Origin of the sequence: Chromohalobacter sp. 11-W (assembly GCF_029889905.1) — a bacterium.
GTDB lineage: Bacteria > Pseudomonadota > Gammaproteobacteria > Pseudomonadales > Halomonadaceae > Chromohalobacter.
Genome location: NZ_JARANZ010000006.1, coordinates 1 through 226,898, shown reverse-complemented (window position 1 = coordinate 226,898; position 226,898 = coordinate 1). Strand labels below are relative to the sequence as shown.

The 226,898-nt window shown below is 61.9% G+C and carries 218 protein-coding genes, 1 tRNA gene and 1 pseudogene (1 of these 220 running past the window's edge); 103 read left to right on the top strand and 117 right to left on the bottom strand.

Annotation, left to right across the window (positions count from 1 at the left end):
- Positions 1-896, bottom strand: the 5' portion of a protein-coding gene (oppB, locus tag OP494_RS10685; RefSeq protein ID WP_280540716.1) for an oligopeptide ABC transporter permease OppB. The gene continues 31 nt to the left of window position 1, outside the view; only the first 896 of its 927 coding nucleotides appear in the window; the start codon lies at positions 894-896; its stop codon lies off the left edge, out of view.
- Between the two features lie 58 nt (positions 897-954).
- Positions 955-2,541, bottom strand: a complete 1,587-nt coding sequence (locus OP494_RS10680) for a peptide ABC transporter substrate-binding protein (protein WP_280540715.1) — start codon at positions 2,539-2,541, stop codon at positions 955-957.
- Positions 2,542-2,805: 264 nt separating this feature from the next.
- Between OP494_RS10680 and prfB the strand changes: the two genes are divergently transcribed.
- The 7 genes from prfB to rimI all read left to right on the top strand — a co-directional run bounded on the left by prfB (position 2,806) and on the right by rimI (position 9,405).
- A protein-coding gene (prfB, locus tag OP494_RS10675) for a peptide chain release factor 2 (protein ID WP_280540713.1) occupies positions 2,806-3,904 on the top strand; the annotation gives its coding sequence in 2 pieces (ribosomal slippage) (positions 2,806-2,880 and positions 2,882-3,904; 1,098 coding nt in all).
- A gap of 159 nt (positions 3,905-4,063) precedes the next feature.
- The gene (gene lysS / locus OP494_RS10670) at positions 4,064-5,566 is read left to right on the top strand and encodes a lysine--tRNA ligase (RefSeq protein ID WP_280540712.1); all 1,503 of its coding nucleotides are present in this window, start codon (positions 4,064-4,066) and stop codon (positions 5,564-5,566) included.
- A 272-nt stretch (positions 5,567-5,838) separates the two neighbouring features.
- The gene (locus OP494_RS10665; protein WP_178999148.1) at positions 5,839-6,225 is read left to right on the top strand and encodes a hypothetical protein; all 387 of its coding nucleotides are present in this window, start codon (positions 5,839-5,841) and stop codon (positions 6,223-6,225) included.
- Positions 6,226-6,325: 100 nt separating this feature from the next.
- Entirely contained in the window at positions 6,326-7,711 is a 1,386-nt protein-coding gene (locus OP494_RS10660) for an MFS transporter (RefSeq protein ID WP_280540711.1), read from the top strand.
- 66 nt (positions 7,712-7,777) lie between these two features.
- Positions 7,778-8,089, top strand: coding sequence for a BolA/IbaG family iron-sulfur metabolism protein (locus OP494_RS10655; protein ID WP_280540710.1), 312 nt, complete (start codon positions 7,778-7,780; stop codon positions 8,087-8,089).
- 1 nt (position 8,090) lies between these two features.
- Positions 8,091-8,945, top strand: a complete 855-nt coding sequence (locus tag OP494_RS10650; RefSeq protein WP_280540709.1) for a hypothetical protein — start codon at positions 8,091-8,093, stop codon at positions 8,943-8,945.
- The gene (gene rimI, locus OP494_RS10645; RefSeq protein WP_280540707.1) at positions 8,935-9,405 is read left to right on the top strand and encodes a ribosomal protein S18-alanine N-acetyltransferase; all 471 of its coding nucleotides are present in this window, start codon (positions 8,935-8,937) and stop codon (positions 9,403-9,405) included. The genes OP494_RS10650 and rimI overlap by 11 nt, the downstream gene beginning before the upstream one ends.
- 33 nt (positions 9,406-9,438) lie before the next feature.
- Here the strand turns inward: rimI and OP494_RS10640 are convergent, their stop codons facing one another.
- Both OP494_RS10640 and rsmD read right to left on the bottom strand, forming a co-directional pair.
- On the bottom strand, positions 9,439-9,648 hold the full coding sequence (locus OP494_RS10640) for a cell division protein ZapB (protein ID WP_280540706.1): 210 nt from the start codon (positions 9,646-9,648) through the stop codon (positions 9,439-9,441).
- 123 nt (positions 9,649-9,771) lie between these two features.
- Positions 9,772-10,395, bottom strand: coding sequence for a 16S rRNA (guanine(966)-N(2))-methyltransferase RsmD (gene rsmD, locus OP494_RS10635; RefSeq protein ID WP_280540705.1), 624 nt, complete (start codon positions 10,393-10,395; stop codon positions 9,772-9,774).
- A gap of 136 nt (positions 10,396-10,531) precedes the next feature.
- On the opposite strand from rsmD, the gene ftsY reads away from it, so the two are divergent.
- From ftsY to rpoH, 4 genes are all read left to right on the top strand, one after another.
- Positions 10,532-11,995, top strand: a complete 1,464-nt coding sequence (ftsY, locus tag OP494_RS10630; protein WP_280540704.1) for a signal recognition particle-docking protein FtsY — start codon at positions 10,532-10,534, stop codon at positions 11,993-11,995.
- A gap of 4 nt (positions 11,996-11,999) precedes the next feature.
- The gene (ftsE, locus tag OP494_RS10625) at positions 12,000-12,668 is read left to right on the top strand and encodes a cell division ATP-binding protein FtsE (protein WP_280540703.1); all 669 of its coding nucleotides are present in this window, start codon (positions 12,000-12,002) and stop codon (positions 12,666-12,668) included.
- Complete coding sequence (gene ftsX / locus OP494_RS10620; protein WP_280540702.1) at positions 12,665-13,657, top strand: permease-like cell division protein FtsX; 993 nt, start codon at positions 12,665-12,667, stop codon at positions 13,655-13,657. The genes ftsE and ftsX overlap by 4 nt, the downstream gene beginning before the upstream one ends.
- 153 nt (positions 13,658-13,810) lie before the next feature.
- A complete protein-coding gene (gene rpoH / locus OP494_RS10615) occupies positions 13,811-14,677 on the top strand; it encodes an RNA polymerase sigma factor RpoH (protein ID WP_178999154.1) in 867 nt (288 codons plus the stop codon).
- Between the two features lie 103 nt (positions 14,678-14,780).
- Here rpoH and slmA read toward each other — a convergent pair whose 3' ends face one another.
- From slmA to OP494_RS10540, 15 genes and pseudogenes are all read right to left on the bottom strand, one after another.
- On the bottom strand, positions 14,781-15,398 hold the full coding sequence (gene slmA, locus OP494_RS10610; RefSeq protein ID WP_280540700.1) for a nucleoid occlusion factor SlmA: 618 nt from the start codon (positions 15,396-15,398) through the stop codon (positions 14,781-14,783).
- 105 nt (positions 15,399-15,503) lie between these two features.
- Positions 15,504-16,421, bottom strand: a complete 918-nt coding sequence (argB, locus tag OP494_RS10605) for an acetylglutamate kinase (RefSeq protein WP_280540699.1) — start codon at positions 16,419-16,421, stop codon at positions 15,504-15,506.
- Between the two features lie 51 nt (positions 16,422-16,472).
- Positions 16,473-17,885 carry a phosphomannomutase/phosphoglucomutase gene (locus tag OP494_RS10600; RefSeq protein ID WP_280540698.1) on the bottom strand — a complete coding sequence of 471 codons (1,413 nt, stop codon included), beginning with the start codon at positions 17,883-17,885 and terminating at the stop codon, positions 16,473-16,475.
- Positions 17,886-17,957: 72 nt separating this feature from the next.
- Entirely contained in the window at positions 17,958-18,434 is a 477-nt protein-coding gene (gene dut, locus OP494_RS10595) for a dUTP diphosphatase (protein WP_075367744.1), read from the bottom strand.
- 13 nt (positions 18,435-18,447) lie between these two features.
- Entirely contained in the window at positions 18,448-19,749 is a 1,302-nt protein-coding gene (gene coaBC / locus OP494_RS10590; RefSeq protein WP_280540697.1) for a bifunctional phosphopantothenoylcysteine decarboxylase/phosphopantothenate--cysteine ligase CoaBC, read from the bottom strand.
- Positions 19,750-19,822: 73 nt separating this feature from the next.
- A pseudogene (locus OP494_RS17180) lies at positions 19,823-19,936 on the bottom strand (mannonate dehydratase); the annotation flags it as partial.
- A 197-nt stretch (positions 19,937-20,133) separates the two neighbouring features.
- Complete coding sequence (locus OP494_RS10580) at positions 20,134-21,465, bottom strand: lactonase family protein (protein ID WP_280540694.1); 1,332 nt, start codon at positions 21,463-21,465, stop codon at positions 20,134-20,136.
- A 90-nt stretch (positions 21,466-21,555) separates the two neighbouring features.
- Positions 21,556-22,731 carry a mannonate dehydratase gene (gene uxuA, locus OP494_RS10575; RefSeq protein ID WP_280540693.1) on the bottom strand — a complete coding sequence of 392 codons (1,176 nt, stop codon included), beginning with the start codon at positions 22,729-22,731 and terminating at the stop codon, positions 21,556-21,558.
- A gap of 9 nt (positions 22,732-22,740) precedes the next feature.
- Positions 22,741-24,198: a mannitol dehydrogenase family protein gene (locus tag OP494_RS10570; RefSeq protein WP_280540692.1), complete on the bottom strand. Its 1,458-nt coding sequence runs from the start codon at positions 24,196-24,198 to the stop codon at positions 22,741-22,743.
- 6 nt (positions 24,199-24,204) lie between these two features.
- Positions 24,205-25,485, bottom strand: coding sequence for a TRAP transporter large permease (locus OP494_RS10565; RefSeq protein ID WP_280540691.1), 1,281 nt, complete (start codon positions 25,483-25,485; stop codon positions 24,205-24,207).
- Positions 25,485-26,057, bottom strand: coding sequence for a TRAP transporter small permease (locus tag OP494_RS10560; protein ID WP_280540690.1), 573 nt, complete (start codon positions 26,055-26,057; stop codon positions 25,485-25,487). Before OP494_RS10560 ends, OP494_RS10565 begins: the two co-directional genes overlap by 1 nt.
- A gap of 74 nt (positions 26,058-26,131) precedes the next feature.
- Complete coding sequence (locus OP494_RS10555) at positions 26,132-27,100, bottom strand: TRAP transporter substrate-binding protein (protein WP_280540689.1); 969 nt, start codon at positions 27,098-27,100, stop codon at positions 26,132-26,134.
- A 118-nt stretch (positions 27,101-27,218) separates the two neighbouring features.
- Positions 27,219-28,241, bottom strand: a complete 1,023-nt coding sequence (locus tag OP494_RS10550; RefSeq protein WP_280540687.1) for a Zn-dependent oxidoreductase — start codon at positions 28,239-28,241, stop codon at positions 27,219-27,221.
- 47 nt (positions 28,242-28,288) lie between these two features.
- The gene (gene manD, locus OP494_RS10545) at positions 28,289-29,500 is read right to left on the bottom strand and encodes a D-mannonate dehydratase ManD (protein WP_280540686.1); all 1,212 of its coding nucleotides are present in this window, start codon (positions 29,498-29,500) and stop codon (positions 28,289-28,291) included.
- Positions 29,497-30,243, bottom strand: a complete 747-nt coding sequence (locus OP494_RS10540) for a GntR family transcriptional regulator (protein ID WP_280540685.1) — start codon at positions 30,241-30,243, stop codon at positions 29,497-29,499. The genes manD and OP494_RS10540 overlap by 4 nt, the downstream gene beginning before the upstream one ends.
- A 171-nt stretch (positions 30,244-30,414) precedes the next feature.
- On the opposite strand from OP494_RS10540, the gene radC reads away from it, so the two are divergent.
- The 10 genes from radC to OP494_RS10490 all read left to right on the top strand — a co-directional run bounded on the left by radC (position 30,415) and on the right by OP494_RS10490 (position 39,836).
- A complete protein-coding gene (gene radC / locus OP494_RS10535) occupies positions 30,415-31,089 on the top strand; it encodes a DNA repair protein RadC (protein ID WP_280540684.1) in 675 nt (224 codons plus the stop codon).
- A gap of 170 nt (positions 31,090-31,259) precedes the next feature.
- The gene (gene rpmB / locus OP494_RS10530; RefSeq protein ID WP_040243069.1) at positions 31,260-31,496 is read left to right on the top strand and encodes a 50S ribosomal protein L28; all 237 of its coding nucleotides are present in this window, start codon (positions 31,260-31,262) and stop codon (positions 31,494-31,496) included.
- A gap of 30 nt (positions 31,497-31,526) precedes the next feature.
- On the top strand, positions 31,527-31,682 hold the full coding sequence (gene rpmG, locus OP494_RS10525) for a 50S ribosomal protein L33 (protein ID WP_011508261.1): 156 nt from the start codon (positions 31,527-31,529) through the stop codon (positions 31,680-31,682).
- A gap of 99 nt (positions 31,683-31,781) precedes the next feature.
- Positions 31,782-32,597 (top strand): bifunctional DNA-formamidopyrimidine glycosylase/DNA-(apurinic or apyrimidinic site) lyase, encoded by an 816-nt coding sequence (gene mutM, locus OP494_RS10520; RefSeq protein ID WP_280540682.1) that lies wholly within the window; start codon positions 31,782-31,784, stop codon positions 32,595-32,597.
- A gap of 40 nt (positions 32,598-32,637) precedes the next feature.
- The gene (locus OP494_RS10515; RefSeq protein WP_280540681.1) at positions 32,638-33,828 is read left to right on the top strand and encodes a class I SAM-dependent rRNA methyltransferase; all 1,191 of its coding nucleotides are present in this window, start codon (positions 32,638-32,640) and stop codon (positions 33,826-33,828) included.
- Between the two features lie 2 nt (positions 33,829-33,830).
- On the top strand, positions 33,831-34,154 hold the full coding sequence (locus OP494_RS10510) for a DUF2007 domain-containing protein (protein WP_280540680.1): 324 nt from the start codon (positions 33,831-33,833) through the stop codon (positions 34,152-34,154).
- Positions 34,155-34,351: 197 nt separating this feature from the next.
- Positions 34,352-35,467: an alanine dehydrogenase gene (ald, locus tag OP494_RS10505; RefSeq protein WP_280540679.1), complete on the top strand. Its 1,116-nt coding sequence runs from the start codon at positions 34,352-34,354 to the stop codon at positions 35,465-35,467.
- A gap of 99 nt (positions 35,468-35,566) precedes the next feature.
- Positions 35,567-36,580, top strand: coding sequence for a tryptophan--tRNA ligase (trpS, locus tag OP494_RS10500; RefSeq protein ID WP_280540678.1), 1,014 nt, complete (start codon positions 35,567-35,569; stop codon positions 36,578-36,580).
- A gap of 183 nt (positions 36,581-36,763) precedes the next feature.
- The gene (locus OP494_RS10495) at positions 36,764-37,987 is read left to right on the top strand and encodes a YeeE/YedE family protein (RefSeq protein WP_280540677.1); all 1,224 of its coding nucleotides are present in this window, start codon (positions 36,764-36,766) and stop codon (positions 37,985-37,987) included.
- 163 nt (positions 37,988-38,150) lie between these two features.
- On the top strand, positions 38,151-39,836 hold the full coding sequence (locus tag OP494_RS10490; RefSeq protein WP_280540676.1) for an NAD-dependent malic enzyme: 1,686 nt from the start codon (positions 38,151-38,153) through the stop codon (positions 39,834-39,836).
- Positions 39,837-39,936: 100 nt separating this feature from the next.
- Here the strand turns inward: OP494_RS10490 and acnA are convergent, their stop codons facing one another.
- The gene (gene acnA, locus OP494_RS10485; RefSeq protein WP_280540674.1) at positions 39,937-42,669 is read right to left on the bottom strand and encodes an aconitate hydratase AcnA; all 2,733 of its coding nucleotides are present in this window, start codon (positions 42,667-42,669) and stop codon (positions 39,937-39,939) included.
- Positions 42,670-42,704: 35 nt separating this feature from the next.
- On the opposite strand from acnA, the gene OP494_RS10480 reads away from it, so the two are divergent.
- From OP494_RS10480 to OP494_RS10455, 6 genes are all read left to right on the top strand, one after another.
- Positions 42,705-42,974: a hypothetical protein gene (locus tag OP494_RS10480; protein ID WP_280540673.1), complete on the top strand. Its 270-nt coding sequence runs from the start codon at positions 42,705-42,707 to the stop codon at positions 42,972-42,974.
- Between the two features lie 34 nt (positions 42,975-43,008).
- Positions 43,009-43,218, top strand: a complete 210-nt coding sequence (locus tag OP494_RS10475) for a CPXCG motif-containing cysteine-rich protein (protein WP_075367728.1) — start codon at positions 43,009-43,011, stop codon at positions 43,216-43,218.
- 163 nt (positions 43,219-43,381) lie between these two features.
- Complete coding sequence (locus OP494_RS10470) at positions 43,382-43,984, top strand: peroxiredoxin (RefSeq protein ID WP_075367727.1); 603 nt, start codon at positions 43,382-43,384, stop codon at positions 43,982-43,984.
- 162 nt (positions 43,985-44,146) lie between these two features.
- A complete protein-coding gene (gene trxB, locus OP494_RS10465; protein ID WP_280540671.1) occupies positions 44,147-45,100 on the top strand; it encodes a thioredoxin-disulfide reductase in 954 nt (317 codons plus the stop codon).
- A 135-nt stretch (positions 45,101-45,235) separates the two neighbouring features.
- Positions 45,236-47,461 carry a GNAT family N-acetyltransferase gene (locus OP494_RS10460; protein WP_280540670.1) on the top strand — a complete coding sequence of 742 codons (2,226 nt, stop codon included), beginning with the start codon at positions 45,236-45,238 and terminating at the stop codon, positions 47,459-47,461.
- 148 nt (positions 47,462-47,609) lie between these two features.
- Entirely contained in the window at positions 47,610-49,073 is a 1,464-nt protein-coding gene (locus OP494_RS10455) for an aminoacyl-histidine dipeptidase (RefSeq protein WP_280540669.1), read from the top strand.
- Between the two features lies 1 nt (position 49,074).
- Here the strand turns inward: OP494_RS10455 and OP494_RS10450 are convergent, their stop codons facing one another.
- Together OP494_RS10450 and OP494_RS10445 are read right to left on the bottom strand one after the other, a co-directional pair.
- Positions 49,075-50,169: a phosphatase domain-containing protein gene (locus OP494_RS10450; protein ID WP_280540668.1), complete on the bottom strand. Its 1,095-nt coding sequence runs from the start codon at positions 50,167-50,169 to the stop codon at positions 49,075-49,077.
- A 92-nt stretch (positions 50,170-50,261) separates the two neighbouring features.
- Entirely contained in the window at positions 50,262-50,825 is a 564-nt protein-coding gene (locus tag OP494_RS10445; RefSeq protein ID WP_280540667.1) for a type 1 glutamine amidotransferase domain-containing protein, read from the bottom strand.
- A gap of 241 nt (positions 50,826-51,066) precedes the next feature.
- Between OP494_RS10445 and rmuC the strand changes: the two genes are divergently transcribed.
- Positions 51,067-52,545: a DNA recombination protein RmuC gene (rmuC, locus tag OP494_RS10440; protein ID WP_280540666.1), complete on the top strand. Its 1,479-nt coding sequence runs from the start codon at positions 51,067-51,069 to the stop codon at positions 52,543-52,545.
- A gap of 57 nt (positions 52,546-52,602) precedes the next feature.
- Here the strand turns inward: rmuC and OP494_RS10435 are convergent, their stop codons facing one another.
- Both OP494_RS10435 and OP494_RS10430 read right to left on the bottom strand, forming a co-directional pair.
- On the bottom strand, positions 52,603-53,076 hold the full coding sequence (locus tag OP494_RS10435) for a Dps family protein (protein ID WP_280540664.1): 474 nt from the start codon (positions 53,074-53,076) through the stop codon (positions 52,603-52,605).
- Between the two features lie 193 nt (positions 53,077-53,269).
- Positions 53,270-54,418 (bottom strand): glycerate kinase, encoded by a 1,149-nt coding sequence (locus OP494_RS10430; protein ID WP_280540663.1) that lies wholly within the window; start codon positions 54,416-54,418, stop codon positions 53,270-53,272.
- Positions 54,419-54,644: 226 nt separating this feature from the next.
- Between OP494_RS10430 and OP494_RS10425 the strand changes: the two genes are divergently transcribed.
- Together OP494_RS10425 and OP494_RS10420 are read left to right on the top strand one after the other, a co-directional pair.
- A complete protein-coding gene (locus OP494_RS10425; protein ID WP_280540662.1) occupies positions 54,645-55,187 on the top strand; it encodes a hypothetical protein in 543 nt (180 codons plus the stop codon).
- A complete protein-coding gene (locus OP494_RS10420) occupies positions 55,184-55,555 on the top strand; it encodes a hypothetical protein (RefSeq protein WP_280540661.1) in 372 nt (123 codons plus the stop codon). The genes OP494_RS10425 and OP494_RS10420 overlap by 4 nt, the downstream gene beginning before the upstream one ends.
- Positions 55,556-55,578: 23 nt before the next feature.
- Here the strand turns inward: OP494_RS10420 and OP494_RS10415 are convergent, their stop codons facing one another.
- The gene (locus OP494_RS10415; RefSeq protein ID WP_280540660.1) at positions 55,579-55,995 is read right to left on the bottom strand and encodes an HIT family protein; all 417 of its coding nucleotides are present in this window, start codon (positions 55,993-55,995) and stop codon (positions 55,579-55,581) included.
- Positions 55,996-56,105: 110 nt separating this feature from the next.
- On the opposite strand from OP494_RS10415, the gene OP494_RS10410 reads away from it, so the two are divergent.
- Positions 56,106-56,237 carry an entericidin A/B family lipoprotein gene (locus OP494_RS10410; RefSeq protein WP_280540658.1) on the top strand — a complete coding sequence of 44 codons (132 nt, stop codon included), beginning with the start codon at positions 56,106-56,108 and terminating at the stop codon, positions 56,235-56,237.
- Between the two features lie 137 nt (positions 56,238-56,374).
- Entirely contained in the window at positions 56,375-56,506 is a 132-nt protein-coding gene (locus OP494_RS10405) for an entericidin A/B family lipoprotein (RefSeq protein WP_011508238.1), read from the top strand.
- Positions 56,507-56,643: 137 nt separating this feature from the next.
- On the opposite strand, the gene OP494_RS10400 is transcribed toward OP494_RS10405, so the two are convergent.
- Genes OP494_RS10400 through OP494_RS10385 form a run of 4 tightly spaced genes read right to left on the bottom strand, consistent with a single transcriptional unit; the run spans position 56,644 to position 60,623 of the window.
- Positions 56,644-57,399 carry an ABC transporter permease gene (locus OP494_RS10400; protein WP_280540657.1) on the bottom strand — a complete coding sequence of 252 codons (756 nt, stop codon included), beginning with the start codon at positions 57,397-57,399 and terminating at the stop codon, positions 56,644-56,646.
- Positions 57,400-57,410: 11 nt separating this feature from the next.
- The gene (locus OP494_RS10395; RefSeq protein ID WP_280540656.1) at positions 57,411-58,460 is read right to left on the bottom strand and encodes an ABC transporter ATP-binding protein; all 1,050 of its coding nucleotides are present in this window, start codon (positions 58,458-58,460) and stop codon (positions 57,411-57,413) included.
- Between the two features lie 9 nt (positions 58,461-58,469).
- The gene (locus OP494_RS10390; protein ID WP_280540655.1) at positions 58,470-59,681 is read right to left on the bottom strand and encodes an ABC transporter permease; all 1,212 of its coding nucleotides are present in this window, start codon (positions 59,679-59,681) and stop codon (positions 58,470-58,472) included.
- A 9-nt stretch (positions 59,682-59,690) separates the two neighbouring features.
- Positions 59,691-60,623, bottom strand: a complete 933-nt coding sequence (locus OP494_RS10385) for an ABC transporter substrate-binding protein (protein ID WP_280540654.1) — start codon at positions 60,621-60,623, stop codon at positions 59,691-59,693.
- Positions 60,624-60,775: 152 nt separating this feature from the next.
- Between OP494_RS10385 and OP494_RS10380 the strand changes: the two genes are divergently transcribed.
- Positions 60,776-61,087: an I78 family peptidase inhibitor gene (locus OP494_RS10380; RefSeq protein ID WP_280540652.1), complete on the top strand. Its 312-nt coding sequence runs from the start codon at positions 60,776-60,778 to the stop codon at positions 61,085-61,087.
- Positions 61,088-61,101: 14 nt separating this feature from the next.
- On the opposite strand, the gene OP494_RS10375 is transcribed toward OP494_RS10380, so the two are convergent.
- On the bottom strand, positions 61,102-61,707 hold the full coding sequence (locus OP494_RS10375; RefSeq protein ID WP_280540651.1) for a LysE family translocator: 606 nt from the start codon (positions 61,705-61,707) through the stop codon (positions 61,102-61,104).
- Between the two features lie 159 nt (positions 61,708-61,866).
- Here OP494_RS10375 and OP494_RS10370 point away from each other — a divergent pair, with 159 nt between their 5' ends.
- Positions 61,867-62,904: a hypothetical protein gene (locus OP494_RS10370; protein WP_280540650.1), complete on the top strand. Its 1,038-nt coding sequence runs from the start codon at positions 61,867-61,869 to the stop codon at positions 62,902-62,904.
- 12 nt (positions 62,905-62,916) lie between these two features.
- On the opposite strand, the gene OP494_RS10365 is transcribed toward OP494_RS10370, so the two are convergent.
- The 6 genes from OP494_RS10365 to OP494_RS10340 all read right to left on the bottom strand — a co-directional run bounded on the left by OP494_RS10365 (position 62,917) and on the right by OP494_RS10340 (position 68,849).
- The gene (locus OP494_RS10365) at positions 62,917-63,921 is read right to left on the bottom strand and encodes an ion transporter (protein ID WP_280540649.1); all 1,005 of its coding nucleotides are present in this window, start codon (positions 63,919-63,921) and stop codon (positions 62,917-62,919) included.
- Positions 63,922-64,003: 82 nt separating this feature from the next.
- Complete coding sequence (locus OP494_RS10360; RefSeq protein ID WP_040243032.1) at positions 64,004-64,519, bottom strand: acyl-CoA thioesterase; 516 nt, start codon at positions 64,517-64,519, stop codon at positions 64,004-64,006.
- Between the two features lie 96 nt (positions 64,520-64,615).
- Positions 64,616-65,926, bottom strand: coding sequence for an MATE family efflux transporter (locus OP494_RS10355; protein WP_280540647.1), 1,311 nt, complete (start codon positions 65,924-65,926; stop codon positions 64,616-64,618).
- Between the two features lie 136 nt (positions 65,927-66,062).
- Positions 66,063-66,311: a YfhL family 4Fe-4S dicluster ferredoxin gene (locus OP494_RS10350; RefSeq protein ID WP_011508227.1), complete on the bottom strand. Its 249-nt coding sequence runs from the start codon at positions 66,309-66,311 to the stop codon at positions 66,063-66,065.
- An 11-nt stretch (positions 66,312-66,322) separates the two neighbouring features.
- Positions 66,323-66,826, bottom strand: a complete 504-nt coding sequence (gene coaD / locus OP494_RS10345; RefSeq protein WP_280540646.1) for a pantetheine-phosphate adenylyltransferase — start codon at positions 66,824-66,826, stop codon at positions 66,323-66,325.
- A gap of 82 nt (positions 66,827-66,908) precedes the next feature.
- The gene (locus OP494_RS10340; RefSeq protein ID WP_280540645.1) at positions 66,909-68,849 is read right to left on the bottom strand and encodes a beta-ketoacyl synthase; all 1,941 of its coding nucleotides are present in this window, start codon (positions 68,847-68,849) and stop codon (positions 66,909-66,911) included.
- A 251-nt stretch (positions 68,850-69,100) separates the two neighbouring features.
- On the opposite strand from OP494_RS10340, the gene OP494_RS10335 reads away from it, so the two are divergent.
- The 3 genes from OP494_RS10335 to dacB all read left to right on the top strand — a co-directional run bounded on the left by OP494_RS10335 (position 69,101) and on the right by dacB (position 71,738).
- Complete coding sequence (locus tag OP494_RS10335; RefSeq protein WP_280540644.1) at positions 69,101-69,784, top strand: methyltransferase domain-containing protein; 684 nt, start codon at positions 69,101-69,103, stop codon at positions 69,782-69,784.
- Positions 69,785-69,818: 34 nt separating this feature from the next.
- Positions 69,819-70,148, top strand: coding sequence for an SMR family transporter (locus OP494_RS10330; protein ID WP_040243024.1), 330 nt, complete (start codon positions 69,819-69,821; stop codon positions 70,146-70,148).
- A gap of 111 nt (positions 70,149-70,259) precedes the next feature.
- Positions 70,260-71,738, top strand: coding sequence for a D-alanyl-D-alanine carboxypeptidase/D-alanyl-D-alanine-endopeptidase (gene dacB / locus OP494_RS10325; protein ID WP_280540643.1), 1,479 nt, complete (start codon positions 70,260-70,262; stop codon positions 71,736-71,738).
- A gap of 13 nt (positions 71,739-71,751) precedes the next feature.
- Here dacB and OP494_RS10320 read toward each other — a convergent pair whose 3' ends face one another.
- On the bottom strand, positions 71,752-72,729 hold the full coding sequence (locus OP494_RS10320) for an MDR family oxidoreductase (protein ID WP_280540642.1): 978 nt from the start codon (positions 72,727-72,729) through the stop codon (positions 71,752-71,754).
- 228 nt (positions 72,730-72,957) lie between these two features.
- Between OP494_RS10320 and OP494_RS10315 the strand changes: the two genes are divergently transcribed.
- The 7 genes from OP494_RS10315 (at position 72,958) to OP494_RS10285 (ending at position 82,760) form a co-directional block, all read left to right on the top strand.
- A complete protein-coding gene (locus OP494_RS10315; protein WP_280540640.1) occupies positions 72,958-73,332 on the top strand; it encodes a diacylglycerol kinase in 375 nt (124 codons plus the stop codon).
- A 56-nt stretch (positions 73,333-73,388) separates the two neighbouring features.
- On the top strand, positions 73,389-73,568 hold the full coding sequence (locus OP494_RS10310; protein ID WP_280540639.1) for a hypothetical protein: 180 nt from the start codon (positions 73,389-73,391) through the stop codon (positions 73,566-73,568).
- Positions 73,569-73,570: 2 nt separating this feature from the next.
- Complete coding sequence (locus OP494_RS10305) at positions 73,571-75,049, top strand: sodium:solute symporter family protein (RefSeq protein ID WP_280540638.1); 1,479 nt, start codon at positions 73,571-73,573, stop codon at positions 75,047-75,049.
- A 100-nt stretch (positions 75,050-75,149) separates the two neighbouring features.
- Entirely contained in the window at positions 75,150-78,194 is a 3,045-nt protein-coding gene (gene glnE / locus OP494_RS10300; protein ID WP_280540637.1) for a bifunctional [glutamate--ammonia ligase]-adenylyl-L-tyrosine phosphorylase/[glutamate--ammonia-ligase] adenylyltransferase, read from the top strand.
- 214 nt (positions 78,195-78,408) lie between these two features.
- Positions 78,409-79,989 (top strand): peptide MFS transporter, encoded by a 1,581-nt coding sequence (locus OP494_RS10295; protein WP_280540636.1) that lies wholly within the window; start codon positions 78,409-78,411, stop codon positions 79,987-79,989.
- 3 nt (positions 79,990-79,992) lie between these two features.
- Positions 79,993-81,810 carry an aminopeptidase P family protein gene (locus OP494_RS10290; protein WP_280540635.1) on the top strand — a complete coding sequence of 606 codons (1,818 nt, stop codon included), beginning with the start codon at positions 79,993-79,995 and terminating at the stop codon, positions 81,808-81,810.
- 143 nt (positions 81,811-81,953) lie between these two features.
- Positions 81,954-82,760: an ion transporter gene (locus tag OP494_RS10285; RefSeq protein WP_280540633.1), complete on the top strand. Its 807-nt coding sequence runs from the start codon at positions 81,954-81,956 to the stop codon at positions 82,758-82,760.
- Between the two features lie 315 nt (positions 82,761-83,075).
- Here the strand turns inward: OP494_RS10285 and OP494_RS10280 are convergent, their stop codons facing one another.
- From OP494_RS10280 to OP494_RS10260, 5 genes are all read right to left on the bottom strand, one after another.
- Positions 83,076-85,919: a valine--tRNA ligase gene (locus tag OP494_RS10280; protein WP_280540632.1), complete on the bottom strand. Its 2,844-nt coding sequence runs from the start codon at positions 85,917-85,919 to the stop codon at positions 83,076-83,078.
- Between the two features lie 102 nt (positions 85,920-86,021).
- Positions 86,022-86,474 (bottom strand): DNA polymerase III subunit chi, encoded by a 453-nt coding sequence (locus tag OP494_RS10275; protein WP_280540631.1) that lies wholly within the window; start codon positions 86,472-86,474, stop codon positions 86,022-86,024.
- A 276-nt stretch (positions 86,475-86,750) separates the two neighbouring features.
- Positions 86,751-87,491: an SDR family oxidoreductase gene (locus OP494_RS10270; RefSeq protein WP_280540630.1), complete on the bottom strand. Its 741-nt coding sequence runs from the start codon at positions 87,489-87,491 to the stop codon at positions 86,751-86,753.
- A gap of 67 nt (positions 87,492-87,558) precedes the next feature.
- The gene (locus OP494_RS10265) at positions 87,559-88,659 is read right to left on the bottom strand and encodes a branched-chain amino acid aminotransferase (RefSeq protein WP_280540629.1); all 1,101 of its coding nucleotides are present in this window, start codon (positions 88,657-88,659) and stop codon (positions 87,559-87,561) included.
- Positions 88,660-88,822: 163 nt separating this feature from the next.
- Positions 88,823-90,346 carry a leucyl aminopeptidase gene (locus OP494_RS10260; protein WP_280540628.1) on the bottom strand — a complete coding sequence of 508 codons (1,524 nt, stop codon included), beginning with the start codon at positions 90,344-90,346 and terminating at the stop codon, positions 88,823-88,825.
- Between the two features lie 209 nt (positions 90,347-90,555).
- Here OP494_RS10260 and lptF point away from each other — a divergent pair, with 209 nt between their 5' ends.
- Together lptF and lptG are read left to right on the top strand one after the other, a co-directional pair.
- Positions 90,556-91,638: an LPS export ABC transporter permease LptF gene (lptF, locus tag OP494_RS10255; RefSeq protein ID WP_280540626.1), complete on the top strand. Its 1,083-nt coding sequence runs from the start codon at positions 90,556-90,558 to the stop codon at positions 91,636-91,638.
- On the top strand, positions 91,635-92,699 hold the full coding sequence (gene lptG / locus OP494_RS10250; RefSeq protein ID WP_280540625.1) for an LPS export ABC transporter permease LptG: 1,065 nt from the start codon (positions 91,635-91,637) through the stop codon (positions 92,697-92,699). Before lptF ends, lptG begins: the two co-directional genes overlap by 4 nt.
- A gap of 110 nt (positions 92,700-92,809) precedes the next feature.
- On the opposite strand, the gene OP494_RS10245 is transcribed toward lptG, so the two are convergent.
- Positions 92,810-93,616: a hypothetical protein gene (locus OP494_RS10245; protein WP_280540624.1), complete on the bottom strand. Its 807-nt coding sequence runs from the start codon at positions 93,614-93,616 to the stop codon at positions 92,810-92,812.
- A gap of 261 nt (positions 93,617-93,877) precedes the next feature.
- Positions 93,878-94,840: an AraC family transcriptional regulator gene (locus OP494_RS10240; protein ID WP_280540623.1), complete on the bottom strand. Its 963-nt coding sequence runs from the start codon at positions 94,838-94,840 to the stop codon at positions 93,878-93,880.
- Positions 94,841-95,065: 225 nt separating this feature from the next.
- Here OP494_RS10240 and OP494_RS10235 point away from each other — a divergent pair, with 225 nt between their 5' ends.
- A complete protein-coding gene (locus OP494_RS10235) occupies positions 95,066-96,586 on the top strand; it encodes an aldehyde dehydrogenase family protein (RefSeq protein WP_280540621.1) in 1,521 nt (506 codons plus the stop codon).
- A gap of 120 nt (positions 96,587-96,706) precedes the next feature.
- On the opposite strand, the gene OP494_RS10230 is transcribed toward OP494_RS10235, so the two are convergent.
- Positions 96,707-97,021: a type II toxin-antitoxin system RelE/ParE family toxin gene (locus tag OP494_RS10230; RefSeq protein WP_280540620.1), complete on the bottom strand. Its 315-nt coding sequence runs from the start codon at positions 97,019-97,021 to the stop codon at positions 96,707-96,709.
- 2 nt (positions 97,022-97,023) lie between these two features.
- Entirely contained in the window at positions 97,024-97,260 is a 237-nt protein-coding gene (locus OP494_RS10225) for an addiction module protein (protein WP_280540619.1), read from the bottom strand.
- 151 nt (positions 97,261-97,411) lie between these two features.
- Here OP494_RS10225 and OP494_RS10220 point away from each other — a divergent pair, with 151 nt between their 5' ends.
- Positions 97,412-98,023: a LysE family translocator gene (locus OP494_RS10220; protein ID WP_280540618.1), complete on the top strand. Its 612-nt coding sequence runs from the start codon at positions 97,412-97,414 to the stop codon at positions 98,021-98,023.
- 139 nt (positions 98,024-98,162) lie between these two features.
- On the opposite strand, the gene fabF is transcribed toward OP494_RS10220, so the two are convergent.
- Positions 98,163-99,428, bottom strand: coding sequence for a beta-ketoacyl-ACP synthase II (fabF, locus tag OP494_RS10215; protein WP_280540617.1), 1,266 nt, complete (start codon positions 99,426-99,428; stop codon positions 98,163-98,165).
- Positions 99,429-99,541: 113 nt separating this feature from the next.
- On the opposite strand from fabF, the gene OP494_RS10210 reads away from it, so the two are divergent.
- From OP494_RS10210 to bfr, 12 genes are all read left to right on the top strand, one after another.
- A complete protein-coding gene (locus OP494_RS10210; RefSeq protein WP_040242998.1) occupies positions 99,542-100,189 on the top strand; it encodes a TetR/AcrR family transcriptional regulator in 648 nt (215 codons plus the stop codon).
- A 1,044-nt stretch (positions 100,190-101,233) separates the two neighbouring features.
- Complete coding sequence (locus tag OP494_RS10205) at positions 101,234-101,854, top strand: urea carboxylase-associated family protein (RefSeq protein ID WP_280540615.1); 621 nt, start codon at positions 101,234-101,236, stop codon at positions 101,852-101,854.
- 220 nt (positions 101,855-102,074) lie between these two features.
- Positions 102,075-103,109, top strand: a complete 1,035-nt coding sequence (locus tag OP494_RS10200; protein WP_280540614.1) for an ABC-three component system protein — start codon at positions 102,075-102,077, stop codon at positions 103,107-103,109.
- Positions 103,102-103,596, top strand: a complete 495-nt coding sequence (locus OP494_RS10195) for an ABC-three component system middle component 2 (RefSeq protein WP_280540613.1) — start codon at positions 103,102-103,104, stop codon at positions 103,594-103,596. The genes OP494_RS10200 and OP494_RS10195 overlap by 8 nt, the downstream gene beginning before the upstream one ends.
- Positions 103,593-105,479: a hypothetical protein gene (locus OP494_RS10190; RefSeq protein WP_280540612.1), complete on the top strand. Its 1,887-nt coding sequence runs from the start codon at positions 103,593-103,595 to the stop codon at positions 105,477-105,479. The genes OP494_RS10195 and OP494_RS10190 overlap by 4 nt, the downstream gene beginning before the upstream one ends.
- A gap of 110 nt (positions 105,480-105,589) precedes the next feature.
- On the top strand, positions 105,590-106,297 hold the full coding sequence (locus OP494_RS10185) for a hypothetical protein (RefSeq protein WP_280540610.1): 708 nt from the start codon (positions 105,590-105,592) through the stop codon (positions 106,295-106,297).
- 142 nt (positions 106,298-106,439) lie between these two features.
- Positions 106,440-107,378, top strand: a complete 939-nt coding sequence (locus OP494_RS10180; RefSeq protein WP_280540609.1) for an HNH endonuclease — start codon at positions 106,440-106,442, stop codon at positions 107,376-107,378.
- A gap of 136 nt (positions 107,379-107,514) precedes the next feature.
- On the top strand, positions 107,515-108,009 hold the full coding sequence (locus OP494_RS10175; RefSeq protein ID WP_280540608.1) for a hypothetical protein: 495 nt from the start codon (positions 107,515-107,517) through the stop codon (positions 108,007-108,009).
- Between the two features lie 131 nt (positions 108,010-108,140).
- A complete protein-coding gene (locus OP494_RS10170) occupies positions 108,141-108,536 on the top strand; it encodes an ester cyclase (protein ID WP_280540607.1) in 396 nt (131 codons plus the stop codon).
- 483 nt (positions 108,537-109,019) lie between these two features.
- Positions 109,020-109,568 carry a nucleotidyltransferase family protein gene (locus tag OP494_RS10165; protein WP_280540606.1) on the top strand — a complete coding sequence of 183 codons (549 nt, stop codon included), beginning with the start codon at positions 109,020-109,022 and terminating at the stop codon, positions 109,566-109,568.
- Positions 109,569-109,851: 283 nt separating this feature from the next.
- Positions 109,852-110,055: a (2Fe-2S)-binding protein gene (locus OP494_RS10160; protein WP_040243348.1), complete on the top strand. Its 204-nt coding sequence runs from the start codon at positions 109,852-109,854 to the stop codon at positions 110,053-110,055.
- Positions 110,056-110,368: 313 nt separating this feature from the next.
- Complete coding sequence (gene bfr / locus OP494_RS10155; RefSeq protein ID WP_280540604.1) at positions 110,369-110,848, top strand: bacterioferritin; 480 nt, start codon at positions 110,369-110,371, stop codon at positions 110,846-110,848.
- Between the two features lie 80 nt (positions 110,849-110,928).
- Here bfr and OP494_RS10150 read toward each other — a convergent pair whose 3' ends face one another.
- From OP494_RS10150 to OP494_RS10130, 5 genes are all read right to left on the bottom strand, one after another.
- Positions 110,929-112,023 (bottom strand): 5-(carboxyamino)imidazole ribonucleotide synthase, encoded by a 1,095-nt coding sequence (locus tag OP494_RS10150; protein WP_280540603.1) that lies wholly within the window; start codon positions 112,021-112,023, stop codon positions 110,929-110,931.
- Positions 112,024-112,533 carry a 5-(carboxyamino)imidazole ribonucleotide mutase gene (purE, locus tag OP494_RS10145; RefSeq protein ID WP_246900179.1) on the bottom strand — a complete coding sequence of 170 codons (510 nt, stop codon included), beginning with the start codon at positions 112,531-112,533 and terminating at the stop codon, positions 112,024-112,026.
- A 102-nt stretch (positions 112,534-112,635) separates the two neighbouring features.
- Positions 112,636-112,866, bottom strand: coding sequence for a DUF1653 domain-containing protein (locus tag OP494_RS10140; RefSeq protein WP_247620281.1), 231 nt, complete (start codon positions 112,864-112,866; stop codon positions 112,636-112,638).
- Positions 112,863-113,687: a tRNA cyclic N6-threonylcarbamoyladenosine(37) synthase TcdA gene (gene tcdA / locus OP494_RS10135; protein ID WP_280540602.1), complete on the bottom strand. Its 825-nt coding sequence runs from the start codon at positions 113,685-113,687 to the stop codon at positions 112,863-112,865. Before tcdA ends, OP494_RS10140 begins: the two co-directional genes overlap by 4 nt.
- A 13-nt stretch (positions 113,688-113,700) precedes the next feature.
- Entirely contained in the window at positions 113,701-114,486 is a 786-nt protein-coding gene (locus OP494_RS10130; RefSeq protein ID WP_280540600.1) for a pseudouridine synthase, read from the bottom strand.
- Between the two features lie 186 nt (positions 114,487-114,672).
- Between OP494_RS10130 and OP494_RS10125 the strand changes: the two genes are divergently transcribed.
- The 3 genes from OP494_RS10125 to OP494_RS10115 all read left to right on the top strand — a co-directional run bounded on the left by OP494_RS10125 (position 114,673) and on the right by OP494_RS10115 (position 117,281).
- On the top strand, positions 114,673-115,401 hold the full coding sequence (locus OP494_RS10125; RefSeq protein WP_280540599.1) for a Sir2 family NAD-dependent protein deacetylase: 729 nt from the start codon (positions 114,673-114,675) through the stop codon (positions 115,399-115,401).
- Between the two features lie 127 nt (positions 115,402-115,528).
- Positions 115,529-116,479 carry a bile acid:sodium symporter family protein gene (locus tag OP494_RS10120; protein WP_280540598.1) on the top strand — a complete coding sequence of 317 codons (951 nt, stop codon included), beginning with the start codon at positions 115,529-115,531 and terminating at the stop codon, positions 116,477-116,479.
- A gap of 55 nt (positions 116,480-116,534) precedes the next feature.
- Positions 116,535-117,281 carry a DTW domain-containing protein gene (locus OP494_RS10115; protein WP_280540597.1) on the top strand — a complete coding sequence of 249 codons (747 nt, stop codon included), beginning with the start codon at positions 116,535-116,537 and terminating at the stop codon, positions 117,279-117,281.
- Positions 117,282-117,351: 70 nt separating this feature from the next.
- On the opposite strand, the gene OP494_RS10110 is transcribed toward OP494_RS10115, so the two are convergent.
- The 3 genes from OP494_RS10110 to OP494_RS10100 are packed head-to-tail and all read right to left on the bottom strand — an operon-like array spanning position 117,352 to position 119,929.
- A complete protein-coding gene (locus OP494_RS10110; protein WP_280540596.1) occupies positions 117,352-118,539 on the bottom strand; it encodes an MFS transporter in 1,188 nt (395 codons plus the stop codon).
- 29 nt (positions 118,540-118,568) lie between these two features.
- Positions 118,569-118,949, bottom strand: a complete 381-nt coding sequence (locus tag OP494_RS10105; protein WP_280540595.1) for a carboxymuconolactone decarboxylase family protein — start codon at positions 118,947-118,949, stop codon at positions 118,569-118,571.
- Positions 118,946-119,929: an aldo/keto reductase gene (locus OP494_RS10100; protein WP_280540593.1), complete on the bottom strand. Its 984-nt coding sequence runs from the start codon at positions 119,927-119,929 to the stop codon at positions 118,946-118,948. The genes OP494_RS10105 and OP494_RS10100 overlap by 4 nt, the downstream gene beginning before the upstream one ends.
- A 74-nt stretch (positions 119,930-120,003) precedes the next feature.
- Between OP494_RS10100 and OP494_RS10095 the strand changes: the two genes are divergently transcribed.
- From OP494_RS10095 to OP494_RS10080, 4 genes are all read left to right on the top strand, one after another.
- A complete protein-coding gene (locus OP494_RS10095; protein ID WP_280540592.1) occupies positions 120,004-120,918 on the top strand; it encodes a LysR family transcriptional regulator in 915 nt (304 codons plus the stop codon).
- Between the two features lie 313 nt (positions 120,919-121,231).
- Complete coding sequence (locus OP494_RS10090) at positions 121,232-122,128, top strand: CHAD domain-containing protein (RefSeq protein WP_280540591.1); 897 nt, start codon at positions 121,232-121,234, stop codon at positions 122,126-122,128.
- 158 nt (positions 122,129-122,286) lie between these two features.
- Positions 122,287-123,840, top strand: coding sequence for a BCCT family transporter (locus tag OP494_RS10085; RefSeq protein ID WP_280540590.1), 1,554 nt, complete (start codon positions 122,287-122,289; stop codon positions 123,838-123,840).
- A gap of 265 nt (positions 123,841-124,105) precedes the next feature.
- Positions 124,106-125,659 (top strand): BCCT family transporter, encoded by a 1,554-nt coding sequence (locus OP494_RS10080; RefSeq protein ID WP_246919367.1) that lies wholly within the window; start codon positions 124,106-124,108, stop codon positions 125,657-125,659.
- 104 nt (positions 125,660-125,763) lie between these two features.
- On the opposite strand, the gene OP494_RS10075 is transcribed toward OP494_RS10080, so the two are convergent.
- From OP494_RS10075 to OP494_RS10060, 4 genes are all read right to left on the bottom strand, one after another.
- Positions 125,764-126,624, bottom strand: a complete 861-nt coding sequence (locus tag OP494_RS10075) for a glycine betaine ABC transporter substrate-binding protein (protein WP_040242972.1) — start codon at positions 126,622-126,624, stop codon at positions 125,764-125,766.
- Positions 126,625-126,748: 124 nt separating this feature from the next.
- Positions 126,749-127,750, bottom strand: a complete 1,002-nt coding sequence (locus OP494_RS10070; protein WP_280540588.1) for a 2OG-Fe(II) oxygenase family protein — start codon at positions 127,748-127,750, stop codon at positions 126,749-126,751.
- 56 nt (positions 127,751-127,806) lie between these two features.
- Entirely contained in the window at positions 127,807-129,084 is a 1,278-nt protein-coding gene (locus OP494_RS10065; protein ID WP_280540587.1) for a Xaa-Pro peptidase family protein, read from the bottom strand.
- Between the two features lie 85 nt (positions 129,085-129,169).
- On the bottom strand, positions 129,170-130,102 hold the full coding sequence (locus OP494_RS10060) for a phytanoyl-CoA dioxygenase family protein (protein WP_280540586.1): 933 nt from the start codon (positions 130,100-130,102) through the stop codon (positions 129,170-129,172).
- Between the two features lie 131 nt (positions 130,103-130,233).
- Between OP494_RS10060 and OP494_RS10055 the strand changes: the two genes are divergently transcribed.
- Positions 130,234-131,121, top strand: coding sequence for a LysR family transcriptional regulator (locus OP494_RS10055; protein ID WP_280540585.1), 888 nt, complete (start codon positions 130,234-130,236; stop codon positions 131,119-131,121).
- A 68-nt stretch (positions 131,122-131,189) separates the two neighbouring features.
- Here OP494_RS10055 and OP494_RS10050 read toward each other — a convergent pair whose 3' ends face one another.
- From OP494_RS10050 to OP494_RS10000, 11 genes are all read right to left on the bottom strand, one after another.
- Positions 131,190-131,882 carry a DJ-1/PfpI family protein gene (locus OP494_RS10050; RefSeq protein ID WP_280540584.1) on the bottom strand — a complete coding sequence of 231 codons (693 nt, stop codon included), beginning with the start codon at positions 131,880-131,882 and terminating at the stop codon, positions 131,190-131,192.
- Positions 131,883-132,038: 156 nt separating this feature from the next.
- Positions 132,039-132,752, bottom strand: coding sequence for a LysE family translocator (locus OP494_RS10045; RefSeq protein ID WP_280540583.1), 714 nt, complete (start codon positions 132,750-132,752; stop codon positions 132,039-132,041).
- A gap of 66 nt (positions 132,753-132,818) precedes the next feature.
- Complete coding sequence (locus tag OP494_RS10040) at positions 132,819-133,409, bottom strand: SagB/ThcOx family dehydrogenase (protein WP_280540581.1); 591 nt, start codon at positions 133,407-133,409, stop codon at positions 132,819-132,821.
- Between the two features lie 128 nt (positions 133,410-133,537).
- The gene (locus OP494_RS10035) at positions 133,538-134,695 is read right to left on the bottom strand and encodes a GGDEF domain-containing protein (RefSeq protein WP_280540580.1); all 1,158 of its coding nucleotides are present in this window, start codon (positions 134,693-134,695) and stop codon (positions 133,538-133,540) included.
- A gap of 252 nt (positions 134,696-134,947) precedes the next feature.
- On the bottom strand, positions 134,948-136,162 hold the full coding sequence (locus tag OP494_RS10030) for a TraB/GumN family protein (protein ID WP_280540579.1): 1,215 nt from the start codon (positions 136,160-136,162) through the stop codon (positions 134,948-134,950).
- 109 nt (positions 136,163-136,271) lie between these two features.
- Entirely contained in the window at positions 136,272-137,483 is a 1,212-nt protein-coding gene (gene sstT, locus OP494_RS10025) for a serine/threonine transporter SstT (RefSeq protein ID WP_280540578.1), read from the bottom strand.
- Positions 137,484-137,703: 220 nt separating this feature from the next.
- Positions 137,704-139,152, bottom strand: coding sequence for a TrkH family potassium uptake protein (locus OP494_RS10020; protein WP_280540577.1), 1,449 nt, complete (start codon positions 139,150-139,152; stop codon positions 137,704-137,706).
- 46 nt (positions 139,153-139,198) lie between these two features.
- On the bottom strand, positions 139,199-140,572 hold the full coding sequence (gene trkA, locus OP494_RS10015) for a Trk system potassium transporter TrkA (protein WP_247620294.1): 1,374 nt from the start codon (positions 140,570-140,572) through the stop codon (positions 139,199-139,201).
- 100 nt (positions 140,573-140,672) lie between these two features.
- The gene (locus OP494_RS10010; protein ID WP_040242962.1) at positions 140,673-140,879 is read right to left on the bottom strand and encodes a dodecin; all 207 of its coding nucleotides are present in this window, start codon (positions 140,877-140,879) and stop codon (positions 140,673-140,675) included.
- A gap of 36 nt (positions 140,880-140,915) precedes the next feature.
- Positions 140,916-141,563, bottom strand: coding sequence for a nicotinamidase (locus OP494_RS10005; protein WP_280540575.1), 648 nt, complete (start codon positions 141,561-141,563; stop codon positions 140,916-140,918).
- A gap of 198 nt (positions 141,564-141,761) precedes the next feature.
- A complete protein-coding gene (locus OP494_RS10000; protein WP_280540574.1) occupies positions 141,762-142,664 on the bottom strand; it encodes a LysR family transcriptional regulator in 903 nt (300 codons plus the stop codon).
- A 193-nt stretch (positions 142,665-142,857) separates the two neighbouring features.
- Here OP494_RS10000 and OP494_RS09995 point away from each other — a divergent pair, with 193 nt between their 5' ends.
- Positions 142,858-144,024 carry an MFS transporter gene (locus OP494_RS09995; RefSeq protein WP_280540573.1) on the top strand — a complete coding sequence of 389 codons (1,167 nt, stop codon included), beginning with the start codon at positions 142,858-142,860 and terminating at the stop codon, positions 144,022-144,024.
- Positions 144,025-144,114: 90 nt separating this feature from the next.
- Here the strand turns inward: OP494_RS09995 and rsmB are convergent, their stop codons facing one another.
- The 3 genes from rsmB to def form a co-directional block, all read right to left on the bottom strand.
- Positions 144,115-145,431, bottom strand: coding sequence for a 16S rRNA (cytosine(967)-C(5))-methyltransferase RsmB (gene rsmB, locus OP494_RS09990; RefSeq protein WP_280540572.1), 1,317 nt, complete (start codon positions 145,429-145,431; stop codon positions 144,115-144,117).
- The gene (gene fmt, locus OP494_RS09985) at positions 145,428-146,402 is read right to left on the bottom strand and encodes a methionyl-tRNA formyltransferase (protein ID WP_280540571.1); all 975 of its coding nucleotides are present in this window, start codon (positions 146,400-146,402) and stop codon (positions 145,428-145,430) included. Before fmt ends, rsmB begins: the two co-directional genes overlap by 4 nt.
- A 100-nt stretch (positions 146,403-146,502) precedes the next feature.
- Entirely contained in the window at positions 146,503-147,015 is a 513-nt protein-coding gene (gene def / locus OP494_RS09980; RefSeq protein ID WP_246895095.1) for a peptide deformylase, read from the bottom strand.
- A gap of 249 nt (positions 147,016-147,264) precedes the next feature.
- Here def and OP494_RS09975 point away from each other — a divergent pair, with 249 nt between their 5' ends.
- The 5 genes from OP494_RS09975 to aroE all read left to right on the top strand — a co-directional run bounded on the left by OP494_RS09975 (position 147,265) and on the right by aroE (position 151,974).
- A complete protein-coding gene (locus OP494_RS09975; RefSeq protein ID WP_280540569.1) occupies positions 147,265-148,176 on the top strand; it encodes a peptidoglycan-binding protein in 912 nt (303 codons plus the stop codon).
- 11 nt (positions 148,177-148,187) lie between these two features.
- Positions 148,188-149,327, top strand: a complete 1,140-nt coding sequence (gene dprA / locus OP494_RS09970) for a DNA-processing protein DprA (RefSeq protein ID WP_280540568.1) — start codon at positions 148,188-148,190, stop codon at positions 149,325-149,327.
- Positions 149,328-149,587: 260 nt separating this feature from the next.
- Positions 149,588-150,145 (top strand): Sua5/YciO/YrdC/YwlC family protein, encoded by a 558-nt coding sequence (locus OP494_RS09965; protein WP_280540567.1) that lies wholly within the window; start codon positions 149,588-149,590, stop codon positions 150,143-150,145.
- 81 nt (positions 150,146-150,226) lie between these two features.
- Positions 150,227-151,147: an oxygen-dependent coproporphyrinogen oxidase gene (gene hemF, locus OP494_RS09960; protein ID WP_280540566.1), complete on the top strand. Its 921-nt coding sequence runs from the start codon at positions 150,227-150,229 to the stop codon at positions 151,145-151,147.
- Complete coding sequence (aroE, locus tag OP494_RS09955; RefSeq protein ID WP_280540565.1) at positions 151,144-151,974, top strand: shikimate dehydrogenase; 831 nt, start codon at positions 151,144-151,146, stop codon at positions 151,972-151,974. Before hemF ends, aroE begins: the two co-directional genes overlap by 4 nt.
- A gap of 112 nt (positions 151,975-152,086) precedes the next feature.
- Here aroE and OP494_RS09950 read toward each other — a convergent pair whose 3' ends face one another.
- The gene (locus OP494_RS09950) at positions 152,087-152,902 is read right to left on the bottom strand and encodes a M48 family metallopeptidase (protein ID WP_280540564.1); all 816 of its coding nucleotides are present in this window, start codon (positions 152,900-152,902) and stop codon (positions 152,087-152,089) included.
- A 123-nt stretch (positions 152,903-153,025) separates the two neighbouring features.
- Here OP494_RS09950 and OP494_RS09945 point away from each other — a divergent pair, with 123 nt between their 5' ends.
- Complete coding sequence (locus tag OP494_RS09945) at positions 153,026-153,895, top strand: ATP-binding protein (RefSeq protein WP_280540562.1); 870 nt, start codon at positions 153,026-153,028, stop codon at positions 153,893-153,895.
- Between the two features lie 44 nt (positions 153,896-153,939).
- Entirely contained in the window at positions 153,940-155,556 is a 1,617-nt protein-coding gene (locus tag OP494_RS09940; RefSeq protein WP_280540561.1) for a diguanylate cyclase, read from the top strand.
- Between the two features lie 6 nt (positions 155,557-155,562).
- Here the strand turns inward: OP494_RS09940 and der are convergent, their stop codons facing one another.
- The 13 genes from der to OP494_RS09875 form a co-directional block, all read right to left on the bottom strand.
- On the bottom strand, positions 155,563-156,966 hold the full coding sequence (gene der / locus OP494_RS09935) for a ribosome biogenesis GTPase Der (protein ID WP_280540560.1): 1,404 nt from the start codon (positions 156,964-156,966) through the stop codon (positions 155,563-155,565).
- Between the two features lie 190 nt (positions 156,967-157,156).
- Complete coding sequence (gene bamB / locus OP494_RS09930; RefSeq protein WP_280540559.1) at positions 157,157-158,320, bottom strand: outer membrane protein assembly factor BamB; 1,164 nt, start codon at positions 158,318-158,320, stop codon at positions 157,157-157,159.
- The gene (locus OP494_RS09925) at positions 158,320-158,979 is read right to left on the bottom strand and encodes a tetratricopeptide repeat protein (RefSeq protein WP_280540558.1); all 660 of its coding nucleotides are present in this window, start codon (positions 158,977-158,979) and stop codon (positions 158,320-158,322) included. Before OP494_RS09925 ends, bamB begins: the two co-directional genes overlap by 1 nt.
- Positions 158,980-159,052: 73 nt before the next feature.
- Entirely contained in the window at positions 159,053-160,339 is a 1,287-nt protein-coding gene (hisS, locus tag OP494_RS09920; protein ID WP_280540557.1) for a histidine--tRNA ligase, read from the bottom strand.
- Between the two features lie 40 nt (positions 160,340-160,379).
- Positions 160,380-161,495 (bottom strand): flavodoxin-dependent (E)-4-hydroxy-3-methylbut-2-enyl-diphosphate synthase, encoded by a 1,116-nt coding sequence (ispG, locus tag OP494_RS09915; RefSeq protein ID WP_280540556.1) that lies wholly within the window; start codon positions 161,493-161,495, stop codon positions 160,380-160,382.
- A gap of 7 nt (positions 161,496-161,502) precedes the next feature.
- The gene (locus tag OP494_RS09910; protein ID WP_280540555.1) at positions 161,503-162,591 is read right to left on the bottom strand and encodes a RodZ domain-containing protein; all 1,089 of its coding nucleotides are present in this window, start codon (positions 162,589-162,591) and stop codon (positions 161,503-161,505) included.
- A gap of 41 nt (positions 162,592-162,632) precedes the next feature.
- On the bottom strand, positions 162,633-163,373 hold the full coding sequence (gene pilW / locus OP494_RS09905; protein ID WP_280540554.1) for a type IV pilus biogenesis/stability protein PilW: 741 nt from the start codon (positions 163,371-163,373) through the stop codon (positions 162,633-162,635).
- Positions 163,374-163,477: 104 nt separating this feature from the next.
- Positions 163,478-164,602, bottom strand: a complete 1,125-nt coding sequence (rlmN, locus tag OP494_RS09900) for a 23S rRNA (adenine(2503)-C(2))-methyltransferase RlmN (protein WP_280540553.1) — start codon at positions 164,600-164,602, stop codon at positions 163,478-163,480.
- A gap of 60 nt (positions 164,603-164,662) precedes the next feature.
- Entirely contained in the window at positions 164,663-165,088 is a 426-nt protein-coding gene (gene ndk / locus OP494_RS09895; RefSeq protein ID WP_280540552.1) for a nucleoside-diphosphate kinase, read from the bottom strand.
- A gap of 155 nt (positions 165,089-165,243) precedes the next feature.
- Entirely contained in the window at positions 165,244-165,570 is a 327-nt protein-coding gene (locus tag OP494_RS09890; RefSeq protein WP_075368321.1) for an iron-sulfur cluster assembly accessory protein, read from the bottom strand.
- 47 nt (positions 165,571-165,617) lie between these two features.
- On the bottom strand, positions 165,618-166,766 hold the full coding sequence (locus OP494_RS09885; RefSeq protein ID WP_280540551.1) for an aminotransferase class V-fold PLP-dependent enzyme: 1,149 nt from the start codon (positions 166,764-166,766) through the stop codon (positions 165,618-165,620).
- Between the two features lie 46 nt (positions 166,767-166,812).
- On the bottom strand, positions 166,813-167,295 hold the full coding sequence (gene iscR, locus OP494_RS09880) for a Fe-S cluster assembly transcriptional regulator IscR (RefSeq protein WP_280540763.1): 483 nt from the start codon (positions 167,293-167,295) through the stop codon (positions 166,813-166,815).
- A gap of 113 nt (positions 167,296-167,408) precedes the next feature.
- The gene (locus OP494_RS09875) at positions 167,409-168,185 is read right to left on the bottom strand and encodes an RNA methyltransferase (RefSeq protein WP_280540550.1); all 777 of its coding nucleotides are present in this window, start codon (positions 168,183-168,185) and stop codon (positions 167,409-167,411) included.
- Between the two features lie 134 nt (positions 168,186-168,319).
- Between OP494_RS09875 and OP494_RS09870 the strand changes: the two genes are divergently transcribed.
- Positions 168,320-169,114 (top strand): inositol monophosphatase family protein, encoded by a 795-nt coding sequence (locus OP494_RS09870; RefSeq protein ID WP_280540549.1) that lies wholly within the window; start codon positions 168,320-168,322, stop codon positions 169,112-169,114.
- An 80-nt stretch (positions 169,115-169,194) separates the two neighbouring features.
- Here OP494_RS09870 and OP494_RS09865 read toward each other — a convergent pair whose 3' ends face one another.
- From OP494_RS09865 to speB, 4 genes are all read right to left on the bottom strand, one after another.
- Positions 169,195-170,643 (bottom strand): aldehyde dehydrogenase family protein, encoded by a 1,449-nt coding sequence (locus OP494_RS09865; RefSeq protein ID WP_280540548.1) that lies wholly within the window; start codon positions 170,641-170,643, stop codon positions 169,195-169,197.
- 102 nt (positions 170,644-170,745) lie between these two features.
- Positions 170,746-172,383: a 5-guanidino-2-oxopentanoate decarboxylase gene (locus OP494_RS09860; RefSeq protein WP_280540547.1), complete on the bottom strand. Its 1,638-nt coding sequence runs from the start codon at positions 172,381-172,383 to the stop codon at positions 170,746-170,748.
- 10 nt (positions 172,384-172,393) lie between these two features.
- Positions 172,394-173,785: a YjiH family protein gene (locus tag OP494_RS09855; protein WP_280540546.1), complete on the bottom strand. Its 1,392-nt coding sequence runs from the start codon at positions 173,783-173,785 to the stop codon at positions 172,394-172,396.
- Between the two features lie 46 nt (positions 173,786-173,831).
- On the bottom strand, positions 173,832-174,794 hold the full coding sequence (gene speB / locus OP494_RS09850; protein WP_280540545.1) for an agmatinase: 963 nt from the start codon (positions 174,792-174,794) through the stop codon (positions 173,832-173,834).
- Between the two features lie 183 nt (positions 174,795-174,977).
- On the opposite strand from speB, the gene OP494_RS09845 reads away from it, so the two are divergent.
- Positions 174,978-176,393: a sigma 54-interacting transcriptional regulator gene (locus tag OP494_RS09845; RefSeq protein ID WP_280540544.1), complete on the top strand. Its 1,416-nt coding sequence runs from the start codon at positions 174,978-174,980 to the stop codon at positions 176,391-176,393.
- Positions 176,394-176,478: 85 nt separating this feature from the next.
- Here OP494_RS09845 and secF read toward each other — a convergent pair whose 3' ends face one another.
- From secF to queA, 5 genes are all read right to left on the bottom strand, one after another.
- Positions 176,479-177,387, bottom strand: a complete 909-nt coding sequence (gene secF / locus OP494_RS09840) for a protein translocase subunit SecF (RefSeq protein WP_280540543.1) — start codon at positions 177,385-177,387, stop codon at positions 176,479-176,481.
- Between the two features lie 12 nt (positions 177,388-177,399).
- Entirely contained in the window at positions 177,400-179,250 is a 1,851-nt protein-coding gene (secD, locus tag OP494_RS09835; protein WP_280540542.1) for a protein translocase subunit SecD, read from the bottom strand.
- A gap of 100 nt (positions 179,251-179,350) precedes the next feature.
- A complete protein-coding gene (gene yajC, locus OP494_RS09830) occupies positions 179,351-179,680 on the bottom strand; it encodes a preprotein translocase subunit YajC (RefSeq protein ID WP_040242920.1) in 330 nt (109 codons plus the stop codon).
- A 69-nt stretch (positions 179,681-179,749) separates the two neighbouring features.
- A complete protein-coding gene (tgt, locus tag OP494_RS09825; RefSeq protein ID WP_280540762.1) occupies positions 179,750-180,868 on the bottom strand; it encodes a tRNA guanosine(34) transglycosylase Tgt in 1,119 nt (372 codons plus the stop codon).
- A 10-nt stretch (positions 180,869-180,878) separates the two neighbouring features.
- Positions 180,879-181,949, bottom strand: coding sequence for a tRNA preQ1(34) S-adenosylmethionine ribosyltransferase-isomerase QueA (gene queA, locus OP494_RS09820; protein WP_280540761.1), 1,071 nt, complete (start codon positions 181,947-181,949; stop codon positions 180,879-180,881).
- Between the two features lie 160 nt (positions 181,950-182,109).
- On the opposite strand from queA, the gene OP494_RS09815 reads away from it, so the two are divergent.
- Together OP494_RS09815 and OP494_RS09810 are read left to right on the top strand one after the other, a co-directional pair.
- A tRNA-Leu gene (locus tag OP494_RS09815) sits at positions 182,110-182,196 on the top strand.
- Between the two features lie 289 nt (positions 182,197-182,485).
- Complete coding sequence (locus tag OP494_RS09810; RefSeq protein ID WP_280540541.1) at positions 182,486-184,924, top strand: membrane-bound PQQ-dependent dehydrogenase, glucose/quinate/shikimate family; 2,439 nt, start codon at positions 182,486-182,488, stop codon at positions 184,922-184,924.
- Positions 184,925-184,992: 68 nt separating this feature from the next.
- Here OP494_RS09810 and OP494_RS09805 read toward each other — a convergent pair whose 3' ends face one another.
- On the bottom strand, positions 184,993-185,754 hold the full coding sequence (locus tag OP494_RS09805; protein ID WP_280540540.1) for an EAL domain-containing protein: 762 nt from the start codon (positions 185,752-185,754) through the stop codon (positions 184,993-184,995).
- A 212-nt stretch (positions 185,755-185,966) separates the two neighbouring features.
- Here OP494_RS09805 and OP494_RS09800 point away from each other — a divergent pair, with 212 nt between their 5' ends.
- Complete coding sequence (locus OP494_RS09800) at positions 185,967-186,341, top strand: MliC family protein (RefSeq protein WP_280540539.1); 375 nt, start codon at positions 185,967-185,969, stop codon at positions 186,339-186,341.
- Positions 186,342-186,374: 33 nt separating this feature from the next.
- The gene (locus OP494_RS09795; protein ID WP_280540538.1) at positions 186,375-186,983 is read left to right on the top strand and encodes a LysE family transporter; all 609 of its coding nucleotides are present in this window, start codon (positions 186,375-186,377) and stop codon (positions 186,981-186,983) included.
- Positions 186,984-187,002: 19 nt separating this feature from the next.
- On the opposite strand, the gene OP494_RS09790 is transcribed toward OP494_RS09795, so the two are convergent.
- Both OP494_RS09790 and OP494_RS09785 read right to left on the bottom strand, forming a co-directional pair.
- Positions 187,003-188,655, bottom strand: coding sequence for an acyl-CoA dehydrogenase family protein (locus tag OP494_RS09790; RefSeq protein ID WP_280540537.1), 1,653 nt, complete (start codon positions 188,653-188,655; stop codon positions 187,003-187,005).
- 88 nt (positions 188,656-188,743) lie between these two features.
- Positions 188,744-189,313 (bottom strand): TetR/AcrR family transcriptional regulator, encoded by a 570-nt coding sequence (locus OP494_RS09785; RefSeq protein ID WP_280540536.1) that lies wholly within the window; start codon positions 189,311-189,313, stop codon positions 188,744-188,746.
- An 87-nt stretch (positions 189,314-189,400) separates the two neighbouring features.
- On the opposite strand from OP494_RS09785, the gene OP494_RS09780 reads away from it, so the two are divergent.
- From OP494_RS09780 to OP494_RS09770, 3 genes are all read left to right on the top strand, one after another.
- On the top strand, positions 189,401-190,633 hold the full coding sequence (locus OP494_RS09780) for an MFS transporter (protein WP_280540535.1): 1,233 nt from the start codon (positions 189,401-189,403) through the stop codon (positions 190,631-190,633).
- A gap of 103 nt (positions 190,634-190,736) precedes the next feature.
- Positions 190,737-191,294, top strand: coding sequence for an NUDIX hydrolase (locus OP494_RS09775; protein ID WP_178999620.1), 558 nt, complete (start codon positions 190,737-190,739; stop codon positions 191,292-191,294).
- Positions 191,295-191,359: 65 nt separating this feature from the next.
- A complete protein-coding gene (locus OP494_RS09770) occupies positions 191,360-191,854 on the top strand; it encodes a glutathione peroxidase (protein ID WP_040243318.1) in 495 nt (164 codons plus the stop codon).
- 12 nt (positions 191,855-191,866) lie between these two features.
- Here the strand turns inward: OP494_RS09770 and OP494_RS09765 are convergent, their stop codons facing one another.
- Positions 191,867-192,256, bottom strand: a complete 390-nt coding sequence (locus tag OP494_RS09765; RefSeq protein WP_097022061.1) for a hypothetical protein — start codon at positions 192,254-192,256, stop codon at positions 191,867-191,869.
- A gap of 184 nt (positions 192,257-192,440) precedes the next feature.
- Between OP494_RS09765 and fabV the strand changes: the two genes are divergently transcribed.
- From fabV to OP494_RS09750, 3 genes are read left to right on the top strand one after another with little or no spacing between them, the layout of a single operon-like run.
- Positions 192,441-193,646: an enoyl-ACP reductase FabV gene (gene fabV, locus OP494_RS09760; protein ID WP_280540534.1), complete on the top strand. Its 1,206-nt coding sequence runs from the start codon at positions 192,441-192,443 to the stop codon at positions 193,644-193,646.
- 5 nt (positions 193,647-193,651) lie between these two features.
- On the top strand, positions 193,652-194,323 hold the full coding sequence (locus tag OP494_RS09755; RefSeq protein ID WP_280540533.1) for a DUF2959 family protein: 672 nt from the start codon (positions 193,652-193,654) through the stop codon (positions 194,321-194,323).
- A complete protein-coding gene (locus OP494_RS09750; RefSeq protein WP_280540532.1) occupies positions 194,310-195,284 on the top strand; it encodes a GlxA family transcriptional regulator in 975 nt (324 codons plus the stop codon). The genes OP494_RS09755 and OP494_RS09750 overlap by 14 nt, the downstream gene beginning before the upstream one ends.
- 19 nt (positions 195,285-195,303) lie before the next feature.
- Here the strand turns inward: OP494_RS09750 and OP494_RS09745 are convergent, their stop codons facing one another.
- A complete protein-coding gene (locus tag OP494_RS09745; RefSeq protein ID WP_280540531.1) occupies positions 195,304-196,749 on the bottom strand; it encodes a M48 family metalloprotease in 1,446 nt (481 codons plus the stop codon).
- Positions 196,750-196,892: 143 nt separating this feature from the next.
- On the opposite strand from OP494_RS09745, the gene OP494_RS09740 reads away from it, so the two are divergent.
- Both OP494_RS09740 and OP494_RS09735 read left to right on the top strand, forming a co-directional pair.
- A complete protein-coding gene (locus tag OP494_RS09740) occupies positions 196,893-197,144 on the top strand; it encodes a sulfurtransferase TusA family protein (RefSeq protein ID WP_246919556.1) in 252 nt (83 codons plus the stop codon).
- Positions 197,141-198,232 (top strand): AI-2E family transporter, encoded by a 1,092-nt coding sequence (locus tag OP494_RS09735; RefSeq protein ID WP_280540530.1) that lies wholly within the window; start codon positions 197,141-197,143, stop codon positions 198,230-198,232. The genes OP494_RS09740 and OP494_RS09735 overlap by 4 nt, the downstream gene beginning before the upstream one ends.
- Here OP494_RS09735 and OP494_RS09730 read toward each other — a convergent pair whose 3' ends face one another.
- Entirely contained in the window at positions 198,233-198,709 is a 477-nt protein-coding gene (locus OP494_RS09730; RefSeq protein ID WP_280540529.1) for a peroxiredoxin, read from the bottom strand. It lies immediately after the preceding gene.
- Positions 198,710-198,965: 256 nt separating this feature from the next.
- Here OP494_RS09730 and dapA point away from each other — a divergent pair, with 256 nt between their 5' ends.
- The 4 genes from dapA to purC all read left to right on the top strand — a co-directional run bounded on the left by dapA (position 198,966) and on the right by purC (position 202,465).
- Positions 198,966-199,850 carry a 4-hydroxy-tetrahydrodipicolinate synthase gene (dapA, locus tag OP494_RS09725; RefSeq protein ID WP_246895497.1) on the top strand — a complete coding sequence of 295 codons (885 nt, stop codon included), beginning with the start codon at positions 198,966-198,968 and terminating at the stop codon, positions 199,848-199,850.
- Positions 199,851-199,874: 24 nt separating this feature from the next.
- Positions 199,875-200,825 carry an outer membrane protein assembly factor BamC gene (locus OP494_RS09720; protein ID WP_280540528.1) on the top strand — a complete coding sequence of 317 codons (951 nt, stop codon included), beginning with the start codon at positions 199,875-199,877 and terminating at the stop codon, positions 200,823-200,825.
- A 13-nt stretch (positions 200,826-200,838) separates the two neighbouring features.
- Positions 200,839-201,630 carry an MBL fold metallo-hydrolase gene (locus OP494_RS09715; RefSeq protein ID WP_075368411.1) on the top strand — a complete coding sequence of 264 codons (792 nt, stop codon included), beginning with the start codon at positions 200,839-200,841 and terminating at the stop codon, positions 201,628-201,630.
- A gap of 124 nt (positions 201,631-201,754) precedes the next feature.
- The gene (gene purC, locus OP494_RS09710) at positions 201,755-202,465 is read left to right on the top strand and encodes a phosphoribosylaminoimidazolesuccinocarboxamide synthase (protein WP_075368295.1); all 711 of its coding nucleotides are present in this window, start codon (positions 201,755-201,757) and stop codon (positions 202,463-202,465) included.
- A 55-nt stretch (positions 202,466-202,520) separates the two neighbouring features.
- Here purC and tsaA read toward each other — a convergent pair whose 3' ends face one another.
- The gene (gene tsaA / locus OP494_RS09705; RefSeq protein WP_280540759.1) at positions 202,521-203,279 is read right to left on the bottom strand and encodes a tRNA (N6-threonylcarbamoyladenosine(37)-N6)-methyltransferase TrmO; all 759 of its coding nucleotides are present in this window, start codon (positions 203,277-203,279) and stop codon (positions 202,521-202,523) included.
- A gap of 146 nt (positions 203,280-203,425) precedes the next feature.
- On the opposite strand from tsaA, the gene OP494_RS09700 reads away from it, so the two are divergent.
- On the top strand, positions 203,426-203,905 hold the full coding sequence (locus tag OP494_RS09700) for a GNAT family N-acetyltransferase (RefSeq protein WP_075368294.1): 480 nt from the start codon (positions 203,426-203,428) through the stop codon (positions 203,903-203,905).
- A gap of 73 nt (positions 203,906-203,978) precedes the next feature.
- Here OP494_RS09700 and OP494_RS09695 read toward each other — a convergent pair whose 3' ends face one another.
- Complete coding sequence (locus OP494_RS09695; protein WP_097022245.1) at positions 203,979-204,596, bottom strand: class I SAM-dependent methyltransferase; 618 nt, start codon at positions 204,594-204,596, stop codon at positions 203,979-203,981.
- 123 nt (positions 204,597-204,719) lie between these two features.
- The gene (locus tag OP494_RS09690) at positions 204,720-205,514 is read right to left on the bottom strand and encodes an SDR family oxidoreductase (protein ID WP_247620393.1); all 795 of its coding nucleotides are present in this window, start codon (positions 205,512-205,514) and stop codon (positions 204,720-204,722) included.
- A gap of 219 nt (positions 205,515-205,733) precedes the next feature.
- Here OP494_RS09690 and OP494_RS09685 point away from each other — a divergent pair, with 219 nt between their 5' ends.
- The 6 genes from OP494_RS09685 to OP494_RS09660 all read left to right on the top strand — a co-directional run bounded on the left by OP494_RS09685 (position 205,734) and on the right by OP494_RS09660 (position 212,620).
- Positions 205,734-206,948: an aspartate aminotransferase family protein gene (locus tag OP494_RS09685; protein WP_247620394.1), complete on the top strand. Its 1,215-nt coding sequence runs from the start codon at positions 205,734-205,736 to the stop codon at positions 206,946-206,948.
- A 23-nt stretch (positions 206,949-206,971) separates the two neighbouring features.
- Positions 206,972-208,036: an arginine N-succinyltransferase gene (locus OP494_RS09680; RefSeq protein WP_280540527.1), complete on the top strand. Its 1,065-nt coding sequence runs from the start codon at positions 206,972-206,974 to the stop codon at positions 208,034-208,036.
- Positions 208,036-209,052 carry an arginine N-succinyltransferase gene (gene astA / locus OP494_RS09675; RefSeq protein WP_280540526.1) on the top strand — a complete coding sequence of 339 codons (1,017 nt, stop codon included), beginning with the start codon at positions 208,036-208,038 and terminating at the stop codon, positions 209,050-209,052. Before OP494_RS09680 ends, astA begins: the two co-directional genes overlap by 1 nt.
- Before the next feature lie 179 nt (positions 209,053-209,231).
- Complete coding sequence (astD, locus tag OP494_RS09670; protein WP_247620396.1) at positions 209,232-210,701, top strand: succinylglutamate-semialdehyde dehydrogenase; 1,470 nt, start codon at positions 209,232-209,234, stop codon at positions 210,699-210,701.
- Positions 210,698-212,074 (top strand): N-succinylarginine dihydrolase, encoded by a 1,377-nt coding sequence (gene astB, locus OP494_RS09665; protein ID WP_247620397.1) that lies wholly within the window; start codon positions 210,698-210,700, stop codon positions 212,072-212,074. Before astD ends, astB begins: the two co-directional genes overlap by 4 nt.
- Positions 212,075-212,134: 60 nt before the next feature.
- A complete protein-coding gene (locus OP494_RS09660) occupies positions 212,135-212,620 on the top strand; it encodes a GNAT family N-acetyltransferase (RefSeq protein ID WP_247620398.1) in 486 nt (161 codons plus the stop codon).
- A 1-nt stretch (position 212,621) separates the two neighbouring features.
- On the opposite strand, the gene OP494_RS09655 is transcribed toward OP494_RS09660, so the two are convergent.
- The 6 genes from OP494_RS09655 to OP494_RS09630 all read right to left on the bottom strand — a co-directional run bounded on the left by OP494_RS09655 (position 212,622) and on the right by OP494_RS09630 (position 217,613).
- A complete protein-coding gene (locus tag OP494_RS09655) occupies positions 212,622-213,671 on the bottom strand; it encodes an SPFH domain-containing protein (protein WP_246895507.1) in 1,050 nt (349 codons plus the stop codon).
- A gap of 2 nt (positions 213,672-213,673) precedes the next feature.
- The gene (locus OP494_RS09650; protein ID WP_280540525.1) at positions 213,674-214,132 is read right to left on the bottom strand and encodes a nodulation efficiency, NfeD-like protein; all 459 of its coding nucleotides are present in this window, start codon (positions 214,130-214,132) and stop codon (positions 213,674-213,676) included.
- An 88-nt stretch (positions 214,133-214,220) separates the two neighbouring features.
- Entirely contained in the window at positions 214,221-215,420 is a 1,200-nt protein-coding gene (locus OP494_RS09645) for an MFS transporter (RefSeq protein ID WP_280540524.1), read from the bottom strand.
- A gap of 182 nt (positions 215,421-215,602) precedes the next feature.
- Complete coding sequence (locus OP494_RS09640; RefSeq protein WP_280540523.1) at positions 215,603-216,187, bottom strand: NAD(P)H-dependent oxidoreductase; 585 nt, start codon at positions 216,185-216,187, stop codon at positions 215,603-215,605.
- A gap of 145 nt (positions 216,188-216,332) precedes the next feature.
- Entirely contained in the window at positions 216,333-217,208 is an 876-nt protein-coding gene (locus OP494_RS09635; protein ID WP_247620402.1) for a LysR substrate-binding domain-containing protein, read from the bottom strand.
- Between the two features lie 57 nt (positions 217,209-217,265).
- A complete protein-coding gene (locus OP494_RS09630) occupies positions 217,266-217,613 on the bottom strand; it encodes a putative quinol monooxygenase (protein WP_040242874.1) in 348 nt (115 codons plus the stop codon).
- 349 nt (positions 217,614-217,962) lie between these two features.
- Here OP494_RS09630 and OP494_RS09625 point away from each other — a divergent pair, with 349 nt between their 5' ends.
- The gene (locus tag OP494_RS09625; protein ID WP_246919620.1) at positions 217,963-218,814 is read left to right on the top strand and encodes a hypothetical protein; all 852 of its coding nucleotides are present in this window, start codon (positions 217,963-217,965) and stop codon (positions 218,812-218,814) included.
- Between the two features lie 23 nt (positions 218,815-218,837).
- Here OP494_RS09625 and OP494_RS09620 read toward each other — a convergent pair whose 3' ends face one another.
- From OP494_RS09620 to OP494_RS09610, 3 genes are read right to left on the bottom strand one after another with little or no spacing between them, the layout of a single operon-like run.
- Positions 218,838-219,392: a DUF924 family protein gene (locus OP494_RS09620; protein ID WP_280540522.1), complete on the bottom strand. Its 555-nt coding sequence runs from the start codon at positions 219,390-219,392 to the stop codon at positions 218,838-218,840.
- Positions 219,393-219,417: 25 nt separating this feature from the next.
- Positions 219,418-219,918: a methylated-DNA--[protein]-cysteine S-methyltransferase gene (locus OP494_RS09615; RefSeq protein ID WP_280540521.1), complete on the bottom strand. Its 501-nt coding sequence runs from the start codon at positions 219,916-219,918 to the stop codon at positions 219,418-219,420.
- A gap of 1 nt (position 219,919) precedes the next feature.
- Positions 219,920-221,281 (bottom strand): AlkA N-terminal domain-containing protein, encoded by a 1,362-nt coding sequence (locus tag OP494_RS09610; protein ID WP_280540520.1) that lies wholly within the window; start codon positions 221,279-221,281, stop codon positions 219,920-219,922.
- 168 nt (positions 221,282-221,449) lie between these two features.
- Between OP494_RS09610 and OP494_RS09605 the strand changes: the two genes are divergently transcribed.
- A complete protein-coding gene (locus tag OP494_RS09605) occupies positions 221,450-222,556 on the top strand; it encodes an AbrB family transcriptional regulator (RefSeq protein WP_280540519.1) in 1,107 nt (368 codons plus the stop codon).
- A gap of 72 nt (positions 222,557-222,628) precedes the next feature.
- Here OP494_RS09605 and OP494_RS09600 read toward each other — a convergent pair whose 3' ends face one another.
- The 3 genes from OP494_RS09600 to OP494_RS09590 form a co-directional block, all read right to left on the bottom strand.
- Complete coding sequence (locus OP494_RS09600; protein WP_280540518.1) at positions 222,629-223,396, bottom strand: ABC transporter substrate-binding protein; 768 nt, start codon at positions 223,394-223,396, stop codon at positions 222,629-222,631.
- Between the two features lie 305 nt (positions 223,397-223,701).
- A complete protein-coding gene (gene rcsF, locus OP494_RS09595) occupies positions 223,702-224,070 on the bottom strand; it encodes an Rcs stress response system protein RcsF (protein WP_280540517.1) in 369 nt (122 codons plus the stop codon).
- 301 nt (positions 224,071-224,371) lie between these two features.
- Entirely contained in the window at positions 224,372-226,630 is a 2,259-nt protein-coding gene (locus OP494_RS09590) for a restriction endonuclease (protein WP_280540516.1), read from the bottom strand.
- Between the last annotated feature and the right edge of the window lie 268 nt (positions 226,631-226,898).

The following is a 226,898-nucleotide window of genomic DNA, read 5'->3' as shown; positions in this document are numbered from 1 at the left end:
ACGGAATAGAGCAGATCGACGAGCAGATTCATCAGTACGATCAGTGCGCCATAGAACACCACCGTGCCCATCACCAGGGTGTAGTCGCGGTTGAGCGCGGCCTGAACGAAGTAACGTCCGATGCCCGGGATACCGAAAATCTGCTCGATCACCACCGAGCCGGTGATGATCCCGGCGATCGCCGGACCCAGGTAGGAAGTCACGGGGAGCAGCGCGGGGCGGATGGCGTGGCGCCAGATCACCTGACGCTCGGAAAGTCCTTTGGCACGCGCCGTGCGAATGTAATGGCTGCCGAGGACCTCGATCATGCTGGCGCGCATCATGCGTGCGATGTAGGCGATCTGCTGAATCGACAGCGCGATCACCGGCAATACCAGGTTGGGCAGGGCGCCGCCGTTCCAGCCACCGGCCGGGAGCCAGGCGAGCAGGACGCCGAATACCAGCGCCAGGATCGGCGCGATCACGAAGTTGGGCACTGCGATACCCGCCAGTGCCGTCCCCATGACCGTATAATCGATCATCGTGTTGCGTCGTAGGGCAGCGATAGTGCCCAGCGGGAGTCCGATCAAAAGTGCGAGAAGAATTGCCAGGCCGCCGATCTCGAGGCTCACCGGAAAGCCCTGGGCGATCAGCTCGGTGACCGAGAAATCCTTGTATTTGAACGATGGCCCGAAATCGCCCTGCAACAAATTGCCCATGTAGCGCAGGTATTGCTGGGGCAATGGCTCGTCAAGGTGGTACGCCGCCTTAAGGTTGGCTTCGATTTCCGGGGGCAATTGGCGCTCGCCATCGAACGGCCCTCCCGGTGCCACGCGCATCAGGAAAAACGAGATCGTGATCACGATCAGCAGGGTAGGAACCGCCATGAGCAGGCGCTTCAGGGTGTAGGTCAGCATGAGGCATTCCGCATGCCGCCCCGAGATGGGACGGCGAATTCGTCATAGGGAAGGGCAGTTACTCAGAGAACTTCACCCAGCGTGAGGGGTGGTCATCCTCGGCATTGTCCTGCCAACCAGTGATCTCGGGATTTACCAGGTTGCGTGTCACGTAGTAGAGCAACGGGACCAAGGCATAGTCATCGAGAGCGACATTCTCGGCCTTTTCGAGAAGCGCCTCGCGCTTGTCGAGGTCTTGAGTGCTGGCGGCCTGGTCGAGCAGCTTGTCGTACTCGGCGTTGTCGTAGTCGCCGTAGTTGTTGCCGACACCGCCGCGCAGTAGCGTCAGGAAGTTTTCGGCATCGTTGTAGTCGGCTATCCAGCCGGCGCGGGCGACATCGAAGTCACCTTCTTGAATGGTCTGGTAGTGCACGGTGGCTTCGGCGTTGGTCATTTCGACCTCGACACCCAGCGGCTTCCACATCGCCGCCATGGCGATGGCAATCTTCTTGTGCTCGTCGGATGTGTTGTAGCGCAGCTTCAGTTGCAGCGGATGGTCAGGGCCGTAGCCGGCTTCCTTGATTAGTTGCTTGGCCTTGGCCAAGCGTTTGGCGTAGTCACCCTCGACGCCGTCCATGTGCTGTACGTCGTAGTGGCTGGTGCCCGGGGGGACTAACGAATAGGCGTCCTTGAAGCTGCCGGCCATGATTTGCTCGGAGAGTACCTTACGACGTGCGACCAGGTTCAACGCCTCACGGACACGCTTGTCGGCGGTCGGTCGGCCTTCGCGAGTGTTGAGCACGTAGTAGTAGGACCCCAGCATCGGGCTCAGATGCGTGGCTTTTGGCAGGTTCTCTTCGAGCCAATGGTAGCGACTCGAAGGGTAATCGCGGATGATATCCAGCTCACCCGCACGAAAGCGCGAGATGGCAGCGTTGCGATCCTCGGTATTGAAATAGTTGATACCGTCGAGGCTGACCTCATCGGCATCGTAATACTCAGGATTTTTATCGACGCTGATACGCGATTGCGAGACCCAGTCCGCTGGCGTGAAAGCGCCGTTGGTGACGATGTTGCCCATCTTGACCCATTTTTTGCCGTATTCGTCGACGGCATGCTTGGGCACGGGGTAGGCGGTGTAGTGGGTCAGTAGCTGGAGAAAGAAGGGGGTCGGTGAATTGAGAGTCACCTTGAGGGTCTTGCCATCGTCGAGTGATGCCACACCCAAGGCATCGAGCGATTTATCGCCGGTATTGACGGCTTCGGCGTTCTTGATCGGGTAGAGCAGGTAAGCATATTTCGAGGCGCTGGCCGGATCGAGAAGGTGTTGCCAGCCGAACACGAAATCCTCTGCGGTGACCGGCTCACCGTCGGACCACTTGGCATCTTTACGCAGGTGGAAAGTGTAAGTCTTGCCGTCCTCGGAAATCTCCCAGTCAGTGGCCATGCCGGGGATGACCTCGCCTTTGGGGTTTTCCTTTAGCAAGCCTTCGTAGACGTCCATCAGAACTTGGGATTCCCAGACGCCACCGGAGACCTGTGAGGTATCGAAGGACGCTAGTTCGCCCATGACGCCGATGTTGAGGGTCTCGGCCTGGGCCGGTGTTGCCAGAGCCAGAGAAGACAGCGCCATGGCGCCGAGTAGAGTATGCGAGTGTCGAAGCATATTGTCTGTTCCGTTTGTTGTTGTACCGGATGCCGTAAAAGGCGCCACATCGTGGGATTACCATCTCCCCGTCTGATGAAACGTGTCTATTGCAAATTTCGTATATGCTTTTTCATATATTCGATAGAGCGCTTACGAATGCCGCGAAGCGCGGCATGGGATAGCCGCTCGCGGGTGCATTGGCTACAATGTGTCTCTTTTCTTCACTGTGTACCGGCAAACACGCCGCTGCGGTGCGAATCAGCGCGCCTGAAAAGGATTCCCATGCAAGAGATCAACCCGATCAACCACCTCATCAAGGACCTGTCCGAACGGACAGACGTCCTGAGGGGGTATCTTTGACTATGCCGCAAAGAAAGAACGGCTAGAGGAAGTCACCCGCGAGCTGGAAAACCCGGATGTGTGGAGCGATCCGGACTACGCGCAGAAGCTGGGTAAGGAGCGTGCCACTCTGGAGGCGGTCGTCGAAACCTTCGACGCGCTGGACCGAGGCCTGATGGATCATCAGGAACTGCTCGAGCTGGCGGTGATGGAGGAAGACGACGCCACCGTCGATGAAGTGCGGAGTGAACTCGAAAAACTCGAGTCACAGCTCACCAAGCTCGAGTTCCGGCGTATGTTTTCCGGTGAGATGGACGCCAACAACGCCTATCTCGATATCCAGGCCGGGTCTGGCGGCACCGAGGCGCAGGATTGGGCCAACATCTTGCTGCGCATGTACTTGCGCTGGTGCGAACATCACGGCTTCAAGACCGATATCATCGAGTTGTCCAGCGGCGATGTGGCGGGCATCAAGTCGGCGACCTTGCACATTCAAGGCGATTACGCTTTCGGCTGGCTGCGCACCGAGACCGGTGTGCATCGCCTGGTGCGCAAGAGCCCGTTCGACTCGGGGGGGCGTCGGCATACCTCGTTCGCCTCGGTGTTTCTATCGCCGGAAATCGACGACAACTTCGAGATCGAGGTCAATCCGTCCGATCTGCGCGTCGATACCTATCGTTCCAGCGGTGCGGGCGGCCAGCACGTCAACACCACCGACTCGGCGGTGCGTATCACCCACGAGCCCACGGGGATCGTGGTGGCATGCCAAGGCCAGCGCAGCCAGCACGCCAACCGCGACTTCGCCATGAAGCAGCTCAGGGCGAAGTTGTGGGAGCTGGAAATGGATAAGCGCAACGCCGCCAAACAGGAAGCCGAGGACAACAAATCGGATATCGGCTGGGGCAGTCAGATCCGCTCCTATGTGCTCGATGACCAGCGCATCAAGGACTTGCGCACCGGCGTGCAGTCCAGCAACTGCGAGAAAGTGCTCGATGGCGATCTGGATCAGTTCATCGAGGCGAGCCTGAAACAAGGGCTTTAAGAAAGCCTGAAGAGCGGCACTTCGTGCCTGGAAGCTGTAAGAGGGAAGAAAGATCAAAAGTCACACTTCAAAAGCCGTGGAGTGGTTGTGGAGTGGTAGTTTGATCTTGGCTTCTAGCTTCTAGCTTCCAGCTTTCTTTTATTCTTTACAGGTAACGACATGGCCAACCAAGACTCCTCTCAACACGACGAGAATCATCTGATTGCGGAACGCCGTGCCAAGTTGGCGGCACGTCGCGCCCAAGCCGCAGAAGAGGGCGGTAGCGCCTTTCCTAGCGACTTTCGTCGCGACAGTCTCGCGGCCGAACTGCAGGCCGAACTGGGCGATAAGGATAAGGCCGAGCTGGAAGCGCTTGACCGTCAGGCGTCGGTTGCCGGGCGTATCATGCGCCAGCGCGGGCCGTTCATCGTCATCCAGGACGTTTCCGACCAGATTCAACTGTATGTCGACAAGAAAGGCCTGCCCGCCGAGGTGCTGGAGGACGTCAAGAGCTGGGACATCGGCGATATCGTCGCGGCGCGCGGGCCGGTGCATAAATCCGGCAAGGGCGATCTGTACGTGATGATGGGCGAGGCGCGCTTGCTGACCAAGAGCCTGCGGCCCCTGCCCGACAAGTTCCACGGCCTGACCGACACCGAGGCGCGCTATCGCCAGCGCTACGTCGACCTGATCATGAACCCCGAGTCGCGGCGCGTCTTCGAGGTGCGTTCTCGAGTGATCAGCGGCATTCGGCGCTTTTTGGTCGAACGCGGCTTCATGGAAGTCGAAACGCCGATGCTGCAGCAGATCCCCGGTGGCGCCACGGCACGGCCGTTCGTCACGCATCATAATGCGCTGGATATCGACATGTACCTGCGCGTTGCGCCGGAGTTGTATCTCAAGCGGCTGGTGGTGGGCGGCTTCGAGCGGGTGTTCGAGATCAACCGCAACTTCCGTAACGAAGGATTGTCGACGCGTCATAACCCCGAGTTCACCATGCTCGAGTTCTACTGGGCCTATGCCGATTACCGTGACCTGCTCGATCTCACCGAGGCGATGATTCGCGACGTCGCCCACGACGTGCTGGGCACGACGACGGTCGAGTATCAGGGCACGAACTACGAACTCGGCGAGCCGTTCCAGCGGCTGACCCTGCGCCAGTCGATTCTGGAATACGGCGAGGGCATCGGCGAAGGCGACATCGATACCTTCGACGGTGCTCAGGCGACCTGTGAGCGTTTGAGGATCCCCGTCAAGCCGAACTGGGGCTTGGGCAAGCTGCAGACCGAGATCTTCGAGGCTGTTGCGGAAGACAAGCTCGATCGGCCGACGTTCATCACCGAGTATCCGGCTGAGGTCAGCCCGTTGGCGCGTCGCAACGATACCAACCCTCACGTCACCGACCGCTTCGAGTTCTTCGTCGGCGGCCGTGAGATCGCCAACGGCTTCTCCGAGCTTAACGATGCCGAAGACCAGGCCGAGCGCTTCGCCGAGCAGGCGGCCGAGAAGGACGCCGGCGATCTAGAGGCGATGTATTACGATGCCGATTACGTCCGTGCATTGGAATACGGCCTGCCGCCGACGGCGGGCGAGGGCATCGGTATCGACCGCTTGGTCATGCTGCTGACCGATAGCCCGTCGATTCGTGATGTGTTGTTGTTCCCGGCGATGCGCCCGGAATAACGCCGAATACAATAGCTGCGCCTCCAATCGCGGCGTTGCGCGGTACTCGGCGCGCCTCACCTATACCCCATAGGCTCGGGCGCCTGAGTGCCGTGCGCCTTGCGCTTGAACAGGCTCGCAGATTGTCTCGATCTCATTCACCTACGTTGAGCGTCTGCCATCCTGTGAATTGTTTTCGCTAGACGTTATTGGTCAGGGGCGCGGTGAGCGCCCATAATGGCTGCGGTTCGAATTCCGCCGATCCCGAGCGGTTCCCAAAAGAGGTGACACCGATGAAGCTGCTCAATCGCTCCGCACTGAGCGTCAAGCCGACCCAAGCGTTCGTTGACTGGATCAACTCGCTGGAGCCCACCGTCGGTGAGGACGATTTGACCCTCGACGATGTCGAGCGTGAAAGCACCGTCTATCTGATCCCGGAAATGGACTCGCCCGAGGTGCTGGCCGCCTACGTGCGCGAGCGCCACCTCGATCTGCTCGAGAACGAGCTGAGTGCGTGGGAAGAAGACGCGCGCCAGTGGCCGGAACCGCTCGACTGGGCGCTGTTCGAACAGTTCCTCGTCGTCGAACACAGCTATCTGGCCTTGGATCTCGATGATGAAGTGCCGCTCGAGATTTCCGAGATCGACGATGGATTGCTGCTTGAAACCGACGAAGACTGACGCGTTCGGTGAGCGGTGTAGAGAATCGGTACGCGGTGGCGATTGAGCCGCCGGTGTGTCGCGGAACAAGAGCGTCGGTGAGGGGCAAAGGCGTGGCGGCATGCTGATGCGACGTCTTTTCGTGACACGTCCCGGCGATGAAGGCTTGCCTGGCCCCCAGCGCCGTCTGGCGATGCTGGTGATGGTGCTGGGGACGTTGATGTCGGTGCTCGATAACGGCATCGTCAATATCGCGTTGCCCACTCTGGCGCAAGAGCTGGCGGTGAGCGAGTCGCGTGCGGTGTGGATTACCAACGTCTATCAACTGGTATGCGCGGCCCTGTTGCTGGGGTTTGCCGCCTTGAGCCGGCTCATTGGGCGGCGACGCCTGTACTTGGGCGGGCTGGCGTTGTTCGTGCTGGCCTCGTTGTGCTGTGCGTTGTCGCGTAGTTTCGAGTGGCTGGTGGCATCGCGCATGTTGCAAGGCATCGGTGCTGCGGCGATGTTGAGCATCGGCCCGTCAATGTACCGCTTGATCTTCCCGGCGCGCCTGCTGGGCTCGGCTATCGGCATGGGGGCCCTGGTGGTGGCCTTTGGCATCGCCTTCGGCCCATCGCTGGGCGGTATTATTCTGCATTTCGCGAGCTGGCCGTGGCTGTTCGCCATCAATCTGCCGCTGGGGCTTTTGGCCTTGATCCTGGGGGTTCGCGCGCTGCCCAGCGAGACCATCGAGGCCCAGGGGTTCGATTGGCTGGGGGCTCTACTGTCGGCCTCGATGCTCAGTGGTTTCGTCTTTTCGCTCGATCATATCGGCCACGGTGCGCGCGGTACGAGTGCCTGGTTGCCGTTGCTGCTCAGCGTGCTGTGCCTGGTGCTATTCGTATGGCGCCAGCGGCGTGCGAATGCGCCCTTGGTACCGTTGCCCATGTTTCGTGCCACGCGCTTTAGCATCGCCGCGATGATCTCGTTGATGGCCTTCGTCGCTCAGGGAATCACCTTCGTGGGGCTACCGTTCATGTTTCAGACGGTGATGGGCGCGACGCCGCTCGAGGCGGCCTTGCTGTTCACTCCCTGGCCGCTGGCACTGATGCTGGTGGGGCCGCTCTCGGGGCGGCTCGCCGACCGCTTCAATCCGACGCTGATCTCGTCGCTCGGCCTGGCGATATTCCTGCTTGGGATGCTGAGTCTGGTGACGCTGACGGCCGAGTCCGGCGCCGTATCGATTGCTTGGCGGGCGGTGCTATGCGGGGTCGGCTATGGGCTTTTCCAGGCGCCTAACAATCGCGAGATGATCGGCAGCGTGGCGTTGACCTACAGCGCCAATGCCTCAGGCGTGCTGGCGTCGGTACGGACCTTCGGCCAGGCCTTGGGTACCGCTTCCGTGGGATTGATGCTGGCGCTTTCCTGGGGGTCGCTGTCGTATGCGCTGTGGTTGGGCTGCGCCAGTGTGGTGGTGGCGTTGACACTTAGCGTGTGGCGGATTCCGCTGGCGCGCGCCAAGGCGTGAGCGATGCTTATTCCCCACCGCGGGAAACGTTACAATGACGCGTATCCGACAGAGGAGGAAGGTGTCATGAGTGTTCAGGCACGTATCGAAGAGAAGCTGCAGTCACTCGACCCCGAGCATGCGGCGGTCGAGAACGAAAGCCACATGCATAATGTACCGTCGGACGCCGAAACGCATTTCAAGGTGACGTTGGTCGCCGAGCGCTTCGCAGGCCTGATGCCGGTCAAACGCCATCAGCAGGTCTACGCGTTGCTCGCCGACGAGCTTTCCGGCCCGGTGCACGCCTTGGCCTTGCACCTCTATACGCCTGAGGAATGGCACCAGCGTGCTGCGGCGCGTCCGGACTCCCCCAATTGTCGAGGCGGCGGCGCAGGCTAATATGGTAGGCGACGTCCAGCGGTTGCAATATCTCGAGGCGATGGGGCTTGGTGCCTGGACCAGCCGTTATCGGCTGCCCAATGCGCTGCCTACGCCTGCGTGCGAATGGGAAGCGCCGCCGATTGAAGCACCGACCAGTCACGGTGCGCGCTTGCAAGCATTGCTCGACGATGCGGCGAAGGTGCCGTCGACGCCCCCTTCGGACGAGGCGTCTCCGGGGGCGACGCCATCGCGAGATACCGACACGTTGGCCACCGGTGCGTATGCCCGGGCCTTGTTGCTGGGCGACGCGCCGCCCGCATCGTCGCCCTCGGTGCCGGCACCTGCCGCCGAAGCTGAACCAGCGGCGCCGACCGCGGATGTCGGGGAGACCGAGGCGCACGCGGCACTGCGCTATGACCTGCAAGTCGCGGCCTTGGAAGGGCGCTGGTTGCTGCTGGTGCCCGAGGCGAAGGCGCCTGACCGGGCGTCGCATGAACTGCTTGGCAACCTGCTGCGCGCAGCCGGTATCAGCGTGGATGTGGCGCTCGAGTTCCGCAGCTTCCAATGGCCGCTCGTCGATAACGCGCCGATGACGACGGCGCCTCTGGACGATGCGCGCGACGGACTGCGTGCTTATCTCGCCGGCCAGGCACGACGTGGCTGGCGGCCTGAACGTCTGGTGGTGTTCGGTGAGGATGCCTCTCTGAATGAAGTGCTGGCTCTCGAAGAAGCCCGCAGCGAGACCCTGGACCTACCTTGCTGGACGCTGCCGTCGCTGGCGGCGCTTAAGTCATCCGCCGCCGCCAAGCGCGCGCTATGGCCGCAGCTTGCGGCGTGGCGCGAGGCCTGGGCCGGACACGACGATGCATCTTGAGCGTCTCGCCGTGGCACATCTGGATGCCGTGGCGGGGCTCGAGGAAGCGGGGCAGGCACATCCCTGGAGGCGAGCGACCCTCGCGCGGGCACTCGCCGACGACACCCTGGAAGTCTGGGGTGCGTGGCGGGACGCGACACTACTGGGGCATGCGGTGCTTGCTTGGCTGCCCTTCGAGGCCGAGCTGCAAGCGATCACCGTCGCACCGCACGCGCGCCGTCAGGGCGTAGCAGGCATGCTGCTCGCGCATCTCGTGACAAGCGCCCGGCAAGGCGGTGCCGAGCGCTTACTGCTGGAAGTGCGCGAAAGCAACGCACCCGCCCTGGCGCTGTACCGTCAATACGGTTTCGACGAGGATGGGCGCCGGCGCGATTACTATCCCCCCGTCGAGACGAGGGGAGGCAAACGCGAAGCGGCGGTCCTGATGTCGATGTCACTCAAGGCGCGAGCGGGCGACTGACGGCGCCGCTTGCCTTGACGTATCGATTCGGGGTTACTGGTTTTGCGAGTTATCGCTGGTGTCGTCTTCGATATCCTGGAACTTGCCTAGCAGTCCGTTGAGACGGCGCTCCCATTCGTCACGCTCCTGCTTGAGGCGCGTGTTCTCCTCGCGCAGCTCTTCCGCCTCCATTTTCAGCATCTCGATGGTCTCGACAGCGTTCTGCACCTTCTGCTCGAGCTGGTTGAAGAGTTCGAGGCTCATGGACTTCTCCTACACATTGGATGGGGCGATGCGAGTGGCACGGGTAAATCTTGCCGAGCCGTTGGCGGCTAGCGTACGCGCGCGGCGCGCGCGCGACAAGCGTCTCCAGGCCCCGACAGGGCGTCAGGCAGCGCGGTGGCGGCGATAAAGACGCCCGATGCCATCGCCGGCGCGCACCTCGCGATGCAGTTGCCAGTTGGCGGGTACCCGAGGCTCGCATTCGTGCTCTATTTCCAGATAGATCGACGCCTCCTCGCTTAGCCAACCGTGTGCCTCCAGCGCTTGGCAGGCGTCGACGGCATGGCCCTGACGAAAGGGGGGGTCGAGGAACACGATATCGAAGGGTGTGACGGGGCCGGCGAGAAATGCCAGGGCGGCTTGGCGCCGCACATGGCCGTTGGCGTCCAGCGTGGCGATATTGGCGCTCAGGCTGGCGGCGACATCGGGGTCGGTCTCCACGAAAAGGGCCTGAGCGGCACCGCGAGAGAGGGCCTCCAGCCCTAGCGCGCCGGTGCCGGCGTACAAGTCCAGAACGTGTGCGCCAGCGAGCTCGAAGGCCAGCCAGTTGAACAGCGTTTCGCGGATGCGGTCCGGCGTGGGGCGTAGGCCGGGCCGCTCGAGCACGGGCAGCTGGCGACGACGGTAGTCGCCGCCGATGAGGCGCAAGCGCCCGCTCGCACGTGACGGCGAGTCGCGGCGCGTGCCACGGGCGGGGCGCTTGGCGGAGGGAGAACGACGTCGATTCATGATGGGCGGATTGTACCGCCACCCGCCGCACAGTGATAGGATGTGGCGATTCAGACACTTCAGGACGCCGGGCGTCATTCTCGCCGTGTTGCGGGAAGCGTGGCGCACGTCGTCCGCGTAGACGTAGATCACGCTCATGTTCGGTTTTTTAAAGCGCAAGAAGAAGCAAGAGTCTCCCGCCCAGGATGTCGAGGAGTCGCAAGAAGACGCGGCGGCGCTCGACAGCGAAGAGGGCGGCACCGGTCACGAGGAGTCGGCTGACGATGAGGCGCGCCGCGCCGTCGGTACGGTCGATCCCGATTCGAGCGACGCGACCGAGATTGTCCCCGAGCCGTATGAAACCCAGGCCGCGCGCGAAGCCTTGGACGACCCCGAGGTCACGCCCCGCGACGGCGCCATGGGCGATGCCCGGCCGCTCGACCCCAATGCCGAGGCACTCGCCGAGGACGTCGCCCCCGATGCCGAGGCGACGTCGGCGTCTTCCCCATCGAGCGCCGAGCAGGCGACGATTGCCGAGCCCGAGCCCGAGCCCGAGCCCGAGCCCGAGCCCGAGCCCGATCAGGAAGATGAGAAGCATGCCGATGAGGCATCGTCCGAGGATACATCGACGCAGGTCGACGAGCCGGCCAGCGTGGCGCAACCCCGTGAGCGTCCCAAGAAGAAGAGTTGGTTCGCACGCATCAAGTCGGGCCTCGGCAAGACGCGCGCCAATTTCACCGAAGGGCTGGCGGGTCTGTTTCTAGGCAAGAAGCAGATCGACGATGAATTAATGGAGGATCTCGAGACCCAACTGCTGATGGCGGATGTGGGTATCGAGGCGACCACCGAGATCATCGACCGTCTGACCGAGCGCGTCTCGCGCAAGGAATTGAAGGATCCGCAGGCGCTTTACTCAGCCTTGCAGGAAGAGCTCCAGGATCTGCTCGACCCGGTCGCCCAGCCGTTGGCGTTGCCGCCCAAGGGCGAAGGGCCGTTCGTGATTCTGATGGTGGGCGTCAATGGCGTCGGCAAGACCACCACCATCGGCAAGCTGACACAGCGCTTCCAGAACGAGGGGCGCAGTGTGATGCTGGCGGCGGGGGACACCTTCCGCGCGGCAGCGGTGGAGCAGCTCAAAGTATGGGGCGACCGCAATCAGGTGCCGGTGGTGGCGCAGCACACCGGCGCCGATAGCGCTTCGGTCATCTACGATGCGCTCTCCGCCGCCAAGGCGCGCGGTGTCGACGTGCTGATCGCCGATACCGCGGGACGGCTGCATAACAAGAGCCACTTGATGGAGGAGCTCAAGAAGGTGCGCCGCGTCATGGCCAAACTCGACGCGCAGGCGCCGCATGAGGTGATGCTGGTGCTGGATGCGGGAACGGGACAGAACGCACTGTCCCAGGCCTCCACCTTCAATGAGGCGGTACCGGTGACGGGCATCACCTTGACCAAGCTCGATGGCACCGCCAAAGGCGGTATCATCTTCGCCTTGGCCAAGCAGTTGGGCACGCCGATTCGTTTCATCGGTGTGGGTGAGACCCTCGATGACTTGCGACCGTTCGCCGCCGAGGATTTCGTCTCTGCGCTGTTCGAGCGCGACACGGGCGGAGACGCGTAGCGGTATGATCGTCTTCGAGCATGTCGGTAAACGTTACGGCGGGCGCTCCGAAGCCCTCGCCGATATCAACTTCCGGGTGGGGCGGGGCGAAATGTTGTTCCTCACCGGGCACTCGGGGGCCGGCAAGAGTTCGTTGCTGCGCTTGATCATGCGACTGGAAAAGCCCTCGCGTGGTCGCGTACTAGTGGCCGGCCACGACCTCGATCGCTTTCATCTCAGCCAGATTCCTTACTATCGCCGCCAGATCGGGGTGGTCTTCCAGGATCACCAGTTGCTGTTCGATCGCAGCGTCTTCGCCAATGTGGCGTTGCCGTTGGAGATTCAGGGCGTGGAACCCCGCGAGGCAGCGCGTCGTGTGCGGGCTGCACTGGACAAGGTCGGTCTGCTGTACCGTGAAACGGCGCTGCCCATCGAACTCTCGAGCGGTGAGCGCCAACGCATCGGCATCGCGCGGGCGGTGGTCAACAAGCCATCGTTGCTACTCGCCGACGAGCCCACTGGCAACCTCGATCCGCAGCTCTCCACCGATATCATGCGATTGTTCGAGGACTTCAACCGCATCGGCACCACGGTGATGGTCGCCAGTCACGATCTGGCCCTGATCACGCGCCTGCGGCACCGGGTTTTGCGCCTGCGTGAGGGGCGGCTGGTCGGCGACGAGGAGGCGGCATGACCCGACGCACGACGTCTTCTGAAAGCCAACGCCCCGCGCGGCGTGGCGCCCGAGCCTCGCAGGTAGGTCTGGAAAGTCGCACGCGGGCCTGGCTGCGTCATCATCGCGCGATGTGGCTCGATAGTGCCCAGCGGCTCGCCAAACGCCCGCTGAGCAGCCTGTTGACCATGTTGGCGATCGCCATCGCTCTAGTGTTGCCCAGCGGGCTGTGGCTGGCGCTGGATAGCGCGCGATTGCTGGATGCCGAGCTCGATGAAAGCGCGACCGTGACCGTCTATCTCGATACGCGCCTCGATGAGCGCGCGGCGATGGATGTCGCTGCACGACTGCGCGATCAGACGCCCGTGGCGGGGGCGCGGCTGGTGACGGCCGCCGAAGGTCTTGCCGAATTCCAGCAAGGCGTAGGACTCGAGGATGCACTGGCCTCGCTGGAAGACAATCCGCTGCCCGCAGCGGTGGTGGTGACCCCGGCCGATACCGATCCCGATTCGGTGCGTGTGCTGGCGAGCAATCTCGAAGCGGTCGATGGCGTCGACGAGGCGCGTGTCGACCTCGCTTGGCTGGAGCGCCTGCGGCGGCTGGCTGAATTGGGGCAGCGTTTGGCGCTGGCGCTGGCGGGGTTGTTCGGGTTGGGCGTGCTGCTGGTGGTTGGCAATACCATTCGCCTGGCGGTAGAGAGCCGTCGTCAGGAGATCGAGGTGGTGACGTTGATCGGAGCCACCCATGCGTTCGTGCGCCGCCCGTTCCTGTATAGCGGCGCCTGGTACGGCCTGGGTGGCGGCGTGCTGGCGATCGTATTGCTGGTCCTGGGTGGGCACTGGTTGTCGGCGCCGGTCACCGCCTTGGCCGAGAGTTACGGGGCGCACTTCACGTTGCCGCGATTAGGCTTCGGGGGATCGGTTTTGCTATGTTTTTGTAGTACACTGCTTGGCTGGCTGGGTGCTTGGTTAGCCGTCGGCCGTCATCTTGCCGACATTAAACCCCGCTAGGCTTGACAAGCCTGATGGCATGTATTGAACTTTCGTTCAAGTTAGCCTTCTAATGGGTCATGCGTGCTATCAGGCACATGATTCCTTCGCCGTGCAGCCGTGGATGCTGGATACGCCACGCACGCAGGGTGAACAACCGATGGAGACATCTGCATGAGCAACAGTCTTCAGCCCGTGGGTCATCTTTCTCCCGGTCATGACCTGAATGGTTACATTCAGGCCGTCAATCGCATTGCTGTGCTTTCTTCCGACGAGGAGAGAGAGTTGGGCTTCCGCCTGTACGAACAGGGGGATCTCGAAGCGGCGCGGCGCCTGGTCATGTCGCACCTGCGTTTCGTGGTGCACATCGCACGCAGCTATTCCGGCTACGGTCTGCCTCAGGCCGATTTGATTCAGGAAGGCAACGTCGGCTTGATGAAGGCCGTGAAGCGTTTCGATCCGAATCAGGGAGTACGCCTGGTATCGTTCGCCGTGCACTGGATCAAGGCCGAAATTCACGAATACGTGCTGCGCAACTGGCGCATCGTGAAGATTGCTACCACCAAGGCCCAACGTAAATTGTTCTTCAATCTGCGGGGTGCCAAGAAGCGCTTGGCGTGGCTCAACAACGATGAAGTCGATGCCATTGCCAAGGATCTCGACGTCAAGCCGCAGGTCGTGCGCGAGATGGAAGGCCGTCTCTCGTCGTTCGATGCTGGCTACGACGCCTCGCCCTCTGAAGACGAAGATCAGGGCTATCAGGCGCCGGTCCATTACCTCGACGATGAGCGTTACGATCCTGCCGCGCAGCTCGAAGCCGCGGACTGGGAAGAGGATTCCTCACATCGCTTGCAGTCGGCGTTGGGTGAGCTCGATGAGCGTTCGCAGGATATCCTGAAGCGTCGCTGGCTTTCCGAATCCAAGTCCACGCTGCATGAGCTGGCCGATGTGTACGGCGTTTCCGCCGAGCGTATTCGTCAGCTCGAGAAGAACGCCATGAAGAAGATCAAGCAGCAGCTCGGCGACACCTTCGCCGCCTGAGTTCCAGCGCTGGCGCGAAAAGATAGACGCGATAGACGCGAGAAGATCAGTGCGCGAAAGCAACAATGCCCGGCCATGCGCCGGGCATTGTCGTATGCAGCGCCTACACGTGGGCAGGGTGCGGCGCGGCGACCAGCAGGCGGGCGGAAAGCATCTGCCACTGATCTTCCCAGTGCTCGGTGGGAAGACGCCGAAAGTCGCTGCGCACATATTGCGTGATGCGCCCATCGGCGGTGGCCAGCAGCAGGTTGGCAGCGGCCGAGACTTTTAGCGTGGTGCGCAATCCTTCGTGAATCTCGGCTTCGCGCAGTATCTGCTTGAGCTGGGTTTCCAGGCGGTCGAAGAGCTGCGTCATGCGCACGCGCAAGCGTGCGGTTTCGCCGGTCAAGGCGTCGCCACCGAGCAGCCGGCACAAGCCGGGATTCTTTTCTGCGAAGCCCAACAACAGTGTCAGAATATGATGACAGCGCGCCTGTGCCTGCGGCTCCTCATCGAGAATGCGGCGGATGCGCTCGAACAGCGTCTCCTCTATGAATTCGATCAGCCCTTCGAACATCCGCGCCTTGCTGGGGAAATGCCGGTAGAGGGCGGCTTCGCTGACGCCGACCTGGCGGGCCAGCGCGGCGGTCGTGATCCGCTTGCCGCTGTCCTCCTGCAACATCAGCGCCAGCGCCTGGAGGATCTGCTCCCGGCGAGTTTGCTTAGGTGTTTCCTGCGTCATCGATTTTCTTCTATTGGAATCGTGTTAGCCCATCCTAATGGGCTGCCGGGATGCCGACAAATCGTCGCGCATCGCGGCGCACCGTCCCGGGTGCGAGGAGAAGTGTCAGTCTGTGGCGCCTTCGCTTTCGATGTCGGTGATCAGCGTGCCGACCCCGGCATTGGTGAAGATCTCCAGTAGCGTGGCGTGCGGTACGCGACCGTCGATGATGTGCGAACTGGCCACGCCGCCTTTGACGGCATCCAGCGCGCAGCGAATCTTGGGCAGCATGCCGCCGTGGATGGTGCCATCGCCGATCAGTGCGTCCACCTGGGCGGTAGAAAGGCCCGTCATGACCTCGCCCTCGGCATTCATCAGCCCGGCGACGTTGGTCAGCAGCATTAGCTTCTCGGCACTCAGCGCTTCGGCGACCTTGCCGGCGACCAGGTCGGCGTTGATGTTGTAGCTGTGACCTTCGGCATCGACGCCGATCGGCGCAATCACGGGGATGAAATCGCGCGCGGTGAGCATCTCGATGAGGTCGGTGGCGATGTGCTCGACCTCGCCGACATGGCCGATATCGATGATTTCCGGTGCGGTCATCTCGGGGCTTTGATGCTCGACGCGTAACTGGCGCGCGGTGATCTGTGCGCCGTCCTTGCCGGTCAAGCCGATGGCCTTGCCGCCGCTACGATTGATCAGGTTGACGATGCTCTTGTTGACCAGCCCGCCGAGTACCATCTCGACCACGTCCATGGTTTCGGCATCGGTGACGCGCATGCCGCCGACGAAGCGAGACTCGATGTTCAGACGCTTGAGCAACTCGCCGATCTGCGGACCACCACCATGCACCACCACCGGATTGATGCCGACTTCCTTCATCAACACCATGTCGCGGGCGAAGGAGTCGATCAGGGTGTCCTCGGTCATGGCGTTGCCGCCGTACTTCACTACCACGGTCTTGCCGGAGAAACGCTGGATGTAAGGCAGCGCCTCCGACAAGATCTCGACCACTAGACGCGGGTCGCGTGCGTGCTCACTCATGAAAGTTGTCTCCTTGAAAGCGGCCGATGCTCAGGCACCGGCCGCCGAGCGTCAGAAGGGTAGATCGGCCTCGGGGGCGACCTGCTTGAGGGCGTCGCGGAATTGGCCCTGAATGCGTGCCAGGGCTTCCTCGCTCTTGCCCTCGAAGCGCAGTACCAACATCGGCGTAGTATTGGACGCGCGGCACAGGCCCCAGCCGTCGGCATAGTCGACCCGGATGCCATCGAGAGTGGTTTTTACGCCATCCTCGCCGAAGTCACCTTCTCGAGCGAGCTTGTCGACGATGGCGAACTTGTTCTCGTCGCTGACCTGGGCATTGAGCTCTGGCGTGCTGAGGTCCTGCGGGAAGCGCTCAAAGAAGGCGTCGGCGTCGAGCCCTTGTGTAGAGTGTTGCCGCGAGAGGATCTCCAGCAAACGGGCGGCGCCATAGAGGCCGTCGTCGAAGCCGTACCAGCGTTCCTTGAAGAAGATATGACCGCTCATCTCACCGGCCAGCGCCGCGCCGGTTTCTTTCATGCGCGCTTTGATCAGCGAGTGTCCGGTGCGCCACATCTCTGGTGTGCCGCCGGCGTTCTCGACCACCTGGGCCAGGTTGCCGGTGCACTTGACGTCGAAGATGATGCGCGCGCCGGGACTACGCTGGAGCAGGTCCTCGGCGAAGGCCATCATCAGGCGGTCAGGATAGATCACCTCGCCCTTGGGCGTGACCACGCCGAGGCGGTCGCCGTCCCCATCGAAGGCCAAGCCGATATCCGCGCCGGTTTCCTTGACGGTGCGGATCAAGTCCTCGAGGTTTTCCAGCTTGCCGGGATCGGGGTGGTGATTGGGGAAATCGCCGTCGATATCGGCGAACAGCGGCACCATGTCCGCTCCCAGGCGCTCGATCAGTTGCGGGCCGAGCTCACCCGCCACGCCGTTGCCGCAGTCGACCACGGCCTTGATTTTCCCACTCAGGCTGACATCGCCGAGGATGCGTTCGAGATACGCCTCGCGCACATCCATTTCACGCAGGCTGCCTTCCCCCTCGCCGAGCGCATCGTCCTGGATGCGCTGATAAAGCGCGGTGATGGCATCGCCGGAGAGTGTTTCGCCGCCCAGCACTATCTTGAAGCCGTTGTAGTCGGGCGGATTGTGGCTGCCCGTGACCATGACGCCGGAGCTGGTGCCTTCCAGCGTGTGAGTGGCGAAGTAGAGCACAGGCGTGGGCACCATGCCGATGTCGATCACATCGCGTCCCGCACCGCGCAGACCGCGAATCAGGGCCGCCTGCAGGCGCTTACCCGAGTGGCGGCCGTCACGGGCGACGACCACGGTGGCTTCGTCGCGGCTGGCGGCTTCGGCACCGATGGCGCGGCCGATCAGCTCGACGCCTTCCTCGGTCAGGCTGTCGTCGACGATGCCGCGAATGTCATAGGCGCGGAAAATGGACGCGCTGATGGACGTATTGGGAGCTTGTTGGCTCATGGTGAATCCCTTCAAGTCGATGGCCGTGTGGCCGTGAACATCGGGGCGACCGTCAGCGTCGCCCGCCCGAACTCAATGACGGCCGGAGTGACCGAAGCCACCTCCAGCGCGCTCGCTGGCGGCGAAGTCTTCGACGATGTCGAGCTTGGCCTGTACCACGGGCACAAGCACATATTGTGCCAAGCGCTCGCCCGGTTCCAGAACGAACGTCTGGTTGCCGCGGTTCCAGACCGAGATCATCAGTTCGCCTTGATAGTCGGAGTCGATCAGGCCGACGAGATTGCCCAGCACGATGCCATGCTTATGCCCCAGACCGGAGCGCGGCAGGATCATGCCGGCAAGGCCCGGGTCGCCGATGTGCACGGCGAGGCCGGTGCGCACCAGTTCGCAGTCGCCCGGCGCCAGCGTCAGCGGGCCATCGAGCAAGGCGCGCAGGTCCATGCCGGCGCTGCCGGTGGTGGCGTAACCGGGAAGCGGGAAGTCGTGTACGCGTTCGTCCAGAATCTTCACCGACAAGGTGGTGTCGGAAGACAACGAGGCATCTGACATGGGAATGGGTCCGTCAGTCGTGCGCCGTGGGGGCGCGGTGGGCGTAAAGCGTCAATACCCGGTCGACGATGGCGTCGGCCAGGGTAGTCTTGGGTTGTGGCGGCAGCGCTTGGCTGTCGGTGTCATCGCCGTCACGCCACAGCAACAGGGCGGCATTGTCGTCGGCGCCGAAGCCGAGCCCGGCCTGGGAGACATCGTTGGCGACGATCATATCCATGCCCTTGCGGGTCAGCTTGTCGCGCGCATAGCGTTCTACGTCACGGGTCTCGGCGGCAAAGCCTACCACTAGCGGGCGCGGTGAACGCGCGGCGATCTCGGCCACGATATCGGGGTTCTTGACCAGCGTGAGCGTCATCGTCTCGCTGGCGTCGGTCTTCTTGAGCTTGTGTTCGGCGACATGCTCGGCGCGGTAGTCGGCGACCGCCGCGCAGCCGATGAAAATATCGCTCTCGGCGGCGACATGCTCAGCGGCGGTAAGCATCTCGCTGGCCGATGTCACATCGACGCGCTCGACCTCCGGGGGCGTCGCCAGGGCGACAGGGCCGCTGATCAAGCGCACGCGGGCGCCACGTCGGGCCCAGGCTTCGGCCAGGGCGTAGCCCATCTTGCCGGAGCTGTGATTGGAGAGATAGCGCACCGGATCGAGCGCCTCATGCGTCGGCCCGGCGGTGATCGTGACCCGCAACGTGTCGGCATCGCGTACAGCCGGCGCGACGTCGGGCGCCGTGGAGCTAGGCGCACCCTCGGGCGCCATGGAGCTAGGCGCATCTTCGGGCGCCATCGAAAGCTCGGCGATCAGCGCGTCCGGTTCGCGCATGCGGCCGGGGCCGACATCACCACATGCCTGCTCGCCACCATCGGGGCCCAGCAGGCGCCAACCCAGGGTGCGCAACGTCGCGGCATTGGCTTGGGTCGCCGGATGCCGCCACATGGCTTGATTCATCGCCGGTGCCATGACGCATTCCGCCTCGCTGGCCAGGCACAGCGTGGTGAGCAGATCGTCGGCATGGCCATGCGCCAGGCGTGCCATGAGATCGGCGGTAGCCGGGGCGACGAGGATCATTTCCGCCCAGCGCGCCAGCTCGATATGCCCCATGCCGGCTTCCGCCTCGGGGTCGAGCAGTGATGTGCGCACCGCTTCGCCGGTGAGTGCCTGAAGCGTCAGCGGGGTAATGAACGTCTGCGCGCCCTCGGTCATGACCACGCGCACCTCGCAGCCCGACTTCTTCAATAGACGAGCGAGCTGGGCGCTTTTGTAAGCGGCGATACCGGCGCTGATGCCGAGTAACACGCGCTTGCCGAAGAGTGTTGGCATGGCGGGAATCCTGACCGTTTTGCAGGCCCTCCACCTTACCATCGTGCCCCGGCTTTGCGTAGCGGGCGCCGCTTCAAGCGCACAGCTGTTTGATGGCGATCTCTACTCCTCGCAATTCTGCCAACCCCTTGAGACGCCCGATCAGCGGGTACCCCGGGCGTGTTTTGCGCGATAGGTCATCCAGCAGCAGTTTGCCCCTACTAGATATTGACGGGGTCGACTCTGGTGGGTAGTAGGCGCGCAGTCGGCCAGATACACAGGATACGACGTCCACGCCAGAGCCTTGCGTTGAAGGCCCTGGCGCAGGACCTGCTGACATTTTTAAGGCCACGACAGAGAAAAAGCACCGCATTCAGTCACTAGGAACGTTGCGCTCGACTCCCCTCAAATCCGTGCAAAGGGGCCGAATGCGAAGTCGACCGGAACTGGGCTATCGATGATATGGATGGGGCCTTCGAGTTGGCCGTTATCCGTCTTGATACGAAACACCACGATGGTGTCTGAATTCTGATTACCCACGTAAAGAAAATTACCCGCAGGCTCGATGTTCATTCCTCGCGGTATCTGGCCCTGACTCTGGCGCCATCCTACTGAGGTCAGTTTTCCAGATTTGGGGTCAACCGCAAACATGGCGATGCTATCCATCCCGCGATTGGTAGCGTAGATCCAACGACCGCTCGGATGAATCCTGATCTCCGCCGTCGTATTCGTCCCTGTCGGTACTTCGCCTGGATTATCGGGGTTGAATGAGGGGCGGGTGAACGTGGTGTCTTGCGGTAAAGTCGATATTGATTGTAACCAGATGAATGCTCCCCTCCGTGGCTCGAAATCGAAGACATCGATTGTGGAAGAAAGCTCGTTGATGACGTATGCACGATTATCATCGGGGTGAAATACGAGGTGGCGACAGCCGCTGCCAGATGGCACGTTAGCATGGGGAACGGGCCCCGGCATTAGCTTGCCAGTAGCTTGTTCGATCTCCCAAGCAAGAATGGAATCTCCTCCTAGATCCACGCCGAAGACATGCTGAGCACCGGGGTTGGATAGCATCATGTGCGCATGCGGGCCTTCCTGCCGGACAGGGTCGGGCCCGGTTCCATTGCCTGACGCCTGAAATTGATCGCTCATCGGTTCAATGTCACCGTCAGCACCAAGCGGAAATACGGAAAAGTTGCCCGTGCCGTAATTGGCCGCAAATAGATAGTTTTCAGAGAGGTGGACGGCACAGTAGCAGGGACAAGTACCGTGAGTTGAACGTGAATTGATCAGCGAAAGCCGGCCACTTTGCTGATCGATTTTATAAGCGCTGACACGTCCTAGCGGTTCTCCTGCGTCGTCCCCGCCAAGCTCATTGACACAGTAAAGATAGCGTTCCGATGGCGCCATGGCCAAAAAAGAAGGATTGTCGGCTTTTATCGTCTGGACGTGGCTAAGGTTGCCGGTTTCAAGATTCATCTTGTAGACGTAGATGCCCTCGGCCTGACTTGGGCTGACGCCACCGGGAGCCGTGTTTGGTGATGAGTAAGTACCGACATACACATACTGCCCATTAGCAGGCGACTCCGTCGAGCCCGTGTTCTGTGCGAAGGCGCCGTGTGCCGTCGCTGCCCAGGCTGCACCAACACCGACAGCTTGTAAGAACGAGCGTCTGGAGAGGCCGGAGTTGTTTTCAGGGGTGCTTGAGCTTTGTTGTTCCCGATCTTTTTGTACTTTCATTTCGCTGACTCCATGGAATAGCGGCCAGCCCTATACTAGCCGCACGCTTTACAGGGAAAGCCGTTTCACTAAGCCGCGGCCAACCCTGCCCTACAGAGATAAGCGGCGAACCGCGATTTCTATTCCTCGCAATTCTGCCAACCCCTTGAGACGCCCGATCAGCGGGTAACCCGGGCGGGTATCGCGATTGAGATCGTCGAGCAGATGATGGCCGTGGTCCGGGCGCAGCGGCAGACGCGGCCCGCCGTCACGCTCGCGGCGACGCTCCTCATCGATCAGGACCTTGATCACGCCGACCATGTCGACGTCGCCGTCGAGATGCGCGGCTTCGTGGAAGGTCCGCGGGTCGGCCTCGCGCTTCGTGGCGCGCAGGTGGGTGAAGTAGATGCGCGAGGCGAAACGCTCGCCTATTGCCACCAGATCGATGGCTTCGCTGACACCATAGGAACCCGTGCAGAAGGTCAGGCCGTTGGCCGGGCTGGGGGCGGCATCGAGGATCCACTCAACGTCGTCGGGCGTCGAGACCACGCGTGGTAGGCCGAACAGTGAGCGGGGCGGGTCATCGGGGTGGATCGCCAGGCGAATGCCGACCTCCTCGGCCACCGGCACGATGGCGCTCAGAAAGTGGCCGAGATTGGCGCGCAAGCGGGCGGCATCGATCTCGGCATACTCGGCGATCACCTGGCGAAAACGTGCCAGGGTGTAGTGCTCTTCGGCGCCGGGTAGCCCGGCGATGATGGTGTCGATCAGTCTCTGGCGCGCCGTTGCGTCGAGCGTTTCGAGATAGCCACGCGCGGCCTCGCGTTCGGCGGCATCGTAGTCGCGCTCGGCGCCGGGACGCTCGAGCAGGTAAAGATCGAAGGCGGCGAACGCTGTCTGGTCGAAGCGCAGCGCCGTGCCGCCGGTGGGTAGCGGCCAGGCCAGGTCGGTACGCGTCCAGTCGAGTACTGGCATGAAGTTGTAGCAGACCACGTCGATACCGCAGGCGGCCAGGTTACGCAGCGTCTGCTGGTAGTTGGCGATGTAGACATCGCAGTCGCCGCTGGCCTTCTTGATATCCTCGTGGACCGGCACGCTTTCGACCACCGACCAGGTGAGCCCGGCGGCCTCGATCAAGCGCTTGCGCTCGGCAATCGCCTCACGAGGCCAGGTTTCACCGTTGGGGATTTCGTGCAGAGCGGTGACGATGCCGGTAGCCCCGGTCTGGCGGATGTCGTCGAGGGTGATCGGGTCGTCGGGCCCGAACCAGCGCCAGGTGTGTTCCATGATCGTCTCCTATCGTGTCGGGGCGTCGAGGTCGGCCAGGGCCGCTATGACGCCGCGCTCGGTCAGCGTGCGGTAGGCGTCGAGCACCGCGCTGGAGAAGCGCGCGTCGACGGCCAGTTCGTGCGGAAAGATGGCGTCGATGGCGAGGAATGCGGCGATCAGTGACTCGGGCTTGTCGTGTTCGGCATGCAACGCGGCGAAGGAGCCGGCCATCGGATCGTCGACCGAGTGGCTCTCGCCTGCCAGATTGTTGCCAGCGGTATAGCGGATCCAGGCCGCCACGCCGAGCGCCGTGCAAGCGATTTCGCCCCCGGCGTCGAGCTGTTTCCGGGCGCCGTCGAGCCAGCGTTGGGGCAGTTTCTGAGACCCATCCATGGCGATTTGCTGCAGGCGGTGCCGCAGGCTGTCGTTGGTGAACCGGCTCAGCAAGCTATCGGCGTAGGCCTCGAGATCGGTGTCCGCTGGCATGGCCAACGTCGGTGCGGCTTCGCGGCGCATGTAGCCGCGAAGCAGGGCGGCGAATTCCGGACGACCGACGGCTTCTGCCACTGTCTCGATGCCTGCCAGCGCGCCCAGGTAGGCGAGCAGCGAGTGGCTGCCGTTGAGCATGCGTAGCTTCATGGCCTCGAAGGGCGCGACGTCGGCGACCATCTGCACGCCGTCGTGCTGCCAATCGGGACGCCCTTGGGGAAAGTCGTCTTCGATCACCCATTGGCTGAAAGACTCGCAGGCCACTGCGGCGGGGTCGTCGATACCCAGTGTGCGCAAGCGCTCGAACTCGACATCGCTCATCGCCGGGACGATGCGGTCGACCATGCTCGAGGGAAAGGCCACGGCGTCGGCGATCCATGCGGCGAGTGAGGGATCGCGCTGATGGGCCAGTTCGATCACCGCGCGGCGCGTGCGCTGGCCATTATCGGGCATGTTGTCGCAGCACAGCACCGTGAACGCGGGGGTATTGGCCGTGAATCGCCTAGCCAGCGCTTCGACCAGCATGCCCGGTGCGGTCCGCGGTTGTGTGGGGTTGGCGATGTCGTGGCGAATCGGCTCAGCGTCGAGCAGCAGCCGTCCGTTCGCCGGGTCGAGGTGGTAGCCCTTCTCGGTCACGGTCAGCGTGACGATACGCACGGCGGGTTCGCTCATGCGCCCCAGCAGGGCCTCGAGATCCTCGCCGCCGGGACCCGCATAGAGCGTCTCGCGGATCGCCGCGACCTCGCGCAGGGTCAGGGTTTCGCTGTCTGTGTATTCGGCGACGTGATAGCGCTGATCGCGTTCGCGCATCAGTTCGACGAGCTGGCGGTTGGAACGCAGGTTGGCGCTGGCGATACCCCACGGGCCGCCATCATGGCGGGCCAGGTTACGCTCCAGGTAGACCGCTTGGTGGGCGCGGTGAAAGGCGCCCAGGCCGAGGTGGACGATGCCCACCGTGGCTGGCGCGTGCGTGCAGGGTATCGATGTTGGGGTCATGGTCGATCAGTCTCCCATCAGCAGGTTGGGCAGCCACAGCGAAAGGGCCGGCACATAGGACACCAGTAGCAGCACCACCAGGTTGCAGATCAGAAACGGCACGATGGCGCGAGCCACACGCAGCATCGGCAGCTTGCCGATACCCGAGACGACGAACAGGCAGACCCCGAGGGGTGGTGTGGTCAGTCCGATCATCAGGTTAAGCACTGCCATGAGGCCGAAATGCACTGGGTCCATGCCCACGCCGGTGGCCACTCCCAGTAGCGCGGGGAACAGAATGATCAGTGCGGCGATGGTTTCCATGAAGGTGCCGACCACCAGCAGGATCAGGTTGAGTATCAGGATGACCACGATGGGATTCGCGCTAAAGCTCAGGATCTGGTCGGCGATCATCTGCGGGATCTGCTGGCTGGTGAGAATCCAGCCGAACAGGTTGGCTAAGCCCACCAGCAGCATTAACGAGCCAGAGGTCAGTACCGTATCGACGACGATCTGTGGCAGGTTGCGCCAGGTAATCCCCTTGTAGACGAACATGCCGATTATCAAGGCGTATAGGCTGGCGACGATAGACGCCTCGGTGGGCGTAAAGAAGCCGCCGATGATGCCGTAGAGAATGATGAAGGTCATCATCAGCGCCCAGAACGCGCTGCGCCCTTCCTTGATCAGTTCCTTGAAGGTCGAACGCTTCTCGCGCGGGTAGCCGCGCTTCACCGCCAGGATGTACACGGTGATCATCATCGCCAGGCCCAGCAATAAGCCTGGAATGGCGCCGGCCAGAAACATCCGGCCGACCGAGACGCCGGATAGCGAGCCGGCGATGATCATCGGTACGCTGGGGGGAATGATGGGGCCCACCGTCGACGAGGCGGCGGTCACTGCGGCGGCGAAGGGCTTGTCGTAGCCGGCTCGGGACATACCGGGGATCATCACCGAACCGATGCTTGCCGCATCGGCCACCGCGGTGCCGGAGATACCGCCGAAGATCATCGAGCCGCCCACGTTGGCGAGCCCCAGGCCACCGCGGATATGGCCCACCAAGGCGTTCGCGAAACGCACGATATGATCGGTAATGTTGCCGACGTTCATCAGGTTGCCGGCCAGCACGAAACCGGGAATGCACAGCAGCACGAAGGTATCGATGCCACCGTACATGCGTTGCGGAACGATGGTCAGCGAGATGTCCGATAGCAGCAGATAAGAAAGTGAGGCGATGCCCAGCGAAAAGGCGATGGGGATACCCACCAGCAGCAGCACAAGAAATACGCAGAACAGGACGGCGACTTCCATTACGGCGTCTCCCCGGTATGGGTCGATCCGCCGCGCGCAATGGCCACTCCGGCCTCGATCAAGCCGATCGCCGCATACAGGGCGGACAGGCCGAACAAGGCGACGGTCGAGAAGAAGATATAGTGCATGTGGACCTCGAGAGTCGGCGAGGTCTGGAAGGCGCCTACCTGGGCGAATTGCATGGCGTAGGGAATCATCCACGCTGAGAAGACGCCCACGATCAAACAACATAGCGCTCGGTAGACCAACTGGCTGCGCCGGCCTAGTAGATGCTGGAAAAGTTCGACGTTGACGTGGCGGTTGCGGCGCAGGACGAGGCCGGCCGACAGCGCCACCATGTAGATGAACAGGTAGCGCGACAGTTCCTCGGTCCAGGCCGGGGAGCTAGGCAGCGCCACTCGGGAGACGATCTGCAGGATCACCACCGCGGCGATGGCTATCAGCGCCAGCGATGCGAGTAGGGCGAACAGGCGGTCGAGCCCGTTGACCAATCGCCCCCAGAGACCACCGAGGGGGGGAATCTCGGCGATGTCGTGCAGCGGATCGCTCGATATGGAATCGGAATCGCTCATCAGGAATATTCCTCGGCGAGTCGGCAGAGTGCCGGGGCTGTCATGCCCAGCCCCGGCGTGGGGAATGTGCCCGATCAGAGGTCCTGGATCGCCTCATAGAGCTTTTGCTGTTCGTCGTCGAGCGACGCTTTGACGGCCGGTTCGGCTGCCTCGGCGAAGGCTTTTTGATCGACCTCGACGAACTCCATGCCTGCCTCTTCGAGCGCATCGCGCAGACGCTTCTGGTCCTCGGTGAAGAGTTTCGCCTCATAGGACTGCATCTGCTGAGCCGCATCGAGGACCACCTCTTGCAGGTCCTCCGGCATTGACTCGAGCTTTTTCTTGCCGATCACCACGTAGATCCAGCTACGCACGTGATCGGTCACGTTCACGTAGTCCTGAACCTCATTGAAGCTGGCGCTTTCGATCAGCGACAGGGGGTTCTCCTGACCATCGATGGTGCCCTGTTGCAGCGATGTGAACACCTCGCTGAAGGCCATCGGCGTGGGCTTGGCGCCAAGCGCCTGCCAGGTATCGACGAACAGCGGCACGTTGGGTACGCGCAAACGCAAGCCGTCAAGGTCAGAGGGCTTCTTGATCGGCCGGTTGGACGTCAGCTCACGCGGGCCGCGTTCGAACCAGGCGATCGGTACCAGGCCGGCTTTCTCCTCTATCTGTTGTTCGATCTGCTTGCCGATATCGCCCTCGACTGCCTTGCGCAGATGCTCGGAGTCGCGGAAGGCGTAGGGCACGGCCATCATCGCCGCCTTGGGGGCCCAGTTCTGCAAGCTTTCCCCGGTGATGGTCATATCAGCGGTGCCGAGTTGAATGCTGTTGATGACTTCCATCTCGGTGCCCAACTGCTCGTTGGGAAATATCTGTACGTCGATGCGGCCGTCGGATTCCTCTTCGACGACTTGTTTGAAGCGCTCGGCGGCTTTGTTCCAGATGTTTTCTTCGTTGGCCAGGTGGCCGAACTTGAGGGTGTAATCCGCGGCGGTGGCGAACGGGGCGGCGAGTATGCTTGAGCCGATAACGGCGCTGGCGAGTAGCTGTTTGAGCATGACGTTCACTCCTGACTCTGATTGATGGCTGTTGTTGTTGAGCGTTGAGTAGTGGTTTGTTGAGTAGTGGTTTGCAGTCGGTCGTGGGCGAGTGCGAGGGGTCGAATCGTTTAACGCTTCAGGCATCGAGCTCGATGAGTACCTTGCACACGCGTTCCGGGTAATGGTCGATCATGTGGATCGCCTCACCCATCTCAGCGAAGGGCAGCCGGTGGCTGACCAGCGCCGTGGCATCGAGCCGCCCGCTGGCGAGCATCTCGATGACTTCGGGGAACTTGCGGTTGTTGAGTCGTGAGCCGACGATGCTCAGCTCCTTCTTGATCACCTCGAGCTGGACCAGATCGCTGGGCGTCGTGTTGAAACCCAGTAAGCCAATACGTCCGGCCGGCGAGGCGATCCGCGCGAGCTGAGGGAACAGCGCCGGCACGCAGGCGGCGTCGGCGATCAACGGCACGCCCTCGCCGCGAGTGCGCTCGGCCATCACGGCCTCGAGATCTTCCCGCTGACCGTTGACGGTGTGGCTGGCGCCCAGTGAGCGGGCGACATCCAGCCGGTCGTCGATGACGTCGCAAACGGTTATGTCAGTGAGCCCTTTGGCTCGGGCGACCTGGAGGATCGTCAGGCCGATCACACCGGCGCCGAGGATCAGCAGAGGATCGCCGTCGTACGGTTGCATCCGGTCGAGGACGTTACAGGCGATGGTGTAGGGCTCGACCAGCGCGGCTTGATCGAGAGCGATGTTCTCGGGCAGCCGGTGGGCATTGGCGGCGGGAACGCTGACCTGGTTGGCGAAGCCGCCGTTGCGGTGCACGCCGATCACCTGCATGGCGCTGCAGACGTTGGGCCGACCGATACGGCACGGGTAGCACTCGCCGCAGTTGATGACCGGATCGATGCATACCCGGTCCCCCACCGAGAAGCCCTCCACGCCGTCGCCCACCGCTTCGACGACGCCGGCGAACTCGTGGCCGGTGATCCGCGGGAAGCGCACGAAGGCGTTGTCGCCGTGAATGATGTGCATGTCCGAGCCGCAGATGCCGGCGAAGGCGACGCCGACGCTCACCTCGCCAGCGGCGGCTTGCGGGGCATCGATGTCAACGATACTGAAATCGTGAGGGGCGCGAACCTCAAAGGCTTTCATGACGGACTCCACTCTTTAACTGGGAACGGGATGACGGATAAACGGGATTACCAGTGCCAGAGCGTGCCGTCTTCCAGACGGTTGACCGGCAGACTGGCGCGTTTGTAGGGGTACTGGGCCGCGCGTTCCTCGTCGATATCGACGCCGTGTCCCGGAGACTCGCCCACCAGGAAATGGCCGTCCTCGAAGCGATAGTCGTGGGGGAAGACCTCATCGGTGAGTGGGTCGTGGGGCATGTGTTCCTGAATGCCGAAATTGGGTACCCAGGTGTCGAAGTGAATCGCCGCGCCCAGACATACCGGCGATAGGTCGGTGGGGCCATGGAAGCCGGTACGCACATGATAAAGCGCAGCCAAATCGGCGACGCGGCGCATCGCGGTGATACCGCCGCCGTGGGTGAGCGGCATGCGGATATAGTCGATCCACTGGTTCTGGATCATCTCGCGGCAGTCGTGGATCGAGTTGAAGACCTCGCCGATTGCCAGCGGCGTGGTGGTGTGTTCACGGATCAGGCGCAGGCTTTCCTGGTTCTCGGCCGGCACGCAGTCTTCCAGCCAGAACAGGTGATAGGGTTCGACGGCTTTGCCCAATCGCGCTGCTTCGATCGGCGTCAGGCGATGATGGACGTCGTGCAAGACGTGCAGCTCGTCGCCGAAGCGCTCGCGTACTGCGGCGAACAGCTTGGGGGCATGGTTAAGGTACTTCTCGGTGCTCCAGACGTGCTCGGCAGGCAGTGAGGAGTCGGCCGGCTCGTAACGCTCGCCGGGATTCTTGGCCACGCCGTAGGTGGTCTTGATCCCCGGCACGCCGGCCTGGACGCGCACTGCGCGATAGCCCTGCTCGACATGACGGGCGACTTCCTCGAGGCAGTCATCGATTTCCTGGCCGGTGCAGTGAGCGTAGGCCATTACGCGCTCACGGCTTTTGCCGCCGAGTAACTGATAAAGCGGCATGCCTGCGGCCTTGGCCTTGATGTCCCATAGCGCCATGTCGACGGCGGCGATGGCGGTCATGGTCACTGGGCCACGCCGCCAGTAGGCGCCGCGATAAAGATACTGCCAGGTATCTTCGATGCGGCTGGCGTCGCGGCCTATCAGCGCGGGGACGATGTGTTCGTCGAGATAGGCTGCCACAGCCATCTCACGACCATTGAGAGTGGCATCGCCGATCCCGTGAATACCCGCGTCGGTGACGATCTTGAGCGTCACGAAGTTGCGGCCGGGGCAGGTGACGATGGTATAGGCGTCGCGAATCTTCATGCACTGACTCCAGAATGCAGCGAGGTTCGACGACCACCGGCCGGGGTGGACGCGAAGAGTTCGGGGAAGCGTTCGACGAGGTTTGGCAGTGAGCTGAGTATTTCGCGCAGGTGTTCCCTCACGGCCTTTTCGGCAGCCTCGGGGTCGCGCGCAATGATGCTTTCGAGAATGTGGGTGTGCTGATCGATCAGCTTCTTAATCGGCGTGGCGTCCGGCACGCTCAGGTAGCGCACGCGGTCGAGTTGTGCCTTGACCTCCTGTGTCACGCGCCAGGCGGCGTCGTGTCCAGTCTCTAGCGCGAGGGTACGGTGGAATGCTTCGTCGAGACGGTAGAAACGGTCATGGTCCTGCGTCTCGATGCAGCGTTGCTGGCGGTCGATGAGTTCGTGAAGCTCATCGCGTACCACTGGGGCGAGCCCCTGTTCGGCGGCATCTCGTGCGACCGCGATCTCGATGGCTTCGCGGACGAAACGTGCCTCCATGACATCGGCTTGAGAAATGTGCACGACGTAAGTACCGCGCTGGGGACGTACCTCGATCAGGCCGGCCTCCGAGAGTCGAATAAAAGCTTCGCGTACGGGTTGCCGGCTGACCGCGAAGGTATCGGCGATCTCTTTTTCCGACAGTGCCTGGCCGGGCGCCAACGTCATGCGAATGATCGATTGGCGCAGGACCGCATAGAGGCGGTGACGAACATTACCGTCGGGCTGTTCGTCCCAGAGCGCGAGCAGCGATGGCGTCATGTGAAGATCCTGAATCGATGCGTTGTATGACTAGTATGGTAGTCAGGTTAGACAATCATGCGATGCAACTTTGGTTGGGGGGATCGGCGTGCGATAGTGCTATTTAATGAGATATTTCTGATATTGTGTCTGGGTATGCCGTGACATCCGCAACCTGAGGGGAAACTGGCGATGGGGATACGCGATTGGCCGGAAGGCGAACGCCCGCGTGAAAAGTTGCTCACTCTGGGGGCGCCGGTGCTGTCGGATGCTGAGTTGCTGGCGATTTTCCTACGTGTGGGCGTGAAGGGGCGCTCGGCGGTGGACCTTGCGCGTGACCTGCTGGTCGCTTTCGGAGGTCTGCGGCCGTTGCTGGAGGCCGATCAGGCGCGCTTTTGCGCGGAGCACGGTCTGGGGGAGGCCAAGTATGTGCAGCTTCAGGCCTCCCTGGAGCTGTCGCGGCGCCACCTGGGGAGCTTGCTGGAACGTGGCGGCGCCCTGACGTCGCCGGCCTTGGTGCGCCAGTTCTTGACCTCGCAGTTGCGTCACTTGCCCCACGAAGCGTTCGCGGCATTGTTTCTGGATACGCAGCACCGCGTAATCCGTTTCGAGACGCTCTCGGAAGGCACGCTCGATAGTGCATCCGTCTACCCGCGTGAGGTATCGCGCCGGGCGCTGGCGCTCAACGCCGGGGCGCTGATCTTTGCCCACAACCACCCTTCGGGGGTGGCCGAGCCGAGTGACGCCGATCGTCGGATCACCCAGCGGCTCAAGGACGCATTGGGGCTGTTCGAGATCCGTGTGCTGGATCATTTCGTCGTCGGCGATGGTGAGGTAATATCGTTTGCCGAACGCGGATGGCTTTGAGGCCGTTTCCGCGATGCCAGGCTGGCCGTCCGTCGAGCCTCCGCAAGCTTGCGGCAAGGCTTGACGTCTGGTATAAAGTACGCCCTTTGAATCAGGGCAGAAGGCGGTAGCCTGCCATTCCCGGTTTGCCCGACAGGTTTTGAACAACTCGCCAGTGGTTGGAGGCTTCCATGTCCCAAGTATGTCAGGTTACCGGCAAGCGCCCGGTGACTGGTAACAATGTTTCTCACTCCCAGCGGAGAACACGTCGTCGCTTCTTGCCGAACTTGCACACCCATCGTTTCTGGGTGGAAGCCGAAAAGCGCTTCGTCAAGCTGCGCGTTTCCTCCAAGGGCATGCGCATCATCGACAAGAAAGGCATCGAAGAAGTGCTCAGCGATATCCGCAAGCGTGGTGATCGCGTCTAAACAGCGCGTCCAAACAGGGAGTAACGAGTCATGCGTGACAAGATCAAGATGGTGTCCAGCGCCGGAACCGGCCATTTCTACACCACCGACAAGAACAAGCGGAACACGCCGGACAAGCTCGAAATGAAAAAATTCGACCCGGTCGTCCGCAAGCACGTGATGTACAAGGAAGCCAAGATCAAGTGATCTTGGCCCTCCTTCGCCTCAGGTGATGTTCACCTGTCTGAAAAACCCGGGTCGCTCCGGGTTTTTTTATGCCAGCAAGAAAGGTGGCGGGAGGCCAGCATGCCCGAACTCCCCGAAGTCGAGACGACGCGTCGCGGTATTGCGCCCCATATAGAGGGACGCGAGATTCGTGAGGTCATTGTGCGCCAACCGCGCCTACGCACCCCGGTGCCGGATGACCTGGCGGATTCGCTCGTCGGCCAACGAGTCGGTACTCTAGGGCGGCGCGCCAAGTATCTGCTCATGCCCGTCGGTGCGAATACCTTGTTATGGCATCTGGGAATGTCCGGGAGCCTGCGCGTGGCGCGTCTCGGCGATATGCCCAGAAAGCACGATCATGTCGACCTGGTCGTGGAGGATGGCGCGATTTTGCGTTATCACGACCCTCGTCGTTTCGGCTTCGTCGATTGGTTGCAGGGCTCGCCGGTCGACGATCCGCGCCTGGTGCGTCTGGGCCCCGAGCCGTTGTCGCCGGATTTCGACGGCGAGCGTCTCTATCGGCTGTCACGCAAGCGGCGCATTGCCGTCAAGCCCTTCCTGATGGATAACGCCGTGGTGGTGGGGGTTGGCAATATCTACGCCAGCGAAGCGTTGTTCCTGGCGGGGATCGACCCTCGGCGTGCGGCGGGACGTATCTCTCGCGAGCGCTATGAGCGCCTGGCCGAGGCGGCACGCGAGGTGCTGGCGGCGGCGATCACGCAGGGCGGTACGACGCTTCGCGACTTCGTCAGCGGCACCGGCGAGCCCGGTTATTTCGCTCAGCGCCTCAACGTCTATGGGCGGCAAGAAGCGCCCTGTCGGCGTTGCGGCGAGCCTTTACGCTTGGCTACGCTGGGGCAGCGGGCCAGCGTTTTTTGTCCTCACTGTCAGCGCTGAGCGCTTTGCGCCGCGCGATGTCTTTGCCAAGAGGTTTTCCGTGACCGAACGTCTACGCCTCAAGAAAAACGCCGACCGTCGTCTCAAGGCGGGCCATTTATGGCTCTATTCCAACGAGATCGATATCGCGACCACGCCGCTGAAGGATTTCGAACCGGGCGCCCAGGCGGTCATCGAGGCTGCCAATGGCAAGCCGATGGGCATCGCCTACGTCAATCCGCATTCGCTGATCTGCGCGCGTATCGTGTCGCGGGATGTCGATGTGCGTCTCGACCGTTCGCTGTTGGTCCACCGCTTCAAACAGGCGTTGAGCCTACGTGCGCGGATGTTCGCCAAGCCTTTCTATCGCCTGGTGTATGGCGAGGGCGATCTATTGCCGGGGCTCATCGTTGATCGTTTCGATGACGTGCTGGTCGTGCAACTCAATACCGTGGGCATGGATCGGCTGCGCGACGAGATCGTCGCCGCGCTCGAGAAAGTGCTGGCGCCGCGCGCCATCGTGTTCAAGAACGATTCCTCCGGGCGTCGCCAGGAACAGCTCGGCGACGAGGTCGAGGTGGCCTATGGTGAGTTGCCTGACCAAGTGCTGCTCGAGGAAAACGGTGTGCGCTTCGTGGTGCCGGTGCTCGATGGCCAGAAAACCGGGTGGTTCTTCGATCATCGCGCCAACCGGGCATGGCTCAATGGCCTGGTCGCCGGCAAGCGCGTGCTGGACGTGTTCAGCTATATAGGCGGCTGGGGCGTTCAGGCGGCTGCACATGGCGCTAGCGAGGTGCTGTGCGTGGATAGTTCCGCTCAGGCCCTGGAGCGTGTGGCCGAGAACGCTGCGCTTAACGGCCTGGCCGAGCAAGTGGCCGTCGGTGAGGGCGAGGCTTTCGAGGCATTGGCAGCCCTCAAGGCGGAAGGCGAGCAGTTTGATGTGATCGTGCTCGATCCGCCGGCGTTCATCAAGAAACGCAAGGACATCCCCAACGGCGAGCGCGCCTACTCGCGGCTCAATCGTGAGGCGATTCGGCTGCTAGGGCGCGACGGCATGTTGCTCTCGGCGTCATGCTCGATGCACTTGGCGCCGGAGCGTTTGATGGAGTGCGTGCGCGGCGCGGTGCGCCATCAGGACCGTCACGGGCAGGTCATCTATCAGGGCCACCAGGGACCGGATCATCCCGTGCATCCTGCGATTCCCGAAACCGCTTACCTCAAGGCCATGGGTGTGCGGGTTTTCCGCAACTGAGCATGACGTTGGATAGCGTTCGCGTCTTTCGCCATCCCAACGCGTTGCTGGTCAATCACGTGCACAACGTGTTGGCTAGCGCCGGGTTGGTGCCCGTGCTGCGCAACATGACCCTCGGCGGTGGCGCCGGTGAACTGCCGCCCGGTGAATGCGAGCCGGAGGTCTGGGTACCGGTGGGGCATCGTCAACGCGCTGAAGCGTTGGTCGATGAGGCCCTCAACGGCCCCGCCGAGGACTGCCCGAACTGGCGCTGCCCTGCCTGTGGTGAATGGTTGGATGGTGTCTTCGATACCTGCTGGCAGTGTGGCCAGGCACGCCCCGTGTAAGGCGAGCAGGGGTTGCATGGCATGGCCGGCGTAAATCGTCCGGCCATGGACGCTCTCGACGTAAAGTTTTCTATAAAAGCGTTGCTTTACAGCACGTCATCCCGTTTTGTCTTCTCCCTCCCTCCGATTCCTGTGCGTGTGCTGTAATGAATAGTCGTTGAGCCTATTTTGTAGACACCCCCGGAAGTGGAGGCGCCATGAAAATCGCCATACCCAAGGAAATCAAGAATCATGAGTATCGTGTCGCCTTGACGCCAAGTGTGGTGCGCGAGCTTGTGGCACGCGGGCATCGCGTGGCAGTGCAGGCATCGGCGGGCGAGGGAGCCGGATTCCCTGACGCCGAGTATGAAGCGGCGGGAGCGCGTATCGAGGAAGATCTCGACGCGCTATGGGATAACGCCGAGTTGATCGTCAAGGTGAAGGAGCCTCAGCCGGAGGAGGTCAAGCGCCTCAAGCCGAGTCATACGCTTTTTACCTATCTGCATTTGGCCGCCGAAGAGTCGCTGACACGGGGGCTGATGGACAGCGAAGCTACCTGCATAGCCTACGAGACGATCACCGACGCAGAAGGCGGTTTGCCGCTTCTGGCGCCGATGAGTCGTGTCGCCGGCCGCATGGCCGTCCAGGCCGGTGCGCATAGCCTGGAAAAGGCACAAGGCGGTGCCGGTATTCTGATTCCTGGGGTGCCGGGCGTGGCGCCGGCCAAGGTCACCGTGATCGGCGGTGGCGTGGTCGGGGAGAATGCTGCACGCATGGCGCTGGGGCTGGGCGCGGATGTCACCGTGCTCGACAAGTCGCTGGAACGGCTGGAAGTGCTCGACCATCGCTATCAAGGCCGTCTGAATACCGTGTACTCGACGGCGGATGCGTTAGAAGCGGCGGCTCGCGAGTCGGATATCGTCGTCGGCGCGGTGCTGGTGCCGGGCGCGCAGGCCCCCAAGCTCATCACTCGCCAGATGCTCGGCGACATGCGTCCGGGCAGTGTGCTGGTGGATGTGGCCATCGATCAGGGAGGCTGCTTCGAGACGAGCCGCGCGACGACCCACGCCGATCCCACCTATGTCGTGGATGGCGTGGTGCATTACTGTGTCGCCAACATGCCCGGCGCCGTGGCGCGTACTTCCACCCAAGCGTTGACCAATGCCACCTTACCGTTCGTACTGGCATTGGCCGATAAAGGGTGGCAAGGCGCTCTGGCGGAGGATCCTCACTTCCTCGAGGGGCTCAACGTGCATGCCGGACACATCACGCATCCGGCGGTGGCCCAGGCATTCGGCCTGGATGCGGTCGATCCCAAGAGCCTGATGGCATAGCGGCGGGCCACGACGTTCCGGCTGGGCCCGGTCGCCTTGGCCGGGACGTCGTTGTACACTGGGCGGATTCTCACATTTCGTTGCGATCAGCCCAATTTCATGACCAAGACACGCGTTCTGACCGGCATCACCACCACCGGTACCCCGCATCTCGGCAACTATGTCGGGGCCATCAAACCGGCCATCGAGGCCAGCCAGCGTCCCGATGTGGACTCCTTCTACTTCCTCGCTGATCTGCATGCGTTGATCAAGTGTCAGGACCCCAAGCGCGTGCAGCAATCGCGCCTGGAAATCGCCGCTACCTGGCTGGCGTTGGGCCTGGATACCGACAACGCCGTTTTCTACCGCCAATCGGACATTCCCGAAATCCCCGAGCTGACCTGGATGCTGTCCTGCGTCTGCTCCAAGGGGCTGATGAACCGTGCCCATGCCTACAAGGCAGCGGTGGCCGAGAACGAAGAGCTCGGCCATCAGGATATGGATAAAGGCGTGAGCATGGGGCTGTTCGGTTACCCGGTGCTGATGGCGGCGGATATCCTGATGTTCAATGCCAATAAAGTCCCGGTGGGACGCGACCAGATCCAGCATATCGAGATGGCGCGCGACATGGGCGGGCGCTTCAACCATCTCTACAAGGGACAGTATTTCACGCTGCCCGAGGCGGTGGTCGACGACAAGGTGGAAGTATTGAACGGGCTCGATGGTCGCAAGATGTCCAAGAGTTACAACAACACTATCCCGCTGTTCGTCTCGGAGAAGAAACTTCAGAAGTTGGTGCGCAAGATCAAGACCAACTCGCTGGAGCCCGGCGAGCCCAAGGATCCCGATAGCTGCACGCTGTTCCAGATCTTCTCGGCGTTTGCCTCCGTCGAAGAAACCGCCGCCATGCGAGCCGACTACGAGAACGGTATCGGCTGGGGCGAGGCCAAGGACCGGGTCTTCGAATACCTCAATGTGCATCTGCGCGAACCCCGCGAGCGGTATAACGCCCTGCTCGAGGATCCCGGGTATATCGAGGACGTGCTCAAGCAGGGCGCCGAAAAGGCCCGCGCCGAGGCGCAACCCCTCATGGAGCGCGTGCGTGAGGTCGCTGGCCTGGGGCGTTTCGTGTAACGCTTCACCTGCTCTTCTGATCGGCGCGTCCTGCGCGCTGCCAAGACCCGTGTCGTGAGACACGGGTCTTGTTTTTATATTGCCAAACGCTATAGCGTGAATGCGTTTTATGAATTTTTAAAAGGTCTGGATGACCGCTAAGATAGGCAACAATTTCCATTCAAACGATGACAGGAGGTCGCGATGCCTGACGCATCCAGCGTTTCATCCGCTTCGCCGACACCGCGTCGCGGCGTACCGCCGTTGGCATTGGCGGCGGCGATAGTCTTGCTCCTGGGCACCCTGGCCGTGGGCACGGCCTTTGGGGCCGCCACGGGGTTGCTCATGATCGTGGGGGGCGCCTTTGGCATGGTGCTCTATCATGCCGCTTTCGGCTTTACCTCCGCGTGGCGCGTGTTCATCACCGAGCGGCGCGGACGAGGCCTGCGTGCGCAGATGGTCATGCTGGCCTTGGCGGTGGTGCTGTTCTTCCCTGCTCTGGGCGCGGGTACTCTGTTTGGCACGCCGGTTTCCGGCTATATCGCACCCATCGGGGTATCGGTCCTGGTCGGTGCATTCCTGTTCGGCCTGGGCATGCAACTGGGCGGCGGCTGTGCCTCGGGAACCTTGTTCACGGTGGGCGGTGGTAACGCGCGCATGGTGATTACCCTGGTTTTCTTCATCGTCGGCTCCCTGGTCGGCACGGCACATTTTGCCTGGTGGCAGACATGGCCGGCGTTCCAGCCGACATCACTGCATGGCCTGTTCGGCGTGGGCGGCGGTATCGTCGTGAGCCTGGTGTTGTTCGCCGTGATCGCGGCGGTGACGGTGGCCATGGAAAAGCGCCGGCACGGCCAGCTCGAACGCGCGCCACAGGTCGAAGCCGGCCGCTCGCGTTGGCTGCAAGGCCCTTGGCCGCTATTGGCCGGCGCGGTGGGGCTGGCGGTGCTCAATTTCATCACGCTGGCGCTCGCCGGACGCCCATGGGGCATTACCTCAGCGTTTGCGCTGTGGGGTGCCAAGGGTTTCGAGGCGCTAGGCGGTGACGTCAGCGGTTGGGGCTATTGGCAGGCGGCTGGCAATGAGGCGGCCTTGAACGCCAACGTCTGGAGCGATATCACCACGGTCATGAATGTGGGCATCATTCTGGGCGCGATGGCTGCTGCTGCGCTGGCGGGCCGTTTCGCACCGAAGTTCCGCATTCCGCTACGCTCCGTGGTGGCGGCGGCCATTGGTGGGTTCTTGTTGGGCTACGGCGCGCGCCTGGCGTTCGGGTGCAACATCGGTGCCTATTTCGGCGGCATCGCATCGGGCAGCTTGCACGGCTGGCTGTGGCTGGTCGCGGCGTTTGCCGGCAACATGCTGGGTGTGCGGCTACGCCCGTGGTTCTTCTCGGGCCCGGCACGCCCCGTGGCGCGCAGCGGCTGAGTCGTATAACCTTATAGTCGTCACATGTAAACGATGCACGGCGTCCCTTGAGGCGCCGTGCATCGTTGTGGCATGCGCGGGTGGCAAGGCGGCGTGATATAGTGAAGCTCGAGCCGTGCGGAGCCCTAGAGCTCCGAGTTCCGTCACCTGCGTGAGGCAAACGATGAGCGAAACATCCAAGCGTCCCCTTTATATTCCTTATGCCGGCCCCTCACTGCTGGAGATGCCGCTACTCAACAAGGGCAGCGCCTTTACCAGCGAAGAACGTGTCGAGTTCAACTTGGTGGGCTTGCTGCCGCAGAATGTCGAGAGCATTGAAGAGCAGCTCGAGCGCGCTTATCACCAGTACACTCTGTGTCAGAACAACCTCGACAAGCACATTTATCTGCGCGCGATTCAGGACGATAACGAGACGCTGTTCTTCCGTCTGCTGGAAGAGCATCTCGAGGAAATGCTGCCGATCATCTATACCCCTACGGTGGGGGAGGCATGCGAAGAGTTCTCTAATATTTACCGTAACCATCGTGGCCTCTTCATCTCGTATCCCGATCGTCACCGCATGGACGATATCCTGCGTAGCGCCACCAAGGACAAGGTGCGCGTGATCGTGGCCACCGACGGTGAGCGCATCCTGGGGCTGGGCGATCAGGGCATCGGTGGCATGGGCATTCCCATCGGCAAGCTGTCGCTGTATACCGCTTGCGGCGGCATCAGTCCGGCCTACACCCTGCCCATCGTGCTCGACGTGGGCACCAACAATCAGAAGCTGCTCGACGACCCCATGTATATGGGCTGGCGCCATCCGCGGGTCAGTCAGGAAGAGTACGACGAGTTCATCGGCATGTTCATGGAGGCGCTGCAACGGCGCTGGCCCAACGTGCTTTTGCAGTTCGAGGACTTCGCCCAGACCAACGCCATGCCGCTGCTCGAGCGTTATCGCGATCAGCTGTGCTGTTTCAACGACGACATCCAGGGGACGGCGGCGGTGTGCGTGGGCACGCTGCTGGCGGCCTGCAAGACCAAGGGTGAGGCGCTCAAGGATCAGACCATCGCGTTTCTCGGGGCCGGCTCTGCGGGCTGCGGTATCGCCGAGCAGATCGTCGTGGCGATGACGATGGAAGGTCTGAGCGAGGCCGAGGCGCGTCAGCGCGTCTACATGGTCGACCGTTTTGGGTTGCTGACCAGCGACATGGACGGGCTCTACGACTTCCAGCAGCGTCTCGCGCACGAGACCGCCACCTTGAGCGATTGGGATACCCAGGACCGTGACCTGCTCGACGTGGTGCGCAATGCCAAGCCTAGCGTATTGATCGGGGTTTCCGGGCAAAGCGGCCTGTTCACCGAGGAAGTGATCAAGACGTTGCACGCCGGCTGTGCCCAGCCGCTGGTGATGCCGCTTTCCAACCCGACGTCCAAGGTCGAGGCCGTTCCCCAAGATCTTCTCGACTGGACCCAGGGCGAAGCGCTGGTGGCGACGGGCAGTCCTTTCCCGCCGGTGCGCGTCGGCGAGCGCGACGTGGCGATCGCCCAATGCAACAACGCTTATATCTTCCCCGGAATCGGTCTGGGGGTCGTAGCGACCAACGCTTCTCGCGTCACCGACAAGATGCTGATGGCGGCCTCCAACGCCTTGGCCCAGGGCGCGCCCATCGTCAAGACCGGCAAGGGCGCACTGTTGCCCTCATTGGGCGACATCCGCGAGATCAGCAAGGACATCGCCTTCGCCGTCGCCAAGCAGGCCCAGGAGGAAAACGTCGCGCTGTCCTCTAGCGACGAAGCGCTGAAGGAGGCCATTGAGCGTCACTTCTGGTATCCGCGTTATCGCGCCTATCGGCGCCGCGCCTTCTAAACGCACGTCGCTCGACCCACCGACAAAAAACACCCCGCCGGCCATGCCGACGGGGTGTTTCTTTATGCTGCTTAGATAGCGCTAGTTCTGCGCGGAGCGGTTAGAGCATGCTACGCAGCACGTAGTGCAGGATGCCGCCGTGACGGTAGTAGGCCATCTCGTTGGCGGTATCGATGCGGCATAGCGCCTCGATCTTCTTCTCGCCTTTATCGGAGGCGATGGTCACCTTGACCTTGGCGCCAGGCTCGATATCGGCGATGCCTTCGATGGAAACCGTTTCGTCGCCGGTCATGCCCAGTGACTTGCGGTCCTCGCCCTCGGGGAACTGCAGCGGCAATACGCCCATACCGATCAGGTTGGAGCGGTGGATGCGCTCGTAGGATTCGGCGAGGACGGCGCGCACGCCCAGCAGGCGCGTGCCCTTGGCCGCCCAGTCACGGCTGGAACCAGTGCCGTATTCCTTGCCGGCGACCACTACCAGCGGTGTGTCTTTCTCGACGTACTTCATCGCCGCGTCGTAGATCGCCATCTGCTCGCCACTGGGCACGTGGCGGGTATAGCCGCCTACGACGTCATCGAGCATCTCGTTTTTGATGCGTACGTTGGCGAAGGTACCGCGCATCATCACTTCGTGATTGCCGCGCCGTGAGCCGTAGGAGTTGAAATCCTTGGGCTGAACGCCGTTTTCCTGCAGATAACGGCCGGCAGGGCTGTCCGGTTTGATCGCACCGGCGGGTGAGATATGGTCGGTGGTCACCGAGTCGCCGAACATGGCCAACACATTGGCACCTTTGACGTCTTCCAGCGGCGCGGGCTCCTTGCCCATGCCTTCGAAGAACGGCGGATGCTGGATGTAGGTGGACTTGTTGTTCCACGCGTAGACATCGCTTTCCGGTACATCGAGCGACTTCCAGATTTCGTCACCCTCGAAGACCTCGCTGTACTCCTTGCGATACATCTCGGTCCTGACCTGCTCGACGGCCTCGGCGATCTCCGCCTGGCTGGGCCAGACATCCTTCAGGTACACCGGGTTGCCATCCTTGTCCTTGCCCAGCGGATCCTTGGAAAGATCGATGCGCATGTTGCCGGCCAGAGCATACGCCACGACCAGGGGCGGTGACGCCAGCCAGTTGGTGGGCACCAGCGGATGGATACGGCCTTCGAAGTTGCGGTTGCCGGAGAGCACGGAGGCTACTGTCAGGTCGCCTTCGTCGATGGCTTTCTCTATCGGCTCGTGCAAGGGGCCGGAGTTACCGATGCAGGTGGTGCAGCCATAGCCGACCAGGTTGAAGCCCAATTCGTTGAGATCGCTCTGGGTGCCGCTGGCGTCGAGGTAGTCGGTGACCACCTTGGAGCCCGGTGCCAGTGATGTCTTGACCCAAGGCTTAGTGGTGAGGCCCTTCTCGACGGCCTTGCGCGCCAACAACCCAGCGGCCAGCATCACGCTGGGGTTGGAGGTGTTGGTGCACGAGGTAATGGCAGCGATGACCACGGCGCCGTGGTTGAGCTTGAAGTTTTCGCCATCGACTTCGCAGTCTTGGCTATCTTCATTCTCCACACTTTCGTCGGTGCCCACGGCGGTCTGGCCGCCTTCGGAGAGCCACTTGCCTTGCTCGGTGGGCGCGGCGTCCGGCTTGCGATCGCTGAGGATCTTCTCGAAGGTGGACTTCATGTCGGTCAGGGCGACACGATCCTGCGGACGCTTGGGCCCGGCCAGGCTGGACTCGACTTCGTTCATGTCGAGGTGCAGAACATCGCTGAAGACCGGCTCTGCACCGGGTTCGCGCCACAGCCCCTGCGCCTTGGTATACGCCTCGACGAGCTCGATCTGATGCTCGTCACGGCCGGTGAGGCGCATGTAGTTGAGGGTTTCCTCGTCGACCGGGAAGAACCCGCAGGTGGCACCGTATTCGGGAGCCATGTTGCCGATGGTGGCACGATCCGCCAGCGGCAGATCCTTGAGGCCATCGCCGTAGAATTCGACGAATTTACCGACCACGCCTTTCTGGCGCAGCATTTGAGTGACCGTCAGCACCAGGTCGGTGGCAGTGATGCCTTCGCGCAGCTTGCCGGTCAGTTTGAAGCCGATGACCTCGGGGATCAGCATCGAGACCGGCTGGCCAAGCATTGCGGCCTCGGCTTCGATGCCACCCACACCCCAGCCGAGCACGCCCAGGCCATTGATCATGGTGGTGTGGGAATCGGTGCCCACGAGTGTGTCCGGGTAAGCGAACGTCTTGCCGTTTTCTTCCTTCGTCCACACCGTCTTGCCGAGATACTCCAGGTTGACCTGGTGGCAGATACCGGTACCCGGCGGCACGACGCGGAAATTATCGAACGCCTGCTGGCCCCAGCGCAGGAATTCGTAACGTTCGCGGTTGCGCTCCATCTCGATGGCGACGTTGTCCTTGAACGACGACGGATCGCCGTAGTGATCGACCATCACCGAGTGGTCGATGACCAGGTCCACGGGGGAGAGTGGGTTGATGCGCTCGGCGGATTCACCCAGACGTTTGACGGCGTCGCGCATGGCGGCCAGATCCACGACCCCGGGAACGCCGGTGAAGTCTTGCATCAGCACGCGTGCTGGACGGTAGCCGATTTCGCGAGTGGAGCGCCCTTCCTTCTGCCAGTCGACGAGTGCCTGCATGTCGTCGGGGGAGACGCTTTCATCGTCGCCGTAGCGCAGTTGGTTCTCGAGCAATACCTTGAGTGTCATGGGCAGGCGCGAAGCGTCGCCAAACGCTTGTGCAGCCTTGTCCAGACTGTAGTAGTGATAGGTATGATCGCCGACATCGAGTGTCGATAACGTATTCTGTGGAGCTTCGGACATGGGGCCCCCTCCTCATCAATGCTGGACGATTTTTCATGGCGAACGCCGAACCACGTTGCCCTTGGTATGCAGGAAAGGTCTGGAGACCATCCGATGGCCCGGTTCGCCGCGAGTCAGGTTCCTTCGACAATGTCTACAATATCATCGATACCGGAGACATTGTCATGATAAGCCTTTATTTCAAGCGCGCCCATGTCACCAAGGTGGCAAGTAGGGCAATGCCTGAAGCGTGGCACGCCAGTGTTGTGCGAGAATCTCGACGCATTGGCTTGAAAGAGGGCAAGGACGACCCGACATTCAATTAATAATGCGCCGTACTCGAGGACGCCAGGAGTCGGTATGAACGAAGAGATGTTGCTGTCATGGCCGGCGACATGCCCTTATTGCGACGCATCTTTCGAGATGTTGATCGATAGCAGTGTGGGTAGCCACGCTACGTGGGAAGATTGCCCTCAGTGCTGCGCGCCGATTCAAGTGCGTGTGACGATATCGCCGTTCAGCGGCGAACTTGAAGACGTCATGCTAGGGCAAGACGACGACGTGTTTTGAGCGCTTCCACATGGACATACCGCTATGGCGGAAGCGACATGGCGGCCCGATAGGGAGCGCCTATATTGTCCATTGGGGCAATCAAATTGGCATAAGAGAAGCCCGCCGGTAGCCTTGGCGGGGTTTCATCATAGTCATCCACCCGACTTTTCAGGAGAAATGAATGAGCGTATTGGTTGGACGTCAGGTACCCGATTTTGAAGCGGCAGCGGTTCTGGGCGATGGCACCATCGTCGACGACTTCAAGCTGTCCGAAACCAACGGCAAGCTGCGTGTCGTCTTTTTCTGGCCGTTGGACTTCACCTTCGTCTGCCCGTCCGAGATCATCGCGCACGACAACCGTCTGGCGCAGTTCCGCGAGCTCGGCGTTGAAGTGATCGGGGTGTCCATCGACTCTCAGTTCACTCACCACGCATGGCGCAAGACCTCTCCCGAGAAGGGCGGCATTGGTGAAGTCGGCTTCCCGATGGTGGCGGACGTCAAGCACGAGATCACGCAAGCGTTCGGTATCGAGCACCCGGAAGCCGGCGTCGCTCTGCGCGCGTCCTTCCTGATCGACGAAGATGGCGTCGTCCAGCACCAGACCATCAACAACCTGCCGCTGGGCCGCAACGTCGATGAGATGCTGCGCATGGTCAAGGCCCTCCAGTTCCACCAGAAGAACGGCGAAGTCTGCCCGGCTGGCTGGGAAGAAGGCCAGGAAGGCATGAAAGATACCGCCGAAGGCGTCGCCAAGTATCTGGGCACGCACTCCGACGAACTGTAAGCGTTAACACGTTTGCAACGAAGGGCGGCCAATCGGCCGCCCTTTGCCGTGCCGACAAGCGTTTATAACGAATGGTGTGTGGCCTGCGCGTGACGCGTGCATGCCACACAGCATTTTTTGGTCCAGCTGCCGGTCAGCGTATCCCGTAAGCGAGGTTTTCCCATGAGCGACGTGCGTCACGAACGACTGATCATTCTCGGTTCCGGCCCCGCCGGTTACACGGCGGCCGTCTATGCGGCACGTGCCAATCTCAAGCCGCTGCTGATTACCGGCATGCAGGCCGGCGGTCAGTTGACGACCACCACCGACGTGGATAACTGGCCGGGCGACGCCGAAGGCGTTCAAGGACCGGAATTGATGGAGCGCATGCGTAGCCATGCCGAGCGTTTCGATACCGAGGTACTGTTCGACCATATCAACGAGGTTGAGCTGCGTGAGCGTCCGTTCGTACTCAAGGGTGAAAACGGCACCTATACCTGCGATTCCTTGATCATCTCCACCGGCGCCAGCGCGCGTTACCTGGGGCTGCCGTCGGAAGAGAAGTTCATGGGGCAAGGCGTGTCCGCCTGTGCGACCTGCGATGGCTTCTTCTATCGGGGACAGGAAGTCGTGGTCATCGGCGGAGGTAACACCGCCGTCGAGGAAGCGCTGTATCTTTCCAATATTGCGACCAAGGTCACGTTGGTGCATCGCCGCGATAGTCTGCGTGCCGAGAAGATCCTGCAGGACAAGCTGTTCGAAAAGGTCGAAAACGGCAACATGGAGATCGTCTGGAACCACACACTCGAGGAAGTGCTGGGTGACAACACCGGCGTGACCGGCGTGCGCCTGATCTCCACCGTCGACGGAGCGTCACACGAAATCCAGGCGCCGGGGCTGTTCGTCGCCATCGGCCATTCGCCGAATACCGGTATCTTCGAAGGCCAGTTGGACATGAACAACGGCTATATTCGGGTCAAGTCGGGCCTCGACGGCAATGCCACCATGACCAGCGTGCCGGGCGTCTTCGCCTCCGGCGATGTGATGGATCACGTCTACCGTCAGGCGGTGACCTCCGCGGGCACCGGGTGCATGGCGGCGCTCGATGCCGAGCGCTACCTCGACGGCCTGGAATGAGACCACTGCGCCGCGCCGCGCGGTGACAGCCTCGTACCAACCACGCCCGCGAAGCGATTCGCGGGCGTCTGTAGTTGTGAACGATTGTGAAAGATTGTGAGAGGCTGTCGAGCGCGATACCCAGGGAGATGACGCATGAATGCCCCCTCGGATGACATGACGTCCTCCATCGCATGGCTGGATGCACTGGTCGATGCCTGCCATGAACGTTGCCATCGCGGCGTGATCTGGATCCCCGCGTCTGCCGAGACGGCACATGCGCGTGCATTTTCCCTGTGGCGAGCTCGGACATGGCAAGCCCCTTTGTGGGTCGGCTCAGCCACTCCCTCAGAAAGCATCGATGCGCTTGCTTCGCGCCAGGCGCGTACCCGTCTGGGACGCGAGCATGATCTGATCATCATCGATGCCGGTGTTTCTTCGGGCTTCGATCCGGATGCCTTCGGGGCATTGAGCGGCACGCTGCGTGCCGGAGGGCTGCTGGTCGTGTTGACGCCCGCCGAATGGGCCGGCGGCCAGGCCGGCCCGGATGCCGACTATGCGCGCCTTGCACACTGGCCCCACGCACCGACGACCCTGAGCGCCCATTACCTGGTGCGCCTGGCACGCGGCTTGCTCCGTGAGCCCAGCGTTTGGCGCTGGGTTGATGAGCACGCCACGCCGCGTCCCGCTCGCATGCCCGAGGCGAGCACGCCCGCAGTGTCTTCTTCCGATGACGCCTGTATGACGCATGATCAGCAAGAGGCCGTGTATCGGCTGACGCGGCTGCGCCGTCGGCGCCCGGTGGTCCTGAGTGCCGATCGGGGACGCGGCAAGTCGGCCGCGCTGGGCATTGCTGCCGCGCGACGGCTGGCGGCGGGCGAAACAACGCTGTGGGTCACCGCACCGCGTCAGGCAGCGGTCGAGCCGCTGTTCGAGCGCTTGGCGGCTTTGTATCCCCATGGACACCGTGGCGAGGCGCGCTTTCACGTCACGCTGGCGGCGGGGGAGTGCGAGGTACGCTTTCTCGCCCCGGACGCCGTCATGGCCGCCCTGAGCGAGCCGGGCGTGGAGCGTCACGCGCCGCCGACGCTGTTCGTCGATGAAGCGGCGGCCATCCCCACGCCGCTGTTGGCACGTTGGCTGGACGCCTTCCCACGTCTCGCTTTCGCCACCACCGTGCACGGTTACGAAGGCACCGGACGTGGCTTCCAGGTGCGTTTTTACGCGCGTCTATCCCGCCGCACGCCCGACTGGCGCGAGATCCACCTACGCGAGCCGGTGCGTTGGGCCGACGGCGATCCTCTCGAGCGTCTGACCCGTGACATGCTGTTGCTCGATGCCGCACCGGCCGCTGATGGCGAGGCCGAAGTGGCGCTGGCTGGCGCGCCCCTGCGCATGCGCTGGCTCGACCGGCAGGCACTGGCTCATGACGAGCCCGGCCTCGAGGCGCTGTTCGGCTTGCTAGTGCAGGCCCATTACCGGACTACCCCGAGTGATTTACGCCAACTGCTCGATGGCCCGGACGTGCGACTCGCGGTGGCTTATGCCGGCGATACCTGTCTCGGAGTATGCCAGGTGCAGGCGGAGGGCGGTTTCCCCGACGATCTGGCCGAGCGCGTCGTGCTCGGCGAGCGTCGTCCGCGCGGGCATCTGCTGGCGCAGTCGTTGGCGGCGCACGGTGGCTGGCAGACGGCGCTGACCTCGCGCTGGTGGCGCATCATGCGCATCGCCGTGCATCCCGCCGCGCGGCGGCGTGGCGTGGGGCGGGCACTGGTCGAAGCCGTGGCCACGGCGGCTCGCACGCACGACGTCGCGCATCTGGGTGTGAGTTTCGGCGCCGAGGCGACACTGATCGCCTTCTGGCGGCGTTTGGGGTTCATCTCGCTGCGTGTGGGGCTGACCCGCGAAGCGTCGAGCGGCGAGCACGCGCTGATGATGGGGCGGGCGCTGACGACCCCGGCGGGAGCGGCGTTGTCGGCCTGGTCGGAGGACTTCCAGCACCTGCTGCCGAGCCTGCTGGCATTCGAGCTGGCGCATCTGGAAACCGATGTCGTTACGGCGCTGCTGCACGAAGGAGCGGCGCCCGAGGTGAATGCCGATCTATGCGCACGCCTGGAGCGCTTCGCCCAGGGCGGCGGTGAGCTGGCGCTCGCGCGGCCCTGGCTGTGTCGGGCCTGGCTGGCCTGGTGGCGCCGCCAGCCTCAGGAAGTCGCCAGCAGCGAGACGCCGGGCGAAGACACAAACGCACTGCATGACTGGGCTACGACGTTGTTCCAGGGGCATGAGGTCGAGGCGACGCGCGCCATGGGGCGCCAGGCCCGACTCGCCCACTGGCGCCGTTTGGCAGGCCTCTTGCGTTGTCGCCTGACGCCGACGCCATGATTGTCGCCGTTGGCGGACTTGCGTTGCGCGATGCAGTGCGTAAGGTGTCATGACGCCCGACACGTGCCGCGTCGTTATCCTTGATCGTTTGTCGTTACCGGGAGACGTGGCGCGCGATGTCGGCGGCTCCCAATAGGAACGATTTCCCATGAACGATCACCTTCTGCAACTTTCTCCCGAACCGCTGTGGCGCCATTTCCGCACGTTGTGCAATACGCCGCGCCCCTCCGGTCATGAACAGCGCCTGGTCGAGACGCTCACAGCCTGGGCCGACGAGCGCGGGCTTGCGCATGAACGTGACGCCGCCGGTAACCTCAAGATTCTCAAGCCGGCCTCGCCGGGATGCGAGGAACGGCCCGGTGTCATCCTGCAAGGGCACCTGGACATGGTCGCTCAGGCCAACGCCGACCATCCGCATGATTTTACCCGCGATGCGCTCGACACCTACGTCGAAGACGGCTGGCTGCATGCTCGCGAGACCACCCTGGGCGCCGATAACGGCATGGGCGTGGCTGCTGCGCTGGCGATCCTCGAGGATGACACCATACGCCATGGCCCGCTCGAGGCGTTGTTTACGCTGGAAGAAGAAGCCTCCATGCGTGGCGCGCTGGAACTCGACGAGGACTGGCTACAGGGGCGCTACCTGCTCAATCTCGATTCCGAGGATCGCGGCCAGGTCTATATCGGCTGTGCCGGTGGGGCCGATGTGATCGTCGGTGCGCGACTGCCCACGCGAGATCTCGGCGAGGACGAAATCGTGCGTCGTGTCGCCCTGACCGGGCTGGTGGGTGGCCACTCTGGCGTCGACATCCATAAGGAGCGAGGCAACGCCAATCGTTTGCTGGTGCGGGTGCTGCGCGCCCTGGAGCCATTCGGTGCCTGCCTCGTCGCCTATCACGGCGGCACGCTGCGCAATGCATTGCCGCGCGAGGCCTTCGCCAGCATCGCGCTGCCCGCTGACGAAGAAGATGCGGTCACGCAGCGGCTGGTCGAACTGCAGGCTGAGCTTGCCAGCGAGCTGGCGGGAGTCGACGAAGACGTACAACTCGCCCTCGAGCCCGCCGAGCCCGATGCGCCTCTCACCGAGGCTGCCAGTCGACTGCTGATCGCGGCCCTGCATGTAGCGCCGTGCGGTGTCGAGCGTATGAGCATTGAAGTACCGGGCGTGGTGGAAACGTCCAACAACCTGGGGGTGGTCAAGCTCGAGGCCGGACGCTTTCATCTCTGCGCCCTGGTGCGCTCGCTGCGCGATAGCGCCACGCAGGATCTCGCCGACCGCTTCCGGGCATTGTTCTCGCTGATCGGTGCCGAAACTCGGGTCGAGAATGCTTATCCCGGCTGGACGCCGGACCCTGAAAGCACGCTGCTGGCACGTTTTCGTCGTCTGCACCTCGAGCAGACCGGAGTCGACCCGGACGTGAAGGTCATCCACGCCGGGTTGGAATGCGGCATTCTCGGGGGCAAGTATCCGCACCTGGAGATGATTTCCTTCGGCCCCTTGATCCGCGGTGCCCACTCGCCCGCAGAGCGTGTCGAGATCGACTCCGTGAGCGAGTTCTGGCAAGTGCTGCGTGCCGTGATCGAAGACTTGGCCACGGCACGCGCGGCGTGAATCAGCGCGACGCCTGACGCACCGCCTCCAACCCCGTCTCGGAGATATAGCCTCGGTCGCGCGCATGCGCGGCCATGGCAGCACTGTCATCGCTCAGCAGTAATTCGCAGTCGGTATGTTCGATCTCCTCGCGCAGCCGGGCGATGGCCGCTTCGCGATCGGGCTTGCGGTCGACGCGGCGAATGTAGATCGTCTTCACGCGGTCCGGGTTTTCCTTGACGATGCGTGTGTAGATTTCCGGGTCGTGCTGACCGCTGTCACCGATCAGTACGCAGGGCAGCGTGTCGAACAGCGTGAGCATCTGGGTGATCAAGTCGTACTTGTGATCCTCGGCACGGCGCGGCCAGGGATGGCGCCAGGAAATACCCCATTCGCGCAGAAACAGGATCGGTCCGACGGGGATGTGATTGAGCTGGAAGAACGCCTCGAGCACTTCGTAGATGCTCCACGGGCCGCGCGAAACATAGAGGATCGGCCGCCGTAAGTCGCCTGCCGTACCCGCGTGCAAGGCCTGATAAAGCTCGGCGACGCCGGGAAAGGCGGTGCGTCGATGCGCCTTCTCGACGAACAGGCGATACAGCATGCGCAGCTTGTCGGCGACGCCGGTGTACATCACCGTGTCGTCGATGTCGCTGATCACCATCAGGTCGGTATGCGGTGGCGGAATATAGACATCGGCGCGCGAGAGGACGTTGTCGCGGTCGGCGGTGATGACCTCGAGCTCGGCACGATGCCATGAAACGTGCTCATCGAGCGGAATGTCGAGCGGCAGGCGGACATCGAAATAGCCGTCGTGGTCAGTGGTGACGGTGGCGCTATTGTCGCCCAGACGAATGCGCACCTCGGCGTCGGCAAAGCCGCGTCGCGCCAAGCGACGGGTTACATCCGCGGCGTCGCGTAGTGCCCCGCGTCTGGGGATTACGCGCGCCAACCCCACCTGACGGAAGACCCTCCCCATCAGGAACGCCTCGCGATTCGTGCCGTAACCACGGTAAGGATGGACGACCGGGCCGCCGCGGCCGCTATCCGACTTCATCGGCCGCGCGAAGATCCGTAACAGGCTCTTGACGATGAAATGCAGGCGCCGTGAAGGCATTCGAATGCCGCGTCGCGGGCCCTCGCTCTCGGCGGTACGTAAAACGTCCGCCTCACGCGAGGCGGACGTCGAATGTGGTCGGTGAGGAGCCATCAGGCGTGTTGTCCGCTGTGGCGACCTTCGGCCAGCTCCTCGATCAGTTTGGCGTTGAAGGCGTCCATGTCCTTGGGCGTACGGCTAGTGACCAAGCCGTTATCGACGACGACCGGCTCGTCGACCCATTGGGCGCCAGCGTTCTTGAGATCTTGCCCCACGGAGGCGACCGAGGTCATCTTGCGTCCGTCGACAACACCGGCATTGATCAGGATCCACGGCGCATGGCAGATCGCAGCCACTGGCTTGCCCGCCTCGAAGAAGCCACGCACGAAGGCGAGCGCTTTTTCGTTGAGGCGCAATTCGTCGGGGTTGAAGAGGCCGCCGGGCAGCACCAGTGCGTGATAGTCGGTGGCGTCGACATCGCTCAAGGCTTTGTCAGCCTCATAGGTGTCGCCCCAGTCGGTTTCGGCCCAGGCACGGATGCCCTTGCCTTCGGGAGAGACGACCTGCACCTCGACGCCCTGACTTTTCAAGGCGGCACGCGGCGCGGCAAGCTCGGATTCCTCGAACCCATCGGTAGCGAGGATGGCGACACGTTTACCTGACTGTGCTTGACTCATCGTGACCTCCTGGTCGTGATGCTTCATGGATGACAGCAGCCGCTACCGGGCGATCCTAGTCCGGTATCAAGCGGCTTCACTAATTGATCTTGGGCCATTGGCGCAGGACTTCAAGCCCCGGGCGCTTGCGTCGCAACGCGCAGTGGGGGAAGGTGGCGCGCGAAGTGTTTAATCGAAAGTGTTAATCGAGAGTTTTCATTGAACGTTTCAAGCGAACATCTCCAATCGCCGGTATCCGCACATGTCCAGCACGTTTCCTGCCGCTTATCTCCTCGCCCTTGCGGCTGTCCTGGCACTCGCCACGCTGATGCTTGGCGTGGCATGGCGGCGTGAACGCACACGCCGTGCGGCGACCGAGCACGAGGCCGAACGTGCACAGCGACACTATGACGAGGCCGATGAGACACGTGCCCGGCTGGAGCGCGAGCTGGCCCAGAGCGATGCCCAACTGGACGCCGTGCGCGAGCAGAGCCTCGAGACCCAGCGCCTGCTGGGGCAACGCGAACGCGATATCGACGATCGTCAGGAACGACTCGCGGCGCTACGCGAACGGTATGGTCGCCTGGAAACGCAACTCGAACAGGAGCGCTCCCATCATGCCGAGAAGCTCGCCCTGCTCGAGGAGGCGCGAACACGCCTTACCCAGGACTTCGAGGCGTTGGCGGGGCGGATCTTCGAGGAACGACAGCAGACGTTCAATACCCAGAGCCGCGAGAATCTCGAGGCCATGCTGGCGCCGTTTCGCGAGCAGGTCGGCGACTTCCGGGCGCGTCTGGAGGAAATTCATGGCCAGTCGCTGCGCGAGCGCTCGACCCTCAAGACGCAGATCGAGCATCTGTCCACGCTGAACCGCCAGATCACCGAGGAAGCCGCCAACCTGACGCGCGCGCTCAAGGGCGACAAGAAGATGCAGGGCGATTGGGGCGAGGTGATACTCGAATCGGTGCTCGAACGCTCGGGACTGCGCCGCGACATCGAATACAAGCGCGAGGTGTCGGTAGAAGGCGAGTCGGGGCGTCAGCGCCCCGACGCGGTCATCTACCTGCCCGACAATCGCCACCTGATCGTCGATGCCAAGGTCTCGCTCAACGCCTACGTGCGCTACGTCAACGCCGAAGACGATGCCACGCGCGCGCAGGCATTGAAGGCGCATGTTCAGGCGGTGCGCGCGCATATCGATGCGCTCTCAGGACGCGATTACCCGCGCTTGCCGGGGCTCAACTCACCGGATTTCGTGTTCCTTTTCATGCCCGTCGAACCGGCGTTCGCGGTGGCCTTCCAGCATGATGAAACGCTTTTCCAGGATGCCTTCTCGCGCGACATCGTCGTGGTCACGCCGACCACGCTGCTGGCGAGCCTGAGAACCGTGGCCAGCCTCTGGACATTGGAGCGCCAGAACGATAACGCCCGCGTCATCGCCGCACGGGCGGGCAAGTTGCTGGACAAGTTTCGTGGCTTCGTGGAGAGCCTCGAGGACGTCGGCCGCCATCTGGAACGCGCCGACGGTAGCTACCGCCAGGCGATGGGGCGGCTTTCAACGGGGCAGGGGAGCTTGGTCAGCCAGGCGTTGATGCTCAAGCGCCTTGGCGTGCGCATGAAGCGCGACCTGCCGACGCATTTGACCGAACAGGTGGACGCCGAAGAACTGGACGACATGGCGGACGACGAGCCCGATGACGAGGAGACTTCATCTGGCGACGAGGCGCGCGGGGAGTCCTAACGACACCGCCCGGCACAAGGCCGGGCGGTGTTATCTTGCGGGATGACTTGGCGGGAATCAGCCCAGGTAGGCGCTGAGCATCCACACGGTCTTTTCCTGCTCGCGGATGTAGTCGCTCATCTGCGAGGCGGTGCCTTCGTCGTCGGCATCGGCGGCCATGGAGTTGAGCTCGCGCTGCAACTCGAGCAGTGCCTGATACCCCTGCACCAGCCCGCGCACGCATTCGGTGCCTTCATGCACGTGGGTGTCTTCCTGAATGCGCGAGAGCTTGGCGTAATCGCTGTAGGCATGTAGCGGCTCATGCCCCAGTGTCAGGATGCGTTCGGCGACTTCGTCGACCTTGGCGAGCAGGTCGGTATAGATTTCCTCGAACTTGGTATGCAGTTCGAAGAAATGCGGGCCTTTCACGTTCCAATGGTAGCCGCGCGCGTTCATGTAGAAGATCTGGTAGTTGGCCAGTAGCTCGTTGAGCTTCTCGGCCAGTTGATTGGCGCTGCTGGTATGCAAACCGATGGCATTGATGTCGGACATGAAAGCACTCCCTCGTAGAACAACGGGCGACCGTTGTCGGTGGTCAAAATCGTCAATGGGCCCAGTCTAGAGTGTCGCCTGGGCATTGGGTAACGAATCTTTTCCATCGACGATATAGCGTCTACATATGAAATGCCCATGACGCGGTGTTTTTTCAAGGGCAAAGGGGCGGCAGCGTGACCGTGCCCCACGCTTAGCGTGGCACCTGTCGGCTGGTGAGTCGCCATACACGCAGGAGACTCTCGGCACGGTCGGCGAGAAGCTCGGCGGTGCGTTCTAGGGCCTCCGGCAAGGCCAGGGGGCCATCCGCCAGCGCGAAGGCGGCCTCGATGCCCTCGTCGTGAACGGCCTGCCAGCCATCGCCGAGGCGCCCGGCGAGTGCGAGCGTGGGCACGCCGTATTGTCGCGCGCGCCGAGCGATGCCGACCGGCGTCTTGCCGGCAAGGCTTTGGCCATCGAGCTGACCTTCGCCGGTGATCACCAGATCGGCGTCTTCCAGCAGACGGTCGAAGTCGACCTGGTTCATGACCAGCTCGATGCCGGGCTGCAGTTGCGCTCCCAGAAAAGCGGCGGCTGCGAAGCCCATGCCGCCGGCCGCGCCGGCACCGGGTAGCGTGCGGTGATCTGTGCCGAGCGCGCTGGCGACGTGGTCGGCGAAATGGGCCAAGGCTGCGTCGAGCTGTGTGACATCCGCCGGCGTAGCGCCCTTCTGCGGTCCGAAGATTGCGCTGGCTCCGCGCTCGCCGAGCAAGGGGTTATCGACGTCCACGGCGGTGTCCACCTTGAGCGTTGCCAGGCGCGGGTCCAGGTCGCTCAGGTCGAGTTCGTAAAGCTGCGCCAGTGCCGCGCCGCCGGGCGGCAGCGGCTGGCCCTCGGCATCGAGCAGTCGCGCCCCCAGCGCCGCGAGCATCCCCGCACCGGCATCGTTGGTGGCGCTGCCGCCCAGGGTGAGAATCAAACGCTTGGCTCCGGCATCGAGCGCATCGCGTATCAACTCGCCGACGCCAAGGGTGGTACTGTGCAGCGCGGTGCGCTCGGCGTCGGCGAGCGCTTGCAAGCCGCTGGCCTCGGCGAGCTCGACGTAGGCCGTGGCACTCGCGGCGTGCCATCCCCAGCTGGCGTTGATGGGGCGCCCCAGGGCGTCGTGGACCTCGGCGACGCGGCGCTCGGCTCCCGTGGCGGCCAGCAATGCATCCAGAGTGCCTTCGCCGCCGTCCCCCATCGGGCATTGGACCAACTGTGCTTGGGGCAGGACGCGGGCGCAGCCTGCGGCGATGGCGACAGCGGCCTCGCGGGCCGAAAGGGCATCCTTGTAGCTATCCGGGGCGATGACGATCTTCATGGGCGAGCCTCTTGCATGATCCAAACCCGAGGGCGGGGCGTCGTGGTCGAATTGCCAGCCTAACGCATGCAGGCGCCAGGCGGGAGATGCTTGGCATGCCACGCTGACGGAACCGTGGCGCTCGACTACGCTCTCAACAAGGTGCCCTGCGGCGGTAACGGCGAGGCGAGATGTACGATGTCGCTCGCCGCTGCCGAGTGGCCTTTTCCTTTCAGGCGAGAACGCGATGATGAAACCTCTTTTGCTGGTAGTGGCATTGGGGCTCGGCGGTTGTCAGAGCCTGGCTTCTTACGATCCGCTGGGCCGCGATGTGGCCTCGCCGTTGCCCGAGGCGTGTCACTGGCCGGCCGAGGGCGACGCCAAGGCACGGGTAAGGGCAGTCGCCGATGCCTTGGAGGCACAGGGGTATCGTATCGAACAGACCGAGGTCGCGCTGGGGTTGGTGAGTGCCGAGCGAGCCCAGGCGCAGCCGGGGCTAGGCGCCGTGGATCGGTCGCCCTGGGGGCGCAGCGGTTTCTGGGGATACTATGGCATGGGCAGCCGCCATGGCTATTCGCTGGGGTATTCCCAGCGCTTTGGCGGTGATCCGGTGCGATTGCAACGGGTCTCGGTGGTCGCCGTCGAGGATGTCGTACGGGTGACACGCGATTCGCGCGTGGTCGATGTCGACGGATATCTGATCGATGCGCGTCCGGACAACAGCGCGGCGTTCTGCGCCGCTTTACACGATGACATCGACGCACGCATGCGCGAGGGGAGCACATCATGAGGTGGCTGCTGGGCGTATTGCTGGTGGCATCGTTCGTGGTATTGAGCGTGGGCGGATGCGCGACTACATCGGTGGCGCCGCAGACCCGGACATTGGTCGTGGAGGCTGAGCCGTCGACCGCGTTGGAAGCGGGGGTGGCGATGCTGACGGCACGCGGCTTCGTGATTCGTCGCGCCGATGTCGATCTGGGCGATGTCGAGGCCGTGCTGGCCGCGCGTCCTACGCTCGAGGTGCGCTACCGGCTCGAGGCGACCGAGCAGGGAACGCGCGTCACGCTGTCGGGGCAGCGTGGCGGTCAGCCGGTGCCGCCCTATGTGTTCGATACGCTGCTGATTGATATACAGGAGAGGCTCGGTGAGCTGCCCTAAGTACTACGAAAACTGCCTGCGTATCACTCACATGGGGCGAGGAGGTCGCGGAGTGTCGTCAGGTGGGCGTTCAGCGTTGCGTCGTCATACGGCTGCGGGGTGCCTTGTCCCCACACCGGTCCCGGCCAGGCTGCATCGTTCTGGTGACGGACGATGACATGCAGGTGTAACTGCGCAACCTGATTGCCGAGCGTCGCCAGATTGAGCTTGTCGCCATCATGGTGTGCCATCAAGAGGCGTCCCACCTCGGTGGCTTCCTGCCACAGCGTGGCCTGATCGTCGGCGGAGAGTTCGTAGACTTCGCAGATATCGTCGCGACGGGGGATCAGCACTAGCCAGGAATAGCGCGCGTCGTCGTTCAGGCGTACCTGGCAAAGGGGCAGGTCGGCGACGTAATGCGAGTCGGCCGCCAAGCGTGGATGCAGGGTGAAATCGGTCATGCGCGGCGCTCCTGAAAATCGTCGTAAAGTGTCTGGCTATGCTAACGTTACGTTACACGGCATAGGGCCGTGCCTTCCGCTAAGTCAGCGGTGTTTGCCGGAGAAAACGCATGAAGCGTACATCGATTGCGATCTTGGGTCTTCTGTTGGTGGCGGTGCTGAGTGGTTGTAACACCATCCACGGCGCGGGCGAGGATATCGAGCGTGGCGGTGAAGCGATGCAGGATGCCGCAACCAACTGAATCCTGGAAAGGATGCATAGCGCCGCTAGCTTTGCTACGTTGTGGGCGTGCCGCCGGTATGGCGGATAAGATTACCCAAGAAATGGGTTTGGACCCGCGGGAACGTTCCCGCTTGATACCGTGAAGGAGACACGACTATGAAACGGATGCTGGCTTTTTCCCTGCTGCTGATGTTCACCGCTGGTGCTATCAGTGGCTGCAATACGTTTGAAGGCGCAGGTGAAGATATCGAACAAGGCGGTGAAGAAGTTCAAGAAGCTGCCGATTGACGCTTTCTACCGCCGTCCCACACGGGGCGGCGGGTTGCCTTAGCTGCCGGTGGATACGCCAGAAGCCTCCATGTGACACGCTCGTGTCGTTTTCTTTCTCCCCCGCACAAGTGTCTGGCGAGCATGTGAGCCTCTTCTCACGAGGCATTGCCACCCTCACCGAATGAAAAGCGTTGTTCCAGGCGTTCGAACGCCAAGTCGGTGACGATAGCCAGAAGACCTACCAATATTGCACCTTGGATCACGTACGGCAGGTTGTTGCCCACCAAGCCGGCGATGATCGGTGTGCCCAGTGTCTTGGCACCGACCGTGGAGCCGATCGTCGCTGTGCCGATGTTGATGATCACCGAGACACGCACGCCGGCGATGATGATCCGCATCGCCAGAGGGAGTTCGATGCGCCATAGGATTTGCCAGGCGTTCATACCATTGCCGCGTGCGGCCTCGAGCGTTTGCGAGGGTACTGTGCCCAGCCCCGCGACGGTGTTTTGCACCACGGGCAAGAGGCCATAGAGCACCAGCGCCACCAAGGTGGGGACGAAGCCGAAACCGGCGACTGGCACGACGATTGCCAGCACCGCCGCCGGAGGGAAGGTCTGGCCGATGGCGGCCAGCGTCGACACCAAGGGCTCGAACTCGCGCCCTGCTGGCCGCGTGACAAAAAGCCCTGCTGCAACGCCGACACTCACCGAGATGAGTGACGACACCAATACCAGTGCGAGATGGGCGAGCGTCAGATTGAGGAAGCTCTCGCGCTCATACATCGCCGGATCTTGATCGGGAAACAACGCCCGAAACAGTGGCGCCAACTGCTCCATGCCTAGTACCAGCGCGATCAGCAAGGCACCGAGCGCAATCAGCAGCACACGGCGCGAGGAAGGGGCACGGGACATTACTCTGACGCTCATGGGCGATGCCCCATGACGCCCGCCATCGTCACTTCGCCCAGCAGACGCCCTTCGCCATCGAGCACCGGCAAGGCCGTCACGCGAAACCACACCATGCGTGACAAGGCCTCCTTCATCGACATGTCCGGCGTGGCGGTCCACTCGGGATTGACCACCGTGCGTGCCGTCTCGGATTCACCCAGGCGGCCGCCCAGCAACGCCATGGGGCGATCGTTGGCATCCACCTGCCAGGTGATGGGCGCACTGGCGATGGCGTTGTTGCGCGTGCGCTGGGCGGGCCGACAATATTCCTCGACCCGGCGCCGTGAGAGTAGCTTGAGGCCTAAGTCGGCGCGTCCGATGAAGTCGCGCACGAAATCGTTGGCGGGTGCGACGAGAAGCTCCGCCGGGCGGTCGTATTGCACCAACTGGCCGGCATTGAGCAGTGCCACGCGGGAGGCCAGGCGCAAGGCCTCGTCCATGTCATGGGTGACGAAGACGATGGTCTTGCCAGTTTGGCGGTGCACGCGTGCCAATTCGGCCTGCAAGGTATCGCGCGTCAGGGGGTCGACGGCACCGAAGGGCTCGTCCATCAGTAGCACGTCAGGATCGGCGGCCAGGGCTCGGGCCACACCGACACGCTGCGCCTGACCACCCGAGAGTTGATGCGGATACTTGTCGTGCAGTCCTTCATCATCGAGCTGAAAAAGAGCCAGCAATTCGTCGACGCGCTCGGCAATGCGTGACGACGGCCACTTGAGTAGCTTGGGCACGGTGGCGATGTTGTCCGCGACGCGCCAGTGCGGGAACAGCCCGATCGACTGAATGGCATAGCCGATGCGACGACGCAGGCGTTCCGGCGGCAGGGTGGTGATATCTTCGCCGCCCACCAGGATTTTTCCCTCGCTGTGCGCGATCAGGCGATTGATCATCTTCAGCGTGGTCGATTTGCCACATCCCGATGGGCCGATGAGGACACAGAATTCGCCCTGTTCCACGGTTAGCGAGATATCGTCGACGACACGTGTTTCGCCATACCGCTTGGTCAATCCCTGAAGTTCGATCATCGGTGTTACCTATCGGCGGGTGCCGGCCGGCTTGCTCAGCACGACCAGCATCTGCAGCGTGAAATCGGCGATCACCGCCAGCACGATAGTGGGAATCGCGCCGAGCAGGACCAGGTCGATGGCATATTGGCCGAGGCCTTGGAATATGAAGGCGCCCAGGCCCCCGGCACCGATCAGCGCCGCCACTACCGTCAGGCCGATGGCCTGTACGGTGACGATGCGCAGCCCCGAAAGCATGACCGGTAACGCCAAGGGGATCTCCACGCGCCACAGCACCTGACGCGTGGTCATGCCCATGCCACGTGCCGCTTCCACGGTGGCGGGCGGGACGCCCTTGAGCCCGGCGTAGGTATTGCGTACCACCGGCAGCAGCGCGTACATCACCAGCGCGATGATGGCTGGCGCGGCACCGATGCCCTTGACGCCCCATTCGCCGAGCAACGGGAAGGCGTTGCCGAGTGCCGAAAGCGGCGCGACAAGCAGGGCGAAAAGGGCAATCGAGGGAATCGTCTGGAAGAAATTGAGCACGCTGAACAGCGTTCCCTGCAGGCGTACGCGGCGATGGGCTAGCAGACCCAGTGGCACGCCGATGAGTAACGCCGGCCCCAACGCGGAGCCCACCAGCACCAAATGCGTGATGAACTGATCAGCGAAGTTATCGCGGATATTGGCATATTCGCGCATGATCGATAGATCATCGAAATGGCCGCTGGCGAATAACATCGCCACGCTTCCCCCTGCGATCAGCATGTAACCCAGGCGCAGTAGCCAGCCGCTGGCGGCGCGCTGAAAGGCATCGATGGCCGCCAGGGCGCAGCAGAAGACCATCACCCAGAAGGCCGATCCCTGCGAGACCCGCGCCGACGGCGATTCTTCGACCAGCGTGCGTTGCGCGTAGTCGCCCAGGCTATACAGCGTGATCAGCAACAGCCCTAGGCTTGCCAGCAAGACCACGCCATGGGCGAGCTCGCGCGGTAGCGGGCGTCTCAGCGCCGCCACGGCCAGTATCGCGCTCAGGGCTAGAAAAGCGAACACCTGCCAGGCTGATAGCGCCTCGCTCAGGCCGACGGTTTGCCCGGAGGCCAAGCGGTTGGGCGACATCGTGGCGAAGGGCAATAGCCAAGCCGCCAGAAGCCCCGCACATAGCAGTGTGGCCAAGACGCGATTGGCCACCAGGCGCGCGCTGGCCGCGTCGCGCGTGGGAATGTGAGAAACAGACACCGGCAGCCGTCAGTCGAGCAGTTCTTGTGATTCCAGGTAATCCTCGGCGACATCGCTGGCCGGTTCACCATCGACCTGAATGCGGCGGTTGAGGGACTGCAGGGTTTCCCGGTCGAGCCCTTCGAAAACGGGCTCGAGCAGTTCGGGAATCTGCGGATAAGCATCGAGCGTGGCTTGGCGGATCACTGGCGCCGGTTCATAGACCATCTGCACGCCTTGGGTGTCGTCCATGACCTTGAGGTCAGCGGCAGGGATAGCGCCGTCGGTGGCATAGACCATGGCGGCATTGGTGCCGCTGGTGTTCTCGGCGGCGGCGCGAATGGTCGCCGCCGTGTTGCCGCCGGAGAGGACTAGCAACTGGTCCTGATCGAGCTTGAAATCGTAGGCACGCTGGAAGCTGGGCAAGGCGGCATCGCTTTCCACGAATTCGGCGGAGCCGGCCAGCTTGATCTCACCGCCATCGCGTATCCAGGCGGCGAAATCCTCCATGCTGGAGAGATCGTTCTCGTCGGCGATGTCACGGCGCAGTGCGATGGCCCAAGTGTTGTTGGCTGGCGCCGGCGTGAGCCATACCAGGTCGTTGTGTTCCTTGTCGTAGGCGCGAATCTTCTCGTAACCCTCGCCCGAACGTTTCCACGCAGCGTCATCGGTGGTTTGCGTGAAAAACGCGCCGTTGCCGGTATATTCGGGATAAAGGTCGATCTCATCTTCGAGCAAGGCACTGCGTACGATGTTGGTCGGGCCGAGTTGAAGTTTGTCTTCGACGGGAATGTCGGCATGCTCCAGGCGCTGAACGATCATGTTGCCGAGCAAAGAGCCCTCGGTATCGATCTTCGACGAGACGCGCACCGGCTCGTCGGCGAACGCCGGCGTCAACGACAACGCCGCCCCGGCGGCCAGGCCGAGCACGGCGGTGGAGAAATACTTGAAGGTTCCTTGCATGATTCCTGGCTCCTTGGAAATGACGAGCGTCGCGACGGTCCAGCCTTGAGTCTAGCATTCTCGGCTCGCGCAGCGAGAGGGAATGCGCCTGGCCTCTAGCGCGCTGCTTGGATACGCTAACCTGTGAGTTCAGCGAACGAAGAGGATAAGACATGAATAAACGTATTCTGGGCAGTGCAGTGGTGGTGTTTATGCTGGCGGGATGTACTGGCGGCCCGGCGCCGGACGAGGCGCCACCGCCACCGTCGATGTCACAACGTGACGCTTGCGGTGCCAACGCGCTGCAGGGTTACCTAGGCCAGCGTGCCACCGAGCGCACCTTGGCGCGCCTGGAAACGGATAGCGATGCCGAGCGCGTTCGTGTCGTCGGCCCCAATCAGGCGGTGACGATGGATTACCGAGTGGATCGCCTCAACGTCAAATTCGATGACCAGGACAATATCGTCGAACTAACCTGTGGTTGAGCCATGCGGGCCACCTAGCGAAGAATGAAAAATACGCAGGCTGCGGTGAGCACGCCCATGACGACGTTGAAGCGCCGCCAGGCTTGGGGCGTGGTCAGCCAGTGACGGATGGCCATGCCGAACCCGGCCCAGAGCGAGATGCACGGGAAGGCCACGATTTCGGCGAGCCCGGCCAGCAGCAAGGCATTCAGCCAGACGGGGCCACCCTCGGGCAGAAAGCCCGCCATCAAAGCCAGACCCATCACCCACGCCTTGGGATTGGCGAACTGAAACGCGGCTGCTTGCCAGAGACTCAACGGCTTTGCCGCAGCATCGTCGCGGAACTCGGGCGGAGGTGCGGTGGCGATTTTCCAGGCTAAATACAACAGGTAGGCGCTGCCGATCAGTCGCAGGGCGTTTTGTACCATCGGGTAGCGCTCGAAGAGCACCCCCAATCCTAGGGCGATGGCCGTGAACAATACGAAACAGCCCACCGCGATGCCCAGCAGGTGCGGCAGCGTACGTCGGTAGCCGTAATTGGCGCCCGAGGCGGTCAGCATGACGTTATTGGGACCCGGCGTGATGCTCATCGAAATCATGTACAGCGCAGCAGGGCCAAGCGCCACCCATCCTTCCAGCATGTCGTCCTCAAGTGATCATCGCCGGGAACGTTATGCCCCCGCAGACGACCAGCTTGCCGGCCGGATGCCACGACCGCAAGCTATCACGTTGCGTTGCGACCGTACGTGGATTTCGCGTTACGCTAGAAGTGCCATGCACAACGCGATCAAGGAGGCTTTATGGCCAATGCCGAGGTGCTACAAGAAGGAACGCTGCATTGTTTTCCCACCGGTTTGCGCGACGAGAACGGCAAGCTGGTCAACGTCGAGGTATCGGCCGTGGTCTACGATGGCCAGCGTCTGATTCTGGCCAGCGACAAGCCGATTCCCGGTGACGCACGTTCGGCTGTCTTCTCTGTCCCGATCACGGCTGCCGGTCCCGATGATCGCGGCCTGGAATACTTCACGGCGGATGCCATCAAGCGGGCAGTCAAGTACGAGGACTTCGCATTGACTGCCGACGGTCGCTACGTGTTGGCGACCACCGGGTTCGATCGCATCGACATGGAAAGCCATGCGCTCAATGCCTACAACCATTTATTGATCTGGCCGCTGGGCGAGCCCGAGCAGGTGCAAGTGGTCGACCCCGACCCGCGTGACGGTGTCGAAGGCTCGCTGGAACTGCGCAACAAGCTGGACGGCGCCATCGGCTATCCATATTACAAGATAGAAGGGCTGGCGGCGATTCCGGGGGAGCGTGGTGATGGGCTACTGCTTTTCGGCGTGCGCGAACAAGGCTACTCGCACGAAGACTTCGACTATGTATGCCGTGTCGTGGGCGCGCATTATACCGTGAACGAACACGGTAACTTGGTGTTCGTCGATGAGCTACGCGAATTCTATAGCTTCTCGCCCCAGCAGCAGCCTGAGGTACGCTATGACTGCGGCCTGTCCAGCCTGGAGTACGATCCCCATCATCAGCGCCTGTTTCTGTTGACGAGCTTCGAAGTCGAGGAAGCGGAAGAAGAGCGCATCGGCGGCTACCTCTGGGTGGTATCGCTAGAGGGGTTCGCGGCGGGGAAAGCGCCGACGCTGGTGCGCACGATGGCCGGAGACGCCCTGGAATTCGAACACAAGGCGGAAGGCTTGGCGATTCTGGATAGCGAGCGCTTGTTCGTGGCCTACGACAACGATCGCGACATGTCGTTGGGCAGCATCGATGAACGTGACGAGCGCCACGCCTGCGAGGCGCCGTACACGACCTTGCGGCTCACCTGAGATCCTGCTGATTCATCGGAGGTCGAGTTCGTCTCTCCAGCGCTGTACGGCGATCTCGTCCTTGAGCATTTCCAGCGTTTCGATCAACACCTGCTCGGTGACGCGGTCGGTGCGCTGGTCGACGTATAGCCAGGCATCGATGCCGCTTCCAGCCAAGTCGCCGATGAGGCTCTTGAAACGCGGCGAGCGTAGTCCATCGATGGCTTCGTGGACCACACGGCTGGCGACGTCACTCAGGCTGCGTTCCATGGCATGGGCCATATGCTCGCCCATGGGGAGGCGTCTCAGGCGGGAGAGCTCCTGGTTCTCCTCGAGCGTGCGGGTGACCAGGGTCGCCACGTAGCGATGCACTTCCTGATGATTCTCGGCATAGCTCTTGTCGACGGTGGTTTCGAGGCGCCGGGCGATCTCGTCGACAAGCGCCGCCTTGCGTGGCTGGATCACCTTTTCCGAGAGACGTTTGGTGAAGTCGTCGCTGCGCTGGACTTCCTCTTGCAGGCTACTCAGCAGGCGCGTTGCCACGCGGTCGGAAAGCTCCTCCATGAGCACGCGGTAGTAGCGCTCGAAGAAGGCGTATAGACCCCAGCGGCGGATGTCGATTGCCCCCAGGCGCTGCAATCGAATCAGCAGCGAGATGAGACGCAGTACACGCAGGATGCGGAAGCCGCTGATCGGAATGCACCCCAGCACGTCGTACCAGTGCACGAACGGATAGAAGAACCAGCGGGCGTAGCGGCGTTCGGCAATGGCCACCGCCCAGCCGGCCAGGACATCGAGCAGGAAGATGCTCACGAAGACCAGGTCGATGGTCATGAAACGCTGGTGAATGGCGCTGTCATAAGCCTGATGGAGGCTCGGTGCCAGCGCTTCCAGCCCGGCATTCAGGGGCGGCAAGAGAAACAGACTATCGACGAGCAGCAGCAACAGGTTCGCCGAGACCAGCACCACGATGGCGATGTCCCAGACGAGATAAAGGCGCTCGCGTCGGCGCGAGCCAGCGGTGGAAGGTGCGCTCATCAAATTCTCCGTCGGCGGCGCCGCGCCAAGGCGGCGGCAGGCGTCATGCACGTGGTCACGCTACCAGTTTCGCGGTGTCGCGTCAGGGTGCCTCGCGGGTCTCATTGAGATGCGCCTGGGCGCGCTGTTCTTCCTGCTCCTCTTGCTTGCGCATTTTCTTGCGTAATTTGGCTTTCTCGAAGCGTAGCTTCTGCAATGGCGTATCGAGTTGTAGCTGTGGCACGGGGTTGGGATGACCCTCGCCATCTACCGCGACCATGGTCAGATAGCAGCTGTTGGTGTGGCGAATCACGCGATCCTGGATCGACTCGGCGATGATCTTGATGCCGATCTCCATCGAGGAATGCCCGACATAGTTGACCGAGGCCAGGAAGGTGACCAGCTCACCAACGTGGATGGGTTGTTTGAAGCGTACTTGGTCCACCGACAGCGTGACGACATAGGAACCGGAGTAACGGCTAGCGCAGGCATAGGCGACCTCGTCGAGCTTCTTGAGAATCGCGCCGCCATGCACCTTGCCGCTGAAGTTGGCCATGTCAGGGGTCATCAGCACCGTCATGGTGAGTTCATGCTGGCGGGGGAGGTCGTCAGGCGCCATGGGTCACAGTCCTACTGAGATCGAGGGAATGAATAGAGGCGCAAGATGTACCACGTTTTGCCCTGCCTTGTCGCTTTTGTGGCGGAGAGAGACGTCTCATCTCCAGCGCGTGCGCCGGTAATGCAGGTAGACACCGGCGAGACTTGCCGAGCGCACCAGGGTGAATACGGTGAAGGCGAGCCACAGGCCATGATTGCCCAGCGGTTGCGTGAACCACCACACCGGCAGGTAGACGGCGAGCGCCAGTAGAATGGTATCGCGCATTTCGCGGGTCGCTGTGGCACCGATGAAGACCCCATCGAGCAGGTAACTCCACACCGCGATGGCCGGCATGACGATCATCCAGGGGAGATAGTCCCCCGCTGTGGCGCGCACGTCCGGAAGGTCGGTGAGCAGGGCAATCAGATAGTCGCCACCGAAGAAGAATGCCGCCATGGCGACGCCGGCGGTCATCAGCGAGAACCGCGCGGCGGCACGCACCGAGGCCCCGAACAACGGCCAGTCACGGCGTCCCACGGCGCGGCCGGTCAAGGCCTCGGCGGCGTGGGCGAAGCCATCCAGCGCGTAGGAAGTGATCATGATGAACTGCATCAGCACGGCGTTGGCGGCGAGCACCGTATCGCCTTGACTGGCGCCCTGGGCGGTGAAGAAGGCCATGGCGAACAGCAGCCCTAACGTCCGCACGAACAGGTGCCGGTTGACCTGGAAAAGCTCGGAGTAGGCGGCAAGGCGCAGTAGTCGCTGGCGCAGGAAGTGCCCCTTGAGCAGCTTCAGTTGACGCGCCACCAGCCACAGGCCGACGGCCAGCGCGGTGTAATCGGCGATCACCGTGGCCCAGGCTACGCCGTCGCTGGTCATGCCCAGCCCGACCACGAACAACAGATCGAGTGCGATGTTGACGCTATTGGTGAGTACCATGATCGCCAGCGTGACTCGCGAATTCTGCTGGCCGAGGAACCAGCCGAGAATCGCGTAATTGGCCATCACCGCCGGAGCCGAGAGGATGCGAATATGGGCATAGCTCGCCGCCAGTGACATGGCGGCCTCGCTGCCATCGAGCAGGTAAAGGCCGAAGCTGATGAGCGATTCGGCGAGCAGGATCAACATCACGCCGATACCCAGGGCCAGCAACAACGATTGCCCCAGCAGGTTGCGTATGTCGCTGTCGTCCTCGCGCCCCATGGCCTGGGAGGTGAGGCCGGTAGTGCCCATACGCAGGAAGCCGAATCCCCAGTACAGAAAGCTGAACAGCGTGGCGCCGAGGGTTACGGCGGCCATGTAGCGCGAATCCGGCAGGTGCCCGACCACGGCGGTATCCACCAGGCCCAGCAATGGCACGGTGATGTTGGAAAGAATGATCGGCCAGGCGAGTGACCAGATGCGTGTCGGGGAGCGTGAAGTGGACACGGGATTCCGTTGTTTACGTTGGAGTTTGCGTTGGACGTTTACGCCTGGCGAGCCGCCTGCGAGACATGAAAAGAACGGAGGGGCGCGAAGACTGACCTCGTGGGCCGTCGACGCTGTGTATCGGGCATGGCCGCGCTCAGGCGGCGGTAATCAGCCGATACTTGTGCATGAGCTGGTCGTGGGTTTCGCTGCGCTCGGGATCGAGGGGAATGCAGTCGACCGGGCACACCTGCTGGCACTGGGGCTCGTCGAAATGGCCGACGCACTCGGTGCACAAGTTGGGGTCGATGACGTAAATCTCCTCACCCGGGGAAATGGCGCCATTGGGGCACTCGGGTTCGCAGACATCGCAGTTGATGCACTCATCGGTGATCATCAGGGCCATGGAAGTGTCCTCTACTGCGTATCGGGCGACGAGGGGTCTGAGGCGAAATGCCGGCTCAGTGCATCGACCACGCAAGGGTGCACGAGCTTGGAGACATCTCCCCCGAGACGCGCGATCTCGCGCACGATGGTGGAAGAAATATACGAGTTCTCTATCGCGGGCGTCAGGAACAAGCTTTCGATATGAGGTGCCTGGGCCCGGTTCATATTGGCCAATTGTAACTCATATTCGAAATCGGATACCGCTCTCAATCCCCGCAGGATGATGCGTGCCCCTTGCTGATCCAGCAGCTGCGTCAGCAACCCGCTGAAACCGACGACCGTGACGTTGTCGAGGTCGACGGTGATCTCTTCGATCAGGGCGACGCGGGTCTCCAGCGACAATGCGGGCTGCTTGCGCGGACTCGCGGCCACCGCCACCACAACCTTGTCGAACATGCGTGCGGCGCGCTCGATCAGGTCATAATGACCATGGGTGACGGGGTCGAAGGTGCCGGGGTAGACCACGATATTCATGGATACATCCTGTGCCGAGATACCAACAGGGTAGTGGTTGCCCAAGGCTGACGGCAATCGTGCCGCCGCCCGGGCGAGCCTATTACAGTCGGCCGTAGGGGTTGTCGACCGCCAGCGAGACTGGCTGATCGAAGCCGGGGATATGCAGCGTGTCGCGCGTCATCGAGAGTTCCGGTCCTTCGAGAACGCCTTCGCCAAAGCGGTACGTGACGTCGAAGTGGCCGCTGTCGGATGTCGCCAGGTACGCCTCGGAAGCAGCCAGGATCGTCTCGCGACGCTGCTTCCAGTCGTCGATCGCGCGCTGGCCGTGGCGCTGGGTCAGCAGGCGCTCGGTGGCGGCCGGCGAAATGACTAGGCCGGTGGCGTTATTGCCGCCGAATCCCTTGGCATTGATGAACGCCGCATCGGCCTCGAAGGGGATCGGATCGCGGAAGAAGCGTAGGCGCTCGGCGAAGACATCATCGGCCACTGCATCGAGGGTGAAGATGCCGGGAAGGATGCCGTGGGCGAAGGTCCCCAGTGCGCTGGCCATCTGATCGCCCGCCGCGCCGCCTTGTGAATGGCCGACGAATGCCTTGACGGCGGTCACCGGCCACGACTCGATGCCATGCGCGCGCGCCACCATGTCGAACACATGCGACTCGGTCGTGCGATTCTTGGGCGTGCTGGTGCCGTGCGCGTGTAGATAGCTGCGCTGGCGTACCGCCTCCTCGCCGAGCATATCGCTGGCAAGACTGACCGCCTTGGCCAGGGTGATGTAATTGCCGATGCCCGGTGCGGAGATCGAACGCTTCCAGCCGTCGGCGTTGACGAAGACACCCGGCACGGCGCCGAGAATCTGCGCGCCGGTTTCCAGAGCCAGCGCGTCATCCATCAGCAACAGGAACTGGGTCGACTCGGCGATGGTGAAGCCGCAGTTGCGCGCGAAGGGGCGACACGCGCGCTGATAGTCACTGTCGGTGAGCAGCGTCAGAGCGTCGAGTGCCTTGAGGCTTTCGTCGTCAGCCAGCGCCCCCATGGTACGGAAGCCCTCGACGATCTCCGGGGTGATCGGGGCATCGCTGGTGCCCACCATTACCACCCGGCGCCGGCCACTGCGAATGTCCTCGAGGCCCAGGCGCAAGTTGTACAGAAAACTGGCGCAGGCGCCTAGCGCTGCGCCAGTAGCGCCGACGCTGCCCAGCACGTAGGCGTTGAGGAAGTCGGCGGGCATTTGCCCGTAACCCAGCGGCATCTGCTTGGAGGTGGCGCGCGCTCCGCTGACGAAGCTTTGTAGCAGACCGCCCCAGCCTTCGTTGTCGAGCTGGCCGATGGAGTTGCCGGCGTACACGGCGATGGCGTCCGGATCGAGACGGTTGCGCAGCGCCGCCCAGTCGAGACCGCTCTGGCCGAGACAGTCGGAGGCGCCGAAGATCGTCATCGCCAAGCCACGCGGATGGTGCACGCTGCGATACAGCGTGTCCGGCGAAAATCCGCTGGGCAGTTGCCCGGCCGAGCGCACCTGGGCGCTGCGACGTTCGGGGAGCAGCACGTCCAGCGCTCCCGGCGGGACCACGACTTCGACCATGCGTTTGTCGATCTCGCGTACCTGCCAGATGGCCGGCACGTCGTTGGGAAGCTGGCGACGGCGCACGCGAAAGGTCAGCTCGGTATCGAGATCGAGTTGCGCGGCGCGATTGGCGGGGATGCCTTCGCTGCCGAAGCGTTCGTCCTCGATGCGGCGAATCAGGGTATGATCGAGCACATGTTGGCGATAGCGTGCGACGACGTCGGCGTCGTCGAGAATCTCGCCTTGAGGGTCCTGCCAGCCGCCGCTTTCTACGCGCGAAACGAGCTGCATCATGGCGGCCAGGGCGAGAATGGTTTGTGCCTGAAGGGTATCGGGCAAAGCGTCGAGAATCGTTCGGCGATAAGCTTGGTGGCCCGAGGTTCTGCCGGCGGCGTTAACACCGCCCATGCCGACGATCACCGGTAACTGTGACAAGCCGCGTTCCTCGTAATGCTGTGGATGACGATGCGTCATGATTCATGACCGGCACGCGTCGGCCGGAGATGTAGCGCCCACCCGCGCGATATAGGGTATAGATAGGGCGCGTGGCGTCTTAATGAGTCTGGGAATGATAGCACCCGGGTGCGAGTGGCGTCATGCGAACACTGTCCGATAAAGTGGAAATGCCGCCAATAGCGGTCTCGCGTGGGTCGATTTCGTGACGCTCGGTCAGCCCCGTCGGTCTGCTAGAATGGCATTTCGTTCAGTCGTTTACAGAGTCGCCCATGCATGCCAACTCCCGCGCCATCGTCACCCAGCAGACCGCGCCGCATGAGGATCTCTCGCGGCGCGTGTCGCGGGCGCTGACGCACCCCTGGCAAAAGCCGTTGGCATCGCATACGCGAATAGCATTCGGCGCGGCGCGGACATGGCTCCATGAGCAGGACAAGCCGCTGATTCTCGACGCGGGCTGTGGCGTAGGGCTTTCCACCCGACGTCTGGCCGCACGTTTTCCCGGCCATGCGGTGATTGGCATCGACCGCAGCGCCGACCGCCTGTCCCGCGAGCACGGCGAACTGCCCGACAACGCTCTGCTGGTACGTGCCGATCTGGTGGATTTCTGGCGTTTGGCGCTACAAGAAGGGTGGCAGCCGGCACGTCATTATCTGCTCTATCCCAACCCGTATCCCAAGCCGGCGCATCTCAAGATGCGCTGGCATGGCCACCCAGTGTTTCCGGCCCTGGCGGGGCTCGGCGGCGCACTGGAAGCGCGCTCCAACTGGCGGCTCTATCTCGAGGAATTGGCCCTGGCGTTGACGCAAGCCACGGGGCGCGAACCGCATCTCGAACCCTGCGAGCCATCGGGCGAGTATCTCACGCCTTTCGAACACAAATATCACGCCAGCGGCCAACCACTATGGCGACTGACGGTGACGCTGGCGCATCGACCCGAGCTGTTACCCACTTAGGGGCCAAACAACACGGGCTTTCAGGAGAGAGAATATGGTGTATGTATTTTTGGCCATCGCGATCATCGCCGAGGTCGTGGCCACCAGCGCGCTCAAGGCGTCCCAGGAATTCACTCGCCTGTGGCCGAGCGTAACCGTGGTCGTGGGCTATGCATTGGCGTTTTATATGCTCACGCTGGCGCTTCGCGATTTGCCGGTGGGCATCGCCTATGCATTCTGGGCCGGGCTTGGCATCGTGCTGGTGACACTGATCGGGGTGGTCGTGTATGGCGAAAAACCCGATTTGCCCGCGATTCTCGGTCTAGGAATGATCATCGCCGGGGTTGCCATCATTCAGGTGTTTTCGCGTATGTCCGCGCATTAGGCGCTATCAGCAAGATGCCTAATGCGCCGATCGTATGTCGCCATCGCACTCGATGAGGAGCCCTGCTAGCCTGGCGGACGATGTACGTTCGTCCAGGGAAGGAAAAATCTCATGCTGAGTAGGCTATTCCATTGCCGACGTCTGCGCTCCTCGCAGCGTGTCGGACGTCGTGTGCTCGCGCTTCTAGTCTTGACGGGTTTGCCATTGGCTGTGCAGGCCGAGGGCTTCGATAATCTTGCCACGTTGGCCGACAAGGGCTTCGTGATCGGCGCTCAGGCGCAACTGCTGGGGAGCGGCGAAGACCTGGGTGCGATCCACCCCGCGCGGCGGCTTTCGCCGGCCTCGGTGACCAAGCTCTATACCGCCGCCGCGAGCCTCGACCGCTGGGGGCCGCAGCATCGTTTCACCACGCAGTTGATGGCCACCGGCAATGTCGATGCCCAGGGCGTGCTGCATGGCGATCTGGTGCTCGATGGCGGCGGCGACCCGGCGCTGACCAGCGAAAACCTATGGCGCCTGGTGCAACGCTTGCGCGAACGCGGTGTGCACGCCGTCGATGGCCAATTGGTGGTTAGCCAGTGGCGCTTCGGCCCGGTGACTTGCGTGACCACCGACCGCTGCAAGGCGCGCTCGCGCTCCGACAATGCCTATAGTGCCCTGTTGTCCTCGGCGGCCGTGAATTACGGAAGCTGGTGCAATCGAGTCAAGCCCGGCAATGCCGTGGGCGAGGCGGCCTCGATCAGCGATTGCGCGACGGTGGCGCCTCTCATACGTCTCGATAATCAGGTCAAGACCGTAGCGCATGGTGGGGATTCGCGCCTGAGTGCCGAGCGCATCAGTAGCGAGCGCGGCGACACGTTGCGTGTCAGTGGGCAGATCGCGCGCGATAGCTACTCGCGCGAAATCTATCGCGGCAGTTCCGATCCCGCCGAACAGACCGCCAAGACCTTGATGGCGTTGCTCGGACAGGCGGGGGTCGAGATCGAAGGCTACGCAACCAGCACGACACCGCCGCCGACCACGGCCAAGCGCTTGGCGGCGGTGGATGGCAAGCCGTTGCAGGAATTGCTGCTGCGCATGCTCAACTATTCCAATAACTTCATGGCCGATACCCTGGCTTTGGATCTCGTCGCCAAGCCGCGTGCCGAGCTACAGGACGCCGGTAACGCCCTGATGCGCTTCGCTCAGGGGCTACCGGGCCACGGCGTGCCGACGCTTGCCAGTGGCAGTGGCCTGACCCCCGAGAACCGCGTCTCGGCCCGCGACCTCAATGCCTTGCTGTCAGCGATGTACCAGCGCTCGGCGCTGTTTCCGACCTTTGTGGCCGGCCTGCAACTGCCGACCAACGGGCCCATGCATTTCATTCGCCGAGGCAGCGATACCTTCCAACAGAGCGTCATGCTCAAGACCGGCACGCTCAACGAGCCGGTCACGGTGCGCGCGGTGGCCGGCTACTTCCGTACCCAAACCGGGCGTTGGGGCAGCTTCGCGGTACTGGTCAACGGCACCTCGCAAACGCCGTATCTCGCCTGGCGGCAGGTGTTGCCCCTGGTGGCGGCGGACTTGACGGAGATGATCGAGGCCCACTGAGAGATCACGCCCATTAGCGCCGTGGCTCGATGAGCACGCGCCCGTGGGTGCGGCCTTCGAGCATGGCCTGGGCTCGGTCGGCCACGTCGTCGAGGCCGATCTCCTCGACCTGCATGTGCGACAGCAGGGCGTTGGGCAGGGCGGCGATGCGCTGCCATGCTGCGCGGCGCCGCTCGAACGGGATATACACGCTGTCCACGCCGAGTAACGACACGCCACGCAGGATGAACGGCATTACCGTGGTCGGCAGCGCGGCGTCGCCTGCCAGTCCCACGGCGGCAACCTTGCCTGAGTAGCGCATTTGCGCCAGGAGATTAGCCAGGACCTGGCCGCCGACGGTATCCACGGCGCCCGCCCACTGCGTCGATTCCAGCGGCCGGCCGCGGGCTTCGAAGTCGGTGCGGGGTAGAATGGCGTGGGCACCGAGCGCCTCGAGCCAAGCATTCTGCTCGGGCTTGCCGGTGATGGCGTGAACCTCGAAACCCTCATGGGCGAGGATCGACACCGCCCAACTGCCCACGCCGCCACTGGCGCCGGTAACCACGACCGGTCCATCGCCGGGGTCGAGGCCGGCTTCTTTCAGTCGCATGACACTGAGCATGGCGGTGAGTCCGGCGGTGCCGAAGAGCATTGCCTGACGCGTACTCAGCGGTTGCGGGCAGGGCACCAGCCAGTCGGCATCGACACGCATGGACTCGGCGAAACCGCCCCAATGGCGCTCGCCGACGCCCCAGCCGGTGAGGATTACGCGGTCATCGGCGGCGAAGCGCGTATCCGTGGAATCCGTTACCGTGCCAGCAAAATCGATCCCTGGCACAAATGGATAGTCGCGCACGATCTTGCCCTGGCCGGTGACCGCCATGGCGTCCTTGTAATTGAGATCCGAATAATCGATGGCGACATGCACTGCGCGTTCCGGCAACTGGCTTTCATCGAGCGTTTCGAGGCGGGCGCGGGGAGCGTCGTCATGAAGCATGAGTGCACGGGGCATGGAGGACTCCTGCGAATTCGGGTGAAGGCGCTGCGGCGAGCGCGAGATCATTAGCCTAGCGTTGAGCCACGAGTGTCGACAACGCGACTTTTGCGGGATACCGTCCGTCATTCGCGTAGCGTTGCCTGGGGCTGCCCCTTTGTTACCATCTCAAGTCGCCGTGTGCGTTGCCGTCCTGGCCGTTGCGTGATCGGCCATCGAGAACTCCTTCACTGAGGAAAAAGCGCGATGAAATCCCGCCAGACCACCGGCTTGCGTCACTTGACCGACTCCACGCACTACTCGCTCAAGGGACTGCGAGCCGCGTTTCGCAATGAAACGGCGTTTCGCCAGGAGGTCGGCATCTGCGTGGTACTCTTGCCCTTGGCGTGGTGGATCGGCGCTACGCCAGTTGAATGGCTGCTGCTGGTGGGCAGTTGTGCGCTGGTGCTGATCGTGGAATTGCTCAACAGCGCGGTAGAAACCGTGGTCGACCGCATCGGTCCCGAGCATCACGAGCTGTCTGGCCGGGCCAAGGATATCGGTTCGGCGGCGGTGATGATCTCGCTGATCATGGCGGGGCTGACCTGGGGCCTACTGGCCTGGCAGAAATTCCTCGGCTGAGCCACGCGGTCGGCGACGCCGTGTTGGTTACCTTCAACGTCCGTACGAGGTGCGCTATGTCCCGACGCGTCGGTTTTGGATTGCTCGGCGTGCTGGTGGTGGCTGCCGTGATTGTCCCCTTCACGCTACTGCGTGATGTTCAGGCCTGGTACGGCAGTATGCTCTTCTGGGGGCTGATCGGTCTCGCCGTAATAGTGCTCAACCTGCTCGTGACCGCCGATTTCAAGGAGAAGTGAGGATGTCGTCGACGCTCGTGTGGACGTCGGTGCTGGTGTATGTCGTCGTCGCCTTGGGCGTGGCATGGCGCTCGCGCGAGCGCGTTTCCGGCGGGACGCCCGACATGGCGCACTATTTCCTCGGCGGGCGGCGCATGGGCGGGTTGGTGTCGGCGCTCAGCTACAGCGCGACGACCTACAGTGCCTTCATGATGGTGGGGCTGGCTGGGCTGACCTACGCCGGTGGCGTCGGGGCGCTGGGCTTTGAAATCGTCTACTTCGCCGGTGTCTCGTTGGTGGCCATCTTCGGGCCGCGCTTCTGGGCGGTGGGCAAGGCATTCGGTTTCGTCACGCCCAGCGAGATGCTGGGACACCGCTATGCGAATCGCGGCGTGGCCGTGGCCACGGCGCTGGTCAGCAGCCTATTCCTGATCCCTTATGCGGCGGTGCAACTGGCGGGTGTGGGGTACCTGCTGAGCGGGATGACCGACGGTGCCATCGGCTTTACCACCGGCGTGGCGGTCGCCACCGTACTGGCGCTGGTGTTCACCTTCATCGCCGGGATTCGCTCGGTGATGTGGACCGACGCGTTGCAGGCATTGTTGATGATTGTCGCCTCGACGGCCGTGGCGCTGCTGGTAGTGGATTCGCTGGGCGGCTTCGAGACGCTGTTCGCGACCCTCGCCGATGAGCATCCCGAGGCGCTTACCGTGCCGGGATCGGGCCTGTTTACGCCGATAACCTTCCTCGGCCTGACGATTCCGTGGTTCTTCTTCAGCCTTTCCAATCCCCAGGTCAGCCAGCGCCTCTTCATGCCGGCCTCGCTCCAGGCCATGCGCCGCATGCTGCTGGGCTTTCTGTGCTTCGGCCTGGTCTATACCGCCGTTTCGGTACTGTGGGGCTTTTCGGCGCTGATCGCCTTCCCCGAGCTGGAGAATTCGGATCTGGCCACGCCGACCTTGTTGGCCTCTGCGCACGTGCCGCCGTTACTCGGCGTGCTGGTGATGGTCGGCATCCTGGCGGCGGCGGTCTCGACCATCGACTCGATCATGTTGACGCTCTCGTCGATGTTGTCGCGGGACGTCTATGCGGTGGCCCGCAAGGGCAGCGACGAACGCCGCCAACTGTGGGTCGGCAAGGCCGTGTTGCCGCTGATCGCGCTGTTGGCGCTGGCCTTCGCCGAGTTGCGCCTCGATCTGATCGCGGTGCTCTCGGTTGCCGCCTCGACCGGCCTGGTAGTCACCGTACCGGCGCTTATCGGCGCTTTCTTCTGGCGAGGCGGCAGTGCGGCGGGCGCCCTGGCGAGCATTCTCGGCGGTGGTGTCTGCGTCGTGGCGTTGTATATCACCGGCGCCAAGCCGCTGGGTTGGCCGCCGGGTATCTGGGCGCTGCCGGTGGCGTGCGTGTTGTTCGTAGGCGTCAGCTTGCTCAGCGCACCGCCGCGTCAAACCGCCGAGGCGTTCATCGCCGCCGCCGAGCGTGGTTTGCCGTGGCGGCGCTGAGGAGCGCTTGGCTGTAGCTTCCAAGCGAGTAGCTCCGCTAAGCTGGGACCATTACGCTTGCCCCGGCATTAGGTGCCGGGATGTTCCAGGAGAGTGCATCATGGCCCTGCCCGAAGGATTCCTACCCGACGCCGATATTCCCGCACCGTTGCATGAGGCGCTGGGCGAAGCCACCGAGCGGCTCGACGATGCGTTGTGCCTGGCCGATCGCGTCGCCCAGGCGAAGCGACCGACGAGCGATGCGGACGCCGATGCCAATGTTGATGCCGAAGAAACGCCGAGTGCCACCTGGCTGGCGCTCTCGGAGGTGCGTCGCGCTGAGCTGGCGCGGGTCGTGGCGCTTTCCGATTTCGCCACCGAGACGTTGGCTCGCGATCCTGGCTGGTTGCCGGTGCTGGATGCCGAGGGCGAACTGGATGAGTCGCCGCCGCGCGAGATCTGGGAAGCGGACCTCGCTGAGCGCCTCGAGGGCGCCGAGGATGAAGCGGCCATGCAGGCCGCAATACGCCGCTTCCGACGGCTGCGCATGCTGGGCATCGTATGGCGTGATCTATGCCGCGCGCCGCGCGGCCAGGGCGAAGAGGCTGGCATGTGGGTCACGGCGCGCGATGTCAGCAGCCTGGCGGAGATCTGTCTCGATGGCGCGCTGGGCTGGCTCGAACACTACTATGCGCCGCGCTGGGGGCAACCGGCTCTCCGGGCCGATGGCACACCGCAACGCCTGGTAGTGCTGGGCATGGGCAAGCTCGGTGCGGGCGAGCTCAATCTGTCCTCGGACATCGACCTGATCTTCGCTTTCGCCGAAGAGGGCGAGACCGAGGGCGGCCGTCGGGCGCTCTCGCATCAAGAATATTTCACCAAGCTGGGCCAGAAGCTCATTGGCGCGTTGGACGCGGTGACCGACGAAGGCATGGCGTTCCGTGTCGACATGCGTTTGCGCCCGCTCGGCGATGGCGGGCCGTTGGTCGGCAACTTCGCCACGCTGGCCAGCTACTATCAGGACCAAGGGCGCGAGTGGGAACGCTACGCCATGCTCAAGGCGCGCCCGGTGGCTGGCGATCTCGAAGCGGGCGCCGAGCTGCTTGCCTCGCTGCGGCCGTTCGTGTATCGCAAGTACTTGGATTTTGGCGCCATCGAATCGCTGCGTGAGATGAAGCGGCTCATCAACCGCGAGGTCAAGCGCAAGGGCATGGCCGACAACATCAAGCTCGGCTCTGGCGGCATCCGCGAGGTGGAGTTCGTGGTCCAGGCGTTTCAGTTGATCCGTGGTGGGCGCGATACCGAGCTCCAACTGACCTCGCTGGCGGCGGCGCTGCGTTGTTTGACGGACCTGGAGCTGCTGCCGGGCGAGGTGACCGATGCCCTGCGGCGCGATTACGCCTTTCTGCGCGATCTCGAGCATGCCTTGCAGGCCCAGAAGGACCGCCAGACCCAGACCCTGCCGGAAGATAGCCTGGGGCGCGAGCGCTTGGCGCTGGCGCTCGACATGGCCGACTGGCCGGCGCTCGTGGCGCGTCTTGACGAGGCGCGAGGGCGGGTGCGCGAACATTTCGACGCCGTCATCGCGCCGCCCGAGGAAGAAGACGATGAGCAGAACACCGCCGAGGACGCCTCACACGAGGAACTGGGTGCGCTCTGGCGTGAGGAGCTGACCCTGGCGGAGGCCCGCGAAACGCTGACGACGCTGGGGTTCGAGACGCCCGAGGCGACCTTCAAGCGGCTTGTTGGTTTGCATCGTTCGCGCGCCGTAGCGACCATGCAACGTATCGGTTTCGAGCGTCTCGATGCCTTGATGCCGTTGCTGCTCGAGGCCGTCGGCGAGAGTCACGCGCCGGATGTCGCGCTCGAGCGCGTATTGCCGCTGATCGAGGCGGTGCTACGGCGCACTGCGTACCTGGCGCTGCTGCGCGAGAATCCCGATGCGCTGCGTCAGTTGATTCGGCTGTGCGCTGCGAGTCCGTGGATCGCCGAGCAGTTGGCGCGCCATCCCGTGCTGCTCGATGAATTGCTGCATCCCGCCACACTGTATTCGCCCGCCGACAAGGACGAACTCGCCGATGAACTGCGTCAGTCACTGGCGCGGGTGCCCGAGGACGACGAAGAAGGCCAGCTCGACGCGCTGCGTATCTTCAAGCATGCCCAGGTGCTGCACGTCGCGGCCTCGGATATCGTCGGCGCGCGGCCGCTGATGAAGGTCAGCGATTACCTCACCTTCATCGCCGAAGTGATTCTCGAGCAGATACTGGCGATGGCCTGGAAGCAGGTGACACGCAAGTACGGCCGCCCCTCGGGCCATTCCGGCGAGCGCGAGAGCGACGAGGCCAATTTCGCGATCATCGGTTACGGCAAGCTGGGCGGCATCGAACTGGGCTATGGTTCGGACCTGGACCTGGTGTTTTTGCACGACGCCGACCCCAAGGGCGCCACCGACGGTGCCAAGGCCCTCGACAATGCGGTCTTCTTTACGCGCCTCGGTCAGCGCGTCATCCATTTGCTGACGGCCATGACGCCCAGCGGCGCGCTGTACGAGGTGGATATGCGCCTGCGTCCTTCGGGTAACGCAGGGCTATTGGTGACGACGCTCGACGCCTTCGCCGACTATCAGCACCAACAAGCCTGGACCTGGGAGCACCAAGCGCTGGTGCGCGCACGGGCCATCGCCGGCAACACAGCATTGTGCGAGCGCTTCGAGACAGTGCGTTGCGAGGTGCTGGGCCAGACACGCGACCCTGAAAAACTGCGCGACTCGGTCGTTGCCATGCGCCGCAAGATGCGCACTCATTTGGGTAGCAGCGATCAGGCCGGCCGCCAGGGAACGTTTCATCTCAAGCAGGACCCCGGTGGCATGGTGGATATCGAGTTCCTCTGCCAATACGCGGTACTGCGGTTGGGTGCCGAGGCGCCGGAAATGCTCGCCTTCAGCGATAACATGCGCATTCTCGAAACGCTGGAGGAAAGCGGCCGCCTTCCCGCCGAGCAGGCGCGCGAGCTTCGTGAGGCGTACCTCACTTATCGCGGCATCAGCCATCGTGCCTCGCTGGCCAAGGCCGGAAGCCAGGTCGAGATCGCCGATATCGACGATCATCGCCGCCGGGTCCGCGCCATTTGGGCGCAATGGATGCAAGAAGACGATGCCTCGCGATGAGCTGTGCTGGAAACAAGCTGTTACTTTTCGGGCTCACGATAACTCGGTGAATGGTTAGTACGACAAAAGTTGAGTATTGATCATTCGCGTGAAAACTTTATAGTCCGCCTCCGGCGATGGCATACGTGTCATCGCCGTTTTGTTTCGCCACCCGCCCACAAGGCGCGGCGAACGTCAGGCACAACCTGTAAGTTCTCAACGAGGCAGATAGTCAATGCGCTCTACCACGGATGTAGCATCGCCCCGCTCCCAAGAGGACCGGGGTTTCGCCGGTCACCCGCGAGCGCTGGGGCCGTTATTTTTCACCGAAATGTGGGAGCGTTTCTCCTACTACGGTATTCGCCCGCTGCTCGTGCTGTTCATGGCCGCCACGGTCTTCGAGGGCGGACTGGGCTTCACGCGTGAAACGGCCTCGGCCATCGTGGGTATCTACGCGGGTGCCGTCTATCTCTCGGCCTTGCCCGGCGGCTGGCTGGCAGACAATTGGCTGGGCCAGCGACGCGCCGTCTGGTACGGCTCGGTCCTCATCGCCTTGGGCCATCTTTCTATCGCGTTTTCTGCCGTCTGGGGCGCGACCTGGTTTTTCATCGGGTTGGTGCTGATCGTGCTCGGCTCGGGACTTTTCAAATCCTGCATCTCGGTGATGGTCGGTAGCCTTTACGATCAAGGCGACGTGCGACGCGACGGTGGCTTCGCCATCTTCTACATGGGCATCAACATCGGTGCCTTATTGGCCCCGCTGTTCACCGGCTTGCTGATGCGCGAGTACGGTTGGCATTGGGGCTTCGGCATCGGCGGGCTGGGCATGTTGGTGGCCTTGCTGATCTTTCGTTTGGCAGCCATTCCCTCCATGCGCCGCGCCGACAGCCTGCGGGGGCGCGCCGCCAGTTGGGATGCGCCGTCAGTACACCGTCGCGGCGTGGGCTACTACGTCGCCGGTTTGGCGATAGCGCTGGCAGGCTTCATCGCCCTGGTGGCCAACGGCGTGATCACCTTGAACGCCGTGGCGATCGCCGAGGCCATGACCACGATCATCATCGTCTGTGCGCTGGGCTATTTCGTTTTTCTCTTCGGTTTTAACGGGCTCGATAAGCAGGAGCGGGCGCGTATCGTCGTGTGTTTCATCCTGATCATGGCGGCGGCGTTCTTCTGGGCGTCCTTCGAGCAACAGCCGACGTCCTATAACTTGTTCGCCCACGACTATACCGACCGCATGTTGTTCGGTTGGGAAATTCCCACCGTGTGGTTTCAGTCGTTCAATCCGGTCTTCATCATCCTGCTGGGGCCACTCTTCGGCTGGCTGTGGCCGGCACTCGGCCGCCGTCGCCTGGAACCCGGCAGCCCGGTGAAGTTCATCCTCGGCCTCTTGTTCGCGGCCGGTGGCTTTGCCTTGATGATGTTCGCGGCGATGCGCGTGGCGGGCGGGATCGATCAGGTCTCGCCGCTGTGGATCACCGCCAGTTTGCTGCTATTGACGATCGGCGAGCTGTGCCTGAGTCCGGTCGGGCTTTCTACCATGAGCGCGCTGGCACCCACCAAGCTGCGCGGCCAATTGATGGGGTTGTGGTTCACCGCCTCGGCGCTGGGGAACCTGGTTGCCGGATTGATCGGCGGGCATGTGAACGCCGAAGAGCTGGGACAGTTACCCGAGCTATTCGGCCGCTGCGCGGTGGCGCTGGTGCTATGTGCCATCGTGTTGGCGCTGCTGACGCCGTTCATCAAGCGTATGCTGAGGGGCAATCCCACCGTCGATCCCGCCGGTGCTTCGTCTTCTAATGCCACCACCGGAGCCTGAGTCATGCCGCTGAGTGAATCTCCCCAAACGCCCGCCGCCCGCCTGGCCGCGCTGCGCGATACCATGCGTGAACAGGCCGTCGATGCCTGGTGGCTGCCATCGTCCGATCCGCATAGCTCCGAATACCTGCCGCATCACTGGCAGGGTCGCGCCTGGCTGTCGGGCTTCGATGGATCAGTGAGCACGCTGGTGATCACCCAGCAGGCGGCCGGGCTGTGGGTGGACAGTCGCTACTGGGTTCAGGCCGAGCAGCAACTGGCCGGGAGCGGCATCGAGTTGATGAAACTTCAGCCCGGCCAGGCGCAGCGGCCCATGCAGTGGCTCGCCGAGCAGCTTCCGCAGGGCGCCACGGTGGGTTTCGACGGCGCCGTGGTGGCGGCGGCTAGCGTGCGTCAGATGGAGACGCATCTGGCGCCGAAAGGGATCCGCTGGGAAGGCCATCGGGATCTGCTCGATGCCATCTGGCCGGATCGCCCCGCGCTGCCCGAGGCACCGGTGCGTGGCCACCCGAGCGCTTACGTGGATACTTCGCGGCGTGACAAGCTGGCGACATTGCGCCAGGCAATGGAGGCTCAAGGGGCCGATACGCATCTGGTGTCGACCCTCGATGACATCGCCTGGCTGACCAACCTGCGCGGGTCGGATGTCGACTTCAATCCGGTGTTTCTGTCGCACCTGCTCGTCGAGGCGACGCGTGCCACCTTGTTCGTCGCCCCGGGCAAGCTGGATGACGCCTTGGTCGGCGAACTTGCCGACGACGGCATCGATGTTGCCGATTACGCGCTGGTGGCGGAACGTCTCGCTGGGTTGTCCGTCGATGCGCGCCTGTTGATCGATCCGGCGCGGGTCAGCCTGGCGCTGACGGAGGCCGTGCCGGAAGGCGTGAACGTCGTCGAGGCCTTCCAGCCGAGCACGCTGGCCAAGAGCCGCAAGAGCGACCGCGACATCGAACATGTGCGCCACGCCATGGAGGAAGACGGCGCCGCGTTGTGCGCGTTCTTCGCCTGGCTGTACGCTGCATTGGCCAGCGACGAGACGGTGACCGAGCTGAACGTCGACGAGCGGATAACCGCCGCACGCGCTGAGCGCGACGGCTTCGTCTCGCGGAGTTTCGGGACCATCGCCGCCTTCAACGCCAATGGGGCGCTGCCGCATTATCACGCCACTCCCGCAGCGCATTCCGTGATCGAGGGCGATGGTTTGCTGCTGATCGACTCGGGGGCCCAATACCTGGGCGGCACCACCGACATTACCCGTGTGGTGCCGGTGGGCGAGATCGACGCGGCGCACCGGCGCGATTTCACTCAGGTGCTCAAGGGCACCATCGCGCTGTCGCGTGCCCAGTTCCCGCGCGGCATCCCATCGCCGCAACTGGACGCCATCGCCCGCGCGCCGTTGTGGGCCGCGGGGATCGACTACGGCCATGGCACCGGGCACGGCGTGGGCTATTTCCTGAATGTCCACGAGGGACCGCAGGTGATCGCGTGGTACGCGTCGCCGACGCCGCAGTCAGCCATGCAACCCGGCATGATCACCTCGATTGAGCCGGGCGTCTATCGGCCCGGGCAGTGGGGCGTGCGCATCGAGAACCTGGTGGTCAATCGTTCGGCCCAGCCCAGTGACTTCGGCGAGTTCCTGCATTTTGAGACGCTCACGCTATGCCCCATCGATACCCGCGCCATCGATATTGCGCTGCTCGATGATGCGGAAATCGCTTGGCTCAACGCCTACCATGACGAGGTTCGTCAACGCCTGATGCCCAAGGTCGACGGCGAAGCCCGCGACTGGCTCGAGCAGCGTACGGCGCCCATCGCTCGCTAAACGCTTGCGGCACGTTGAGAAATGCCGGGCCCATGGGCGCGGCATTTCTCTGACAATAGCCACTTGGCGGCCGATGCTCGAGAATGGAAAGGGGCGTGTCGCGTCCATCGCCATGAGCTATCCGGGCCACCAAGGAGACTCGTATGCCGGTCAGTCAGGAACGTATCACGCCCTTCCAACTCGTCGTGCTGGTGCTGTCGTTCTATGTGATTGGCGCCTTGTTGGCGGATCTTTTCCTGACCCTGCCCGCGGAAGTCTCGCGCCTTCTAACGTACATGGACTGGGTGGTGTGCGGGTTCTTCTTCGTGGACTTCTGCCTGCGCTTTCGCGCTGCTCCCAACAAGTGGCGCTACATGCGCTGGGGGTGGCTCGACCTTCTGGCCTGTATCCCGCCGGGGCCGTTCCAGGGTGCACGCTTGTTCCGTGTCGTGCAGATGCTGCGGGTGATCCGTGCGCTGAAATCCGTGCACATGATCTGGCGGGTGCTGTTTCGCAATCGTGCCGAGGGGGTGTTTGCGTCGGCGGCGACCGCCACGCTGCTGCTGGTGGCCTTTGGCGCCATTACCATGCTGCTGCTCGAGTCGCCCCATCCGGAAAGCCCCATCAACACGGCGGAAGAGGCGCTATGGTGGGCCTTCGTGACCGTGACCACGGTGGGCTATGGCGACTATTACCCGGTCACCACCCTGGGCCGAGTCGTGGCGATCTTTCTCATGGTCGGCGGTGTGGGGCTATTCGGGAGTTTCGCGGCGTACATCGGCTCGTTGGTGGTGTCCGATGACAGCGTGCAGGAGTCGCGGCAGCACAAGGCGGATCGCGAGATGATGCGCCATCTTTCGCGGCAGATCGAGAGCCTGAACGCCGAGGTTACGTCCCTGAGGACGCTATTGGAAACGCGGGACTCGGAAGACGCCACGCGTCGAGCATCAGCGACACGCAACGAGGATTGAAAAGCGCTATCGCTATCATGCTAACAATTTATTGGTGGCATGAGACGCGTAGGGATAAAGTAAGCGGCATCTGGTGCTCATCAGATGTTTCATCCCTGCATCGTTTCGCGATGCACCCCTAGTAGTACCCTGCCTCGACCCGCGCAGCCCCCTGGCGCGGGTTTTTTTATGTGCGCTTAGCGGGCGGCGGGGACGTCATGTCGCTTGGCCATGCTTACCCTATTGCCTTTACTCCGTTGTCCCGACATGAAAACGCCCATGCGGCGTGAACCGCATGGGCGTGATTGGCGTGCGCCGACGTTTTGACAGCGACGTTTACAGCGCGGCGATCTTGTCGCGTTGCTCGCTGAGGTGCTGGCGGCTGGCCTGGGCGTCGGCGAGCTTGGCGCGCTCCTTCTCGACGACCTCGGCCGGGGCCTTGCTGATGAAGCTTTCGTTGCCGAGCTTCTTCTCGATACCGCCGATGAACTTGTCCTGCTTGTCGATTTCCTTGGCCAGGCGGGCAAGCTCCACGTCCTTGTCGATCAGCCCCGCCATGGGCACCAGCACTTCCATGTCGCCGACCAGTTGGGTGGCGGCGAGCGGAGCCTGGTCGGGGTCATCGAGCCAGGTGATGCTGTCGAGCTTGGCCAGCTTGGAGAGGAATAGCCGATAGGCTTCCAGGCGCTCGCGGTCGGCTTCTGCGCCCTTGGTGAGCAGTGCCTCGAGCGGTTTGCCGGGGGCGATGTTCATCTCGGCGCGGATATTGCGCACGGCGATGATCACGCCCTTGAGCCATTCGATATCGCGCGTGGCGTTATCGTCGATGCGGCTCTGGTCGGCCTGCGGCCAGGATTGGGCCATGATCGAGTCATCGTCGCCGGCATGCGTGCCGGCCAGCGGCGCAACGCGTTGCCAGATCTCTTCGCTGATGAACGGCATCATGGGATGCGCGAGGCGTAGGACGGTTTCCAGCACCCGCACCAGCGTGCGCCGGGTGCCACGTTTGGCGGCGGCGGTGGCGTTGTCGTCCCACAGCACCGGCTTGGAGAGTTCCAGGTACCAGTCGCAGTATTCGTTCCAGACGAAGTCGTAGAGCGCCTGCGAGGCGTGGTCGAAGCGGAATTCCTCCATCGCCCGGGTGACCTGGGCCTCGGTCTGCTGCAGACGCGAGACGATCCAGCGGTCGGCCAGCGACAGCTCCACTTCACCTTCGAGGCCGCAGTCCTCGCCTTCGGCATTCATCAGCACGTAGCGCGAGGCGTTCCACAGCTTGTTGCAGAAGTTGCGATAGCCGTCCAGGCGGCCCATGTCGAACTTGATGTCGCGCCCGGTGGTGGCCTGCGAGAGGAAGGTGAAACGCAGCGCATCGGTGCCATGGGGCTCGATGCCCTCGGGGAATTCGTCACGCGTGGCCTTGGCGATGGCCTTGGCCTTCTGCGGTTGCATCATGTTGCCGGTGCGCTTGTCGATCAGCGCGTCCAGGTCGATGCCGTCGATCAGGTCGATGGGGTCGAGCACGTTGCCCTTCGACTTGGACATCTTCTGGCCCTGGGCGTCGCGCACCAGGCCGTGCACGTAGACCTTCTTGAAAGGCACCTCGTCGGTGAACTTCAACGTCATCATGATCATTCGGGCGACCCAGAAGAAGATGATGTCGAAGCCGGTGACCAGCACGCTCGAGGGATGGAAGGTGTCGAGCTCCGGCGTCTGCTCCGGCCAACCCAGGGTGCCGAAAGTCCACAGGCCCGAGCTGAACCAGGTATCGAGCACGTCTTCATCCTGGGTGAGCGCGATGTCGGCACCGAGGCCGTACTTGTCGCGAGCTTCCTCGGCGCTGCGCGCCACATAAACGTTGCCCTCGACGTCGTACCAGGCCGGAATGCGGTGTCCCCACCATAGCTGGCGCGAGATGCACCAATCCTGCAGGTCGCGCATCCAGGCGAAGTACATGTTCTCGTAGTTCTTGGGCACGAACTCGATGTCGCCGTTCTCGACGGCGGCGATGGCCGGCTTGGCCAACTCCTCGACGGCCACGAACCACTGATCGGTCAATAGTGGCTCGATGACGTCGCCGGAGCGGTCGCCATAGGGCAGGGTGTTGTTGACGGTTTCGATCTGCGCCAGCAGCCCGGCGGCCTGCATGTCGTCTACGATGGCCTGGCGCGCTGCGAAGCGGTCAAGCCCGACGTAGGCGGACGGCAAGGCGGTGTCGATCTCGGCGAGCGGGCGGCCCTGGATATCGAAGGCCTCGGCGCGGGGCAGGATGCTGGCGTCCGGGGTGAAGACGTTGATCAGCGGTAGCTCCTGACGCCGGCCGACTTCGTAGTCGTTGAAGTCGTGCGCAGGGGTGATCTTCACGCAACCCGAGCCTTTCTCCATGTCGGCGTGCTCGTCGGCGACGATGGGGATACGGCGCCCGACCAGCGGCAGTTCGACGAACTTGCCGATCAGCGAAGCATAGCGCGAGTCCTCGGGATTGACGGCCACGCCGGTGTCGCCGAGCAGGGTTTCGGGACGCGTGGTGGCGACGATGAGGTGATCTTGACCGTCATCGGTGGTCACGCCGTCGGCCAGCGGATACCGGAAATGCCAGAACTGGCCCTGCTGGTCCTTGTTCTCGACCTCCAGGTCGGAGATCGCGGTGTGCAGCGTGGGATCCCAATTGACCAGGCGCTTGCCGCGATAGATGAGTCCCTCATCGAACAGCCGCACGAAGACTTCCTGCACCGCCTTGTAGAAGCCGTCGTCCATGGTGAAGCGCTCACGCGACCAGTCGACGCTGGCGCCCATGCGGCGCAACTGCCGGGTGATATGGCCGCCGGATTCGTGCTTCCATTCCCAGATCTTGTCGGTGAAGGCATCGCGGCCCAGGTCGTGGCGGCTCTTGCCGTCTTCCGCCGCGACCTTGCGCTCGACCAGCATCTGCGTAGCGATGCCGGCGTGGTCGGTGCCTACTTGCCACAGCGTGTTGTATTGCTGCATGCGCCGCCAGCGGGTCAGGGTATCCATGATGGTGTCCTGAAAGGCGTGGCCCATGTGCAGGCTGCCGGTCACGTTGGGCGGCGGAATCATGATCGAGTAGGGCTCGCCCTGGCCGGCGGGCGCGAAACGATTGGCGTCTTCCCAGCGCTGATACCAGCGGGTTTCGATCTGATCGGGTTGGTAGGTCTTGTCCATGGGCGTCGGTCGGCTCTTGAAATACGGTCAGCACGGCGCATGGCCGTGGCGAAAAATGCCGACAAGTATAACCCCGCAAGCGGGGTGACGTCATGGCGGGGCTTAGCCCGCAGCGTTGCGTGAGGTGTTGGTGAGGTCGTTGGCTTTGACGGGGTAGCCGCGCTTTTTATAGGTCTGCCAGCAGGCGCGCTTGGCGGTCAGCACGTCCTGGTGCTGATTGATGATCTCGGCGACGCGTTCGAAACGCGAGAACCACTCGGGAATCTCGGGGTGCAGGTTGAGCATCGCCTCGACGCCGGGCGCCGGAGGCGTTTCCCAGCCCAACGTGACGGGCGGCAAGGGCTCGACCTCGTCGGCCAGCACCGCATGGGGCAGATAGCTTTCGGGCTTGAAGGTCCACAGCCGTTCGTCGAGGTCACGCGCCATGGCTTCGTCCTCGGTGTGGATATGCAGCCGATAGCCCTTGCGGTGGATGGTCTCCGCCAGCCGGCACGCGAAGTCCAGCCGCGCGCCGAGCGTGGTATCGGGCAAGATGTAGAAATCGACTTGAGTCATGGGCCCCTTCGGGGAGTCGTAAGTTGTAAGAGCGGCGCTACGCGCCTGGAAGCTGGAAGAAAGACAATCCCAGCTACGAGCTACGAGCTACGAGCTACGAGCTACGAAAGGTAGATTATCTGATTCTTTGACTTACAGCCCAACACCCGAGCGATTGAGCGAGCTAGCCTCAGGCAAGGCGAATCCAGCTAAGCGAGCGCAGTTGAGGGTTCTTCAATGAGCATCACGAAGCTGGATTCAACGCCGCCTGGGCGACGCGCAGCCAATCGATGGCGACTAAACGCCGCCGTCGATATCGATCAACGCCCCGGTGGTAAAGCCGGCTTCGGCCAGCCATAGCACGCCGTCGGCGATTTCCTCGGGTTCGCCGATGCGGCCCATGGGAATCACCGAGCCGGCGACATCGGGCTTGTCGGGGTTGCCGCCGCTGGCATGGATGCTGGTGCGGATGACACCGGGACGCACGCCGTTGACGCGAATGCCTTCGCCGGCGACTTCCTTGGCCAGGCCTTCGGTCATGGTATCGACGGCGCCTTTGGAGGCGGCATAGTCGACGTATTCGCTGGCACCGCCCAGGTGCGAGGCCGCCGAGCCGACATTGACGATGGCGCCGCCTTGCCCGCCGTGCTGGGTGGACATGCGCTTGATGGCTTCACGGGCGCAGATGAACGGTGCGGTCACGTTGATGCGCATCATGCGGTCGACGCGCTCGAAACTCATTTCGTCGACGCGACTGATCTGGTCGACGATGCCGGCGTTGTTGACCAGCACGTCGAGGTGCCCCAGCTCACGGTCGACGGTCTCGAACATGGCAACGATATCCGCCTCGTTGGCGACATCGGCCTGAATGGCGATGGCGCGTCCGCCCGAGGCTTCGATGTCACCCACGACACCCTCGGCGGACGCCTTGTCGCTGCGATAGTTGATGGCAACGGCGTAGCCCTTTTGTGCAGCAAGCTTGGCAGTCGCGGCGCCGATGCCACGTCCGGCACCAGTGATCAGCATCACTTTCGACATGGGGCCTCCTGATAACGGAAGGAAATGACACGGCGCGCGTCATGCCGCCGTGTCGTTCGACAAGACGTCAGGCCAGGCGTGTCAGCCAGTTGCGCGTATCTTCGCTGCGCCCGTATTGCAGGTCGAGCAGCTCCTTGCGCAGGCGTTTGCCGACTTCGCCGCCGCTATCCGCCTTGAGGCGTATGCTCTCGTCTTCGCTGCGTAGCTCGCCGACCGGGGTAATGACGGCGGCGGTGCCGCAGGCGAAGACCTCGGTGATCTCGCCGGAGGCAGCGCCGTCGCGCCATTCGTCGATACTGATGTGACGTTCTTCGGGCGTCAGGCCCTGATCCCGGGCGAGCTCCAGGATGGAGTCACGGGTGACGCCTTCGAGGATGGTACCGGTCAACTTGGGCGTGACGATGCGCCCGTCCTTGTAGACGAAGAACAGGTTCATGCCGCCGAGTTCCTCGATCCACTTATTCTCGGCGGCGTCGAGGAAGGCGACCTGGGCGCAGTCATGCGCTTCGGCTTCCTTCTGGGCTGCCAGCGAGGCGGCGTAGTTGCCGCCGCACTTGGCGAAGCCCGTGCCGCCGGACGCGGCCCGCTTGTAATGCGAGGACAGCCAGATGGAGACCGGATTCACCCCACCCTTGAAGTACGCCGCCGCCGGCGAGGCGATGACGTAGTAGTCGACCTCTTTGGAAGGCCGCACACCGAGGAAGGTCTCGCTGGCGATCATGAACGGACGCAGATAAAGGCTCGATTCCTCAGCGGCACTGGCCGGCGTCGGCACCCAGACATGGTCTTGGGAAAGCAGCGCCTTGAGCGAGCCGATGAAATCCTCGTCGGAGAGCTCAGGCAGTGCCAGGCGACGCGCGGAAGCGCGGAAACGTGCGGCGTTCTTCTCGGGGCGGAAGGTCCATACCGAGCCGTCGGCGTGGCGGTAGGCCTTGATGCCCTCGAAGATTTCCTGAGCGTAATGCAATACCGCCGCTGCCGGGTCCAGCGTCAACGGCCCGTAGGGGCGGACTTCGTGGCCATGCCAGCCAACATCGCTCGTCCAGCGGATATGAGCCATGTGATCGCTGAAATGACGACCGAAACCGGGGTTCTCGAGAATCGTCTCGCGCAGGGCGGCATCCTTGGGATGCGCGTTAGGCCGTATATCGAAGCCTGAAGGGGTCACTGAAGTTCTCCGTTACATCTAAGCGCTCGGCGAAAGACGCCGGTTGAAAAGCCGTCAAATTCGGCGATTGGTTGGATACCGAGAATGACACAGGCGCGTCGGACGAGGAAAGGCCGGCGCGCCTGCTACTTACGTTAGCATGCAAATTGTTTGCTGCGAAGGGTCACTCGACGCTGGGGCGGGTCTCGTTGGCCTCGGTTTCGCGGTCGAGCAAGTATTGGGTCAAAAGGCCCACGGGGCGGCCGCTGGCGCCTTTCTTGTCACCCGAAGCCCAGGCGGTACCGGCGATATCCAAGTGCGCCCACGGATAGGCATCGGCGAAACGCGACAGGAAGCAGGCCGCCGTGATGGTGCCCGCGGGACGACCGCCGATGTGGGCCAAGTCGGCGAAGTTGGAGTCGAGCTGGCTCTGGTACTCGTCCCACAAGGGCAGGTGCCAAGCGCGATCCCAGGCGTTCTCGCCGGCGTCGAGCAGGTCCAGCGCCAGATCGTCGTCGTTGGACAGCAGCCCCGAGGCATGATGGCCCAGGGCGATGACCGCCGCACCGGTCAGGGTCGCGATATCCACCACGCTAGCGGGCTTGAAGCGCTCGACGTAGCTCAGCGCGTCGCACAGCACCATGCGCCCCTCGGCGTCGGTGTTGAGGATCTCGACGTTGAGCCCCTTGAGGGTCTTGACGATGTCGCCGGGCTTGAAGGCGCGGCCATCGGGCATGTTCTCGGCGCTTGCCACCACGCCGATGATATTGATCTTGGGCTTGAGCGCGAGCACCGTCTTCATGGTGCCGAAGACGCTGGCGGCGCCGCACATGTCGAACTTCATCTCGTCCATGCCGGCTCCCGGCTTGAGCGAGATGCCGCCGGAATCGAAGGTGATGCCCTTGCCGACGAGGACGTGCGGGGCTTCATCCGGGTCCTCGGCGCCGCGATACTGCATGACGATCAGGCGCGAGGGTTCTTCGCTGCCTTGACCGACAGAGAGCAGGGCGTTGGCGCCCAGCGCTTGCAAGGCGTCCTCGTCGAGGATCTCGACGTTCAGTGCGCCATCGGCATCCGCAGCCAGTGTTTGTGCCTGCTCGGCGAGGTAACGCGGCGTGCAAACATTGCTGGGCAGGTTGCCCAGGGTACGCGTCAGCGCGACCCCTTCGCCGACGGCGGCACCGATGCGGGCCCCTAGTTCGGCCTGGGGCGTCTCATCTGCGTCGCTGACCAGCAGCGTCAGGCTCTCGAGGCGCGGAGCGGGGGCCGGCTGCGACTTGAAGTCGTCGAAGCGATAGCAGGCGCGATGCGCGGCTTCCAGCGTGACGCGCGCTTTCCAGGCGGTGTCGCGTTCGCCGACCGGCACGTCGGTGAAGGCGGCGGCCACGTCGTCGAGCGGCAGCTTGATGACGGCGGCGAAGGCGGCATCGAGGGCCTTGATGAGCTGGCCTTCGCCGCACTTAGCGCGCTCGCCGAGGCCGACGAGCAACAGACGCTCGGCACCGAGCCCCGGCGCGAAGGGAATCAACTGCACATTGCCGAGGCTGGGATCGAAGTCGCCCCGGTCGAGAAGCTGGCCGATCAGGCGTTCACTGGCGTCGTCGAGCTTGTCCGCCGCTGGCAGCAGGTCCCCATCCTGGAAGACGGGCACGATCAGGCATGCCGTTTCGACCTTGGCCGGGTTGACGTTGATTACGGGGGATTCCATGAAGTCTCCACACGACTGAGCTGGCATGTCTTGTCTCGTGGCGAGACAAGTGTCCGAGTATTCTGGATAATGCCGACAAGGATGCCGGCGCTGAACGTACTCCAGTGTACGCAAAGCCGGAACGCAATGCATGGGGAGGGTGGTCGAAGGCTGCATTGGGCCCCGCAAGGGGTCGTCGTGGACCAGGGAACCGACCCGGGAGAAGACGCTTGATCGTATTCCGCTATTTGACGCGCGAGATCCTCGCCACCATGGCTGCCGTGGCCGGCGTGCTATTGCTGGTGATCATGGGCAGTCGCTTCATTCGCTATTTCGGCGATGCCGCGCAAGGGGATATTCCTGCCAACATTCTTGGCACCCTGATGCTTTTTCACCTGCCCGGGTTCATGGAGCTGGTGCTGCCGCTGTCGTTCTTTCTCGGCATTCTGCTGGCGTTCGGACAGCTCTATCTCAATAGCGAGATCACCGTACTGGTGGCCTGTGGCATCAGCCCCAACCGGCTATTGCGGGTGACGCTGTGGCCGGCAGTGCTGGTGGCCATACTGGTGGCGGTGTGCAGCCTGTGGCTGACCCCGAGCGGTGCCCGCCACAACGAGATGGTGCTCGAGGAACAGAAAAGCCGGCTCGATTTCTCGGTGCTGCAGCCGGGGCGTTTCCAGGAGTTCGGCAGTGGGCGCACCGCCTATACCGAGAGCCTCAACGATGACCGCTCGCGGATGGAAAACGTCTTCATCAGCGAGCGCCAGCCACGCAACGATGGCACACCGGAGACGGTCGTCACGCGGGCCGAAGGCGGCTATCAGACGGTCGACGAGGATACTGGCAGCCGCTTCCTGGTGTTGACCGATGGCGAGCGTTACAGCGTCGAACCGGGTAAAAACGTCGCCGAGCGGGTGCAGTTCGACACCTATGCGGTGCGCCTATCGCGCGCCAGCGAGCGGGTCGATCTCGATGCCGCCGAGCTGACCTCGACCCCGCAGCTCATCGAGCGCGGCGATAACGAGGCCTGGGCCCATCTGCAGTGGCGGCTTTCCATGCCGCTGATGGTGCCGATCCTCACCCTGCTGGCGCTGCCGCTGTCGCGGGTCAATCCACGGCAGGGACGTTTCGCCAAGCTGATGCCGGCGATCTTCCTGCACATCAGTTACTTGAGCTTATTGCTGGCGGCTCAGGATGCCATCTCGCGTGGCTCGCTGGCGCCATCCATCGGTATGTGGCCGATCCACCTGGGGTATCTGCTGCTGGGAATATGGATGACACGCCGTGATCAGCGCCGAGGGGGCCGCACATGATTTTCGACCGTTTCGATCGCTACATTGCGCGCAATGTGCTGGCGGCCATGCTGGTCGTGCAGGTCATGATCCTGGGGCTTGATCTGGTCATTTCCTATATCAACGATCTCGGTGACGTCGAGGGTAACTACGGCGCTCTCGACGTCTTTGTGTATCTGTTGATGCGCCTACCGTGGCGGTTTTATCAATATGCGCCGGTGGGGGTGCTGATTGGCGCGCTGATCGGCCTGGGCAGCATGGCGTCGAGTAACGAGTTGACGGTGATGCGCGCCTCCGGGCGTTCGCTGGCCCGCATTCTGTGGGGCGCCATGAAGCCGCTGGGTCTGGTGATCATCCTGACCATGGCGATCAGCGAGTGGGTCAGCCCGGTGACAGAGCAACATGCCGAGGCTTGGCGGCTCGAGCAGCTCGAGGGCGAGGGCGCGATTCTCTCCGAGCGTGGCGGTTGGCAGCGCGAGGGCGATGATTTCTATCGCTTCGGCACCATCCGCGCGGATGACGTGGTCATCGATGTCACGCGCTATCACTTCGATGGCACGCAGTTGGTGAGTGCCGAGCATGCCGACCGTGCGGTCTGGGAAGACGGTAGCTGGCAATGGCAAAACATCGAGGAAACGCGTTTCGAGGACGGCCAGACCGTCGTCGACACCACTGACAAGCGTACCTGGGAGACCTCGTTCACCCCCGAACAGCTCAATCGCTTGTTGCGCCCGCTGGAGAGCCAGTCGCCCAGCGACTTGTGGCGTTACGCCAGTTACCTGGGCAACCAGGGGCTCGAGGCCACGCAGCCACTATTGTACTTCTGGCAGAAAATGCTGCTGCCTTTCACCTTGGCGGGCCTGATGTTGGTGGCTGCCTCCTTCGTGTTCGGCCCGTTGCGTACCGTGGCCGCCGGCACGCGGGTGTTCTACGGCATCATCGTCGGCGTCTCGTTCAAGTATCTGCAGGATCTATTGGCGCCGGCGTCGATGCTGTTCGGCTTCTCGCCGGTGTTCGCGGTGCTGGTACCCACCGTGGCCTGCTATGTGTTGGGCATCGTGCTGCTCAGACGCACCGGCTGACGGAAACGCTACGCAGGCCCCAACGCAACGCCCCCGGCGCCGTCAATTCGGCACCGGGGGCGTTTTCGTTCATTGCCGCGCGTGTCGCACAGGCAGCTTTCGTAAAAAGCCTAGTCGGCGAGCGCGCGATCCAGGCGTGCGAGTATCGTGTCGACCTGGCGTGCGGGCACCACCAGGGCGTCGTCCAGCGGCGCCAACGCGTCGAGGTGATGCGGCAGTTGAGTGATCGCCAGCCCCATGCCCTCGTGGCATTCTCCATGTTGATAACGCACGAAGGAGAGTTGCCCCAGGGCATTGCGGCCGCCGAGGTCGAGGCGCGCCAGCTTGCTGAATGCATCGACGCTATCGAACACCGGCGCGCGTGTCAGCGGTAGGTGGGTCAGATGCCAGGCCAGCCAGCCGTCGTCGAGACGCTCGGCATCGTCGCGCAACGCACGAAACCAGAGCTGGACTTGTTCGAGGCGATAGCGTGCCCACGCGGACTTATCCATCCACAGCACGTCGGTGCTTTGAGTCGTGGCGGCATCGAGCTGTCCGGGCATATAGACCCATGACTCGGTGAGCTGTGCCAGGCCGGTGGGCAGCGGTTCCTCGAGCATGCGTTCGCCGAGTGAATCCAGCGCCGAATCGAGTTGGCTGGGCGCCTCCGAGTAGCCGACATTATAGCGCCATACGCGCCCGGAGATTTCCTGGGTGACGATATGATCTTCATCGAGTGCCATATGACTCATCAGGTCGCGAGCCCCGAGCGATGCATCCGCGAGGCCGGCGCGGCGCGCTTCTATGCACAGGCGTTTGAGCATCGGGTTGAGTGGCAGGCGGTGGTAGTCGCCGTAGCACTGGCCGTCTTCCTGAAAAGGAGTGAGGTCGAGGTGCAATCGCGGAGCGTCGCCGCTTTCGGCGTGACGTAATGTCATGATGTCTCTCTTGTAAACACTATATGCATCGCGGCGCGATGCAGGAAATGCCTACCCCGGTCACGAATTCCGCGTGACACTCATATTGCCTAGTACGGCTTGCTTAGTACGATGAACGTGCATCACGAGGAATTCTTGCCTTGCGCGGGTAGAATAAAATTTCGTTATCTACTTTATCGGATTGACGCTGAAATGCAAGCACACTCCTTGAGGAGGCGCTGATGGAAGATGCATTTTAGGCGTCTTTAAATCGCCGCGCGCTCAGGCGATGAGTAGACGTCGATAGTCGCCCGGCGTGAGGCCATAGGCCGCCTTGAAGCGCCGAGTGAAGTGGCTGAGGCTGCGGTAGCCCAGCGAGTAGCAGATCTCGGTGATGGGAGCGTCGGCCTCGCGCAGCCACTGGCGAGCGCGTGCCAGGCGCAGGCGCTGCTGATACTCGCCGGGGGTGTAGCCGACCTCGCGCTGGAAAAGCCGATACAGGCGCGCCTTGCTCATGCAGGCCTCGCGGGCCAATTGCGCCCCGTCCAGAGGCTGCTCGGGGTGGCGTTCCAGCCAGGCCAGGGCGGCCGCGAGCCCGTGACGCGGTGGCGCCTGGCGGGCGTCGGCGAGCAGCAACTCACGCGATTGGGTACGCAGCAGGCGCACGATCAACTCGTCGATGCCCAGCCCGATCAGCGCGTCGCGGTCGGGGTGATTCTCGCGGAACAGCCCCATCAAGCGTTCGATCAGCGCCTGGGTGGTCGGGCTGTGCGGTACATGGAGGGCATGCGGATGATAGTGCCACTCGCCGAGTTCTCGTTCGCGCGGCTGGGCCTGGTTGAGGCGCTCGCTGAGGGCGTGAATGCGCGCGGGATCGAGATCGATAGTCATGCAGGTGGTGGGCGCGTCGGGGCGCGCATCGGGGAAATCGATGCGCACTTCCTGATGCGGCGCCAGCACGAAGCTCTCGCCCGGCAAGAAGGTTTCCGGCACTTCGGTGGCGCCATTCATCACCTTGCGCCCTTGTAGCATGCCGCAGTAGAGCACCCGCTCGGCGCTCAAGGCGACATCCTGCGCGGGCCACCAGGTATCGTAGATCGAAAGCTCCGCATGCGGGCCCGCGTAACAGATGCGATTCTCGATCAAGCGCCGCGTGCGGGGCGTATCCGTCAGTTGCTCGAGCGCGCGGGCGTTGTCCACTTGGGAGCCCCGGGAGCGCGAATCGGGAGGCGTGACGGCGTGCATGGCGAACTCCTGAACGGTACCGACGGTGTGGGCGTGGATGACGCCCGTTACCTTGCAGTGTAGGCAAATTCGCTATCTGAGACTGGCAGACAAACGTCGGAGACTGGCAGGCAAACCGACGCCTGGCCGACACGCCATGCTGAGGGCGATGCGTACTCATTTTCCAAGGGGCAGGGTCGCACACCAGACGATTCGCCCCGGCGCATTCGCCCAAGGAGACACGCCATGATTCACGCACGTCCCGGCACCCCAGGTGCCGTCGTCGACTTCAAGTCGCGTTACGAGAATTTCATCGGCGGTGAGTGGGTGGCGCCCGCCGACGGTCGCTATCTGGACAACATCACCCCGATCACCGGTGAGGTCTTCTGTCAGGTACCGCGTTCATCGGCTGCGGATATCGACCGTGCGGTGAAGGCGGCGCAGAAAGCCGCCCCGGCCTGGGGCAAGATGCCGCCCGCCGAGCGGGCCAAGGTGCTGCTCCAGATCGCCGATCGTGTCGAGCAGAACATCGATAAGCTCGCCGTGGCCGAGACCTGGGACAACGGCAAGCCGATCCGCGAAACTAGCGGCGCCGACATCCCGCTGGTGGCGGATCATTTCCGCTATTTCGCCGGTTGCCTGCGTGCCCAGGAAGGCACCATCAGTGAAGTCGATGAGAACACCGTCGCTTATCACTATCACGAGCCCTACGGCGTGGTGGGCCAGATTATCCCCTGGAACTTTCCCATCCTCATGGCGACCTGGAAGCTGGCGCCTGCGCTCGCCGCCGGCAACTGCTCGGTGCTCAAGCCGGCCGAACAGACCCCGGCCTCGATCAACATCTTCCTCGAACTCATCGCCGACCTGGTGCCGCCGGGCGTGATCAACGTCGTGCATGGCCTCGGTGAAGAAGCCGGCGAGGCGCTGACCACGCATGAAGGTGTCGCCAAGATCGCCTTCACCGGTTCCACCCCGGTGGGCAGCCATATCATGGCCAATGCCGCCAAGCGCATCGTGCCGGCCACGCTGGAACTGGGCGGCAAGTCGCCCAACGTCTATTTTGAGGACGTGCTCTCGCATGGCGAGGCCTTCGCCGAGAAGTGCATCGAAGGCCTGCTGATGACCTTCTTCAACCAGGGCGAAGTGTGTACCTGCCCGTCGCGCGCGCTGGTGCACGAGTCGATCTATGACGAGTTCATGGCCCGCGCCATCGAACGCGCCAAAACCATTCGCCAGGGCGATCCGTTGGATACCGAAACGCAGATCGGCGCCCAGGTCTCCAAGGAGCAATTCGACAAGATCCTCTCGTACATGGACATCGGCCGCGAGGAGGGCGCCGAATGCCTGCTGGGCGGTGGCAAGGCCACGCTTGAGGGCGAGCTGGCGGGTGGTTTCTACGTGCAGCCCACCATTCTCAAGGGCCGCAACGACATGCGTGTCTTCCAGGAGGAGATCTTCGGCCCCACGCTCGCCATCACGACCTTCCGCGATGAAGAAGAAGCGCTGGCCATCGCCAACGATACCGAATTCGGCCTAGGCGCCGGGGTCTGGACCCGCGACATGAATCGCGCCTACCGCATGGGTCGGGGCATTCAAGCCGGTCGCGTGTGGACCAACTGCTATCACCAATACCCCGCGCACGCGGCATTCGGGGGCTACAAGAAGTCAGGCATTGGCCGCGAGACCCACAAGCTGATGCTCGACCACTACCAGCAGGTGAAATGCGTACTGGTGTCCTACAGCGACGACCCGATGGGGCTTTATTGAGAGAGCCTGTAGTCAGTAACCGCCATCCACGAAACTGAGTCGCGTCCGACTTATGCTTTGCCGCTTCCTAGGAAGCGGCATTTTTGTGGGCGCGCCGTGTTGGGAAGTCAGGTTATCAGGTTAGAGCTTATCTCGTTCCAACCAATAGCCAGGCTTGCGAGAGTGGTGGGCGACGGCGATTACGACTGTTTCTTCCGCCAGCTCAATCACAACTATGTCATACGGGAAGCGTTTCAGGATTAGTCGTTTTGCACCGATATTGCCGGCTTCTTCGGGGAGAGGTGATAGGGGGATGAGGTTTTCTTCAATAACGTCGATTGCGGCGTCAAGGGCAGCAAAAAACTCGGTTCCGAGTCCAGGCTGCTCATATTCGTACCATGCTGCAGCCTCTATCGCTTCCTGCGAAGCATCTTCCAGTATCCGTACCGTTCTCACTATTACTGGCCTAATCTCGCCCGCATCTTCGATCGGAATTCTTCACGGTCGATAAGTGTCGTTTTTCCGCTTTTGACCTTGGAAACACGGTGAACGATTTCATCGTTCCAGGCTTGCTCGACAGAGTCGTCACGGGGACCGTCCAGACTCATTATCAGCTCGCGAGCCAGCGCTGCACGTTCCGACTCGGAGAGCGTCGAAATCTGGGAGCGTAGGTGGTCTAATGTTTCCGTATTCATGGTGCCTCCGCGAGTGGCAATACGATTATGCTAGCCCGATTCAAGGGCCCTAACAAGGCGGTCAACGGGACGCCAATTGCGCTCTACGTGGGCGTCCAACCCTCTCCGACTGGCGAAGTATTGCGAGAGCGATATCTGGCGAGGATCTGAGATGGACCTGTATTGGCTTTTTCTGATAATGGCAACGCTGACAGTGCTCAGCCCGGGGCCGGGCGTCGTGATGACCCTGAGCAATTCGTTGCGGTTTGGCTTCATGGGGAGTCTTGGCGGAATAGTCGGTATTGCCTTTGGCACACTGCTCGTAGCGGGCATTTCCGCCTCGAGTGTCGGTGTGATATTGGCGACCTCGGCGGTTGCCTTTACGGCGATGAAGTTCCTCGGCGCCGCCTATCTGTTCTATCTGGGGATTCGTCTTTGGCGCTCGCCGTCGCTTACGTTCGCTGAACGGCCCACGCAATCGCTAGGCTTTCGCCGCCGCTTTCTCGAAGGGCTGACGATACAACTGACGAATCCCAAGGCCGTGTTTTTCTTTCTCTCGGTCTTTCCTCAGTTCATCAGCCCACAAGGTAACTTCACCGCACAGTTCACGCTGTTGGTGCTGACCTACAGTACGCTGGTCATGGTGATTCACTGCCTGTATGCGTTCTTTGGGCAACAGGCGAAGGGATGGTTCGGCTCGCCAACGGGAGCACGCGTCGTCAACCGCATCGGTGGCGCGACCTTCATGTGCTTCGGGGCCGCCCTGGCCAGCGCGAAACGGTAAGGCAGGAGACACAGCCTGGGCGTCGCGGCAACGTGTCCTGCCGCTCGCCTCACCGTCTCAGCGAGCGTTTCTTAGCCACCACCGCTGCGCCGAAGCGGTGGTGGCGGCTTGTCGGAGCACAGTACTTTTCAGACAGCGCCTACACCTTGCTGACGATCAGCGCGGCATTAACCCCACCGAAGCCGAACCCGTTGCACAGTACGTGCTGGCTACGGTGTTCGCGTGCCTCGCCCGCGACGAAGTCCAAGTCGCTTAGATCTTCATCGGCGTGCTCCAGATTCAGGGTCGGGGGCAGGCGATCCTGGATGGCCGCCAGGGCCGAGAAGATGCTCTCAACGCCGCCGGCGGCACCGAGCAGGTGGCCGGTAGCCGATTTGGTGGCGGAGATCGGGATGCCGGGCAACGCGTCGCCGAACGCATTGCGCAAGGAGGCGATCTCCGCCCGGTCGCCGACCGGCGTCGAGGTGGCGTGGGCGTTGATGTGATCGATGGCATCGGGGGCGAGCCCCGCCATACGTAGCGCGGCCCGAATGGCCGCCGCGGCCCCGGCGCCATCTTCCGGCCCGGCGGTGATGTGGTGGGCGTCCGCGCTGGTGCCATAGCCGCTGAGAAAGGCCAGTGGCGTTGCCCCGCGCGCCTCGGCATGGGCCAGGGTCTCGATCACCAGGAGCCCCGCGCCTTCGCCCATGACGAAGCCGTTGCGGGCTTGATCGAAAGGCCTCGACGCCTTGGCAGGCGCCTCCTGCTCGGTGGAGAGCGCCTTCATGGCATGGAAGCTGGCCAATGAGAGCGGGTCGATACAGGCCTCGGCGCCACCCACCAGGGCCACCTCGGCCTCGCCGCTGCGGATCATGCGCATGCCATCGCCGATGGCCTGCACGCCCGCCGCGCAGGCCGTGACCGGGCAGCCCAACGGCCCGCGCAAGCCATAGCGAATCGACACATTGCCCGCCGCCAGGTTGGCCAAAAAGGCCGGCACGGTGAACGGCGAGAGTCGGCGGTAGCCGCGCGTCGTTAGCGTATCCTGCGCCTGGGTGATGGTCGGGAAGCCTCCGATGCCGGAGCCCACGATAGTGGCGGTGGCCAGCCGATCCTCATCGCTCGATGGGAACCAGTTCGCCTGGGTCAGCGCCTCATCGGCGGCGGCCATGGCATAAAGGCTGAACAGCTCCATCTTGCGTCGTTCCTTGGCATCGGCGACGCGGTCGGGGTCGAAGCCCGCCTCTGGGTCGCTCTCCATGCCGGGAACCGAACCCGCGACCTTGATCGGCAGCTCGCCGGTCTCGAAGCGCGTGATCGAGGAAACGCCGGAGCGGCCCGCCAGAAGGCGCTCCCAACTGGCATTGACGCCGCAACCGAGGGGGCTGACCATGCCCATGCCGGTGATAACGAGCGGTGATGACATGCGAGTGTCCTGAACTGTTGGAATTTACGCCACGCTAGCACCGGGCTTGATATGATCAAGATAATATTCAGTGTGTATTCAGCACCTATTCTGAGCAGCAGCGTGAGGTCGCCATGTCCGACTCGACGAATCGCAAGGCCAGATCGCGCGAGCGAATCCTTAAATCGGCCGTCGAACTGTTCAGCCGCCAAGGGTTCGAGAAGGTCTCCATCGGCCAGATCATGAAACTGGCCAAGATGACCCACGGCGCCTTCTATGCCCACTTCGCCTCCAAGGAAGCGCTGTACCACGCCTCGGTGCGAGACACCCTGGAAAGCAGCCGCGCGGCCAGGCTGGTCAAGGGGCCGCTTTCGGTGAAGCACCTCACGGAACTGGTCTCCAACTGCTGGAATCTCCAGGAACTGGAACGCAAGCACCAACCCGGGCCGGAGACCGTGCTGTTCAACGAGATCGGCAACGAGAACGCCGAGATCCGCACGCTCTTCGAAGCCTCCTACCTGCGCATGAAGAAGATGCTGGAAACCCGCCTCATCGCCCTGAGCCGCCTCAAGAAACTGCCCTTCGAACCTGACCGCGACGTCATCGCCGACAAGTCCCGCGTCATTCTTGCCTCCCTGGTGGGCGCCGTGGCCCTCGCCAAGAGCCTGCCCGGCGAGCAAGAACGCCAGCACATCCTCGAAGCCGCCCAGCGCAACATCCTGCAGATGCTCGGCGTAGACCAGGACGAACTGGACAGCATGCTCGGCGACGTCAGCCAGTAGCTCCAGTACCCCCAGCTTGAAATGCTTTGCGCTTTATCCTTTCGTGGGCATTGCTCTCCCTGTAACGGCTGGTTACGGTACAGCAAAGGCTACTTAAGAAGGCCGGTGATAAACCATTACGCTGGGACTACCGCATGGATGACAGCCGCTCATCGCCGCATGCACAGGTAGGGGCGGTAGCGTGGCTAAAATCCTATCCTCATCCCAATATACCCCGCACTCCGATAAAACTTTTCCCAGTACATGCCGATATAGAAAACAAGAGCATCAGGGCTGATTCTGCGTGGCCGCGGCCACATGGCGCTGTACCGCAAGATGCTCCAGAAAAGCTTTCACTTCGGGACCACCCATGCTGGCGGGATGACGTAAGCCATTGAAGCGAATGAAATAACGTATCCAGTAGCAGTAGGTCTTCACGGTGTGAGGGCTGGAGCGTTTTATTCTCAACCCCAATGAAGCTTGCCAGCACACGAATCCTGCATAACGTGTCGAATTATGCTTAGCACAATGTGGAATCAATGGGTCAGGTGCGAAAAGGCGGGCTTGATAAGATTTCTTGAACGCGCGCGCTCGTTCAAGTGACAAAACGAGCGCGCTATCTAATACCTGTTATAGCTAAAATTAGTCAGTAGTAGAGGGTTTCATGTCAATTAAAAACACTTTCGTTTTTGCAAGGATCACCCCGAAAGCAGAGTTCTTTGAGTCGGCATAAAATGAATTGCTGGGAATGTTAGAAGCTACAAGAAACGAGGCCGACTGTATTCAATTTGAGCTGTATGTATCAGATTGTGGTCGTTACATTTGTCTATATGAAGAATGGGAGACAGAAGCTGCCCTAGATAACCACCACCAGGAAGAGCATACAAAGTTGATTGCGCAAAAATTCGAACACTGGCTAGCAGAGCCAACTGAAGTCACATTGATGAAAAAGCTATAACAAGTGCAGGCATGGCGACGCCCTTTCCATTGCGCCTTCGGCTCCATTCCAAGGGCGCGCATGCTGCAAGCGTTATGTGTTCAAGGACTCCATCTTGGAGAATGTAGATGGAAGATGATTTTGAAGTTGAGAGGCACCAGCAATACCGCACCGAGATACCGCCACAATCGGGGCGAGGCTTCCGAGTGCAGAAGGGCGAATGCTTGCGTGTGATTGACCCTGAGGGCCAACAGGTTGCTGACTTGTGGTCGTTCGTCGTGAACAGTGATGGAGTCGATTGGCTTAGCACCTCGCAAACACGGGACATTACAGAGCGAATGTTTCCTATTCCTGGCAAGAGCTTTTACAGCGAACAGGCTAACCAGGTCTTGACGCTCATCGAAGACAACTCACTCTGTCCCCACGATATGCTTTTTCCTGCATGCAACCGTGGGCTTTATGAGCGTGCTGGTTTGCGGGGCCACCCGAACTGTCGAGATAACCTCCTGGGTATCCTGTCCAAAGCTGGTATTTACCTTCCGATTGTTCCTGACCCGGTCAATCTGTTCCAGCGATCCGAGCCGCAACCCGACGGTCGGCTTGAAGTGATTGCATCAGACAATCCCCCCGGTGGAAACGTGCTGCTGCGAGCCGATGCTGATTTATTTGTCGTGATCACGGCCTGTTCCGTGGACTATCACCCAACAAACGGTGGGTGCTGTACAGGTATCGTCGTAGAGCACCAATGACTTGTTGCAGAGTCGCGGAAGGTGAGGTGCTGATGGGGTTCCCTACACATAACCAAGCCAAGCACGGCGACAGCTTTTCCGTTGGGGCTGCGCCTTCACTACAAAGCTGCGCGTGTTGGCGGCGTTATGTGCCGTAAACACCTTGCGAAGCATTGTTCATCTTTATTCTGATAACAATTAAGAAGCAAGACAGAAAAGTATAATAGGAAGGGGTGTAGTTTTGAGTTTGGGAAAACATATCACTGTACAAAATCAGATATCCACTATGTCTCCTGATGACTGGGAAGAATTTATTGAAGAGTGGATGAGTTACAAGTCATCTAGCTATTATGACTTTGAAAGACTTGGTGGAGCCGGAGACCAAGGTAGGGATGTAGTAGGCTATGTAGACAACCCTGTTGGAAGCAATACTTATATTTGGGATAACTATCAATGCAAGCATTACGCTGCCCCATTGTCTCCCGCAAAAATTTGGAATGAGATTGCGAAAATCTGCTACTACTCTTTTATGGAAGAATATCCTTTCCCGAGGAAATACTATTTTATTGCGCCATTGGGGATCGGTACAAAACTTGCCAATTTATTAAAAAAGCCTGATAAATTGAAGAAGCAGTTTTTTGAGAATTGGGATAACTACTGCAGGAAAAACATAACAGATATTGGTGAAATTGAGTTGACAGATGAGTTAAAGTCGTATATCCAAAATCTTGACTTTAGTGCTTTTGATAAAATTGCCACTATAAAAATAATTATGGAACATAGCAAAACCCAGTTTCACGTCGTGAGATTTGGAGTCCAATTGCCAGAAAGGCCCATTACCCCAGAGATATCGAAAGACGTGAGCGAGAATGAAATAACTTACGTAAGAAAGCTACTTGCGGCATATGATAGCCATTCCGAAGAAGAAATTACTGAGGTCTGCCAGGCTAATAAATTCAAGGTATATAAGAATCATTTGCAGCGATCAAGAGAGGATTTTGCTAATGCGGAAACATTGCGGAATTTTTCTAGAGACACAATGCCAAACGGATCATTTGGAAGTATTCAAAAACAATTAAAGAACGGGATTTCTGACATATTAGATTCGAACTATCCAAATGGTTTTGAAAAAGTAAAAGATGCTGTTAGTGAAGCTAAAAAGCTTCAGCTCCCTATCACGCCATTAGCTTCTTGTATTACTGTTAATGATAGAGGCGGAATTTGCCACCAACTAGCAAATAGTGATGACGAAGTCATGTGGTGTGAAAATGAATAACTTGCCAAGTTTGTTTAACTCGCCCATGGAATCAGGACTGCGTAGTTTGACGCTTTTAGTGGCCGGGTTCCCTATGCATTGTGACCTTGAAAGACTGGTTATTTATGATTACCTTTTAGTTCACTCTGGAGATGTCGATGGCGGACCTAAAAGTATACATCCAGCCACGCCTCATCGGTCAGGCGAAATCTTAGTTAAGAGGCCAATTGTCGAAAGTGGGCTCAAAAGGATGATTGCTAAGGGATTGGTTGAAGCCAAATATTCTAAATCTGGCATCACCTACACAGCTACAGAAGTCAGCTCTCCATTCCTTGACTCGCTAGAGGCCGACTATACACGAAGAATGATAAGAATAGCAGATTGGGTGATTGAAAATTTTAGTGGGCACAGTGTTGAAGAATTAAAAAACCTAGTGAGTGACCATTTAGATGTTTGGGGTGGTGAGTTTATCAATGAATCCTTTGTGCGTGGAGAATCTCATTCATGAATAAAGGGTTTAAAATACAAAGATTGATAGTGACAGGCTTAGATTGTGATGATGCGGTAATTAAGTTTGCATCAAATGCGCATGTGATTATTGGTCCGTCAAATACCGGCAAGTCATACATATTTCAATGTGTAAAATACCTTCTTGGAAGCACCAATAAACCGAAAAGAATCAAGGAGTCCTACGGTTATGAGAGCTGTTATTTAGAAATATGTCTAGCGAATAATTCCACTCATACGATTCGCAGAAGTTTGTCTGGTGGTGATGCGTCGCTATATGAATGTAGTTATGCAGAAATCTCCAAACATACAGGCGAGCCTGAAAGCCTGATTGTTGGAAGAAAAGCCACAAAGACAAAACGAACACTTAATTCATATTTTTTATCAATTTTAGATCTAGAAGACAGGAAAGTCAGGAGAAATAAAGGCGGAGTTTCTAATAACTTTTCATTTTCTTTCTTAAGAAATCATTTTCTCATAGATGAAATTTCGATAATCAAGGAAGATTCTCCTGTCTATACAGGCCAAAATGGGGAGGGTACTAAAGAGGAGTCCATATTAAGATTCTTGCTTACAGGAAAAGATGATAGCGCTATTGCATCTAAACCGAAGCAGCGGGTTATTGATAACAGAAAAGGCCGTATGGAGGTGCTTGACCGTCTGATTGAAGATTATCAGAAGGAGCTTTCTGAGTTTAGCGAAATATCTATAAACTCAAATGAGTTAGATGGACAGATAGAAAGATTAGGCGAGTCAATCTCAATTGAAAACGAAAGGCTGAAAGAGCTTTACGAAAAAGTAGATGTGTATGAGTCCACAATTAATCGCTACTGGACTAAATGGAAAGAAAGCGAATCAAGATTGCTTACTGTCAATGAGCTTATATCTAGATTAGAGCTTCTAGGCCAACACTATGATAGCGACCTATATAGACTTGAGTCACTACAAGAGTCTAGTGCTGCTTATGCCAACCTGGATTTTGGCCTATGTCCGATCTGTAACTCTAAGTACGATTTAGAAAATCATGAGGCTTGCAGTTCAGAAGACATTGACGATATTTTGTTGGCTTCTAGTGCGGAAATGTCAAAGATAGAATCATTAAAGATCGAGCTCGGAAGAACCAAAAATAATCTGGATGTTGAAAAAGCAAAACTTCTTATGGAAATAAAAGATGCTAAGTTAAATCATAACTTGGCTCAAGAAGAGAGGTCAAAGTTTATGTCGGAATTTATTAAGACCTCTGTAAATGAACTAGATGCTCTGAGAGTCACTCTTAGAGATCGTCAGCAAGCATTGAAAATAGTAAATAAGTTAAATGATCTGATAAGGCAAAAAGAACAGTATGAAGTTGAGGTAGATCCTATGGACGGTCACTATGATTTCGATGGATTGACAACCTCTACCACAAATGAGTTTTGTGAGATCGTTCAGGGTTTGCTATATGATTGGGGTTACAGTGAAAATCCGTCGGTTTCATTCAGTGAAGAAACCTGTGATCTAGTGATTGATGGTCATGATCGCAATCTTGCAGGGAAGGGGTATCGCGCCTTATCTTATGCGGCTTTTTGTGTCGGCCTTATGCATACATGCTTGAAAAACAATCTTCCACATAGTGGAACAGTAATATTAGACTCTCCTTTATGTACGTTACGTTCTAGGCATGTCAAGAGGGAAGCGAAAATAGGCAATAACGACATAATTAGCGATGAAACTAAAGAGGCTTTTTATTCCAGTATTGCTAAATATAGAGGACTTGGGCAGATTGTTGTTTTAGACAACGATGGCCCATCAAATCCAAGATCTCTTGATATAGGGTATACGGAATTTACAGAAGATACTGCTGCGGGACGATATGGATTTTTTACTCCTGAGGATAACGAATGAGAGCGTTAGTCTATTGGCTGTTGTAAAAACACATAACAATTCCAGGCACTGCGACGCGGCCTGTTCGCGGCTGAGCGCCCGCGTTAAATCGGAAAAAAGGTAGAGGTTACGTGGCGAAAAAAGTCCTTTTCAATGATGACCCCAACTGGACCTACGAGCCGGTACTCCTTCCTGACGGCTTTAGGTTTTATAACCGTTACTTTTATAAGAGAAAAAGAGCTCATCGGATTCCTCTGGATGATCCTAAAGCTGAGGTTCTATCCGGTTACGTATTAATCGAAAAGGACCTGCGCAGTTGCAAAATTTGGCTGGAATCGATCATAAAGATGGCGAGCAGCGATGAGCGTCACGTAAATGCTACACGCAGCATTGCAAATATTGAGAATCGAGAACTTTTTAATACTGTCAAAGGATTATTCGTTGCGGCGCTAACGATTTATGGCAAGTGCTTTACAAGTTGTGAAGGTCGGCGTGTAAAGTTAGAGAAGAAGAATCTATCCGAAGATTTCCACGAAACCCATGACGAAGCGATGGCATTCAGGCATAATTTCGCGGCTCACAGCGGCGCCAGAAAATTGGAATACTCGCAAGTTATTCTGCTTTTAAATCCGAGCCGCAGGAAAAACCAATTACCTAGGATGTCTACGGAGCTTCTCCAGCCAGACTCGTGGGGCTTGGAAAGCACCAAAAAGTGCATTGATCTGGTTGAGCATGCCCGTAGTTTTTGTATTGAAAAGCGCCGAGTACTGTCTAATAAAGTCCTCGCCGAGGCAATCGAGAAAGGCGTGGATTATTGGTATGCCAAGAGTAAGATTTAACAAGGCCAGGCACGCGACGCCTACTACATTGCGGCTTCGCCTCCATTCCGTAGCCGCGCGTGCTGGCTGGCGTTAGACTTCTGGGAAATGTAGTAGCTCTGGTCAAGGCTTATGTCTGAATAACGTAGGTCACGGTGAATAGATGTCAGCTCAAATAAATGAATGGTACAAGAGTTTAGGCTTTGAACTCATGAAGGAGCTCGCCGCATCGCTCGCGGATGAGGAAAATCTGACATTTGGGGGTGGCCTAGGTGCGTACCAAACTCTCATGTTGCCGAACGGCATGTCTGTTCGCTTTACACGATGGCGTGACGGTGAGTTGCCATACTATATAATCCTATTTGATGATTCGGGCCGCTACGTATTCGAACTCGATCTGTCAATGGTTGTTTATTTTCAGGGAACTTTTACGTGGCACCTCAAGATACCTAGTCATCAGTTAAACAAAGCGATGCTGACTGACCTGCTCGGTCCGTCCGCTGGTTTTTATTCCGCTTACAGTGAATCAGTTAAAGCAGTCAAGGCTGATCTGGGGGCTGGGGTCAACACGCCAAGGAACGGATATAGCTTTATTGAGGCTGAAGAATGGAATAGCCTTTCTGAGCAGTTTGTAAAACTTATGGGTAGGGCTGTCGCGAAACATGCTGGAGATGACGGTTCAACGCCAACCATAGTACAGGCCTCGGACGATACAAGTGACATCTTCGTAAGAAGAAAGCAGCGTAGGAATCAAGCTAAATTTAAGCTTAATCTAATTAATCAGTACGGCTGCAAGTGCGCGGTGACCGGAGAAACTATTGCGGAAATAATCGAGGCAGCGCATATTGTTGCTCATGCAAAAGCAGGTGTGAACCATCCTGATAATGGCCTGCTCCTTCGGTCGGATGTGCACAAGCTGTTTGATGCGAACCTTTTAGCGGTAAATCCGGATTCCTTGAAGGTGGTGGTGGCGCCTGCCCTCAAGGGTACTTGGTACGCAGGTTTGGCTGGTAGGAAGTTGAGGGCTCAAGTTGACGGTTCATATCCTGCAACCGAGTACTTGAGAATGAAGTGGGAGGAGGTCGCTTTCTCCTTAAAATAGAGGCAGTCTTCCGCTGCTTACTATCAGTTTCTGTCCTAAACCGGGAAGTCTGACGAGTGGTTCAACCCGATAAATTATTCCAGGCTGCGTCCGCCGTAATTTGCGGGTTAATCAGGCGTTATATCTTGTAGAAAGTATGGCTGATGTAGAGAATTTTTTAGAAGAAATGGCTCGCTTACGTGAGGAGTTAGAGTTGCAAAACGAACTTGTTATGACCTATATGAGCAACACCCCTCAAGTCCAGCCCAGATGGGATACTTCGCCACAGTCGGTGTCATTCAACGACATTGATGATTCGATTGTAGAGCAAGGTGTTGATATTTATTGCGCTCCCTTTGAGCATGTTTGGAATGGCATCTACGAACCAGGGATCTACGACAAAAATACCCTTTGGGAAGATGTTCACGACCCGAGAAAGATTGCAAAAATCATTGATGCATGGAAGCACGGAACAGCCCTCTCGCCAATGTTTTTAGTGAAGCATGGTTCTCGCGCAATGGCATTGGTTGCAGATGGTAAACACAGGTTAACAGTGGCCCGTTACATGGGTTCTGAATCGATCCCCTTTATGGTTTCATCGTATTCGAGTGATTGGCTGCAAACAGCAATCCCATCGGCGAAAAGGATATAACAATACGGTCAACGGGACCGTTTTCTGCTACGCCTTTGGCTTCGCTCCAAAGCGGCCCGTTACCTCAGCGTTAAGCGTCGACGCAGCCTTCCAAACGATGGTCGAGCCTTGCCGTACAGAGGAGATCGTAGATGACCAAGTCCGAACTATCGAACGTCTATCGAGACTATATCGCCTGCTTGAACAGGCAGGATTGGCCATCGTTGGCGCGCTTCGTTCATGAAGACGTTAAGCATAACGGCGAACAACTCGGGGTATCAGGCTACCGGCGCATGCTGGAGAGAGGCTTCGCCGAGATCCCTGATCTATCTTTCAATGTTGAGTTGCTGGTTTCCGATCCCCCCTACATAGCCAGCCGACTCCGCTTCAACTGCACACCAAAAGAAAGATTTCTTGGCCTGAGTGTTTACGGAAGAAGTGTTTCCTTTGCCGAGAACGTCTTCTATGAGTTCCGCGACGAAAAGATCGTGCAAGTATGGTCCGTCATTGACAAGTCGGCTATCGAGGCGCAGCTCCAGGCGAACTGAGCGACGCCTAACTCCTCCATTGGGCGCCTATTGCTGGCAGATTTCGCCCGCCGGAAGTCGCTTCTCATGTTGAACTTTGGCTCTTAAAGGAGACGCAGCCGTGACCTTATCGACGATCCTTTTATTCATACCAGTGAGCTTCGCTTTAAACATGGCTCTTGACCCGAACAACCTTTTATGGATTGCGATAGGCACCTACGCCGTTTTCGGAAAGGTGTTGCGCCACTGGTTTTCTCGTCCGGCTATGCGTCAATTGTTCAATAGGATCTGTGCTGGGTTTCTTGGAAGCGCGGGGATTGGGCTGCTACTGGCTCGCCGTGAGTGAACACTAGCCAGCCGCGTGAGGCGGACGTCCCGTCCCTGACGGGTCGCGCTTCGCTTTATAAGGCCACTGGTGCGCTTCGCGATGCCATGCTGGCATCGGAGCGCTCGCGTCAACATGCGTGCAATGAACAAGGCGGTGAACGCGGCATTAGATACCCAATGGATTACGAAGCACAGATCAAAGAATGGATAGAGCAGGACGCAGAACGCATGGAGGCGCTTTCTATAGCTGCTGACCTGTGCCTGCCGGATTGGTGCCTTGCCGCGGGGTTTGTTCGCAACCTTGCTTGGGACAAGGTGCATGGTTTTTCGGCCACGACGGCTCTCAACGATATCGATTTGATCTACCTCGATCCGAAGGATATTACTGAGGCTAGGGATCGGCGTATGGAAGCGAAGCTCAGAAGCTCTTCTGATTTTCCGTGGTCGGTAAAGAACCAAGCGAGAATGCATGAGCGCAACGTCGATGATCCCTATACGTCAACCACCAATGCCATGAGCTACTGGGTCGAAGTCGAGACAGCCGTCGGCGCTACACTGGATGCCAGCAGGGAGGTCGTCTTAGTCGCTCCCTTTGGCATCGAGTCTTTGTTCAATTTCACCATCACCTTGAACCCTAAAAGGCCAAAGCCCACTGATTTTAGGAAACGCGTAGCAGGGAAAGGGTGGCAGGAAATTTGGCCAGAACTAACGGTGGTAGATGCCTAGCCATACGCTGCATCGCACAAGCCGCCGTGCATAGCGTTCTCCCCCACACCTTTCCCTCCTCAAGCCAGGGTTGCGTCACGTGCTGTTGAGACGACAAAAAGCCTCCCAATTCCTTCCATCCTCGCCACCCGGCAACTCTCCGTTTCGCTCCACTTTTCAGCCACTTGGCTTCACGTTAGCCGAAAGTCGAGCATCCGCCGAGCGAAAAGATAGTGATTGGGGGTTGAAAGTCTTTATGCGAATCATTTACATTCCCTATCAGAGCGATCAGCGAGGTGATGGAATGTACGTATGCATATGCCGAGGCGTGACCGACAATGCCATTCGCGAGGCCGTTGAAGACGGTGCGCGTAGCTGGCGTGAAGTGCGCGAGCGCACCGAGTGTGCGACTCAGTGCGGCCGCTGTGCCTGCACGGCCAAGGCCATCACGCGTGATGCTATCACTCAGGAAATGATGCCGAGCGCGGATCTCGCCTACGCCGTCTAGCCGTTGCATCGCTTATAAACGCTTCGCTGCGTATCGATCATCGCCAACGCCGCTATCCCATTGGGTAGCGGCGTTTTCGTGTCTGGACTGAGTCATGCTTGTCTCCGCGAGGCGAGAGCGGAGTGGCAATCGTTCTCGCCTGTTATTTCCAATCCTTCACAAATGCGGCGTTTTCGCGGCAAGATCTTGTCTTAATTCGACTTTTTCGGCGAAATAGTCGATACTCCCTGTATCCCATGGCGGTGGCGGCCGGGCCGTGTCTGGCTGGCCATCTCGCCTTAAAACCAAATGAATCTGCAAGGGAGACGTGACGATGAAAGGTGATGCCAAGGTCATTCAGCACCTCAACACCGCACTGGGCAACGAGTTGGTGGCGATCAACCAGTACTTCTTGCACGCCAAGATGTACAAGGATTGGGGCCTGGCCAAGTTGGCCAAGTGGGAATACGACGAATCCATCGAAGAGATGCGTCATGCCGATGAGTTGATCGAGCGTATCCTGTTCCTCGAGGGCATTCCCAACCTTCAGGATCTGGGCAAGCTGCACATCGGCGAGCACACCAAGGAAATGCTCGAGTGCGACCTCGCCATCGAGAAGACGGGCTGGCAGGACTTGATCGACGCCATCGCCTACTGCGAAGAAGTGCGCGATTACGTTAGCCGTGATCTGTTCCGTCGTATCCTCAACGACGAGGAAGAGCACATCGATACGATCGAGACCGAGCTTGGCCTGATCGACAAGGTGGGTATCCAGAATTACCTGCAGCAGCAGATGAGCGCCGACGCTGAGTGATCGCGTCGCTGCCATGCTGATGTCAGATGCCCGCCAATTGGCGGGCATCTTGCGTTACGGGGGTAAGACGAGGTGGGGGTTTAGCCCAGGTCGTTGACGAGTAGCGCTTCGACGTCGGCGGTGCGTTCGGCCAGCGTGGCCGCGTCGGGGGCGAGAACCGTGATATGGCCGATCTTGCGGCCGGGGCGGGGCGCCTTGTGGTAGTCGTGCAGGTGCGCGCCGGCGACGCTGAGCACGGCGTCGCGATCGGGAAAGGCGCCGATGATGTTGAGCATGGCGCAGGGCACGAGCCGCGTGGTCTCGCCGAGCGGCAAGCCGGCGATGGCGCGCAGATGGTTCTCGAATTGGCTGGTCGTTGCGCCCTCGATGCTCCAGTGCCCGGAGTTGTGCACGCGCGGGGCGATTTCATTGGCCAGCAGTTCGCCGTCGCGGGTGACGAAGAATTCAAAGGCCATGACGCCGACGTAGTCCAACGCCTCGAGCACGCGCGTGGTGTAATCGGTGGCTTTGGCCTGCAGCGGGTGATCGGGCTGTGGCTCGGCGCGATGCAGAATGCCCTGGCGATGCTCGTTGCGCGACAGCGGCCAGACCCGCACCTCGCCGTCGCGACCGCGCACGGCGATGGCCGAGACTTCATGATCGAAGTCGACGAAGCCTTCCATGATCAGCGGCACATCGCCTAGCTCGGCGACGCTACCGGGGACGTCCTCGGCGTTGCGCAACACCTTCTGGCCCTTGCCGTCGTAGCCGAGCGTGCGCGTCTTGAGCACCGCCGGCAGACCGATCTCGTCCACCGCGCGATCCAGGTCGTCCTGGGTTTCGATCAGCGCGATGGGCGCGATGGCGATATCCAGCGACTGGAACAGCGATTTCTCGGCGCCACGGTCACGCGCCGTTTCCAGCGCCTTGGCCGGGGGAAAGGCGGGACGCTGCTCGGCGAGCTGCGTCAGCGCCATCGTCGAGACGTTCTCGAACTCGAAGGTGAGGACGTCGCTGGATTCGATCAGCGCTTGATGCGCCTCGTCGTCGTCCCACTCAGCGCAGAGATGGACGCCGTGGATGGCGGCGCAGGCTTGGGTCGACGGATCGAGAAAGGTGAAGCGCATGTCCAGCGGTGCGCCCGCTTGCGCCAGCATTCGACCCAGTTGGCCGCCGCCTACGATACCGATATTCATTCATGCCTCCTGAGTGTCGTCGGTGGGACGCGGATCGGGCGCGTCGAGCACCTTTTGTGTCTGTGCGTCGCGATAAGCCTCAAGCGCCTGACGAATATCCGGGTACTTGTTGCCCAGCATGGCGGCGGCCAATAGCGCCGCGTTGATGGCGCCGGCACGGCCGATGGCCAGGGTGCCGGTGGGAATGCCGGCTGGCATCTGGACGATGGAGAGGAGCGAGTCGACGCCGCTGAGCATGCTTGATTGCACGGGCACGCCGAGTACCGGGAGGGGCGTCTTGGCGGCGGCCATGCCGGGCAGATGCGCGGCACCGCCGGCCCCGGCGATGATGACTTCCAGGCCGCGCTCGGCGGCACCGGCGGCGTAGTCGAACAGTAGATCCGGCGTGCGGTGGGCAGAGACGACTTTGACTTCGTGCTCGATGCCCAGTGCCTCGAGCGTGTCGACGGTGTGGCAGAGGGTCGCCCAGTCGGACTTCGAGCCCATGATGACACCAACCAGTGCGCTCATGCGTTCTCTCCTTCGGATGTGTGGCAACGTCATGGCGTCGCGCGAAACGAGAAGCGCGGCATTATAGCATTGCAGGCCGCGTGGAGCAGCGGCATACGTCGCTCAGCGGAAGGCGGCTTCGAGTTCGAAGCGTGGCACCGGCTCGCCGGCGACTTCGACGGTCTCGCAGAACATCGTCAAGGGGCGCACCCAGAGGCCGTAGTCGCCATAAAGGGCGCGATAGACCACCAGCGGTTCCTCGGTTTCGCTGTGGTGGGCGACGCCCAGCACTTCATAGCTGGCACCCTTGTAATGACGGTAGATGCCGGGAATCGGGCGTGTCTCGTGGCTCATGTGGATGTCTCCGTGACGTGGGGATCGGCCGGTTCGCGCTCGGCCTTGGCGGCGAGACGCGCGAGCGTGCGCGAGGCGGCCACGAAGCCGAAGGTGCCGGTGACGAAGGTGGCCGCGCCGACGCCGCTGGCGCAGTCGAGGCGCGTGGACTCGCCATTGCCGGGCTTTTGCTGGCAGACCTCGCCATTGGCATCAGGATAGACGAGCTGCTCGTCGGAGTAGACGCATTCGACGCTAAAGCGCCGCTTGGGATTGCGCGAGAAGCCGAAATCCCGTCGCAGGCGCGCGCGCACCTTGGCCAGCAGCGGGTCGTGTTCGGTGCGCGTCAGGTCGGCGACGCGGATCCGCGTGGGATCGGTCTGGCCGCCCGCCGCGCCGGTGACGGTCAGGCCGATCTTGCGGCGCTTGCACCAAGCGATCAACGCGCTCTTGGCGATGACGCTGTCGATGGCGTCGATGACGTGGTCGGCGTCCTCGGGCAGACGCTCGGCGAGATTGGTCGGCGTCACGAAGGCGGTATCGGCGTGCACGGTGATGCCCGGTTGAATGGCGCGGCAGCGCTCGGCCATCACCTCGACCTTGGGGCGCCCGATGGTGCCGTCCAGCGCGTGTAACTGGCGGTTGACGTTGGACACGCAGACATCGTCGAGGTCGATCAACGTCAGGGTGCCGATGCCGGCGCGTGCCAGCGCCTCGATGGCCCAACTGCCGACGCCACCCACGCCGATGACGACCACATGAGCGTGGCGGAAGAAGGTCGCGGCGCGGGTGCCGTAGAGGCGGCGAATGCCCCCGAAGCGGAAATCGTAATCGTCGTGCATGTGCTCTTTCCTCTTACCGGTCGTTACCGGCGGGCCATAGCGAAACAGGGCGCGTCTCGTGCCAGTCGACGCGTGTCGCCGGGGCGTGGCCTTGCCAGCCGAAGCGCGCGAATAACGTGCGCATGTCATCGGCCAGGGGCGCATCAATGTGTAGCGTGCGCTGGCGCTCGGGGTGCCAGAGCGTCATGCCCACGGCCGCCAGCAACAGGCGCGGGCTTTCCAGGTGATCGCGGAAGAAGCGGTTATGGGCGCCCTTGCCATGCTTGGCGTCACCGATGATCGGGTAGCCGCGCCGCGACAGGTGGCGGCGAATCTGATGCCGTCGGCCGGTCCAGGGCTGGGCCTCCATCAAGGAATAGCGCACCTGGGGATAACGGTCGATGCGCACCGGCAATTCGACGCTGTCCAGGCGGCGCACGGCCGTCCAGGCGGCAAGCTCGGGCATTTCCGACTTTGGGCGTTTGCCGTCTTCCTCGCGCAGGCCGTAATCGAGCACGTCCTGCTCGGGGCCGACGCCGCGCACCACCGCCAGGTAACGCTTATGTACGCGGTGTGCGGCGAATTCTTCGCCCAGCGCCTTGGCCATCTCCGGGTCCAGGGCGAACAGCAAAAGCCCGGAGGTCGGCCGGTCGAGCCGGTGTACCGGATAGACGTGGCGGCCTAGCTGATTGCGCAGGGTCTGCAGGGCGAATACCTGCGCATCGGCGGCGATCGCACTGCGGTGAACGAGCATGCCCGAGGGCTTATGCACGGCAACCACGCGCTCGTCCTGATAAAGTATGGGCAATTCCGACGTCATGAAGGGGCCTTCGGCTCGCTCGAAGGGCGCCTATTGTCGATCTTGCCACCGAGGATGTACAGCCGATGATGCGAGGGGCGTCACGGGGCGTTTACTTCGGTTGGTGGAATCGATCACGACGCTGAACACACTCCATATGGGTTGAACCGCACCCTACAGGTTGAACCACACAGCATAGAGGTAGGCATGAGCGAGCATCAGGCACCGCATCTCGTCGTCCTCACCGGGGCGGGCATCAGCGCCGAGAGTGGTCTCAAGACCTTCCGCGACGGCGACGGCCTGTGGGAAAACCACCGCGTGGAGGATGTCGCCACGCCCGAGGCCTTCGAGCGCGACCCCGAAAGCGTGCTGCGCTTCTACGACGAGCGCCGTGCGCAGACCCGCCAGGCATCGCCCAACGCCGCGCATCACGCGCTGGCCGAACTCGAACGGGCCGGGTTTCGCGTCAGCGTCATTACCCAGAATATCGATGACCTGCACGAGCGGGCCGGGTCGCGCGATGTACTGCACCTGCATGGCGAGATTCTCATGGCGCGCTCGAGTGCCGATGCCAGCTTGCGCTACCCGGTGGGGAGCAAGGGTATTCGCATGGGCGAGTTATGCGACAAAGGCAGCCAATTGCGACCAGACGTGGTGTGGTTCGGCGAGCCGGTGCCGCGTTACGCGCAGGCTTGCGACGTCGTCGCCGAAGCGGATTTCGTGTTGGTGGTGGGCACTTCGTTGGCGGTAATGCCGGCGGCGATGCTGCTCGATCAAGCACCGATCGAGGCGCCGTGCATGCTCGTCGACCCACAGGCCCAATCGCTCGCACCCCGCGGCGTACGCGCCATCGCCCAACCGGCGAGCCAGGGTGTGCCGCCGCTGGTCGAACACTGGCGGCAAGCGGGTGGCCTCTGGGTGCCGGACTGGGCCTGAAGCCGAGACACTTCGCCTGCGCCACGTTTTACGGCACACTACCGCCTGCTCTCTTGTACACATAGCCGTTTGTTACACATAAAAAAGGTGCATAAAGCGCCGCTGCTAAACACGCTAGGACACGCACATGCCAATCTTCGAACGCATCAATCGTCTGTTTCCCGTCTGGGCCATCTTGCTGGCGGCCATCGCCGCCTTCGTGCCGGAGCTCTTCACCGGCCTGGCCGGCTATATCAAGACGCTGCTGGTGATCATCATGTTTGCCATGGGGCTGACGCTCACCAAGGGTGACTTCGCGCGGGTGGTGAAGTCGCCCAAGCCCATCGCCGTGGGCGTCATCCTGCAGTTTCTGGTCATGCCGCTGGCGGCGCTGCTGGTGTCGCGCGTCCTCGGCCTTTCGCCTGAGTTGACCATCGGCATGGTGCTGGTGGGTGCCACGGCTGGCGGCACTTCCTCCAATGTGATGACCTGGCTGGCCGGCGGGCATGTGGCACTGTCGGTGTCGATGACCATGGTCTCGACGCTGATCTCGGTGGTGGCCACGCCGCTGATCACGCTATTGCTGCTGGGCCAGAGCATCGATGTACCGGTGCTGGGCATGTTGATTAGTATCGCCCAGTTGGTGGTCGCGCCCATCGTGTTGGGCGTGGTGATCCATCATCTGCTGGGCACGCATATTCAGCGCGTGGAACCGGCCCTGGCGACGCTGGCCATGGCGGCCATCGTCTTGATCATCGCCATCGTGGTGGCGCTCAATGCCGGGCGGCTGAGCACGCTGGGGCCGATCGTGGCGCTGGCGGTCATCGCGCATAACGGCATCGGCCTCGCGGCGGGGTACGGCCTGGCACGGGCACTGCGCTTCGACACGCGTACCGCGCGCACCATCGCCTTCGAGGTCGGCCTGCAAAATTCAGGGCTGGCGGTGACGCTGGCGAATCAATTCTTCACCGCAGGCGCGGCGCTGCCCGGCGCCTTGTTCTCGGTGTGGCACAACGTTTCCGGTTCGCTGCTGGCAGGATACTGGAAGCGCCGGCATGCTTCGAGCGCGCCGCCCGCAGCCTCGACGCCGCGTGGATGAAAGCCTGGCCGGGCATGCTAGAATGCCCGGCCTTTTCGACCCAGCCTGATGTCTCATGCATGAATCCCACGATGCGCCGGCCGATTCAGCCACGGCGGTCTCCGGTTATGACCCCGACGCGCCGCGCAAGCCGTTCAATGCGCGCGGTAGCTTCGTCTCGCGTTGTCCGGAGTGCCGGCTGCCCAAGCTCAACTGCTTGTGTCCGTACCGCGTGGCAGCCGAGAGCCGCGTGCGCTTTTGGCTCTTGACGCATCCCATCGAGCATTACAAGCCGACCAATACCGGTCGTTTGATTAGCCATATCCTGCCTGAAACCGAAGTCTTCACCTGGTATCGCACCGAACCCGATCCGCGGCTTCTGGCACTGCTCGATGACGACCGCTTTGCGCCCTTCGTCGTCTTTCCCGACGACCAGGCGGATTACGCCGAGCGCGTAGTGGGTCCCGAGGCCGTTGACGCAGCACTGGCCGACTCGCGCACGCCGGTGTTTATCCTGCTCGACGGCACCTGGCGCCAGGCGCGGCGGATATTTCGGCGTAGCGAGTACCTGGCTTCGCTGCCGGTGCTGCCGCTCAAGACTTCGCGCCTGACGCGCTACCGGCTGCGCAAGGCGGCCTCCAGCGAGCATCTATGTACCGCCGAAGTCGCCGCCGAGCTGTTGCGCATTAGTGGTGACGCTGAGGCCTCGGCGATCCTCGACGACTACTTCGAAGTGTTCAACGAAAACTACGCCTCCAGTCGGCGTGACCGTCCCGTCGAGGCACCTTCCGGCGCGATGCGGCGTTTGCTCGAGCGGCGTTAGTCATACGTGTTAGCGCTTCGCTTACCTTTTCGCCGATGCAGTCCACGTTGCCGCTCGCACAGCCTTTGATTTATTCCACTGAGGCGTGGGTTGCCGCAGGTCCAGTAAGCAGTGTGATAGTGACAGTACCTAGAGCTGTCGCAACGGCGGCAAACAGAAAAATTTCATCGAGTCCAGATGTCGACAATACGATAGCGCCAAGAACCGCACCAAGACCTATCGCCGCATTAAAGATGGCGACATAAATGGCAGAGGCCGGTAGGGCGTCATCACCAGCTTCCTTGAGAATCCAAGTCTGAAACCCTACCAAAACAGCGGCGATGGATCCTCCCCACAGAATCAGCATTAGCATCGTCCCCCACGTGCCCATTACATCCGATAGCGACGACAGCAGCCACAAAGCCGCCGAAGCCAGGCAGAGGGCTACCACCAGAACTGACTTGAGCCAGCGGTCGATCAGACTACCAGTCACCACATTGGCCACCAATCCAGCACCACCAAACGCTAAGAGTAGAGGCGCGATCACTGATGGCGTGATATCGCTTTGTGAAGCAAGATAGGGCTCAATGTAGGTGAACGCCATGAAATGGGAGGTAACTGCAAGCGCAGTGGCGGCAAAGATGCTTAGGAAACGTGGGTTCGACAGCACGCGCCCCATGGCAGCGACACCGACCCCTTCGACCCCTGGTAGTTTAGGTAAGGTGGTGAAACACACCACAGCGACGACGAAGGACAAGGTCGCGACAGCAGTAAAGGCGGCACGCCAGCCGTCGAGGGTGCCTATCAGATTGGCTAGCGGTACGCCTAGGACGCTGGCAGCTGAGACACCTCCGAAGATGATCGACGTGGCCAAGCCAACGCGATGGGGAGGCACGATCTGCGCGCCGATGGTACCGATCATTGCCCAAAAGGCACCGTGTGCTAGCGCACCAATTATGCGCGCCCCCATGAGTGCAGGGAATGTCTCGGCCATAGCGGCAACCCCACTGGATAGCGCTAGGATCAACATTAGGCCAACCAGGAGTGGACGTCGCGGTATGCGAGATAGTACGACAGCAGAAAACAGCGCCGTAGCGACAGCGATCCAGGCATAGAGAGTCACGATCAGACCCGCCTGCGAGGCAGGCTTCCCGAGATCACTCCCGATATTAGAGAGTAGCCCGATCGGTGCCAACTCCGTGGTCACAATAGTGAAGCTACCGACGCCAAGAGCTGTTACGGCAACCCAGTCGCGCCAGGTTGTTTTTTGAGCAGACATGTCAACCTCCTTTCTCTCTGGCCGCCGAACTAGACGGACGTAAAGGCGGATTTCGCCGCTGTGATGGCATTCATCGACGCAGGGATGCCCGCATAGACCGCTACTTGCAGAACGATCTCGACAATCTCCTCGCGAGTTGCCCCGGTATTCAATGCGGCTCGGATATGAAACTCGAGCTGGCCCGGGGCCGTCCCCATTGCAGCCAGCATGGAGACGGTGAGCATCTCACGGGTCTTCAGTGATATCCCTTCACGAGCCACCACGTCAGTAAACGCGAACCCCAGCAGTATCTCGGTCGCGTCGTCGTGAAACCCATCAAGGTTTTCCGCAACGCGTTTAGGTGCGCCGGGCTCAAGACATTCGAGTAGGGCTAACGCCTGTGTGCGGCGTTCAGAGGGTATGGCACTCATACATTCACCCCTTTCATGCCTTCCAAGGTATAGCGCTCGCCTACCACCGGCAGAGATGCCGTGGCCGTTTCGAGTTGACGCTGCTCTTCGACGCTAAGACTGATGTTCGCTGCGGCGACATTCTCCTCGATATAGCGCAGTTGCTTAGTGCCGGGAATCGGTGCGATGTCGGGTCCCTTGGACAAGAGCCAAGCCAGCGAAAGCTGCGCCGGGCTGCATCCTTTCTGTGCCGCTACCTCGGCGATCACATCAGCGATTCGGCGGTTGGCGTCAATCGCCCCTTCTGTGAAACGTGGTAGATTGGGGCGAAAGTCGCCCTCGTCGAACTCTGCAGTATCCTGAAACCGCCCGGTCAGAAACCCGCGACCGAGTGGTGAATAGGGCACGAAACCGATACCTAACTCGCGACAGGTGGGTAGCACTTCTCTCTCTACTTCGCGGGTCCATAGAGAATATTCTGTCTGTACCGCAGTAATCGGGTGAACCGCATGAGCCCGACGTAGCGTTGCGGCGCTGACCTCACATAGGCCAATACGGGCGATCTTCCCTGACTGAACCAGTCGTTCGAGCCCACCAATTGTTTCTTCGATTGGTTCTTCGGGGTTGATGCGATGGACGTAATAAAGATCGATTTGCTCAACGCCTAGCCGGCGAAGCGAGGCTTCACAAGCCTTGCGTGCATAGTCAGCACTGTTTTCCAGGCTACGCTTATATTCCCCAGGGCTGCGTACAATGCCAAACTTGCTTGCAATACGAATCTGAGCCTTTCTGCGGGCCAGAAAACTACCGATAAGTTCTTCGTTGTGATGCGGCCCATACATGTCTGCCGTATCGAAAAAGTCGACACCAAGTTCGACGGCTCGCTCCAGCACGCGCAACGATTCACTGTCATCTCGAGGCCCATAGAATTCGCTCATTCCCATGCATCCCAAGCCGATGGCCGAAACCGTGAAGTCGTTGCCAAGCGTTCGTTTTTCCATGATGTGTCTCCTTGAGTGCAGGAGTAGTAGCGTGGCACTATCCATATATGAAAAAAACGAACGATACTGGCAAAATGGTTTCCATTACCGGAAAAGAGATGCCTCGGGGCCTAGTTTGGGATGATACCCGTGCATTTCTTGCCGTAGCGCGCTGCGGTACTCTGAGCGCCGCTGCGTCGCAGCTCAACCTAGGGATAGCGACTCTCTCCCGTCGTATCGAGCGACTCGAAACTGCCTTGAAGCTCCCACTCTTCGTACGTCAGCAATCGGGATACCAGTTAACTGAGGACGGTGCCGATCTCATAGAGAAGGCGGAAGCCCTGGAAGCGGCTGCGCAAGCCTTTACATCGGAGGCAGACCTTCAAACTCAGATGAGCGGCCAAGTGCGACTGGCGACGGCCGAAAATCTGGCTACCGAGTTGATACTGCCGGCACTCCCGGAGTTTCGTGCGCAATACCCCGAGCTATTGGTTGAAGTGGTGACCGACATCTCGACCACTAACCTGCATCGACGAGATGCCGATCTTGCGGTGCGGATGGTTCGGCCTGAAAGGGGCAATGTCACGCTACGCCGTCTCGGCACCTTGGGCTACGGGCTTTATTGCAGCCCCGGCTACGAGTCACGACGCGAGACTACCCCCGACCTAGGTGACTATGACACGGATATCTTTATCACTTGGGGTGAGATGCAGTCGCACTTGCCTGCCGCTCAATGGGTGGAGCGGATTCTGCGTGGGCGCACACCAGCACTGACCACCACCTCACTTGCCGCACAGGTGGCGGCAGCTAAGGCGGGGCTCGGGCTTGCGGTGCTACCGCACTTCATCGCTCGCGATGCGGGGTTAGTCTGCGTTGACTCGGACATTGGGGTCGACCAGCCAATCTATCTTGTCATCCAAACAGACCTTGCAAGGTCGCGGCGAATCAGAGCACTAGCCGACTTCCTAACGGATCTGGTAGCCCGAAATTGCAAGCGGTTGAGCGGGTAATCGACACACCAACCTCCCCAGCTCCTTCTCCCTTTATTTGGCAGCACATGGCTGTCAGTCATCATGTTTTCCATTTATGGAAAACAAATTAAGGGAATTTGCTAAAGACTGATCTTTTTGAAAGTCGCAACCTGTCCTTGTCGACTCGACGAAATTGACGAGTTTAAGCACTCACTTCTCGTTGAGTATCCCTCTTAGCTGAAACAGCCGCATGGGCCGTTTATCGGCGCTGCACCATTGAAGGACGCGCGCGTGGTCGGTTTCGCTTAGCAGCATCTAGACTGGGTATATCGTCCCGATTCAGGAGAGCGATGTGTCCTATCGCGTGTCCATGCAGGAGCCGACCGAGGCGAGCGTTCAGCGTATCGCCATCGAACAGATCGAACACGCCCAGGCGGCGTTACGCGATCGCGAGGCGGACCCGGTCACCGCCATTCATGCGCTGCGCCAGCGCTGCAAGAAGCTGCGGGCGCTGCTGCGCCTGGTGCGTCCGGCATTGGGTGAAAAGCGTTACCGCCGGGAGAATCGGCGCTTTCGGGACCTGGCGCGTCGCGTGGCCGGCAATCGCGACGATCAGGTTCTCGTCGAGACGTTCGAGCGCGTGATGAGCCTGCACGAGACGAAACTCGACCGTCGTCGTTACACGACGATTCGCCGCAAGCTGGTGGTGCGCCGTGACGCTACGCTTGCGGGTGACGATACCCCGGACTGGGAGGGGGTGGCTTCGGCGTTGTCCGAGGCGCGCGAGGCGGTCGCCGACTGGACACTGGCATCGCAGGGCTACGCCGCCGTGTCGGGCGGCTGGGCGGCCAGCTATGTCCAGGCTCGCGATGCCCTGGGCGAGGCACGGTGCGCGCCGTCCACCGCCACGCTGCACGAATGGCGCAAGCGCGTGAAGTATCACCGTCATCAATGCGAGTTGCTGCGCCCGCTGTGGCCGGCCGCGTTCAAGATGCGCGCGCAACAGGCGCACCGGCTTTCCGACCTGCTGGGGGAGGACCACGACCTCGCGATGCTCGCCATCGCCCTCGACGCCGAGGACATGCAACGTGTCGACCCCGCGCGACGCGAGGCCTTGCATGAACTCGTCGAACGACGGCGGGAGGCCCTGCAGGGCAAGGCCGAAGCGCTCGGGCGTCGGCTGTTCGCGGAATCGCCCAAGGCATTGAACAAGCGCGTCGCACGCTACTGGAAGATCGCGCGCGCCTGAATGGCGCGGCATGGCGCAAGCGATGCGAATCGCACATGATCGGCGACCTTGTCTGCTTTTACGGCGCCGGACGCGCCCGATGTTGAGATTTCGATTTGCCGTGTTCGACGAAGGTCGGTAGGGTGCGCCCCTCACTCGATGACCGGAACCAAGACCAGATGACTCAAGACAACACGAGTGCCACGCGCTCGGGAATTCGCTATGGCGACCCGACGGTGCTGGGGCTGACGATTGGCTTTATCGTGTTATTCGTGGCGCTTTCGCTGACTGATCCCGAGGGCATGACAGCGGTGATCGGCGCCGGGTTTGCCTGGACGGCGAAGACGTTGGGCGCCTATTTCCAGCTCTTGCTGCTGTTGACCTTCCTGATCGCCGTGGGCGTCGCCGCCTCGCCGGCAGGCCGCGCGCGCATCGGTAATCTTGAGCGACCGGACATGGGCACCTTCAAGTGGGTGTCGATCATTCTGTGCACCCTGCTGGCCGGGGGCGGTGTGTTCTTCGCCGCCGGTGAGCCGGTCTATCATTTCGTGGTCACGCCGCCGGCATTTTCCAGCGAGGCGGGCACCGCCGCGGCCGTGCCCAATGCACTGGCGCAGTCCTTCATGCACTGGGGCTTTCTGGCCTGGGCGGTGCTCGGCACTCTGGCGGCTATCGTGCTGTCGCATCACCATTACGACCGTGGCCTGCCGCTGCAGCCGCGTACCCTGTTGGCGCCGCTGTTGGGTGAGGAACGCATGCGTGGCGTCTTCGGCGGTGTGGTGGATGCCGTCTGCGTCATCGCCGTGGTCGCCGGCACCGTGGGCCCCATCGGCTTTTTGGCCACGCAGATGAGCTTCGGCCTGCATACGCTGTTCGGCGTGGCCGAGGGTTATGGTACACAGTTGATGATCCTCATCGTGCTGGGCGGGGTCTACGTGACGTCGGCGATTACCGGCATCGACCGAGGCATCCAACTGATGAGCCGTTTCAACGTCATGCTGGCGTTGGCGATCGGCGCTGTCATCCTGCTCTTCGGGCCGACGCAGTTCCTGTTCGATAGCTGGTTCCAGGGCTTCGGCACTTATGTGGGGTCGTTCTTCGAGATGGCCACCATGACCTCGCAGACCGCACCGGATTGGTGGATGAAGTGGTGGACGGTGTTCTTCTTCGCCTGGTTCATCGGCTATGCGCCGTTGATGGCGATCTTCGTGGCGCGTATCTCGCGGGGCCGCACCATCCGTCAGATGGTCGTCGCCGTGGCCGTGCTCGCCCCGGTGGCCACTTCGGTGTGGTTCACGCTGCTGGGTGGCTCGGGCATCTTCTACCAGATGAGCGGCGCCATCGACCTGAGCGAAGCGCTCAACAACTTCCAGTTCGACGTCGCGACGTTGACGGTGGCCCAAGCGCTACCGGGCGGTAAGTTGATGGCACTCGCGGTACTTATACTGACCACGATCTTCGTGGCGACCACTGGCGACTCCATGAGCTACGCGATCTCAGTGGTCAATGCCGGTCATGATGATCCCCAGCCGGCGCTGCGCGCTTTCTGGGGCGTGGCCATGGCGTTGATGGCGGCGATTCTGTTGTACATGGGCGCGGGGCAAATCAGCGTGCTGCAGCAGTTCATCGTGATCACCGCGATCCCCGTGTCGCTGGTGCTGCTGCCCTCGCTGTGGCTGGGGCCACGCGCCGCGCAGGCCATGGCCAAGCGTCAGGGGATCATCACGCCGTAACCGACGGCCGATGCCTTGCATGAAAAGCGCCCCGGCATATCGCATGTCGGGGCGCTTGTCGTTGGGCGCGAGGATTTTACTCGTTACTCCCCAGCCCTTCGTTGATCACCTGAGTGGACGGTGCGAACGATGTGAATGGCACATGATCGGCGACCTTGTCTTCTTTTGCGGCGCCGGACGCGCCCGATGTTGAAATTTCGATTTGCCGTGTTCGACGAAGGTCGGTAGTGTGCGCGCCTCACGCGACGATCGGAACTGGACATTGATGACTCAACACGATGCGAGCGCCACGCGCTCGGGCACGCATTTTGGCGACCCGACGGTGATGGGGCTGACGATCGGCTTCATCATCCTGTTTGTGGTCTTGTCACTGATCGACGCCGACGCCATGACCGCAGCGATAGGCGTGGGATTCGCCTGGACGGCGAAGAATCTGGGGGCCTATTTTCAACTGCTGTTGTTGCTGACCTTCTTTATTGCCGTGGGCGTGGCCATGTCATCTGCGGGTCGCGCGCGCATCGGCAATCTCGAACAGCCGGATATGAGCACCTTCAAGTGGGTGTCGATCATCCTGTGCACGCTGCTGGGCGGCGGCGGTGTATTCTTTGCTGCCGGCGAGCCTATCTATCATTTCGTGGTGACGCCGCCGGCGTTTTCCAGTGAGCCGGGTACGCCGGCGGCGGTGCCCAATGCGTTGGCACAGGCCTTCATGCACTGGGGATTTCAGGCCTGGTCGGTGCTGGGTACTTTGGCGGCTATCGTATTGTCGCATCATCACTACGATCGTGGCCTGCCGTTGCAACCGCGCACGCTGTTGGCGCCGTTACTGGGCGAGGCACGCATGCGCGGTGTCTTGGGTGGCGTGGTGGATGCCGTCTGCGTCATCGCCGTGGTGGCCGGTACCGTAGGCCCCATCGGCTTTTTGGCCACGCAGATGAATTTCGGTCTGCATACCCTGTTCGGCGTGACCGAGGGCTATGGCACCCAGTTGATGATCCTCGTCGTGTTGGGCGGGGTTTACGTGAGTTCGGCGATCACCGGCATCGACCGGGGCATCCAGTTTTTGAGCCGCTGCAATGTCATGCTGGCATTGGGCATCGGCGCCGTGATTCTGCTTTTCGGGCCGACCCAATTCCTGTTCGATAGCTGGTTCCAGGGCTTCGGTACATCTCTGGGGTCATTCTTCGAAATGTCTACCATGACTTCGCAGACGGCGCCGGACTGGTGGATGAAGTGGTGGACGGTGTTCTTCTTCGCCTGGTTCATCGGCTACGCACCGCTGATGGCGATCTTCGTGGCACGTATCTCGCGGGGCCGCACCATCCGTCAACTGGTCGTCGCCGTGGCCGTGCTCGCCCCGGTGGCCACCTCGGTGTGGTTCACGCTGTTGGGCGGCTCGGGGATTTTCTATCAGATGAGCGGCGCCATCGACCTGAGCGAGGCGCTTCAAAACTTCCAGTTCGATGTTGCCACGCTGGCGGTGGCCCAGGCGCTGCCGGGTGGCAGCCTGATGGCGCTGGCGATTCTGCTGCTGACGACGATCTTCGTGGCGACCACCGGTGACTCCATGAGTTATGCGGTTTCTGTGGTCAACGCCGGCCATGACGATCCCCAGCCGGCGCTGCGTGCGTTCTGGGGTGTGGCCATGGCGTTGATGGCGGCGATTCTGCTGTACATGGGGGCGGGACAGATCAGCGTATTGCAGCAGTTCATCGTGATTACGGCATTCCCCGTGTCGCTGGTGCTGCTGCCCACGCTGTGGCTGGGGCCGCGCGCTGCGCAAGCCATGGCCAAGCGTCAGGGAATCGTCACGTCGTAATCGGCGCTCGATGCCTTGCACGAAAAAGCGCCCCGGCATGCGATATGCCGGGGCGCTTGTCGTTGTGGACGAGGCATCTTGGGCGAGGCGTTGTGACTAGCAGGTCATTCGCCGGCGGCGAGCCACTCGTCGACGAGGTCCTGGTTGTCTTCGATCCAGGTCTCGGCGCCTTCCACCGGATCGCCGGCTTGTTCTATCTCGGCCATCAGGCCGCCCAGGCTGTCGTCATCCATATGCCAGGCGTTGAGCACCTCGGTGAGCCAAGGGTCGTCCTCGGTGAAGCCCGGGCGCGAGAACCAGTAGATGGTTTCGTTGTCGCCGTAGACGTTCTTGGGATCCTCGAGGTATTTGAGATCGTACTCGGCAAAGGCCCAGTGCGGGCTCCACAGCGTCACGACGATTGGCTCTTCCTGCTGGTAGGCCGCATCCAGCGCGGCCATCATGGCCGGCCCGGAGCTGTTGACCTGTTCCATGGGGAGTTCGTACGCGTCGATGGCCTCGTCGGTCAGACCGGCGATCGCCGAGCCGGAGTCGATGCCCAGAATGCTGGGGCTGCCCTGGTAGCCGTAGTCCTCGGCTTGCGCCTTGAGTTCCGGGATGGTGTCGATGTCGGCATAGCTCGGCACTACCAGGCCGAGCCCGGTGCCTTCGTACCAGGCGCCGTTGATTTCGAGCTGGTCCTTGTAGGGCTCGAGGTAGCGCGCATCGGTGTTGGGGAGCCAGATTTCGAGGGAGATGTCGAAGTCGTTGTTGGCAAGGCCGCTGTAGAGGGCGTTCTTGCTGACATCGGAGAGCTCGACATCGTAGTCGTACCGATTCTCGAGGATGAGCTTCCACATGTTGGCGACCGCGACGTTCTCGGCCCAGTTGTTGGTACCGATCACCAGCGTCTTGTCCTCGGCTTGGGCGGTCGTGGCGGCCGTGAAGATTGCCGCGGCGGCCAGGGAGCACAAAGTCGTTTTCATGTTGTCATTCCTCGGTGGGTGGTAAAAAAAAGCAAGCGTCTATAAAGCATCGACCCGGTCAGGGTGGCGACGTTGTCGTCGCGTCGTTCGGTCGCCGGGGACGTTCGGCGATGCCGATTCAGTGTCAGTCTCGTGTAGCGGGCGCGCGTTCCAGGCCCTGGAATTCGACGAAGGCCTGCATGCGTTCCCAAAGCCGGTCGCCGTAGACATAACCGCCATCGCCGTCTGCGTCGGGCGCCTCGATATGGGCATCCACCGCGGGTTCGAAGAAGAACGGGATCGAATGCCGCGAGCGGGTGCCGCCGACGATGCGGTGTTCCGTGGCTTGAATGCGTCCGCCGGACCAGTCCGCCAGCAAGCGCCCGAAGTTGACCACCAGGGCGTTGTCGCGCGGCGCGACGTTTTCCCAGTCGCCGTCGGGCGTTTGCACTTGCAGGCCGCCGACGCGGTCCTGCCAGAGCAGGGTGATGAAGCCGTTGTCGCAATGCGGCACGCCGACCAGCCAGCGCCGTGCATCGCCCTCGCCATCGACGGCCGGCATGCTGGCCAGTGTCTCGGCGGGACGCTCGGGGTAATGGATCAAGCGTAGCGTTGAATTGCCGTTTTCGAAGGGCCGCGTGAGTGTCTCGCGCGGTATGCCCAGCCCCTCGGCTAATGCCCCGGCGATCACGCCACCGAGCGATTCCATCGCTTCATAGTAAGCGGCGAGATCCACTGACCAGCCGGGTAGAGTGGATGCCGGCGGCTGCGGCGTGGGCTCGCGCAGCGGGTCGCCGCTCTGGGTATCCGCACGCTCGGGGTGAGCGACATCCGCGCCGAGGTCGATGCCTTCCTTCCAGGTCGGGTCCTGGTTCTGCGGCGGGAAATAGCCGCGATACACATTGCCGTTGGCCGGTTCGAACTTGTGTCGCGCCAGCGTTTGCTTGTGTGCCGCGTCGAGCTCGAAGAAGCGCAGCAAGCGGGCGTGAATGTCATCAGCGAGCCCCAGTTGTGCCGGCGCGATGCCCACGGTCATGAAGCCGGAGTCGCAGGCGGCATCGACGATTGCCTGGCGTGTCTCGTCGCGTGCCGAATCATCGGCGAGCAGCGGCGTCAGGTCGATATGCGGAATCAGCGTCTGGCGCATGGGGGCCCCTTGTGGCGGATGGACGAAGCGGTTATCCGGTGGCGTCGGCTGGCGTGTCACTCGGCCAGCAATCGCGCATCGAGCGGATAGTCGGAAAGCAATTCGACCCGACCGTCGTCGCGAATGTAAAGCTGCTCCTCGAGCTTGACGCCTTCGCCACCGTCTTCGTGGCCGATGTAGCTCTCCACGCAGAGCGTCATGCCCGGCTGCATGATGCCGTCGTAGCCCTTGTCGTCGATGTCCTCGCGGTGAACGATGTAGGGATATTCGCCGGTCATGCCGACGCCGTGGGCCAACGCGAAGTAGCGCCGCGCCTTGTAGGGCGCGGGGATCTGCCAGGCCTTCTCGGCGTACTCTTTGAAGGACATGCCCGGCGCGATCAGTGCCATGTTATGGCGCACCTGGTCGAAGGCCATGCGATAGAGCTCGCGCTGCGTCGCTGTTGCCTCGCCGTCGCCGCACAGGAAGGTGCGCGAGAAGTCGGCATAGTAGCCATAACGGCCGACCACGTCGGTATCCAGCGCGACCAGCTCGCCGGCTTGCATCGCTCTATTGGAGCATTCCTGAAACCAGGGGTTGGTGCGCGGCCCGGAGTTCATCAGCCGCGTTTCGATGTAGTCCGCGTCGGTGGCGATGATGTGCTGGTGCAGCTGCGACCAGACTTCGTTTTCCGTGGCGCCGGGGCGAATCGCGGCTTCCAGCTTGCGTACGCCGTTTTCCACCGCGCGCAACGAGCTGCGTACCATCTTGATTTCGTTGGGCACCTTGATCGCGCGTGCCCGCTCCAACGGAATCTGGGCATCGCAGATCTGCCAGCCGTGTTCGATCAGTGCAAAGGCCGCGTGCGAAGTGGCGCTTTCGATGGCCACCTTGTCGCCTTTCTGCCCGCCGCATTGGCGTACCAATTCGTCGATTTCGTCCGCCCAGGCTTGGGTGGTCTGCTGCAGATTATCTTCACAGAAGTAATAGGAGATCGCCGTCGCCGGGCGCGTCTCGTCGATGCCGGGCAAGCCTTCGGTCAAGTGACTGCAGCCGGAGAATTCGAACATCACCACCGGGCCTTCCGCCGGCACGAAGGCGTAGCGGGCCGGGTTGCGCGCCGAGTAGACCTGCATGTTGCGCGCGCCGGTGGCATAGCGCACGTGGGTCGGGTCGAACAGCACGGCGGCGACGATATCGCGCTTCTTCAGCTCCGCCCGGGTGCGGGCCAGGCGGTCGAGCAGAATCTGGCGGCTCTCGGCCTGAGTGGGCTCGCACTCGGCGGGATCGTGCGTCGGCGCCAGGATATCGGTGCCTTCCAGCAGGGAAGGCAGTGTGGATGACAAGCGGGTCATGGTCGTCGGTCCCGTCATGGAAGTGGAATCAGCGTGATTTATCTAGACAGAAATATCGAAACGCGCTGGAACGCAGGCGTTTCGATCAGTCGAGCAGTCCGTCGGCACGCTCTTCACGGCGCCTCTCGGCTTCGATATGCGCTTCGGAGACCCGGCCGTAGAGCTGGCGCGTGCGCTCCAGCCGGCCCACTACACCCGGCTGCTGCGAATAAGCAAAGATCGCCGTGTGGCGCTCGCGTTCACCGCTGACGTGCGTCACCCGATGCAGCGAGTAACGGCCCTTGAAGAGTTGCAAGTCGCCGGGACGCAGCAGCAACGTGCGCGGCGTAGTGGTGTCTTCGCCGCGAATCACCGCACCGACGCCGTCGTAGTTTTCGCCCGCCGGCGTGCGAATGTTGGGGCAGTACTGGAATTCGCCGCCGCTGTCCGGTATGTCGGTCATCATCGTGACGATGTATTCGTTGGTGTCGTAGTGCCAGGGCTGTTCGGTGCCTGGCGGCAATACGTTCTGCACCAGCCCGGCGAAGGGGTCGGCGTACTCATAGACCTCGTCCTCCTGCAGGCACTCGGCCACCAGGCGCTTCATCGCCGGCGAGACGTAAAGCTGTTGAATCACCGTATCCGCTGGAATCATGTCACGGGTTACGAAGCCGCTGGTGCGCTCCATGAAGATGCGACGCGGGTCGCTTTCCGGAAGCGTTGCGTCATCGCGGGTAAACCAAGCGTTGACGCGGCGGCTGGCATAATAGCTCTTGGCCGAGAGGGTACGTCCTTCCTGGCGGGCCTGCTCCAACGCGTCGGGGCGCAGAAAACCGCGCAGCACGGCGCAGCCTTCGCGCTCCAGGTCCTCGCGAACACGCTCGATTTCGGCTTGCAGGCGCGGGTCGTCGGGGGCATGCAGGGGATAGCGCTGGGTGTCGACGAGTGCGCTCAGGTCGGTGCGTTCGGCGTCCGCCAGCCATTGCTGGGCCGGCTTGGAGGCGACGTCGGGCTGGGTCGCGGCAGCGGTGGTACGCATAGGGGGCGTCCTCTCGATCAGCGGTATTGTCGGCATCAATGGGGCGGTCGTCGTCACCGGTCACATTGGCCGGCCCGTCGACGTCCTCTATGCTGGACGGATCCGTTCGATCAGGGAAACGAGTCATTCCAATGGCAGCCATCGGCATTTCCGATAATACGCAATTGGCGGCGCTGGACAGCGATCTGCTGCTGGCGTTCGTCACCGTGGCCGATAGCGGTGGCTTTACCGCGGCGGCGCGCTATCTGCACAAGACGCAATCGACCATCAGCCTGCGTATCAATACGCTGGAGACACGGCTCGACACGCGGCTAATCGAACGCGGCAGTCGACGGCTCAAGCTGACCGACGATGGCGAGACCTTTCTCGTCTACGCGCGGCGCTTGTTACAGCTGCAACGCGAAGCGATCGCCGCACTCGGGCGTTCGCAGCCGGTGACACTGCGCTTCGGCCTCCCCGAGGATTACGCCGATACCTGGCTGCCGGCATTGCTCGAACGCTTCGGCGCCCAGCATCCCGATGTGCACGTGCATATCCACTGCCGCATGTCGACGGAGTTGCTGGAGCAGCTTGAGAAGGGATCGTTGGATATCGTGCTGGCGGTGCAGCATGAACCGAGTAGCGGCGGACGCCCGGTGACCACGGAGGAAGTGGTGTGGGCGGCGCATCGGCGTTTCGAGCTCGACGCCGAGCGGCCGATTCCGCTGGCGCTGTTTCCGGAGCAGTGCGTTTACCGGCGTCGGGCGCTGGCCGCGCTCGCCGACATCGGTCGCGATTGGCAACTCGTTTCCACCAGTCAGAGCCCCAGCGGATTGAAGGTCATCGTGGGGCAGGGCCAAACCTTGACGGTCAGAGAGCGGCGTTTGCTCCCCGAGGGGTGGCAAGCGTTGGGTGCCGCCGAAGGTCTGCCGCCATTACCACCGGCCGTGCTCGAAGTACATCGCTCCCCCAGCCCGATGCATCCGGCCTTCGATGACTTCGTCGCCTTGATCGCCGAGGTGCTGGAGGAGGGCGGTTAATACGAATGAAATAACGCGTAACAGCATATGACGCAATGCGTTATATAGGGTCGGAGGGATCATCAAGGCTAGCGACGTGTGGCGTAACGCTCGGCCAGGTGTTGCGCCTGGCGGTAACGTGAGGCCTGCAGCTCGGCCATGTCGGCGACGACGTGGTCGTGGATAGTGGCTGGGGCTGTTTCGGGGCGTCCGGCATCAAACGGCGGCGCGGGCGCATATTCGAGAATCAGTTGAGAACGCTGAGCGGTCTCGTCATCGGTTAACTCTGCGATGACGGTCAGCGCGAAATCGATTCCGGCGGTGACACCGCCGCCTGTGATGATCTCGTCATCGCGCACTACACGCGCCGGGTCCGGGATGGCACCGAACAATGGCAGCATGTCGCGCCACGCCCAATGACAGGCGGCTCGTCTTCCGTGGAGCAGGCCCGCCGCTCCCAGAATCAATGAGCCGGTGCATACCGAGGTCACGAACTTTGTGGTGCCGGCCAAGTGTCGAATGGCGTGGATAAAACGGACGTCCTCGGCCGCATCGAGGCAGCCCAGGCCACCGGGAACGCAGAGAACGTCGCAAGCCGCGATGTCTGTCAGGTCGTCCAGGTTGGAAAACGTCAATCCTTGGGCGTCAACGGGCTCCCCGTCGATGGAGGCTACCACCACGTCGATTTGCGGCACACGCGAGAAGAATTGATGAGGCCCGGTGAAATCCAGGTGCGTTACGCCGGGGTAGATCGGTATGACGATACGTATCTTCGATTCCACGATAGCTGCCTCTTTAGAGCGGGTTCGAGGTGTAGAGTAGCCTGTACCGTGATAGTCTCAAATGACCTATAACCCTCGTTATCCGCCATGACGCTATCGTTTGGCTTTCGTCCCCTGGCACTGCGCCGTATTGGGTTGGATCATCGATCTCCCGTTTTAAGTCTGGCGTTTCGCCAACGCCAACCACCCGGCCAGGCTAACCATTAGCGAGCCGCTGATACCATCCATCCAGCGTTGCCGACTCAGACTGATTCTGCCGCGCCCGAGTAGATGTCCCGCGCCGGCATAGAGCAGCGCGCAAACGAACTCGATCAAGATATAAGCCAGCCCCGCCAGCATGATGGCCGGTGCGAACGACACGCTATCGGCATGCAAAAACTGCGGCAGGAAGAGCGCAAACAGCACATATGCCTTGGGGTTGGAGAATGCGACCAGCGCTTCCCGGCGTAGCAGCGGCCAGGCCTGCGCGGTCTCGATGCCCTCGCTCGGGCTTACCGCTTTAGGCCGCCAAGCCGTCAACAACGACCGCACTCCAAGATACAACAGATACGCCACGCCAATCCACTTGAGCACGTTGAAGAACACCGCAGAGGTGGCCAGCCAATGCCCGAGCCCCACCGCGACACCGACCACCATCAAGGCGAACGCTGCGAAGCGTCCGCAGGCCGCTGTCATGGCAGGCGCGACACCGACATGGAAACCATTGGAAAGCGATAAGAGCTGATTGGCGCCAGGCGTTAAAGCCATGACTATGGACGCACCGATCAGGAGCGGCCAGTCGATGGAGGTAACCGCACCCGGGAACGCCTGTGTCATGACCACGATGATAAGCGCCATCAGGCCATTGCAGAATAATGGGACGCGGATCATGGTCACTCCTTCCTTGGTGGAAAACCGTCAGTGGCTCTCGGACATCATTTATTTTGTCGGGGCCCGTTACTGCTTAGCAGCCGGCCAACCGAAGCACAAATGGATTAGCGGCGTTATAGGCGCTTCGAGGGCCAGCGCTTCTGCCGTGGCCTCGTCGCGGAAGCCGGCGACGAGCACGCTGCCCAGTCCTTCGGCCGTTGCTTGTAACTGAATGTTCTGAGCTGCGGCGCCTGCCTCGATCCAAGCATAGCGTTGGCCGCGTGTCCCGTAGGGCGGTTGATCGCCGAATGCCTGTGTCGCGGCCCCCATGTCGGCACAGATCGTGATAATGCCGGAAGCCTGGCCGATCCAGGGTTGGTCCTCGAGTGCAGCTTGCTGGAGTGCATTTCGTATGTCGTGGTCGAGGTGCGTTTTGAGCATGCGGCTTTCGGGATCGAAGGTGTAGGTTGCCGCGTCCAGGTCGCGAATGCGCCCAGCTATTGCCAGTAGATGCAGCGGATATAAAGCTCCCGCCGAAGGCACGCTGCGCCTACTGCCGGCATGAGTGATGCCTTGGGCAATCTCAAGCAGCCTGTCGAGCAAGGCGCGAGGAACCGTCTGCGGGCTGAAATCACGACAGCTATAACGCGACCGGACTGTGTGCTCGAACGAGGCCATATTTCTCTCCTTGGTTTGCATGGATTAGGCGATGTGCAGCTCTGCCCGAGGGTGATGCCGACAGTTCGGGTCGTCCAAGACTAATAGCCGAATATGTCGGATCGCTAGGTCAGGGCACATTTGCCGGCTCAGGCCTGCTCGGTCAGTTCCTGAAAGCATCCCTTGCCTTGCCGCTTGGCTTGGTAGAGGGATTGATCCGCCTGGGCGACCAAGCGCTCCAGACGGTTGCGATCCATGCCTCGCCAATCCTGGCAATGCACGAGTCCGATGCTTAGCCCTATTCCCGGATAGGTGTGCTCGATGTCGGTAGTGATATCGATGAGTCGTTGTGCAACGATGCGACTCGCCTCAGGGTTGGTACCCGGTAGGAGGATCACGAATTCATCGCCACCCCAGCGTGCGAGGATGTCGTCACTTCTCAAGGCGTCGCTCATTGCGTTGGCAATGTGGCGAAGAAGCTCATCGCCCGCCATGTGGCCGTAAGTGTCATTGATGGTCTTGAAGCCGTCGAGATCCGAAAAGAGCAGGCTAGCCGGGAGTGGTGTGCGCCCCGGCCCACGAATCGAGAGGGCCTCGCGGAACCAGCCTTCCCGATTAAACAACTCGGTCAGTGGGTCGAGGCTGGCCAGTCGCCGGCTGTGATACTCCCCGAGCAGAGCCTGGGTCGACATGTCGTAAAGGGAATGGATCATCATGCGCAGCCCCATCCAGAAGAAGGGGCCCTGCAGTACGAATATCCAGAACCATGGCTCCGGCTGGAAGGGGACCGCGAGTTTGAGAGGCAGGTCCAGCAGCAGGACCTGCAGTATGGCATAACGGGGAGTCCCGTGAGAGAAAGCGGCTGCGGCCGCTGCCAGTGCGACCATGGACGGGATGGCCAATACTTGCAGAACCGGGTCGCCGCTGAGTAGGCAAAGCGCGGTGCCCAGCCCGGTCGTGGTACTCCAGAGCAGATTGGCCAGGTAGATCTGATCGGCGGGTGTAGCGATACGCTGGCGCCATTGCCGCTTGACCTGGTAATGGAGCCCGGCGCGGTAACCCGAAATCGCGAGCGTGGCCAGAAACCAGAGCCAGAATAGTGGTGCCGGATGACGGGAGAGGGCGATGAGCGTCAGCATGAGTGTCGTGAGCGTCCCGGACCACATGACGGATGTCTGGGTGTTGGGGCCCAGCAGCAGGCGCTGTTGAATATGTAGGGGCAAGCGGCTGTCGCAGAGCAACCAGTACATGAAGCGCCAGCGCGGAATGGAATACGCGTTGTGGTGCATGTAACGCTTGTCTGGCATACGGGCTGCCCTCGTCAGGAAGAAACGTCGTTATGCAGCGACTGGTCTGTCACTTGCTGCAAAAAGTCGCTGCCTTCGTTATTAGGGCTGAGCGTGCCTGTATTTTGGGCGAGGCTCCAATAATTTTATCGGCAAGGAAGGCGCAGGCAATGCCTGAAACTTGCCTAGAGCTCTCGAGGGCAGTCTGGATGATCGGCCTTTTATCGGCCGTTCGCGCTGCCCCGTGAGCAAGAGGGTGGTGCAGTTATTTACTTACCCGAACAATTGCCCGGCGATGCGTAGCCCGGCGATCCAGGTGCCGGCGGCGGAGCCTAGCGTGGCGAGCAGGAATACCAGCAGTGTGCGGGCGACGCGGTTTTTCCACCAGCCGCGCGGTGCGCTGACGTCATGGCGCAGGCGCGAGAAGTCCCCCACCGTGGGGCGGCGTATGGCGAGTTCCACGCCGGCGGCGACGAAGCCGGCGCCGATGGTGGGGTTGAGCGAGGTCAGCGGCGCGGCGATGAAGGTCGCGATGATGGTCAATGGATGGGCCAGTGCAATGGCGGTACCCAGCGCCGAGAGAGCGCCGTTGATCAGGAACCATTCGCCGACCAGCGACCAGCCGAGGCCGGTATCGCGGGAGAAGCCGATGGCGAAGCCGGTTAGTACCAGCGCGACGATGACCCACGGCAGGGCTTTCCAAAGCTTGGAGCGCTGCGGGGTGACCTCCAGGGAGCGGCGTTCCTCGTCGATAGCCTCGGTACTGAGTGGTTGCTGCTCCAGCGCTTGCAGGTGTTCCCCTAGGCCTTTCATGTGCCCGGCACCGACGACGACCAGAATATGCCGTGGTGCTTTTCCGGCGACTTCCTCGCGTAGGCGTAGGGCCATGTAACGATCGCGCTCGCGGATCAAGGGAGCATAGAGCGACTCGGATTGTTCGGCGAACTCGGCGAAGGTCGATTCGAGCACATCGCCTTCCTTGAGGCGCTCGATCTCCTCGCTGGAAACTTTCTTGCGCGAGACCACGCTGCCCAGAAGTCCTGAAATCAGGCTCATGCGCTGCCACCAGGGCACGTTGTGATAGATGCGCTTGAGGGTCACGCCAATTTCGCGATCGACGAGATACAACGGCAAGTCCGCACGCTGAGTCTCCTTGATTGCCATCTGCATCTCGGCCCCTGGCGTCACGCCGGACTGCTCGGCGACGCGTTGCTGGAAGGCGCCCAGCGCGAGGCTGGCGGCGACCATGCCGGCCTTGCCCTGGCGTAAGACCTGGAAGAGGTCCATCTTGGCCATGGCGTCGGGCTGGGTGGCGCTTTGGTGGCGCGTGGGGCACAACTCGATGGCGACGGCGTCGAAGTCGCCGGAACGGATCAGCTCGCGAACCTCGTTGGCGCTGGCGCGCGAGACATGGGCGGTACCCAGGAGGGTATATCGGGTCTCGCCCTGATCGATGACCTGGCGAGGGCCGGCGGGAGTATCGGGCATGCGGCGTTTCGCTTCGGTGGCGGAAAAGCTCGATTATCCACGATGGCAGGGGGCGGGCCAAACTCGGCCCCGCTTGATGCTGCTGCGAGCGGGGCGTCGAGCGTACGAATCAGCGCTTGGCGCGGCACGCTGCGGCGGTGAACAACACGTCGGTGGACGAGTTCAGCGCGGTCTCCGTGGCATCCTGCACGACGCTGATGACGAAGCCGATGGCGACGACCTGCATGGCCACGTCATTGGAAATGCCGAATAGGCTGGCGGCCATCGGGATGAGCAGCAGCGACCCACCGGCCACGCCGGAAACGCCGCAGGCAGCGAGCGAGGCGACGATACACAGCAACAGGGCCGAGGCGAAGTCCACGCCGATCCCCAAGGTATGGGCAGCGGCCAAGGTGATCACCGAGATGGTGATGGCGGCACCGGCCATGTTGATGGTGGCGCCCAGCGGAATCGAGATCGAATAGGTGTCGGAGTCCAGGTCGAGGCGCTCGCAAAGCTCCATGTTGACTGGGATGTTAGCGGCGCTACTGCGTGTGAAGAATGCGGTGATGGCACTGCCACGCAGGCAGGCGAATACCAGTGGGTACGGGTTGCGCCGGGTGGCGAGGAATACGATCAAGGGGTTGGTGACCAGTGCCACGAATACCATGCAGCCGACGATGACGGCGAGCAGGTGGGCGTAGTCGAGCAGGGCATTCATGCCGGTATCCGCGAGCGTGCCTGCGACCAGCCCGAAGATGCCCAGCGGCGCGCAGCGGATCACCAGACGTACGATGTTGGAGACGGCATCGGAGAAGGCGTTGAGCATCCCGAGCGTGGTCTCCGAGGAGCCGCGCAGCATCATGCCCAGCCCGATCGCCCACGCCAGAATACCCACGAAGTTGGCGTTCATCAGCGCATGGATGGGATTGTCCACGACGTTGAGCAGCAGGTTGCGCAGGATCTCGGCGATGCCGCCCGGCGGTTCGCCGCTCGCTTGGGGCGCGTCGATGATCAGCGTGGTGGGAAGTGCGAAACTGGCGACGACAGCCACCAAGGCAGCGCACAGGGTACCGACCACGTACAGCAGCAGCACGCCGCGAATATGCGTGGGCTGGCCGCGACGATGATTGGCAATGGCCGCCATGACCAGCAGGAAGACCAGCACGGGTGCCACCGCTTTCAGGGCGGAGATGAACACCTCACCCAGAAGCGATATCGAGGTGGCGGCATCGGGCCAGGTGGTGGCCACGACGATGCCGAGCACGATACCGATGACGATTTGTGGGATGAGCCCTAGGCGGGCTACCGCGCGTATAGGGCTTGCGAGGCTGGTAGACATGACGCTTTCTCGAGGCTGAATAACGGATAAAGGCCCGTCGCGGTGGGCCGGGAAGCGCGCATGGTAGCATTGCCACCATCGCGACACCCGACGAATCAGCCTCGCTGGTCTTAGCCTTTAGTGAGAAGAGAGTGTGAAACCCCGTTAATCCAGCATGAATCGGAGGGTTTTCGCCGATTCATGGTGAATAGTAATTCATGGTGAGTAGTGCCGTATTGGCTCAGCGTCGCCAGAAGGCGGGTGTGAACAGCACCAGGATAGTGAAGATTTCCAGGCGCCCGAACATCATCGCCATCACCAGCGTCCACTTGGCGAGATCCGGCATGTCACCGTAGTGTGTGGCCACGCCGCCCAGCCCCGGGCCCAGGTTGTTGAGGGCCGAGCCCACCGCCGACCAGGCCGTCACCTGATCCAGCCCGGTGGCGAGCAGGATCAACAGCATCAGCACGAAAAGCAGCATATAAGCGGAGAAGAACCCCCATACCGCTTCGGCCACTCCCCCGGAGATGCGCATCTTGCCGACCTTGACCGAAAACACCGCATTGGGGTGAATCAAGCGGTGAATCTCGCGCAGGCCCTGCTTGAGGATCAACAGGATGCGAATCACCTTCATGCCCCCGCCGGCGGAGCCTGAGCAGGCGCCGACGAAAGCGGCGATGAACAGCATGAATGGCAAGACCCCCGGCCACACGGTGAAGTCGGCGACCCCGAAGCCGGTGGTGGTGGCCACCGACACGACCTCGAACAAGCCGTGGCGCAATCCCAGGGTATCGTCGTAGGTGCCGCTCAACATGAGCGTGGCGATGGTGATGCTGACCAGCAGCGCCAGGAAGATCACGAAAAAGCGGAATTCGGGGTCGAGCAAATAATGGCTCAGGCGCTTCTCGCGCCACACCGCGAAGTGGAGCCCGAAGCTCAGCGACGAGACGATCATGAAGAACACGCAAATCAACTCGATGGTGGCGCTGTCGAAATAACCGATGCTGGCGTCGTGAGTCGAGAAGCCACCGACGGCGACGGTCGAGAAGCTGTGTCCGATGGCGTCGAACCAGCTCATGCCCGCCAGCCAATACGCCAAGAAACACGTCAGGGTCAGGGCGGCATAGATGTACCACAAGGCCTTGGCGGTTTCGGTGATACGCGGCGTTAGCTTGGAGTCCTTGAGCGGTCCGGGAATCTCGGTGCGGTAAAGCTGCATGCCACCGATGCCCAGCGTTGGCAGGATCGCCACCGCCAGCACCACGATCCCCATGCCGCCTAGCCATTGCAGTTGCTGGCGATAGAAGCGGATCGACTCGGGTAGCAAGTCGATGCCGGTGAGAATGGTGGCACCGGTGGTGGTGAGGCCGGAAAACGATTCGAATACGGCGTCGGTGAACGATAGCGACGGGTCCGCGGCGAGCATCAGCGGCAGCGAACCGAACAGTCCCAGGACGCTCCAGAACATCACGGTGATCAAGAAACCATCGCGGGTACGCAGTTCGCGGCGCGCATTGCGCGCGGGCCAGTAAAGCAGCGCCCCGGTGATGAAGGTGATGCCTAGCCCGATGACGAAGGCATCCCAGGTGGCGTCGTCGAAAATCAACGAAATCACCACCGGTGGCACCATGGTCAGGCTGAACATCATGAGCAGTAGCCCGACGATCCTCAGGATCACCAGAAAGCTCATGGTAGTCGCCTTGCAGAAACGGGAGCCGTGGGTAACCGATTACTCATCAGAAGAACGTCAGCCCTACCTGGAAAAGGCGTTCCACGTCGCGGATGCGGCGCTTGTCGATGACGAAGAGAATTACATGGTCGCCGCTTTCCACCACGACATCGTCATGGGCGATGAGGACCTCCTTACCGCGCACGATAGCCCCGATGGTGGTGCCGTTGGGCAAGTCGATCTCGTCGATGGTGCGTCCCACCACCTTGGAGGAACGCGAATCGCCGTGGGCGATGGCCTCGATGGCCTCGGCGGCACCACGCCGCAGTGAGTGCACGTTGACGATGTCGCCGCGCCGCACATGCGTGAGCAAACCACCGATAGTGGCCTGCTGCGGCGAGATGGCGATATCGATCTCGCCGCCCTGGACGAGATCCACGTAGGCGGCATTGTTGATCAGCGTCAGCACCTTCTTGGCACCCAGGCGTTTGGCCAACATCGACGACATGATGTTGACCTCGTCATCGTTGGTCAGCGCGCAGAAGATATCGCAATCCTCGATGTTTTCTTCCAGCAACAAGCGCTTGCTGGTCGCGCTGCCATGCAGGACTACGGTGCGGTCGAGACGCTCCGAGAGCACCGTGCAGCGTTCCAACTCATGCTCGATGATCTTGACCTGGTGGCTGTGCTCGAGCGTCTCGGCAAGGCGTTCGCCGATGTTACCGCCGCCAGCGATGATCACCCGGCGGAAGTCCCGGTCGACCTTGCGCAGCTCGCTCATCACCGCGCGAATATCCTTGCGCGCGGCGATGAAGAAGACTTCGTCATCAGCTTCGATGACGGTGTCGCCGTGCGGAATGAGTGCGCGGTTGCGGCGGTAGATCGCCGCCACGCGGGTATCCACGTTGGGCATGTGGCGCCGCAGGAAGCCCAGTTCCTGACCCACCAGCGGCCCGCCGTAGTAGGCTTTGACCGCCACCAACTGGGCCAGGCTGCCGGCGAAGTCGAGCACCTGCAGCGCGCCGGGATATTCGATCAAGCGGCGAATATGGTCGGTGACTACCTGCTCGGGGCTGATCAGCACATCGACGGGAATTGCATCGTGGGAAAACAGCCCCTTGCGCGTCAGATAGGCGGTGGCGCGGACGCGGGCGATCTTGGTCGGCGTGCGAAACAGCGTATGCGCGACCTGGCAGGCGATCATGTTGACTTCGTCGGAGTTGGTCACCGCGATCAGCATGTCGGCGTCCTCGCCCCCGGCCTGGCGTAGCACCATGGGGTAGGACGCCGTGCCGACGACCGTGCGGATATCCAGACGGTTGTGCAGCTCGCGCAGACGCTTGGTATCGATATCGACGACGGTGATGTCGTTTTCTTCGCTGGCCAGGTGTTCGGCCAGTGTGCCGCCGACCTGGCCGGCGCCGAGGATGATGATCTTCATGCGAGGGAATCCGCGCTCAATGACTGGCGCGTAGCATAAACCAGGCGGCGCCCCCAATGACAGGGGCGCCACGGCGTCGTGCCATGGCGCCCGGTGACGTTCAATCGAGTGCTAGGCCGACCTTGAGCGTGACCTGCCAGTGGCCCACGCGCCCGTCCTCGAGATGGCCGCGAGTGTCGGTGATCTCGAACCAGCGCATGCCGTGCAGCGTCTCGCGGGCCTTTTCCAAAGCATTGTTCACGGCTTGCTCGATACCGTGCGGCGAAGAGCCGGTCAACTCGATGTGCTTGTAGACGTGATCGCTCATGGCGTTCTCCTTGCGCTTCAAGTGCGATGGGCTGGCTCAAGCGCCGATGATCTCGACGCCGAGCCGAGTGAGACGCTGCCGCGTGGCGGCGTCCGTGTCGTGGGTGACCGGGCGTGTCAGCGGCCACAGAAAGCGTGTCTTGAAACCCGCGGCGACGGCATCCTCGGCGCTCCACAACACGCATACGTCACGCGCCAGGCCGCAGAGATAGACGCTATCGACGCCGCGTTCACGTAGCCAGCCGGCCAACCCCGTGGTGGGACGTGTGCCATCGGGCCCCAGGTTGTTGCGAAAGGCGCTGTAGGAGTCGACGCGGGGATCGCATCCCTTGCGCACGATGAGATCCACCGGCGCCCAGTCGAGCTCGGGATGCAGCCGGGCGCCAGGCGTATTCTGCACGCAGTGATCGGGCCACAGGGTCTGCGGCTCGCCGTAGAGGTCGAGGGTGTCGAAGGGTTGATAGCCTGCATGTTCGCTGGCGAAAGAGACGTGCCGAGCGGGATGCCAGTCTTGGGTTGCCACGACGTGCGCGAATCGTCGCTCGCTGAGTAACTGGCTCAACCCCGGCAGGATGGCATCGCCATCGGCGCAGGCCAGCGACCCGCCAGGCATGAAGTCGCCTTGCACGTCGATGACGAGCAGGGCGCAGCGCGTATCGATGATCTCGAGGGCATCCTGCAACACGAGGGCTCCACACATGGATGAGATACCCTCAGTATCGAAGCCGCGTACGCTGCTGGCAAGTCGCCAGCGGCGTAGGCCGGCGGTTACGCCTCAATGTTGTGCAGATGCGAACTTCACGCAGACATGCTTTTGCGCAGACGCGCGTAGAAGAAGCCGTCGTGACCGTCGATGCGCGGCAGCTGGCGTGGGTGCCACTCGCTACAGCTGTTCGACCAGGAAGTCGACGAAGGCGCGCACCCTCAGGGGCATGTGGGTGCCGCTCACGAAGACCGCGTGGATCTCCTCCACATCGCCCGGATTATACGCCTCCAGCAGCGGTATCAGCCTGCCGGCAGCGATCTCCGCCGCCACGCTGAAGGCGCCCACCCGGGCAATGCCGACCCCGGAACTGGCGAGCTGGCCCAGGGTGTCGCCATTGTTGGCCTCGATCGTGCCGCGTACGGCTAGGACATGATCACCTTCGGCGCCGCGGAAGGGCCAGGTCGGTTCGACACGGCGGAAATTGAAGTTGAGACAGTTGTGAGCGTGCAGGTCCTCCGGCACTCGCGGCGTGCCGTACTGCGCCAGATATGCCGGCGAGGCGACGATCACGCGGCGGTTGTTGCCCAGGCGGCGGGCGTTGAGCGAGCTGTCCGGCAGCAGCCCGAATCGAATGCCGACGTCTGCCTCGCCTGCGGCAATGTTTACCACGGTATCGGTCAGGTTGATGTCCACCATGATCTCCGGGTAGCGCGCGCTGAACTCGCCCAGTAACGGCACCACGCAGAGGCGCCCGTGGGAGAGCGAGGCGCTGACCCGTAGTCGTCCCTGCGGTGCGCCCAGGTCGGCGATAGCCTGCTCGGCTTCGTCGAGATCGGTGAGGATACGTCGCGCCGCTTGCAGATAAGCGTGGCCTTCCGCCGTGATGGTGAGCGCCCGGGTGGAGCGCAACAACAGGCGCACTCCGAGTCGCGCTTCGATCCGGTCGACCGTGCGGCTCACCGCCGAAGGGGTCAGACCGAGCCGTCGCCCCGCAGCCGAGAAGCTGCCAGCCGATGCCACTGCCACGAATACCTCCAGCGCTCGGGTTCGATCATTCGGCGAGAGTGTCTTTGCATCCATATCAAAACTCCCTGGCCTCATAGGCGGCTACACACGGTCGAGAATGGCTTTTATCTTTGCCTAAACATCAACCAAGGAAAACTGATATGCAACATTCTCGCTTGCGCGTTTCGCCGACTCATGAGGCCCTCGGGGCCGAATTCGCGAGCTCGTGGCGCGATTCGTCCACTCGACTGAACGGGAGGGTCGCGGAATGAAACTCAATCCCCCTCTTCTGGCGCTGTCTACCGGCGCCTTTGCCATTGGTGTCTCCGAATTCTCGCCAATGGGTCTGTTGCCGCTCATCGCCAGCGACCTTGGTGTCTCGATTCCCACCTCGGGGTTGCTGATCAGTGCCTACGCCATCGGCGTGATGCTAGGGGCGCCGCTGATGACGCTGACCACCAGCCGGATGCGGCGGCGCACGCTGCTGATCGGTCTCTCTGCCATCTTCACCCTAGGCAATCTGCTCGCGGCGCTGGCGCCGAACTACGCGATGCTGCTCGTCGCGCGGCTAGTGACCTCGCTCAATCACGGCGCCTTTTTCGGTGTCGGTGCGGTTGTCGCCGCTAGTCTGGTGCCGCTCGGGCGCGGAGCGAGCGCGGTGGCGGCGATGTTCACCGGGCTGACCGTGGCTACCGTGGTGGGGGTGCCGCTGGCGACCTGGGCGGGCGAGCATTTGGGTTGGCGCGAGCCTTTTTGGGCCATCACCGCGCTCGGGTTGATCACCATGGTGGCACTGCGGCTGACGCTGCCTGACCGTCCGGCTCCGGCCGATGGAGGGGCGCTGGCAGAGCTCAAGGTGTTGAGCCGGGCCCCGGTACTGGTGGCGCTGACGCTCACCGTGCTCGGAGCCAGCGCTATGTTCACGGTCTACACCTATATCGTGCCGATCCTGCAGGTTGAAACCGGCGCCTCGATCGGCTTGGTGACTACACTGCTGATGGTCTACGGCCTAGGGTTGACGGCCGGCAACTGGGTGGGAGGGCGCGCGGCAGATCGTTCGGTGGATCGCACGCTGATCGTGACGTTGGTGGGCCTGAGTCTGGTACTGATCGCCTTGGCGCTATTGATGCCGTTCATCGTGCCGACGAGTGTGCTGGTCTTCCTGTGGGGCGTGGCCAGCTTCGCTATCGTGCCGCCGTTGCAGGTGCGGGTGATCGCCGCCGCCGGCGACGCACCCAACCTGGCCTCGGCGGTCAATATCGGCGCCTTCAATCTCGGCAATGCGGTGGGCGCAGCCCTGGGCGGCCTGGTCATCGCGGCCGGAATGGGCTATCCGGCGGTGCCGGCGGCGGGCGCAGTGATGTCCGCGCTAGCACTGGTGGCCGTGCTGCTCGCCGCCCGTGAGCGTGGTGGTGAAGCCGCGGCATGCGGGTAAGCTTATAACGGCGAAATCCATTGCAGCGGGGCGGTGTGGAAGAACACCGCCTCGCTGCGCCTGGGGACGCGGAGTGCTGACGATGGGGACTCAGACGGTTACTTTGCGCAGACGCGCGTAGAAGAAGCCGTCGTGACCTTCGATGCGCGGCAGGAGCTGGCGCCCGGCACCGGCGGGGCGGCCCCAGTCGACGTCGAGTTCGTCGGCGCTGGCGTCCGGGGTGCGGGCGAGGAAGGCCGTGATTTGATCCACATTCTCTTCGGGCATCACCGAGCAGGTGGCATAGAGCAGCGTGCCGCCGGGGGCGAGGGTCGTCCATAGCGTGTCGAGCAGGCGGGACTGCAGCGCGGCGAGCTCGCGGATATCGCTGGGGCGACGCAGGCGCTTGATATCCGGGTGACGGCGAATGACGCCGGTGCCCGAGCAGGGCGCGTCGAGCAGCACGGCATCGAAGGCTTGGCCATCCCACCACTCGAGGTGGCTGGCGTCGGCGGCCAACGTGGTGGCCTCGAGCCCTAGGCGCGCCAGGGTAGCGTCGACGCGGCCGAGCCGCTCGGCGTCGCTGTCCAGCGCGGTGAGTTCGAGATCGAAGGCTTCGAGCAGGTGTGCGGTCTTGCCGCCGGGGGCGCTGCATGCATCCAGCACGCGGGCCCGGGGCGTCGTGGCCAGGGCCGGTTCGAGAAGTGATGCAGTCAGTTGGGCGGCCTCGTCCTGCACGCTCACCGCACCCTCACTGAAGCCGGGCAGGGCGCGCACGTCGCAGGCCTCGTGCAAGGTCACGCCATTTGCTGCGTACGGCGTGGGCTCGGCGGCCAGTCCGGCGTCCCGCAAACGGCCCAGGTACGCTTCACGATCTACGTGGCGACGATTGACGCGCAGCGTCATGGGGCCGGGCTGATTGTTGGCCTCGGCCAGCTCGCGCCAGTCGTCGGGCCAGGCCTCGCGCCAACGCGTGAGCATCCATTCGGGATGCAGCAGCGCGATGCTTGGGTCACGGTCGACCTGCGCTTGAAGCGCCTGGGTATCGCGCTGAAAGCGGCGCAGGCAGCCATTGAGCACACGCGTGGCCCAGCCCTTGCCCAGCGCGCGGGCGGCCCCGGCGGTTTCGCCCACGGCGGCGTGCGCGGGGACACGCATGTACAAGAGTTGATAGAGGCCGAGCAATAACAGCGCCTGGACATCCTGGTCGCGGCGCTTGAAGGACTGGCGCAGCAGAATCTTGGACAGCGCCTCGAGGCGCGGCAGCGTGCGACAGACACCGAAACACAGCGCCTTGGCCAGGCCGCGATCGCGGCCTTCGACACCCGCGGATTCCAAGGTGCTATCGAGGGCGTTCAGCGACCCCTTGCCGTCGAGCACGGGGGCCAGGGCGGAGGCGCAGACGGCGCGAATGTCCGGTGTACTCATGAGGTGGTCTCCTGACCCAGTTGCTGTCCCGGAGCAAAGCGCTCGCCACGGGCGTTGAGCAGATCGCGCACCGCGAGCGGCTTGCCGCCGGGCAGTTGGGCGCGGGTGATGCTCAGCACCTGGGTGCCATTGGTGCCGCAGGCGATGCGCAGCGCATCCGGGGCGCTCTCCAGCAGTGTGCCGGGGGCTGCGGCGGTATCGGACTCAGTGTCGGGCTCGGCCAGCCACAGGCGCAGTGTGTCGTCCGCGAGGCGCGTCCAGGCCACCGGCCAGGGATTGAAGGCACGCACGCGGGCGGCGAGCTCGGCGGCAGGACGCGTGAAATCGAGCTCGGCTTCGGCCTTGCTGAGTTTGGTGGCGTAGGTGACGCCCTCCGCCGGTTGAGGCGTGGCGGTCAGGCCCGTGTCCGCCAGGGCGTCGAGCGCCTCGACGATGGCTTCGCCACCTAGCGCGGCGAGGCGGTCGTGCAGCTCGCCGCTGGTGGTCGTCGCGGTGATGGGCGTGTCGCGTACCAGTAGCATGTCGCCGGTATCGAGGCCGGCGTCCATCTGCATGATGGTCACCCCGCTTTGCGTGTCGCCGGCTTCGATGGCGCGCTGAATGGGCGCCGCGCCACGCCAACGGGGCAACAGCGAGGCATGCACGTTGAGGCAGCCCAGGCGCGGGATATCGAGCACCGCTTGTGGGAGTATCAAGCCATAGGCGACGACGACCAAGACGTCGGCGTCGCAGTCGGCGAGTGTCTGCCGAGCGGCGGCGTCCTTGAGCGTGGTGGGCTGATGGACGGGCAGCGCGTGTTCGAGCGCCAGCGCCTTGACCGGGCTGGGCGTGAGCTTGCGCCCGCGTCCCGCGCCGCGGTCAGGCTGGGTATGCACCGAGACTACCTCGTGGCGGCTTTCGAGCAGCGCCGCGAGGCTGGCGGCGGCGAAATCGGGCGTGCCGGCGAATGCGACGCGCAGAGATTGGGACATCGGGCGGACTTCCGTAACGGCTTGCGGGACCTGGATGAATGCCACGGGCCGGCAAGTGCCGGCCCGTTTGGCGAGTGCGAGGCGAGAGAGGGGTGTAGCCTCAGGCGTCCTGCATGGCCTTGTGGCGTTTCTGCATCTTTTTCATGATCCGATCACGCTTGAGCGGCGAGAGATAGTCGACGAACAGCGTGCCTTCTAGATGATCGCACTCATGCTGGATACAGTGAGCGAGCAGGCCGTCGGCCTCCAGCTCGTAAGGCGTGCCGTCGCGATCCAGCGCCTTGAGCGAGACCCGCAACGCACGCGGCACCTCGGCGTAATGGTCGGGGATCGACAGGCAGCCCTCCTGCATGGGCTCGCGTTCCTCTCCCAGCGGGGTGTATTGGGGATTGATCAGTACGCGGGGCTGTGAGCGATCGTCGCTGACATCCATGACGATGACGCGGCGATGCACGTCGACCTGGGTCGCGGCCAGGCCGATGCCTTGGGCGTCGTACATGGTGTCGAGCATGTCGTCGACCAGCGTACGGATCTCGTCGTCGACGGTCTCGACGGGCGCCGCCTTGTTGCGCAGGCGTCCATCGGGAAATTCGAGAATGGTCAGCTTGGCCATGGCGTTAAGAAAACCGTTATGCTGTCACGTGAAATTTGTCCGCTAGTGTAATGCGCCGCCGGCGGGAACGGAACCGAAAGGACCCCGATACCCCCGATAGCGAATGACCAGGCGGTGCGCCGCCAGCAGCGGTGAAGCGGGGCGACGGAACATGGCAATAGTATAGCAGTGCGCCCTGACGCATGCCGAGGGCCCAAGGCATCGGTGCGGTGAAGGTTGACGTGCGAGCAATCAGAAGAAGAGACGATCATGTGGGCAGGATATGGCGGGAGCGCTGCCGGGTGGTGGCGCGTCGGTACGCGAGTGGGACTCGGGTTGGCACTGGTCGCTATTGTCGGCGCGGCCTACGCCGATGAAGGAAGCAATGAACCGCGTGAGGTCGTGCATTTATCCCCACGTGTGCGTGAAGTGCCGCCGAGCGAGGCGGCCCCCGTCATCGAGCGCCAGACAGTGGCCCCCTTCCTGAACGAATATCGCCTCATCGATTCGCAAGCCAAGCTGGACGATACGCCCTACGTCGTCGCGGGCGAGGAGGGACATCAACTGATCGGCAGTGGTGACCGGTTTTATGTCCGTGCAGGCCAGGAGATCGAGCGCTCGCGTAACGCGCGGCGTGTCATCTATCGCCCCGGCACGACCTACCATGACCCGGAAAGCGACGCGTTGCTGGGCATTGAGCTGCGCGCCGTAGGCGAGGCCCGCTGGGTGCAGCGCGAAGGCGGCCTGGATGTCTTCGAGGTGCGCAAGGCACGTCAGGAAATACGCCCCGGCGATCGCCTGCTGCCGTATCGCCAAGAGCGCCTTTCGCTGACGTTTTCTCCCCATCTTCCAGACCATATCGTCGATGGCCAGATCCTGGGCGTGCCCGAAGGTGTGAACTATGTCGGCCGGCACAGCATCGTGGCGCTCGATCTGGGACACAAAAATGGCATCATGCCGGGGGCTGTGCTGGCCCTGGATGCCGCACCAGCGCAGGTGAGCGACCCTATCGAAGGTGACATCGTGCACGTGGCGGGTGACCCCGGCGGCGTGGCGATGGTGTTCGAAAGCTTCGAGCGGGTCAGCTACGCGCTGGTCATGGAGGCCTCGCGGCCACTGGAAGTGGGCGATGGCGTGAGCACGCCCGAACGGAGTGTGTTGACGTCATTGGAAGTACGGTGAGGAAGGCGCGCATGATGACAGCGAGAGAGTGGTGTGCCCTGGCGCATCTCCCCAAACTCGGCGCGCGGCGTCTGGCGGTCATCCGCCGCGAGCTGGCCATGCAAGGCTTGGCCGATGACTGGCCCGAGGCTTGGCTGGCGGCAATGCCCGCTGGACCACGCGACACGCTGCGGCACTGGCTCGATCACCCCGCGAAGAGCCCTTTGGAGGCGCCGGTCGCGGCGGCCCTGGCGTGGGAGTCGAGCCAGCCATCGCATCATCTTTTGCATCCCGGCCATCCGGCCTGGCCCGCCTTGCTCGATGAAATCGTCGATCCGCCCGCGCTTTTATGGGCCAAGGGCGACCTGGCCGCACTCGATCTGCCGGGCCTGGCCATGGTCGGCACGCGGCGCCCGACCCGCGAAGGCAGCGATAACGCGGCTTTCTTCGCCCGCGAACTCGTGGGTGCTGGATTCGGCATCGTCAGCGGCATGGCACTGGGTGTCGATGGCGTGGCCCAGCGCACGGCGCTGGATACCGGCGGACGCAGCGTCGCGGTGCTCGGCTGCGGTGTGGATGTGATCTACCCGCCCCGTCATGCTGGCCTGTATCGCCGTCTGCTCGATGAAGGTGGCCTACTGCTCTCCGAGCATCCCGCCGAGACGCGGGCTCACGCGCGCTATTTTCCGCGCCGCAATCGCATCATCACGGGGTTGTCGCTGGGCGTGCTGGTCGTCGAGGCGGCCGAGAAGAGCGGCTCGTTGGTCAGCGCGCGGCTGGCGATGGAACAGAACCGCGAGGTCTTCGCGATTCCCGGCTCGCTGCACAACATGCAGGCACGCGGCAACCTGGGGTTGATCCGCGACGGTGCCTGCCTGGTACGCGGACGCGACGATATTCTCGAGCAGCTCGGCCATTGGCAGGCGTTGAACGCGACGTCACCCGAGGCCGACACGGCGACGCCACCGGCGCGTACAGAAGCTCCGGCGCCCTCCGATGTGCCCCAAGACCCGTTACTGGCCCTGTTGGGCACGGCCCCCACGCCGCTGGACGTACTCGTCGAGCGCAGCGAACTGGACGTCGGCGGTTGCCAAATGCGCCTACTGGAACTGGAGCTCGACGGCCAGGCTGCGCAGGTGAGTGGGGGGTGGGTGCGCCGTGCCACGCGCTAAGCCTGTCCGAAAAGTGCCTGCGCTCGACCATGCGGCGTTAAAAATTGGCTCGTGCGCGAGTCCGATCAAAATACTCATTTATCACTTGTAAACTCGCGTGCGAGCCCAATCCGTCTTTTCGCCAATTTTTGCCTTGCCTGCTCGTCGCTCGTCGACTTTTCAGAAAGGCCTAGGCCTGCGACAGCGTGGCACGGCGTCTCTCCCCGCGTGCGTGATAAGATGGCTGCATCTTGTATCGATGTGAAGTGAAATCCTTCGCCATGTCAGAGACCTCCGACACTCTCAATCACGCCGTGGCGGCATTGCGCCGTGGCGCCATCGTGGCTTACCCCACCGAAGCGGTGTGGGGGCTGGGCTGCGATCCCGATGACGATGCCGCGCTGGCGCGGCTGATCGAACTCAAGCAACGCGATCCTGCCAAGGGGCTGATCCTGATTGCCGGGGCGGTGTCGCAATTAGCACCCTGGCTGGAAGGGCTCGACGAGGCGCAGCGCGCACGTCTGGCGGCCAGCCACACGGCGCCCACCACCTGGCTGGTACCCGACAACGGGCGGGCACGTCCGTTGTTGCGCGGCGAGCACGCCACCTTGGCGGTACGCGTCAGCGATCATCCCCTGGTACAGGCCTTGTGCCACGCCTTTGGCGGCCCGCTGGTTTCGACCTCGGCCAATCGTGCCGGCGAGCCGCCCGCGATGAGCGCCGACGATATACGTGCGGCCTTCGGCGAGTCGGTGACGCTCGTCGAGGGGGCGCTGGGCGGCTATGCGCGACCGAGCACGATCCGTGATCTGGCAAGCGGCGAGGTCCTGCGCGATTGAGGCGTGCCGGCGTGTCGTATGCCTGGCGTCATGGCGGGGCGCTACATGAGTCAAACTAACCGATAATCCGAGGAGCGTGACGTGGCACACCCCCATCTCGACAAGGTGAAGGAGTATCTACTCGACTTGCAGGAACGTCTCTGCGAAGGCTTGGCCGCCGAGGATGGCGTAGCCTTTCGTGAAGACAGCTGGACACGCGAGTCGGGCGGTGGCGGTCGCTCGAGGGTGATCGAGAACGGTAGCGTGTTCGAGAAGGGGGGAGTCAATTTCTCGCATGTCTTCGGCGAACGCCTGCCGGCCTCGGCCTCGGCCGCACGGCCCGAATTGGCCGGGCGCAGCTTTCATGCCGTGGGCGTGTCCTGGGTGCTGCATCCGCATAACCCGCATGTGCCCACTGCGCATGGCAATGTGCGCTTTTTCATCGCCGAAAAAGACGATGCCGACCCCGTCTGGTGGTTCGGCGGCGGTTTCGACCTGACGCCGTTCTATCCGGTGTTCGAGGATGTGGTCCACTGGCACCGCGTGGCCCGCGACACCTGCCAGCCGTTCGGCGATGATGTCTACCCGCGCTTCAAACAGTGGTGCGACGATTATTTTAAGCTCCATCATCGCGACGAAACGCGCGGCGTTGGCGGGTTGTTCTTCGACGATCTCAACGAATGGGATTTCGAGCACTGCTTCGCGTTCCAGCAGGCGGTGGGCGATGCCTTCCTCGACGCCTATCTGCCGATCGTGCGGGGGCGGCGCGAGACGCCCTACGGTGAGCGCGAACGCGACTTCCAGGCGTTCCGACGCGGCCGTTACGTCGAGTTCAATCTGGTCTGGGATCGCGGCACCCTATTCGGGTTGCAAAGTGGGGGGCGCACCGAGTCGATCCTGATGTCGATGCCGCCGCTGGCCCAGTGGCAGTATTGTTGGGAGCCCGAGCCGGGAAGCGACGAGGCGCGTCTGGGCGATGAATTCCTGCATCCGCGCGAGTGGCTCGAGGAGGCCGAGGCATGAGCGATCGTTATTGTGTCTTCGGGCATCCCATCGGGCATTCGCGCTCGCCGCGCATTCATGCGCTGTTTGCCGAGCAATGTGGGCAGGCCATGACCTACGAGGCCATCGAGGCGCCGCGCGAGGACTTCGCCGGCGCTTGGCAGGCCTTCGTGGCGGCCGGCGGTCTGGGTGCCAATGTCACCGTGCCGTTCAAGGAAGAGGCGTATCGCGTGGCGGACGTGCTCAGCCAGCGCGCGCGTAGAGCGGGAGCCGTCAATACGCTGGTACACGGCCGCGATGGGCGCACCTATGCCGATACCACCGACGGCGTGGGCCTGGTGCGTGATCTCGAGGCGCACGGCGTGACGCTCGACGACGCGCGCGTTCTCGTGCTCGGTGCGGGCGGGGCCGTGCGCGGCGTGCTCGATCCGTTGCTGGCGGCGGGGCCCCGAACATTGCATATTGCCAACCGCACCGCCGAGAAGGCCGTCAGTCTGGCCGCCGACTTTTATCCGCAAGAAGGTGGGCAGCAACAGGCACGTGTGACGGGCAGCGGCTACGATGCCTTGGAAGGCTCTTATGAGGTGGTCATCAATGGCACTAGTGCATCGCTGGGCGGCGATTTGCCTCCCCTGCCCGACACGCTGCTCACCGATACGGGCGTGGCTTATGACATGATGTACGCCGCCGATCCGACCGTCTTCCTGCAATGGGCGGGCGCTCGCGGCGCTCGCACGATCGACGGTCTGGGCATGTTAATCGAACAGGCTGCCGAGTCGTTCTTCTTGTGGCGGCATGTGCGCCCCGACACTGGGCCGGTACGCGATACGCTACGCCACGAGCTTTGACGTTGCGCAGGCACCTGAGGTCAGGCTCTGGTGTGGGAGCGAATTCATTCGCGATGGAAGTGGCTGACATCATCGGGAACAAGTTCCCTCCCACTGGCTTTTCAGGGCGCGATCAGCGTTGGCAGTTGGGGCGTTTGCCGTTGGCCCGGGCCTGCTCGTAAAGCGGCTTGGCTTCGTCCAGGCGGTCTCGCAAGCCTTGAATGCGTGACTGGTTGCTGGGGTGGGTGGAGAGCCATTCCGGGGGTGCGCCCTGGCTTTGCGAGGCCATGTTCTGCCATAGATCGATGCTGGCGCTGGGATTGAAGCCGGCTTCCGCCATCAAGTCCAGACCCAGCTTGTCGGCTTCCGATTCGTGCTTGCGCGAGAAGGGCAGGATCACGCCGTATTGGGCGCCCGCGCCGAGAAGCCCCATGAGCTGATCGCCGGTGGCGCCTTCCAGCCCCGCGGCCGATTGCAGGATCGAGAGCCCGGTCTGCGTGGCGGCTTGCGTCGACACGCGCTCGTTGGCGTGATGCGCGAGGACGTGTGCTACCTCGTGACCGATGACGGCAGCCAGTTGGTCCTGGCCCTCGGCGATATCCAGCAAACCGCTATTGACCCCGATGTAGCCCCCCGGCAGTGCGAAGGCGTTGGCCGAGTCGTCCTTGAAGACCTTGACCTCCCAATCATCGACCTGCGCATCGGCGGGTACCTCGGCGGTGATAGCATTGGCTACGCACTGCACGTAATCGTGCGTGGCGCCACCGACCTCGGGCAATTTTTCCTGATACTGGGCGAAGCTTTGCTGTCCCATCTGCTCGAGTTCATCGTTGGAAAACAGCGCCAACTGGCTTCGGCCCAGGGGCGACGTGCTGCAGGCGGCGAGCGTGAGGCCGACCATGGCGATGGCGAGCGGCGTGCGTAGGCGAGACGGCAACGTCCTTTTCATGAGGATCTCCTGATGGGTTCTGGACCCGGCAACCAAACGGCTCCAAGATACCCTGATGCCCCGCTGGGTCAACCAGCTATATAGAGGCGGGATTCTAGGATGAGCAATGACAGGAGGAACAGGATGGATGCCGATCTAGCGCAACGTCTGCACAAGGTGCTGGACCGGGTCGAGGCATGGCTACCGCCGGAACCCGAGACTGTCGATTGGTCGCGAGATGTGGCGGCAATCTGGCAGCGTAACGCGCTGGGCGGACAGTTGATCCCGGTGGCCGCGCGCGACAGCGTCGGTATGGACGATCTGGTCGGCATCGAGCGCCAGAAGACGGCGCTTTTGCGCAACACGCGCGCTTTCTTGCACGGGCGCCCGGCGAATCATGCGCTGCTCTGGGGCGCTCGCGGCAGCGGCAAGTCGTCGATGGTCAGAGCCTTGCTCAACACGCTGGCACCGGAAGGGCTGCGCTTGATTCAGGTCGACCGCCACGACCTGGTCGGCCTGCCAGCGTTGGTGCAGCGACTGCGAGGCTCGGCGCATCGCTTCATCGTATACTGCGACGATCTCTCCTTCGAAGGCCACGACGACGCCTATAAAGCGCTCAAGAGTGTGCTCGACGGTACCTTGACCGGTCCGCCCGAGAATGTGCTGCTATATGCCACATCCAACCGGCGTCACTTACTGCCTGAGTCGCTCGCCGATAACCAGGATACCCGACTGGTCGACGGCGAGCTCCATCATGGCGACGCGGTGGAGGAGCGTATCTCGCTCTCCGACCGCTTCGGACTGTGGCTGGCCTTCCATCCTTTCAATCAAGAGGCGTATCTGACGGCATGCCGGCATTGGGTACACTACCTGGGCGGTGAAGTCGCCTGGAGCGATGCGGCCCGCGAGGACGCGGTGCGCTTTGCCACCTTGCGCGGGGTGAGAAGCGGGCGTGCCGCCTGGCAGTTTGCCTGCCAGTGGGTGGGCGCGACGCAAGAGGCGCAAGAGTCGTAATATTCAGTGCTGCGAGGCGGACTTACGGTCAGGGAGAGGGCGATATGCAAGAGAGCGAACGCAGTCGGCGCCTCGAGGCATTACGCGTGCAATACGTCGCGAGATTGCATGACGACTTGCAGGCGGTAATGGCGCAAGTCGAGGAGATGAGTACCCGCGATCATGCCGCGTCGGGGACGGAACTGGAGGCAGTCTGCGAGACCCTGCAACGTATCGCGGATTCCGCCGGTAGCTTCGGCTATGACGCCTTGAGCGAGACATGCGGCGAGGTGGCATGTCAGGTACGTCAGTGGCTCGATGGGGGCGTGCTGCCCGCTCCCTATACACTGGCGGCGCTGCAGCCGCGTCTGCAATACGGGGCCGAGCAACTGCCCAGTCTCGACGACCTGCTTCCCGCACACGCCAAGATGGCCCAGCGAGAGACCGCGTCGGTGCGCGTTGCTTTGCTGGGTGACGAGCCACTACAGCGACGTGCACTGGGCGAGGCTCTGAGCGCGTTGGGATATGTGTGCAACGAGTATGCCATGCATGACGTCGACGCCCTGGTAGCGTGGCAGCCCGACGCCGTGCTGATCGATGAGAGCAGCGTGCCGCGTTCTCGTTGGAGCGCCTGGTGGGACGAGTGGCCGTCTCCGCCTCACCTGCTGGTATTCGGCGGTGAGGACGATTTTGCGGCGAGGCTCTCGGCGATTCGCCATGGCGCGGCGGGTTACTTCGTGCCACCGCTTGACGCCTCGCTGATCGACAGGTGCCTGGATCGCCTGATGCCGGGCCCTACGCCGGAACCGCTGCGCGTGCTGATCGTCGATGACGATGCCGAGCTGGCCGAACATTACCACCTGGTGCTGGACGGCGCGGGGGTCGATTCATGGGTGGTTAACGTACCGGCTGAGATTCTGGTCGCACTGCGCGAGTATCGTCCCGATCTGGTCTTGGTGGACACGCACTTGCCTGCGTGCACAGGACGCGAGATGGCCAGCGTGATGCGTCTCGACGACACCTGGCGGGACTTGCCCGTGGTGTATCTGGCGGCCGGCGACGATGTGCGTGAGCAGGCCTTGACGCGTAGCGGTGATGCCTTTCTGGGTAAACCGGTCGATGACGATGCCTTGGTGGCCACGGTCTTGTCACACGCCCACCTAGCGCGGGGCTCGCGGCGCTGGGTGGCGCGCGATGGCCTGACCGGCGTGCTCACCTATACTGCCTTGCAGGAGCTGCTGGACGTCGAATTCGCCCGCGCGCAGCGTAGCGGTACCCCCACGAGCCTGGCGCTGATCGATATCGATCATGTGGGGGCGTTGAATGCCCATCACGGGCATGCCAGCGGCGACTACGTGATCCGCCTTCTCGCGGAGCACTTGACCCAGCAGCTGCGTTTCATCGACCACGTGGGGCGTTACGCTGGCGGGGCATTTTGTGTCGTGTTACCGCACTGCAGTCCCGAGGACGCGCAACGCGCGATCGAACGTATACGCCTGCAGTTCCAATCGCAGACGCACACGATCAATGACCGCGGCGATGTCGGCGTTACGTTTTCCGCCGGGGTGGCGGGCCTTCATGATGCGGCCAGCGTCGAGGCGGGGCTCGACGCCGTCGATCAAAGGCTCTACCGCGCCAAGCTCGCGGGGCGCAATCGCGTGCTCGGTAATGGCGACGAGTGACGCGTCTTAGCGGCGGTTCTTGCGGGCCTCGCGGGTGCGGTTCAGTTCGCGCTTCTTGGCCTTCTCACGGTCGCTGGCGCCAGCATTTTCGTCGTAAGGGTTGTCGCCCGAGCGGAACTCGAAGCGCATCGGCGTGCCGCGTACCTTGAGCACCTTGCGGAAGGTGTTGATCAGATAGCGCTTGTACGCCTCGGGTAGTGAGCCAGTCTGATTGCCGTGGACCACGATGATGGGCGGGTTGCTGCCGCCCTGGTGGGCCATGCGCAACTTGATACGGCGGCCGTGGACCAACGGTGGTTGATGCTCGCTTACCGCATCCTGCAAGAGGGTGGTCAGGCGATTGGTCGACCAGTGACTGTTGGCCGAGTCGAAGGCCCGCGTGATGGAGGGGTAGAGATCGCCCACTGCGGTGCCGTGCAGCGCGGAGATGAAGTGCATCTCGGCGTAATCGGCGAAGCCTAGACGTCGCTTGATGGCGGCGCGCATCTTGTCCTTGGCTTCTTGCTCGAGGCCGTCCCATTTGTTGACCGCGAGTACCAGCGCGCGCCCACTACTCAAGGCATAGTCGAGCAGGTGCATATCCTGTTCGACCAGGCCGCTGCGCGCGTCGAGCACCATGACCGCCACATGGCAGTCCTTGATGGCTTCGAGTGTCTTGATGATCGAGAACTTCTCGGCGGTTTCCTTGACGTTCTTGCGTCGCCGCACGCCGGCGGTATCGACCAGCACATAGGGCTTGCCGCGGCGCTCGAAGGGGATCTCGATGGCATCGCGCGTGGTGCCGGCCTCATCGAAGACGATAACGCGCTCTTCGCCCAGCAGGCGGTTGACCAGCGTCGATTTGCCGACATTAGGCCGACCGATGACGCCGATGCGAATGCCGTTGCTGAGATCCGGTGGCGCGGCGTTGGCCTCGCGCGGAGGAAAGGGCGCCAGCACCTCGTCGATCAAGGCGGTTACGTTGCGCCCATGCGCGGCGGCGATCGGGCGCGGGTCGCCCAGGCCGAGCTGCCAGAAGTCCGCCGAAGCCGAGTGCTCTTCGAGCCCATCGGTCTTGTTGACCACCAGCCAGGTCTTCTTCTGATTGACGCGCAGGTGATTGGCGATGGCCTCGTCGGCGGCGCTGAGGCCGCTACGCCCGTCGACCATGAACAGCACGATGTCGGCTTCGTCGATGGCCAGCAGCGACTGCTCGGCCATGGCGGCGTCGATGCCTTCTTCATTGCCGCTGATGCCGCCGGTGTCGATGACCGTGTAGGTTTTGTCGCCGAGCGCGCCGTTGCCGTACTTGCGGTCACGGGTCAGACCCGCAAAGTCGGCGACCAGCGCGTCACGCGTGCGAGTCAGGCGATTGAAGAGGGTCGATTTGCCGACATTGGGTCGGCCTACCAGGGCGATGACAGGATTCATGTTGTCTCGTAAACCGGCGCACAAAAGCGTTGAGTGAGGCTGGACATGCGACGTGGTCGCTTCAAAGAGGACATGACGCAAGCGTCACGTTGTCGTGGCGTGATTCTAGCATTGCTGATCGGTAAGGGCCCACAAATGACGCGGGCACCTCATCGCGAGGTGCCCGCTCACAAGCTCAAGTGCGGCCCGCTCAATCGTCGCTTGCGTCGATATCGTAGGCGGCCAGTTCGCCGTCGTTGGTGAGGGTGTAGAGCCGTTGGTCGTCGGCCAGCAACGGCAGGCTGATGCCATCGCCGCCGAGTTCCGTGCGACCCACGAGTTCCCCATCGCTGGCGTTGAGCAGATGGACATACCCCTGATAGTCGCCTAGCGCCAGCTTGCCGTCGACGAAGGTGGGCGCGGTCAAGTCGCGGCCTTCGAGGGCGTCGGATTCCCACAGCACGCTGCCACTATCGACATCGAGCGCCAGGACATGGCTGGCTTCGTTGACGGTGAAGAGGTAATTGCCGACGCGCAGCGGGGTCAGATAGCTGGATTCGTCACGCGACCAGAGGACTTCGCCGCTGGTGGCTTCCAGCGCCATGACGCGGCCGTTGTAGCTGGTCACGAACAGGCGGCCGTCCCGAGACAGCACCGGCTGGCCGTCGAGGTCGACGAGCTGTTCCACTTCGGTACGCCCTTGCGGCACGGCGACACGCATGTCCCATAGCGGTTGGCCACTACGGTTGTCGAGCGTCACCAGGCGGCCATTGGCAAAGCCGACGAACGAGACGGGCTCGATGACACGCGGCGTGCCCGTGCCACGCAAGGTCAAGGAAGGCTGGCTGCTGCTGTAGGTCCATTCTTCCTGCCCCGAGGTGCGATCCAAGGCGGTTACCGTGCCGTCGGCACTCTGCACTACGACCAGCTTGCTGTTGACCTGGGGGGTGGCCAACACTTCGCTGGAGACCTTGGAGCGCCAGGCTTCGCTGCCGTCCTCGCGGTTGATGGCGACGACGGAACCGTTGCGCGTACCGGCATATAAATGCGCCCCATCGCGGGACATGCCGCTGGACAGCGGTGTGTCGAAGCGTACTTCCCATTGAGTGTCGCCATTATCGGCGTCGAGCGCGCGCAACAGGCCGCTTGCGTCGGCGGCATAGAGGGTGCCGTCGGCGAGTAGGGGCATCAAGGGGTAACGTGCCCGCCCTAGGCCGTCGCCGACCGAGGTGGACCAGCGCTCGTCGAGGGTCGCCGAGGCCGAGAAGTCCTTGAGTTCCTTGGGCGGATACTGCGGCTCGACGTCGCCAGCGCAGCCCACCAGCAAGGTAGATAAGGTGAGTGCGGCCGGTAACAGTAGGTGGTTCAATTTCATCAGCTGGCGTCCTCTACACCGAGATTGTCGAGCTTGAGCCGTACGCCGGAAAGCGGTTGATCCTGCTCTTCGGCGCGGGCGAGCGCGTCCTGATAGGCTTGGCGTGCCTCATCGGGTTGGCCTAGCGCGGCGTGGGCATCGCCGCTGATCTCGGCGGCTTGCGCCTCGAGCGCGGTGGGAATATAGCCCTCGAGTGTCGTCAGGGCGCCCTCGGCGTTGTCCAGGGCGATCTGCACGCGTGCCAAATTGAGGCGCGCGAGGCCGCTGAGATAAGCATGTTCGCTGCCATCGATGAAGGACGACAGCGTATCGCGGGCACCCTCCAGGTCATCGGCGTCGACCGCCAGGCGTGCACGCATCAGCTCGGCAAGCTCGGCGTACAAGGTGCCACCGTGCTCGCTTTCCAGACCATCGATCATGGTCGTGGCCTGTTCGCGTTGCTCGGCGCTCATCTGCGGCTGCTGCATCAGCATCGTGAGCTGTTGGTAGCGTTGCGACGCCGCTGCCGCTTGAGAGGCTTGGTAATCCTGCCAGGCGTTCCAGGCGAAAACGCCAGCGCCGGCCAGTACGATGCCGGCGATAATCGCCTTGCCGTACTCTTTCCACCAGCGCTTGAGCGTCTCAAGCTGTTCATCTTCGCTAGTAATAAGCTCCGCCACGGGCGGTCTCCTTCAATGGCTGTTCGTACGAAACGGCGCGTCGTTCTTCAAGTCCGTTCTTCAAGTCCGCTCTTCAAGCCTCCGCGAGAAGCGTCTTGAGGCGCGCCGCGAGCGCATCGAGGGCAACGCTTTCTTGATCACGATCTTCACGCAGGAATTTGATCCCCACCTGACCGCTAGCCAGCTCATCCTCGCCGAGTAACAGCGCCATGCGGGCCCCGCTCTTGTCGGCTTTCTTGATCTGGCTCTTGAAGCTGCCGCCGCCGCAATGGAGCTGCAGGTGCATACCGGGCAGGTTGCTACGCAGCCGTTCGCCCAGCAGCATTGCTTCGCGGCTGGCGGCATCGCCCATGGCCGTCAGATAGACGTCGGTGCGCGGTCGCGCGGCCTCGGGAATCAGATCGAGCGTTTCGAGCAGCAGGATCAGCCGCTCGACGCCCATGGCAAACCCTACGCCAGGCGTGGGCTTGCCGCCGAGCTGTTCGACCAGGCCATCGTAGCGACCGCCAGCACATACCGTGCCCTGGCTACCCAGCGCTTGGGTGGTCCACTCGAACACGGTTCGACTGTAATAGTCCAGTCCTCGCACCAGGCGCGGATTGATGACGTAGTCGATGCCGGCCGCCTCGAGCATGGCGGTGAGCTCGGCGAAGTGAGCACGCGATTCTTCGTCGAGATGATCCATCAAGCGTGGCGCATCGGCGAGCATCGCCGCCATGTCGGGATTCTTGGAGTCCAGGATGCGCAGCGGGTTGGTGCTCAGACGGCGCCGGGAATCTTCGTCGAGGACATCGGAATGCGCCTCGAAGTGGGCGACCAGCGCGTCTCGATAGGCGCCACGTGCCTCGTTGGAGCCCAGCGAGTTGAGCTCCAACTGAACGTGGGGCATCAGTCCGAGCGCTTCCCATAGCCGTGCACTGAGCAGGATCATCTCGACGTCGATGTCCGGCCCGTACATGCCATAGGCTTCCACACCGACCTGGTGGAACTGACGGTAGCGCCCTTTTTGCGGACGTTCGTGGCGGAACATCGGGCCCTGATACCACAGGCGCTGCGTCTGGTTGTAAAGCAGGCCGTTCTCAAGTGCCGCGCGCACGCAACTGGCGGTGCCTTCGGGCCGCAGCGTGAGGCTGTCGCCGTTGCGATCATCGAAGGTATACATCTCCTTTTCGACGATATCGGTCACTTCGCCGATCGAACGCTTGAACAGTGCTGTCTGCTCGATGATGGGCGTGCGGATTTCGCTATACCCATAGCGCTGCATGAGATGCTGGATCTGACGCTCGAAGTATTGCCAAACAGGCGACTGCTCCGGTAGCAGATCGTTCATGCCACGGATGGCCTGGATCTTGTTGCTCAATGCTGACTCCTGAACCGGTACGGGGCGCGCGAGCGGCGCTTTATGCCTCGCGAGCGATGGTATCGCGTTCGCGGGCCTCTTTTTCGCGGACCTTATCGCGGATCAGCGCTTCCAGATCGTCGACCAAGTGGTCGTTGCGAAGCTTGCTGGCCGGCTTGCCGTCGATATAAACGAGGTTGGCCGGGTCGCCGCCGGTGAGGCCGATATCGCTTTCCTTGGCCTCGCCGGGGCCATTGACCACGCAGCCGATGACCGAAACATCGAGCGGCGTCATGATGTCATCGAGGCGTTCCTCGAGGGCGTTCATGGTGCCGATGACGTCGAAATTCTGGCGCGAGCAACTCGGGCAGGCGACGAAGTTGATGCCTTTGGAGCGCAGGCGCAGGCTCTTGAGCATGTCATAGCCGACCTTGATTTCTTCGACGGGGTCGGCGGCCAGCGAGACGCGAATGGTGTCGCCGATGCCTTCCATCAGCAGCATGCCGAGCCCAATCGAGGACTTCACGGTTCCCGAACGCAAACCACCGGCTTCCGTGATGCCTAGATGCAGGGGCTGATCGATGCGCTGCGCGAGCTGACGGTAAGCGGCCACCGCCATGAACACGTCGGAGGCCTTGACGCTGACCTTGAAGTCTTGGAAATCGAGGCGGTCGAGATGCTCGATATGCCGCATGGCGGATTCGACCAAGGCTTCTGGCGTAGGTTCGCCGTATTTCTTCTGCAGATCCTTTTCCAACGATCCGGCGTTGACGCCGATGCGAATCGGAATGCCATGTTCGCGGGCGGCATCGACCACCGCGCGCACGCGGTCTTCGCGGCCGATATTGCCGGGGTTGATGCGCAGGCAATCGACGCCCAGTTCCGCTACGCGCAGGGCGATCTTGTAGTCGAAGTGGATGTCGGCAACCAGGGGGACCGAGACCTCGCGCTTGATCTGGCCGAAGGTCTCGGCGGCCTCCATGGTGGGCACCGACACGCGCACGATATCCGCGCCTGCGGCCTCGAGCTGGCGGATCTGCGCCACGGTGGCGGCGACATCCAGGGTGTCGGTGTTGGTCATGCTTTGAACGGCGATGGGCGCGCCACCACCGACGGGGACATTCCCGACATGAATCTGGCGGGATTGGCGCCGTTGAATCGGAGATTGCATATGCATGGGCGTATCACTCTCCCAAGGTGAAGCGGGCGACGTTGTTGCCGCCGGTATGCTGGCTCAGGTCGATATCCTCGTCCTGATAGCGGAGCTCGACGCCGGTGGCGTTGCCAATGGTCAGGCGAAACGGCGGCGTGCCTTCTAGCTGGGTATTGGTGCCGGGGTCTTGCAGCCCGGCCAACAGGCGTTGATCGTCGGCATCATAGATCTCGGTCCATGATTGCTCGTTGAAAGTCAGCGTCAGGCTATTGGCGCTGTTAGCGCCGGCATCGTTGCTGGCGCCATCGCGGTCGTCGTCCTGCGTGGCGGATTCGGCATCCGCCGAGGTGTCGCGGGCGGCGACGTTCGTGCCCTGTGCGTCGACATCGTCGCCGGTAGCACCCTCGTTCGAGGTGTCGTCAGCGCTCGCGTCATCGCTATCGACCAGACCCAAACTGTCATCCTCGTCGGGTAGCGGCGGCAGGTTGTCCTGTTCGCTCGCGTTGCCTTGTTCACCCGTACCGGCCTGCGAGGCGACACCGTCGCGTTGTGCCTCGCTGTTTGAGGCGGCGGCGTCGTTGAGGGTAGCGTCGTTTGCCATGGCCTCGTTCCCCGCACTGCCCCCGGTGGCGCTACCACCATCCGCACTTTCCATGGCGGCGGGCTCATCGCCGAGGCCGAAGAACTCGTTGCCTTCACGGCTCTGCCACCAAAGCAGCGTCAAGCCGATCAGGCCGACGATGATGATGAGCGTGACCAGCTTGAAGACCCAGGCGCCGATCCGTGAGGGCGGTTGCGAGCGATACGATGGTGGTGTGACTTTGCGGTCGAGATCGTCACGGCCGTGCAGGGCGTCGTAGTCTTGCGCCACACGCTTGTCGTCGAGCCCCAGCAACTTGGCGTAGGCACGCAGATAACCTCGTCGATAGGTGGCGATGGGGACCTGGTCGTAGCGGTCTTCTTCCAGACCGGTGACCACGGCGGGCCGGAGGTTGAGCTGCTCGGCGACTTCTTCTAGCGACAGTCCCTGTCGCTCGCGCTCGCGCCTCAGCCGAGTGCCCGGAGGTTCGTGACCCTCGGTGGGAGCGGGGGAGATGTGTTGTTCGTGAGTGTCGCTCATACCAGAGCATCCTTCTCGAATTCGTGTGGTCGGATCATGCCTCAGGAATCGTCATGCTGCCGATGATAAAAGGCTGCGGCTTCCTCGTCGCCCCGTGCGCGAGCGATATCGCTCGCCAATTCGAGACTTTCCGGAGTCGCCTCGGCCAAGGTGAAGAAACGCTGCAAGCGTTCCCAGGCACGTTCATCATGACCCTGCGTATGGTCGAGTCTCGCCAGCAGGAGCAGGCTTTGTGCATCGCGTGAGTCGGACGCGATGGCCTGTTCCAGCGGACGTCGCGCGGCATCGAGATCGCCTTGCTCGAACCGGCATCGGCCCAGATTGGCAAGCAATTGGGCGCGATTATTATACGTGGTGTCTTGTGCTGCTTGCTGCAGTTGCGTACAGGCGGCGTCGAGCTTGCCCTCATCGTACAGAAAAGCAGCATAGTTGTTGCGCGCGCGAGTATAATCGCCGTCGGCATCCAGCGCACGTTCGAAGTATTCCTCGGCGAGTGCCGGCTCATCCTGACGTTGATAGAGAAGTGCCATGCTTTCCAATGCCCGTGGATCGTCGGGACCCAGTTCCAAGGCGTGTTCCAGTGCATCGCGGGCGCGCGTCAAGTTGTCGCGTTTGAGATAGGCCAGCCCCAGCTCGGTATACGCCGACACCGCTTCACCGTTGTCCGGCGATGCGTAGGGGGAGTTACTTTCGACCTGGACGGCGCAACCGCTCAATAGCCAGACGAGCGACATCGCGGCACTCAACGAGCGGATCGAAGGTGGACGATGGCGGCGCGTCATGGAGCCCTCTCGAAACAATGGCGTCAATCGATGCGATGAGACGGTATTCGTCGTCTGGAAGTGTCCCATCAAAGCGCCGCACCTTAATGAAGTCAAGGTGAGGCTCAATCGGCGTCGATCTGAATGGACTGAATGTAACGCTCATGACGCTTGGTGCGGTCCTTGACGCGTCCCACCAGCTGACCGCAGGCGGCATCGATATCATCGCCGCGCGTCATGCGGACGGGGGCAGTATGGCCCAGTTCTTCGAGCCAGTGCTGAAAGCGCATGACCTGATTGCGTGAAGGCTTCTCGTAGCCCGAGTGCGGGAACGGGTTGAAGGGAATCAGGTTGATCTTGCACGGCAGGTCTCCGAGCAGCGTTGCCAGCTCCTGGGCGTGGCGCTGCTGATCGTTGACGTCCTTCATTAGCGTGTACTCGATGGTCAGCATGCGCGTGTCGTCGCACTTGGCGAGATAGCGACGGCAGGAATCGAGCAGCGTGGCGATGTTGTACTTGCGGTTGAGCGGCACCAGCTCGTTGCGCAGCTCGTCGTTGGCGGCATGCAGCGAAATCGCCAGACTCACGTCGAGCTCGTCGCCGAGCTTATCGATCATCGGTACCACGCCGGAGGTGGAAAGCGTGACGCGGCGCTTGGAAAGGCCGTAACCGTTGTCGTCGAGCATGAGCTTCATGGCCGGCACGACGGCGTTGTAGTTCATCAGCGGCTCGCCCATGCCCATCATCACCACGTTGGTGACCGGGCGATTGGTGTCTCGCCGCGCGCCGAAGCTGTTGCTGGCTACCCACACCTGACCGATGACCTCGGCGCTGGTGAGGTTGCGCTGAAAACCTTGCTTGCCGGTGGAGCAGAAGCTGCAATCCAGCGAGCAGCCGACCTGTGACGACACGCACAGCGTGCGGCGTTTGCCACCCTCGGCGGGAATCAGCACGGTTTCCACGTAACTGCCGTCCTCCACCTCGAGAACCCACTTACGCGTGCCATCCTGCGAGGCGCCTTCGTAGACCACGCGCGGACCACGCACTTCGGCGAGTTCCTCGAGGCGCGTACGCAACGCCTTAGAGAGATTGGTCATCGACTCGAAGTCGTCGCAGCCTTCGTGGTGAATCCACTTCATCACCTGGGCGGCGCGAAATTTCTTCTCGCCCAATGAGACGAAGAAGGTTTCCATCTCCTCGCGCGTAAGGCCGAGAAGGTTGGTACGGGGCGTGGCGGTATCGAGGGTCATGGTGGGTCGTACGCTCGGTGGATGGCGGTGCGAGGGCCTTGCGGCCCCCGCGGGAAGCGATCAGCGTGCGCAGATCTCTTCGTTGCCGAAGAAGTAAGCGATCTCGCGCTCGGCGGATTCCGGCGAGTCGGAGCCGTGCACGGCGTTGGCGTCGATGGACTGCGCGAAGTCGGCGCGGATGGTGCCGGCCTCGGCTTCCTTGGGATTGGTAGCGCCCATCAGGTCACGGTTGGTGGCGATGGCATTGTCGCCTTCCAGAACCTGTACGACCACCGGGCCGGACGTCATGAAGCCCACCAGATCGCCGAAGAAGGAGCGTTCCTTGTGCTCGGCGTAGAAGCCTTCGGCCTGGGCCTGGGAAAGCTGGAGCATCTTGGCGGCGACGATCTTGAGGCCGGCCTTCTCGAAGCGGCTTTCGATCTCGCCGATGACGTTCTTGGCGACGGCGTCGGGTTTGATGATGGACAGGGTGCGTTCGTTGGCCATGAGGTCAATGTCTCCGTGACTGAAATCGAGGGTCTTGATCGATACGCCAACGCGCCGCTCGAGGCGACGCGTTGCATGAAACTCGACGGATGTCGAAAAAAGCGCGTCATTGTAGCGTGTCGCCGGACGTGGCGCACGCCCGGCGGGTGACGCCTTTAGACGCTGAAGCTTTCCCCGCAGCCGCATTCGTCGGTGGCATTGGGGTTGTTGAAGCGAAAGTAACGGTTAAGCCCTTCGTTGACGTAGTCCACCTCGGTGCCGTCGAGCATGGTCAAGGCCTCTTTGTCGACGAGCACCTTGACGCCATGATCCTCGAAGGGCACGTCGTTGGCGCCCACCTCGTCGGCGATATCGAGCACGTAACTGTAGCCGGAGCAGCCGCTGGGCTTGATCGCCACGCGCAGGCCGAGGCCATTGCCGCGTTCGGCGAGCACATGCTGGATCTGATCGGCGGCAGCGGAACTGATACTGATGTTAGCCATGTTGACCTCCTTGCTTGGGTCGCGACGCGCCGTGCGGCGACCTCGAATCATTGGCGTAGGGCGCCGAGTGCGTGTCTGAGCTCGGCGCTTGCGGTGTCGATATCCGCCTCGGTAGTGAAGCGGCCGAAACTGAAGCGAATGGACGCCAAGGCGCGAATGCGATCGGTGCCGATGGCCTTCAATACATAGGATGGCTCGACACTGGCTGAGTTGCACGCCGAACCGGTCGATACCGCCAGCGCACGCAGCGCCATCAGCAGCGACTCGCCGTCGACGTCGTCGAAAGCCAGATTGACGATCATGGGCACCGAGACGTCGAGCGTCGTGTTGCAGTGCACGCCTTCGCACGCGTCAAGGCCGTCGAGAAAGCGCTGGCGCATGGCCAGGCCATGGGCGTGATCGGCTTCCTGCGCGTCGGCCGCCAGGGCGAAGGCTTCGCCCATGCCGGCGATCTGATGCGTGGGCAGGGTGCCTGAACGCATGCCGCGTTCGTGACCGCCGCCATGGATCAGCGCATCGAGGCGAATGTCGGGGCTGCGGCGTACATAGAGCGCGCCGACGCCCTTGGGACCATAGGTCTTGTGCGCCGACATCGACATCAGGTCTATGCCCATGGCGTTGACATCGAGCGCGATCTTGCCGGTGGCCTGGGCGGCATCGACATGAAAGACCGCGCCGGCGGCGTGGACGATCTCGGCCAGTGCCGCCAGCTCGTGAATGCTGCCCAGCTCGTTATTGACGGCCATCAGCGAGACCAGAACGGTATCCTCGCGCATGGCGTCGTTGAGCTGCGTGGGCGTCACGCGGCCATCTGCACCGGGCGTCAACCACGTCACGTCGAAACCTTCGGCCTCAAGCGCGAGGGCGGTGTCGACGACGGCTTTATGTTCGATACGCGAGGTGACCAGATGTCGTCCGCGCGCTCGGTTGGCGCGCATGAAGCCGATCAACGCAAGATTGTCGGCTTCGGTAGCGCCGCTGGTCCAGACGATCTCGCGCGGATCGGCGGCGATCAAGTCGGCGACTTGGCGGCGCGCGCTTTCCACGGCCTGTTCGGCCAACCATCCCGGCATGTGGCTACGCGAAGCGGGGTTGGCGTAGACGCCATCGAGTGTCAGGTGACGCGCCATCACCTCCGCGACGCGTGGGTCGACGGGGGTGGTGGCAGCATAGTCAAGATACACGGGTGAGGTCATGACGTCTCGTATCGATGATGGCGCTGGCGCCTACTGCTCCGCACGGTCATTGCGGCGCAATGCTGATGGTATCGGTGCTGATCGTCTCCGGCGCGACGCGCTGCTGGCGGGCGGCGATATCGCGGACCTCCTGGCGCTCCACCAGCTCGGCGAGCGTGATGGCGTCGAGGAAGCCATGAATCTTATCCGACAGATCGCACCACAAATGGTGCGTCAGGCAGGTATCGCCCTGCTGGCAGTCCGAGAGCCCCTGGCAGCGCGTCGCGTCCACAGACTCGTCTACCGCACCGATGACCGCAGCCACCGAAATGGCGCTGGACGCATGCGCGAGCATGTAACCGCCGCCCGGGCCACGCACGCTATTGACCAGTTCGGCACGCTTGAGCCGCGCGAACAGCTGTTCCAGATAGGACAGTGAAATCGCTTGGCGTTTGGAAATGTCGGCGAGGCTGATGGGGCCGGCATCGGCATGCAGCGCCAGGTCCAGCATCGCGGTGACGGCGTAGCGTCCCTTGGTCGTCAAGCGCATAAGTTGAGGTAATCGGGCGTCGGTGATGAAGCGATTGACCAGGCAGGACATGCAATCCGTATGGAATGTTTGCCTGAAACGTGTCCGTATTATGGGAAAACCCAGTAACGCGGTCAACCATTCCCGTCGTGGCTCTCCTGGCGGGCCAGTGCCCGGCTTTGCTTGTTCACGGCCCCGAGAATGCCGCGCAAGATATTCATTTCCATGCTGTCGATGTGGCTACGCATGAAGAGTCGGCGTAGACGTGCCATCAACTGACGCGGGTTGTCGGGGTCGTGAAAGTCGATCTCGGTCAGCGTCTGTTCGAGATGAGCGAAGAAGCGCTCCAGATCGTCATGACTGGCCGGCGGGTTGTCCCATTCGACCCCGAACGGCGTATCCGCAGCGTCGTCCGCGCCCAGTGCCGCCAGTCGACATTCATAGGCCAGCACCTGGACCGCAGCGGCCAGGTTGAGTGAGCTGAAATCGGGGTTGGTGGGGATGTGCACATGGGCATGGCAGCGCTGCAGCTCGCCGTTGGTCATGCCGCTGTCCTCGCGCCCAAAAACCAGCGCGGCCTGGGCGGCCTCGGGCGCGCACTCGCCAGGGAGGCGTTCGCCCAGCGCGCGCGGGGTGAGCATGGGCCAGGGGAGATGACGCACACGAGCGCTGGCGCCGACCACGAAGGTGCAATCACCGACAGCCTCCTCGAGCGTGGCATACACCTTGGCATTACTCACCAGGGCATCGGCACCGGACGCGCGAGCGTGGGATTCGGCGCCGTATACCTCGCAGCGGGGCGCGACGAGGGCAAGATCGGCAAGGCCCATATTGTGCATGGCGCGGGCTGTGCCGCCGATGTTGCCGGGATGGCTGGTGCCAATGAGAACGATACGCAGTTTGTCGAGCATGATGATAGGGCGCGCGGCTGAGAAACGAACGGCGAGTCTATCATGGCTTGAAGGCCGCGAAACTTCCCGTCGTGGGCGCCTTCTGCTAGGATGTGCGACGTTCTTTAACAGTTTCCGAGATTCAGGCCCGTATCATGCATCCCATGGTTCAATTCGCACTGCGCGCCGCGCGTAGTGCCGCCGAGCAGTTCGTGCGTGCTCGCGACCGCATCGAAGTCGCGCGTGGCGACCGGCAGCTCGATCAGCTGCTGGAAGATACTGCGCGTAACGCAGAAACGCTTATCGACGCGCAGTTTCGTCGCAGCTATCCCCAGCATGGTCTTTCCGGTCGCTATACGGCGCACCGTGACGGCGAAGGTGAGGGCGCCGATTACCACTGGCGCATCGAGCCGTTCCACGGTTATTCCAACCTGGCCGTGGCATCGCCCAACTTCGCCATTTCCGTTATCTGTCTGGTCAAGGGCAAGCCCGAGCATGCGGTGATTGTCTGCCCCTTCAGCGACGACGAGTATCTGGTCAGCCGTGGGCGTGGCGCGCAGCTCAATGGACGCCGCATTCGCGTGCCCAATCACATCACGGTCGAGGGCGCGCGCATTGCCGTCGGTTTGCCGGAGCCCTGGCTGCGTTCGCGCCACCTGCCGACGTATTTGGCCTTGGTTCAAGGCCTCGGGCCACAGGTCGAAAACTTCCTCAGCAGCGGTAGTGGCCTTCTGGATCTCGCGCAACTCGCTGCTGGCCGTGTCGATGTTGCCTTCGTGCTGGGACTCGAGGAGCAGGATCAAATGGTCGGCAGTCTCCTCCTCAAGGAGGCCGGTGCGTTGCTGGGCGGGCCGGACGGTAGTCCCACGGTCGCTATCGAGCAGAATCTCATGGCGGCTACGCCGCGCCTTTACAAGACACTGGTACAGCAGCTCAAACCGCGGATGTAAGTCCTTTTGACTGGTCCGCACGCAATACCCCGCCGACATCGCGTTCGGCGGGGTATTTTTCGTTGTGCGGCTCGTTTCGGTCAGTCCGCCGGGCCGATCAAGTGTTTGACCTCGAGATAGGCGGAGAGCCCCCAAGGACCGAGCTCACGGCCGATGCCGCTATGCCCGAAACCGCCCCAGCTGGCTTCCGGCATGACGATCTGCTCGCTGTTGTACCAGATGTTGCCGGCACGCAGGGCCCGTCCGACGCGCTTGGCGCGTTGAGGGTCGCCGCTGATGACCGTGGCGGCCAGGCCGAAGTCGTTGGCGTTGGCCAGTGCGATGGCATCTTCGTCGGAGGCGACGCTGCGCGCGCACAGCACCGGGCCGAAAACCTCTTCGCGCCACAGACGGCTATCGGTGGGTACGTCGCGATACAGCGTCGGTGCGATAAAGTAGCCCTGGTCCGGCAATTGGCGGTGACGTGTGTCGCGCACTGCCTGAAGCCCTTCGCGCTCGGCGATGGCCAGGTAGTCGCGGACCCGATCGCGCTGACGTTGGCTGGTCATCGGGCCCATGTCGGTATCCGCGCCCAGCGGATCGCCCAGGCGTATGGCGTCGATGCGTGTCGCCAGCGCCTCATAGAGCGCCTCGGCAAGCGATTGGTGCACGATCAAGCGTGAGGTCGCCGAGCAAATCTGCCCGCTATTGAAGTAGATACCAGCCATGACCCAGTCGGCGGCCTGTTCGACCTCGGCATCCTCGAGCACCAGGATCGGCGATTTGCCGCCGAGCTCCAGCGACACCCCGCGACTGCCCTCGGCGGCGGCCTGCATCACGCGTTCGCCCACGGCATTGCTGCCCGTGAACGACAGCTTGTCGATACCGGCATGACGCGTCAGCGGCGCGCCGATACCGTCGCCATCGCCATGCAGCAGATTGAGCACGCCGGGCGGTAGCGCGATCTCCAGGGCGATCTCGGCGAGGACCTGTTCCGGTAGCGGCGTGACCTCGGAGGGCTTGAAGACCACCGTGCAGCCCGCCGCCAGGGCTGGCGCGATCTTCCAGGCGCTGGTCACCAGCGGGAAGTTCCACGGCGTGATCAAGCCAACCACGCCGGCGGGATCTTCATAGCAATAGGCGTCGACACCTTCGATGTCATGCATGATACGGCGCCCCTGCCGGGCTTCCAGCTCGCGTGCCTGGCGTGCGTAGTAACGATAGCAGGCGATGGCGTCGTCGAGGTCGATGCCGGCCTCGGCGAGGGCCTTGCCGTTATTGGTCGCGGAAAGCTCCATCAGCGCTTCGCGGCGCGCCGTCAAGGCATCGGCCAGCGCCTCCAGATAGGCCCCGCGCGCCTCGCCGCCCAAGGCGCTCCAATCGGGCAGGGCGCGACGAGCGGCGCTCACTGCCGCGTCGACGTCTTCGGCATCGCCGGCCGTAACCTCGGCGATCTGGCGCTCATGATACGGATCCATCACCGCCAAACGCCGCGTGCCTTGACTGGCCACCCAGCGATTGTCGATGAACTGATGATCGAGCTGTTGCATGTAGACTCCTTTAAAGGGCGTGGTGACGGCGCCAAGCATCGATCATGGCGTGTAAACGTGCCCCGGGAAAGCTGGGAAAATGACCGCCGTGGACGATGCGCATCAGCCGAGCGCCGCCTGCCAGCGTTCGGCGTCGATCTCGATCAACGTCGGCGATGTGCGCGAGACCTTGCTGAGCGCGAGATCGAGGGCAGCGGGAGATTCGACCCGATGCGAGGTAAGGCCGAATCCTTCTGCCAGCCGCTGGAAATCGGGCGGCGTGGGGTCGACGCCGACGCGAGCGACGCCATGCGCATCCATGTAGCGGCGGATTTCCTCATAGCCGCCGTTGTTCCAGAGCACCACGACCACCGGCAGGCCTTCGTCGACGGCCGTGGCCAGCTCGCTCAGGGTGAACATCGCGCCGCCATCGCCGACCAGGGCCACGACCGGTGTGCCGGGTTTGGCCAGTTGGGCGCCAAATGCCGCCGGCAAACCGTAACCCAGGGTTCCGTAACCGGTCGAGGCGTTGAAGTAGTGCCGTGGCGCCGCACGCTCGACGAGATGATTGCCGGCGTAGACCGGCGCGGTGGAGTCGCCGACGATGATGGCCTCGGGCAAGGCGTGATCGAGCGCGGCATAAAGCGTCACGAACGTCGCCATATCCGGACGCGTCGGCAGCGCCAGCGCTTCATGGATGGCGCGGGTGCGTTCCGCGCCGTGGTGTGCGAGCGGGGTAGGGAAGTGCGCCAGCAGGGCCGACAGCGCGGTGCCGGCGTCGCTGACCAGTCCCAGGGCCGTCGCCTGGTTGCGCACCAGTTGCTCCGCTTCCAGATCGATGCGAATCAAGCGACCGGTCAACGTGAAGCCGTCGTCGAACACCACGTCGTAATCGGTTTCGCCGAGCTCGGTGCCCACGGCGAGGATGACGTCGGCATCGCGAGCCAGCGCACGTACATCGGGCCAGGTGGCGTTGGCGCCCAGGTCGAGGGGATGCCCGCGCCCAAGTACTCCCTTGGCGTTGATGGTGGTCACGGTCGGTGCGTCGAGCTGCTCGACCAGCGTCCGAGCCGCTTCTGATGCATCCGCACAGCCTCCCCCCAATAACACCAGTGGGGCATGAGCCTCACGTAGCCACTCGGCGGCTAGCTGTACGCCATCGGGGTGCGGCGCGGGTCGGTAGAGCCGTGCCGGCGAATGATCGGTGGGGAGCGAGACCGGCGCATCGAAAAGATCGATGGGAATCTCGATATGTACTGGCCCTGGCCGTTCGGAATGAAAGACCGCAAAGGCACGCGCTAGCACTTCCGGCAAGGCGCTCGGATCGAGCAGGGTGTGGCTGAAACGGCTCACGCCCGCCAGCACGTTCTGCTGGCTGGGCAACTCGTGCAGGCGCCCTTGGCCGCGTCCCAGGGTGTCGCGACGGTTGACGCTGGAAATCACCAGCATGGGGACGGAATCGGCCAGTGCCTGCCCCATGGCGGTGGCGATATTGGTCATTCCCGGCCCGGTGATGATGAAACAGACTCCGGGCTTGCCGCTGGCGCGGGCATAGCCGTCCGCCATGAACCCTGCGCCCTGTTCGTGGCGCGGCGTGACGTGGCGCAGGCCGCCCGCTTCCAGGCCGCGATACAGCGGCACGGTATGCACGCCGGGAATGCCGAAGACCGTATCCACGGCGTAACTGTCACGCAGCAGGCGAACCAGTGCCTCGGCGCAGCTAATCGAGCGAGCGGAAGGCGAGTTCGTGTCGTTGGTCATGGAGAGCTCCTTACGCCACCAGCCAGTGGCCCATCACGACGATGATCGGCAACGTGATAGCGGTACGCAGCAGGAAGATGACGACCAGTTCCCAGAGCTTGAGCGGAATCTTGGACTTGAGCAGCAAGGCGCCGATTTCAGACATGTAGATCAACTGCGTCAACGACAGGCAGGCGATCACGAAACGCGTCAGTTCGCTCTCGATATCGCTGGCCAGCACGGCGGGCAGGAACATGTCCGCGAAACCGACCAGCGTGGCCGGCGCGGCGGCCGCCGCTTCGGGCACGCGCATCCACTCGAGAATCGGCACCATCGGATAGGACAACCAAGTGAACAGCGGCGTGAACTCGGCGAGGATCAAGGCCACGGTGCCGATGGCGATGACCAGTGGCAGCAGACCGAAGAAAATATCGGCGACGTTAAGCAGCGCATGGCGCAACAACTGACGCGGTCCCGGTGCCTTGTCGGCGCGGTCCACAGCCATGCCCAGGCTATAGCGAAATAGGCCCTTGGTGCCGGTGCGTTCCTCGGCGAGGCGGCAACCCACAGGTTCATGGTAGGTGTTCGGCTTGCGCGAGAGTGGCGGCAGGCGCGGGACGATCACCGCAGCCACCAAGCCCGCCACGACCACCGTCAGATAAAACGGCACGAAGAGGTGGTTGATGCCGATGAAGTTGGTCACCAGAAGTGCAAAGGCAATCGAGACGATGGAGAAGTTGGTGGCAATGGCCGAGGCCTCACGCCGATTGTAGTAACCCTGCTCGTATTGCTGCGTGGTGATTAGCACACCCACGGTGCCTGAGCCCATCCACGAAGCGGTGGCGTCGATGGCGCTGCGTCCTGGCAGACCGAAAATCTTGCGGAATGGCGTGCGGACTAGGCTGCCGATGAATTCCATGAAACCGAAGTCGACCAGGAAAGGCAGCAGAATGGCGGCGAAAAAGAAAAAGGTCAGCAGTACGGGTGCCAGGTCGTTGAGCATGACCCCGCCGGTGAAAGAAGCGGTCACGAACTCGGGGCCGACCTGGAAATAGGTCATGACCGCGAAGACGGCGCCCAGCAGACGCATTGCCATCCACAGTGGCTCGACGTCGAACAGTTCACCCAAGGCGTTCTCGCGGGCCCAGCGGGGTTTGGCACACTTGACGAGTAGGGTCAGCAGTGCCGACGCGCAAAGTACGGCTACGGCGATGGCGGGCAGGGCATCGCCGAGAAACGCCTTGAGGCCATCGGCGAGCAGTCCCATGCCGATATTGATGGTGTCGCCCGTCGAGAAGGGCACCAGAAACATGCCGATGCCGATCAGCGACGGGATGAGAAACTTGAGAAGCCCGCGCGGCGTCAGCGGCGCGTTATCGGGAGTTCCACCGCCAGCGGCGGTGGAATCGAGGGATGCAGACATAGATGTCACCACTTGTTGTTGTAGAGCCCCCAGTTAGGGGCAGGGCTTAGCGGCGCTTGACGCCGGGCAGCACGCAGAGCATTTCATAGAGCAACGTGGCGCCCATCAGCGCGGTGTTGCCGCTGGTGTCGTAGGGCGGTGCGACTTCGACCAGATCGCCGCCGACGATATTCAGTCCCCAGGCGCCACGGACGATCTCTAGGCCTTGCGACATGGCCAGGCCGGCCGCTTCGGCGGTGCCGGTGCCGGGCGCCACCGAGGGATCGAGAGCGTCGATGTCGAAGGTGATGTACACGGGGCGGTCGCCCATCTGCTCGCGCACTTCGGCCATCAACGGTTCTAGCGACTTGTACCAGCACTGCTCGGCGGTCACGACGCGGAAGCCTTGTTCGCGGCACCAGTCGAAGTCATCGGCGGCGTAGCCGGTGCCACGCAGCCCGATCTGGATCACGCGTTGGCTGTCCAGCAGGCCCTCTTCCTGGGCGCGACGAATCGGGCAGCCATGAGCGACTTCCTCACCGAACATGTGTGGGTTGATATCGGCATGGGCGTCGATATGGATCAACCCAACCGGACCGTGTTTCTCGGCGATGGCCTGCAGCACCGGCCATGTCAGGGTGTGGTCGCCGCCGAGCGTCAGCGGCACGGCATCGTGGCTGAGCAGTTCACGATAATGCTGGCGAATGATCTCGACGCTTTTCTTCAGGTCGAAGGTATTGATCGCCACGTCGCCGGTATCCGCCACTTGTAGACTATCGAACGGCGCCGCGCGGGTGGCCATGTTGTAGGGCCGCAGCATGCGCGACTCGTCGCGAATCTGGCGTGGTCCCAGGCGGGTGCCCGGGCGATTCGAAGTGCCGATGTCCATGGGAATGCCGACGAAGGCAGCATCGAGCCCGTCGGCGCTCGCCTGGGTGGGTAGACGCATCATGCTCGCGATGCCGCCGAAGCGAGGCATCTCATTACCGCCCAAGGGTTGATTGAAACGCGGGGCGTCGTGATCGCTCATGCTGGGCTCCTGGTAAAAGCGGTGGATTATTGTTGGTGCTTCCTTATTATAAGCACGAACCATGCCAAGTATCGCCAACGAAAAATCAATGACTTAGTGCCATGAGTGATGCAGTCTTGTATTGCTCGACGGCTTTCTGTGATCCACTATTGTATCGCGATACAAAAATGAATCGAGGATGGCATGCGAGATCAGGATATCGATGCACAAACGCTCGAGGCGTTGGTGCATACCGGCCACGACCATGTCTTCATCGTCGATGTTGATGGCCAGGTGCTGGATGTCAGCCCGGGAAGTGCCGCCGTCTACGGCATGAGTCGCGAGTCGCTGTGCGCGACCACGGTCTACGAGCTGGAAGCGCGCGGCGTGCTATCGCCCTCGGTCTCGCTCGAGGTCATCCGAACCGGTCAGCCGGCGCAGGTCATGCAGCGAACCGGTACGGGACGCCAAGTCATCGCTGAGGCATATCCGGTGTACGCATCCGGGCGCTTGGTGCGCGTCATCAGTCGCTCCATGGACATGACCGATCTGCGCCTGCTGCAGGATGAATACGCACTTCTCCAGCGCCGCTTTAACGAGCATCTCAAGCGTGGCGGCGCGCCGGCAGCGGGGGATGCGTTAGAGCTGGAATCGCTGGAGGTGCGCAGTCAGGTCATGCATGAGGTGGCGCAGCTCATCAAGCGGGTGGCGCCGACCGACGCCACGGTGCTGATGCTCGGTGAGTCGGGGGTCGGCAAGACAGCCTTTGCGCGCCAGTTGCATCGTTGGAGCCAGCGGTGCGATGGCGCCTTCGTGGACGTCAATTGCGCGGCGATCCCCGAGTCGCTGTTCGAATCCGAGATGTTCGGCTATCAACCCGGCGCGTTCAGCGGCGCCGCACGGATGGGCAAGGCCGGGCTCCTGGAGCAGGCCCACAAGGGCACGTTATTTCTCGACGAAATCGGCGAGTTGCCCCTGGCCATGCAAAGCAAACTGCTGAAGGTGATTCAGGACGGTTACCTGACGCGGCTGGGCGATACGCGCTCGCGGCGAGTCGATTTTCGCCTAGTGGTCGCCACCAACCAGGACCTGGCGCAACGCGTGGAGGAGGGGCGTTTTCGCCTCGACCTTTACTATCGGCTCAATGTGATCCCCGTTACGCTGCCGCCCTTGCGCGAGCGCCGAGAAGATATCCCCGGCCTCGCGGAACGCCAGCTCGCCCGGCTCAACGAGCGCTATGGCATGGACAAGGTGCTGCATCCTCGCGTGTGGCCGGAGTTGATGGGGGGCGACTGGCTAGGGAACGTCCGCGAGCTGGAGAACTGGCTTGAACGCGCCTGGTTATCCGCCGAGGGCGGCGTTATCGGGGCACCGATGGAGGAGCGTGACGTGGCGCCAGCGCGCATGAGTACAGCGGCACGGGGCGACAGTTCGCTGGCGACGCTGGAAGAAGGGCGCTCCCTGCGCGAGACGCTGGAGGCCGTCGAGGCCGAGATCCTCGGCGAGTTGGCGATGCGGTTGTCGAGCACCTATGCCATGGCCGAGCGCCTGGGTATCAGCCAGCCCAGCGTGGTGCGCAAGCTGCGCCGTCATGGGCTGAAGATTGTGTCGCGCGACTAGTCCAAACCATACAAGCCCCCAACGCAATACGCCTCCCGAGGGGGAGGCGTATTGGAGACTGAAAAGCTGCTAGGCCGATGATGGCTCAGGGCAGTTCTTCTTCCTCGTCGCTTTCCTTCTTCGTTCGGATCAGGTCCTGGCGCTGCAGTTTGATAGCGAGCAACAACGCGGCGGCCACGTACACCGATGAGAAGGTCCCCGCGACGACGCCGAGTATCAAGGCGATCGAGAAGTTGTGGATCATGTCTCCACCGAGGAAGAACAGTGCCAGAAGTACCAGCAATGTGGTTCCCGATGTCGCCATGGTGCGCGCCAGGGTCTGGTTGATCGACTCGTTGAATATCTGCGCCATGTCGTCGATTTGCGATTTGCGGATATTCTCGCGTATTCGGTCGTAGACGATGATGGTGTCGTTGAGCGAGTAACCGATCACCGCCAATATGGCGGCCAGGACCGTCAAATCGAAGTCCAGCCCGAACAGCGCGAAGATGCCGAGTATGATCACCACGTCATGGCCGAGGGAGATCAGGGCGCCGAGCGCGAACTTGTACTGGAAGCGGAACGCCACGTACACCATGACCACCGCCAGGGCCAGCAGCATGCCCATGCCGCTCTGATCGCGTAGCTGATCACCGACCTGCGCACCCACGAACTCGGCGCGGACCAGGTCAACCGGATTCGCTTCGCTGTCCAGAATACCCACGACGCGTTGCCCGACATCGTTGTCGAATGTCTGCTGCAGGCGCACGAGGATGTCATTGGAGGTGCCGAAGGTTTGCACCTGGGCATCCTCGAAGCCTTTGTCGCCCAATTTGCTGCGCAGGTCGTCGAGGGCTGGGGCTTGCTCATAGCGGACTTCCACCAACGTGCCGCCGGTGAAGTCCAGGCCCAGGTTGAGGCCTTTGAACGCCAGGGCACCGATCGCAACGACCGCGAGCAGCACGGAAACGGCGAAGGCTATGCGGCGTTTGCCCATGAAGTCTAACTGTCGCATCGCTCGCTCTCCTCAGATCCAGATTTTCTTCAGCGGGCGTCCGCCGATGGTGAGGTTGATCAGGGCACGTGAGACCAGGATGGCGGTAAACATCGAGGTCAGAATGCCCAGCGACAGCGTGACGGCGAAGCCTTTGACCGGCCCGGTGCCGATCGAGAACAGAATGACCGCCACCAGCAGGGTGGTGATGTTGGCGTCGACGATCGAGGTAAAGGCGCGCTCGAAGCCAGCGTGTATAGCCTGTTGTGCAGGCATTTTGGCCCTGATCTCTTCACGTATTCGTTCGAATATCAAGACGTTGGCATCGACCGCCATGCCCAGGGTCAGCACGATCCCGGCGATCCCGGGGAGCGTCAGAGTGGCACCGAGCATCGACATCGCAGCAACCAGCAGCACCAGGTTTAGCCCCAGCGCGACATTGGCGACCACGCCAAAGGCCTTGTAGCGCACCAGCATGAACAGCACCACGAGCAACAGCCCGAGTTCTACCGACAGGATGCCCTGGCTGATGTTCTGGGCGCCCAAGCTAGGGCCGATAGTACGTTCCTGGGCGAAATAGATGGGCGCCGCCAGCGAGCCGGAGCGCAGCAGCAAGGCCAGGTCCGCCGCCTCGCTCGAGGAATCGAGGCCGGTGATGCGGAAACGATTGCTCAAGGCGCTTTGTATGGTCGCCAGACTGATGATGCCGCGCTCGGTATAGGCCTCGCGTTTTTCGACCTCTTCACCGTCTTCCATCACCGTGTGTGTACGGGTCTTGTGCTCGATGAAGACGACCGCCATGTTGCGCCCGATATTGGAGCGCGTGGCACGGCTCATCATCGAACCACCGGTGCCATCGAGGTTGATGTTGACCTGCGGACGGTTGTTTTGATCGAAGCTGCGGCTGGCGCTGGAGACATGATCGCCGGTGACGATGACGTCACGCATCAACTCTGCGCTGCGGTTTTCGTCATTGCGAAAGTTGAGCGTTTCGATTTCGCGCTCGGGCGTATCCGGGCGGGCTTCCAGGCGGAACTCCAGGTTCGCCGTGGCCCCCACGATACGCTTGGCGGCGGCGGTGTCCTGCACGCCGGGCAGCTCGACGACGATGCGGCTGGGGCCCTGGCGTTGCACCAGTGGTTCCGAGACGCCCAGCTCGTTGACGCGGTTGCGGATCGTCGTCAGGTTCTGATTGACGGCATAGTCCTGCAGTGCCTGAACGGCCTGTTCGGTGAAGGTCATTGTCAGGGCCGCACCACTACTGCTGTCTTCGTTCTCGTAGTCGAAGTCAGGAAACTGGTCGGCGATCAAATCGCGCGCAGCGTTGCGATCATCCTCACTGGCGAACTGGAACGTAATCGTACGATCGCCGATCTCGGTGTCACGATAGCGGATACGCTCGTCACGCAGGATGTCGCGGACGGCGCTGGCATTCGCTTCCAGGCGTTGCTGGACGGCGGCGTCCATGTCGACTTCCAGCAGGAAGTGCACCCCGCCCTGAAGGTCGAGCCCGAGCTTCATGGGGGCGGCGGAAAGGCCGGCCAACCAGTCGGGTGTCGCGTCGGCGAGGTTGAGTGCCACGGTGTAGGCGTCGCCCAGGTGATCGTCGAGAATGTCGCGGGCAGCGATTTGCTGATCGGCCTCGTCGAGGCGAATCAGCGCGCTGTTGCCATCCAGTTCGCTTTGCTTGATGTCGATGCCTTCGTCCTCGAGCGCTTGGGTCAAGCGATCGAGACGCTCTTGATCGAGTGCGGTGCCGCTGGCGGTACTGCTGATCTGAACGGCGGGGTCGGCGGGGTAAAGATTGGGTAACGCGTAGATGATGCCGACGAGAAGTACGATGAGTATCAGCAGATACTTCCACAGGGGATAACGGTTGAGCATGGAAGCCCTGTCCTTGTTGCTGACGCAGAAGACAACCACCGACCATAGAGCATGGCCGGTGGCGTTGAGGAGGAGCGGTTTCGCGCCTCCTGATCGGGGATCAGATGGACTTCAGGGTGCCCTTGGGCAATACCGCGGCGACGGAGTTCTTCTGAACGTTCACCTCGGTGCCTTCGGCGATTTCCAAGCTGATGAAATCGTCGCCGACATTGGTGACACGTCCCATCAGGCCGCCACCGATGACGATCTCATCGCCCTTGGCCAGATTGCTGATCAGTTGTTTGTGCTGCTTCGCACGCTTGGACTGCGGGCGCCATAGCAGAAAGTAGAAGATCAGCACGAAGCCGACTAGCATGACGATCTGGGCAATGCCGCCGCCCGCGGGGGAAGCATCCTGCGCGTGAGCTGCGGGAATGAAAAACTCCAGCATGGATTGTTATCTCCGGATGGTAGTTGGGGGTGAACCTGGACCCGAGAGCGTATCCCGGATGGCCTTGGATTACGCTGACAGCGGCGGCACCGGCATGCCGCGCCGTGCGTAGAAGTCCTCGACAAAGGCAGTCAATGTACCCGCTTCAATGGCAGTGCGCAAACCAGCCATGACGCGCTGGTAATAGCGTAGATTGTGCACGGTATTGAGCATCGCGCCGAGCATTTCGCCACAACGGTCCAGGTGGTGCAGATAGCTGCGCGTGAAGTGCTGGCACGTATGACAATCGCAATCCGCTTCGAGTGCCTGCGTGGAGTGGCGATGCTGGGCATTACGGATCTTGACGGTGCCATCCGCAGTGAAAAGATGGCCATTGCGCGCGTTGCGTGTGGGCATCACGCAGTCGAACATATCCACCCCGCGCCGTACGCCTTCGACCAGGTCCTCGGGCTTGCCGACACCCATCAGGTAGCGTGGCTTGTCGTCCGGCATCCAGCCCGGCAAATAGTCGAGTACCTTGAGCATCTCCTCCTTGGGTTCGCCCACTGACAAACCGCCGATGGCAAGCCCGTCGAAGCCGATGTCCAAAAGCCCCTTTAGGGAGCGCTCGCGAAGCTCGGGATACATGCCGCCCTGAATGATGCCGAATAGCGCCGAGGGCGAGTCGCCGTGCGCGATGCGCGAGCGCTCGGCCCAACGCAGCGACATCTCCATCGAGTGCTTGGCCTCTGTCTCGGTGGCCGGGTAGGGCGTGCATTCATCGAAGATCATCACGATGTCCGAGCCCAGCGAGCGCTGCACGGCCATCGATTCCTCGGGGCCCATGAAGACCTTGGCGCCGTCCACGGGGGAGCGGAAATGCACGCCTTCCTCGGTGATCTTGCGCATGTCGCCCAGCGAAAAGACCTGGAAGCCGCCGGAGTCGGTGAGGATCGGCTTGTCCCATTGGGCGAAGTCATGCAGGTCGCCGTGCGTCTCGATGACCTCGGTGCCAGGGCGCAGCCATAGATGAAAGGTGTTGCCGAGAATGATCTCGGCGCCGATGTCCTTCACCGACTGGGGCGTCATGCCCTTGACCGTGCCGTAGGTGCCCACCGGCATGAAGGCGGGCGTTTCTACGCTGCCGCGAGGGAAGCTCAAACGGCCGCGTCGTGCCATGCCGTCTTCGGCGAGGCGCTCGAAACGCATGAAACTTTCGTTACGCATGGGAAGTCTCGGGAAAGGGGTGTGACGTCTCAGCCCGGCTGAGCAACATGGCATCGCCATAACTGAAGAAGGCGTAGCGCTCGGCGACGGCTTCGCGGTAGGCATGCATCACCTGGCGATAGCCGGCGAACGCCGAGACCAGCATCAATAGGGTCGACTCGGGCAAGTGGAAGTTGGTGATCAGCGCATCGACACAGCGCCAAGCGTAACCGGGATAGATGAAGATATCGGTATCGCCACGGTAAGGTGCGATGCGGCCGTCGTCGCGGCCTTGGCTGGCGGTTTCCAGGCAGCGCACGCTGGTCGTGCCCACAGCGATGACGCGCTTGCCGCGTGCCCGCGTGGCCTCGACCTGGCGACAGAGTGTTTCGTCGACTTCCAGCCATTCGCTGTGCATATGGTGCTCGCGAATATCGTCCACGCGTACCGGTTGGAAGGTACCCGCGCCCACATGCAGAGTGACATAGCCCATCTCCACACCACGCTCGCGCAGCGCCGCCATCAGCGACTCGTCGAAATGCAGGCCAGCGGTGGGTGCCGCCACCGCGCCCTCACGTCGGGCGTAGACGGTCTGATAGCGCTCGCGATCGTCGAGCTCATCCTCACGGTCGATATAAGGCGGCAGGGGCATATGTCCGTGACGTTCGAGCAATTCGATCATCGGCGTCTCGCCCAGGAAACGCAGCTCGAACAAGGCCTCATGGCGCTCCTCGACCACCGCGTGGATGTCGCCCTCGAAAATCAGCTCGGTGCCGGGCTTGGGAGCCTTGCTGGCGCGCAGATGCGCCAGGCCCCGGTGCGCATCCAGCGGGCGTTCGAGGAGCATCTCCACGCGCCCGCCGCTGGCTTTTTGCCCGAATAGTCGCGCGGGAATCACACGGGTGTCGTTGAACACCAGCAGGTCGCCGGGCTCGAGCTGCGTCAGCAGGTCGGTGAAACGGCGGTGCTGGACCTCGCCGCTCTCATCGTCCAGGCATAGCAGACGGCAATCGCTGCGCGTCTCGGACGGGTAACGAGCGATCAGCTCATCGGGGAGATCGAAATGGAAATCGGCGCGCTGCATGGCGTTGGAGAAAACGACCTGGAATCGGAAAACTGAAATCGGAGATGAGGCACGCACGGCGTGCGCTCGACGAAGGCGGCCTATGATAGTCGAGACAGACGACGAAGTCAGGCCCGAATGATTGACGTCGCCAATCTGCTCCGTATAATACGTCTCCGCTGCCCGGGTGGCGAAATTGGTAGACGCAGGGGATTCAAAATCCCCCGGTGGCGACACCGTGTCGGTTCGAGTCCGACCCCGGGCACCAACCTTCCTTCATGACCTCTGGTCATTTCAGCAAGACCATTTTCTAGCGATCTTCTGTACCTGATGGTGTCGATGAGACATGCGTCCATTTTCGTGCGCGCATGCCAAGCGTTTTGCCTACCTTTCGTTTTTATATCTTTTATTAATCAATTATGTAAAACGCTTTGATTGCTCTATCCTGGGGGCGAGCCATCAAGATGGCGGGGCACGACGGTAACGTGCCTCAAGCCACATGGCGTGTCGCTTTCACCGGCGATAAAAGGGATCACGGTCATTCAAGGAGAAAGTTCTTGGCTACTAATACATCTTCCCGCAGGGCTGGCGGTCCGTTCGCCAAGCTCGTGGGGATCATCGTTGCGCTCGTCGGCCTGGCGCTTGGCGGCGGCGGGCTTTATCTAGCGTCACTGGGCGGTTCCTGGTATTACGCGATCGCGGGCATTCTGATGCTCGTCTCCGGCGTTCAATTGGTGCGTGGCCGTGTTTCCGGTGCCTGGCTTTATGGTGTGGTGTTCATCGGCACGCTGATCTGGGCCGCATGGGAGTCCGGGCTGAATTACTGGCGCTGGATTCCGCGTCTCGATGTCGCGTTGATCCTGGCCATCCTGGTCGCGCTGGTTATGCCGAGCCTCAGGGGCGGGCCCTCGCGCAAGGCAGGTTTCTCGGTGGCGGGCGTGTTGTGCCTGGGCCTGATCGTCGCCGGTGCCTTGGCGTTCGTGCCGCGCGGTTATCAGCATATCGAGGACGTGCCGGAAGTCGCCGACAGTTCATTGGCGACCGATGTCGGCGATGCCCAGCCGGCGGATACGCCTGACGATGAAGACTGGGTCGCCTATGGGCGCGACAGCGCTGCAACGCGTTACTCGCCGCTCGATCAGGTCACCCCGGATAACGTCGGCGATCTCGAAGTGGCGTGGCAGTACCGCACTGGCGATCTGCTCGATCACCGCTGGGGCGCCGAAACAACGCCGCTCAAGGTCGGCGACGATGTGTTCTTGTGTACGTCGCGCAATATCCTGATCTCGCTCGATGCCGATAGCGGTGAAGAGAACTGGCGCTATGATCCGCAGGTATCCGAAGACGCCATTCCTTATACGGCTGCCTGCCGTGGCGTCACGTATTATGAGGTACCGGACGACCGCCTCGACGATATGGCTAATGGCGACTCGCAGAGCTGCCAAGCACGCATCATTTCCGGCACGCTCGATGGCCGTATGCTCGAAGTCGATGCCGCGACCGGCGAACCGTGTAGCGGTTTCGGGAATGACGGCCAAGTCGATATCAAAAAGAACATGGGCGAGACGCCCGAGGGCTATGTCTCCATCAACTCCGCGCCCGTGGTGGTACGTGATGTCGTCGTAACGGGCCACCAGGTGCTCGATGGGCAGCGTCGTTATCCGCCCTCCGGTGTCATCAAGGGTTTCGACGCCGTGACTGGCGAGCTCGAGTGGGCCTGGGACGCAGGGCGTCCCGAGCAGAGCGAACCACTCAGCGGTGACGAAACGTATGTGCGCGGCTCTCCCAATATGTGGACGACGGCCGCCGGTGATAGCCAGCTAGGCCTGGTGTATCTGCCGATGGCCAATAGCGCCGCCGATTACTGGAGTAGTTCGCGCACGCCGGAAGAAAACGAGTGGGCCAGCTCGATGGTGGCGCTCAACGTCGAGACCGGGCTGCCTGAGTGGCACTTCCAGACGGCGCACAAGGATGTCTGGGATTACGATCCCGGTTCGCAGCCGACATTGATCGACTTCCCCACCGATGAGGGGGAGGTGCCGGCCTTGGTGATGCCCACCAAGCAGGGCGAGATCTACGTCTTCAACCGTGAAACCGGCGAGTTGCTGGGCGGTGGTGCCGAAGAGCGCCCGGTGCCGCAAGGCGGTGCCGAACCGGAAGAGCGCAGCGAGACACAGCCGTTCTCGCGTTACGCGACCCTGCGCCAGCCCGACATCAACGAGAAAGACATGTGGGGCATGTCGCCTTTCGATCAGCTTTTCTGCCGTATCCAGTACCAGCAAGCCAGTTGGAAGGGCATGTACACGCCGCCCACCGCCGATCAGCCGTGGATTCAGTACACCGGCTATAACGGAGGCTCCGACTGGGGCAGTGTCTCCATCGACCCTCGGCGCGGGGTGATGATCGCCAATTACAATGACATGCCCAACTACAATGAGCTGGTGCCGCGCGAGGTGGCCGACGCCAAGGGCTGGAAGCCTCGCGAGGAGCTCGATAGCGATAGCGGCGGTGCCGAAGGCGCGGGCGATCCGCAGGCCAACACGCCGTACGCGATCAACGTCAACGCCGGCTGGCGCGTGCCCTACACTGGCATGCTGTGCAAGCAGCCGCCGTATGGCCATATCCGCGCCATCGAACTGGCCAGTGGCGATACGCTGTGGGACCGCCCGTTGGGGACGGCGCGCGCCAACGGCCCATGGGGAATTCGTTCTGGCTTGCCCATCGATATCGGCACGCCCAATAACGGCGGTTCGGTGGTCACGGCCGGCGGGCTGATCTTCATCGCTGCGGCGACCGATGACCTGATCCGCGCGATCGACATCGAGAGCGGCGAGACCGTGTGGCAAGCGCCGCTGCCGGCGGGCGGTCAGGCCAACCCGATGGTCTACGAGGCGAATGGTCGTCAGTATCTGGTGATCGTCGCCACGGGGCACCACTTCATGGAAACCCCTAGCGGTGATTACGTGATCGCCTATGCGTTGCCCGACGATGCCTGACGGCGCGATAGGATAGGAGAAGAACAGCGACCCCGGCATGCGTGTCGGGGTCGCTGTGTTTAGAAGGCCTAGGAAGCCGCGAAGCCGGGAACCGGAGGCAGGGCTTCGAACGCGGGGCGCGCATAATAGAAGCCTTGGTGCTGCACGATGCCGGCCTCCTCCTGGAGCCAGCGGGCTTCGTCCCGGCACTCGATGCCTTCGGCGATCATCTCGATGTCGAGCTGGGTGGCGATGTCGGCCACCGCCTTAAGCAGGATCTGGCGGCGCGTGTCGCGATGGCAACCCATCACCAGGTCACGGTCGATCTTGAGTTTGTCCGGGCGCAGCTCGGCCAAGAGGTCGAGGTTGGCGTGACCCTTGCCGAAATCATCCAAGGCGGTGGTAAAGCCCATTTGTCGATATGCGTCGATGATATTGCGCAGGTGGGCGCGGTCAGTGACGCTTTCGGTTTCGGTGATCTCGAACACCAGACGCTCGGCGGGCCACCCGACCTGCTCTGAGATCGCTAGCGTCGCCTGTATGCAGGCTTCGGGTTCATAGACGGCGTTGGGCAAGAAGTTGATCGACAGTGCGCTGGTCATGTCCAACTGACCGGCCAGTTCGATGGCCTTGACGCGACAGGCCTGATCGAAGCGATACAGCAATGCGTTCGAGACCTGGGACAGCACCTGATAGGCCGACTCGCCATTGATACCGCGTACCAGGGCCTCGTGGGTGACGATGCGTTGCGTCGCGACATCGACGATGGGCTGGAATGCCATGCTAAACGCGAACGGCAACGGGCCTTCGCAACGCTGGCAATGATGGTCGGTTCGCGCGCAATTCGGCATGCCTGACCTCCGTGTGATGGGCTGAGAGCACCGTCATGATGCCCGATAAATATCTCAGTGCGTGCTGGGCGTGTCACGCGTCGTTTAAGATAGGATGTCTGCGATATTATTGTACGATTATAAATTAGCTGCGATACGCTTTTGAGAGCGTCGCGTCGTATCGCGCTTCCATCATGATATTCCTGGATAAAGATCCTGGATAAGGAGTTCCGATGAAATCTGTGAGTCTTACCCTGTTGGCGCTCGCGACCTTGATGACGGGGTGCGCCATGCAAGGTGGCGATGCCGATCGCGTCGATCAACATACCCAGATTTACCAATGTGAGGGAGAGACGTCGTTGTCGGTGACCTATTTCCAATATGGGCCCGATACTGATCGCGCCATGCTGAGTTACGGTCACGACTCCATCCCCATGCACCAAATTGCCTCGGGCTCCGGCGCGCGCTATGCCAGCGACGATGAACAGCTCGCTTACGTCTGGCACACCAAAGGCGACAACGGCATGTTGTATCGCGAGAACGATGAGGGTGAACGCAACGTCATCGAGCGCGATTGCCAGGGCCGCATGAAAGACGCCGACAGCTAAGCTGCGCGCTCATTTCATGACGGGGTCTGTGCGATGTCACTGAGTTTGTGGCTGTCGTTGTCGGCGGTCTGTGCCATGGGTGCGATGTCGCCGGGGCCGAGCCTGGCGATGGTGCTGCGCCATACGCTAGGTGGCGGGCGCGTGCCGGGCGTCATTGCGAGCGTTTGCCATGCGGCAGGCGTGGGCTTCTACGCGGCGTTGACCGTGTGGGGCCTGGGTGCGGTCATCGCTCATCAGCCGGTGTTGTTCAAGGCGATTACCTGGGGCGGGGCAGCGTATCTGGCCTGGCTGGGCGTGAAGGCGTTGCGCGCCGGGCGCGGCGGTGCCCTGGAGGCGGGCGACATAGCGAGCCACCCCGGAGCGGCAGCGCGAGACGGCGTGCTGGTGGCGTTAGCCAATCCCAAGCTGATTCTCTTCTTCGTGGCCTTGTTGAGTCAGTTCGTCAGCGCCGACATGGGCGCGGGGGCCAAGACGACGATCGTGGCGACCGCGTCACTGATCGATGCTGGCTGGTACGTGCTGGTGGCGTTGGCGCTCTCGCATTCGGCGGTTTTGCCCTGGCTTCAGGCGCGTGCGCATTGGATCAATCGGGCGACGGGCGTCCTGCTGTTGGGGCTGGCGCTGCGCATCGTCATCGGTTGATGGGCCGTTGAAACCGCTGTCAGGTCTCGATTCGCTCAAGAATGGCGTCCAGCGGTGCGTGTGACGGCAAGACACCGAACAGCGGCGAAGCCTCCTCACCGAGGCGGGCAGCACAAAAGGTCTCACCGATGGCGATGGGCGCATGACGCAATAGCAATGCGGCCTGTAGGCATTGTGCGAGGCGCTGGGTCAACCAGCGCGCCTGCGCTTCCAGTACGTCCGGCGTGGCCTTGAGGCATCGCTCGAGGGCCTCGAGCGCCCGGTCAAAATCGGGATGCGCGCCGCGTGCCAGAGCGAGCTCCTGGCGCAGGGCGGCGATGCTTTCCGGATGGCGGGCCAGTACGCGCATCACGTCCAGGCACATGACATTGCCCGAGCCTTCCCATATCGAATTCACCGGCGCCTCGCGGTAAAGCCGCGCGAGCGGCGCCTCCTCGACGTAGCCGATACCGCCGAGACATTCCATGGCTTCGGCCATGAATGCCGGGCCACGCTTGTTGTGCCAGAACTTGGCCAGCGCAGGTAGCAGGCGTGCCAGGTCACGCTCGTGTCGATCGTGGGCGGCGCCATCGAAGGCGCGTGCGGTGCGCAGGCATAAGGCCAGGCTGGCCTCGGTTTCCAAGGCAAGGTCGGCGATCACGCGGCGCATCAGCGGCTGGTCGGCGAGGCGTTTGCCGAACGCTTCGCGTCCCTGGACATGGCGCCAGGCTTCAAGCGTTGCCTGGCGCATCATGCCGGCGGGCGCGGTGGCGGCATCGAGTCGCGTCTGCTGGACCATCTCGAGAATGGTGGCGACGCCGCGCCCCGGCTCGCCGATGGGGTGTGCCCAGGCGTCGGCATACTCGATTTCCGCCGAGGCGTTGGCGCGGTTGCCGCACTTGTCCTTGAGGCGCTGCAGTTGAATGCCATTGCGTTCGCCATCGGGGCGAAAGCGTGGCACCAGGAAACAGCCGATGCCGGCGTCGTCTTGTGCGAGAGTCAGGAAGGCATCCGACATCGGGGCGCTGCAGAACCACTTGTGGCCGGTGAGGCGCACGCTGCCATCCGGCTGGCGTGTCGCTTGGGTAGTGTTGCGGCGCACGTCGCTGCCGCCTTGTTTCTCGGTCATCGCCATGCCGAAGGTTGCCGCACGCTTGTCGCTGGCGGGCAGGGCGCGAGGGTCGTAGTCGTGTGCCAGCAGACGCGGCCCCCAGGTCTCGAGTATGGCGCTGTCATGGCGTAGCACGGGATACGCGGCGTGGGTCATGGTGATCGGGCAGCAGAACCCCGGCTCGACCTGGGTCAAGAGATAAAGCGCGGCGACATGCGCTTGATGACCGCCTTTACCTTCCTGCTCCCATGCCACGGCCTGCCAGCCGCCATCGCAGGCGAGGTGCATCAAGCGGTGATAGGCCTCGGTGTAGCGCACCTCGTCGAGCCGGCGCCCGTGCCGGTCGAACAAACGTAGCTCGGGAGGATGGCGATTGGCCTCGTCGGCGATGGCTTGCCAGGTATCACGCCCGGCCTCGCGGGCGAGCGGGGCAAGGCGCGCCGCGACCCAGGCCGGGGCGTCGCGAGCCAGAGCTTCCCGCAGGGCCGTGTCCTCTTCCAGGAGGTCATGGTCACCGCCGAGCAATGGCTGGTTGGTGACCTCGTGCGTGGCGAGATGAGTGCGAGCGGCATGATCGACCATGGAAGCGACTCCTGAAGACGGCAAGGGGATGCGTCGTGCTTCGAGCATGGTCAGACGTCGTGCCGGGGTCAATGCGACCCTGGTGGAGTTAGTCGGGCGAGTCGGTGCTTGGCAGTGTCTGCGCGATCCAGCGGCTGAGGCGCGCGGGCGTCGCTGTGTCGAGGTCGTAGAGTAGCCGGTACGTCATCGGCGCGATCACGCCGTCCATCAAGTCCTCGACCGATGGCGTGGCTTCGCCGCGCTTCACGGCACGTTCGCGCAAGCACGTCATGATCGTTTCACTGTAACGGCAGCAGCGTTCGCGTCGTTCGCGTTCGGCGCTGGCCATGATATCGCTGAGCATCCACTGGCCTGCCGGCGAGGTCATCTCGTCGAGATATTGCTCGCCCCAAGCCTGTAGATCACCCGCCAAGGAACCGGTCTGCGGCGGCTCGTCGTCGGGACGCAGGCGTTCGAGCGACACGTCCGCCAGCAACTCGGCGAGATTTCCCCAGCGCCGATAGATCGTCGACGGCGTCACGCCGGCCTTGTTCGCGATCTGGGGCACGCTGAGTTCTTCGCGGGATTTGGTGATCTGCAGCTCGCGGACCGCGTGATGCACGGCTTCTTGCACCCGCGCGCTGCGTCCCCCGGGACGAACGGCTTCTTTGATGGCCATGGTCACCTAACGCAAAATATTTGCTTTATGAGCCTGCTAAGTTCAGACTGCCTTTAACGCACAATCTTAGCATTAATGGATTTCATCATGACACCGCCTTCATCCACGGGTACGACGGATGCCTACCCGACGCCGCGCCTCGGGCAACTGACGTATTACGCCATCCTCATGATCACCTTCCTGGCGGCATCCAGCGCACCGACGCCGCTGTATCGCCTCTATCAAACGACGTGGCACTTCTCGGCAACGATGCTCACGCTGGTGTTTGCCAGCTACGTGTTTGCCTTGTTGGTGGCGCTACTGGTGTCTGGATCGTTGTCGGATCATATCGGCCGGCGGCCCGTGGTGGCCGGTGCCATCGTGGGCGAACTTCTATCGTTAGGAGTGTTCTTCTGGGCCGATAGCCTGGCGTGGCTCATGGTAGCGCGTATTCTGCAGGGCATCGCCACTGGTGTGGTGACCAGCGCGTTGGCGGCGGCCATGCTCGATAGCGATCACCGACGTGGGCCCGTCATGGCGAGTATCGCGCCGCTCTTCGGTATGGGCATCGGCGCCCTGATTGCGGGCATCTTGGTGACGTATGCGCCCGCGCCGCTGCATCTGGTGTACGCGTTCTTGGCCGTGGCGCTGGTGGTTCAAGGTTTGCTGCTAGGGCGAGTTCGCGAAAGCGTGACGCCGCGCCCGGGCGCATGGGCCTCGTTGCGGCCACGCGCCTATATACCGCCGCCTGTCCGGGGGCCGCTGATGCGCGTGGTGTCAGCGGTGATCTCGTCCTGGGCACTGGGTGGTTTCTCGCTTTCGCTGGGTCCCTCGCTCGTGGAGAGCGTCAGCGGTATTCATAACCCGCTGGTGGGGTGTCTGATTACGTTCCTGCTGCCCTGCGTGGGCGCGATCAGTGTGTTGACGCTGCGGGCCAAGCCGCCTCGTGTGGCCGTGCTCATCGGGACGGGGTGCTTGATCGTCGGGATGAGCGTGCTGTTGTTGGGGGTGCATTGGCGCAGCGTGGCGGTGCTGTTGAGCGGCACCGCCTTTGCAGGGATCGGCTTCGGCGCGGCGTTCATGGGCGCCATGCGTACGGTGATGCCTTTGGCACCGCCCACCGAGCGCTCGGCGTTGATGGCGGCGTTCTACGTCATTTGCTATTTGTCTGCCAGCCTTTTGGCCATGGTCGGCGGCGTGGCGACACAGCACATGGGGCTGCTGCCAACGACATACGTGTATGGCGGTGTCGTGGCGGCGTTGTCGCTCGCCGCCTTCATCGGTGCGCTGACGCAGCGCACGACGCCACGACGTTGCCAAGCTTGCGATAGCCCAGCGTGAGGTGCGCTTCCTTGTGCATGTCCATTAGTGTATTCGACATGACGCGATGCCCGGCCTCTGGCATGCTGAAGTCTTTCCGCATCGACACGTCACAGGACACGCCATGGTCACGCCGTCGCCTTCCGCAACGCTTGGGGCGCTGCCCGAGCCGATCATCAAGGATGAGCGCATCCAGCTGGTGGATGCACGCAATCGTCCTTGCGGCAGCGCCTCGCGTCGGCTGATGCGGCGCTTTCGCTTCTGGCACCGCGCGACGTACGTGTTCGTGCGCAATGGTCGGGGCGAGCTATGCGTGCAGCGCCGCACGCTGACCAAGGAAGTGTTTCCTGGCTATCATGATTTGGCCACCGGTGGCGTGGTCGGTGCGGGTGAAGCGGAGCATGTCGCCGCGCGTCGCGAGCTGGCGGAAGAACTCGGCATCGAGGGCGTGCCGTTGACGCCGTGTTTCACGTTTCGTTATACCGATGGCGGTAACTTCATTCATGGCAGCGCCTTCTTGGCCGATTACGATGGGCCGCTGGTGTTGCAAGCGGACGAAGTCGCCGACGCCACCTGGTTGACGGTGGAGGCCGCGCTGGCTCTGGAAGACGCCACGCCGGATAGTCGCGTCGCGCTGGAACACATGCTCGCCCAAGGCTGGTTGACGGCACAGGATGATTGAAGCTCTGCCGCAGGCGGACGACAATGAAAAGGTATCCCCGACGATGAATGCGATGCGCGACCGCCATGACGCTATATAGCCAGGATTGCCATACCAACCGGATGGAGCCCTTCAATCTGCGCGCGCTGCGCGGGCAGGTGTTGTTAATCGTCAATGTCGCCAGCCGCTGCGGTTATACGCCGCAACTCAAGGAACTCGAGTGGCTGTATCGCCGTTATCACGATCAGGGCTTTACCGTGCTGGCGTTCCCCTGCAATCAGTTTGGCCGCCAGACGCCGGAGTCGGCCGAGGGGTTCGGCGCGTTTTGCACGCGTGAATATCGGGTCAGTTTTCCGGTGATGGAAAAGGTCCACGTCAACGGGCGCGATGCCCATCCGCTGTTCGTCCTGCTGCGCCGCCAGGCGCCGGGCGTGCTGGGAAGTACTCCCATCAAGTGGAATTTCACCAAGTTCCTGGTGGGGCGCGATGGCCATGTGATCCGACGTTTCGCGCCGCGCGTCTCGCCGCGCAGCATGGCGGTAGATATCGAGCAGGCGCTGGACATCCCGTTCTCGGCATGACGCTCTTATGGCTCATGATGCGGTCGCATGCAGACGCTCGATCAAGATGTCGAAACGTGGCCGGCTCATCATCGTGGTCAACCCGGAAAACAGTAGCCAAAAGCCCTTGCGCCAGCCATGTAGACGACGCGTGTGGCGTGCCAGGTCGAGCAGCAGGCGGTCCTCGTCGAAGTGGCGCCACTCGCCAGCCACCGACATCTGGCGACGCGACATGACCGGCGCCATCTCCAGCCGATAGATCATTTCCAGTTCCTGAGGCGTATGGCCTTGGGCCTCGACCACCTCGAGCATGCGGGTATATTCGCGCTCCCGGGGCTCGCGCTCGAGCCACAGGGGCGAGAGCGCGAGCCACAGGGCGCCACGGCGTTCCAATAGGGATTCAAGCTCGTTGGGGTCGTGCATGTTGTAGGCCTTCGCTGTGAAGGGGCATCTTCGGCCACTCGTCCATGACGAGCAAGGGGGTGCGGACATGGACGCCTTCACCCGCTAGAATGCCCCACAATAAAGAAACCGTGCATTGGCGCGTGTTTCCCCGTGGCGGTTGCGACCGCGATCAACGCATGACGTCAGCAAAGAGGTTTCCTCTGTGATCATCAAACCCAAGGTTCGTGGCTTCATCTGCACTACGACGCATCCCAAGGGCTGCGAGCGCAATGTTGCCGAACAGATTGCCACCACGCGTGCGAACATTCCGCAAAGCGAACAGGAAAAGGGCCCGAAGAAGGTGTTGGTGATCGGCGCCTCCAGCGGCTATGGCCTGGCCGCACGTGTCACCGCGGCCTTCGGTTACGGGGCGTCGACACTCGGTGTTTTCTACGAGAAGCCGGGCACCGAGAAGAAGCCGGGCACGGCGGGGTGGTACAACGCGGCGGCGTTCGACAAGTTCGCCAAGGAAGAAGGCCTTTACAGCAAGGCGATCAATGGCGATGCCTTCTCGCACGAAGCACGCGCCAAGGCCATCGAGTTGATCAAGCAGGACTTGGGCCAGATCGACTTGGTGGTGTACTCGCTGGCCTCGCCGGTACGCAAGATGCCCGATAGCGGCGAGCTCAAACGCTCGGCCCTCAAACCCATCGGCGAGACCTATACCGCCACGGCCATCGATACCAACAAGGATGCCATCACCGAAGCCTCCGTCGAGCCGGCCACCGAGCAGGAAATCGCCGATACCATCACCGTCATGGGCGGTGAGGACTGGGAGCTTTGGATCGATGCGCTGGACGAGGCGGGCGTGTTGGCGCCGGGCGCGCGCAGCGTGGCGTTCAGCTACATCGGCACCGAGATCACCTGGCCGATCTACTGGCATGGCGCGCTGGGCAAGGCCAAGGAAGACCTGGATCGCGCCGCCGGCGAAATCGACGCGCGTCTGTCCAAGGAAGGGGGCAGTGCCAATGTGGCGGTGCTCAAGTCGGTGGTGACTCAGGCCAGCGCAGCGATCCCGGTGATGCCTCTTTATATCTCGATGGTCTACAAGATCATGAAAGAGAAGGGCCTGCACGAGGGCACCATCGATCAGCTCAATCGCCTGTATGCCGAGCGTCTCTATTCATCTCAAGAGCAGGATACCGACGAAGCGGGCCGCCTGCGTCTCGACGATTGGGAGCTGCGCGACGACGTGCAGCAGCCGTGCAAGGAGCTATGGTCGCAGGTAACCACCGACAATCTCTTCACGCTGACCGATTACGCCGGTTACAAGCACGACTTTCTCAAGCTGTTCGGCTTCGAGCGTGAGGATGTCGATTATGAGGCGGACGTCGACCCCGTAGCGGAGTTCGACGTCGTGCAGCTGTGACCGTCGTGTCCGAGCGCCTAGCCTGCACGTTGCGCTGGGGTGTGTGTGTCGTGTTGCTGGGCCTGCTCGCTGGGTGTCAGAGCTCGCCATATTATGCGTCCATGGAGCGTCTCGGCGTGTCGCGCGGCGAGGTGCTGGCGGAGCGCGTCGACGCTGCCCGGCAGGCCCAGCAACGTGCCCGGGAGGCACTGGACAGCGCCTTGTCGCGCCTGGCGCTGGCGCTTTCCGCCTCGCCGAGCACCTTCTCGCGTGAGCGCGAGGCACTGACGCATGCGCTTGAGGAAAGCGACGATGCGCAGCGCGATCTGGCCTGGCGGCTCGATGATGCCGACGAGGCGGCCGAGGCGGTATTCACCGAATGGCGCGAGGAACTCGACGATTACCACGATGAGCGTTATCGCGAACTCAGCGAGCGGCAATTGGCCGAGTCACGAGAACGCTATGAAGACATCCGCCAGGCGCTTGCCACCTCGCGCGAGCAGGTGCGGCCGCTGACGGAGACGCTCAACGATACCGCGCTGCTGCTCGAGCACGAGGAAAAGGCGCGCGATCTGGCCTCGTTGGGTGATCGGATGCCCGATATGCGTGGCACGCTGGATGAACTCGCCACGCGTGCCGCGCATATCGACCGCGAGACGGATGCGCTGGTGGAGGCGCTGCTCGATGCCAGGGAGTGAAGAGCGCCGTGATGCACCCCGCCAGGTGGGGTTTTTGCTGTTGCCGGGATTTTCGCTGCTGGCGCAGGCCTGTGCTATGGAGCCGTTGCACGTCGCTAACTTGCTGGCCGAGCGTCGGCTCTATGTGCCACGGACCTTCGGGCTCGATGGGCGCGCGGTGAAAAGCGCTGCGGAGTTGGCGTTGACGCCGGAAAGCGTGGCAGGCAGCGATGTCCAGCGTTTGGATATGCTCATGGTGTGCGGCGTGAGTTCGTCGCCAGCGAGCGAATCCCCCGACTTGCATGGCTGGCTGCAACGGCTGGCGTCACGCGGGGTCATGCTGGGCGGCATTGCCGGCGGTACCCAGGTGCTGGCACGCGCCGGCGTACTGGAGGGCTATCGGGTCACGTTGCACGTCGCCGGGGCCGATGCCTTCACGCGGGACTTTCCCGGCGTGCATGTCTCGCATCAGCTGTTCGAGATCGACCGTGATCGTTTGACCTGCGGGGGCGGCACGGCAGCGATGGATATGATGATGACGTTGATCGCGCAGCAGCATGGCGCGCGGCTGGCCGAGCGCGTCTCCGAGCACTTCGTCTGTGAGCGGATCCGCATGGCGGATGAGCCACAGCAAGTGCCGCTGCGCGCGCGCCTCTCGCACGCACCGCAGAGCCTGGTCGACGCGGTGACGCTGATGGAGTCGAACATCGAAGAGCCGCTGACCACCCACGAGCTGGCGGAACACCTGGGGATTTCTCGGCGGCAGTTGGAGCGGTTGTTCAAGAAGTACCTGCAGGCGGTGCCTAGCCGTTACTACTTGGAGCTGCGTCTTCATAAGGCCCGTCAGTTGCTGCGCGACAGCGAGCAGGCGGTCGGCGACATTGCCCTATCCACGGGGTTTTCCTCCGGGGCGCATTTCTCCACGGCGTACCGTAACCATTTCGGCATCAGCCCGCGCGACGAGCGCATACCGCGGCATTGACGGCAGTTTTCGTACACCGCTAGAAGTCTTGGAGTGCCCGTCGATATCCCAGATAGGCTTTGCGGCGCTCGCCTAAGCGGCTGGCCATGGCGAAGTCGCCCTGGTCGCGTGCCGTCTCTTCGGCGATGTCGAGCTGTTTGATGGCGCGGTCGATATGACCGGTCAGTTGCAATTGCTCGGCGCGGGCGAGCATCCCCCACAGATCGCGGTCGCTGCGTCCGGCAGCCTCTGCGAGCAGAGAGAAGACGTGCGGGTCCTCGGGGTATTGATCGCTCATGCGGCGCAAAATGTCGTATGCCTGGCGTGGGGCTTGCTGCAGTAGGACCTCCGCCTCGATGAGCTGCGCCGGGCGATAATCCGGCTGCAACCGCAGGATCCGTCGGGCGCGGCTCAATGCCACATCGCGCTGGCCGGCGTCGAGTGCCACCTGGGCTGCGCTGGCCGGCAGCATCGAGAGATTCGGCTGTGCCGCGCTTAACTGGTCGATCACGTCGAGTGCCTGTGCGGTATGACCGTTGCGGGCATCGATCAGCGCTTGCAGGTAGCGTATCGCGGCGTCAGGAGAGTCGTCCTGACGTAGCTGCGTCATGGCCTGTTCGGGGTTGTCGCGATTGAGCGCGAGCAAGGCACGTGCGCGAATCAGGTCGAAGGCCGTGCCGTCGTGCGGTGCGGGTGAGGGCATCTGATCGGCGCGGACCTGGGTGTCGGCGATGCGCGCTTCGGTGACCGGGTGTGTGAGCAGGAATTCCGGCGGGTTGCCGCCCTGGAGGCTGGATAGGCGTTGCATGGCGCGGAAGAGCTCGGGCATGGCCTGCGGGTCGAAGCCGGCATCGGCCAGAGCCTTCAGCCCGACGCGGTCGGCTTCCTGCTCGAAACGCCGGGAATAGGCGAGCTGATCCTGAATGAAGGCTGCTTGCGAGCCGACCATGGTGGCCAGCCCCGCATCGCCAGCGCCGCCTGCAGCGAGGACCATGCCGACCAGCATGGCGCCCATGGTGGGTAGCTGTGTCTCTTCCACGCGCTGCATGCGGCGCGCGAAATGATGCTGTGACAAATGGCCGAGCTCGTGGGCGATCACCGAGGCCAGGGCATCCTCGCTCTCGGTGAAGGTGAACAGGCCGCTGTTGACGCCGATCACGCCGCCCGGCACGGCGAAGGCATTGAGGAGTCGGCTGTCGACCAGGGTGATGACAGTGTCGTCGTGGACCCCAGCATGCGGTAACAGGCGCGCCACTAGGCCATGAATGTAATCTTGCGCGATGGGATCTTGCCACTCGTTGGTCTGGGCGCGGAACTGACGTAGCCAGGCGCGCCCCAGGCGATGTTCCTCACCGCTCGAGACGGTAGCGCTCGAGCCACCTAGCTCGGGAAGCCCGTAATCGTTTTGTGCCAGGGCATTTGACGCGAAGGCGCAAAATGTCAGGGCGAGACATAGGGCAGGAAGCAGCGTCCAGCGACGTGACATGGGCATCCTCTTGAATGGCGCGACGGGGCGGATAGGCCGACGGCATGGTGCACGCCATGCTACCGTTGTCTTCGACATTGAACTGACTGGCAAAGTGCCTTTAAATCGTTGCGTTTTCAACTACCGAACCGCTGGGGGCGCAGATGGCGTTGCAACCCGATCAGATGCTCGACGCACGTGGCCTGCATTGTCCGTTGCCGCTACTCAAGGCCAAGCAGGCCCTGTCGACGCTCGAGGTGGGAGCGTTGCTCGAGGTTCAGGCGACCGATGTGGGCTCGTGGCAGGATTTCGAGACCTTTGCCGCGCAGGGGACGCACCGGCTCGAGGCGCGTGAAGAACGCGATGGCGTCTACTTTTATTGGCTGCGCAAGGGTGAACGAGGAAGCACAGCATGACGATGAAAGGCCTCTTCAAGGGGTGGATGGAGCGCTATTTCTCGGATGAGGAAGCGGTCGTCTTGCTCATCGTGCTGGTGTTGGGCTTTGCCGCCGTCATCTGCCTGGGCCAGATGCTGGCGCCGTTCTTCACCGCCCTGGTGTTGGCCTTCCTTCTGGAAGGCGTGGTCGCGTGGTTAGAGCGGCGCGGCTTGCCACGCCTGCTGTCGGTACTGGTCGTGTTCCTGATCTTTCTGGGCGCATTATTGGCGCTGGCCCTGGTGATCATGCCACTGGTCTGGAACCAGATGGTAGAACTGGTGCAGGAGGCGCCGCGTATGTTCGCCAGTGGCCAGGCATGGCTGGATACCTTGCAGTCGCATTACCCGACCTTGATCACTCCCGATCAGGTCGAACGGTGGATCGCCACCGCCGGGCGCGAGGCGACCCAGCTCGGTCAACGGGCACTGACGCTGTCGCTGGCGTCGTTGGGCAATTTATTGGGGGTGATCGTCTATTTGGTATTGGTGCCGATCCTGGTGTTTTTCTTGCTCAAGGACCGCGAACGCCTGACGCTGTTCCTGCTGTCCCTGCTACCCAAGAAGCGTGTCCTGATGACGCGCATCTGGCATGAGATGGACGATCAGATCGCCAACTACATTCGCGGCAAGGCGATCGAGATCCTGATCGTGGGCGTGGTGGCCTTCATCACCTTCTGGACGTTCGGGTTGCCCTATTCCACCTTGCTGGCACTAATCGTCGGCTTGTCGGTGCTGGTGCCGTACATCGGCGCGGCGGTGGCGACCTTGCCGGTAGCCGCCGTCGCGGGTTTCCACTTCGGCATCGGTGACCAACTCGCCTACGTACTGCTGGCCTATGCCGTGATTCAGGCGCTGGATGGCAACGTGCTGGTGCCTATCCTGTTCTCCGAGGCGGTCAACCTGCATCCGGTGTCGATCATCTTGGCGGTGCTGTTCTTCGGCGGTATATGGGGCTTTTGGGGCGTATTCTTTGCGATTCCGCTGGCGACCTTGATCAAAGCGCTGGTGTATGCATGGCCGCGCGGTGTGCGCGACCCAGGCTTGCGGCCTCCCCCGGCGGAGCAGTGATCAGGAGGTCGTATTGAGTTCACGGGCGGCGTTGAGGACCTCCTCGACGTGGCCTTTGACTTTCACCTTGCGCCATTCGCGTGCCAGTTTGCCGTCGGTGTCGATCAGGAAGGTGCTGCGTTCTATACCCAGGTGCTCTTTACCGTAGAGTTTCTTGAGTTTGATGACATCGAAGAGTTGGCATAATGCCTCGTCTTTGTCGGAAATCAGCTCAAAATTGAACCCTTGCTTGGCCTTGAAGTTCTCATGGGCACGCAGCCCGTCTCGTGAGACACCGAGAATGACGGTGTTGGCGGCCTCGAAGTCGGCCTTATGGTCGCGGAAGTCGCCCCCTTCGGTGGTGCAGCCCGGGGTACTATCCTTGGGATAGAAATAGATCACGACTTGCCGGCCACGATAGTCGGAAAGTGTGATTTGCGTATCGCCCGTTGCCGGGGCGCTGAAATCGGGGACGTGCTGGCCGATGCTGACGCTCATGAAGGTTCCTCGAATGCTGACGTGAAAGATGTCGTTGCCTGAACGTGGGCGGTTAAGATTACATTGCAGCTAGGTGCGCGTGTCAAAGCACGCCGCTTCTGTACAGGATGCAGCTGGCTGAGTACCATTTGACGTTGATCGACATCATGACAGTAAAGGCCGGTCCGGCGCTCGAACGCCCGGTTGGCGATACGCGCATTTATCGCTCGCGCATGCCGGTGGCACGCTGGCCCGATTCACAGGAGAGCACTGCAGGATGATCACAGGCAGCATCGTCGCTTTAGCGACACCGATGAAGGCCAGTGGCGATATTGACTGGGAGGCGCTGCGTCGCCTGGTGGAGTTCCATCTCGACAACGGCACCGATGCCATCGTCGCGGCGGGCACCACCGGTGAGCCGACCACCATGTCTTTCGCCGAACATTTCGACGTCATTCGCTGCGTCGTCGAGGAAGTCGACGGCCGCGTTCCGGTGATCGCCGGTACCGGCGCCAACGCAACCTCGGAAGCGGTCGAGCTGGCGCGTTACGCACGCGAAGTAGGCGCAGACCTCTGCTTGTCGGTGGCCCCTTACTACAACAAGCCCACGCAGGAAGGGCTTTACCAGCATTTCAAGGCTGTCGCCGAGGGTGGAGGATTGCCCGTCATCCTCTACAACGTGCCCGGTCGCACCTGCTCGGATATCTACAACGAGACCGTGTTCCGTCTTGCCGAGGTCGAGAACATCGTCGGACTCAAGGACGCCACCGGCAATCTCGAACGCGCCGAGGAGCTGGTCGAGCGTCTCAAGGATACCGGTTTCGCGCTTTACTCCGGTGACGATCCCACGGCGTGCGATTTCATGCTGATGGGAGGCCATGGCGATATCTCGGTATGCGCCAACGTCGCGCCGCGCGCCATGCATGAGTTGTGCGAGGCCGCCGTGGCCGGCGATACCGAAAGAGCGCATCAGATCAATTCACGCCTCATGTCGCTGCACACCGCACTGGGGGTCGAGGCCAACCCGATTCCGGTGAAGTGGGCGCTCAATCGCATGGGACTGGCGGAAAAGGGCATCCGCCTGCCGATGACGTGGCTCTCCGACAAGTATCACTCCACGGTGAGTGAAGCCCTGCAGCTCGCCGGCGTGACCGAAGGCTGACCAACGCATCAATAAGGTGAATGCATGAACCCCGTCCTGAAATGGATGCCGCTGATCATCGGCGCCACTCTGATCGTGAGTGGCTGTAGCCGTTCCGGTTTTTATTATGACCGCAACACTGAATATGCCGATGCCGAGATGGTCGAGCCATTGACGCTGCCGGATTCGCGCGACTCGTCACAGTACCAGAACGCCATGCCGGTGCCCGATGCCGAGAGTGATTTCGTGGCTACGGACGAAGACTTCGACGTGCCGCGCCCACGTCCGCTGGCCTCTAGCCAGGAAGCCGAGACGGCCTTCGTCGAATCCCGCGAGGCCGGTGACGAGCGTTGGTTGGTCGTCAATGCCGCTCCGGGGGGTGTCTGGCCGATGTTGCAGGGATTCGCATCCGCGCAGGGTACCAATGTCGCAAATACCGATGTTGATGCTGGGCGTCTCGAGACCGATCTGGGGACGTTGAGTATCCGTCAGGGGTTGCGTGAAGGCTCCAGCGAAGTGCGTTGTGAAGACAGCGGCAACGAAGCCCGGTGCCTTGATGCGCTGCAGCGCTACCTGAGCGACAACGTCGATGATCAGGAAGGCGTTTCTCTGGCGGCACAACCGCTGGCGAGCAATGAGCGCGTACGCTTGTCGAACCACGATGGCGAGTGGCAGCTCGAGCTGGCACTGAATCTTGAACGTGCCTGGCCGGAACTGCGTTATCAACTGGAGAACAACTTCGAGGACCAACAGGGCACCTTGGTCGATCAGAATCGTAGTGCCGGTCAGTTCGTGATCGATTACACCGCCCGCGATGACGATTCCGGCTGGTTCGATTGGTTCGGCGGCGACGAGGCGACCCAACGCTACCGCCTCAATGTCAGCGCCAACGCTCGTGACACCACGCAGGTGCGTGTCAGTGACGAAGACGGCGGCTCAGTGAATTCGGGCGATGCCCGTGAAGTGCTCGACGCCGTGGCGGCGACCTTGCGCTGAGATGCCGGACGGCATGACAGATCAGCCTACGGCGTCGCCGGCCCTGCGTTTCGCATCGCTGGGTAGCGGCAGCAAGGGCAATGCCACGTTAGTCAGCGACGGTGAAACGCACGTGCTGGTGGATTGCGGCTTTGGCATGCGCGAGGCGGAGCGCCGTCTCGCGCAGTTCGGTTTGCATCCTCGTCAGCTCGACGCCGTGCTTCTCACCCATGAGCACGGCGATCACATTCGTGGCGTGGGTCCCTTGGCGCGGCGCTACGCGATCCCGGTCTATTTGACCGCAGGCACCTGGCTATCGGGACGCCTGGGCGAGGTGCCGCGCCATGAGTGGGTGGTGCCTCAATCACGCTTCGCGATCAAGGGGCTGGAGATCGAGCCGGTGACGGTGCCCCACGATGCACGCGAGCCGGTGCAATTTCGGTTTCGCGCGCATGGCCGCCATCTGGGGGTGCTCACCGATCTCGGTCACCCCAGTGAACATGTCATCGATGCGTTCCGGGGTTGTGATGCGCTGATTCTCGAGTGCAATCACGATCGCCACATGCTCGATGTCGGCCCCTACCCGCCGCGCCTCAAGCGGCGGGTAGGCGGTCACTGGGGACACTTGGCCAATGTCCAGGCCGCCGAACTCTTGTCGCGGCTGGGGCTGGATCGCCTGCAGCGTATCGTGTGTTCGCATATCTCGGAAGAGAACAATCGCCCCGAACTGGCGCTGGAAGCGCTGACGCCATTGTTGTCCGGCGATGAGTCGCGTTTGCTGGTATCGGCGCAGGAACATGGCTTCGCCTGGCAGAGCATCGCGTGAGTGGAAGCCGTGCGTCGTTGGCACCGTAGAGACGCCTTGAATAGCCTTTGAATACGTCGCGGGTCGTGCGATCCGCGCTCAGACAAGAGCCAGCCGGCCCCGCGAGGGCCATTGTGGAGATCCCATGGAAAAACGTGACGAGCTGTACGCGGGCAAGGCCAAGTCCGTCTACCGCACCGATGATCCGCAGCGTTTGATCCTGCACTTCCGCGACGACACCAGCGCCTTCGATGGCAAGAAGAAGGAGTCGCTGGCGCGCAAGGGCATGGTCAACAATAAGTTCAATGCCTTCATCATGGAAAAGCTCCAGGCGGCGGGCATTCCCACGCATTTCGAGACGCTGCTCTCCGACGACGAGTGTGTGGTCAAGAACCTCGAGATGATTCCCGTCGAGTGCGTGGTGCGCAATGTCGCCGCGGGCGGGCTGGTACGCCGTCTCGGTGTCGAGGAAGGCCAGACGTTGATGCCGCCGACCTTCGAGTTGTTCCTCAAGGACGATGCCAATGGCGACCCGATGATCAACGAGTCGTTGGCCGAGACGTTTGGCTGGGCGACGCCTGAGCAACTGGCGACCATGAAAGCGTTGACCTTCCAGGTCAACGACGTTCTCAAGCAGTTGTTTCTCGATGGCGACATGCTGCTGGTCGACTACAAGCTCGAGTTCGGCATGTTCGACGGCCAGGTGACGCTGGGCGATGAGTTTTCGCCGGATGGCTGTCGCCTGTGGGACGCCAACACTCGCGAGAAGATGGACAAGGACCGCTTCCGCCAGGGGCTGGGCGGTGTCATCGAAGCCTATGAAGAAGTCGGGCGGCGGATCGGCATCACGTTCTGACTGCCGTGCGTTTTCGGCTATGCCATCGGGGCGCCCACGGGCGCCCCGATGTCGTTCACGCGGGGGAAGACGCCACGACGATGTCTTCCACATGCATCGCCTCGATGCCGTTGGACGTACTCGGGTGAAAGCGCACGTCCACATCGCGTAGGCGCACACCATAGCGGCGTTCGGACGTGTTCTGCGCGTTCTTGTGGTACGCGGGGCGCGGGTCCTGGGCCAACACCTGGCGTATCAATTCACGCAATGAGTCGCCGTCACGACGCCTCAAAAGAGCCGCTTCGGCGGTCGCCGAAAACGTTACCGGCAGCGATGGCGGTGGCGCGGGGGCGAAGCCACTGCGTGCCTCGGGGAGCGCTTCGGCCCAGGCCAGATAGGGTTTGATGTCGAGCACCGGCGTGCCGTCGACGAGATCGTGCCCGCGCAGGTGAAGCGTCACGCCGTGGTGCGTCTCGATCTTCACTAGCTCGACCAGCGACAGCCCCAGGCGGTTGGGGCGATGGGTGCTGCGCGTGGCGAAGACGCCGTGTTTGGCATTGCCACCCAGACGCGGCGGACGCACCAATGGCGTCCAGCGCGTGGGGCTTTGGTGGAAGATGAAGGTCAGCCACAGATGGCTGAACGCATCCAAGCCGCGCACAGTGAGTGGATCGTCGAACGGTGGCGCAAGCGTTAGCGTCGCCCGTGCGGCACTGGCCAGCCCCGGTTGGCGCGGAATGCCGAACTTGTCCGGGTAGTCGCTGGTGATACGTCCGATGGGCGTGAGCGTGAAAGCTGTCGACGCCTCGGACGAAGGAAAATCATAATCGGTCATCGTGACATTATGCCCAATGCCGTCACGTGCAGCGAGACATGCTGGCGTGGCATGCAGGCCTTGTGTAGGCTGCGCGATGCCCATCACCATGGCGGCCTGGGCGCTCGCGGAGCGTCCGCCAGGCATGCCATTTCCAGGAGGCAACGGTGACCGAACGAATCGTCTATCGCGAGGCTACGCCGCGTGATGCCGCCGATCAGGCGGAAGTGTTTCACCATGCCGTAATGCAGGGTGCCGCCGGTTATTACACGCTGGCGCAACGCGAGGCGTGGACCATGGCCCTACCGCGCGATGCCGAGGCTTGGGCGGCGCGCCAGGTGCTCTATCCTACGTTGGTGGCGGTCTGCGACGGGCGCTGCGTGGGATTCTGTGAACTCGACCCCGGCGAAGGGCGCATCGAAACGCTTTATGTGTGGCCCTCGCTGGCCGGTCGAGGCGTGGGCGGCCGCTTGCTGGAGCACGCCGAAGGGGAGATGCGCCAGCGTGGCGTGGCGTGCATGCGAATCGAGGCCAGTCTGGTGCTGGCGGATGCTCTGGTACGCCGTGACTGGCGTCACGAAGGGGAAGACTGGGTCGAGCGTGCCGGTGAGCGAATGCCCCGTGTTCGGCTCAGCAAGGCACTCTAAGCTTTTTTGTTAAAAGCCGGCGTGTCTGATGAAAAGCCGGCGTGTTTGATAAGAAGTCGGCGGGTCGCTCCGATTACGCCTTGCGGGCCAGCAGGGCGCGGAACAGCGAGCCCATCATCACCGGCGTGTCGTGTTCGACGATGAAGCCGGCGCCTTCCAGGAGTGGCCGCGCCTGACGCGTGATGTCGGTAGCCAGAAAGGAGGTCACCATATTCACCAGGCGCCTGCCCAGGCCGGCGGGGCGAGCATCGCTCTGGAACTTGTCCATCACGCACAATTGGCCGTCTTCCGCCAACACGCGGTGCGCCTCGCTCAACCCTGCCTTGGGGTCGGGCATGACGGCGACGATCAAGTGCATCACGACGACATCGAAATGCGCATCGGGATACGCCAGTCGCGCGGCATCCATCGTCGCGGCGATGACGTCCAGCCCATGGCGATCGGCACGCGCCTCGAGACGCGCGATCATCACCGGTGAGATATCGATGGCATGTACTTCGATGTCGCGTGGCAGGCAGGGCAAATCGAGCCCCGTACCGGCGCCCACCAGCAGAACGCGCTGACCTTGCCGCCAATGCACGGCCTCCAGCGCGAGGCGGCGCGCGCGTCGGAACGCCCGTGCGGCCACCAAGTCGTAGACCGGTGCGTAAAGCGAATAGCGCAGTCGGTTCCAGGCGGTCGTGTTGAGCATGACATGGCGCTCCGGCAAGGGCATAACGCCGTCTTAGCACGTTGCCGGCGAGGCGTCCATGTAGGAATGGATTCGTGACACGCGCTCGACACGGCCCGGGGGTGACGGGCCGTGCGAGTGCGATTACGCCATGCTGTCGACGATGCCGCCTTCTACGCGCAGTGGCGCGCCGGTGGTGGCGCTGGCTTGCGGTGATGCCGCGTAAACGCACATGTTGGCGACTTCCTCGGGGGTGGCGAGACGGCCGATGATCGAGCTGGGGCGGTTCTCCTTGACGAAGCGCGCTTCCATTTCCTCCTGGGACACGCCTTCCTGTTCGGCCAGTTGAGCGATCATGCCGACCACGCCTTCGGAACGCGTCGGCCCGGGCAGTACCGCGTTGACGGTAACCCCAGTGCCGGCCAGTACCTTGGCCAGCCCGCGCGAGATCGACTGCACGGCGGATTTGGTCATGCCGTAGTGGACCATTTCGGAGGGGATGTTCAGTGCCGATTCGCTGGACAGGAACTGGATACGGCCCCAGCCGCGTGATTTCATTCCCTGGGCGTAATGGCGCGATAGCCGCACGCCGCTCATCACATTGACCTGGAAGAACTGCTCCCACGTTTCGTCGTCGGTCTCGAAGAAATCCTGCGGGCCGAAGATTCCCACGTTGTTGATCAGAATATCGGTATCCGCGCGTGCGTCGATCAGCGCCTGGCAGCCTTCGGCGCTTCCCAGGTCGGCGGCGACGCCGGAAACCCGCGCGCCCGAGACCGCAGCTTTCAGGTCGCTCACCGCTGCGTCGACGCGTGCTTGAGTGCGGCCGGTGATCGTGACCTCGGCGCCGGCCTCGGCCAGTCCCTGGGCGATGGCGAAGCCGATGCCGGCGGTGGAGCCGGTGACAATGGCGGATTTGCCGCTGAGATCGATCTGCATGGTGCGTCTCCTTGTAGCGCCTCGTGTGTCCTAGGTGGCTCTTCGCGTCATGGTGACGCGACCATGAGCCTGCAAATAAATGAATCGGGGCGTAGACGCCAAAACTCAACCTCTTTTCATAATTCGTCGTCACATCGCTGAAAGACCCGATACCTCCCATCCTCGTATACTCAATGCCAACCTACCGTATTCGTTGACCTACCCAGGAGGACCGACACGATGTCCCAGTCACCGACCCGTGATGATTTCGACCGCTACATGGTGCCCAACTACTCCCCGCAGCGGACGATTCCGGTGCGCGGCGAGGGCAGCCGTCTGTGGGACCAGGACGGGCGCGAGTACATCGATTTCGCCGGCGGTATCGCGGTCAACGCGCTGGGACATTGTCATCCCGCGCTGGTCTCGGCGCTCAAGGCGCAGGCCGACAAGCTTTGGCATCTGTCCAACGTCTATACCAACGAGCCGGCGTTGGCCCTGGCCAAGTCGCTCGTCGAGCGTACCTTCGCCGACAAGGCTTACTTCTGTTCGTCCGGCGGCGAAGCCAACGAGGCGGCCTTCAAACTGGCGCGGCGCTGGGCGTACGATAATTTCGGTGCGCACAAGGACAAGATCGTCTCCTTCCGCCAGTCGTTCCATGGCCGGACCCTGTTTACCGTCAGCGTCGGTGGCCAGCCCAAGTATTCCGAAGGCTTCGGGCCGATCCCGGGGCGTATCGAGCATGCCGTGTACAACGACCTCGACAGCGTACGTGCGCTGATCGACGACGAAACCTGCGCCGTGGTGGTCGAGCCGATGCAGGGCGAGGGCGGCGTGGTGCCGGCCGATCCCGACTTCCTGAGCGGTTTGCGCGCGCTATGCGATGAGCATCAGGCGTTGCTGGTATTCGACGAAGTGCAATCGGGCGTGGGCCGCAGCGGGCATCTCTATGCGTACATGCATTACGGCGTGACGCCCGACATCCTGACCAGTGCCAAGGCACTGGGTGGCGGTTTCCCGGTCGGCGCCATGCTGACCACCGATCGCGTGGCACCGTCATTGGCGGTGGGCACCCACGGTTCTACTTACGGTGGCAACCCATTGGCTTGTTCGGTGGCGCTGGCGGCGGTGGAAACCATCGATACGCCCGAGGTGCTGGAAGGCGTCATGCATCGCCATGCGCTATTCAAGGAGCACCTCGAGGCGATCAATCGCGAATACGGCATCTTCAAGGAAGTACGCGGCCTGGGCCTGTTGCTCGGGGCCGAGATGGCGCCGGCCTACGAAGGGCGTGCCAAGGAAATCCTGCCGTTGGCCATGGAAGAAGGGCTGATGGCGTTGGTCGCCGGCCCCAATGTGCTGCGCATGGCGCCGTCGTTGGTGATCTCCGACGCAGAAGTGCGTGAAGGGATGGCCCGCCTGGAACGCGCCGTGGCGCGATTCGTGCAGGACGCATGAACCCGCAACCGAGAGACATTGCCATGCTTGTCGTTCGCCCCGTTCAACCTCGCGACTTGCCGGCCCTGGAGCGACTGGCGGGGAGTGCCACGCCGCGCCTGACCAATCTACCGGCGCATCGCGACCGCCTCGAGGAGCGTATCGCGCGCTCCACACGGGCCCTGGCTCGCGAGGTCGATTTTCCCGACGACGAGGCCTATACCTTCGTGCTCGAGGACCTCGAGCTTGGCGAGGTGGTGGGGACCGCCAGCATTCGCGCCCAGGCGGGCGCCATGGATGCGTATTACACCTATCGTCAGGAAACGCTGATTCACGCCTCGCAGCAGCTCAATGTGCGCCGCGAGGTGCAGACCCTGTCGCTGTCCCACGAGACCTCCGAAACCACGCTGCTGTGCGCGCTGTCGCTGGACGCCCGTTACAAGGGCACCAGCGCCGAGAGCCTGTTGCGGCGCGCACGGTTGATGTTCATCGCGCAATATCCCGAACGCTTCGCGTCGATTCTGGCCGTGGCCTTTCCCGGTTACCTCGACGCCGAGGGGGAATCGCCGTTCTGGAACAGCGTCGGGCGGCACTTCTTCGCGCGGGGCTTTCAGGAGATCAACCTGCTGGCCGGGGTGCGCTCGAAGAGTTTCATCGCCGAGGTGATGCCGCAGTTCCCGCTCTATCTGCCCTTGCTCACGCCCCAGGCGCGCGCCGCCATCGGCCGCGAGCATCCCGATCACGAGGGTGCGCTTGAAGAGATGCTCGGCGAAGGCTTCGTGCGCTCGCGGCACGTGGATATCTTCGATGCCGGGCCCGTGGTGCGTGGTGAGCGCGACCGTCTGCAGAGCGTGTCCCAGGCCAGTTGGCATCCGGTGCGCTTGCGCCCGGGCAACGTGCTACCGGATGCCGAACCAGCATTGATCGCCAATCAGCAACTGGGCGGCTTTCGCTGCCTGGTAGCGCGCTATGCGCTGTCGCCCACAGGGCAGTTGATGCTTACGCCCGAACATGCCGAGTTGCTGGGAGTCGAAGAAGGTCGCGCGGTCCTGGCTGCGCCATTGGCGTTGCCCACCGTCCTGGATGAGTTCGACGAGGGAGAAACCTGATGCGCATTCGACCCATCGAACGCCGCGATATCGACGAGCTGCAGGCTCTGGCTTGGCAGACCGGCGTAGGGTTTACCTCGCTGCCCGACAACCGCGATTTCCTCGCCGCCAAGATCGAGCATGCGGTCAGTGCCTTCGAGGAACGCAGCGCCATCGACGATCGGCTATATTTCTTCGTTCTCGAAGACGACGTCAATGGCGAGCTGGCCGGATGTTGCGCCATCGAGGCGCAGGTCGGCCGCGAAGTGCCGTTTTACAATTACCGTCTGGGCACCCTGGCGCATTCGTCGGTGCAGCTCGATTTGCATCGCACCATCGATACGCTGTTTCTCAGCTCCGATCATACCGGCGATGCCGAAGTCTGCTCGCTGTATCTGCGCCCCGAATACCGGCGTGATCGCAACGGCGCCTTGCTGTCCAAGGCGCGCTGGCTGTTCATCGCCGAGTTTCGCGATCGCTTCCCCGACAAGGTACTCGCCGAGATGCGCGGGCGCTTCGACGAGAACGGCACCAGTGCGTTCTGGGAGTGCCTGGGCAGCCACTTCTTTCCCATGAACTTCAACGAAGCCGACCGCCTGACTGGCCTCGGGCAGAAGAGCTTCATCGGCGAGTTGATGCCCAAGTTCCCGATCTACACACCGTTTCTTTCCGAAGAGGCGCGGGCCTGCATCGGCGCGGTACACGAACATACCCGTCCGGCGCTGGAAATGCTCAAGAAAGAAGGGCTGCGTTGGGAAGGCTACATCGACATCTTCGACGGCGGTCCCACGGTGGAGGCCTATATCGACGATGTACGCGCGGTCCGCGACTCGGCTTCCTATCCCGTGGAGATCGTGGACGAGGCCGTCAGCGTTGAACGCCCCACCTGGTTGGTGGCGACGGCTAACATTAGCGACTTCCGGTCCGCTTGGGTCGGGCGCGGGCCCAGCGCAGACGGCGTGCTCACATTGACCGTGGATGAAGCCCGGCGTCTCGGCGTCGCTGCGGGCGACCGCCTGCGCCTGCTCGAGACGTAACCCGGCTGCGCCGGTAGTGGGAAGTCATAAGCTGTAAGCGACGGGCATCGGGCTTTGGGCTTCGGGAAAAGGATGGCGAACTTTCAGCGTAGCCGAATACTGCTTTTCGTAGCTCGTAGCTCGTAGCTCGTAGCTCGTAGCTCGTAGCTCGTAGCTTACAAATGAATCAGGAGCGAACTATGCACGCCAAGCAGCAATTGCTGATCGACGGCGCCTGGGTCGAGGGTGACGCAGCGCGTTTCGACAAGACTGATCCCGTCTCCGGCGAGACGCTATGGAGTGCCAGTGCGGCCAGCGCGGCCCAGGTCGACGCGGCGGTGGCCGCCGCACGGCGGGCGTTCCCCGTCTGGGCGCGTCACAGCTTCGAGGAACGCCAGGCCGTAGTCGAGCGTTTCCGCGAGCGTCTGGAAGCCAATCGCGAGGCGCTGGCGACGAGCATCGCGCATGAAACCGGCAAGCCGCTTTGGGAAGCGCGTACCGAGATCGGTGCGATGATCGGCAAGGTCGCCATCTCGATTACCGCTTATCACGAGCGCACTGGCGAGCGTTCGCGGGATGTCGGCGGCAGCCGCGCGGTGCTACGCCATCGCCCGCATGGCGTGCTGGCGGTGTACGGCCCGTACAACTTCCCCGGGCATCTGCCCAACGGGCATATCGTCCCGGCACTGCTGGCCGGCAACGCGGTGGTCTTCAAGCCCAGCGAGCAGACGCCAATGACCGCCGACCTGACGCTTCAATGCTGGCTCGAGGCGGGCCTGCCCGCCGGCGTGATCAATCTGGTGCAGGGCGCGGCCGAGGTCGGCCAGGCGCTGGCCGGTAGCGCCGACATCGATGGCTTGCTGTTCACCGGCAGCGCCAAGATCGGCGGGCTGCTGCATCGCCAGTTCGGCGGTCAGGTCGACAAGATCCTGGCGCTGGAACTGGGCGGCAACAACCCGCTGGTGGTCAAGGATGTACCCGACCAGGAAGCGACGGTATTGTCGATCCTGCAGTCGGCGTTCGCCTCCGGCGGCCAGCGTTGCACCTGTGCGCGCCGCCTGATCGTGCCTCACGGCGCAGCGGGGGATGCGCTGCTCGAAGCGCTGGTGCGTGCCATTGGGGCGCTGCGTGTGGCGGGGCCGTTTAGCGAACCGGCGCCATTCTATGCGGGGCTGGCCAGCGTCGAGGCGGCGGATGGCTTGCTGGCCGCCCAGGACGATTTCGTCGCACGCGGCGGCCGGGTGTTGAGCAGCATGCGCCGCCTGGAAGAGGGCACTAGCCTGCTGTCGCCGGGGCTGATCGACGTGACGGGCTGCGAGGTACCTGACGAAGAGCATTTCGGACCGCTGCTCAAGGTGCATCGTTATCACGACTGGGACGAGGCCATCGCCCTGGCCAACGATACCCGTTATGGCCTGTCTGCGGGTTTGATCGGCGGTGAGCAGTCCGACTGGGACGACTTCCTGCTGCGCATCCGTGCCGGCATCGTCAACTGGAACCGCCAGACCACCGGCGCCTCTAGCGACGCGCCCTTCGGTGGTATCGGCGACAGCGGCAACCATCGCCCGAGCGCCTATTACGCCGCCGATTACTGCGCCTATCCGGTGGCCTCGATGGAAACCGAGACGCTCAGCCTGCCCGATACTCTGCCGCCGGGGGTGGTGCTATGAGCGAAAGTTCTATGAGTGAAGAGGTACGCGAGGTCAACTTCGACGGTCTGGTGGGGCCGACCCACAACTATGCCGGACTGGCGCATGGCAACGTGGCCTCGATGCGCCACGGCGGGCTCACGGCCAACCCGCGTGAGGCGGCGTTGCAAGGGCTCGACAAGATGAAGTCGTTGATGGAGGCCGGCTACGCGCAAGGCGTGTTGCCGCCCCAGCAACGCCCGGATCTAGGCGCGCTGCGCGATCTCGGCTTCACCGGTGACGATGCCAGCGTGCTGGCACGGGCGGCCGAGGAGGCACCGCAGCTCTTGCGCGCGGTGTGCTCGGCCTCATCGATGTGGACGGCCAATGCCGCGACCGTGACGCCGAGTGCGGATGCCCCGGATGGCCGCGTTCATTTCACCGCCGCGAACCTGCAATCGAGCTTTCATCGCTATCTCGAACCGCGCACCACCGCGCGCGTGCTGGCGGCGATGTTTCGCGACCCCGCACACTTCGCGCATCATCCAGTGCTGCCGGCGACGCCGGCCTTCTCCGACGAGGGCGCGGCCAATCACACCCGGCTGTGCGCTGGGTCTGGAGATAATGGTCATGGCGAGCCCGGCGTTCACCTGTTCGTCTACGGTCGCCAGGCGTTCGGCGGGCAACACGGCCCCACGCGCTATCCCGCGCGCCAGACGCTGGAGGCGAGTCAGGCGATCGCCCGCCAGCATGGCTTGAGTGACGCGCAGACGGTGTTCGCTCAGCAGAATCCCGACGCCATCGACGCCGGTGTCTTCCATAACGACGTCATCGCCGTCGGCAATGGCCCGGTGCTGCTCTATCACGATATGGCGTTTCGCGACGAGACGGCCACGCTGGACGCACTGCGCGCCCGCATGTCGACGCCGCTGATCCCGGTGCGCGTGCCGAGCGAGGCGGTCAGTCTCGAGGATGCGGTATCGACGTATCTGTTCAACTCGCAGTTGCTCTCCAACCCCGACGGCAGCATGACGCTGGTCGTGCCCGGCGAGTGTCAGGAGAACGAAACCGTGTGGCGCACGATTCAGGACCTGCTGCTGGCAGGGTACAACCCCATCAGCGAGGTGCTGGTCAAGGACGTCAAACAGAGCATGCGCAACGGCGGTGGCCCGGCGTGCCTGCGCCTGCGCGTCGCGCTCTCGTCGGCCGAACGTCAGACGCTGGGCGGCCGCGTGTTGCTCGACGAGGCGCTGCATGGCGACCTGACAGCCTGGGTCGAGCGGCATTACCGCGATCGACTAGCGCCCGAGGATCTCGCCGATCCGCAACTCGCCCAGGAATCGCTGACAGCCCTGGACGAGCTGACGCAGCTATTGGGCATCGGCGCGGTATATCCGTTTCAGTTAGAGGCCTGAGACCATCCAGGCGACGCCAGATAGGGCTGAGTCTCGCTGAAAGCGATCAGGAGCATGTGCGTGATCGAGAATATCGCTATCGTCAGGCTGCAAGCCGACTCACCTCACGCGAGAACCGTGGCGGGCTGGACTCATGACGCCTGGGGGCATCTGCACCCCGATACCTCGGCGACGGAGTATCGTCGGGCATTCTATGCGCAGTGCGGCGAGGGCGGCGTGCCCTCGGTTTTCGTGGCAATGCACGAGGCGTCGCCGGTGGGCACGGCGAGCCTGGTCGCCGACGACATGAGCATTCGCCGCGAGCTGACGCCTTGGCTGGCCTCGGTCTTCGTGCTGCCCGAATGGCGCGGCCATGGTATCGCTTCGCGCCTGGTGCAGCGGGTCGAGGCGGAAGCGCTGGCCCACGGCATCCGCCACTTCCACCTCTACACGCCCGATCAACAGGCGCTGTATCGTCGCCTAGGATGGGAGGATCGCGAGGCGCTGACCTATCGCGGCGAGTCTGTGACCGTCATGAGTCGGCGGTTGGATGCCTCTACGATCTGAGTCAGCTACTGCTAGCAGCGCCGCCGACCATGCCGTTGCGCAGGTCAGTTCCATCCTGGCGGTTCTTGACGTGCTGGCTGACGATATCTTCCGGTGAGCCGGCCATTTCCCGGAACATGCCCATGGAGCCGAGCAGGGCGGACGATTCGTAAGGCACGAACACGCGTTCACCATCCTTGGCCATGTTCGGCAGCACCTTGATATAGCTCTGCCCGAGTAGGTAGCCCACCACGGTACGCTTGTCGTCCTCACTGTCGCCGATGGCGTTGAGGACCAGTTTTATGGATTCCTGTTCGCCCTCGGCACGCAGAATGGCGGATTGCTTATCGCCTTCAGCATTGAGGATCGATGACTCACGCTGGCCCTGGGCCATGGCGATGGCGGCGGATTTCTCGCCCTCGGCTTCGGTTACGGTCGCGCGCCGCTTACGCTCGGCAGCCATCTGCAGACGCATGGCACCCTCGACTTCCTCGGGCATGGCGATGTCTTGCACCTCGACGCGAGATATCTTGACGCCCCACTTGGAAGCGGGTTCTTCCATGGCGGATTGGATCGCGTTGTTGACCTCGGCACGAGATTCGAAAAGCTTGTCCAGCTCCATCTTGCCCACTACCGAACGCAGCGTGGTCTTGGCCAGGACCTCGACGGCTTGACTCATGTTGGCGACTTCATAGACGGCGCGTTTGGGGTCGATGATCTGGTAGTAAAGGGCGCCGTTGATGGTGACCGTCACGTTATCAGTCGTCACCACCGGCTGACCGGGAAAATCCATCACCGTCTCGCGGCGATCGATGCGGGTCTCGTCGGTGGCGATCGGGTAGTACTCTTCACCCTGTTTGCGGTAGCGGATCATGCTGATGGCGCGGGGCTGCTCGATGAACGGAATGATGATGTTGATACCGCTCTCCAGCAGTCGATTGAACGACCCCAAGCGCTCGATCACCATCACCTCGGACTGTCGAACGATCACCAGCCCTTTGACGATGATCACAATGCCGATTGCAACGACGATCAGGCTGAGAATTAGCCCCGGTGTTAGAAATGAATCCATGCTTACTGCTCCTGTGGCGATGCTAGCGTGACGATGGCGGTGGTGCCATCGAAGCGCTGGAAAACGACTCGGCTGTCTAAAGGCAGCTCGGTCGTGTCGGACTCGGCAACTCTCAATCGATAAAAATCGCCGTTGATCTTGATGCCGGTCGCACCATCGAAATCGCGCTTGAGCGTATGATATTCATTGCCTTTCTCGACTCCCGTGCCGGTCGTTCCGTAGGCGACGCCATGGGGCGAGAACCAGGGGCGGATCACTTTGATGGTCAGTGGCAACAGCAGGCCGGCGAAGACGCCCAGCCCCAGCAGTTGCCAAGCGAGGCTGACACCGAGCCAGGCCAAGAGTGCCGTCAGCGCGGCCGCAACGGCCAGGGCGAGCAGCACCAGTGCGCCTGAGGTCAGCTCCGCCAGACCCAAAAGCAGAGCGATGGCCAGCCAGGTGTAGGTAATGTTCCAGTCCATATCGGTCCTCGGTGAACGATGCGTGCGGTGAACGATGCCCATCGGCGCAGACATGGAAGCGAGTCTGTGACCGTCATGAGTCGGCGGCTCAACCCTCGCGCACCGTGACCAGTTTGGGCCGGCCGATCATGACCCCGGCGACGGTCTGCACACTGAGCAGTCCCATCAGCAGCCACAACGACAGCCGCCAGTCGCCGGTGACGCCGTGCAAGGCGCCGAACACCAGCGGGCCACCGGCGGCCATGAGGTAGCCGAGGCTCTGAGCCATGCCGGAGAGCATGGCGGCGTGGTTAGCGCGCCGGGTGCGCATCACGATCATGGTCAACGCGAAACTGAAGCAGCCGCCCTGGCCGGCGCCGAGCAGGATCGCCCATAGCGTGGGCGACGCCGTGGGCGCGAGCCACAATCCGACAAGCCCCAGCGCGATCAACGTGCAAAGTCCCAGTACCAGCAGGCTGTGGTGATGCAGCCGCGCGGCGAGGCGCGCGATCACGTAACTTGCGGGGATGGTGGTCAGGTTGATGATCGACAGCATGCCACCCGCGGCGGCGCTGGGAACCCCGGCGGCCGAGGCCACGGCGGGCACCCAAGTCTGCAGGGTATAGAAGCCCAGCGACTGCATGCCCATGAACAGCGTCAGGGTCCAGGCGGTGCGGCTCTTGAACAGCCGCGTGATGCGCGTCGATTGGCCGTCGTCGCTTGCCTTGGGTTGCCGCCAGGCCATCCACATCCAGAGTGCCGTCGTGACCAAGCCAATGCCCGCCCACATCAGGATGGGAACCGACCAGGAACCGCTGAGATTCATCAATGGCACGGCAGTCCCCGCACCGAGGGTGGCGCCGATCCCCATCACGACCGTGTAAAGTCCCATGGTTTGACCGATTCGCTCGGGGCGGTCGCGCTTGACCAGGCTGGGCATGAAGACGTTGCCGAAGGCGATGCCCAGGCCGGCGAAGAAGGTCCCGATGAGCATCACCGGCAGGCTTTCGATACCGCGCAGCAGGCCACCGAGCGCGATGGCCCCGAGCGCCAGGGCGAGCGCGCGATCCAGCCCCATGCGTGCGGCGACGCCGGGCGCCAGCGGTGAGAGCACGCCGAAGCACAGGATCATGCCGGTGGTGAACAGGCTGGCGACGCCGGCACCGATGGCCAGTGTCTGCATGATCGATTCCAGTACCGGCCCCACCACCACGATGGGCGCGCGCAAATTGATCGCCGCCAGCGCGAAGGCGACGAGCCATAACGCAGCGGGTAGGGGAGCGGTTGGGGAAGCGGAACGCGCGGACATGGACAAAAGCCTTCCTCTCGAACGGGCGCGCTATCTTAGCATCTCGTTGAAAAGCTTGCCGTGCATCGAAAGGTGCAACGTCAGAGGGTGAGGCAGGTCACGCGCGGGGCCGCCACCGTGATGCGGCGGCGGCCCGGAGGCCGGTTCAGGCGCTGGCTTTAGCGTTCAGGCGTGGGCTTCGTTCAACTGATGGAAAAATGTTCGCGCAGATGTGCACGATAGGCGTCGATATGGCCGTCGATGTCGGGTGCTTTGATGACGTCGTTGGCGATGTAGGTTGGCATGGCGTCCAGACCCACGAATGCCTGGGATTTGTGGAACGGAAAATAGACGCCATCGACGCCCTGGCCCTCGAAGAAGTTGCCGGGCTCGTCGAAGGCTTCGACGGGCGCGTTCCAGGTCAGCGAGAGCATGTAGCGCCGTCCCTGCAGCAAGCCGCCGCTGCCGTACTGACGGCTGGGGTCCTGGCGTGAGCGTCCGTCGCTGGCATAGAGCGATCCGTGGCCGGCGGTGAAGACTTCGTCGATATAGCGTTTGACCGTCCACGGTGTGCCCATCCACCAGCCGGGCATCTGATAGACGATGACATCGGCCCACAGGAATTTCTCGACTTCGGCGTCGGTATCGTAGCCGTCGTCGACGCGGGTCTCGCGGATCTCGTGGCCCATTTCGGCGAGTTCGCCGCGTGCCACGTCGTGCAGTGTGTCGTTGTAACGGCCGCCGGAATGCGCGAAGGCCTTGGCGCCGTTGATCAGCAGAATCTTCATGGTGTCTTTACCACTTTCGTAGGCATGTGAATGCAAAAGGTGGGGCAGTCTGCCGAGTCGCGGCCTTGCGATAAAGATGCCTAATTGCAAAACATTCTTGCATTAATCACAAAGGTTGCGGCGCGCATGTTCCGGCGTGAGGGAATCAGAGTGTCAGGCGGTCGGCGAAGAAGTCCAGGAAGGCATTGATGCGGCCGTGGAGTGCCGTATTGCGGTAGTAGACCGCCTGAATGGGCTCGTGGCGCTCGTGGGTAGCGTCGTCGAGAACTACCGTCAAGCGCCTGGCTTGGCGAGCGCCGCGCGTCAGGAAGTCCGCCAGGCAGGCGATGCCCACGTCGGCTTCTGCCATTTGCAGTAACGCTTCGCCACTGCTCGAGGCGAGAGTGGGCTGGATGGTACGACCGTCGCCGATGGGCCAGCGGTTGAGTTGGGTCAGATGCGTGAAGCCCAGCAGCACGTGATGCGCCAGGTCCTCGACATGGCGCGGCGTGCCGTAGCGTTCCAGGTAAGCGGGGCTGGCCACCAGGCGACGCCGGCTATGACCGAGCGGTCGCGCATGCAGGGTGGAGTCTTCCAGACGACCGATACGAATGGCGACATCGGTGCGTTGCTCGATCAGGTCGATGTTGGTCTCGTGGGTGGTCAGCTCCAGGCGGACCTTGGGATAGGCGGCATGGAATTCGGCGAGGTGGGGCACGATCTGGTGAAGCAGAAACGGCGTGGCGGCGTCGACGCGCAGGCGTCCGGCCGGCTCGCGACGGCGCACGGTGAGCGCTTCCTCGGCGGTTTCCAAGGTGCCCAGCGCTTGGCGAGCCTGGGCGATGAACGCCTCGCCTTCCTCGGTGATGTCCAAGCGTCGCGTGGTGCGGTGCACGAGGGTCGTCTCGAGCCGCTTCTCCAGGCGCGAGACGGCTCGCGAGAGCCGCGCGGTGCTGGTGCTCAGACGCTCGGCGGCAGCGGTGAAGCCACCGGCGTCGACCACGGCGAGCAGCGCCTCGAGATCGTCCCAGCGGCTTTTCATGATGCCTCGCGAGGTGCGGGGGTAATCGCAGGGACGATCATCCGTCGGTGCGGCGCGTTATAGCTTGGGTGCGTCGAAATCGGCCGGCTCATCGGTATACACGCAGACGTTGGCGTCTTCGACATCGCCGTCCTCGGCTTCGACGTATTCGGCGAAGAAGGCCTGCACTTCACGGCGTTGGCAATGGGCTTCGAAGGAGGCACGGTCGGCCCAGATCTCGTGAAAGACGATGGGATAGCTGGTGCCATCGGCGAACGGGTTGTCGATCTTCCGGGTCACGGTGTACTGGATGCAAGCGTCTTCGCGATGCGCGTTGGGTTCGAGCGCCTGCAGCGCCTGGAAGACGCTTTCTTCCTTGCCGGGCTTGGGCTTGAACTGGGCAGTGCAATAGATCTTGCTGGACATGGGTGACCTCTTGAATGCATGCGAATGAATGCGAAGACGATACCATCTCGGTACCTGGTGTCGGTAGTTGGAAAACGCATTGCGGCTGTCCGTCGCGACGTCTTAATCCAAAGGCGTATTGAGCACGCCGGCGCCATTGTTTATCAAGAGGGTTCGAGTCACTGTCATGCGAGGTTGCCCCCATGCGCGTCATGAAACCCGATACCCTGCGCCACGCGCTCATCGTCGCCTTGATGGGTTCCGCCACCTTGTTGGTCTCGGCGTTAAGCTACCAACTGCTGATCTGATGGCGATGGCGCTCGGGCCGCCGAGCGGTTAGGGTCTGGGCATTGTCCCGGGAGCTTTCGTCATGTCGCTGTCTTCTCGCATGCCGCCTTCTCGCATGCCCCATTGCCGCTGGGCGGTGGCGGCGTTATTGATCTTGGCGCTGGTATCGTGGCTTGGCGTCACGCATGACGTAGCGCTGTCCACGCTGGATGACGCTCTCGCCACGGCGTTCAAGAGCTTTGCCTTGGCCAAGGCGCTCAATGCGGCCATTTCGGTGATGCAGAGCGTCACTGCCGATGCCATGGTCTTTCAGGTACAGTTCGGCCAGGCGCTGGACCCCGCCAATGACCTCGTCGAGCGTTTTTCGTGGATCATGTTCGCCTCCACGGCCTCGCTGGCCATGCAGAAAGTCTTGATCCAGATGGCCAGTCACGCGGTCATCAAGGCGCTTTTCTCGTTGAGCTGCCTGTTGCTGGCGGTGTCGCTCGTCTGGGGGCGTGGTGTTTGGCGCGAATGGGCCCGTCGGGCGTTCTTGCTGATGGCGTTCCTACGTTTCGCGGTGCTCATCGCGGCGCTGGCCAGCACCTGGATGGGCGATGCGCTGATTGGCGACCAACGTGAGGGGCTTTATACGGCGTTGGACCAAGATCGCGCGGTGTTCCAGGACGTCGCCGAGACGCAGGCCGGCATTCGTGAAGAAGACGACGGCGTGTGGCAACAGCTCAAGGATAAATGGGAAAGTGCCGTGGGCCATCCGGTGCGCGACCTGCTGACACGTCTGGATAGCATGACCGAGAACGTGGTGGCCTTGTCGGCGGTGTTCATCGTCCAGACGATTCTTTTCCCCCTCGGTTTTCTCTATTTGAGCTGGCGCCTGCTCGGCACGCTGACCGCCCCGTTGGCGGGGCGTTATCCCGTTGCTCGCGGCGCCTGATCGCACGTACAGCGTCATCAGTCTTAAAAGGACGATCCCGGCTGGCGTAAGAAGTCGCGTTCTTCCGGCGTCGATTCCCGGCCCAGAATCGCATTGCGATGCGGATACCGGCCGAAACTCTCGATAATCGCCCAATGACGTTGCTCGAAGTCCAGGTTGCGCTCCAGGCCCGGCTGATCGAAAAGCCGCAGGGCTTCCTGGTGGATGATGGGCGATTCGCTGTGCATATACGGCATATAGACGAACGCGCGCTGTTCGGGGGGTAGCGCTTGATCGCCTCCGCGCGCGACCAGATGCTGGGCGAGGCTCAGCGCTAGCGGGTCCTGAGCGAAGGCCAGGGCCTGATCGCGGTAGATATTGCGCGAGAACTGATCCAGCAGCAGTATTTCCGCCAGGGCGCCGCGACTACTTTGCCGCCAAGCATAAAGCTCGCAGCGACATGCCGCGTCGTACAGTGCCCCGAAGCGTTCGGCGAGCGCCTGGTCGAACGCCGGGTCCTTGTTGAACCACTGTCTGGGGCCTGCCTCCACGAACCAAAAATCCAGCACTTGCCGTGCCTGCTCAACATCTTGCGTCATGGCGCACCTCCGTTGATCGATGCGATTAACGTGTTGAATGGTGTTTGATGGGCGTGCGCTCGAGTTCGAGTAACCAGGCCTTGCGCTCGATCCCGCCAGCATAGCCGGTGAGCGTACCATCACGCCCGATCACGCGATGACAAGGCACCACGATGGGCAGCGGATTGCGGCCGTTGGCGGCGCCTACCGCGCGCACCGCCTTGAGGTTGTCGATGTCTCGGGCGATCTCCGCGTAGCTGCGCGTCTCCCCGAACGGAATGCGTGCTAGTGCCTGCCATACGCGCTGCTGGAAGGGCGTGCCTTGCGGGTCGAGCGGCACGTCGAAATCGCGCAATTCTCCCTTGAGGTAGGCGCTTAACTGCTCGCGGCAGGTCTTGGTGAGCGGCGAGGGCGCCGCCGGTGTCTCGGCACTGTCGACGAAGGCGATCTCGCGAATCCCGTGCTCGCTGGCGAGGATGCGTAGCATGCCCAGCGGCGAGGTCGGTTCGGGCGTGACGTAATCGATGGCGTAGGCGGAGGATGCCATATCAGCGACTCCAGAGTTGTAGGGTGAGATAACTGCGCCACGGCGCGGCAAGATCCGGCTCGATCGTGTCCAGAGACGTCAGGGCCCGCTTGACGCCCAGGTCGCCGCCCAGCCAGATATCGGGATGGCTGGTGCCGCGCAAGGCGGCGTAATCGGCACTCCAGGGACCGATGCCTTTGAGTGTGGTCCAGCAGCGAGGGTCGTCGTCGAGCCGCTGCTCGCATTCGGCTCGCGCCAGGCCACGCAAACAGTCGCGGCGCGCCTGGGGCATGCGCAGAAACGTGAGATCGCTAGCGGCGATCCGCGCGGCCGTGGGGAAGTGGCGCCCGCCCTCGGCGGTGGGTTCGCCGAGCGCTTCGACCAGATTGGTCGTATGCCCGCGCGCCGCCGAGATCGAGACCTGCTGGCCGAGAACCGCGCGAATGCCGGCCTCAAAAGGACTCCACAGGCCGGGCAAGCGCAAGCCCTCGACAAGCGGAAACGTGGCCGGAAGCGCCTGACGAAGCTGCGCCTCGATGAGTGCCGTATCGGCGTCCAGGTCGAGCACACGGCGGATGTTGCGTACCACCGGCGAGAGCGCCCCGAGGTCGTCGAGATTCAGCGTGACACGAAAACAATGCTGGTCGGGCATGTGCTCGGCCGTGAAGTGGCCGCGTGCCGACCCCCACTGAATGTAACGACCGTAGCGATGCGCGTCTCCCCATTCCAGTTTGTCGATACGCCGCACGGCGAGGAAGTCACGCAGCCATGCCCAGGCGTAAGGCGGGCGATAGGCCAGCGTCAGTGTGAGGTTCTCGCTGGGGGGCCGAGGCGTACGTCGCAACTCACGCGGTGCGTGTCCCACTTGGCGACGAAACGCATCGTTGAAGCGCCTCAGGCTGGTGAAGCCGCTGGCGTAGGCGATATCGGCCACCGGCAGCGCGCTCTGGTGCAGCAACTGCTTGGCGAACAGGCACTGGCGATGCAGGGCGTAGGCCTTGGGCGAGACGCCCAGGTGCTGCTTGAAAAGCAGGCGCAGGTAGCGCTCGCCGATGCCGAGGCGCTCGCAGAGCGCGCCCAGCGAGTCTTGGCTCAGGGCGCCTTCGTCGATCAGCCGCAAAGCGCGGCGTAGCGTGGTGTGATTGCCATGCCAGGCGGGCGATTCCGGGGCGCTGTCCGGGCGGCAGCGCAGGCAAGGGCGAAATCCCGCCTGGGCGGCGCTTACAGCGCTAGGGAAATAGCGCACATTGTCATCACGCGGCGGCCGGGCAGGGCAGATCGGCCGGCAGTAGATACCGGTCGTGGTCACGCCGACGAAGAAACGCCCATCGAAGCGAGCATCCCGAGATAAACGGGCCACGCGGCAGCGGTCGGGGTCGAGCATGACGGGGTTCCTCGAAGCGGCAACGCTACCAGTGTAACGCGCTGACGGCACCGGACTCGCCGGATTCGGCAGTGATATACGCGGCGATGCGCTCGTGGTAGCTGCAGCGAGAAGTACTGCGGAAAGTCCTTAGCTTGCTATAATGCGTCCCTTTTGTGGAGTACTTCCTTGGCCCCTTCCCCGACTCCTGCGCCTTCTCGACCGTCGTCTCCCCGCATGCACCGTGCCGGGCTGTGGTTGGCGCTATTCGTGGCGTGCTGCGTGGCGAGTGGCGTGCTAAATCATTGGCATATGCCGGCGGGTGGCTTCATCGGCCCGATGCTGGTGGGCATCGCGTTCGGCATTGGCGGCAGCGGTCTGCGTCTACCGAGACGTTGCTTCAAACTCGGCCAAGGCACGGTCGGCGTGTTGATCGCGCATGCCATGACGATGAGCGTGCTGATGACGATCCTCGATGGCTGGCTGGTGATGCTGTTGGCCACGGCCATTACGCTGCTGCTTAGTCTGCTGGTGGGGATCGTTCTGGTGCGTTACGGCGGGCTTCCAGGCAGCACGGCGGCCTGGGGTACCACACCGGGCGCGGCGGCGGCGATGGTGGCGATGGCCGAAGAGCGCGAAGATACCGACCCGCGTATCGTGGCGGCGATGCAATACGTGCGAGTGGTGTGCGTGGTGCTCGTGGGGGCCCTGGTGAGCCATTGGCTGGGGGTGAGCGATACGCCATCGCGTGGCGGGGGCGGCTTTCCTGACGACCTGGCCGGGACGGTCGATTTTGCGATCACCTTGGCGGTCATCGTCGGCGGGGTCTGGCTGTGCGATCGCCGCTTGCCTGCGGGCGCCTTGCTGGGGCCGATGCTGATCGGCACGGTGCTGCATCTCGCCGGCTGGGCGACGCTGTCGATGCCGGCACCCTTGCTGATGCTGGCTTACGGCTTCATCGGTGTCTATGTGGGGCTGCGCTTCGACCGCGACGCGCTGGCGACCGTGGCTCGCTCGCTGGGCAAGATGGTCATGGCGTCGATAGTGCTGATTGGGTTATGTGCGCTTTCCGCGTTGTTGATGGTAGGGCTCATGGACACGAGCTTCATCACCGCCTACCTGGCGACCAGCCCTGGCGGGCTCGACTCGATGACCATCATCGCCATCGACACGCATGCCGATTTGGGTCTCGTGGTGGCGCTGCAGACATTGCGGCTCTTCACGGTGGTGCTACTGGGGCCGGCAATGGCGCGTTTCATCGCGCGTTTCGCCCCGTCCGCGAAAGGTACGTCCTGAGCGTTTGCCGTAACGCAAAGGGGCGGCCCGCAGGCCGCCCCTTTGCGTGGCGTTGGTTGTATCGACGCCGCCTTACTTGGCTTCTTCAGAGAAATACTTGTTGTAGAGTTCCTGATAGGTGCCGTTGTCCTTCAGGGTCGCCAGCGCTTCGTTGAACTGGTCTGCCAGCTCCTGATCGCGCTTGCGGAATGCAATGCCGAAGCCTTCGCCGAAATACTTCTTGGGTTCGGTGATCATCTCGCCGACGACTTTATAATCGCCTTCTTCGCTATCCAGCAGGGTGGACTTGCCGACCGGGAAGTCGAGGAAGGCGATGTCGACACGACCGGCATCCATATCGAGGACGAGGTCATCGGCGGTGGAGTAACGGCTGATCTCGGCCGCGTCGCCGAACATGTCGGTGGCGTAGTTATCCTGCAATGTGCCGCGCTGCACCCCGATGGTCTTGCCTTCGAGCGTTTGCTTGGCCGGGAAGTCGATGCCGCTGTCTTGCGGTGCGAACCACGCGGAGGGCGGCTGGAAGTACGGGTCGGAGAAGAGCACGGTCCCCTTACGTTCTTCGTTGATGGTCATCGAGGACATGATCGCGTCGTACTTACGCGCCATCAGGCCCGGAATGATGCCGTCCCACGCCTGCACGACCCACTCGCACTTCCTGTCGATCTCTTCGCAGATGGCGTTGCCGAGCTCGATGTCGAAGCCGGTGAGTTCACCGTCGGCCGTGCGGTATTCCATCGGCTCGTAAGGCACGTCGACGCCGATACGCAAGGTGTCCTGAGCGACGGCGCTGCCAGCCAGCAAGGCGCTACCGAGAAGGGTGATGGTCAGCAATTTTTTCATGGAAAGCTCTCTACGGAATTTGCAGTGTGTTGTTATGGAGCCGCCTCGTGAGCAGCCCTGAGTTTCACGTCTTGCAGCATATCGAAGCACCGCCGCCATGCCTAGCATGGTGTGGCTTGGCGCGATGGTTCACAGTGCCAGTGAGTACGCAGCGGAAGGGAGAGCGTTCTGGAAAGCCCAAGGCTTGGCCTGCGGATAATGTGAATAGCATCCGTTAGGGGGAAATATTAACGGATCAATAATCAGCGCAGCTTTACCGCATTAGACACTGAAAATGCATAGTTGATTGGTTTATTAAGTATTAACTATTCAAGTGATGCGGCTTCGCCAATGCAAACCCAGGATTCCCAGCAGTTATTACTCCAGTCCACCGAAGCATCTTGAGAGCAGGTTGGGTATAATATAGCGTCGGCCTTCATCTTAACGGCCTTTATTTTTAACTGAGTCATGGCTGCTTCTTTAGAAGTGTTTCCACTAAAGGCGGAGCCTTTACACGAAATGCCTTTTATCTTCCCTTTAGAGAAATATTTTACACTATCAGGGTTGTTTATTGTCTGGATTTCGTTCATGGCTCTTGCTTGCGACAAAGATAATTCATCAACATTATCGACTTGCCCAAACCCCGCGCAGCCAGTCAAGAAAGAAAGTGCCAATAGCATGCCAACGCGCTTCATTGTTTCCTCCGTTTTTGTGCTTGACGCTGAATTAGGTCGCGATGCGGCGAAAAATTGGTCGCTTTGAACTGTTCAACGGATGTCGATCCTTAGATGGTTAATTACAAATTGAAAAAATGATGTGGATCAATACTTGTTCTGATTTTTGTGACGCTGACTGGCGACTTGTGGTTTAGCGTTGCGCCTTCTTTTCAGTGATTATTGCGGGCATCGGTTTTCTCCTCCGTGGGAGTTATTGATGCGTGTCTACTAAACCGGGGGAAGTCCATGTCCGACAGCATGCGCTTGTTAGATTTTGGTCTCATGACCTGTCAAAGAGATCATCTATGGCATCCGTCGTTGACCTCATACTATATCGCTGTTCTTTATATTCTTCATATTGTTGATCTTCGTACATTGCTGAATTCATATTGGACTGAATGATATCGTCGATATCACAATTTTCACTCACAAATTCCACATCAGCCTCTTCAAACGTAACCCCTAGCTCTGAAAACCTATTTGCGATATAATTTGATATTTCTGAGGAATCACAACTTTCTGGATCATAAGCATCGCTCATGATGCCCTCTTCAATCACGTCCCTTGTAATATCCTCTGAAAGATAGTCAATATAGACCTCTTTAAGTTTTGTAGTCAGATCAGACGGTGGTATGTCTATAGCAGCGACTAGCTTTGATATAGGAATGAACTCCTCCATGTCTTTTTCGTAATCATAAACCCAATCCTTTAACTGACTTTGGAAACCTAAATCATAAGGATTAATGAGATCTAGTGAGAGCGCCCAATTAATGAAATCGAAGAAATCAATTCCATAGGAACATGACCCAGAAGACAATGCTGATTTTGTTAATATTTTAATATACTCAAAAACTTCACCTTTCGGCGATAGCAACGAGGCTGAATGTGATAGTATGCGCAGCTTGTAGCTGTCTATCTTGTTCCCATTTTTCGATATTGATAGCCTAATTAGTTGAGACTCTAGAAAGTTGCAGTAATATTCTTCATCGATAATTCCAGACACCTTCAAGCTATTCAGATTCGATATTGACTCAGGTGTTCTTAAGCTAATAAGCAATTCATTAATATAATTAAAATCGCCTAAATAATTGGAAATTACAAAATCAGCAATTGATGGATTAAACAGGTCATATAAAATATTATCTTTATCTAGAATACTTCGGTTCAATAACGCGCCAACTAATAATCTTCGGACCGACTCATAACTCTTGTACGACGTGACATTTATATTGCTTGTTACAATTTCATCGTAGAGGCTTCTTAATCTCTGTTCTGATAATGACTTTCCATGAAGACATACTGCAACAACAATATGCCTACATATATCATCAACTTGAACCTCAAGAGCATTTCTCCAAATATCCTTAGGGTTAGATAAGGTTCTGTCAATATAATCCCAATAATCACTAGGCTCTAAGTCCGATAGGCGATGATGGTCAGTAATGAATGATATAAGCCTAGGGTTGAAGTTTTGATGCTTGATGATTTTAAGGTATCTCTTTTCTTTGTATATTTCACTTATATGATCTTCATCCAAATCACCAAACCAGATATGGTTGTATAGGATTTTTGCCTTATCGATATCAGTTAGCGAAGCAATGGATAATTCATACTCATTTTTATTCATATTCTTAATTTCAAAAAGATCACTGAGTCTCTTACCTTGGTTTAAAATATTTGATCGAGACGTAAGAATAAATCTCTTCTTTTTGTCTTTTTCGATCCTTTTTATAAAGTTGATGACATGAGAATCTTGATGCGAATCAAGAGCCAGCAAGAAGTTTCTACCTAAAAAATCATCAAAGTAGAACACTTGTTTAGACTCTTCACGGTAAATGTCCTCCGCTTCATTTAGTGAGTTCTCTATAAAACAAAACTCATAGCCTTTGGCAGAGTAGTATTGGCATAGCTGGTCAGCCAAGGATGTTTTCCCAACGCCTGGTGATCCGGTAATTATTACTGAGTGTATTTTTTCAAGCTTATCCATAGCTTGATTATGACTCTGGGTCACTACATAACGATTAGACTCTTCAACGATTTCTTCTAGCTTATGCCTGCTTCTGCCGATAATCGCAGAATTCAATATCGTTGTAAGAATATTCGTACTAGATATCCAAAGCTTATAATGTTTTCTCTCAACTTCTATGTTTTTTGATAGAATGTCATTAAGGTCTTCATTTCCAAAGATATCCGACTCTGACAATATGTATGGAGATAATAGGCTCTTGATTTTTATCTTATTTGCTCTCGATAGCTCTAATGATGTGACAAAAATATAGCGCTTCGGATCAAGCTTCTTTACCTTTTCTGCTTCCGTGCTTTCAATTGATCTGATGAGTGCTGTTAGTCCAGATTTCAACCAGTGCTTGCACTGTATAATGACTTCGTCACCTTCTGAAGAAAAAAAACGACCATCCACGCCACCATCGCGTCCAGGTTTAAATCTTTCAATTCTAGAACCTAAATGAAATGACAAAAGGTCTGTCGATAATTCCTCGAACTCTTTATCATTTAAGCTACTAAAATCGTAATCTGACATTAAGATATTATCCTCAACAATGGTGGATGGTAGTTGAATCTAACGTCTAAGCTCAGTTGACGCCGGAGCAACCGAAGGGCGCGGAGGGAACCCGAATCGTGACAACGATTCGGGCGATCAACTGCAGCGTTTCGTTAGCTCTGCAAACCCTCACGGCATTGAACTGACCCCCAATCGTTGGACGGTTAGTTCTCTTAACCGGCGGCCATGGCCTGAGTCCTGTATTGCACGGGGCTCAGGCCTTTTAGTCTCTGCTTGATCCGCTGAT

Coding starts and splice junctions, on each gene's coding strand:
- OP494_RS10680 (WP_280540715.1), bottom strand. CDS start 2,541: ATGCTTCGACACTCGCATACTCTACTCGGCGCCATGGCGCTGTCTTCT.
- lysS (WP_280540712.1), top strand. CDS start 4,064: ATGGCCAACCAAGACTCCTCTCAACACGACGAGAATCATCTGATTGCG.
- OP494_RS10665 (WP_178999148.1), top strand. CDS start 5,839: ATGAAGCTGCTCAATCGCTCCGCACTGAGCGTCAAGCCGACCCAAGCG.
- OP494_RS10660 (WP_280540711.1), top strand. CDS start 6,326: ATGCTGATGCGACGTCTTTTCGTGACACGTCCCGGCGATGAAGGCTTG.
- OP494_RS10655 (WP_280540710.1), top strand. CDS start 7,778: ATGAGTGTTCAGGCACGTATCGAAGAGAAGCTGCAGTCACTCGACCCC.
- OP494_RS10650 (WP_280540709.1), top strand. CDS start 8,091: ATGGTAGGCGACGTCCAGCGGTTGCAATATCTCGAGGCGATGGGGCTT.
- rimI (WP_280540707.1), top strand. CDS start 8,935: ATGCATCTTGAGCGTCTCGCCGTGGCACATCTGGATGCCGTGGCGGGG.
- OP494_RS10640 (WP_280540706.1), bottom strand. CDS start 9,648: ATGAGCCTCGAACTCTTCAACCAGCTCGAGCAGAAGGTGCAGAACGCT.
- rsmD (WP_280540705.1), bottom strand. CDS start 10,395: ATGAATCGACGTCGTTCTCCCTCCGCCAAGCGCCCCGCCCGTGGCACG.
- ftsY (WP_280540704.1), top strand. CDS start 10,532: ATGTTCGGTTTTTTAAAGCGCAAGAAGAAGCAAGAGTCTCCCGCCCAG.
- ftsE (WP_280540703.1), top strand. CDS start 12,000: ATGATCGTCTTCGAGCATGTCGGTAAACGTTACGGCGGGCGCTCCGAA.
- ftsX (WP_280540702.1), top strand. CDS start 12,665: ATGACCCGACGCACGACGTCTTCTGAAAGCCAACGCCCCGCGCGGCGT.
- rpoH (WP_178999154.1), top strand. CDS start 13,811: ATGAGCAACAGTCTTCAGCCCGTGGGTCATCTTTCTCCCGGTCATGAC.
- slmA (WP_280540700.1), bottom strand. CDS start 15,398: ATGACGCAGGAAACACCTAAGCAAACTCGCCGGGAGCAGATCCTCCAG.
- argB (WP_280540699.1), bottom strand. CDS start 16,421: ATGAGTGAGCACGCACGCGACCCGCGTCTAGTGGTCGAGATCTTGTCG.
- OP494_RS10600 (WP_280540698.1), bottom strand. CDS start 17,885: ATGAGCCAACAAGCTCCCAATACGTCCATCAGCGCGTCCATTTTCCGC.
- dut (WP_075367744.1), bottom strand. CDS start 18,434: ATGTCAGATGCCTCGTTGTCTTCCGACACCACCTTGTCGGTGAAGATT.
- coaBC (WP_280540697.1), bottom strand. CDS start 19,749: ATGCCAACACTCTTCGGCAAGCGCGTGTTACTCGGCATCAGCGCCGGT.
- OP494_RS10580 (WP_280540694.1), bottom strand. CDS start 21,465: ATGAAAGTACAAAAAGATCGGGAACAACAAAGCTCAAGCACCCCTGAA.
- uxuA (WP_280540693.1), bottom strand. CDS start 22,731: ATGGAACACACCTGGCGCTGGTTCGGGCCCGACGACCCGATCACCCTC.
- OP494_RS10570 (WP_280540692.1), bottom strand. CDS start 24,198: ATGACCCCAACATCGATACCCTGCACGCACGCGCCAGCCACGGTGGGC.
- OP494_RS10565 (WP_280540691.1), bottom strand. CDS start 25,485: ATGGAAGTCGCCGTCCTGTTCTGCGTATTTCTTGTGCTGCTGCTGGTG.
- OP494_RS10560 (WP_280540690.1), bottom strand. CDS start 26,057: ATGAGCGATTCCGATTCCATATCGAGCGATCCGCTGCACGACATCGCC.
- OP494_RS10555 (WP_280540689.1), bottom strand. CDS start 27,100: ATGCTCAAACAGCTACTCGCCAGCGCCGTTATCGGCTCAAGCATACTC.
- OP494_RS10550 (WP_280540687.1), bottom strand. CDS start 28,241: ATGAAAGCCTTTGAGGTTCGCGCCCCTCACGATTTCAGTATCGTTGAC.
- manD (WP_280540686.1), bottom strand. CDS start 29,500: ATGAAGATTCGCGACGCCTATACCATCGTCACCTGCCCCGGCCGCAAC.
- OP494_RS10540 (WP_280540685.1), bottom strand. CDS start 30,243: ATGACGCCATCGCTGCTCGCGCTCTGGGACGAACAGCCCGACGGTAAT.
- radC (WP_280540684.1), top strand. CDS start 30,415: ATGGGGATACGCGATTGGCCGGAAGGCGAACGCCCGCGTGAAAAGTTG.
- rpmB (WP_040243069.1), top strand. CDS start 31,260: ATGTCCCAAGTATGTCAGGTTACCGGCAAGCGCCCGGTGACTGGTAAC.
- rpmG (WP_011508261.1), top strand. CDS start 31,527: ATGCGTGACAAGATCAAGATGGTGTCCAGCGCCGGAACCGGCCATTTC.
- mutM (WP_280540682.1), top strand. CDS start 31,782: ATGCCCGAACTCCCCGAAGTCGAGACGACGCGTCGCGGTATTGCGCCC.
- OP494_RS10510 (WP_280540680.1), top strand. CDS start 33,831: ATGACGTTGGATAGCGTTCGCGTCTTTCGCCATCCCAACGCGTTGCTG.
- ald (WP_280540679.1), top strand. CDS start 34,352: ATGAAAATCGCCATACCCAAGGAAATCAAGAATCATGAGTATCGTGTC.
- trpS (WP_280540678.1), top strand. CDS start 35,567: ATGACCAAGACACGCGTTCTGACCGGCATCACCACCACCGGTACCCCG.
- OP494_RS10495 (WP_280540677.1), top strand. CDS start 36,764: ATGCCTGACGCATCCAGCGTTTCATCCGCTTCGCCGACACCGCGTCGC.
- OP494_RS10490 (WP_280540676.1), top strand. CDS start 38,151: ATGAGCGAAACATCCAAGCGTCCCCTTTATATTCCTTATGCCGGCCCC.
- acnA (WP_280540674.1), bottom strand. CDS start 42,669: ATGTCCGAAGCTCCACAGAATACGTTATCGACACTCGATGTCGGCGAT.
- OP494_RS10480 (WP_280540673.1), top strand. CDS start 42,705: ATGGCGAACGCCGAACCACGTTGCCCTTGGTATGCAGGAAAGGTCTGG.
- OP494_RS10475 (WP_075367728.1), top strand. CDS start 43,009: ATGAACGAAGAGATGTTGCTGTCATGGCCGGCGACATGCCCTTATTGC.
- OP494_RS10470 (WP_075367727.1), top strand. CDS start 43,382: ATGAGCGTATTGGTTGGACGTCAGGTACCCGATTTTGAAGCGGCAGCG.
- trxB (WP_280540671.1), top strand. CDS start 44,147: ATGAGCGACGTGCGTCACGAACGACTGATCATTCTCGGTTCCGGCCCC.
- OP494_RS10460 (WP_280540670.1), top strand. CDS start 45,236: ATGAATGCCCCCTCGGATGACATGACGTCCTCCATCGCATGGCTGGAT.
- OP494_RS10455 (WP_280540669.1), top strand. CDS start 47,610: ATGAACGATCACCTTCTGCAACTTTCTCCCGAACCGCTGTGGCGCCAT.
- OP494_RS10450 (WP_280540668.1), bottom strand. CDS start 50,169: ATGCCTTCACGGCGCCTGCATTTCATCGTCAAGAGCCTGTTACGGATC.
- OP494_RS10445 (WP_280540667.1), bottom strand. CDS start 50,825: ATGAGTCAAGCACAGTCAGGTAAACGTGTCGCCATCCTCGCTACCGAT.
- rmuC (WP_280540666.1), top strand. CDS start 51,067: ATGTCCAGCACGTTTCCTGCCGCTTATCTCCTCGCCCTTGCGGCTGTC.
- OP494_RS10435 (WP_280540664.1), bottom strand. CDS start 53,076: ATGTCCGACATCAATGCCATCGGTTTGCATACCAGCAGCGCCAATCAA.
- OP494_RS10430 (WP_280540663.1), bottom strand. CDS start 54,418: ATGAAGATCGTCATCGCCCCGGATAGCTACAAGGATGCCCTTTCGGCC.
- OP494_RS10425 (WP_280540662.1), top strand. CDS start 54,645: ATGATGAAACCTCTTTTGCTGGTAGTGGCATTGGGGCTCGGCGGTTGT.
- OP494_RS10420 (WP_280540661.1), top strand. CDS start 55,184: ATGAGGTGGCTGCTGGGCGTATTGCTGGTGGCATCGTTCGTGGTATTG.
- OP494_RS10415 (WP_280540660.1), bottom strand. CDS start 55,995: ATGACCGATTTCACCCTGCATCCACGCTTGGCGGCCGACTCGCATTAC.
- OP494_RS10410 (WP_280540658.1), top strand. CDS start 56,106: ATGAAGCGTACATCGATTGCGATCTTGGGTCTTCTGTTGGTGGCGGTG.
- OP494_RS10405 (WP_011508238.1), top strand. CDS start 56,375: ATGAAACGGATGCTGGCTTTTTCCCTGCTGCTGATGTTCACCGCTGGT.
- OP494_RS10400 (WP_280540657.1), bottom strand. CDS start 57,399: ATGTCCCGTGCCCCTTCCTCGCGCCGTGTGCTGCTGATTGCGCTCGGT.
- OP494_RS10395 (WP_280540656.1), bottom strand. CDS start 58,460: ATGATCGAACTTCAGGGATTGACCAAGCGGTATGGCGAAACACGTGTC.
- OP494_RS10385 (WP_280540654.1), bottom strand. CDS start 60,623: ATGCAAGGAACCTTCAAGTATTTCTCCACCGCCGTGCTCGGCCTGGCC.
- OP494_RS10380 (WP_280540652.1), top strand. CDS start 60,776: ATGAATAAACGTATTCTGGGCAGTGCAGTGGTGGTGTTTATGCTGGCG.
- OP494_RS10375 (WP_280540651.1), bottom strand. CDS start 61,707: ATGCTGGAAGGATGGGTGGCGCTTGGCCCTGCTGCGCTGTACATGATT.
- OP494_RS10370 (WP_280540650.1), top strand. CDS start 61,867: ATGGCCAATGCCGAGGTGCTACAAGAAGGAACGCTGCATTGTTTTCCC.
- OP494_RS10365 (WP_280540649.1), bottom strand. CDS start 63,921: ATGAGCGCACCTTCCACCGCTGGCTCGCGCCGACGCGAGCGCCTTTAT.
- OP494_RS10360 (WP_040243032.1), bottom strand. CDS start 64,519: ATGGCGCCTGACGACCTCCCCCGCCAGCATGAACTCACCATGACGGTG.
- OP494_RS10350 (WP_011508227.1), bottom strand. CDS start 66,311: ATGGCCCTGATGATCACCGATGAGTGCATCAACTGCGATGTCTGCGAA.
- coaD (WP_280540646.1), bottom strand. CDS start 66,826: ATGAATATCGTGGTCTACCCCGGCACCTTCGACCCCGTCACCCATGGT.
- OP494_RS10340 (WP_280540645.1), bottom strand. CDS start 68,849: ATGACGCATCGTCATCCACAGCATTACGAGGAACGCGGCTTGTCACAG.
- OP494_RS10335 (WP_280540644.1), top strand. CDS start 69,101: ATGCATGCCAACTCCCGCGCCATCGTCACCCAGCAGACCGCGCCGCAT.
- OP494_RS10330 (WP_040243024.1), top strand. CDS start 69,819: ATGGTGTATGTATTTTTGGCCATCGCGATCATCGCCGAGGTCGTGGCC.
- dacB (WP_280540643.1), top strand. CDS start 70,260: ATGCTGAGTAGGCTATTCCATTGCCGACGTCTGCGCTCCTCGCAGCGT.
- OP494_RS10320 (WP_280540642.1), bottom strand. CDS start 72,729: ATGCCCCGTGCACTCATGCTTCATGACGACGCTCCCCGCGCCCGCCTC.
- OP494_RS10315 (WP_280540640.1), top strand. CDS start 72,958: ATGAAATCCCGCCAGACCACCGGCTTGCGTCACTTGACCGACTCCACG.
- OP494_RS10310 (WP_280540639.1), top strand. CDS start 73,389: ATGTCCCGACGCGTCGGTTTTGGATTGCTCGGCGTGCTGGTGGTGGCT.
- OP494_RS10305 (WP_280540638.1), top strand. CDS start 73,571: ATGTCGTCGACGCTCGTGTGGACGTCGGTGCTGGTGTATGTCGTCGTC.
- glnE (WP_280540637.1), top strand. CDS start 75,150: ATGGCCCTGCCCGAAGGATTCCTACCCGACGCCGATATTCCCGCACCG.
- OP494_RS10295 (WP_280540636.1), top strand. CDS start 78,409: ATGCGCTCTACCACGGATGTAGCATCGCCCCGCTCCCAAGAGGACCGG.
- OP494_RS10290 (WP_280540635.1), top strand. CDS start 79,993: ATGCCGCTGAGTGAATCTCCCCAAACGCCCGCCGCCCGCCTGGCCGCG.
- OP494_RS10285 (WP_280540633.1), top strand. CDS start 81,954: ATGCCGGTCAGTCAGGAACGTATCACGCCCTTCCAACTCGTCGTGCTG.
- OP494_RS10280 (WP_280540632.1), bottom strand. CDS start 85,919: ATGGACAAGACCTACCAACCCGATCAGATCGAAACCCGCTGGTATCAG.
- OP494_RS10275 (WP_280540631.1), bottom strand. CDS start 86,474: ATGACTCAAGTCGATTTCTACATCTTGCCCGATACCACGCTCGGCGCG.
- OP494_RS10270 (WP_280540630.1), bottom strand. CDS start 87,491: ATGTCGAAAGTGATGCTGATCACTGGTGCCGGACGTGGCATCGGCGCC.
- OP494_RS10260 (WP_280540628.1), bottom strand. CDS start 90,346: ATGGAATCCCCCGTAATCAACGTCAACCCGGCCAAGGTCGAAACGGCA.
- lptG (WP_280540625.1), top strand. CDS start 91,635: ATGATTTTCGACCGTTTCGATCGCTACATTGCGCGCAATGTGCTGGCG.
- OP494_RS10245 (WP_280540624.1), bottom strand. CDS start 93,616: ATGACATTACGTCACGCCGAAAGCGGCGACGCTCCGCGATTGCACCTC.
- OP494_RS10240 (WP_280540623.1), bottom strand. CDS start 94,840: ATGCACGCCGTCACGCCTCCCGATTCGCGCTCCCGGGGCTCCCAAGTG.
- OP494_RS10235 (WP_280540621.1), top strand. CDS start 95,066: ATGATTCACGCACGTCCCGGCACCCCAGGTGCCGTCGTCGACTTCAAG.
- OP494_RS10225 (WP_280540619.1), bottom strand. CDS start 97,260: ATGAATACGGAAACATTAGACCACCTACGCTCCCAGATTTCGACGCTC.
- OP494_RS10220 (WP_280540618.1), top strand. CDS start 97,412: ATGGACCTGTATTGGCTTTTTCTGATAATGGCAACGCTGACAGTGCTC.
- fabF (WP_280540617.1), bottom strand. CDS start 99,428: ATGTCATCACCGCTCGTTATCACCGGCATGGGCATGGTCAGCCCCCTC.
- OP494_RS10210 (WP_040242998.1), top strand. CDS start 99,542: ATGTCCGACTCGACGAATCGCAAGGCCAGATCGCGCGAGCGAATCCTT.
- OP494_RS10205 (WP_280540615.1), top strand. CDS start 101,234: ATGGAAGATGATTTTGAAGTTGAGAGGCACCAGCAATACCGCACCGAG.
- OP494_RS10195 (WP_280540613.1), top strand. CDS start 103,102: ATGAATAACTTGCCAAGTTTGTTTAACTCGCCCATGGAATCAGGACTG.
- OP494_RS10190 (WP_280540612.1), top strand. CDS start 103,593: ATGAATAAAGGGTTTAAAATACAAAGATTGATAGTGACAGGCTTAGAT.
- OP494_RS10180 (WP_280540609.1), top strand. CDS start 106,440: ATGTCAGCTCAAATAAATGAATGGTACAAGAGTTTAGGCTTTGAACTC.
- OP494_RS10175 (WP_280540608.1), top strand. CDS start 107,515: ATGGCTGATGTAGAGAATTTTTTAGAAGAAATGGCTCGCTTACGTGAG.
- OP494_RS10170 (WP_280540607.1), top strand. CDS start 108,141: ATGACCAAGTCCGAACTATCGAACGTCTATCGAGACTATATCGCCTGC.
- OP494_RS10165 (WP_280540606.1), top strand. CDS start 109,020: ATGGATTACGAAGCACAGATCAAAGAATGGATAGAGCAGGACGCAGAA.
- OP494_RS10160 (WP_040243348.1), top strand. CDS start 109,852: ATGTACGTATGCATATGCCGAGGCGTGACCGACAATGCCATTCGCGAG.
- bfr (WP_280540604.1), top strand. CDS start 110,369: ATGAAAGGTGATGCCAAGGTCATTCAGCACCTCAACACCGCACTGGGC.
- OP494_RS10150 (WP_280540603.1), bottom strand. CDS start 112,023: ATGAATATCGGTATCGTAGGCGGCGGCCAACTGGGTCGAATGCTGGCG.
- purE (WP_246900179.1), bottom strand. CDS start 112,533: ATGAGCGCACTGGTTGGTGTCATCATGGGCTCGAAGTCCGACTGGGCG.
- OP494_RS10140 (WP_247620281.1), bottom strand. CDS start 112,866: ATGAGCCACGAGACACGCCCGATTCCCGGCATCTACCGTCATTACAAG.
- tcdA (WP_280540602.1), bottom strand. CDS start 113,687: ATGCACGACGATTACGATTTCCGCTTCGGGGGCATTCGCCGCCTCTAC.
- OP494_RS10130 (WP_280540600.1), bottom strand. CDS start 114,486: ATGACGTCGGAATTGCCCATACTTTATCAGGACGAGCGCGTGGTTGCC.
- OP494_RS10125 (WP_280540599.1), top strand. CDS start 114,673: ATGAGCGAGCATCAGGCACCGCATCTCGTCGTCCTCACCGGGGCGGGC.
- OP494_RS10120 (WP_280540598.1), top strand. CDS start 115,529: ATGCCAATCTTCGAACGCATCAATCGTCTGTTTCCCGTCTGGGCCATC.
- OP494_RS10115 (WP_280540597.1), top strand. CDS start 116,535: ATGCATGAATCCCACGATGCGCCGGCCGATTCAGCCACGGCGGTCTCC.
- OP494_RS10110 (WP_280540596.1), bottom strand. CDS start 118,539: ATGTCTGCTCAAAAAACAACCTGGCGCGACTGGGTTGCCGTAACAGCT.
- OP494_RS10105 (WP_280540595.1), bottom strand. CDS start 118,949: ATGAGTGCCATACCCTCTGAACGCCGCACACAGGCGTTAGCCCTACTC.
- OP494_RS10100 (WP_280540593.1), bottom strand. CDS start 119,929: ATGGAAAAACGAACGCTTGGCAACGACTTCACGGTTTCGGCCATCGGC.
- OP494_RS10095 (WP_280540592.1), top strand. CDS start 120,004: ATGGTTTCCATTACCGGAAAAGAGATGCCTCGGGGCCTAGTTTGGGAT.
- OP494_RS10085 (WP_280540590.1), top strand. CDS start 122,287: ATGACTCAAGACAACACGAGTGCCACGCGCTCGGGAATTCGCTATGGC.
- OP494_RS10080 (WP_246919367.1), top strand. CDS start 124,106: ATGACTCAACACGATGCGAGCGCCACGCGCTCGGGCACGCATTTTGGC.
- OP494_RS10075 (WP_040242972.1), bottom strand. CDS start 126,624: ATGAAAACGACTTTGTGCTCCCTGGCCGCCGCGGCAATCTTCACGGCC.
- OP494_RS10070 (WP_280540588.1), bottom strand. CDS start 127,750: ATGCGCCAGACGCTGATTCCGCATATCGACCTGACGCCGCTGCTCGCC.
- OP494_RS10065 (WP_280540587.1), bottom strand. CDS start 129,084: ATGACCCGCTTGTCATCCACACTGCCTTCCCTGCTGGAAGGCACCGAT.
- OP494_RS10060 (WP_280540586.1), bottom strand. CDS start 130,102: ATGCGTACCACCGCTGCCGCGACCCAGCCCGACGTCGCCTCCAAGCCG.
- OP494_RS10055 (WP_280540585.1), top strand. CDS start 130,234: ATGGCAGCCATCGGCATTTCCGATAATACGCAATTGGCGGCGCTGGAC.
- OP494_RS10045 (WP_280540583.1), bottom strand. CDS start 132,752: ATGATCCGCGTCCCATTATTCTGCAATGGCCTGATGGCGCTTATCATC.
- OP494_RS10040 (WP_280540581.1), bottom strand. CDS start 133,409: ATGGCCTCGTTCGAGCACACAGTCCGGTCGCGTTATAGCTGTCGTGAT.
- OP494_RS10035 (WP_280540580.1), bottom strand. CDS start 134,695: ATGCCAGACAAGCGTTACATGCACCACAACGCGTATTCCATTCCGCGC.
- OP494_RS10030 (WP_280540579.1), bottom strand. CDS start 136,162: ATGCCCGATACTCCCGCCGGCCCTCGCCAGGTCATCGATCAGGGCGAG.
- sstT (WP_280540578.1), bottom strand. CDS start 137,483: ATGTCTACCAGCCTCGCAAGCCCTATACGCGCGGTAGCCCGCCTAGGG.
- OP494_RS10020 (WP_280540577.1), bottom strand. CDS start 139,152: ATGAGCTTTCTGGTGATCCTGAGGATCGTCGGGCTACTGCTCATGATG.
- trkA (WP_247620294.1), bottom strand. CDS start 140,572: ATGAAGATCATCATCCTCGGCGCCGGCCAGGTCGGCGGCACACTGGCC.
- OP494_RS10010 (WP_040242962.1), bottom strand. CDS start 140,879: ATGAGCGATCACGTCTACAAGCACATCGAGTTGACCGGCTCTTCGCCG.
- OP494_RS10000 (WP_280540574.1), bottom strand. CDS start 142,664: ATGGATGCAAAGACACTCTCGCCGAATGATCGAACCCGAGCGCTGGAG.
- OP494_RS09995 (WP_280540573.1), top strand. CDS start 142,858: ATGAAACTCAATCCCCCTCTTCTGGCGCTGTCTACCGGCGCCTTTGCC.
- rsmB (WP_280540572.1), bottom strand. CDS start 145,431: ATGAGTACACCGGACATTCGCGCCGTCTGCGCCTCCGCCCTGGCCCCC.
- fmt (WP_280540571.1), bottom strand. CDS start 146,402: ATGTCCCAATCTCTGCGCGTCGCATTCGCCGGCACGCCCGATTTCGCC.
- def (WP_246895095.1), bottom strand. CDS start 147,015: ATGGCCAAGCTGACCATTCTCGAATTTCCCGATGGACGCCTGCGCAAC.
- OP494_RS09975 (WP_280540569.1), top strand. CDS start 147,265: ATGTGGGCAGGATATGGCGGGAGCGCTGCCGGGTGGTGGCGCGTCGGT.
- dprA (WP_280540568.1), top strand. CDS start 148,188: ATGATGACAGCGAGAGAGTGGTGTGCCCTGGCGCATCTCCCCAAACTC.
- OP494_RS09965 (WP_280540567.1), top strand. CDS start 149,588: ATGTCAGAGACCTCCGACACTCTCAATCACGCCGTGGCGGCATTGCGC.
- aroE (WP_280540565.1), top strand. CDS start 151,144: ATGAGCGATCGTTATTGTGTCTTCGGGCATCCCATCGGGCATTCGCGC.
- OP494_RS09950 (WP_280540564.1), bottom strand. CDS start 152,902: ATGAAAAGGACGTTGCCGTCTCGCCTACGCACGCCGCTCGCCATCGCC.
- OP494_RS09945 (WP_280540562.1), top strand. CDS start 153,026: ATGGATGCCGATCTAGCGCAACGTCTGCACAAGGTGCTGGACCGGGTC.
- OP494_RS09940 (WP_280540561.1), top strand. CDS start 153,940: ATGCAAGAGAGCGAACGCAGTCGGCGCCTCGAGGCATTACGCGTGCAA.
- der (WP_280540560.1), bottom strand. CDS start 156,966: ATGAATCCTGTCATCGCCCTGGTAGGCCGACCCAATGTCGGCAAATCG.
- bamB (WP_280540559.1), bottom strand. CDS start 158,320: ATGAAATTGAACCACCTACTGTTACCGGCCGCACTCACCTTATCTACC.
- ispG (WP_280540556.1), bottom strand. CDS start 161,495: ATGCATATGCAATCTCCGATTCAACGGCGCCAATCCCGCCAGATTCAT.
- OP494_RS09910 (WP_280540555.1), bottom strand. CDS start 162,591: ATGAGCGACACTCACGAACAACACATCTCCCCCGCTCCCACCGAGGGT.
- pilW (WP_280540554.1), bottom strand. CDS start 163,373: ATGACGCGCCGCCATCGTCCACCTTCGATCCGCTCGTTGAGTGCCGCG.
- rlmN (WP_280540553.1), bottom strand. CDS start 164,602: ATGACCCTCGATACCGCCACGCCCCGTACCAACCTTCTCGGCCTTACG.
- ndk (WP_280540552.1), bottom strand. CDS start 165,088: ATGGCCAACGAACGCACCCTGTCCATCATCAAACCCGACGCCGTCGCC.
- OP494_RS09890 (WP_075368321.1), bottom strand. CDS start 165,570: ATGGCTAACATCAGTATCAGTTCCGCTGCCGCCGATCAGATCCAGCAT.
- OP494_RS09885 (WP_280540551.1), bottom strand. CDS start 166,766: ATGACCTCACCCGTGTATCTTGACTATGCTGCCACCACCCCCGTCGAC.
- iscR (WP_280540763.1), bottom strand. CDS start 167,295: ATGCGCTTGACGACCAAGGGACGCTACGCCGTCACCGCGATGCTGGAC.
- OP494_RS09875 (WP_280540550.1), bottom strand. CDS start 168,185: ATGCTCGACAAACTGCGTATCGTTCTCATTGGCACCAGCCATCCCGGC.
- OP494_RS09870 (WP_280540549.1), top strand. CDS start 168,320: ATGCATCCCATGGTTCAATTCGCACTGCGCGCCGCGCGTAGTGCCGCC.
- OP494_RS09865 (WP_280540548.1), bottom strand. CDS start 170,643: ATGCAACAGCTCGATCATCAGTTCATCGACAATCGCTGGGTGGCCAGT.
- OP494_RS09860 (WP_280540547.1), bottom strand. CDS start 172,383: ATGACCAACGACACGAACTCGCCTTCCGCTCGCTCGATTAGCTGCGCC.
- OP494_RS09855 (WP_280540546.1), bottom strand. CDS start 173,785: ATGTCTGCATCCCTCGATTCCACCGCCGCTGGCGGTGGAACTCCCGAT.
- speB (WP_280540545.1), bottom strand. CDS start 174,794: ATGAGCGATCACGACGCCCCGCGTTTCAATCAACCCTTGGGCGGTAAT.
- OP494_RS09845 (WP_280540544.1), top strand. CDS start 174,978: ATGCGAGATCAGGATATCGATGCACAAACGCTCGAGGCGTTGGTGCAT.
- secF (WP_280540543.1), bottom strand. CDS start 177,387: ATGCGACAGTTAGACTTCATGGGCAAACGCCGCATAGCCTTCGCCGTT.
- secD (WP_280540542.1), bottom strand. CDS start 179,250: ATGCTCAACCGTTATCCCCTGTGGAAGTATCTGCTGATACTCATCGTA.
- yajC (WP_040242920.1), bottom strand. CDS start 179,680: ATGCTGGAGTTTTTCATTCCCGCAGCTCACGCGCAGGATGCTTCCCCC.
- tgt (WP_280540762.1), bottom strand. CDS start 180,868: ATGCGTTTCGAGCGCCTCGCCGAAGACGGCATGGCACGACGCGGCCGT.
- queA (WP_280540761.1), bottom strand. CDS start 181,949: ATGCAGCGCGCCGATTTCCATTTCGATCTCCCCGATGAGCTGATCGCT.
- OP494_RS09805 (WP_280540540.1), bottom strand. CDS start 185,754: ATGCCGAATTGCGCGCGAACCGACCATCATTGCCAGCGTTGCGAAGGC.
- OP494_RS09800 (WP_280540539.1), top strand. CDS start 185,967: ATGAAATCTGTGAGTCTTACCCTGTTGGCGCTCGCGACCTTGATGACG.
- OP494_RS09795 (WP_280540538.1), top strand. CDS start 186,375: ATGTCACTGAGTTTGTGGCTGTCGTTGTCGGCGGTCTGTGCCATGGGT.
- OP494_RS09790 (WP_280540537.1), bottom strand. CDS start 188,655: ATGGTCGATCATGCCGCTCGCACTCATCTCGCCACGCACGAGGTCACC.
- OP494_RS09785 (WP_280540536.1), bottom strand. CDS start 189,313: ATGGCCATCAAAGAAGCCGTTCGTCCCGGGGGACGCAGCGCGCGGGTG.
- OP494_RS09780 (WP_280540535.1), top strand. CDS start 189,401: ATGACACCGCCTTCATCCACGGGTACGACGGATGCCTACCCGACGCCG.
- OP494_RS09775 (WP_178999620.1), top strand. CDS start 190,737: ATGGTCACGCCGTCGCCTTCCGCAACGCTTGGGGCGCTGCCCGAGCCG.
- OP494_RS09770 (WP_040243318.1), top strand. CDS start 191,360: ATGACGCTATATAGCCAGGATTGCCATACCAACCGGATGGAGCCCTTC.
- OP494_RS09765 (WP_097022061.1), bottom strand. CDS start 192,256: ATGCACGACCCCAACGAGCTTGAATCCCTATTGGAACGCCGTGGCGCC.
- OP494_RS09750 (WP_280540532.1), top strand. CDS start 194,310: ATGCCAGGGAGTGAAGAGCGCCGTGATGCACCCCGCCAGGTGGGGTTT.
- OP494_RS09745 (WP_280540531.1), bottom strand. CDS start 196,749: ATGTCACGTCGCTGGACGCTGCTTCCTGCCCTATGTCTCGCCCTGACA.
- OP494_RS09740 (WP_246919556.1), top strand. CDS start 196,893: ATGGCGTTGCAACCCGATCAGATGCTCGACGCACGTGGCCTGCATTGT.
- OP494_RS09735 (WP_280540530.1), top strand. CDS start 197,141: ATGACGATGAAAGGCCTCTTCAAGGGGTGGATGGAGCGCTATTTCTCG.
- OP494_RS09730 (WP_280540529.1), bottom strand. CDS start 198,709: ATGAGCGTCAGCATCGGCCAGCACGTCCCCGATTTCAGCGCCCCGGCA.
- dapA (WP_246895497.1), top strand. CDS start 198,966: ATGATCACAGGCAGCATCGTCGCTTTAGCGACACCGATGAAGGCCAGT.
- OP494_RS09720 (WP_280540528.1), top strand. CDS start 199,875: ATGAACCCCGTCCTGAAATGGATGCCGCTGATCATCGGCGCCACTCTG.
- OP494_RS09715 (WP_075368411.1), top strand. CDS start 200,839: ATGACAGATCAGCCTACGGCGTCGCCGGCCCTGCGTTTCGCATCGCTG.
- purC (WP_075368295.1), top strand. CDS start 201,755: ATGGAAAAACGTGACGAGCTGTACGCGGGCAAGGCCAAGTCCGTCTAC.
- tsaA (WP_280540759.1), bottom strand. CDS start 203,279: ATGACCGATTATGATTTTCCTTCGTCCGAGGCGTCGACAGCTTTCACG.
- OP494_RS09695 (WP_097022245.1), bottom strand. CDS start 204,596: ATGCTCAACACGACCGCCTGGAACCGACTGCGCTATTCGCTTTACGCA.
- OP494_RS09690 (WP_247620393.1), bottom strand. CDS start 205,514: ATGCAGATCGATCTCAGCGGCAAATCCGCCATTGTCACCGGCTCCACC.
- OP494_RS09685 (WP_247620394.1), top strand. CDS start 205,734: ATGTCCCAGTCACCGACCCGTGATGATTTCGACCGCTACATGGTGCCC.
- OP494_RS09680 (WP_280540527.1), top strand. CDS start 206,972: ATGCTTGTCGTTCGCCCCGTTCAACCTCGCGACTTGCCGGCCCTGGAG.
- astA (WP_280540526.1), top strand. CDS start 208,036: ATGCGCATTCGACCCATCGAACGCCGCGATATCGACGAGCTGCAGGCT.
- astD (WP_247620396.1), top strand. CDS start 209,232: ATGCACGCCAAGCAGCAATTGCTGATCGACGGCGCCTGGGTCGAGGGT.
- astB (WP_247620397.1), top strand. CDS start 210,698: ATGAGCGAAAGTTCTATGAGTGAAGAGGTACGCGAGGTCAACTTCGAC.
- OP494_RS09655 (WP_246895507.1), bottom strand. CDS start 213,671: ATGGATTCATTTCTAACACCGGGGCTAATTCTCAGCCTGATCGTCGTT.
- OP494_RS09650 (WP_280540525.1), bottom strand. CDS start 214,132: ATGGACTGGAACATTACCTACACCTGGCTGGCCATCGCTCTGCTTTTG.
- OP494_RS09645 (WP_280540524.1), bottom strand. CDS start 215,420: ATGTCCGCGCGTTCCGCTTCCCCAACCGCTCCCCTACCCGCTGCGTTA.
- OP494_RS09640 (WP_280540523.1), bottom strand. CDS start 216,187: ATGAAGATTCTGCTGATCAACGGCGCCAAGGCCTTCGCGCATTCCGGC.
- OP494_RS09635 (WP_247620402.1), bottom strand. CDS start 217,208: ATGAAAAGCCGCTGGGACGATCTCGAGGCGCTGCTCGCCGTGGTCGAC.
- OP494_RS09630 (WP_040242874.1), bottom strand. CDS start 217,613: ATGTCCAGCAAGATCTATTGCACTGCCCAGTTCAAGCCCAAGCCCGGC.
- OP494_RS09625 (WP_246919620.1), top strand. CDS start 217,963: ATGTCGCTGTCTTCTCGCATGCCGCCTTCTCGCATGCCCCATTGCCGC.
- OP494_RS09620 (WP_280540522.1), bottom strand. CDS start 219,392: ATGACGCAAGATGTTGAGCAGGCACGGCAAGTGCTGGATTTTTGGTTC.
- OP494_RS09615 (WP_280540521.1), bottom strand. CDS start 219,918: ATGGCATCCTCCGCCTACGCCATCGATTACGTCACGCCCGAACCGACC.
- OP494_RS09610 (WP_280540520.1), bottom strand. CDS start 221,281: ATGCTCGACCCCGACCGCTGCCGCGTGGCCCGTTTATCTCGGGATGCT.
- OP494_RS09600 (WP_280540518.1), bottom strand. CDS start 223,396: ATGAAAAAATTGCTGACCATCACCCTTCTCGGTAGCGCCTTGCTGGCT.
- rcsF (WP_280540517.1), bottom strand. CDS start 224,070: ATGAAGCGCGTTGGCATGCTATTGGCACTTTCTTTCTTGACTGGCTGC.
- OP494_RS09590 (WP_280540516.1), bottom strand. CDS start 226,630: ATGTCAGATTACGATTTTAGTAGCTTAAATGATAAAGAGTTCGAGGAA.